This is a genomic window from Paeniglutamicibacter selenitireducens (assembly GCF_051550675.1).
Taxonomy (GTDB): domain Bacteria; phylum Actinomycetota; class Actinomycetes; order Actinomycetales; family Micrococcaceae; genus Paeniglutamicibacter.
Genome location: NZ_JBPULF010000003.1, coordinates 282,249 through 490,646, shown reverse-complemented (window position 1 = coordinate 490,646; position 208,398 = coordinate 282,249). Strand labels below are relative to the sequence as shown.

The 208,398-nt window shown below is 63.4% G+C and carries 185 protein-coding genes, 6 tRNA genes and 1 pseudogene (1 of these 192 cut by a window edge); 73 read left to right on the top strand and 119 right to left on the bottom strand.

Annotated elements, in window-relative coordinates; all coding sequences use genetic code 11:
- The first annotated feature begins 196 nt into the window (after positions 1–196).
- From ACSYDW_RS09005 to fabF, 5 genes are all read left to right on the top strand, one after another.
- Positions 197–1,453 carry a PucR family transcriptional regulator gene (locus ACSYDW_RS09005; protein WP_438338378.1) on the top strand — a complete coding sequence of 419 codons (1,257 nt, stop codon included), beginning with the start codon at positions 197–199 and terminating at the stop codon, positions 1,451–1,453.
- Between the two features lie 86 nt (positions 1,454–1,539).
- Positions 1,540–2,463 carry an ACP S-malonyltransferase gene (locus ACSYDW_RS09000; RefSeq protein ID WP_438338377.1) on the top strand — a complete coding sequence of 308 codons (924 nt, stop codon included), beginning with the start codon at positions 1,540–1,542 and terminating at the stop codon, positions 2,461–2,463.
- 15 nt (positions 2,464–2,478) lie between these two features.
- Positions 2,479–3,534, top strand: coding sequence for a beta-ketoacyl-ACP synthase III (locus tag ACSYDW_RS08995; RefSeq protein ID WP_438338376.1), 1,056 nt, complete (start codon positions 2,479–2,481; stop codon positions 3,532–3,534).
- 96 nt (positions 3,535–3,630) lie between these two features.
- Positions 3,631–3,876: an acyl carrier protein gene (locus ACSYDW_RS08990; protein ID WP_438338375.1), complete on the top strand. Its 246-nt coding sequence runs from the start codon at positions 3,631–3,633 to the stop codon at positions 3,874–3,876.
- Between the two features lie 229 nt (positions 3,877–4,105).
- Positions 4,106–5,344, top strand: a complete 1,239-nt coding sequence (fabF, locus tag ACSYDW_RS08985) for a beta-ketoacyl-ACP synthase II (protein ID WP_438338374.1) — start codon at positions 4,106–4,108, stop codon at positions 5,342–5,344.
- A gap of 279 nt (positions 5,345–5,623) precedes the next feature.
- Here fabF and ACSYDW_RS08980 read toward each other — a convergent pair whose 3' ends face one another.
- The 3 genes from ACSYDW_RS08980 to dprA all read right to left on the bottom strand — a co-directional run bounded on the left by ACSYDW_RS08980 (position 5,624) and on the right by dprA (position 8,613).
- Positions 5,624–6,127: a DUF3145 domain-containing protein gene (locus ACSYDW_RS08980; protein ID WP_209996617.1), complete on the bottom strand. Its 504-nt coding sequence runs from the start codon at positions 6,125–6,127 to the stop codon at positions 5,624–5,626.
- A gap of 132 nt (positions 6,128–6,259) precedes the next feature.
- On the bottom strand, positions 6,260–7,186 hold the full coding sequence (locus ACSYDW_RS08975; RefSeq protein WP_438338392.1) for a tyrosine recombinase XerC: 927 nt from the start codon (positions 7,184–7,186) through the stop codon (positions 6,260–6,262).
- A gap of 161 nt (positions 7,187–7,347) precedes the next feature.
- The gene (gene dprA, locus ACSYDW_RS08970) at positions 7,348–8,613 is read right to left on the bottom strand and encodes a DNA-processing protein DprA (protein ID WP_438338373.1); all 1,266 of its coding nucleotides are present in this window, start codon (positions 8,611–8,613) and stop codon (positions 7,348–7,350) included.
- 411 nt (positions 8,614–9,024) lie between these two features.
- Here dprA and ACSYDW_RS08965 point away from each other — a divergent pair, with 411 nt between their 5' ends.
- The 5 genes from ACSYDW_RS08965 to ACSYDW_RS08945 all read left to right on the top strand — a co-directional run bounded on the left by ACSYDW_RS08965 (position 9,025) and on the right by ACSYDW_RS08945 (position 12,851).
- Positions 9,025–9,960, top strand: coding sequence for an ABC transporter substrate-binding protein (locus ACSYDW_RS08965; RefSeq protein ID WP_438338372.1), 936 nt, complete (start codon positions 9,025–9,027; stop codon positions 9,958–9,960).
- A 123-nt stretch (positions 9,961–10,083) separates the two neighbouring features.
- On the top strand, positions 10,084–11,169 hold the full coding sequence (locus ACSYDW_RS08960; protein WP_438338371.1) for an ABC transporter ATP-binding protein: 1,086 nt from the start codon (positions 10,084–10,086) through the stop codon (positions 11,167–11,169).
- Complete coding sequence (locus ACSYDW_RS08955) at positions 11,166–11,897, top strand: ABC transporter permease (protein WP_438338370.1); 732 nt, start codon at positions 11,166–11,168, stop codon at positions 11,895–11,897. Before ACSYDW_RS08960 ends, ACSYDW_RS08955 begins: the two co-directional genes overlap by 4 nt.
- The gene (locus ACSYDW_RS08950) at positions 11,894–12,556 is read left to right on the top strand and encodes an ABC transporter permease (protein WP_438338369.1); all 663 of its coding nucleotides are present in this window, start codon (positions 11,894–11,896) and stop codon (positions 12,554–12,556) included. The genes ACSYDW_RS08955 and ACSYDW_RS08950 overlap by 4 nt, the downstream gene beginning before the upstream one ends.
- A gap of 58 nt (positions 12,557–12,614) precedes the next feature.
- Positions 12,615–12,851, top strand: a complete 237-nt coding sequence (locus tag ACSYDW_RS08945; RefSeq protein WP_438338368.1) for a hypothetical protein — start codon at positions 12,615–12,617, stop codon at positions 12,849–12,851.
- A gap of 123 nt (positions 12,852–12,974) precedes the next feature.
- On the opposite strand, the gene ACSYDW_RS08940 is transcribed toward ACSYDW_RS08945, so the two are convergent.
- The 9 genes from ACSYDW_RS08940 to rplS all read right to left on the bottom strand — a co-directional run bounded on the left by ACSYDW_RS08940 (position 12,975) and on the right by rplS (position 22,722).
- Entirely contained in the window at positions 12,975–14,525 is a 1,551-nt protein-coding gene (locus ACSYDW_RS08940) for a YifB family Mg chelatase-like AAA ATPase (protein ID WP_438338367.1), read from the bottom strand.
- A complete protein-coding gene (locus ACSYDW_RS08935) occupies positions 14,522–14,881 on the bottom strand; it encodes a YraN family protein (RefSeq protein WP_438338366.1) in 360 nt (119 codons plus the stop codon). The genes ACSYDW_RS08940 and ACSYDW_RS08935 overlap by 4 nt, the downstream gene beginning before the upstream one ends.
- A 161-nt stretch (positions 14,882–15,042) precedes the next feature.
- Positions 15,043–16,590 (bottom strand): hypothetical protein, encoded by a 1,548-nt coding sequence (locus ACSYDW_RS08930; protein WP_438338365.1) that lies wholly within the window; start codon positions 16,588–16,590, stop codon positions 15,043–15,045.
- Positions 16,591–16,833: 243 nt separating this feature from the next.
- Positions 16,834–17,160 (bottom strand): DUF2469 domain-containing protein, encoded by a 327-nt coding sequence (locus tag ACSYDW_RS08925; protein WP_400296250.1) that lies wholly within the window; start codon positions 17,158–17,160, stop codon positions 16,834–16,836.
- Positions 17,161–17,190: 30 nt separating this feature from the next.
- On the bottom strand, positions 17,191–17,883 hold the full coding sequence (gene rnhB / locus ACSYDW_RS08920) for a ribonuclease HII (RefSeq protein ID WP_438338364.1): 693 nt from the start codon (positions 17,881–17,883) through the stop codon (positions 17,191–17,193).
- Positions 17,883–18,551: a signal peptidase I gene (lepB, locus tag ACSYDW_RS08915; protein ID WP_438338363.1), complete on the bottom strand. Its 669-nt coding sequence runs from the start codon at positions 18,549–18,551 to the stop codon at positions 17,883–17,885. The genes rnhB and lepB (ACSYDW_RS08915) overlap by 1 nt, the downstream gene beginning before the upstream one ends.
- A gap of 305 nt (positions 18,552–18,856) precedes the next feature.
- A complete protein-coding gene (locus ACSYDW_RS08910; RefSeq protein WP_438338362.1) occupies positions 18,857–21,403 on the bottom strand; it encodes a S1 family peptidase in 2,547 nt (848 codons plus the stop codon).
- 212 nt (positions 21,404–21,615) lie between these two features.
- Positions 21,616–22,218, bottom strand: coding sequence for a signal peptidase I (gene lepB / locus ACSYDW_RS08905; RefSeq protein ID WP_438338391.1), 603 nt, complete (start codon positions 22,216–22,218; stop codon positions 21,616–21,618).
- A gap of 144 nt (positions 22,219–22,362) precedes the next feature.
- Complete coding sequence (gene rplS / locus ACSYDW_RS08900) at positions 22,363–22,722, bottom strand: 50S ribosomal protein L19 (RefSeq protein ID WP_438338361.1); 360 nt, start codon at positions 22,720–22,722, stop codon at positions 22,363–22,365.
- Between the two features lie 556 nt (positions 22,723–23,278).
- Here rplS and thiC point away from each other — a divergent pair.
- Both thiC and ACSYDW_RS08890 read left to right on the top strand, forming a co-directional pair.
- The gene (gene thiC / locus ACSYDW_RS08895) at positions 23,279–25,081 is read left to right on the top strand and encodes a phosphomethylpyrimidine synthase ThiC (RefSeq protein ID WP_438338360.1); all 1,803 of its coding nucleotides are present in this window, start codon (positions 23,279–23,281) and stop codon (positions 25,079–25,081) included.
- A 113-nt stretch (positions 25,082–25,194) separates the two neighbouring features.
- Positions 25,195–25,968, top strand: a complete 774-nt coding sequence (locus tag ACSYDW_RS08890) for an ankyrin repeat domain-containing protein (RefSeq protein WP_438338359.1) — start codon at positions 25,195–25,197, stop codon at positions 25,966–25,968.
- On the opposite strand, the gene trmD is transcribed toward ACSYDW_RS08890, so the two are convergent.
- The 6 genes from trmD to ACSYDW_RS08860 form a co-directional block, all read right to left on the bottom strand.
- A complete protein-coding gene (trmD, locus tag ACSYDW_RS08885) occupies positions 25,965–26,777 on the bottom strand; it encodes a tRNA (guanosine(37)-N1)-methyltransferase TrmD (RefSeq protein WP_438338358.1) in 813 nt (270 codons plus the stop codon). The genes ACSYDW_RS08890 and trmD overlap by 4 nt on opposite strands.
- A 5-nt stretch (positions 26,778–26,782) precedes the next feature.
- A complete protein-coding gene (gene rimM / locus ACSYDW_RS08880; RefSeq protein ID WP_438338357.1) occupies positions 26,783–27,313 on the bottom strand; it encodes a ribosome maturation factor RimM in 531 nt (176 codons plus the stop codon).
- Between the two features lie 205 nt (positions 27,314–27,518).
- A complete protein-coding gene (locus ACSYDW_RS08875; RefSeq protein WP_209996586.1) occupies positions 27,519–27,758 on the bottom strand; it encodes an RNA-binding protein in 240 nt (79 codons plus the stop codon).
- A gap of 3 nt (positions 27,759–27,761) precedes the next feature.
- Entirely contained in the window at positions 27,762–28,172 is a 411-nt protein-coding gene (gene rpsP, locus ACSYDW_RS08870; protein WP_387523575.1) for a 30S ribosomal protein S16, read from the bottom strand.
- A gap of 356 nt (positions 28,173–28,528) precedes the next feature.
- Positions 28,529–29,242 (bottom strand): HIRAN domain-containing protein, encoded by a 714-nt coding sequence (locus ACSYDW_RS08865; protein ID WP_438338356.1) that lies wholly within the window; start codon positions 29,240–29,242, stop codon positions 28,529–28,531.
- Entirely contained in the window at positions 29,229–30,110 is an 882-nt protein-coding gene (locus tag ACSYDW_RS08860) for a HipA domain-containing protein (RefSeq protein WP_438338355.1), read from the bottom strand. Before ACSYDW_RS08860 ends, ACSYDW_RS08865 begins: the two co-directional genes overlap by 14 nt.
- Before the next feature lie 373 nt (positions 30,111–30,483).
- Here ACSYDW_RS08860 and ACSYDW_RS08855 point away from each other — a divergent pair, with 373 nt between their 5' ends.
- Complete coding sequence (locus ACSYDW_RS08855; RefSeq protein ID WP_438338354.1) at positions 30,484–31,092, top strand: SDR family oxidoreductase; 609 nt, start codon at positions 30,484–30,486, stop codon at positions 31,090–31,092.
- 103 nt (positions 31,093–31,195) lie between these two features.
- Here ACSYDW_RS08855 and ACSYDW_RS08850 read toward each other — a convergent pair whose 3' ends face one another.
- The gene (locus ACSYDW_RS08850) at positions 31,196–32,257 is read right to left on the bottom strand and encodes an NAD(P)-dependent alcohol dehydrogenase (RefSeq protein WP_438338353.1); all 1,062 of its coding nucleotides are present in this window, start codon (positions 32,255–32,257) and stop codon (positions 31,196–31,198) included.
- A gap of 107 nt (positions 32,258–32,364) precedes the next feature.
- On the opposite strand from ACSYDW_RS08850, the gene ACSYDW_RS08845 reads away from it, so the two are divergent.
- From ACSYDW_RS08845 to ACSYDW_RS08825, 5 genes are all read left to right on the top strand, one after another.
- Entirely contained in the window at positions 32,365–33,057 is a 693-nt protein-coding gene (locus ACSYDW_RS08845) for a TetR/AcrR family transcriptional regulator C-terminal domain-containing protein (RefSeq protein ID WP_438338352.1), read from the top strand.
- A 74-nt stretch (positions 33,058–33,131) separates the two neighbouring features.
- On the top strand, positions 33,132–33,755 hold the full coding sequence (locus ACSYDW_RS08840; RefSeq protein WP_438338351.1) for a uracil-DNA glycosylase family protein: 624 nt from the start codon (positions 33,132–33,134) through the stop codon (positions 33,753–33,755).
- A gap of 293 nt (positions 33,756–34,048) precedes the next feature.
- Positions 34,049–34,888, top strand: a complete 840-nt coding sequence (locus ACSYDW_RS08835; protein ID WP_438338350.1) for an ABC transporter ATP-binding protein — start codon at positions 34,049–34,051, stop codon at positions 34,886–34,888.
- A 30-nt stretch (positions 34,889–34,918) separates the two neighbouring features.
- The gene (locus tag ACSYDW_RS08830; protein WP_438338349.1) at positions 34,919–35,899 is read left to right on the top strand and encodes an ABC transporter substrate-binding protein; all 981 of its coding nucleotides are present in this window, start codon (positions 34,919–34,921) and stop codon (positions 35,897–35,899) included.
- A 61-nt stretch (positions 35,900–35,960) separates the two neighbouring features.
- Complete coding sequence (locus ACSYDW_RS08825; protein ID WP_438338390.1) at positions 35,961–38,066, top strand: iron ABC transporter permease; 2,106 nt, start codon at positions 35,961–35,963, stop codon at positions 38,064–38,066.
- A 49-nt stretch (positions 38,067–38,115) separates the two neighbouring features.
- On the opposite strand, the gene ACSYDW_RS08820 is transcribed toward ACSYDW_RS08825, so the two are convergent.
- Complete coding sequence (locus ACSYDW_RS08820) at positions 38,116–38,643, bottom strand: universal stress protein (protein WP_438338348.1); 528 nt, start codon at positions 38,641–38,643, stop codon at positions 38,116–38,118.
- Between the two features lie 188 nt (positions 38,644–38,831).
- Between ACSYDW_RS08820 and ACSYDW_RS08815 the strand changes: the two genes are divergently transcribed.
- Positions 38,832–39,176, top strand: coding sequence for a hypothetical protein (locus ACSYDW_RS08815; protein ID WP_438338347.1), 345 nt, complete (start codon positions 38,832–38,834; stop codon positions 39,174–39,176).
- A gap of 4 nt (positions 39,177–39,180) precedes the next feature.
- Here the strand turns inward: ACSYDW_RS08815 and ACSYDW_RS08810 are convergent, their stop codons facing one another.
- Entirely contained in the window at positions 39,181–41,526 is a 2,346-nt protein-coding gene (locus ACSYDW_RS08810; protein WP_438338346.1) for an FdhF/YdeP family oxidoreductase, read from the bottom strand.
- A 331-nt stretch (positions 41,527–41,857) separates the two neighbouring features.
- On the opposite strand from ACSYDW_RS08810, the gene ACSYDW_RS08805 reads away from it, so the two are divergent.
- Complete coding sequence (locus ACSYDW_RS08805; RefSeq protein ID WP_438338345.1) at positions 41,858–42,745, top strand: class I SAM-dependent methyltransferase; 888 nt, start codon at positions 41,858–41,860, stop codon at positions 42,743–42,745.
- 36 nt (positions 42,746–42,781) lie between these two features.
- Here ACSYDW_RS08805 and ACSYDW_RS08800 read toward each other — a convergent pair whose 3' ends face one another.
- The gene (locus tag ACSYDW_RS08800) at positions 42,782–43,336 is read right to left on the bottom strand and encodes an isochorismatase family protein (protein WP_438338344.1); all 555 of its coding nucleotides are present in this window, start codon (positions 43,334–43,336) and stop codon (positions 42,782–42,784) included.
- 454 nt (positions 43,337–43,790) lie between these two features.
- On the opposite strand from ACSYDW_RS08800, the gene ACSYDW_RS08795 reads away from it, so the two are divergent.
- Together ACSYDW_RS08795 and ACSYDW_RS08790 are read left to right on the top strand one after the other, a co-directional pair.
- The gene (locus ACSYDW_RS08795; protein WP_438338343.1) at positions 43,791–44,243 is read left to right on the top strand and encodes a hypothetical protein; all 453 of its coding nucleotides are present in this window, start codon (positions 43,791–43,793) and stop codon (positions 44,241–44,243) included.
- Positions 44,244–44,246: 3 nt separating this feature from the next.
- Positions 44,247–45,545 carry a glutathionylspermidine synthase family protein gene (locus ACSYDW_RS08790; protein WP_438338342.1) on the top strand — a complete coding sequence of 433 codons (1,299 nt, stop codon included), beginning with the start codon at positions 44,247–44,249 and terminating at the stop codon, positions 45,543–45,545.
- 343 nt (positions 45,546–45,888) lie between these two features.
- Here the strand turns inward: ACSYDW_RS08790 and ACSYDW_RS08785 are convergent, their stop codons facing one another.
- From ACSYDW_RS08785 to ACSYDW_RS08770, 4 genes are all read right to left on the bottom strand, one after another.
- Positions 45,889–46,473, bottom strand: coding sequence for a hypothetical protein (locus ACSYDW_RS08785; RefSeq protein ID WP_438338341.1), 585 nt, complete (start codon positions 46,471–46,473; stop codon positions 45,889–45,891).
- Between the two features lie 301 nt (positions 46,474–46,774).
- On the bottom strand, positions 46,775–47,545 hold the full coding sequence (locus tag ACSYDW_RS08780) for a hypothetical protein (protein WP_438338340.1): 771 nt from the start codon (positions 47,543–47,545) through the stop codon (positions 46,775–46,777).
- Positions 47,546–47,664: 119 nt separating this feature from the next.
- Positions 47,665–48,498, bottom strand: coding sequence for an SDR family NAD(P)-dependent oxidoreductase (locus ACSYDW_RS08775; protein ID WP_438338339.1), 834 nt, complete (start codon positions 48,496–48,498; stop codon positions 47,665–47,667).
- The gene (locus ACSYDW_RS08770; RefSeq protein WP_438338338.1) at positions 48,495–50,207 is read right to left on the bottom strand and encodes an FAD-binding oxidoreductase; all 1,713 of its coding nucleotides are present in this window, start codon (positions 50,205–50,207) and stop codon (positions 48,495–48,497) included. Before ACSYDW_RS08770 ends, ACSYDW_RS08775 begins: the two co-directional genes overlap by 4 nt.
- 17 nt (positions 50,208–50,224) lie before the next feature.
- Here ACSYDW_RS08770 and ACSYDW_RS08765 point away from each other — a divergent pair, with 17 nt between their 5' ends.
- From ACSYDW_RS08765 to ACSYDW_RS08750, 4 genes are all read left to right on the top strand, one after another.
- Positions 50,225–50,815 (top strand): TetR/AcrR family transcriptional regulator, encoded by a 591-nt coding sequence (locus ACSYDW_RS08765; protein WP_438338337.1) that lies wholly within the window; start codon positions 50,225–50,227, stop codon positions 50,813–50,815.
- On the top strand, positions 50,812–52,425 hold the full coding sequence (locus tag ACSYDW_RS08760) for a glycerol-3-phosphate dehydrogenase/oxidase (protein WP_438338336.1): 1,614 nt from the start codon (positions 50,812–50,814) through the stop codon (positions 52,423–52,425). The genes ACSYDW_RS08765 and ACSYDW_RS08760 overlap by 4 nt, the downstream gene beginning before the upstream one ends.
- The gene (locus ACSYDW_RS08755; protein ID WP_438338335.1) at positions 52,422–53,324 is read left to right on the top strand and encodes a diacylglycerol/lipid kinase family protein; all 903 of its coding nucleotides are present in this window, start codon (positions 52,422–52,424) and stop codon (positions 53,322–53,324) included. The genes ACSYDW_RS08760 and ACSYDW_RS08755 overlap by 4 nt, the downstream gene beginning before the upstream one ends.
- Before the next feature lie 320 nt (positions 53,325–53,644).
- Positions 53,645–55,138 carry a DUF4389 domain-containing protein gene (locus tag ACSYDW_RS08750; protein ID WP_438338334.1) on the top strand — a complete coding sequence of 498 codons (1,494 nt, stop codon included), beginning with the start codon at positions 53,645–53,647 and terminating at the stop codon, positions 55,136–55,138.
- Here the strand turns inward: ACSYDW_RS08750 and ACSYDW_RS08745 are convergent.
- Positions 55,135–56,001, bottom strand: coding sequence for a VOC family protein (locus ACSYDW_RS08745; protein ID WP_438338333.1), 867 nt, complete (start codon positions 55,999–56,001; stop codon positions 55,135–55,137). The genes ACSYDW_RS08750 and ACSYDW_RS08745 overlap by 4 nt on opposite strands.
- Before the next feature lie 182 nt (positions 56,002–56,183).
- The gene (locus tag ACSYDW_RS08740) at positions 56,184–57,011 is read right to left on the bottom strand and encodes a siderophore-interacting protein (RefSeq protein ID WP_438338332.1); all 828 of its coding nucleotides are present in this window, start codon (positions 57,009–57,011) and stop codon (positions 56,184–56,186) included.
- A 788-nt stretch (positions 57,012–57,799) separates the two neighbouring features.
- Here ACSYDW_RS08740 and ACSYDW_RS08735 point away from each other — a divergent pair.
- The 5 genes from ACSYDW_RS08735 to ACSYDW_RS08715 all read left to right on the top strand — a co-directional run bounded on the left by ACSYDW_RS08735 (position 57,800) and on the right by ACSYDW_RS08715 (position 60,461).
- Positions 57,800–58,441, top strand: a complete 642-nt coding sequence (locus tag ACSYDW_RS08735; RefSeq protein WP_438338331.1) for a hypothetical protein — start codon at positions 57,800–57,802, stop codon at positions 58,439–58,441.
- The gene (locus ACSYDW_RS08730; RefSeq protein ID WP_438338330.1) at positions 58,434–58,688 is read left to right on the top strand and encodes a helix-turn-helix domain-containing protein; all 255 of its coding nucleotides are present in this window, start codon (positions 58,434–58,436) and stop codon (positions 58,686–58,688) included. The genes ACSYDW_RS08735 and ACSYDW_RS08730 overlap by 8 nt, the downstream gene beginning before the upstream one ends.
- A 140-nt stretch (positions 58,689–58,828) precedes the next feature.
- Positions 58,829–59,287: a DUF6278 family protein gene (locus ACSYDW_RS08725; protein WP_438338329.1), complete on the top strand. Its 459-nt coding sequence runs from the start codon at positions 58,829–58,831 to the stop codon at positions 59,285–59,287.
- A 218-nt stretch (positions 59,288–59,505) separates the two neighbouring features.
- The gene (locus tag ACSYDW_RS08720) at positions 59,506–59,841 is read left to right on the top strand and encodes a PadR family transcriptional regulator (RefSeq protein ID WP_438338328.1); all 336 of its coding nucleotides are present in this window, start codon (positions 59,506–59,508) and stop codon (positions 59,839–59,841) included.
- Complete coding sequence (locus ACSYDW_RS08715; RefSeq protein ID WP_438338327.1) at positions 59,838–60,461, top strand: hypothetical protein; 624 nt, start codon at positions 59,838–59,840, stop codon at positions 60,459–60,461. The genes ACSYDW_RS08720 and ACSYDW_RS08715 overlap by 4 nt, the downstream gene beginning before the upstream one ends.
- A 230-nt stretch (positions 60,462–60,691) precedes the next feature.
- On the opposite strand, the gene ACSYDW_RS08710 is transcribed toward ACSYDW_RS08715, so the two are convergent.
- Together ACSYDW_RS08710 and ACSYDW_RS08705 are read right to left on the bottom strand one after the other, a co-directional pair.
- Positions 60,692–61,249: a hypothetical protein gene (locus ACSYDW_RS08710; protein WP_438338326.1), complete on the bottom strand. Its 558-nt coding sequence runs from the start codon at positions 61,247–61,249 to the stop codon at positions 60,692–60,694.
- Between the two features lie 174 nt (positions 61,250–61,423).
- Positions 61,424–61,864 (bottom strand): annotated as a pseudogene (locus tag ACSYDW_RS08705) (Clp protease N-terminal domain-containing protein); the annotation flags it as partial.
- Positions 61,865–62,019: 155 nt separating this feature from the next.
- Here ACSYDW_RS08705 and ACSYDW_RS08700 point away from each other — a divergent pair.
- Positions 62,020–62,268 (top strand): hypothetical protein, encoded by a 249-nt coding sequence (locus ACSYDW_RS08700; protein ID WP_438338389.1) that lies wholly within the window; start codon positions 62,020–62,022, stop codon positions 62,266–62,268.
- A 180-nt stretch (positions 62,269–62,448) separates the two neighbouring features.
- Here ACSYDW_RS08700 and ACSYDW_RS08695 read toward each other — a convergent pair whose 3' ends face one another.
- Positions 62,449–62,871, bottom strand: coding sequence for a hypothetical protein (locus ACSYDW_RS08695; RefSeq protein ID WP_438338325.1), 423 nt, complete (start codon positions 62,869–62,871; stop codon positions 62,449–62,451).
- Between the two features lie 346 nt (positions 62,872–63,217).
- Between ACSYDW_RS08695 and ACSYDW_RS08690 the strand changes: the two genes are divergently transcribed.
- On the top strand, positions 63,218–63,919 hold the full coding sequence (locus tag ACSYDW_RS08690; protein ID WP_438338324.1) for a GNAT family N-acetyltransferase: 702 nt from the start codon (positions 63,218–63,220) through the stop codon (positions 63,917–63,919).
- 90 nt (positions 63,920–64,009) lie between these two features.
- On the opposite strand, the gene ACSYDW_RS08685 is transcribed toward ACSYDW_RS08690, so the two are convergent.
- The 4 genes from ACSYDW_RS08685 to ACSYDW_RS08670 form a co-directional block, all read right to left on the bottom strand.
- Positions 64,010–64,333, bottom strand: coding sequence for a hypothetical protein (locus ACSYDW_RS08685; RefSeq protein WP_438338323.1), 324 nt, complete (start codon positions 64,331–64,333; stop codon positions 64,010–64,012).
- Between the two features lie 528 nt (positions 64,334–64,861).
- Positions 64,862–65,278, bottom strand: coding sequence for a hypothetical protein (locus ACSYDW_RS08680; protein ID WP_438338322.1), 417 nt, complete (start codon positions 65,276–65,278; stop codon positions 64,862–64,864).
- A gap of 306 nt (positions 65,279–65,584) precedes the next feature.
- Positions 65,585–66,250 carry a leucine-rich repeat domain-containing protein gene (locus ACSYDW_RS08675; RefSeq protein WP_438338321.1) on the bottom strand — a complete coding sequence of 222 codons (666 nt, stop codon included), beginning with the start codon at positions 66,248–66,250 and terminating at the stop codon, positions 65,585–65,587.
- Between the two features lie 376 nt (positions 66,251–66,626).
- On the bottom strand, positions 66,627–67,529 hold the full coding sequence (locus tag ACSYDW_RS08670) for an EamA family transporter (RefSeq protein WP_438338320.1): 903 nt from the start codon (positions 67,527–67,529) through the stop codon (positions 66,627–66,629).
- Positions 67,530–67,574: 45 nt separating this feature from the next.
- Here ACSYDW_RS08670 and ACSYDW_RS08665 point away from each other — a divergent pair, with 45 nt between their 5' ends.
- From ACSYDW_RS08665 to ACSYDW_RS08645, 5 genes are all read left to right on the top strand, one after another.
- A complete protein-coding gene (locus ACSYDW_RS08665; RefSeq protein ID WP_438338319.1) occupies positions 67,575–68,063 on the top strand; it encodes a MarR family winged helix-turn-helix transcriptional regulator in 489 nt (162 codons plus the stop codon).
- 225 nt (positions 68,064–68,288) lie between these two features.
- Entirely contained in the window at positions 68,289–68,999 is a 711-nt protein-coding gene (locus ACSYDW_RS08660) for a hypothetical protein (RefSeq protein ID WP_438338318.1), read from the top strand.
- Entirely contained in the window at positions 68,989–70,068 is a 1,080-nt protein-coding gene (locus tag ACSYDW_RS08655) for a peptidoglycan-binding domain-containing protein (protein WP_438338317.1), read from the top strand. Before ACSYDW_RS08660 ends, ACSYDW_RS08655 begins: the two co-directional genes overlap by 11 nt.
- Complete coding sequence (locus ACSYDW_RS08650) at positions 70,065–70,709, top strand: ABC transporter ATP-binding protein (RefSeq protein WP_438338316.1); 645 nt, start codon at positions 70,065–70,067, stop codon at positions 70,707–70,709. Before ACSYDW_RS08655 ends, ACSYDW_RS08650 begins: the two co-directional genes overlap by 4 nt.
- On the top strand, positions 70,706–71,809 hold the full coding sequence (locus ACSYDW_RS08645; RefSeq protein ID WP_438338315.1) for an ABC transporter permease: 1,104 nt from the start codon (positions 70,706–70,708) through the stop codon (positions 71,807–71,809). Before ACSYDW_RS08650 ends, ACSYDW_RS08645 begins: the two co-directional genes overlap by 4 nt.
- A gap of 324 nt (positions 71,810–72,133) precedes the next feature.
- Here the strand turns inward: ACSYDW_RS08645 and ACSYDW_RS08640 are convergent, their stop codons facing one another.
- From ACSYDW_RS08640 to ACSYDW_RS08620, 5 genes are all read right to left on the bottom strand, one after another.
- Positions 72,134–72,562, bottom strand: coding sequence for a hypothetical protein (locus tag ACSYDW_RS08640; RefSeq protein ID WP_438338314.1), 429 nt, complete (start codon positions 72,560–72,562; stop codon positions 72,134–72,136).
- A 275-nt stretch (positions 72,563–72,837) separates the two neighbouring features.
- Positions 72,838–73,167: a hypothetical protein gene (locus ACSYDW_RS08635; RefSeq protein WP_438338313.1), complete on the bottom strand. Its 330-nt coding sequence runs from the start codon at positions 73,165–73,167 to the stop codon at positions 72,838–72,840.
- Positions 73,168–73,356: 189 nt separating this feature from the next.
- Positions 73,357–74,142, bottom strand: a complete 786-nt coding sequence (locus ACSYDW_RS08630; RefSeq protein ID WP_438338312.1) for a hypothetical protein — start codon at positions 74,140–74,142, stop codon at positions 73,357–73,359.
- A 416-nt stretch (positions 74,143–74,558) separates the two neighbouring features.
- Positions 74,559–75,194: a hypothetical protein gene (locus ACSYDW_RS08625; RefSeq protein ID WP_438338311.1), complete on the bottom strand. Its 636-nt coding sequence runs from the start codon at positions 75,192–75,194 to the stop codon at positions 74,559–74,561.
- Positions 75,191–75,787 carry an RNA polymerase sigma factor gene (locus ACSYDW_RS08620; protein ID WP_438338310.1) on the bottom strand — a complete coding sequence of 199 codons (597 nt, stop codon included), beginning with the start codon at positions 75,785–75,787 and terminating at the stop codon, positions 75,191–75,193. Before ACSYDW_RS08620 ends, ACSYDW_RS08625 begins: the two co-directional genes overlap by 4 nt.
- 570 nt (positions 75,788–76,357) lie before the next feature.
- Between ACSYDW_RS08620 and ACSYDW_RS08615 the strand changes: the two genes are divergently transcribed.
- From ACSYDW_RS08615 to ACSYDW_RS08605, 3 genes are all read left to right on the top strand, one after another.
- Entirely contained in the window at positions 76,358–77,008 is a 651-nt protein-coding gene (locus ACSYDW_RS08615; RefSeq protein WP_438338309.1) for an aminoglycoside phosphotransferase family protein, read from the top strand.
- 210 nt (positions 77,009–77,218) lie between these two features.
- Complete coding sequence (locus ACSYDW_RS08610; protein WP_438338308.1) at positions 77,219–77,539, top strand: hypothetical protein; 321 nt, start codon at positions 77,219–77,221, stop codon at positions 77,537–77,539.
- Positions 77,540–77,600: 61 nt separating this feature from the next.
- Positions 77,601–77,927 (top strand): hypothetical protein, encoded by a 327-nt coding sequence (locus tag ACSYDW_RS08605; protein WP_438338307.1) that lies wholly within the window; start codon positions 77,601–77,603, stop codon positions 77,925–77,927.
- A gap of 267 nt (positions 77,928–78,194) precedes the next feature.
- Here ACSYDW_RS08605 and ACSYDW_RS08600 read toward each other — a convergent pair whose 3' ends face one another.
- From ACSYDW_RS08600 to ACSYDW_RS08590, 3 genes are all read right to left on the bottom strand, one after another.
- The gene (locus tag ACSYDW_RS08600) at positions 78,195–78,698 is read right to left on the bottom strand and encodes a hypothetical protein (protein ID WP_438338306.1); all 504 of its coding nucleotides are present in this window, start codon (positions 78,696–78,698) and stop codon (positions 78,195–78,197) included.
- A gap of 105 nt (positions 78,699–78,803) precedes the next feature.
- On the bottom strand, positions 78,804–79,427 hold the full coding sequence (locus ACSYDW_RS08595; RefSeq protein ID WP_438338305.1) for a maleylpyruvate isomerase family mycothiol-dependent enzyme: 624 nt from the start codon (positions 79,425–79,427) through the stop codon (positions 78,804–78,806).
- Between the two features lie 499 nt (positions 79,428–79,926).
- Entirely contained in the window at positions 79,927–80,376 is a 450-nt protein-coding gene (locus ACSYDW_RS08590; protein WP_438338304.1) for an SRPBCC domain-containing protein, read from the bottom strand.
- A 270-nt stretch (positions 80,377–80,646) separates the two neighbouring features.
- On the opposite strand from ACSYDW_RS08590, the gene ACSYDW_RS08585 reads away from it, so the two are divergent.
- Positions 80,647–81,189 (top strand): GNAT family N-acetyltransferase, encoded by a 543-nt coding sequence (locus ACSYDW_RS08585; RefSeq protein ID WP_438338303.1) that lies wholly within the window; start codon positions 80,647–80,649, stop codon positions 81,187–81,189.
- A 110-nt stretch (positions 81,190–81,299) separates the two neighbouring features.
- The gene (locus ACSYDW_RS08580; RefSeq protein ID WP_438338302.1) at positions 81,300–82,181 is read left to right on the top strand and encodes a hypothetical protein; all 882 of its coding nucleotides are present in this window, start codon (positions 81,300–81,302) and stop codon (positions 82,179–82,181) included.
- A gap of 147 nt (positions 82,182–82,328) precedes the next feature.
- On the opposite strand, the gene ACSYDW_RS08575 is transcribed toward ACSYDW_RS08580, so the two are convergent.
- Positions 82,329–82,802, bottom strand: coding sequence for a hypothetical protein (locus ACSYDW_RS08575; RefSeq protein WP_438338301.1), 474 nt, complete (start codon positions 82,800–82,802; stop codon positions 82,329–82,331).
- A gap of 247 nt (positions 82,803–83,049) precedes the next feature.
- On the opposite strand from ACSYDW_RS08575, the gene ACSYDW_RS08570 reads away from it, so the two are divergent.
- Positions 83,050–83,517: a hypothetical protein gene (locus tag ACSYDW_RS08570; protein ID WP_438338300.1), complete on the top strand. Its 468-nt coding sequence runs from the start codon at positions 83,050–83,052 to the stop codon at positions 83,515–83,517.
- A 206-nt stretch (positions 83,518–83,723) separates the two neighbouring features.
- Here the strand turns inward: ACSYDW_RS08570 and ACSYDW_RS08565 are convergent, their stop codons facing one another.
- Positions 83,724–84,245, bottom strand: a complete 522-nt coding sequence (locus ACSYDW_RS08565; RefSeq protein ID WP_438338299.1) for a hypothetical protein — start codon at positions 84,243–84,245, stop codon at positions 83,724–83,726.
- A gap of 99 nt (positions 84,246–84,344) precedes the next feature.
- On the opposite strand from ACSYDW_RS08565, the gene ACSYDW_RS08560 reads away from it, so the two are divergent.
- Positions 84,345–84,827: a hypothetical protein gene (locus tag ACSYDW_RS08560; protein ID WP_438338298.1), complete on the top strand. Its 483-nt coding sequence runs from the start codon at positions 84,345–84,347 to the stop codon at positions 84,825–84,827.
- Positions 84,828–84,970: 143 nt separating this feature from the next.
- Positions 84,971–85,597 (top strand): hypothetical protein, encoded by a 627-nt coding sequence (locus tag ACSYDW_RS08555; protein ID WP_438338297.1) that lies wholly within the window; start codon positions 84,971–84,973, stop codon positions 85,595–85,597.
- Positions 85,598–85,657: 60 nt separating this feature from the next.
- Here ACSYDW_RS08555 and ACSYDW_RS08550 read toward each other — a convergent pair whose 3' ends face one another.
- Positions 85,658–86,083, bottom strand: coding sequence for a hypothetical protein (locus ACSYDW_RS08550; protein WP_438338296.1), 426 nt, complete (start codon positions 86,081–86,083; stop codon positions 85,658–85,660).
- A gap of 261 nt (positions 86,084–86,344) precedes the next feature.
- Positions 86,345–87,865, bottom strand: a complete 1,521-nt coding sequence (locus ACSYDW_RS08545; RefSeq protein ID WP_438338295.1) for a PucR family transcriptional regulator — start codon at positions 87,863–87,865, stop codon at positions 86,345–86,347.
- 175 nt (positions 87,866–88,040) lie between these two features.
- Here ACSYDW_RS08545 and ACSYDW_RS08540 point away from each other — a divergent pair, with 175 nt between their 5' ends.
- From ACSYDW_RS08540 to ACSYDW_RS08525, 4 genes are all read left to right on the top strand, one after another.
- Positions 88,041–89,444, top strand: a complete 1,404-nt coding sequence (locus ACSYDW_RS08540) for an MFS transporter (protein ID WP_438338294.1) — start codon at positions 88,041–88,043, stop codon at positions 89,442–89,444.
- Positions 89,441–90,439, top strand: coding sequence for an agmatinase (gene speB, locus ACSYDW_RS08535; RefSeq protein WP_438338293.1), 999 nt, complete (start codon positions 89,441–89,443; stop codon positions 90,437–90,439). Before ACSYDW_RS08540 ends, speB begins: the two co-directional genes overlap by 4 nt.
- A gap of 201 nt (positions 90,440–90,640) precedes the next feature.
- On the top strand, positions 90,641–91,891 hold the full coding sequence (locus ACSYDW_RS08530; protein WP_438338292.1) for a CaiB/BaiF CoA transferase family protein: 1,251 nt from the start codon (positions 90,641–90,643) through the stop codon (positions 91,889–91,891).
- Complete coding sequence (locus tag ACSYDW_RS08525; protein WP_438338291.1) at positions 91,888–92,823, top strand: hydroxymethylglutaryl-CoA lyase-like TIM-barrel protein; 936 nt, start codon at positions 91,888–91,890, stop codon at positions 92,821–92,823. Before ACSYDW_RS08530 ends, ACSYDW_RS08525 begins: the two co-directional genes overlap by 4 nt.
- A gap of 427 nt (positions 92,824–93,250) precedes the next feature.
- On the opposite strand, the gene ACSYDW_RS08520 is transcribed toward ACSYDW_RS08525, so the two are convergent.
- Both ACSYDW_RS08520 and ffh read right to left on the bottom strand, forming a co-directional pair.
- Positions 93,251–94,471 (bottom strand): hypothetical protein, encoded by a 1,221-nt coding sequence (locus ACSYDW_RS08520; RefSeq protein ID WP_438338290.1) that lies wholly within the window; start codon positions 94,469–94,471, stop codon positions 93,251–93,253.
- On the bottom strand, positions 94,461–96,014 hold the full coding sequence (gene ffh, locus ACSYDW_RS08515) for a signal recognition particle protein (RefSeq protein WP_438338289.1): 1,554 nt from the start codon (positions 96,012–96,014) through the stop codon (positions 94,461–94,463). The genes ACSYDW_RS08520 and ffh overlap by 11 nt, the downstream gene beginning before the upstream one ends.
- A 112-nt stretch (positions 96,015–96,126) precedes the next feature.
- Here ffh and ACSYDW_RS08510 point away from each other — a divergent pair, with 112 nt between their 5' ends.
- Positions 96,127–97,560 (top strand): glucose-6-phosphate dehydrogenase, encoded by a 1,434-nt coding sequence (locus tag ACSYDW_RS08510; protein WP_438338288.1) that lies wholly within the window; start codon positions 96,127–96,129, stop codon positions 97,558–97,560.
- Between the two features lie 239 nt (positions 97,561–97,799).
- On the opposite strand, the gene ACSYDW_RS08505 is transcribed toward ACSYDW_RS08510, so the two are convergent.
- Together ACSYDW_RS08505 and ACSYDW_RS08500 are read right to left on the bottom strand one after the other, a co-directional pair.
- On the bottom strand, positions 97,800–99,371 hold the full coding sequence (locus ACSYDW_RS08505; protein ID WP_438338287.1) for a hypothetical protein: 1,572 nt from the start codon (positions 99,369–99,371) through the stop codon (positions 97,800–97,802).
- Positions 99,372–99,588: 217 nt separating this feature from the next.
- Positions 99,589–100,743 carry an AI-2E family transporter gene (locus tag ACSYDW_RS08500; protein ID WP_438338286.1) on the bottom strand — a complete coding sequence of 385 codons (1,155 nt, stop codon included), beginning with the start codon at positions 100,741–100,743 and terminating at the stop codon, positions 99,589–99,591.
- A 298-nt stretch (positions 100,744–101,041) separates the two neighbouring features.
- On the opposite strand from ACSYDW_RS08500, the gene ACSYDW_RS08495 reads away from it, so the two are divergent.
- The 5 genes from ACSYDW_RS08495 to ACSYDW_RS08475 all read left to right on the top strand — a co-directional run bounded on the left by ACSYDW_RS08495 (position 101,042) and on the right by ACSYDW_RS08475 (position 109,363).
- Positions 101,042–102,067, top strand: coding sequence for a 3-oxoacyl-ACP synthase III (locus ACSYDW_RS08495; RefSeq protein WP_438338285.1), 1,026 nt, complete (start codon positions 101,042–101,044; stop codon positions 102,065–102,067).
- Positions 102,061–104,667 (top strand): alpha/beta fold hydrolase, encoded by a 2,607-nt coding sequence (locus tag ACSYDW_RS08490; protein ID WP_438338388.1) that lies wholly within the window; start codon positions 102,061–102,063, stop codon positions 104,665–104,667. Before ACSYDW_RS08495 ends, ACSYDW_RS08490 begins: the two co-directional genes overlap by 7 nt.
- A 50-nt stretch (positions 104,668–104,717) precedes the next feature.
- Positions 104,718–105,728 (top strand): NAD-dependent epimerase/dehydratase family protein, encoded by a 1,011-nt coding sequence (locus ACSYDW_RS08485; protein ID WP_438338387.1) that lies wholly within the window; start codon positions 104,718–104,720, stop codon positions 105,726–105,728.
- A gap of 202 nt (positions 105,729–105,930) precedes the next feature.
- Entirely contained in the window at positions 105,931–107,775 is a 1,845-nt protein-coding gene (locus ACSYDW_RS08480) for a glycosyltransferase (protein WP_438338284.1), read from the top strand.
- 382 nt (positions 107,776–108,157) lie between these two features.
- On the top strand, positions 108,158–109,363 hold the full coding sequence (locus ACSYDW_RS08475; protein ID WP_438338283.1) for a CDP-glycerol glycerophosphotransferase family protein: 1,206 nt from the start codon (positions 108,158–108,160) through the stop codon (positions 109,361–109,363).
- 125 nt (positions 109,364–109,488) lie between these two features.
- Here ACSYDW_RS08475 and ACSYDW_RS08470 read toward each other — a convergent pair whose 3' ends face one another.
- From ACSYDW_RS08470 to ftsY, 4 genes are all read right to left on the bottom strand, one after another.
- Complete coding sequence (locus tag ACSYDW_RS08470) at positions 109,489–109,827, bottom strand: P-II family nitrogen regulator (RefSeq protein WP_438338282.1); 339 nt, start codon at positions 109,825–109,827, stop codon at positions 109,489–109,491.
- Complete coding sequence (locus ACSYDW_RS08465; protein WP_438338281.1) at positions 109,824–111,155, bottom strand: ammonium transporter; 1,332 nt, start codon at positions 111,153–111,155, stop codon at positions 109,824–109,826. Before ACSYDW_RS08465 ends, ACSYDW_RS08470 begins: the two co-directional genes overlap by 4 nt.
- Positions 111,156–111,314: 159 nt before the next feature.
- Positions 111,315–113,408: an acyltransferase family protein gene (locus ACSYDW_RS08460; RefSeq protein ID WP_438338280.1), complete on the bottom strand. Its 2,094-nt coding sequence runs from the start codon at positions 113,406–113,408 to the stop codon at positions 111,315–111,317.
- Between the two features lie 216 nt (positions 113,409–113,624).
- Positions 113,625–114,818, bottom strand: a complete 1,194-nt coding sequence (gene ftsY / locus ACSYDW_RS08455) for a signal recognition particle-docking protein FtsY (RefSeq protein WP_438338279.1) — start codon at positions 114,816–114,818, stop codon at positions 113,625–113,627.
- 36 nt (positions 114,819–114,854) lie between these two features.
- Here ftsY and ACSYDW_RS08450 point away from each other — a divergent pair, with 36 nt between their 5' ends.
- Positions 114,855–116,129 (top strand): MFS transporter, encoded by a 1,275-nt coding sequence (locus ACSYDW_RS08450; protein WP_438338278.1) that lies wholly within the window; start codon positions 114,855–114,857, stop codon positions 116,127–116,129.
- Positions 116,130–116,153: 24 nt separating this feature from the next.
- Here the strand turns inward: ACSYDW_RS08450 and ACSYDW_RS08445 are convergent, their stop codons facing one another.
- Positions 116,154–117,581 carry a glycosyltransferase family 2 protein gene (locus ACSYDW_RS08445; RefSeq protein WP_438338277.1) on the bottom strand — a complete coding sequence of 476 codons (1,428 nt, stop codon included), beginning with the start codon at positions 117,579–117,581 and terminating at the stop codon, positions 116,154–116,156.
- Between the two features lie 151 nt (positions 117,582–117,732).
- Positions 117,733–121,302: a chromosome segregation protein SMC gene (smc, locus tag ACSYDW_RS08440; RefSeq protein ID WP_438338276.1), complete on the bottom strand. Its 3,570-nt coding sequence runs from the start codon at positions 121,300–121,302 to the stop codon at positions 117,733–117,735.
- Positions 121,303–121,439: 137 nt separating this feature from the next.
- Here smc and ACSYDW_RS08435 point away from each other — a divergent pair, with 137 nt between their 5' ends.
- Positions 121,440–122,258 carry a serine hydrolase domain-containing protein gene (locus tag ACSYDW_RS08435; protein WP_438338275.1) on the top strand — a complete coding sequence of 273 codons (819 nt, stop codon included), beginning with the start codon at positions 121,440–121,442 and terminating at the stop codon, positions 122,256–122,258.
- 25 nt (positions 122,259–122,283) lie between these two features.
- Here the strand turns inward: ACSYDW_RS08435 and mutM are convergent, their stop codons facing one another.
- The 9 genes from mutM to ACSYDW_RS08390 all read right to left on the bottom strand — a co-directional run bounded on the left by mutM (position 122,284) and on the right by ACSYDW_RS08390 (position 133,996).
- The gene (gene mutM / locus ACSYDW_RS08430; protein ID WP_438338274.1) at positions 122,284–123,201 is read right to left on the bottom strand and encodes a bifunctional DNA-formamidopyrimidine glycosylase/DNA-(apurinic or apyrimidinic site) lyase; all 918 of its coding nucleotides are present in this window, start codon (positions 123,199–123,201) and stop codon (positions 122,284–122,286) included.
- Positions 123,202–123,203: 2 nt separating this feature from the next.
- Positions 123,204–123,899, bottom strand: coding sequence for a ribonuclease III (gene rnc / locus ACSYDW_RS08425; RefSeq protein ID WP_438338273.1), 696 nt, complete (start codon positions 123,897–123,899; stop codon positions 123,204–123,206).
- A 9-nt stretch (positions 123,900–123,908) separates the two neighbouring features.
- Positions 123,909–124,112: a 50S ribosomal protein L32 gene (gene rpmF, locus ACSYDW_RS08420; protein WP_438338272.1), complete on the bottom strand. Its 204-nt coding sequence runs from the start codon at positions 124,110–124,112 to the stop codon at positions 123,909–123,911.
- A gap of 2 nt (positions 124,113–124,114) precedes the next feature.
- Positions 124,115–124,678: a YceD family protein gene (locus ACSYDW_RS08415; protein ID WP_438338271.1), complete on the bottom strand. Its 564-nt coding sequence runs from the start codon at positions 124,676–124,678 to the stop codon at positions 124,115–124,117.
- Positions 124,679–124,855: 177 nt separating this feature from the next.
- Positions 124,856–126,451 (bottom strand): stealth family protein, encoded by a 1,596-nt coding sequence (locus ACSYDW_RS08410; RefSeq protein WP_438338270.1) that lies wholly within the window; start codon positions 126,449–126,451, stop codon positions 124,856–124,858.
- A gap of 71 nt (positions 126,452–126,522) precedes the next feature.
- Entirely contained in the window at positions 126,523–129,270 is a 2,748-nt protein-coding gene (locus ACSYDW_RS08405; protein ID WP_438338269.1) for a stealth family protein, read from the bottom strand.
- A 16-nt stretch (positions 129,271–129,286) separates the two neighbouring features.
- Positions 129,287–130,078, bottom strand: a complete 792-nt coding sequence (locus tag ACSYDW_RS08400) for a hypothetical protein (protein WP_438338268.1) — start codon at positions 130,076–130,078, stop codon at positions 129,287–129,289.
- A gap of 849 nt (positions 130,079–130,927) precedes the next feature.
- The gene (locus ACSYDW_RS08395) at positions 130,928–132,148 is read right to left on the bottom strand and encodes an acyltransferase family protein (RefSeq protein ID WP_438338267.1); all 1,221 of its coding nucleotides are present in this window, start codon (positions 132,146–132,148) and stop codon (positions 130,928–130,930) included.
- Between the two features lie 468 nt (positions 132,149–132,616).
- Positions 132,617–133,996 (bottom strand): stealth family protein, encoded by a 1,380-nt coding sequence (locus ACSYDW_RS08390; RefSeq protein ID WP_438338266.1) that lies wholly within the window; start codon positions 133,994–133,996, stop codon positions 132,617–132,619.
- Positions 133,997–134,302: 306 nt separating this feature from the next.
- Between ACSYDW_RS08390 and ACSYDW_RS08385 the strand changes: the two genes are divergently transcribed.
- Entirely contained in the window at positions 134,303–135,334 is a 1,032-nt protein-coding gene (locus ACSYDW_RS08385; protein ID WP_438338265.1) for a CDP-glycerol glycerophosphotransferase family protein, read from the top strand.
- Between the two features lie 326 nt (positions 135,335–135,660).
- Here ACSYDW_RS08385 and ACSYDW_RS08380 read toward each other — a convergent pair whose 3' ends face one another.
- From ACSYDW_RS08380 to ACSYDW_RS08350, 7 genes are all read right to left on the bottom strand, one after another.
- Entirely contained in the window at positions 135,661–136,710 is a 1,050-nt protein-coding gene (locus tag ACSYDW_RS08380) for an IS110 family RNA-guided transposase (RefSeq protein ID WP_438338264.1), read from the bottom strand.
- 657 nt (positions 136,711–137,367) lie between these two features.
- Positions 137,368–138,228, bottom strand: a complete 861-nt coding sequence (locus ACSYDW_RS08375; protein ID WP_438338263.1) for an IS110 family RNA-guided transposase — start codon at positions 138,226–138,228, stop codon at positions 137,368–137,370.
- The gene (locus ACSYDW_RS08370; protein WP_438338262.1) at positions 138,156–138,386 is read right to left on the bottom strand and encodes a hypothetical protein; all 231 of its coding nucleotides are present in this window, start codon (positions 138,384–138,386) and stop codon (positions 138,156–138,158) included. Before ACSYDW_RS08370 ends, ACSYDW_RS08375 begins: the two co-directional genes overlap by 73 nt.
- A 344-nt stretch (positions 138,387–138,730) precedes the next feature.
- Positions 138,731–139,168, bottom strand: a complete 438-nt coding sequence (locus ACSYDW_RS08365) for an ATP-binding protein (RefSeq protein WP_438338261.1) — start codon at positions 139,166–139,168, stop codon at positions 138,731–138,733.
- 201 nt (positions 139,169–139,369) lie between these two features.
- The gene (locus ACSYDW_RS08360) at positions 139,370–139,540 is read right to left on the bottom strand and encodes a hypothetical protein (RefSeq protein WP_438338260.1); all 171 of its coding nucleotides are present in this window, start codon (positions 139,538–139,540) and stop codon (positions 139,370–139,372) included.
- Between the two features lie 146 nt (positions 139,541–139,686).
- Positions 139,687–140,016 (bottom strand): hypothetical protein, encoded by a 330-nt coding sequence (locus ACSYDW_RS08355; RefSeq protein WP_438338259.1) that lies wholly within the window; start codon positions 140,014–140,016, stop codon positions 139,687–139,689.
- Positions 140,017–140,198: 182 nt separating this feature from the next.
- Positions 140,199–140,333 (bottom strand): hypothetical protein, encoded by a 135-nt coding sequence (locus tag ACSYDW_RS08350; RefSeq protein ID WP_438338258.1) that lies wholly within the window; start codon positions 140,331–140,333, stop codon positions 140,199–140,201.
- Between the two features lie 222 nt (positions 140,334–140,555).
- On the opposite strand from ACSYDW_RS08350, the gene ACSYDW_RS08345 reads away from it, so the two are divergent.
- Entirely contained in the window at positions 140,556–140,876 is a 321-nt protein-coding gene (locus ACSYDW_RS08345; protein ID WP_438338257.1) for a hypothetical protein, read from the top strand.
- A gap of 1,015 nt (positions 140,877–141,891) precedes the next feature.
- On the opposite strand, the gene ACSYDW_RS08340 is transcribed toward ACSYDW_RS08345, so the two are convergent.
- From ACSYDW_RS08340 to coaD, 9 genes are all read right to left on the bottom strand, one after another.
- Positions 141,892–142,353, bottom strand: a complete 462-nt coding sequence (locus ACSYDW_RS08340) for an FAD synthase family protein (protein WP_438338256.1) — start codon at positions 142,351–142,353, stop codon at positions 141,892–141,894.
- A gap of 55 nt (positions 142,354–142,408) precedes the next feature.
- Positions 142,409–143,251, bottom strand: a complete 843-nt coding sequence (locus ACSYDW_RS08335; RefSeq protein WP_438338386.1) for a glycosyltransferase family 2 protein — start codon at positions 143,249–143,251, stop codon at positions 142,409–142,411.
- A 55-nt stretch (positions 143,252–143,306) separates the two neighbouring features.
- Entirely contained in the window at positions 143,307–144,131 is an 825-nt protein-coding gene (locus tag ACSYDW_RS08330; RefSeq protein WP_438338255.1) for a CDP-alcohol phosphatidyltransferase family protein, read from the bottom strand.
- On the bottom strand, positions 144,131–145,150 hold the full coding sequence (locus ACSYDW_RS08325) for a glycosyltransferase family 2 protein (RefSeq protein WP_438338254.1): 1,020 nt from the start codon (positions 145,148–145,150) through the stop codon (positions 144,131–144,133). The genes ACSYDW_RS08330 and ACSYDW_RS08325 overlap by 1 nt, the downstream gene beginning before the upstream one ends.
- Positions 145,151–145,170: 20 nt before the next feature.
- A complete protein-coding gene (locus tag ACSYDW_RS08320; protein WP_438338253.1) occupies positions 145,171–146,067 on the bottom strand; it encodes an ABC transporter ATP-binding protein in 897 nt (298 codons plus the stop codon).
- Positions 146,051–146,899 carry an ABC transporter permease gene (locus ACSYDW_RS08315; protein WP_438338252.1) on the bottom strand — a complete coding sequence of 283 codons (849 nt, stop codon included), beginning with the start codon at positions 146,897–146,899 and terminating at the stop codon, positions 146,051–146,053. The genes ACSYDW_RS08320 and ACSYDW_RS08315 overlap by 17 nt, the downstream gene beginning before the upstream one ends.
- A 137-nt stretch (positions 146,900–147,036) precedes the next feature.
- Positions 147,037–148,092, bottom strand: a complete 1,056-nt coding sequence (locus ACSYDW_RS08310; protein ID WP_438338251.1) for an LCP family protein — start codon at positions 148,090–148,092, stop codon at positions 147,037–147,039.
- Positions 148,093–148,230: 138 nt separating this feature from the next.
- Positions 148,231–149,127, bottom strand: a complete 897-nt coding sequence (gene galU, locus ACSYDW_RS08305; protein ID WP_438338250.1) for a UTP--glucose-1-phosphate uridylyltransferase GalU — start codon at positions 149,125–149,127, stop codon at positions 148,231–148,233.
- 55 nt (positions 149,128–149,182) lie between these two features.
- Entirely contained in the window at positions 149,183–149,653 is a 471-nt protein-coding gene (gene coaD / locus ACSYDW_RS08300) for a pantetheine-phosphate adenylyltransferase (RefSeq protein WP_438338385.1), read from the bottom strand.
- Positions 149,654–149,771: 118 nt separating this feature from the next.
- Between coaD and ACSYDW_RS08295 the strand changes: the two genes are divergently transcribed.
- A complete protein-coding gene (locus ACSYDW_RS08295) occupies positions 149,772–150,983 on the top strand; it encodes an aminotransferase class I/II-fold pyridoxal phosphate-dependent enzyme (RefSeq protein WP_438338249.1) in 1,212 nt (403 codons plus the stop codon).
- Between the two features lie 2 nt (positions 150,984–150,985).
- Positions 150,986–151,765, top strand: coding sequence for a spermidine synthase (locus ACSYDW_RS08290; RefSeq protein WP_438338248.1), 780 nt, complete (start codon positions 150,986–150,988; stop codon positions 151,763–151,765).
- Here ACSYDW_RS08290 and rsmD read toward each other — a convergent pair.
- From rsmD to ACSYDW_RS08270, 4 genes are read right to left on the bottom strand one after another with little or no spacing between them, the layout of a single operon-like run.
- The gene (gene rsmD / locus ACSYDW_RS08285; protein WP_438338247.1) at positions 151,727–152,326 is read right to left on the bottom strand and encodes a 16S rRNA (guanine(966)-N(2))-methyltransferase RsmD; all 600 of its coding nucleotides are present in this window, start codon (positions 152,324–152,326) and stop codon (positions 151,727–151,729) included. The two genes, ACSYDW_RS08290 and rsmD, sit on opposite strands and share 39 nt — an antisense overlap.
- A gap of 7 nt (positions 152,327–152,333) precedes the next feature.
- A complete protein-coding gene (locus ACSYDW_RS08280; protein ID WP_438338246.1) occupies positions 152,334–154,547 on the bottom strand; it encodes an ATP-dependent DNA helicase RecG in 2,214 nt (737 codons plus the stop codon).
- Positions 154,540–155,502: a DAK2 domain-containing protein gene (locus ACSYDW_RS08275; protein WP_438338245.1), complete on the bottom strand. Its 963-nt coding sequence runs from the start codon at positions 155,500–155,502 to the stop codon at positions 154,540–154,542. The genes ACSYDW_RS08280 and ACSYDW_RS08275 overlap by 8 nt, the downstream gene beginning before the upstream one ends.
- Positions 155,503–155,524: 22 nt before the next feature.
- Positions 155,525–156,568, bottom strand: a complete 1,044-nt coding sequence (locus tag ACSYDW_RS08270) for an LCP family protein (protein ID WP_438338244.1) — start codon at positions 156,566–156,568, stop codon at positions 155,525–155,527.
- Positions 156,569–156,633: 65 nt separating this feature from the next.
- Here ACSYDW_RS08270 and ACSYDW_RS08265 point away from each other — a divergent pair, with 65 nt between their 5' ends.
- Positions 156,634–157,185: a DUF3515 domain-containing protein gene (locus ACSYDW_RS08265; RefSeq protein WP_438338243.1), complete on the top strand. Its 552-nt coding sequence runs from the start codon at positions 156,634–156,636 to the stop codon at positions 157,183–157,185.
- A gap of 61 nt (positions 157,186–157,246) precedes the next feature.
- Here ACSYDW_RS08265 and ACSYDW_RS08260 read toward each other — a convergent pair whose 3' ends face one another.
- The 6 genes from ACSYDW_RS08260 to leuC all read right to left on the bottom strand — a co-directional run bounded on the left by ACSYDW_RS08260 (position 157,247) and on the right by leuC (position 163,795).
- Complete coding sequence (locus ACSYDW_RS08260; RefSeq protein WP_438338242.1) at positions 157,247–158,371, bottom strand: D-alanine--D-alanine ligase family protein; 1,125 nt, start codon at positions 158,369–158,371, stop codon at positions 157,247–157,249.
- Positions 158,368–159,399, bottom strand: coding sequence for an NAD(P)H-dependent glycerol-3-phosphate dehydrogenase (locus ACSYDW_RS08255; RefSeq protein ID WP_438338241.1), 1,032 nt, complete (start codon positions 159,397–159,399; stop codon positions 158,368–158,370). Before ACSYDW_RS08255 ends, ACSYDW_RS08260 begins: the two co-directional genes overlap by 4 nt.
- Positions 159,400–160,167 (bottom strand): lysophospholipid acyltransferase family protein, encoded by a 768-nt coding sequence (locus ACSYDW_RS08250; RefSeq protein WP_438338240.1) that lies wholly within the window; start codon positions 160,165–160,167, stop codon positions 159,400–159,402. It lies immediately after the preceding gene.
- A 10-nt stretch (positions 160,168–160,177) separates the two neighbouring features.
- Entirely contained in the window at positions 160,178–161,515 is a 1,338-nt protein-coding gene (murA, locus tag ACSYDW_RS08245) for a UDP-N-acetylglucosamine 1-carboxyvinyltransferase (RefSeq protein WP_438338239.1), read from the bottom strand.
- 210 nt (positions 161,516–161,725) lie between these two features.
- On the bottom strand, positions 161,726–162,328 hold the full coding sequence (gene leuD, locus ACSYDW_RS08240; protein ID WP_438338238.1) for a 3-isopropylmalate dehydratase small subunit: 603 nt from the start codon (positions 162,326–162,328) through the stop codon (positions 161,726–161,728).
- Positions 162,329–162,337: 9 nt separating this feature from the next.
- Entirely contained in the window at positions 162,338–163,795 is a 1,458-nt protein-coding gene (gene leuC, locus ACSYDW_RS08235) for a 3-isopropylmalate dehydratase large subunit (protein ID WP_438338237.1), read from the bottom strand.
- A gap of 112 nt (positions 163,796–163,907) precedes the next feature.
- Between leuC and ACSYDW_RS08230 the strand changes: the two genes are divergently transcribed.
- Positions 163,908–164,627, top strand: a complete 720-nt coding sequence (locus tag ACSYDW_RS08230; RefSeq protein WP_438338236.1) for an IclR family transcriptional regulator — start codon at positions 163,908–163,910, stop codon at positions 164,625–164,627.
- Positions 164,628–164,675: 48 nt separating this feature from the next.
- Here ACSYDW_RS08230 and thiL read toward each other — a convergent pair whose 3' ends face one another.
- From thiL to ACSYDW_RS08170, 12 genes are all read right to left on the bottom strand, one after another.
- Positions 164,676–165,695, bottom strand: coding sequence for a thiamine-phosphate kinase (gene thiL, locus ACSYDW_RS08225; protein ID WP_438338235.1), 1,020 nt, complete (start codon positions 165,693–165,695; stop codon positions 164,676–164,678).
- Positions 165,682–167,322, bottom strand: a complete 1,641-nt coding sequence (locus ACSYDW_RS08220; RefSeq protein ID WP_438338234.1) for a GTPase family protein — start codon at positions 167,320–167,322, stop codon at positions 165,682–165,684. Before ACSYDW_RS08220 ends, thiL begins: the two co-directional genes overlap by 14 nt.
- Positions 167,319–169,070 (bottom strand): dynamin family protein, encoded by a 1,752-nt coding sequence (locus tag ACSYDW_RS08215; protein WP_438338233.1) that lies wholly within the window; start codon positions 169,068–169,070, stop codon positions 167,319–167,321. The genes ACSYDW_RS08220 and ACSYDW_RS08215 overlap by 4 nt, the downstream gene beginning before the upstream one ends.
- Before the next feature lie 172 nt (positions 169,071–169,242).
- Positions 169,243–169,318 (bottom strand) — tRNA-Glu (locus ACSYDW_RS08210).
- Positions 169,319–169,367: 49 nt separating this feature from the next.
- Positions 169,368–169,440, bottom strand: a tRNA-Glu gene (locus ACSYDW_RS08205).
- Positions 169,441–169,507: 67 nt separating this feature from the next.
- Positions 169,508–169,579: transfer RNA gene (locus ACSYDW_RS08200), tRNA-Gln, on the bottom strand.
- A 112-nt stretch (positions 169,580–169,691) separates the two neighbouring features.
- Positions 169,692–170,462: an HAD family hydrolase gene (locus ACSYDW_RS08195; RefSeq protein WP_438338232.1), complete on the bottom strand. Its 771-nt coding sequence runs from the start codon at positions 170,460–170,462 to the stop codon at positions 169,692–169,694.
- 17 nt (positions 170,463–170,479) lie between these two features.
- Positions 170,480–171,985, bottom strand: a complete 1,506-nt coding sequence (gene gltX / locus ACSYDW_RS08190) for a glutamate--tRNA ligase (protein WP_438338231.1) — start codon at positions 171,983–171,985, stop codon at positions 170,480–170,482.
- Positions 171,986–172,558: 573 nt separating this feature from the next.
- Positions 172,559–173,320, bottom strand: coding sequence for a fumarylacetoacetate hydrolase family protein (locus tag ACSYDW_RS08185; protein WP_438338230.1), 762 nt, complete (start codon positions 173,318–173,320; stop codon positions 172,559–172,561).
- Between the two features lie 3 nt (positions 173,321–173,323).
- The gene (gene galE, locus ACSYDW_RS08180) at positions 173,324–174,439 is read right to left on the bottom strand and encodes a UDP-glucose 4-epimerase GalE (RefSeq protein WP_438338229.1); all 1,116 of its coding nucleotides are present in this window, start codon (positions 174,437–174,439) and stop codon (positions 173,324–173,326) included.
- Between the two features lie 99 nt (positions 174,440–174,538).
- Positions 174,539–175,633 (bottom strand): branched-chain amino acid aminotransferase, encoded by a 1,095-nt coding sequence (locus ACSYDW_RS08175; RefSeq protein WP_438338228.1) that lies wholly within the window; start codon positions 175,631–175,633, stop codon positions 174,539–174,541.
- 98 nt (positions 175,634–175,731) lie between these two features.
- A complete protein-coding gene (locus ACSYDW_RS08170; RefSeq protein WP_438338227.1) occupies positions 175,732–176,790 on the bottom strand; it encodes a 3-isopropylmalate dehydrogenase in 1,059 nt (352 codons plus the stop codon).
- A 167-nt stretch (positions 176,791–176,957) separates the two neighbouring features.
- On the opposite strand from ACSYDW_RS08170, the gene ACSYDW_RS08165 reads away from it, so the two are divergent.
- Together ACSYDW_RS08165 and ACSYDW_RS08160 are read left to right on the top strand one after the other, a co-directional pair.
- Complete coding sequence (locus tag ACSYDW_RS08165; protein ID WP_438338226.1) at positions 176,958–178,157, top strand: sensor histidine kinase; 1,200 nt, start codon at positions 176,958–176,960, stop codon at positions 178,155–178,157.
- A 6-nt stretch (positions 178,158–178,163) separates the two neighbouring features.
- A complete protein-coding gene (locus tag ACSYDW_RS08160; RefSeq protein ID WP_438338225.1) occupies positions 178,164–178,853 on the top strand; it encodes a response regulator in 690 nt (229 codons plus the stop codon).
- Positions 178,854–179,140: 287 nt separating this feature from the next.
- Here ACSYDW_RS08160 and metG read toward each other — a convergent pair whose 3' ends face one another.
- The 5 genes from metG to ACSYDW_RS08135 all read right to left on the bottom strand — a co-directional run bounded on the left by metG (position 179,141) and on the right by ACSYDW_RS08135 (position 191,879).
- A complete protein-coding gene (metG, locus tag ACSYDW_RS08155) occupies positions 179,141–180,694 on the bottom strand; it encodes a methionine--tRNA ligase (RefSeq protein WP_438338224.1) in 1,554 nt (517 codons plus the stop codon).
- Positions 180,695–181,001: 307 nt separating this feature from the next.
- Entirely contained in the window at positions 181,002–182,597 is a 1,596-nt protein-coding gene (gene serA, locus ACSYDW_RS08150; protein ID WP_438338223.1) for a phosphoglycerate dehydrogenase, read from the bottom strand.
- A gap of 2,082 nt (positions 182,598–184,679) precedes the next feature.
- Positions 184,680–185,699 (bottom strand): hypothetical protein, encoded by a 1,020-nt coding sequence (locus ACSYDW_RS08145; RefSeq protein WP_438338222.1) that lies wholly within the window; start codon positions 185,697–185,699, stop codon positions 184,680–184,682.
- Positions 185,700–188,238: 2,539 nt separating this feature from the next.
- Positions 188,239–189,831, bottom strand: a complete 1,593-nt coding sequence (locus tag ACSYDW_RS08140; RefSeq protein ID WP_438338221.1) for an ABC-F family ATP-binding cassette domain-containing protein — start codon at positions 189,829–189,831, stop codon at positions 188,239–188,241.
- A gap of 428 nt (positions 189,832–190,259) precedes the next feature.
- Entirely contained in the window at positions 190,260–191,879 is a 1,620-nt protein-coding gene (locus ACSYDW_RS08135) for an SH3 domain-containing protein (protein WP_438338220.1), read from the bottom strand.
- Between the two features lie 440 nt (positions 191,880–192,319).
- Between ACSYDW_RS08135 and ACSYDW_RS08130 the strand changes: the two genes are divergently transcribed.
- Positions 192,320–192,634, top strand: a complete 315-nt coding sequence (locus tag ACSYDW_RS08130) for a glycosyltransferase family 2 protein (protein ID WP_438338219.1) — start codon at positions 192,320–192,322, stop codon at positions 192,632–192,634.
- A gap of 1,121 nt (positions 192,635–193,755) precedes the next feature.
- Here ACSYDW_RS08130 and ACSYDW_RS08125 read toward each other — a convergent pair.
- From ACSYDW_RS08125 to ilvD, 5 genes are all read right to left on the bottom strand, one after another.
- A complete protein-coding gene (locus tag ACSYDW_RS08125; RefSeq protein ID WP_438338218.1) occupies positions 193,756–194,253 on the bottom strand; it encodes a universal stress protein in 498 nt (165 codons plus the stop codon).
- Positions 194,254–194,446: 193 nt separating this feature from the next.
- Positions 194,447–195,469, bottom strand: a complete 1,023-nt coding sequence (gene ilvC / locus ACSYDW_RS08120) for a ketol-acid reductoisomerase (protein ID WP_438338217.1) — start codon at positions 195,467–195,469, stop codon at positions 194,447–194,449.
- Between the two features lie 52 nt (positions 195,470–195,521).
- Complete coding sequence (gene ilvN / locus ACSYDW_RS08115; protein WP_209996406.1) at positions 195,522–196,040, bottom strand: acetolactate synthase small subunit; 519 nt, start codon at positions 196,038–196,040, stop codon at positions 195,522–195,524.
- A 6-nt stretch (positions 196,041–196,046) separates the two neighbouring features.
- Complete coding sequence (locus tag ACSYDW_RS08110) at positions 196,047–197,924, bottom strand: acetolactate synthase large subunit (protein ID WP_438338216.1); 1,878 nt, start codon at positions 197,922–197,924, stop codon at positions 196,047–196,049.
- A gap of 284 nt (positions 197,925–198,208) precedes the next feature.
- Positions 198,209–199,912, bottom strand: a complete 1,704-nt coding sequence (ilvD, locus tag ACSYDW_RS08105) for a dihydroxy-acid dehydratase (protein WP_438338215.1) — start codon at positions 199,910–199,912, stop codon at positions 198,209–198,211.
- A 118-nt stretch (positions 199,913–200,030) separates the two neighbouring features.
- Between ilvD and ACSYDW_RS08100 the strand changes: the two genes are divergently transcribed.
- The 3 genes from ACSYDW_RS08100 to ACSYDW_RS08090 all read left to right on the top strand — a co-directional run bounded on the left by ACSYDW_RS08100 (position 200,031) and on the right by ACSYDW_RS08090 (position 201,282).
- Positions 200,031–200,498 (top strand): hypothetical protein, encoded by a 468-nt coding sequence (locus tag ACSYDW_RS08100; RefSeq protein WP_438338214.1) that lies wholly within the window; start codon positions 200,031–200,033, stop codon positions 200,496–200,498.
- 35 nt (positions 200,499–200,533) lie between these two features.
- Positions 200,534–200,818 carry a putative quinol monooxygenase gene (locus ACSYDW_RS08095; RefSeq protein WP_438338213.1) on the top strand — a complete coding sequence of 95 codons (285 nt, stop codon included), beginning with the start codon at positions 200,534–200,536 and terminating at the stop codon, positions 200,816–200,818.
- A 272-nt stretch (positions 200,819–201,090) separates the two neighbouring features.
- Entirely contained in the window at positions 201,091–201,282 is a 192-nt protein-coding gene (locus tag ACSYDW_RS08090) for a hypothetical protein (protein ID WP_438338212.1), read from the top strand.
- A gap of 113 nt (positions 201,283–201,395) precedes the next feature.
- Here the strand turns inward: ACSYDW_RS08090 and ACSYDW_RS08085 are convergent, their stop codons facing one another.
- Positions 201,396–202,358 carry a 2-hydroxyacid dehydrogenase gene (locus ACSYDW_RS08085; protein ID WP_438338211.1) on the bottom strand — a complete coding sequence of 321 codons (963 nt, stop codon included), beginning with the start codon at positions 202,356–202,358 and terminating at the stop codon, positions 201,396–201,398.
- 232 nt (positions 202,359–202,590) lie between these two features.
- Here ACSYDW_RS08085 and ACSYDW_RS08080 point away from each other — a divergent pair.
- Positions 202,591–202,666, top strand: a tRNA-Lys gene (locus ACSYDW_RS08080).
- A 196-nt stretch (positions 202,667–202,862) separates the two neighbouring features.
- Positions 202,863–202,938 (top strand) — tRNA-Lys (locus tag ACSYDW_RS08075).
- A 63-nt stretch (positions 202,939–203,001) separates the two neighbouring features.
- On the opposite strand, the gene ACSYDW_RS08070 is transcribed toward ACSYDW_RS08075, so the two are convergent.
- Positions 203,002–204,177: a serine hydrolase domain-containing protein gene (locus ACSYDW_RS08070; protein WP_438338210.1), complete on the bottom strand. Its 1,176-nt coding sequence runs from the start codon at positions 204,175–204,177 to the stop codon at positions 203,002–203,004.
- Between the two features lie 663 nt (positions 204,178–204,840).
- On the opposite strand from ACSYDW_RS08070, the gene ACSYDW_RS08065 reads away from it, so the two are divergent.
- A tRNA-Lys gene (locus ACSYDW_RS08065) sits at positions 204,841–204,913 on the top strand.
- Positions 204,914–205,076: 163 nt separating this feature from the next.
- Here the strand turns inward: ACSYDW_RS08065 and ACSYDW_RS08060 are convergent.
- The 3 genes from ACSYDW_RS08060 to ACSYDW_RS08050 form a co-directional block, all read right to left on the bottom strand.
- Complete coding sequence (locus tag ACSYDW_RS08060) at positions 205,077–206,261, bottom strand: MFS transporter (protein WP_438338209.1); 1,185 nt, start codon at positions 206,259–206,261, stop codon at positions 205,077–205,079.
- Positions 206,262–206,311: 50 nt separating this feature from the next.
- Positions 206,312–208,018, bottom strand: coding sequence for an amidohydrolase (locus tag ACSYDW_RS08055; RefSeq protein WP_438338208.1), 1,707 nt, complete (start codon positions 208,016–208,018; stop codon positions 206,312–206,314).
- A gap of 71 nt (positions 208,019–208,089) precedes the next feature.
- Positions 208,090–208,398 carry the 3' portion of an SDR family NAD(P)-dependent oxidoreductase gene (locus ACSYDW_RS08050; protein WP_438338207.1) on the bottom strand. 465 nt of this gene lie beyond the right edge of the window, so 309 of the gene's 774 nt are visible here — the last part of the coding sequence; its start codon lies off the right edge, out of view; the stop codon is at positions 208,090–208,092.

Sequence of the window (208,398 nt, the reverse complement as noted above, 5' to 3'; positions counted from 1 at the left end):
CGGAGGCGACGCCTAAGGCCCCGGCCGCACCATGTTCGGTGGCGCCGAATCCCAACGGGGGTTCGGCGCCACCGTCGTTTCCGGCAACCACATCGGTTCCGGGAACGGTGCTTGCCAAGGGTACCGGCGGGCCGTCCGGCTTTGTGCGAACACTACAAATAGTGCCCACGGCCATCCGGTGCGTATGCTCGTAGTCATGAGTGACGAGCAAGCGGCAAACCTGGGCCAGCGGATCAGGCCTTTCCGCCAGGCCAAGGCCAGCCCCGAAACCCTCAAGCGCCTCAAGCAGCACCTGGGGGTCCTCTCCACGGTGGCCCTCAAGCACCTCGACCAGTCACTCCCCTGGTACCGCGGGTTGCGCCCCGAGGAACGTGCCGCGCTCGGGCTCGTCGCGCAAAAGGGCATCGCCTCCTTCGTTTCCTGGTACGAGCGCCCCACGACCTCCCCGCAGTGGGTCATCAACGACGTCTTCGGTGCCGCACCCACGGAACTGACCCGATCCATCAGCCTGCAAAAGGCCCTTCAGCTGATCCGCACCATCGTCGAGGTCGTCGAATCCCAGGTGCCGGACATCGCCCCGGAGGCGGAGCACACCCAGCTGCGCGAGGCGGTCCTGCGCTACTCGCGCGAGGTGGCGTTCGCCGCCGCGGACGTCTACGCCCGTGCCGCTGAAACCCGCGGCGCATGGGACTCCCGGCTCGAGGCGCTGGTCGTCGACGCGGTGATGCGCGGCGAAAGCCAGGACTCGCTGCGTTCGCGCATCGCCGCGGTGGGGTGGAAGTCCAACGAGAACATCCTCATCATGATCGGCGCCACGCCGACCTCCTCGCAGGTGGGTTTCGTCAGCGAGCTGCGCCGCGCCGCTGCCCGGTACTCGCGCGATTCGCTGGTCGGGGTGCACGGGGAACGGGCGATCCTGATGCTCGGCGGGGTCGACGTGGACCGGGCCGGACTGGACCGCCTCGCCTCGTTCTTCGGCGAGGGCCACGTGGTCTACAGCCCGCTGGCGCCCACGCTCAAGGAAGCCCCGGCCTGCGCGCAGGCGGCCTTCGCGGCGATCGCCGCCGCCAAGGCCTGGCCGCTGGCCCCGCGCCCGGTGGCCGCGGACGACCTGTGGCCCGAACGCGTGATGAACAGCGACACCGAGGCCCGCCACGCTCTGGTCACGGGGATCTACGACCCGCTGCTGAAGGCCGGGAACGGCCTTGTCGAAACGCTCTCCAGCTACCTGTCGCTGGGGCATTCGCTCGAGGGCACGGCCCGCGAGCTGTTCGTCCACGCAAACACCGTGCGCTACAGGCTCAAGCGGGTGTGTGACGTGACCGGATGGGATCCGTTGGTCCCGCGCGAGGCGTTCGTGCTGCAGACGGCGCTGGTGGTCGGCCGGCTGGACGCCGAGACGGGCGACTACGTGCCCGAAACGCGGCAAACCATGCCGCGCGCCGGCCACTGACTCCTGTAGGATTCCTACAAAAGCACGCCGCCAAGTCGGTGTGCGAAATCAGCCGCAGTGAATGACATCTTTGGAAAGCTGGAGTAGTGCTAGCAATCGTGTGCCCGGGACAGGGCTCTCAGACCCCCGGATTCCTTTCCCCATGGCTGGACGTGGCCGGTGTCCCCGAACACCTCGCGAGCCTCTCCGCCATCACCGGTCGTGACCTCACGGCCCACGGAACGGTCTCCGACGAGGAAACCATCAAGGACACCGCCGTCGCCCAGCCGCTGATCGTGGCCGCCGGGCTCGTTGCGGCCCGCGCGCTCTTCGGCGAGTCCCTCCCGGCCAACACCGTGCTGGCTGGCCACTCCGTCGGCGAGATCACGGCCACCGCGCTGGCCGGGGCGCTGGGCGAGAACGACGCCATGGTCTTCGTGCGTGAACGCGCCAACGCCATGGCCCGCGCCGCCGCGCAGACCCCCACAGGCATGGCCGCTGTCCTCGGCGGGGACGCCGACGAGGTCAACGCCGCCATCGTCGCGGCCGGGCTCACCCCGGCCAACGCCAACGGCGGGGGCCAGATCGTCGCAGCCGGCACGCTCGAGCAGATCGATGCCTTCGCCGCCAATCCCCCGGCCAAGGCGCGGGTCATCCCGCTGAAGGTCGCCGGCGCCTTCCACACGCACCACATGGCCCCGGCCGTCGAGGTGCTGCAGGAGCTCTCGGCATCACTCACCCCGGCCGACCCGTCGACCACCCTGCTGTCCAACTTCGACGGCCAGGCCGTCGCAGGCGGCCCGGAGAACCTCGCGTCCCTGGTGGCGCAGGTTTCCCGCCCGGTCCGCTGGGACCTGTGCATGGAACAGCTTGCGGCCCTGGGCGTCACCGGCATCCTGGAGCTGCCGCCGGCCGGGACCCTCGTGGGGTTGGCCCGCCGCGGCCTGAAGGGCGTTCCCACCCTCGCACTGAAGTCCCCCGAAGACCTCGAGGCGGCCCGCGCCTTCGTCGCCGAACACACCCAAGCCTAAGGAAGAGCACCCAACATGACCGCAGTGATGAACCAGACGCCCGCGCGCGAGTTCAGCCGGATCCACGGCGTCGGCTCCTTCCGTCCGGACGTCATCGTCTCCAACGAGGACGTCTGCCAGTGGATCGATTCCTCCGACGAGTGGATCCAGCAGCGCACGGGCATCGTGACCCGCGCCCGTGCCGACGAGCACACCTCGCTGCTGGACATGGCCGAAGGCGCAGCCCGCGCGGCCCTCGCCTCGGCGGGGATCGAGGCCGGCCAGCTCGGCGCCGTCATCGTCTCCACGGTGACCTTCCCGCACGCCACCCCGTCGGCGGCGGCCGCACTGGCCGACCGCATCGGCGCCACCCCGGCCCCGGCCTTCGACATCTCCGCAGCCTGCGCCGGCTACTGCTACGGCGTGGCCCAGGGCGACGCCCTGGTCCGCTCGGGCATGGCCGAGTACGTGCTGGTCGTCGGCGCCGAGAAGCTCTCCGACTACATCGACAACCACGAACGCACCATCTCGTTCCTGCTGGGCGACGGCGCCGGCGCCGTAGTCATCGGCCCATCGGACACCACCGGCATCTCTCCCTCGGTGTGGGGCTCGGACGGTTCGAAGTGGTCGGCCATCGGCATGACCCACTCGCAGTTGGACCTGCGCGACGCGGTCCTGGCCGCCGAGTCCTCCCCGGAGGGCACCGCCCTTGTCGCAAGCACCGAGGCCCAGCTGTGGCCGACGCTGCGCCAGGACGGCCAGACCGTCTTCCGCTGGGCCGTCTGGGAAATGGCGAAGATGGCCAAGCTGGCCCTCGAGAAGGCCGGCATCACCTCCGCCGACCTTGCCGCGTTCATCCCCCACCAGGCGAACATGCGCATCATCGACGAGATGGTCAAGCAGCTGAAGCTTCCCGAATCGGTGGTGGTCGCCCGCGACATCGCCGAGGCCGGGAACACCTCCGCCGCCTCCATCCCGATGGCCATGGACCGCATGCTCAAGGACAACCCGGAGCTTTCCGGCGGCCTGGCACTGCAGATCGGGTTTGGCGCCGGGCTTGTCTTCGGCGCACAGGTCGTTGTCCTGCCCTAGGGTTAACACCCAGGGACACAACCCACAATCCGGACCGCACCAAGCGGTTTGAATAGTCGTCGGGCATTGCCCGGCAAAAACAGAAAAGGAGCCATCATGGCTAGCAACGAAGAGATTCTGGCCGGCTTGGCCGAGATCGTCAACGAAGAGACCGGCCTGGCCACCGAGGCAGTCGAGCTGGACAAGTCCTTCACCGAGGACCTGGACATCGACTCCATCTCGATGATGACCATCGTGGTCAACGCCGAAGAGAAGTTCGACGTGAAGATCCCGGACGAAGAGGTCAAGAACCTCAAGACCGTTGCCGACGCAGTGAACTTCATCGCGGGCGCACAGGCCTAAACGGCTTTCCGGCTCCCCCGGGCCCGATCCGTCCAGCGGACGGGCCCGGGAGGAACCGGGTCCGGGCACGTGCCGTGCCCACTCGACTTCCTTACCGGTTTCGCAACCGAATCCCAGACTTTTCGATCCGATCCGGATCCCGGCAGACCAGCAGGCGCCGGGCACCGACGCTTGGATCGCGCACTAGCCTCGCTAGTCGTTTCGACCCCAACCAGTAGAGAGTTTCCTCATGGCTCGCAAAGTTGTCATCACCGGCCTCGGTGCCACCACTCCCATCGGCGGCGACGTCCCGACCCTGTGGGCCAACGCGCTCAAGGGCGTCTCGGGCGCACACACGCTGCCCGATGAGTGGGTTGAAACCTACAACCTCCCGGTGAAGTTCGCCGCCCGTGCCTCCACCCCGGCCTCCGAGGTGCTCTCCCGCGTCGAGATGAAGCGCATGGATCCCTCGACGCAGTTCGCCGTCGTCGCCGCGCGCGAGGCCTGGCAGGACTCCGGCATCGAGGACATCGACCACGACCGCCTGGCCGTGGCCTTCGCCACCGGCATCGGCGGCGTGTGGACCCTGCTCGACGCCTGGGACACGCTGAAGGAAAAGGGCCCGCGCCGCGTGCTGCCCATGACCGTCCCCATGCTGATGCCCAACGGCCCGGCCGCCGCCGTCTCCCTGGACCTCGGTGCCCGCGCCGGCGCCCACACCCCGGTGTCCGCCTGCGCATCGGGCACCGAGGCCATGCACATGGGCCTGGAGCTGATCCGTTCGGGCAAGGCCGACGTCGTCGTCTGCGGCGGCGCCGAGGCTGCCATCCACCCGATGCCGATGGCATCGTTCGCCGCCATGCAGGCCCTCTCCAAGCGCAACGACGACCCGGAGCACGCTTCGCGTCCGTACGACATCGACCGTGACGGCTTCGTCATGGGCGAAGGCGCCGGCGCCCTGGTCCTCGAGGCCGAGGAACACGCCATCGCCCGCGGCGCGACGATCTACGCGGAACTCGCCGGCACGTCGGTGACCGCCGACGCCTACCACATCACCGCCCCGGACCCGGAGGGCCTGGGTGCCACCCGTGCGCTGAAGGCCGCGATGTTCGACGGACGCATCCAGCCCGAGGACGTCGTCCACGTGAACGCACACGCGACCTCCACCCCGGTCGGCGACAAGCCGGAATACACCGCGCTGCGCGCGGCCCTGGGCACCCACCTGGACAACGTCTGCGTCTCGGCGACCAAGTCTCAGATGGGCCACCTGCTCGGTGCCTCCGGCGCCGTCGAGTCGGTTCTCTCGGTGCTGGCCGTGTACCACCGCAAGGCACCAGTGACCATCAACCTCGACAACCAGGATCCGGAGATCCCCCTGGACGTCGTGGTCGGCACCCCGCGCGAGCTGCCCGAAGGATCCATCGTGGTGCTGAACAACTCGTTCGGTTTCGGCGGGCACAACGCCGTCGTTGCCATCCGCAGCGTCTAGCAACTTCCCCGGCCGCAGGCCGCATCCGACAGGGGTCGGGTTCCACCAATCGTGGAACCCGACCCCTGTCTCGTTCGTGTCCCGTTGGGCGTTCCGTGCCTCCGTCCCCCGGTGCGGCATGGCCGGCTTCCCTGCCGTGCGGGATTCTCGTCGCCAGCTCGGAACCTGCAGGCTGCGCGACCTCGGGAATGCAAAATCCCCGGCCGTTGTCCCACCCGGGAGGTAAAACTCCTGGTGGAACCACGGCCGGGGACAGACGGCGTTGGAGGCTGAACGTCGCTAGATGACTTGGTGGAGCCAGCGCACCGGTGCGCCCTCGGCTGCGTAGCGGAACGGTTCGAGCTCCTCGTCCCAGGCCTCGCCCAGGGCGATCGACAGTTCCTGGTAGACGACGGCCGGGTCGCCTGCGCCCTTCTCGTAAGCCCAGCGGATGCGTTCCTCGCTGACCATGATGTTGCCGGCCGCGTCGGTCGTCGCATGGAAGATGCCCAGTTCGGGTGTGTGGGACCAGCGACTGGAATCGACACCCGGGCTTGCTTCCTCGGTGACCTCGTAGCGCAGGTGCGCCCATCCGCGCAGCGCAGAGGCCAGCAGCGCGCCCGTGCCCGGCTTGCCGGTCCAGTTCACCTCGGCGCGTGACATGCCGGGGGCGGCGTTCTGCTCACTCCAGTGCAAATCGGTACGCTGTTCAACCACTGAACCGATCGCCCATTCGATATGCGGGCACAACGCTGAAGGGGCTGAGTGTACGAAGAGTACGCCCCTGGTCATTGCTTCAGACATGCCATCCTCCGATTTGCTGTTGGAACGTCTTCCCCAACGCCAACAACTCCAGTTCGAAGGACCGTAAATCCTGTTAAGTATTCTGCATGATTATACGGCTTTCGGCCAGTGGCTCCGGCACGTGACGTCGAGTTATGCGCGAGGGTGGGCTCTCTGGTAGCTCTCCTTGAGCCGTTCCACCGAGACATGCGTGTACAACTGCGTGGTGGCCAGCGAGGAGTGGCCGAGGATCTCCTGGACCGCCCTCAGGTCGGCACCTCGATCGAGCAGGTGGGTTGCCGCGCTGTGCCGCAGCGCGTGCGGTCCGCGGGCAGCGGTGTCCCCGAGGTCGGCGAGCGCCTTGGAGACGACGTCGCGGGCTTGGCGTGCGTCGAGGCGTTTGCCTCGTTGCCCGAGGAGCAATGCCTGACCGGAGTGTTCGTTTCGGAGCACGCCTCTGGAGCGGCGCAGCCAGTTGTCCAGTGCGTTCAGTGCCGGTTGTCCGAAGGGGACGGTGCGTTCTTTGTCCCCCTTGCCGATGACGCGCAGGGTTCGTCGGTCGAGGTCGAGGCTGTCGATGTCCAGGGAGACGAGTTCCCCGACGCGGATTGCCGTTGCGTAGAGGAGTTCGAGGATCAGCGTGTTGCGGTCGGCGAGCGCGCGTTCTTCCGCGGTGGGTTCGCTGGCCTCAGTGTTCCTTTGTCTTGGTGCCGGCGGAGGAGCGTCGAACATTCGTTGGATTTGGTTGCTTTGAAGCACGTGCGGGAGTCTCTGTTCCCGTTTGGGTGATTGGAGGCGGCTTGCCGGGTTGGTGTCGATGAGGTTTTCGCGCAGGGCCCAGGCCAGGAAGCTGCGTATCGAAGCTGAACGGCGCGAAAGGGTGGCTCGTGCGAGGCCGGATTCCTGGAGGGTCATGAGCCAGGTGCGGAGCAGCGGTAGGTCTATCCCTTCCAGCGTTTGGGCTCCGCGTGGGATGGCGTAGGTGAGGAGGTTGGTGATGTCGGAGCTGTAGGCGCGGAGCGTGTGTTCGCTGCGTGAGCGTTCGAGGCGCATGTGCCGCAGGAAGCCGTCGTGAGCCATTTGGAGCTCTGCGGGGATGGTGATTGGTTCGGATTTTTGTTCGGGTCTTTGTGGCACGTCTCTACTGTCTCGCAGTGGTGGCGGGTGGGCAACGGTGCCACGCCGCGGGGCGTCGGTGATGTGGCGGTTTCGGGGTTTGGCTCCCCTGTGGAAGCTGGTTGTCACCTCAGGGGATTCCCGTTGGGGTATCTACGTATCCAGCCTTCGGGTTTGGCTTGGGCGAGCCCCATGGAGGAGAGCCTGCTCAGTCCTCCGAGGATTGAGCCGATTCCGAGTCCGGCGAGGATTGCTAGTTCGTCGACGGATCGTGGTGAGCGGTTCGGAAGTGCGTCAAGGAGCAGGAGGTCATGGACGGCCAGTCCGTCGTAGTCGCGCGCGTCTTCGGCATCGGCAGTGTTGGCTTCCCCCGTGGGATGCGTTCCTTGGTTTGGGTCCGGGGCTATGGATGTGCCGAGCAGTTCGAGGGCTTCGGTTGCATCGGTGATCAGTGTGGCGGCTCCTTCCCTGATGAGTCTGTGGCAGCCGGCCGAATTGGCCGAGTAGACGGACCCGGGGAGCGCCCCTACCTCGCGGCCCATCTCCGCCGCGTGGTGGGCGGTGCTCAGTGCCCCGGAGCGCCAGCGCGCTTCGGTGACGACGGTCAGGACGCACAGTGCGGCGATCAGCCGGTTTCGTTGGAGGAACCTCCAGCGTGTGGGGGTGGCGCCTGGGGCGACTTCCGAGATGAGCAGTCCCTCGCGGTGTACCCGGTAAAGGAGGTCTTCGTTCCCTGCGGGGTAGAAGCGGTCCAGTCCTCCTGCCATGACGGCAATGGTGTTCGGCCTGGTGTTGCTTGTTCCCTCTGGTCGCTCTTCGGCGAGCGCTGCTTCGTGTGCCTTGGCGTCGATTCCGTAGGCTCCCCCGGAGACGATGCAGATACCGTGTCTAACAAGACCGGACGCGAGCTCGGCAGTGGTGGTGCGCCCGTACTCCGTGGCGTCCCGCGAGCCGACGATTGCGACCAGGGAGCTTGGCTCACGCAGGGTCTCGAGGGCTCCCGTGCCTCTGTGCCAAAGTGCGAGGGGTGCGGCGAGCCCGAGGGCCTCGAATCCCCGAGGCCAGTTTTCATCGCTTGGCAGGAGCATTCCCCCTCCCAGGTTGCCGATCAACTGCAGGTCTGCCTGGGGATTGGCGATGCGGGCGCGGGCCCTCCATCGGTCGAGCCCTGCATCAAGGCGGAGGCTGGTGCGGGAGGCGCCGTGGGCGTCCAGGAGGTCGGCCACTCCTTGTTGCGTTCGCGCAGGGGCCGGGCCCGAGTGTTCGCGGATCAGCCTGTACGCCTCGGGGGCTCCCAGGATGGCCACCAGCGCGGCGCCGGTCAAGTCGTTCGGCTCGATGATCCTGGTTAGCCCTGCCCTTGCCGTGGTTTCGTCGTTGTGCTTTTCCATGCGGTGGCGCTCCCTGTGTCTCCTGGAACATTGCAGTTCGGCCCCGTGGCAGCGTTTGTTTGCCCGAGGTGTGGACCCATCATGGCCAGAGGTTCGCGTGGCATGGCGGGAGCTGTCCCTGGCTGTGTCGGGTCTGTGTTCACGCCTTGCCCTCGCGTCGTGTGCGGGGAAGTACACCGCTGTTTCGGCACCCGCTGGTCGCTGCCGCGTCTTGCGTTTGTCCACGGCCGCTTCAGCGGTGCACGTGGGACGGGGTTTCGTCCACCGGGCTTGATTGGGCGGTTGGAATCATCAAATATTGCGTGTGGCCTGCATAGTAGGCAACGATGGACAGGTGGCTCGCGCCCCTCGGGGCGGGAGCGAGATAGATCTTCCAGCAGAATCTCTCTAGACGAATTCAGGCTAACCATGATGAACAGAAGAAGACTTCCCCTCCTCGCCGCCCTCTCGGTGGTCGCCGGCTCACTGGTTCTCAGCGGGTGCTCTGATCCAACGGCCGCTCCGGCGCCGTCCAGTGGTTCGGCTGCCGCTTCGAAGCTCACGGTTTCCTCGGCAAACTTCACCGAGTCCGAGATCATCGGGAACCTCTATGCCGAGGCCCTCAAGGCCAACGGCTACGACGTTGAGACAAAATTCAATATCGGCTCCCGCGAGGCCTACCTCCCGGCACTCTCGGACGGCTCAATCGACTTGATTCCCGACTACACGGGCAACTTGCTGCTCTTCCTGGACAAGAACGCGGATGTCAGCACGCCCGGAGCGATCCTCAACGAACTCTCTGCCGCGCTGTTGTCCAAGAACCTGGCCGCGTTGACCCCCGCCACTGCGGAAGACAAGGACTCCGTGGTTGTCACGCGCGCCACCGCGGACAAGTGGGGGCTGAAGTCGATTGGCGATCTTGCCGCGCACAATGCCGAGGTGACGATGGCCGGCCCTCCGGAGTTCAAGGAGCGCCCCGTCGGCCTGCCTGGCCTGGAGAAAAACTACGGGCTGGTTCCTGCCAAATTTGTCCCGATCGCGGACGGCGGCGGGCCGGCAACCGTGAAGGCGCTCTTGGATGGGTCGGTGACTGCGGCCAACATCTTCACGACGAGTACCGCGATTCCGGCCAACGACTTCGTGGTTCTGGAGGATCCCAAGAACAATTTCCCCGCCCAGCAGGTCATCCCGGTGGCGGGCAAGGACAAGCTGGACATGAAGGCAATCGAGACCATCGACGCGGTGTCGGCGAAGCTGAGCACGGGCGAATTGATCAAACTCAACGAGCAGGTCTCCGGGGATTCCAAGACCGAGCCGAAGGCCGCGGCGATCGCCTGGCTTTCCGATCAGGGATTGATCACCAAGTAGGACCACAACACCTATAGAACACATGTTCGAATTGGGGTTGGCTGCCGTTACCCGCCGGTGGCCAACCCCCACTTTTTCCCCGGAATCACGCGGAAACACCGTCGCCCAGCAGGAAGCTTCCCAATGATCACCTTCGAATCAGTCTCCAAGACCTACCCCGGGGGCACCACCGCGGTGGACAACCTCGACCTCCACATCGAGGCCGGGTCCTTCACGGTGCTGGTTGGCCCCAGCGGCTGCGGCAAGACCACCTCGATGCGAATGATCAACCGCATGGTCACCCCCAGCGGCGGACGCGTCCTCGTCGACGGGCAGGATGTGGCGGCAATCCGCCCGGTGTCGCTGCGTCTGGGCATCGGCTACGTCCTGCAGAACGCGGGCCTGTTCCCGCACCGCACGGTGATCGACAACGTCGCCACCGTCCAACGACTCCTGGGGCTCTCGAAAACGGCGGCCAGGGCCAAGGCGCACGAGGCACTGGAACGCGTCGGCCTGGACGCCTCCGTGGCGCACCGCTATCCGGCCCAGCTCTCCGGCGGGCAGCAACAGCGCGTGGGGGTGGCGCGCGCCCTGGCGGCCGACCCGCCCATCTTGTTGATGGACGAGCCGTTCAGTGCCGTGGACCCGATAGTGCGCGAGGAACTGCAGCAGGAAGTGCGGCACCTGCAATCCGAAATCAGGAAAACCATCGTCATGGTCACCCACGACATCGACGAGGCGCTGACCCTCGGCGACAAGATCGCCGTCATGGCCCCGGGCGGCCGCCTGCAGCAGTACGCCGCACCCGCGCAGATCCTCACGCGCCCCGCCAATGCGTTTGTGGCCTCCCTCGTGTCCAAGGACAGGGGGTTCCGGGCACTGTCCTTCGGAACGCTCGCCGGTGTCCGAGGCACCCCACTGCCCGCCCCGCACGGCGACGGGAGCATCGACATGTCCCTCATTGCCCCCGGCTGGCTGCTGGAGCCCGGCACGGGCCACGGTGGGGCGGACACGGACACCGCGGCGCATTGGGTCGGCCCCGACGGGACGCGCCTGGCCGTCGGAGGTGCGCTGCGTTCCGGGGATTCCCTGCGCTCGGGCCTCGACGCGGTGCTTGCCTCGCCGATCTCGGCTGCCTTGCTGCTGGACGAAGCAGGGAAGCCGACCGGCTACATTACCCTCGATGACTTGGCACCGCACCTTCGCCCCGGGGTGGTGGCCGGGGCATGAGGTGGCTGCTGGAAAACCCGGAACAGGCGTGGGAGCTCACCCTGGAGCACCTGTACCTCTCGGTCATTCCCGTCGCGGCCGGCCTTCTGGTTGCGCTGGCGCTGGGGCTCGTCTTCGGCAACCGCCGGCGAGCGCGGGCGTTCATCACGACGGCGGCAAGTGCCGTCTTCACCGTCCCGTCCCTGGCATTGTTCGTGGTGATTCCGACGCTGCTTGGCACGCAGATCCTTGATCCGCTCAACGTGGTGATCGCGTTGGGCCTTTATTCGGCGTCGCTGCTGGTGCGCACGGTCTTCGATGCGCTGGATGCCGTGCCCGCCGAGGTGCTGAGCGCGGCCGAGGCCTTGGGATACTCGCCGGCGAGGCGCCGCCTCCTGGTGGACCTGCCGCTGGCGATGGGCCCCCTGGCAGCGGGGACCCGTGTGGCGGGCGTGACTAACGTTTCGCTGGTGTCCGTGGGCGCGGTGATCGGCATCGGCGGGCTGGGACAGCTTTTCACCTCCGGGTACCAGCGCAACTACCCCGACCAGATCCTTGCGGGCATCATCATGATCCTGCTGCTGGCCCTGGCGCTTGACCGGGGGCTCGCGTGGATCGGCCAGTTGCTGACCCCCTGGCTTTCGCCGAAGCACGCCGGTGGTTCGGCGGGCGCGGCCCCCGCACGCTTGGTGGTCGCCGCCCCCACCACACAGGAAACTTCCAACCGCACGGCGGGAGAAGCAGAATGATCAACGACATGCTTTCCTTCCTCGGCACAGCCTCCAACTGGTCCGGCGAGGGCGGGATTTCCGCCCGGCTTGCGGAGCACCTGTGGTACTCCTTCCTGGCGGTGTCTGCGGCCGTTGCTGTGGCGTTTCCGCTGGGTTTGTTCATTGGCCACACGGGGCGCGGCAAGGCGGTTCTGGTGTCCTTGTCCAACGTCCTGCGAGCCCTGCCGTCCCTGGGCATCATGACGCTGCTGGTGCTGCTGATGGGGCTGGGGCTTTTCCCGCCGCTGGTGGCACTGGTGCTCATTGCCATCCCGCCGATCCTTGCCGGGGTGTACTCCGGGGTGGCGAACGTCGACCCGCTGGTCGTGGATTCGGCGCGCGCCATGGGTATGAAGGATTCGCGCATCATCCTGCAGGTCGAGCTCCCGCTGGCGCTGCCGCTGATTCTGGGCGGGCTGCGCGGGGCGATCCTGCAGGTCATTGCCACTGCGACGATCGCCGCCTACGTGAACCTCGGTGGTCTGGGCCGGTACATCTTCGACGGGCTGGCACTCTATGACTACGGCCAGGTGCTCGTGGGTGCCGTACTTGTCACGGCGCTCGCGTTGGCGGTGGACGGGTTGATGGCACTGCTGGCCAGGCGCTTCTCCCCGACACGCATGTACGCGGCGGCCTGATTAGCGCCGCCGGGCCCTTACGGCAGCGACAAGGCCGCTGAACACCACACGGATCGGCGTGTTGCCGATGCAGCCGACCTTGCCAATCGAACCGATGGAGGCCACTGACCCCATGGAGCCGAGCGACGCAATCGAAGCAATCGAGCCCGCCGACAGCACCGAGGCAATCGAGCCCGCCGAAGACACCGAAGCGATGGATCCGGCCGAAGACACCGAAGCGATGGATCCGGCCGACGTCAACGAAGCGATGGATCCGGTGGAGGCCACCGATCCGATCGAACCGACCGACGCGTAGGAAGCAAGGGACTCCGCCGACCCGCCAGGGGTGCAGCGGGCCGAGTTGGCGATCGGCTTTGCTTTCTTGGCATTCACACGTGGCATGGGCACCATCTTCCACGTTCCGGCCCCGATGTGTCGACTACCCGACATCGCCCTTGCCGTGCTGCCGCAGCTGCAGCGCCACGTCGACGTCCTCCGTCGTGGGGCAGGCATGGGAATTGAGGTCCGCGATGCTCCAGGCGATGCGCAGGACCCGATCATATCCCCGGGCGCTGAGCCTCAGTGACTCCGCCGCCCGGTTCAGCCCGACGGTGGCCGCGGCGACGGGCCGCAGCTCGTTGCGCAGGATCGCACCCGGAACCTCGGCGTTGGTTGCGATGCCCCAACGCTTGAGCCTGTCCCTTTGCTGCACCCGGGCATCGCGGACGCGTGCGGCGACCACCGCGGAAGACTCGACGGGGCCCCGCGAGGCCATCTCCCGTGCCGAGAGCTGCGGGACCAGCAGCTGCATATCCACCCGGTCAAGCAGCGGTCCCGAGAGCCTGGCCAGGTAGCGCCTGCGCTGCATGGGCGTACACGTGCAGTCCGTGCCCTTTCCCAGGTTGCGCCCGCAGGGGCACGGATTCGCGGCCATCACCAGCTGGAAGCGAGCCGGATAGGTCGCTGTGCCCGCCGCCCGGTGCAGGGTCAACACGCCGGACTCGAGCGGCTGGCGCAGCGCGTCGAGGGCCGCGGCGCTGAACTCGGGGCTCTCGTCCAGGAACAGGACACCACGGTGGGCCCTGGAGGCGGCACCGGGACGCGGTGTGCCGCTTCCCCCGCCGATGAGCGCCACCATCGAGGCACTGTGGTGCGGCGCCTCGAACGGAGGGCGGCGGACCAATGCGGCGATCTGCCCTCCACCCGAGGCGAGCGAATGTACGGCGGTGGTTTCCATGGCCTGGGCGTCGTCAAGGTCCGGCAACAGCCCTGGCAGGCGCTGGGCGAGCATGGTCTTGCCCGCTCCCGGGGGCCCGGTAAGCAGCAGGTGGTGCCCGCCGGCCGCGGCGACCTCCAGCGCGTAGCGCCCCTGGGCCTGGCCCACCACCTCGGCCAGGTCCAGGGCCCGTGCCTCGCCGCCTGCCCACGCCGCCGGCTTGCGCTGTGGGGAGTGGTGCCGTGCCCTGAAACGCAGCCCCGAGGGGTCCGCCCCGCAGTCGGCGAGCAGCTGGGACAGGTGGTCGTAAGAGCGCACCGTGGCCCCTGGCACAAGTTCGGCTTCCGCGAGGTTCCCCGCGGCCACGACAATGTCCGGGTGCCCCGCACGCACCGCGGCCATGACGGCGGGCAGCACTCCGGCCACCGGGCGCAGCGATCCGTCGAGCCCGAGCTCCGCAAGGTAGACGGTCCCGGGGAGCGGGGTGATGCTGCGGTCCGCCGCAAGGGTCGCCAGCAGGATCGCCAGGTCGAAGCCGGAGCCGCGCTTGTGCAGCGTCGCCGGGGTCAGGTTCACGGTGATGCGGCGGTTGGGAAGCGGGATTCCCGAGTTCCGTGCGGCGGAGCGGATCCGCTCGCGCGACTCGTTCAGCGACGCATCGGGCAACCCGAGCAGCAGGAAGCCGGGGATGCCGTTGCCGACGTCGGCCTCGATTTCGATCAGCTGGCCGTTCAGGCCGGTCAGCCCGATGCCCAGCGTCCGCGCCAGGCTCATGATTCGACCCCGATCAGGTGCTCGATACGCGGCTCGCGCCCGGGCGCCATGATGATTGCCAGCACGTCGACCCGCACCGTGCGCACGTCCCGGCGGTGCTCCACGCACCAGCGCCGGGCCAGTCGGGAGACCCGGCGCAGCTTGACGGGGTTCACGGCCTCGGCGGGGTGCCCGAAGCCGAGCGAGCTGCGGGTCTTCACCTCCACGCCGACCACCTGCCCGGCGTCGTCGGCGATGATGTCCAGCTCCCCGAGTTTGCACCGCCAGTTGCGTTCCAGCACGGTGTACCCGACACCGGCCAGGTAGCTTGCGGCGAGCTCCTCGCCCCTGGCACCCAGTTCCTGGTTGTGGTTCATCCGCCCCCACGCTCCCTTCGGCAATCCCCGGACCGGGACACCCGGCGAGCGCCCGGCCCCAGGGGTTCGATGCTTCAAGCGTGGGCGTTTAACACCGAACACGGGGCGGGCAGCGTGGGGAATGTGGATAAGTCGGCAAGCCGAGGCGCAGGCAGCCGGTGTTAGTCCAAGGCGCCGTGCCAGTAGGCGGCCTGCTCGCCATGTTGGCGAAGAATCCGGTCACCCGTGGAGTCGAAGGCGGGCCACAGGTCGATCCGGTAGCTGTCGATGGTGTCCTCCCCTTCCAAGATGCAGTCTTGCTCATGCCCCTCGTCCATCTTGATGCCCGCATAGCGAAGCCTGTAGCTGCCGCGCGGAATCGGGAGGGGGTCCTGGGACGGTCCGCCCCATTCCGCCAGGCAGATCTTTTCGGTCACCTCGTACGGGACCTCGACGACTTCTTCCCATTCCTCGGCGAGGGCAGGTTCGCTGTCGTGCAGATGCACCGAGAGTCCGACGTGTCCGGTGTGCAAACCAGTGATGAAGAACAGTCCCGGGGGTGCTGCGGCACCGCACAGGCCATTGTCCTGTCCACGGAACGCCGCGTCCATGTCGATCTCGTAGTCTCCCTCGGGGAGGAGGTAGAACTGGCCGTAGGCCACATTGATCGTGCCATCGAACAATTCCATGTGCTCCTCCGGGTTCGTGGTTGCGGGTGTTGACGGACGTGTCGATGTCTTCTTGCGGGCCTGGATACGGTCCGTCGAGTCCGGCCGGTGGGCCCGGGTCGCGGCTTCGCGCAGAACGGCGGGGTCGAGATCGAACTTCAGGCGAAGTCGCGGCATTTTCTGCCGGTCGTTCATCAGCCGGTGGATCCGCAACGTGCAGTGTACCTCGGTCGCTTCCTGCAGGCCCGGCACCCACAGGTCGTTGGAGTACAGCGTGGTTCCGGAGGCAAACGAGGCTCCCCCGCTGCCGAAGGTGTCGGTGTAACGGACTGCCCCCGCCGGGTCTTCGATGCCCAAGGCCATGTCAAGGGAACCCTGCCAGGCGTTGACCCGGCGCTGCCAGTCGGAATCGGTTTCGTTCACCGACCGGATTTGCGCGCACTCGATGCCGAACATCACCCCGGAAGCGTAGACCTTGGCCGTGGCCAGCTGAACCAGCAGACCGTCCCCGGAATGCAGGAGTTTGTTCAGCGCGATGGTGACCCCGAGTTCCGGGCCGGAGGGGCCGTAGCGGGTTTCGTCGTGCTCTTCCTCCGGGTCCTCCTCGCCTTCGTCCCACGCGCCGTCTTCGACGCCGGCAGGGTCCTGCATCACCCCGGTTCCGGAAGGATCGCGCATGAGCGGATCGCCCATGAACGCGAAGCCGGTGTAGGCCTCATGACCGATCTTCAGGCCAAAGAGTGCCCGGTGGACGGCGTCGGAGGCTTCAAGCAGCGGCGAACCGGTGTCGAATTCGTCGAAAACGGCATCGAAATCACCCTCGAACCCTTCCAGCACCTGCGAATAGTGCTCCAGCGCCGAACGGAGTCCGGAAATGCCCTCGAGGAGGGCGCGTTTGCCCACCTCCCGATCTGGTGGCCCTCCGTCGAAGGCCGGGCCGACGGGGTGCAGGTTCAGGCGTTTCTCGGGGGTGTCGTCGGCGACGATGGCGAAGTGGAATCCTCCGAGCTCCGCCAGTGCGGGTACGTGGGGATCTTCGGCGGGCGTAGTGTTCTGGGCCATGGGTGCGGACTCCCGGTGCGATGCGGAATGGATCACGACAAGACTCGAAATTGCCGTTTGACAAGCATTTCAGCGTTTCGGTGAGCGTATCAGCGAATGCCGCCGCAGTGGGCGCTCTCCGGCCGCAAAACATGCTGTGGCGACGCCGGGCCTGCCCCCCCCGGACATGGAACGCCCCGCATCCGGCGGCGGCAGGGCCGTGGGATGCGGGGCGAAAGGACGTTGTGCACCGGCGCCTGCCGGTCAGCCCAGGTCCAGGCCGTCCTTGGGCATGGCCAGGTCTGTGTCGCGGTTCAGCTCCTCGATGTTCACGTCCTTGAACGTGACGATGCGCACCGACTTCACGAAGCGGCCGGTGCGGTAGACGTCCCACACCCAGGCGTCGGTGAGGGTCAGGTCGAAGAAGACCTCCCCGTCGGCCGAGCGGGTCTTCAGGTCCACGCCGTTGGCCAGGTAGAAACGCCGTTCGGTTTCCACGACGAAGTTGAAGAGGTTCGCAACGTCCTTGTATTCGCGGTAGAGCTGCAGTTCCAGGTCCGCTTCGTAGTTCTCAAGATCTTCGGCACTCATGTTGCCCCCTCGCCTTCCTTGTGCGAATCCCTAGCCCTTGGGTGTGAGCTGCCAGGTCTTGCGGTGGTACCCGGTGGCGCCGTGCTCGGCGATTGCCTGCCGATGCCCCGTGGTGCCGTACCCCTTGTTTTGTATCCAACCGTACGCCGGGTGTTCACTATCGTAGCCATCGAGCAGCGCGTCGCGCTCGACTTTGGCCAAAATCGAGGCCGCCCCGATGGACAGTGCCAGCAAATCGCCCTTGATCAGGGTTTGGACGGGAACCAGCAGTCCGTCAACGTCGTCGGGTTCCCCGAATCCGGGCATCAGCGAGTCCAGCAGCGTGGGCTGCCGGGTGGCCGAGAGCCAGTCGAGGTTTCCGTCCAGCAGCACGGCGTCGGCCTGCACCCCGGCGGCGGTGACGGCGCGCAGGCCGGCGAGCCGCAGGGCCGGCACCAGGCCCAGTGCGTCGATCTCCGCGGCGCTGGCGTGTCCGACGCCCCAGCCGGCGGCCCAGGCCTTGATCTGTGGCACGAGCAGGTCCCGCTGTTCGGCGCTGAGCAGTTTCGAGTCGTGCACCCCCGGAAGGTCCGGAACGGTGTGCGGGTCGATGACGACGTATCCGACCGACACCGGGCCGGCCAGGGCGCCGCGGCCCACCTCGTCGGCGGCTCCGATGAGCCGGTGTCCGCCGCGCGCGGCCAGGGCGCGCTCGTGCTCGAGCGTGGGTGCTTGTGCCGCCATTACTTTGCCGGTGCCGCGTTCTTCGGGTCCGGGACCGTTGCGAAGACTTCCTGGTGGTTGGAGATCCCCCCGATCCGGTCAAGTGGCCAGGAGATGACCGAGGCCTTGCCCTCGACGGAGGAGATGTCCACGAAGCCTCCCTGGAGGTCCTCGTGGTACCGCGAGTCGGCGGACTCCGCGCGGTGGTCGCCCATGACCCAGAGCTTGCCCTCGGGGACGACCTTGGTGAATTCCTGCTCCGAGGGCGCGTTGTCGGGGTAGATGTAGGTTTCGGTGATCTCCACGCCGTTGACGCTCAGCTTCCCGTCCGGGGAGCAGCAGGTGACGGTGTCACCCGGCATGCCGATGATGCGCTTGATCAGGTGCTGGTTCGACGCATCCGGGACCAGCCCGACGAAGGCCAGGAATTCGTCGACAGGGTTCGTGACGGTCGATGCAACGGGAGGGAGCCAACCTTGGTCGTCGCGGAAGACCACGACGTCGCCGCGGGTGAGCTCGAACGGCCCGGGCACCATGAGGTTCGCGAAGATCCGGTCGTTCTTCTGCAGGGTCTCCTCCATGGATCCCGAGGGGATGTAGAAGGCCCTGAAGAAGAAGGTCTTCACCACCAGGGAGATCACCAGGGCAACGACGACAACGATAAGGATCTCGCGCACCGCCGCCCACACGGGATTTCTCTTCCGGCGCGGTCGGTCCGAGGCTGCTGCTGGCTCGCTGGCGTGCGTCACGTGCGTTGGGGCCCTTTCAGGGGTGTCTGGCTGCTTGCCGGCGGGACCCGAACCGCACGGCACCAGAGTCCGGTGCCAACGCTGCTGCGCGTTCCGCCGTCTTCAAGACTACGTTGTGACGCTGGCAATTTGCCTGCTTGGCGCGGAGGTTTGCCGAAGGCACCCACGTGGACAGGGAATTCGCCGGCTGAAGGGTCACTCCGGATGCAGCACCCTGCCGGAGCCGTCGGCCCCTGCCCGGGTGCTCAGCTTGCCCGCGGCTTCACCGTGAACGTCACCCTCACGGCATTCGACGAGGTCTTCTTCATCACCTGAACGGCCTTCACACCGTGGGAGCCGGGCTTCAGGGTCCCGGGGATGCGGACTTTCCAGGTTCCACGGACGACCTTGGTGCTCACGGTGCGCTTTCCCATGGTGACCTTGACCGTGGCCCCGCTGATGCCGCGGCCCGACACCGTGGCCGGTGCCTTCCCGGAGGCGAACGTCCTGCCGGCACTCGGGTAGTCGATCGACGGGCTTCGCGGGATCACCTTGAAACTGGTCTTGGCGCTTGCCGAGGTGTGTTTGCCGACTTTTTGCGTTGCCTTGATTCGGTGGTTTCCATAGTCCCAAGTGCGCTTGAGCTTCACGCTCCAGGTGCCGTTCCGGGGAACGACGAGGGTCTTGCCGACGGCTCCGCTGAGCTTGAGCGTCGCCCCGGGGATGCCGGTCCCCTTGATGGTGCGCGGCGCCTTCGTGGACGTCTTGCCGGGCGACGGCGAGCTGATGGCAGGTGCGCGAACCGCGACCTTGAAGGAAATCCTCGACCGGCCGGAAACATGCTTTCCCTTGGCCTGGGTTGCGGTGAGGACGTGATTGCCGTACGGGATCGCGGGTACCTTCACGCTCCAGGTGCCGTCCTTGGCCACGGCCGCCCTGCCCTTTGCCGCACCGGAGAACTTGACCGTGGCGCCGGGGAACCCGGTGCCGGAAACCCGGGTCACGCGCCCGGTTTTCGTGGTGCCCGCGGCGGGCACGGTGATCCGCGGGGCCGGCATGGTCAGCGGCAGGGAAGCAGTGGTGGTGCGTGACTTGCTGTAGCCGCTGCCGGCCGTCATCGTGAACGAGAAGGTGCCGAGCTTCTTGGGGGTCCTGAAGCTGAAGGTCCCCTTGGAGACCTTGGCCGTGGCGATCGTCTTCCCTGCGGACGCCACCGAAACGGTGGTGCCGGCGGGCGCGGACGCCACGGTTCCGGAAACCCTTGCCCCGGCCTTCACGCGAGTGCCCTTGGCCGGCTGGGTGAGCTTGGGGGCGTTGACGAAGAGCTTGATGGAGTAGCCCTTGGCCGCACGCAGCGCCTGCTTCACGTCCGCGAAGTAGGCGCGGTCGCCCGCACGGGTCGCTCCTTCGGCGATGGCACTGGTGATCCCGACGGCGTTTCCGCCGGAAATGGCAGACCCGCCCGAGTCCCCCTCGAAGGCCACAGCGAATCCGGGGTTGGCCATGCCGAAGCCGCGGACGGCGCGCAGGTCGGTGGCGGCGTTCCCGAAACCACCCACGATGAAGATGCCGACCTCGGTGACCTTTCCGCAGGTCCAGCCCGTGGTCCGGCCCGACTTGCACACCGGGGACCCGCGGACGGCACTGGAGACGCCGGTGACCTTGGTTCCGGAATCGCGTTCATCGGCGCCCGTCCAGTCCGTGACGACCGGCTGCTGGCGCAGGGCGGGGTTGATCTTGTTGAGCACCGAAACATCGGTGCCTACATTTCCGAGCAGGTTCACGCCGTCGGTCAGCGCCGGGCTGTTTCCGGGTCCGCCGAACTGGGAGAAACCGAAGGTGCCGAACGAGTCGACATGGAGTTCCTCGAAGACGTCGGGAGCACTGTGCTCGGCGACCGAGACGCTGCGGATCTGCCCGTCACGCGTGCAGTGCCCCGCCGACAGGGCGGCGCGGGCACCTGCCGCGTTGAATCCGTTGAAACCCACGGAACACAGGGCATACACGCCCGGAGTGACTTCCGCCCCGTAGCCCATGCCGCCAAGCACGTCGTTGGACGCGGTCGCGGTGGCCGGCCCCTCCGCCTCGTGGACACCGACGTCGGGATACTGGCTGGCGAATTCCTCCGGGGTCAGTGTTCCGCCGGCACGCAGGACGCGGTCCGCGGATCGGGCCGGTGCGTCGCCGGAGACACCTCCGGAGCGAATGACGAAGCCGCCGTCGGTCTCCATGACTGCCTGGAGTTGGCCGAGCGTCTGCTCGTCGACGGAGGCCGCGTAGGCGGCGTACAGCTCATCGACGTTGGTCGGGCTTTTCTTCGTCGGTGCCACTGCCCCCGCCGTGGCGGTCGGGGTTGGAACCGCGGTAGTGACCTCCACCTGGATGTCCGTGCCACGGGTCAGCGTGTCGATCTTTTCGGCGACCTCCGCGCGGTCCTCGTCGTTGGTCCTGACCTCGATCCGGCTTCCCGCCACGGCCAAGGATGCCTTGAGTCTTTCCGGATCCAGCTCCGCCCGGAGCCGGTCGGCGACCGCCGCGAGTTCCCCCTGGGCTGCGAATTCCCCGGCGCTCATGCCCAGGTCCCGCTCGACTGCGGCATCCAGTCCGTTGGACGGCGTGGCGTCTCCGGAATCCGTGGTTTCCGCACGGCTCTCCGTTGGCCGGGGCCCGGGCGTCGCGACAGCCCCGGGGGACGGGATTGTCGCGGCGGTTGCCGGTACGGGTCCTGCCGCGAGGCAGCTGCTCACCACCAAGGCCGCGGCCACCGCGGCTATGCCGGCGCGCCTGAGTCGGGTGCTTCGCAATTCGGGCATGTGGAATTCTCCCCATCCAGCTGGTGACGGCCCGGCCTGCCCCTGGCGTGGCGGGATTTTCGGGTCTGGCGCATTGCGGCCAAGGATTTGCCGCTGCGTGCCACTCTAACGCGATGCTGCGCGGGAATGCGGTTCCCGCGCCACGGCAACACCCCGACGCGGAATCCCCGCTCCGGCCCCCGGGCGCCATGGCACGCCGGGAGACCCCGCCGCTACGGGCCCGAGGTTGCCGAGGCCGGGGCGAGGGCTGCGGCACCGATGGGCCGTTTGCGGTCAAGCGGCCAGATGACCTGGTCGACCTTTCCCAGGACCCTGTCAACGGGGACCATGCCTCCGCCGGGGGCACCGAGCAACGCCCGCGAGTCCTCGGAGACCGAGCGGTGGTCGCCCATGACCCACAGCCGGCCCTGCGGAACCGTTGCGGTGAAGGCCTGTTCGCTGGGCTTGTCGCCGGCGAAGAGGTACGGCTCGTCCAAGGGAACGCCGTTGACGGTGAGTTTGCCGTCCGGTCCGCAGCAGCTGACGGTGTCTCCGGCCACGCCGATGACCCGCTTGACGTACACCGAGTCGTTGCCCGCCAGCCGCAGGGCCCATGCCAGGGAATCGACGGCATTCGGGCTCTGGTAAGGCAGGAAGGAGCCTCGCCCGTCGAAGACGACGATGTCGCCGTGCTGGATGGGCTCGCTCTTGTAGGCGCGCCGGTCCACCAGGAGCCCGTCCCCGGGGTTCAACGTCGATTCCATGGAGGAGGAGCCGATGTAGTAGAAGTCGATGACGGTGGCCCGGATCACCAGGGTGATCGCGGCCGCGGCCATGAGGGCGCCAACGGCAAAGCGCCAGCCCCGCGAGCGGGACCGGCGCTTTGCCGAAGCGGAAGAACTATCCGATTCTGTAGGTTGATCCACGATGGATCCCCGCTGGCCGCCGGAAGGCGGACACGAGGGTTCTCGCTTTTCTTGCTACTTGGAGGAGCGGAAGTCGCGCTTTTCGCGGATCTTCGCAGCCTTGCCGTGGCGATCGCGCATGTAGAACAGCTTCGCACGGCGAACGTCGCCGCGGGTTACCAGTTCGATCTTTTCGAGGACCGGGGAGTGCACCGGGAAGGTACGCTCCACGCCGACGCCGAAGGAGACCTTGCGAACGGTGAAGGTTTCGCGAACGCCGTCACCCTGGCGGCCCAGGACGAAGCCCTGGAATACCTGGACGCGGGAGTTCTTGCCTTCGATGATGTTTACGTGAACCTTGACGGTGTCACCCGGGCGGAAAGCCGGGACATCGGTGCGCAGCGAGGCTGCATCGACAGAGTCGAGAATATGCATGAATGCATCTCCTAGGCAGACGCCGCAGGTCACCCACCTTAGACACGGGACACTTATTTTCCGCCGGCGCGCAGAGCACGTCGGGGAAAGATGTGGTGTTCCGAAGCTTGGTACCGGGACCCGTTTGCGGGTCCTCGGCGGGTCGGCTGTCAATTCGTTCCCCCTGCGGCAGGAGCAGAACCCAGTAGACCCAAGAATCCATTTTGCCACACTCCCGCGCGTGCCGCGAAGTCGGAGGCATCTGCGGGGCCCATGCGGAACGGTGCCGGGCCGCTCGGGCAGCGGTCCGGCACCAGCCGGGATACCGCCCGGAATGCCGCCCGCACCGGCCATTTCCGCACATATCGCACCCACGCGGGGAACGGAGCGGAGTCCGGGGCACCCCCCGGGGCTCCGCGTCCGCGCGTGTCGGACATTACATTTGACCCCTCCGAAGGATGTGCTGTAGCTTCACTTACGACCACACGGGAGCCCTCGCAGGGGCTGAGATCGAGCTGATGCAGCAAGAGACCGTCGAACCTGTCCGGGTCATGCCGGCGAAGGAAGTGAGTACCCCTTGAGCACCATCGAAACCACGATCACCCCTGCCCAAGATGCCCCCGAGGCAACCGAAACACAGTCCCTGAAATCCCGTTCGCTGGCATACCTCGAGGATGCCGAACACGGCATCCGGGTGCCCGTGACGCAGATCGAGCTGGAGCCGTCCCCCGGCGGCCTGCCCAATCCCCCGTTGCGGGTCTACCGCACCGAGGGCCCGGGCAGCAACCCGGTCCAGGGCCTTCCCCCGTTCCGCGCCCCGTGGATCGCCGGGCGCGCGGACACCGAGACCTATGCGGGACGCGAGCGGAACCTGCTCGACGACGGAAAATCGGCACAGCGCCGGGGCGCGGCATCCGCCGAATGGCGCGGCACCAAGCCGGTGCCGCGGCGCGCACTGCCCGGGAAGCGGGTGACGCAGATGCACTACGCCCGCCGGGGCATCACCACCGAGGAGATGCGCTTCGTCGCCCTGCGGGAGAACTGCGACGTCGAGCTGGTGCGCAGCGAGGTCGCCGCGGGCCGGGCGATCATCCCGAACAACATCAACCACCCCGAGTCCGAGCCCATGGTCATCGGCAGGGCCTTCCTGGTGAAGATCAACGCGAACATCGGCAACTCGGCGGTGACAAGCTCCGTCGCCGAAGAGGTCGACAAGCTGCAATGGGCGACGCGGTGGGGCGCCGACACCGTGATGGACCTGTCGACGGGCGACGACATCCACACCACCCGCGAGTGGCTCCTGCGCAACGCCCCCGTCCCGATCGGCACGGTACCGATCTACCAGGCCCTGGAAAAGGTCAACGGCGAGGCCAACAAGCTGACCTGGGAGATCTTCCGCGACACCGTGATCGAGCAGTGCGAGCAGGGCGTGGACTACATGACCATCCACGCGGGCGTGCTGCTGCGCTACGTGCCGCTGACGGCCGAGCGCGTCACCGGAATCGTCTCGCGCGGCGGGGCCATCATGGCCGGCTGGTGCCTGGCCCACCACAAGGAGAACTTCCTCTACACGCACTTCGACGAGCTCTGCGGGATCTTCGCGCGCTACGACGTTGCGTTCTCGCTGGGCGACGGGCTGCGCCCGGGCTCGATCGCCGATGCCAACGACGCCGCCCAGTTCGCGGAGCTGGACACGCTGGCCGAACTGACGGCCCGGGCCTGGGAGCACGACGTCCAGGTCATGGTCGAGGGCCCCGGCCACATCCCCTTCCACCTGGTGCGCGAGAACGTCGAACGCCAGCAGGAGCTGTGCCACGGCGCGCCCTTCTACACGCTCGGCCCGCTGGTCACCGACGTGGCCCCGGGCTACGACCACATCACCAGCGCCATCGGCGCCACGGAGATCGCCCGCTACGGCACAGCGATGCTCTGCTACGTGACGCCCAAGGAACACCTGGGCCTGCCCAACCGGGACGATGTGAAGACCGGGGTGATCACCTACAAGATCGCGGCCCACGCCGCCGACCTGGCCAAGGGGCACCCCGGCGCCTCCGAGCGGGACGACGCGCTGTCCAAGGCGCGCTTCGAGTTCCGCTGGCGGGACCAGTTCGCGCTCTCGCTGGACCCCGTCACTGCTGAGTCGTTCCACGACGAGACGCTTCCGGCCGAGCCCGCCAAGACCGCGCACTTCTGCTCGATGTGCGGGCCGAAGTTCTGTTCGATGCGCATCAGCCAGGACATCCGGGACGAGTACGGATCGGCCCTGTCGCAGGCCGAGCGCGTGCTGGCCGCCGAGGGGATGCGCGAGAAGAGCCGGGAGTTCCTTGCCGCCGGCGGCAAGGTCTACCTGCCCGACCCGGCGCTGCCGGCCCGCCCCTGAGCGGCGCCCGCCCGGGCCCACCGCGCCCCGGATCCTTCGCCTGCGCACCGGCGGGGAAGGGTGCCGGGCGCCCAGCCCTCGACCGGCACCCGGGGGCGAAATACCATGGGTGCATGCGCAGGATGCCGGCGGTACGGAAGCCACTGACGTGCCTTGCCCTGGCGGCGGTCCTGGGGCTTGGTGCCTGCGGCATCCCGCACTCGGGGTCCCCGGGGTCGGTGGCACCGGCCACCCCGTCCCGGCCGGCACTGAATGCCGGCGCCGCCGCGGTGTTGGGCGAGGCCCTGATCCATGCGGCGACGGTCAACGACACGGCGGAGGTAAGCCGGCTGCTCGAGGCCGGAGCGCCCCTGGAGTACCTGGGCGAGGACGAGCGGACGCCGCTGCTGGCTGCAACGCGGGCCAACTCGATCGAGGCTGCCCGCGAACTGATGGTGCACGGGGCCAACGTGAACACCAAGGACGCGCTGAAGGACTCCGCGTTCCTCTACGCCGGGGCCGCGGGGCTCACCGAGATCCTGGGCCTGGCCCTCGAGCACGGGGCCGATGTCCACGCGGTGAACCGCAACGGCGACACCGCCCTGATCCCGGCCTGCAAACGCGCCTACGTCGCGACCGTCGAATTCCTCGTGGACACCGACATTGACCTGGACCACGTCAACGACCGCGGGTTGACCTGCCTGCTGGAGGCCGTCGTCTCCGGCGACGGGTCCCCTCCGTACCAGGACGTCGTGGAGATGCTCGTCGACGAGGGGGCGAAGCTGGACATCGCCGACCCGCAGGGCAAGACCGCACTGGACCATGCCCGCAAGATGAAACAGGACGCGGTGGTGCGGCTGCTCACCGGCGCCGTGCCGCCGGTGAGCCCCGTGGCCCCTGGAGGTTAGTCCTGCCCGGCCTGGTCCTTGGCCACGATCCGGCCGTCGACGACGGCAAAGCCGTTGTGCCAGAGCGTGTCGCGGTCGTGGCGGTTCAGCGTGGAGGCATCCAGCTGGACGATCAGGTCCGGGCGGCGGGCGGCGGTGCGCTCGAGCTGCTTGTTGCGGCGGAAGCGCGCGATCTTTCCGTGGTTCCCGGAAAGCAGGACCTCGGGGACCTCGCGTCCCTCCCAGCTCGCCGGCTTGGTGTACACGGGGTATTCCAGCAGGCCGTCGGAGTGCGATTCCTCGACGAGGGACTCGGGGTTGCCGATGACCCCGGGGACCAGCCGGCCGATGGCCTCGACCATCGCCAGCACCGCGACCTCTCCCCCGTTGAGCACGTAGTCGCCGATGGAGACCGGGCGCACGTCGAAGGACTCGGCTGCGGATTCGATGACGCGCTCGTCGATGCCCTCGTAGCGGCCGCAGGCGAAGGCCAGGTGCTCGGCCTCGGCCAGCTCGTAGGCCATTTCCTGGTTGAACACCGCGCCGGCGGGCGAGGGGACGATCAGGATCGGCTTGGCGCCGGTGCCGGGGGCAACCGGCGATTCGGTGGCGATGCGGCCCAGCGCCGCGGCCCACGGTTCGGGCTTCATGACCATGCCGGCGCCGCCGCCGTAGGGGGTGTCGTCCACCGTGCGGTGGCGGTCGTGCGTGTAGTCGCGCAGGTCGTGGACGTTGAGGTCCAGGAGGTTTTCGCGGCGGGCCTTGCCGATCAGCGACAGGTCGAGCGCGGCCAGGTACTCGGGGAAGATGGAGACGACGTCGATGCGCATCGGGGCTATGCTTCCTCGCCCGAGGCGTCGTCGCGGTTGATGTCGAAGAGGCCCGCCGGCGGGGTCAGCAGGATGTAGCCGCCCTCGAGGTTGACCTCGGGTACGATGTCCTCGACGAACGGGATGTAGAACTCGTCGCCCGCGGGCGACTCGACGACCAGCAGGTCCTGGGCGGTGTTGGTGCGCAGCGCGGTGACCTTGCCGATGACTTCCTCGCCCACGCGGGCCTCGAGGTCCACGAGCTCGTGTTCGTACCAGCCCTCGCCTTCGTCCTCGACATCGGCGGCCTCGATGAACAGCTTGGCGCCGCGGACGGTCTCGGCGACGTTGCGGTCCGGAACTTCCTCGAAGGCCAGCAGCAGGATGTCCTTGTTCCAGCGCGCTCCCTCGACGGTGAGCTGCTTCAGGCCCGGGTGCTCGACCTCGAACACTGCGCCCGGGACAAAACGGTCCTCCGGCGCGTCGGTGAGGACCTGCACCGTCACCTCGCCGCGGATACCGTGTGGCTTGCCAATGCGGGCGACCTGCAGGCGCATGCGTTTTCTCCTTGAAGTACGGGGGGCTCCGGGATTCCGGTGCCGGGGTAGGGGTCTTGCTTCAATCTTACGTGGCCGCGCGTTGCCCGCTTTCCGGCACGCGCGGGGCGGCACCGTGGGCGGTGCCGTTAACGCACTGTGGCCCCACGCTTCCCCTGCGGGAAGGTGGGACCACAGCTACACAAAAATATGTGTCAGAGGCTGGCTACCGGCGACGGTCCGTGTCGACTACGTCAACACGGATTGGCTCGTCCGCCAGAGCGGCAATCACGGTGCGCAACGCTTTCGCGGTGCGACCCTGACGTCCAATGACCCGACCGAGATCCTCGGGGTGCACACGCACCTCGAGGATGTCACCGCGACGGTTTCCCTTCAACGCGACCTGCACGTCGTCGGGGGTGTCTACGATGCCACGTACCAGGTGATCCAGCGCATCTACGAGCACTGGTTACTCAGCCTCGGTTGCTTCTGCCTCAACGGCCTCAGCAGCAGGCTTTTCAGCCTTCTTGGTGATGGCCTCGGGCAGGATGACCGAGCCCTTCTCCGGAACAACGAAAGCAGGCTTCGGCTGCTTGAACTTCAAGGTGCCTTCCTGGCCCTCGATGCCCTTGAACTTCTGCCAGTCACCGGTGATCTTCAAGATCGCGGCAACCTGCTCGGTCGGCTGGGCGCCGACGGAGAGCCAGTACTGTGCACGATCCGAGTTGACCTCGATGAACGAAGGCTCTTCGGTCGGGTGGTACTTGCCGATTTCTTCGATCGCACGGCCATCGCGCTTGGAACGCGAATCCATGACGACGATACGGTAGAACGGTGCGCGCATCTTGCCGAAGCGCTTCAGACGAATTTTAACGGCCACTTTAGTGGTCACTCCTGTTTCTCAACATGGGCGAGTCCCTGTTTCTGCACCCGTGGGGCGGGCCATACCGCAGAGACTCAAAAAGGACAGGATCCGACGCGGAGAGAGGGGCCACATCAAATCGAGTACCTGTCCATTATGCCAGAAAGTTCACTCGGGCGCCGACCACCCGGCACATTCGGGCCGCCGCGTGTCGAAAAGCACACATGTTGATGGATCGAAAATTCAGCCGTAATGCACGTCGATTGGGGTTCTAGCAGTCCCAATGAGTGGTTGGAATTACTCATGTTGCAGGCCGAAACGACACCGTAGTTCATCTCAGATCATTCACGATCTTTGAATGGATCTGCGAAGAACTAGAGTGAGCTCCAGGTCGCATTGCAGAGAAGCTGCATTCGATGTGGCGCATCGATATTAATTTTCTCGACAGTGATCACAAGTTCATTGCTCGCGTCGGAAGTCGGAAATACCGCGAGCATCCAATCCGGTATCCATCCAATTTTTTCGCTTCTTTTTGATTCGAGAACAATTGCATGACTATTGAATGGATTTTCAGGTTCAGGCACGATCCGCAACTTGTCCCCAAGCGCCACTGACCCGCTACTAATCTCAAATCCGGTGTAGCGAATTCCCGACACGAAGAAGTAGCTTGAGAACTCTTCGGCAGAAAGTGGTCGCTCAACGACATGGAAGGTGTCAGTAGCTCTCTCACCACCAGTTCTTGCAAGTATCTCGATCGGAACGTTTTGAGTATTCGGATCCAAACCTAGCCAGTCCATGTACTGGCCATAAGCGCTGCGAGTATCCGACATGACTCGATTCGCATAGAACGCTGGCAGTCCCGGTCCTCTGTACTGTCTATTAACATCGGGAAATTCAGCCAATGGTGCAAACTCTGGCGGCAACAACGTTACGTCCTCATACGAAAACTCAAACTCGCCGGTACTTAGACTATCCAACTGGCCAACACGCGAATAGCGGCCGGTATCCGGATGTTTCCAAATAAGCCACAGCGAGCGTGATACTTGATGAATGTCGATATCTGGGACGACTTCTCTACTTGAGCGCATCGTTGATCCTCCTTCGATTGTGCCGAAACAGAGCGGTTACGAACTGCTTATGTTCGAGTGTCATTATCTGATCAGGAACTGTAGCGACGACCTCCGACAACAATACTTCGTGGTCTCCTGCCAACCTAAATCTTAATTCGTCTTTGAATGCTCCGCCACACTGTTGAATTGCTTCGAGCGCGACGTCCACGAGCGACGGCTTCCCTGCAAAATGTGGACTCTTCCCACGTGCTGCCCAACGGGACACACCGTCCGGGTTGCTCAAAATCTGCGCAATCCTCCCGCCTGACTCTTGGAAGCCCAAAGCATTTCCGTGATCGAATGAAGGAGCAAGAGCATATCCAGAATCGCTCTGCAAGAGAGCCCAGTTCGCATGATGCCTGTCTCGAGCTGCTGTCAAAGCATCCAAAATCAAATAGGTTGTGAGACCTTCAAAACCGGTCGAGACCGCCTCCCATGGGTGAGATTCAGCGGAAGCTTTGACGCTCTTCAAAGCGTCAAAAATTGATGCCACCGTATAGTTCGGGTTCGAACGCCCCTGTTCCTTTTCGTATCCCTCAATAGCCTGGTAGAGCAGCTCGTTCCCATGAACCAATCGTTCGTTCTTTTCCGCAATGTTGCGCGAAAGGATGCCCCGTTTGCCGTCAATCGTGGCAGGCTGAATATCTGCGGCTGGAATACCCAACGACTTGGCAAGCTCGTAGTAACACCATTCGGCCCAATCTTCACCTCGATACCAACCGTCCGAATTGCGTACAAACTTGAAAAGCCAGACCGATTCATCTTGGAGTTGTACCCAGCTCTTATCCTTTTGTCCCAAGGGCTCATCTCGATAATCGAGGTCAGCACCAATGTTCGTCAGTTCCAACGTGGACCAAACTCCCATATGACCTCCTGGTACAGCGGACGCTCCATGCATCTGCGGCGGCGCTTTTGACTACTTGAACTTCAAACTTACACATAGTGGCCGACCGATGGACCTGCCTATCGAATGCTAAATCAAGGCACTAAATGGTTTGAAACGACAATCACATTCACTGAAGTGCGCGATAGCACCATCCCAGTCATGCCGGTTTAGCCACGGAGACTCGGTCTCGCTGACACCTCGCATATTCAACAATCCTCAGCGAGGAATCAAACCTGACCACCTACTGACAGGACATTTTGGTCAACCTCTTACCTATCTCAGCGAACGTGATGACGAGTCCCCAAGCTCAAAACTCTATGCGCATAGACAATCTGTGTTAGGCGTCGCAGCAGCATTAAATCGTCCACGACGACGCTGCAATAGTCACTTCGAGGAGGCGATCTCCAAGGTGGTTTCCGCGGCCGACGGACGCATCGACGCCTTGGCCAATGTCGCAGGGATCATGGACAGGTTCCAGCCGGTCCACGAGGTCGACGACGCCACCTGGGACCGCGTGTTCAACATCAACGTCAACGCAACGATGCGCCTGACCCGCGCGGTGGTTCCGGTGATGCTCGAGGCCGGAACCGGCTCGGTGGTCAACATTTCCTCGGAGGCCGGCCTGCGCGGCTCAGCCGCCGGCGCCGCCTACACCGCCTCGAAGCACGCGGTCATCGGGATGACCAAGAACTCCGCGGTGATCTACGGCAAGAAGGGTCTGCGCTTCAATGCCGTGGCCCCGGGTGCCACCATCACCAACATCGAGGCCCCGATGGATTCACCGATGGCCATCGAGGTCCTGGGCCCGTTGATGGGTGCCAACATCCCGGCCCCGGCCACCGCGGCGCAGCTTGCCGCATCGATCACCTTCCTGCTCAGCGACGACGGCAGCAACGTCAACGGCGTGGTCCTCGCATCCGACGGCGGCTGGTCCGCCGTCTAGGCGCACGGCCCGCAACCCCGGCGGCCGCGCCCTGGACTGCGTCGCTGCAGTCCGGGGCGCGGGATCCGGTCCGTTCGGGGCCGGATCCCGCCCCCAAACAGGTTCAGGGCACCAACACGACCTTGCCGCGCACCTCGCCGGCAACCAGGAGTTCCATTGCCGCCTGCGCCTCTTCCAAGGCGAACGTCCTGTCGATCCTGCCCGTGACCTTGCCTGCGGAAACCAGTTCCACGAGTTCGGCCAGGTCCCGGGCCTTGGCCACGGAGACCAGCATGGACAGGGATTGGCGAAGGAAAGGTGAGAGCACGACGGCCCGCATCTGCCGGTTCATGCCGGTCAGGCTGGGTCCGGGCGCCTCGGCCCCGACGATGACAACCCTTCCCTTGCCAGCCAGGATCCGTCGGAGGGTGGAGATCGACGGGTTGCCGGCAATGTCGATGACGACGTCGTAGACGGCATCTCGGGCGTAAGCGCCGCCCCCGGCACGCGTGTGCACCACGTCGGCGCCGAGCGAGCCGACGAAATCCACCTTGGGCGCCGAGCACTCGGCACTGACGTGGGCCCCGCGCAGCTTTGCCAGCTGCACGGCGAAGGACCCGACCCCGCCCGCAGCACCGGTCACCAGCACTCGGGCGCCCGTGGCCGGGTCCCCCGCCTTGCGCAGTGCCTGCAGTGCCGTCACCCCGGAGGTCGGCAGGGTTGCGGCCTGCTCCCAGGCGATGCCTTCGGGCAGCTGGACCAGTTTGCGGGGATCGGCCAGGACGTATTCGGCGAAGGATCCAGCCGCCACGCCCACAACCCTGTCCCCTGCGGCGAAACCCGAAACGCCGGCCCCCGCCTCCACGACCTCGCCGGCAAAATCGATGCCCGGGACCGCCATACGCGGGGAGCGCAGCCCCGTCGCCAGGCGCACAGCGCGCGGCTCCCCTGCCATGAGGTGCCACGTGCCACGGTCGAGCCCCGCGGCACGGACCCGTACCAGGACCTTCCCGGCACGTGTCACTGGCGTCGGGACCTCGGAGATTCCCAGCACCTCGGGCCCGCCGTAGCGTGTGTAGACCACGGCCCGCATCTTCTCCGGCACCGCACCTCCGGGTTGTGCGCCTGCCTGGTCGCCGGTTTCCGGCGCGGATCCTGCATCCTGGGTGCCGAATTGATTTTCCATGGCCCGTCCCGCCTCGTTCGTGGTGGCCGCGGAGCCGCGGCCGTGATTTCGTACTATGTACGAAAGGTACCGTACATAGTACGAAAATGCGATAGGCTGGGCTCACCATGACCACGGAATCCTCAGCCACTGAAACCCCGGGGCTCCGCGGGAGCAAGCCGCAACTCAGCCGCGACCTGGTGCTCGAGCAAGCCCTCGCGCTGGCCGACCGGGCAGGCCTCGAGTCCCTCACGATGCGCTCCCTGGCCACCGCCCTGGGCGTGAAACCGATGTCCCTGTACTACTACGTGTCCAAGAAGTCCGAGATCCTCGACGGCCTGGTCGACATGGTCTTTGCGGAAGCCGACGCAGCCCGCTCCCGCCAAGCGGGCCCTTGGCAGGACGCCATGCGCGACCGGGCCGAAACCATGCGCTCGACGCTGGCCAGGCACCGGTGGGCGCTGGGTCTCATCGAGTCGCGGACCTCCCCGGGACCGGCGACCCTGCGCCACCACAACGACACGCTCGGCATCCTGCGCCACGCGGGGTTCACCGTCGAGCTGGCCGCCCGCGCCTACGCCCTGCTGGACAGCTATATCTACGGGTTCGTCCTGCAGGAGTCGACGCTGCCCGGCGGCGATGCGTCAAAGGTCTCGGAAGTGGCCACCGAGATGGTCAAGTATTTCGACTCGGGCCGCTACCCGCACCTGCTGGAGACCGCAACAGAGGTGGTCATGAAACCCGGCTATGATTTCGGGAGCCAGTTCGACGGAGGACTTGACCTGATCCTCGGCGGCCTCGAGTCCTGGCTGGATTCCTAGCACCGGCACCCGTTTCCCCGCCGGCGACAACGGCGCCGAAAGCCCCGTGGGGGCCAGCAACGACAAAGGACACCATGGCAGTCGCAGACCAGTGGAAGCGCGCACACCCCGGGGACCCCTTCTGGGCCGGGCAGCTCGCGGGTTCCGCGGAACCCCACGTGGCACCGATCAACGAATTGATCGAGCGCCTTGGCCAGGCCAAGGGGCCCGTCCGCCTCCCCCTCGCGGCACCCTGGCACGGAGGGATCAATGCCCCGGTGCTGTGCGTCCTGAACGACCCCGGCGAGGAGGCGCTCGTCCCCGACTTCCTCTGCGTGAGGAACCCCGACCGAGCCTCCGACCGGCAACGGCACCTGATGACGGAATTCGGGATCGACCCGGCGGACCTTTGCCCCTGGAACGGCTATCCGTGGCCCCGGGAAACCAAAAAGGACCTGACGCCCGAGGAAGCACTGGACGGCGGACGCGCATTGCTGGAGGTCATGGCACTGATGACCGACCTGCGCCTGCTGATGCTGCTGGGCCGCAAGGCCAGGGACGCCGCGGATGCCGTGCTGCCGGAACTGGCACGCAGCCACCCCGGCCTCGAGATCGTCCGCTCGCGCCATCCGCTCGGGGCCAAGAGTACCGTCCACCGGCAGGAACAGAAGGTCGTGTGGGGAAACATGGCTTCCTTCCTCACACGGGGTCGCGCCTGATCCGGGCCGCGGAATGCCCACGCACCTCCCCCGTAGCCGACCGTGTGCAGTGCCGTTCGGGCACTGAGACCCGAACAAACCCGCTGCATTCCAGCCGACCCGCGGCCAAGGCCTGCCCACCGGAAATCCCGGCGGTGCAGGCCTTTGTGCTTCCCGCACGCACCGCCCATTCGGCAACGCCGCAAGGGCGCGGCCGCGTGGCGGCCGGCACCCAAGGCAGGCCATGCTTTATTCCGTAATGTTTACCAACCCTAAATTTGCAAACTTAGGCAAGCCTTGCTTTATGCTGTGGTGTGATTGATTGCAAAACCAAAGACACGCTCAGCGCCCAGGACCTGGACTTGAGCTACGGATCCACGCGCGTGGTCCACGGGGCCGGACTCGTTTTGAGTCCCGGGCGAATCGTCGCACTCGTAGGACCCAACGGCAGCGGCAAGTCAACGCTTCTGCGTGCCATGGCCCGCCTGCATGGGGTCAATGCGGGAAGCATCGAACTGGCAGGGCCCGGCAGCGACGCGGTTGACGCCCTGGCCATGAAGCGCAACGAGTTTGCCCAGCGCGTGACCCTGTTGTCGCAGAGCCGTCCGGTGCCCCACGGCCTCAGCGTGCGAGAGGTCGTCGAGTTCGGGCGCCACCCCTACCGCGGGCGCTTCCGCACCGCCGACCCGAACGGGCAGGAAATCATCAACCGGGCCATGGAAATGACCGGGGTGGCCAACCTCGCCGACAGGGGCGTGCAGGAACTCTCCGGCGGGCAGCTGCAGCGGGTCTGGATGGCCAGCGCGCTCGCCCAGGACACCTCGGTGCTGCTGCTTGACGAACCGACAAACCACTTGGACCTGCGCTACAAGGTGGAGATCTTCGACCTGGTCCACGAGCTTGCCCGTGAGCACGGAGTTGCCGTGGGGCTGGTGCTGCACGACCTCGGGGAAGCCGCGGACATTGCGGACGAGATCGCCGTGCTCAGCGCCGGACGCATCATGAAGGTCGGCCCGGCCCACGAGGCCCTCGAGGCGGAACTCCTGACGGAGGTCTACGGCATCGAAATCGTCACCCACATCGATCCATTCACCAAACGCGTGCGGGCCCGTGCCCTGGGCCGGCACAGCACGGCACCACTGCCCGCCCACTAAGACATCCCTTTCAACACCCCGAAGGAAAAAATGAAGAAGCTACACTCGCTCACCCTTGCCCTCGTGGCGGCCGGCAGCCTCGCACTGACCGGCTGCGGAAGCACCGAGGCCCCGGCCTCGGAAGCCACAACCCCCTCGGCCTCCGGCGCCGCCATCAGCGTCACCGACGCACGCGGCAAGACCATCACCCTTGATTCCCCCGCCACCCGCCTGGTCGGCACCGAATGGAACGTCCTGGAAAACATGGCGTCGCTGGGCACCATGCCTGTGGGCGCCGCGGACGTGAAGGGCTACAACGCCTGGGTCCAGGTCGCAAAGCTCGACGAGAGCGTCAAGGACATCGGAACCCGCGGCGAGCCGAGCATCGACACCGTCGCGGCCCTCGACGCCGACGTCATCGTGGCGACCACCGACCTGCCCGAGGCAGCCGTGGCACAGCTGGAGGAACTGGCCCCGGTCGTCGTGCTGAAGTCCGCCGACGCCTCCAACCAGATCGGCCAGGCCATCGAGAACCTGAACACCGTCGCCACGCTGACCGGCAGCCAGGAGAAGGCCGCTAAGGTCGTCGCCGACTACGAGTCCGCCGTGGCCTCCGGCCGCACGGCGCTGGAAGCCGCAGGGCTCAAGGGCGCCAGCGTTGCCTTCGCCGACGGCTGGGTTGCCGACGGCGCCGTGTCCATCCGCCCGTTCGTCAAGGGCTCGCTGCTCACGGACATCAACACCGAGCTGGGACTCGTTTCCCCGTGGGAGATGAAGGGCGACGAGGCCTACGGCCTGGCATCGAGCGACGTCGAGGGCATGACCACCGTGAAGGCCGACCACTTCGTCTACATCACCAACAACGCCGACGGAGACTTCGTCGACGAGCTGGAGAAGAACGCCATCTGGAAGTCGCTGGACTTCGTCAAGGCCGGCAACGTGCACCGCCTGGAAGACGGCATCTGGATGTTCGGCGGCCCGGCCTCGATGACGCAGTACGTCAACGCCATCGTCGCAGAGCTCACCAAGTAGCAGCACACCCCGCCCAGCCCACCCCGCAGACAGCAAAGAAGCAGCGTTCGTGAGTCGACCCATGGTCATGGAAACCACCCGCCCACCGGCACCGGCCGGGGGCGTCCCCGGGACGCCCCGGGGATCCCGGCGGTCCGTCGGGGCGCTCGCCGGCGCCTCGCTGGCGCTGCTTCTGCTGCTCTCCGCCGTGCACCTGACCCAGGGCACGGCAACGCTTGGGCTGGGCGACCTCCTGGGTGTGCTCACCGGGCAGGGCGGGGAACAGGAGTCGGCCGTCGTGGTTGCCTCGCGCGTCCCTCGGCTGCTCGCCGGCCTGCTGGTGGGCATCGCCCTGGGCGTGGCAGGGGCCGCCATGCAGTCGGCCAGCGGAAACATCCTCGCCTCCCCAGACACCCTGGCGGTGAACGCGGGGGCGCATCTGGGCATCGTCGCCGTCGCCGTCATGGGCATCAGCCTGCCGCCGCTGCTCTCCGGTTCCGTGGCCTTCGTCGGCGGGCTCGCCGCTGCGGCACTGGTGCTGGCACTCTCCGGGGCCGGGGCCAACGGCTCCTCCGGGCCCATCCGCCTGGTGCTCGCCGGCTCGGCGCTGGCCCTCGGGCTCGGCTCCATCACCAGCGCCTTGATCCTGCTCTTCAGCCAGGAAACGACGGGGCTGCTGGCGTGGGGCAACGGCAGCATCGTGCAGACCCGCACCAACGAATTGGTCCAGCTCGCCCCGGTCATCGGCGTCGCGGTCCTGGTGCTGATGCTCATGGCCCGGCGCCTGGACCTGCTGGGCCTGGGCGACGACGCCTCCCGGCTCGCCGGTGCCGACCCGCGCGTGGCGCGGCTTGTCTCGGTGCTCATGGCGGTGCTGCTCTCCGCGGCCGCCGTCTCGCTGGCCGGCCCGATCGGGTTCGTCGGCCTCTGCGCCCCGGCCATCGTCCGGCTGCTGAGCAGCAAGGTCCCCGGCCTGGGCCGGCACCGTGCGCTGCTGCCGCTCTCCGGGCTCATGGGCGCGGTCATCGTGATCGGTGCCGATGTCCTGGTGCGCGTGGTGCTCGGAGCCAAGGCCGGCGTCGAGGTCCCCACCGGCGTTGTCACCACGCTGCTGGGCGCCGTCTTCCTGGTGCTGCTGGCCATGCGCATGAACGACGCCTCGCTGAACAGCGGAGGCGACGCGCTGGCCAAGATCCGCAGCACCCGGGTGTTCCTCGCGGTCCTGCTGGGACTGGGGCTCCTGCTCACCGGCCTGCTGGTCGCCGGCGCCCTGCTGGGCGATGCCAAGCTGCTGCTGGGCGACGTGCAGAACTGGTTGACCGGGCAAGCCGGAAACACGGTCAGCGCGGTGCTCGGCACGCGCCTGCCACGCGTGCTGGCGGCGGTGCTGGCCGGCGCCGCACTGGCACTGGCAGGCACCCTGGTGCAGACCGTCTCGCGCAACGCCCTGGCCGAACCGGGCATCCTCGGTGTGTCGGGCGGCGGCGGGCTGGCGGCAATCCTGGTGCTGACCATGGTGCCGATGGCCGGCGCGTGGGCCGTCACCGGCGCGGCCCTGCTCGGCGCGGGGCTGGTTGCGCTGCTGGTCTTCGGGCTGGCGATGCGCGGCGGCCTGCAGCAAAGCCGGCTGGTGCTGATCGGCATCGGCGTCTCCGCCGGGCTCTCCGCCCTCACCGCAATGCTCCTGGTCAGCACCGACCCCTACTCGCAGACCAAGGCGCTGACCTGGCTCTCCGGATCCACCTACGGCCGTTCGTTCACCTCGGTGCTCCCGGTGGCACTGGCCCTGCTGCTGGTCATCCCGGTGCTCGTCTGGATGCGCCGCGACCTGGACGTGCTGGCCCTCGACGACGATTCGCCCCGGGTGCTGGGCATCCCGCTGGTTCCCAGCCGGCTGCTGCTGCTCGGCAGCGCCGTCCTGCTCACGGCCGGGGCCGTCTCCACGGTGGGCGTCATCGCCTTCGTCGGCCTAGTCGCCCCGCACGCCGCACGCTCAATGGTTGGCGCCCGCCACACCCGGGTACTTCCGGTGGCACTGTTGGTCGGCGCCTGTACCGTGTCGATCGCCGACACGATCGGCCGCACCGTGATCGCACCGGCACAGATCCCCGCCGGCATCATGACGGCGCTGGTCGGCGCACCCTACTTCATGTACCTCCTGTGGCGTTCGAGGGCCCCTAAACACTGACAACCCGGATACGTCGCGTATCCGCCAACCGCCATCCGGGCATTCCCGTTCAGGGGTCCATGAGCGTGGTGAACCTGGGCGTGGCCCGGGCCGGCGGGACCACCAGGACCGGAATCCTCCGGGCTGCCAGCAGGTGCCCCACCGTCGAGTGCTGCAATCCGCCACGGTGAAACCCCCTCGGTTTGCGGGAGTGCGCGCCGACGACCAGGACGCAGGCACCCAGGTCGGCGGCCAGGCCGCCCAAGGCCCGGGCGGGATCCCCGATCAGGATGCGCAGGGACCACCGGACACCGGTGCCCCCGAGGGCCAGTTCCAGCCGGATCCGGAGGTCCTCGACCTCGGCATCGCCGAGTTCCTCACGCTCGTCGGCGTGCAAGGCGGAGTAGTCTATCCCCGCCGCAGTGTTCCACTCGGAGAGCCCCGCCCCGGAAAGCACAAACCCGCACACCAACTCCAACCCCAGCCCGGCCGCCAGCGAGAGGGCCGTGTCCTGCGCCTCCGGCGACTGCCGCGGCCGGACACCGAGCACCACCGGGCCGCGCCGAGGGGAGCCTGCGTTCCCACGGTCATCGCCCATCGCACGACCCCCTTGGCTTCCCGGCCGGCCGCTCCGGACCTGGGACAAATTATCCCGGACAACGCTCCCCGTGTCAGCCGGTTCCACCGCCACCGGCCCCGTGGCAGTCCGCTCACGCGACCACTTGACCCCGTTTTCCCGGGGAACCACACTTAAGGAACCACCGGTCCCCACCTTGGAGGCGCGCCATGGGGATTCACCAGCTCTCGCCGGGCAGGTACCACGTACAGCCTTTTGGCGTTGCGGGCAGGTCCTGGCCGCTGACCGCAGAGGAGATCACCCGCGTGGTCATCCACGCCGCGGTGTCGTGCCTCGCCGTGGCAATGGCGACGGCCGGGATGTTCGCCTACGTGGCACCCGGCTCGGCCGCGACCGGGATGCTCCGGTTCTTCACGTTCATCCTGCTGCTGCTCCCGGCGCTCCACCTGGTGCACCACCTGCTCAGGCCGCCGGATGCCGAGATTGCGCGGCGCTGGGAGCACATCCTGTCCCACCCGGAGGAGTACCCCTACGAACCGACCCCCACGGCCTAGCTGGCTAGCCCGTGGCGCCCGCGCTCCTGCCCGCCTGCGCCGAGGCGCCGAAATCCGGCGCCCCGGCACGCTCCAGGCGGACGATGACGGACTTGGAGACAGGGGTGTTGCTGCCCTCGGCCGTGGCCCCGAGCGGTACAAGCACGTTTGCCTCCGGGAAGTAGGTGGCCGCGCAGCCGGGCGCCGTGGGATAGGAAACCACACGCAGCTGGCGCAGCACCCGGTCCAGCCCGTCCTCGGCCTCGGAGTGCACATCCACCCAGTCGCCGTCGGCGAACCCGAGCTCGCGCAGGTCCCCGGGATTCACGAAGAGCACGTTGCGGCCCCGGTGCACCCCGCGGTAGCGGTCGTTGAGGCTGTAGGTGGTGGTGTTGAACTGGTCGTGCGAGCGCAGCGACTGGAGGATCAGCCGGCCCGCCGGCAGTTCGATGGTCTCCAGCTCGTTGACCGTGATCACCGCCTTGCCGCTGGGGGTCGGGAAGCGGCGCTCGTCCCGCGGCGGGTGGGCCAGGACGAAGCCGCCGGGTTCGCGCACCCGCCGGTTGTAGTCGGCACACCCCTCCACCACCCGGGCGATGTGTTCGCGGATCTCGTCGTAGTCCCGCTCGAACGCCTCCCAGCCGATCCCGTGCCCGGCGCCCAGCACGGTGCGGGCCATGCGGGCGACGATCGCCACCTCGGAGAGCATCTTTTCGGAGACCGGCACGACCCGGCCCTGCGAGGCATGCACCGCGCACACGGTGTCCTCCACGGTGACGAATTGCGGGCCGGTGGCCTGGATGTCGATGTCGCTGCGCCCCAGCGTGGGCAGGATCAGTGCCTGCTCCCCCGTGTGCGCGTGGGACCTGTTCAGCTTGGTGGAGACCTGCACGGAGAGCCGGGTGCGCGCGACGGCCTCCTCGGCGGCGGCAGTGTCGGAGATGGCATGGACCAGGTTCCCGCCCAGGGCAACCAGCACCTTGACCCGGCCCTCGCGCATCCCCTGGATGCTCTGCACGGCATCGAGGCCGTGGGCGCGCGGCGGCTCGAAGCCGAACTCGTCGCCGAGCCTGTCCAGGAAGGGATCGGGCATCTGCTCCCAGATGCCCATCGTCCGGTCCCCCTGCACGTTCGAATGCCCGCGGATCGGGCACGGCCCGGCGCCCGGCTTGCCGATGTTCCCGCGCAGCAGCAGCACGTTCATGATCTCCTTGATGGTGGGCACTGCCTTCTTGTGCTGGGTCAGGCCCATGGCCCAGGTGACGATGACCCGCTCCGCGGCGAGGTAGCGCTGGGCGAGTTCGTCGATCGCGGCGCCGGAGAGCCCCGTGGCGGCAAGCACCTGCGCCTCGGTGAGGTTGGCCAGGTGCGCCCGGTAGTCCTCGAGCCCGATGCAGTGCCCGGCGAGGAACCCGTGGTCCAGCACCGTGCCCGGGGCCGCCTCCTCGGCCGCGAACACCCGCTGGGCCAGCGCCTGCATCAGCGCCATGTCCCCGGCGAGCCTGATCTGCAGGTACTGGTCGGCCAGGTCGGTGCCCTTCCCGAGGAGCCCGCGGGGGCGCTGCGGGTTCCTGAAGTTCAGCAGCCCCGCCTCGAGCAGCGGGTTCACCGCCACGATGCTTGCCCCGGCGCGCTTGGCGTCCTCCAGAGCCGTGAGCATCCGCGGGTGGTTGGTGCCGGGGTTCTGGCCCATGATGATGATCAGGTCCGATTTCTCGAAGTCCTCGTAGTGGATGGCACTCTTGCCCACGCCGATGCTCTCCGTCATCGCCTTGCCGGTTGACTCGTGGCACATGTTCGAGCAGTCGGGGAGGTTGTTGGTGCCGAAGGACCGCACGAAGAGCTGGTAGGTGAAGGCCGCCTCGTTGCTGGTGCGCCCGCTGGTGTAGAACGTCGCTTCGTCCGGGGAGTCCAACGCGTTCAGTTCGCGGGCTATGACACCAAAGGCTTCTTCCCAGGAGACGGGGTGGTAGTGGTCCTGACCCGCCGGCTTGTATACCGGTTCGACAAGCCGGCCCTGCTGGCCCAGCCAGTACTCGCTGCGGGTGCGCAGCTCGCTGACCGGATGCAGCGCCCAGAACGAACGCGGAACCTGCAGCGGATCCGCCTCCCAGCCCACCGCCTTGGCACCGTTCTCGCAGAACTCGGCCACCTTGCGCCGGGGAGGGTCCGGCCAGGCGCAACTCATGCAGTCGAAGCCATCCTTGTGGTTCATGTGCAGCAGGGTTTTCCACGCCCGCCGTGGGCCCATCTCGTCCACGGCCAAGGGAATCGACGCCAGCAGGCTGGGGATTCCGACGGCGCTCGTCTTGGGCGGGCCCACCTTCAGGAACTCGTCCGTCGGGTCGTCCTTCAACGGTTTGCTTGACATGGTTCGCGCACATCCTTCACGGGGCCGCCGAACACCGGCCCGAGATTCCAAGGCCCGCACAACACCGGAACTGCTGCGCCCCCGGGCGCGGCGAAAGCGAAACACCTCGTGGCGGGCACCGTATGCCCTCCTGTCTAGCACCGTGGACCGGGCCATTCAAGGGTCGAACGTCCCGCCGGATGGTCCCGGCGCGGCGGCCGGCATCGGAAGGGCACCCGCCTCACTCGCGGAACGCGGACGCGCCGGCCGAACGCCGGCCGCCCCAGCGGGTTCTTTGCCGATCCGGCAAAATGTTGGCGTACTTCCCGGCAGGTGTGCCTACGCTTGACCCATGACGGATTCCCAGCACCCGCACGGCAAACAGCACCCAGGACACCACCACGCCCACGGCACGGCGACCTCGCACGAACATTCCCACGAGCACCCCGACGACCAGGGCATGGCCGAGATGCTCGACATGGACGCAGCCCTGCAGGCCACCCACCTCTCGGAGATCACCGCGTGGGTTGCCGAACGCGCCGGCACGCCGGCGTCTATCATCGACCTGGGCGCGGGCACCGGAAACGGGACGCTGGCGCTCGCCGGACTCTTCGAGGCGGCGTCGGTGTTCGCCGTGGACAACTCCGAACAGATGCTCGGGCGCCTTGCGGCGAAGGCCGAGGCCCGCGGTCTGGGTGAGCGGGTGGTCAACGTCCATGCCGACCTGGATGCCCGGTGGCCGGAGGTCGGCACTGCGGACCTGGTGTGGGCCGCGTCCTCGATCCACCACGTGGCCGATCCCGACAAGGTCTTCGGCGAGGTCTTCGCCGCCCTGAATCCCGGCGGCCTGTTCGCCGTCGTGGAGATGGATTCGTTCCCTCGGTTCCTTCCGGAAGTTATTGGCATCGGCGAACCCGGTCTCGAGGACCGCTGCCACCGCCTGATCGACGAACAGGGCTGGAACGCCCACCCCGACTGGCAGCCGCAGCTGGAAGCCGCGGGGTTCAAGGTGGAACAACGTACCTTCGCCTACGACGTGTCCCCGGAGCCGGAAGCCATGGCCGCCTACTCGCGCCTGTGGCTCGGGCGGACTCGCACCGGGCTGGAGGACAAACTCTCCCCCGCAGACCTCGCAACGATGGATGCCCTGCTGGATCCGGGGAATCCGGCAGGCCTGGAGCACCGTACCGATCTGTCGCTGCGCGGCAGCCGGACCGTGTGGGCGGCGCACCGCCCGTAGCGGATCAGCCGGTGGCGGCGGAGGGACGCTCCGCCGCTACCGGCCAAACACCACGTCGTTGGTGTTGACGACGGCGGCCGTGCGGTCCGGGGCATCCTGGAACTGCCAGTAGAGGTTCATGTGCCCGATGACCGACTCCGGCGGTGGCGCACCCCAGGCGCTGCGGTCCCCCGCGGTATGGGCATCGCCGACGAGCGTGACGTCGTAGCCCCTCGTGAAGGCGCCGTGGATCGTGGACCTGATGCAGGCGTCACTCTCGGCGCCGGCGACGACGAGGTGCCCAACACCCTCGACGCCCAGCACGGCCTCGAGGTCGGTGGCCTCGAACGAATCGCCGTAGCTCTTGTGGACCACTGCCTCGGAGTCGCGCGGTTGGAGTTCGGGCACGATTTGCCAGCCGGGGGTTTCCCGTTGGAGTTCCGCATCGGAGTGCTGGACCCAGACCACTGGGGTTCCGGCTGCGCGGGCGGCCTCGACCAGCGTGCCGATCCGGCCCACCGTCTCATCTCTTTGGTAGGCCTCCCCCACGACATCGACCTGCACGTCGATCACCAGCAGGGCCGTGTTCTTGCGATTCTCGAGCGTTGTCATTCCAGGATCCTCACGGTTCGTCGTCGGTCATGTCCAAGGACACGCTATCCCCGGACACCCACGCTTCGGAACCCGCACACCGTGTTTCTCCGGCAACATCCATCTGGGCGCCTTTCCCGCTGCCCGGAGCCGCATCGCAGAAAGAATTGGCGGGCAACCAGATGCCGCCGAGCTTCGTCTTCGGAATCCGCGAATCTCCCACCCAGCGGAGATCCGATGCCTGGCTCACCGTCGCGAAAGGCGGCGTCCACCCGGGCCGAACGGGGTTGAAGGAGTTCCTGGGCAAGATGAACCGGTGGTGCGCCGAAAGCAAACCCATGGGCGAGGAACCCACCGAATCCCGCATGTGCCCGCGTGCCTCATTTCCGTACCGGAAGAACGTGCCGTACGGTGTTTTGGTTGAGACCGGGCGCAGCAAGCTACCTCGGCACCGCCCAACCAACGAAAGAACCCCATGACATCGACCACCAGATTCATCCTCCCGGCTGTCGCCACCGCTGCTGCCTTGGTGCTCAGCGGTTGCGGCAGCTCGGGGTTTGAGTCTTCCGCACCCGAGGACACCGTTTACTGCGTCAACCAAGACAACGTGGTCGTCGACGAGGATCAATGCGGTGAGGAAAGCGCCACCGGCCACTCCACCCACGCAGGGGGCTCGTCTGCCCTGCTGTGGTACATGGTCGGCAGGTACACCGCCGGACAGCGCCCCGGCGCGCAGCTCGACCCGGCCCTGTCCAGCCACCGCGTGCAGACCAACGACACGGCCGGCCGCACCGCTGCCGGGCTCAGTGCCACCGGCACCGTGAAGAACGGCCAGAGCGCCGGATTCGGCAAGACCTCCACCGGCAAATCAGGATCCCACCCCGGCAAGCCAGGCGGCTTCGGCGGCGGCACCGGAACAGGCGGCTAACCCATGAAACGCATGATGACCACGGCCCGCGAAAACTACCTGGACAAGGTCCACGCCACGGGGTTGGTGTACACCCACGAAGACGAGAACGGCCCGAACCCGGAACTGTACCGCTACTGGCGTGACGACGCCTACTACGAGATGTCGATGGCCGACATCGAGACCCTCGAACGCGCCGCCAAGGAGGTCTTCTCCATGATGGAGGAGGCCGGCGACTGGCTGCTTTCTCCCGAGGGCGCCGTGGATCTCTCCCGCTTCGGGATCCCCGCGGGCATGATTCGCCCGGTCATCGAGAGCTGGAACGAGGAGCCGGCCTGCGGGAGCGTCTACGGCCGCTTCGACTTCCGATTCGGCGGAACCACCCACCCCGACCCGGCGATGCGAACGCCCGTGCTCTATGAGTTCAATGCCGACACCCCCACCTCACTTGTCGAATCCCTGGCCCAGTGGCAGTGGTTCGAGGACAACTCCCATCTGGGGCAGACGCAGTTCACCAACATGTACGAGGACCTGGTGGCCGCATGGAAACGCAACATCACCCTGCTGGCCGCCAAGATCGGCCACGAACCAGTCGTCTACTTTGCCTGCAGCAACCAGGATCCCAGCCACGAAGACGAGATGAACACCCTCGTGCTGCGCGACACCTGCACCGCGGCTGGCTACCGGACCGAGACCATCTACATCGAGAACCTGTGGCTCGATGAGCAGAACCGGTATTGCGCCGGCCCTCAGGGCGAACGCATCGAGGTGATCTTCAAGCTCTACCCGTGGGAACACATGGTGCACGAACCGCAGGCGCCAGCGCTCTTCGATGACTTGGGGCACTGCGGCTTCAACGGGGCAGCCTACGCGGGCGGCACCATCTGGATCGAACCGCCCTACAAGATGCTGTGGAGCAACAAGGCCATCCTGCCGGTGCTCTGGAAGCTCTTCGGGCACGACCCCGAACGGGCCCGGTACCTGATCCCGGCGTGGTTCGATGGCCAGGCGCCGTACCTGGCCCTGCCCCAAGGCTACGTCCACAAGCCGCTGCTCAGTCGCGAGGGCGCCGACATCACGATCACCATGCCCAACGGCGAGCTGACCCGCGGGGAGGTGCAGGGGTACGGCGAGGAGGGCTTCATTGTCCAGGCCCTTGCCCTGCCGCCCACCTTCCACCGCGCCGACGAGGGCACGGAGATCAGCACGGTGCTGGGCATCTGGATGATCGACGGCGAACCCTCCGGGTTGGCCGTGCGGGAAAGCACCGGCCCGATCACCGACAACTTCGCGAACTTCATTCCGCACGTCGTGAAGGACTAGAGGGTTGGCCCCGAGGGGTCGGCGGTTGCTGGCCGGTGGCCTGATGGGCCGCACCAGGGTGATGCCGGCCTCGGCGAGGTCGGCATCGGGGGGCGTCCCGCAGTGGTTCCCTTCCGCGAGGTTTACCTACCCCGCCCCGATGATGCGGGGATGAAGCGCTGGAACCCGGGCCGGACGGTGCACTCGCCCGTCGTTTCAATGGTCAGGGCGAAACCCGACTGCAGCCCGGACAGGCTTCCTTGCAGGGGACGCCGCAGCCCCCGGAACTGTCCAAGGTAGATGCGGGCGGCGATTCGAACCTTGCGGGCCCCTGCCTGCGCTGTCGCCCCTTGAAATCAACCATCTAGTCACTTTCAAGATCAACGGAGCATTCCGTTCGGGCTGCCATCCTCGGCCCGAAGTCCAGACTGTAGGGAATCCCCCATTCGTTTCGGTACCCGACCCGCAGTGCGCGCAGCGAGGAGTCTTGATGGGTATCCATGGGTTCGACCGCCATGATAAGCGACTCGTTTTGGCCATCTCCGAGCCTTGCGGGCAGTTCGGCTCGAGTGAACCAGGCTCTTGCCTCAAGTGTCCCGTCGTTGGCCAGCGGATACCTATGCATGCCGATACCCGCGCCGTGGTTCTGGACTCCGGATCCGGCAAGCCTGTAGTTCACGGCGTCCAGCATGTCCAGCGACCGTACCTCCAGCCACCGCCCCGGTTTCACTCCGATGTAGGGCGTGGTCATGAGTCCGGGCGGGTCTTCCAGGTTCCCGGTATCGAGACACATCGCGTTGCCGAGAACCGACTCCTGCACGGGGTCGAGCATCCGGTAGCCGGCCCAGCCGGCCGTGCCGAGGACCGCAGCCAACGCACCGAGTGCCACGACAAGTGGCCACTTTCGGCGTGGCGGGGTTTCGGCGGCCTTCTTGTTCGGATAGTTCATGCTTGTGTCCTCTCAATGTGGCGGGCAGCTTGCAATTGCCAGCCACGTACTTTCAGGTCAGCTTAGCCTTTTGCAATGGCGAAGCGTGGATGCTTCCGGCGCGGGCGATGTGCTTGTCTGAATTGACTGCACGGCGATAGCGGCAAACTGGGTCCTGACAGCGGAGCGAGATTCTCCAGATTCCACCGGCGGGACTGCCTCACGCCACAGCTTGATACCCAGCAGCAATCCGACGATTCCTGAGACGACGAAAGGCGCCGGTCGGGTTTCCCCGTCCGGCGCCTTCGCGATCGTACCGCTGTTACTTCTTGACAGTCAGGGACTGCTTCAGGGTCTTGGTCTTTTCCTTCGACCAGACCTTGGTGGTGGTCTTGAATAGGTCCTTCGGCGCGACCACGGTCAGCTTGGCCGTTTCGCCGGCGTTCTCCGGAACGAAGGCGAGGGGGTTTCCGTTCTGAACAACCTGCGGATCCCAGTCGTAGTAGCCATCAGCATCCAGAGCGATGTTTCCGGGCGTTGCCGGAGTAACGATTCCCTCGACCTCGAATGAGCCGTCGAACCCTCCGGTGCAGGTGGTCGTCACAAGAAGTACATCGACCAGATCGCTATCGGCGGGGTTGCCGGTGAAGATGCCGAGAACCCCTTGGCCTTGCACCGAGTCCTTGTACTTGCAGGTGACCGCAACGTTGCTACCGCCCTTGGCAACGAGCTTCTTGTTGGTCCAGGTCTTGTACTTCGCGGTCGTGGTGACCGTGTACTTGCCGGCCTTGAGCTTGGCGGAAGACACGTTCTTCGCGACGGTCTTCTTGCCCTGCTTGACGGTGATCTTCTTGGAGGTGACCTTGGCCTGGCCCGTGGACTTCACGGAAGGCTTGACCGTGGCCTTCTTGGTCTTCTTGTTGACCTTTGCGGTCTTGATCTTGTTGATCGTGACCTTGGACGGTGCAGGCGTCGCGGCCTGCACCGCGGCAGCCGGAGCAACCGGTGCGGCGTTCGCCGGAACGGTGCCGGCAACGACAAGGCCTGCGGACATGGTGAGCGCCAGGATTGGCGCAAAAATGCGTCGAGACATAGTTTCCCCACTGAATGTATGCGTGCGATGAAATTCCACCCTAACAGCAGGGACCCCGCCAACCCGCTGAGTTCAGGGTCGAGAGGCCGGGTGTCGCGCCGCCAGGACGTCGACCGGCCCTACTTGCGCCCGGTGAAGTGTTCCATCGACTTGTAGACGCCGAATACGCGCCCGGCGACCACGTCCCAGGCCGCCAGCGGCAGCACGCCGCGCATCGCGGTGCTCAGCTTCACCGTCCACGGCATCATGAGCATCGGCGTGCCCTCCTTCATGGCCCGCCAGACGCGCTTTGTCACTGCCTCGGGTTCCAGCAGCGGGGTCAGCAGCGGCCCGCGGGCGCCCTCGAACATGCCGGTCTTGATGTAGGACGGGCAGAAGGTTGTGACCGCGATGTGCTTGTGACCGGCCTGCAGGAGCTCGAGGCGCAGCGAGTCGCTCCAGCCGATGACCGCCCACTTGGAGGAGGAGTAGATGCTCATGCGCGGGTTGGCCAGCAGCCCGGCGGCCGAGGCCACGTTGACGATCCGGCTGGTGCGCCCGCCCTCGATCATCGCGGGAAGGAACTCGCGGGTGATGTGCATCAGGGCCAGCGCATTGATGTTCATCGTCGCGGCGATGTCCGCGCGCTGGTCGTGCTCCCAGAAGTACTTCCCGCGCACGATTCCCGCGTTGTTGATGAGGATGTCGGGGGTGCCGGCGGCGGCCCGGGTCGCTTCGGCGGCGGCTTCGATCTCCTCCAGGCGGCTGACGTCCACCACCCGGGTGTGGATCTCCGACCCCCGGCCTTCCAGCTCGCGGGCGGCCTCCTCCAGCAGCTCGGCGTTCACGTCCCAGAGGACGACGTTGCTCGCGCGGTCCTGGACCGCGAGGCGGGCATACATCCGGCCCATGCCCATGGCGGCTCCGGTGATCAGGACGGTGGAGCCGGCCAGGGATTCGATGGTGGTGCTCATGCGTGGTCCTCCATTGTTGCGGGAATGGGCGTGGCTGCGGGAATGGGCGTGGCTGCGGGAATGAGCTTGCCCGGGTTCATGATGCCGCTCGGGTCCAGGGTGTCCTTGATGCCGCGCAGCACCTTGATGCCGATCTCGCCGATCTCGGCGCCGAGGTACGGTGCGTGTTCGCTGCCGACGGCGTGGTGGTGGGTGATGGTGGCGCCGGCGGCGACGATGGCCAGGCAGGCCGCCTCTTTGATGCGCGCGTTCTGCGCCAGGCCGTCGGCCTCCAGTGCACCGAGGAAGGTGTAGTAGAGCGAGGCGCCGTCCGGGTACACGTGCGAGATGTGCGCCTGGACGTAGCCCGGGCTGCCGTTCTCCTCGAGGGCGTCGAGGATCGCCGTGCGCACGGAGGCGTGGGTCTTTTCCAGCTCGCTCCAGGTGGCGGCGGTTTCAAGGGTTTCGACGTAGACGCCGCGGGTGAGCAGCTCGTCGCGCAGGTAGGGGGCGCTGAAGCGGCCGTGTTCCCAGGCGGTGGCGGGCATCGGGCCCAGCGGCACGCCGCCGGCGCGGCGCAGGATGCGCGCGCTGCGCCGCTTGCGGGCCTTTGTCTCGCCGGCGTCGCCCTCCCAGACGAAGAGCGAGAGTGCCGGGGTGCGCTGTCCGCGCAGGTTCAGGTAGCGCGCGAGCGCCCCGGTTTTCCAGCCGCCGAGCTTGAAGGTGGCGGCCGTCTCGTCGGTGTCGCTGAGCCGGCACACGTGGGGCATGTCCCCGCGCACGCCGTCCTGTTCCAGCAGGCGCATGGCGCGGGCGCCGGCCTCGAAGGAGGGGAACGACCAGGCGCCGTAGGTCTTGTGCTTGGGGACCGGGGAGACCTTCAGCGTGGCGGAGGTGATCACCCCGAGGGTGCCCTCGCTTCCCACCACGACATCCAGCAGCTTGGGGCCCGCGGCGCTGCCGGGGGCCGAGGAGCCGAGCTCGACGGGGCCGGCGGGGGTTTCGACGTTGACGGACTTGACGAGGTCCTCCGGCCGGCCGTATCCGGTGGAGGCCTGGCCCGCCGAACGCGTTGCCACGTACCCGCCGAGCGTTGCCTCCTGGTGGCTCTGCGGGAAGTGGCCGAGCGTGAAGCCGTGGGCCTGCAGCGCGGCCTCGATCGCCGGGCCGCGCATTCCGGCCTGCAGGGTGGCGGTGCGGGAGACGGGGTCCAGGTGCAGCAGCTTGTCCATGCGGCGCATGTCAAGGGTGATGACCGCGGCGAAGCCGGCGCGCACCGGGTCGACGCCGCCGACCACCGAGGTGCCGCCGCCGAAGGTGACCACGGCGATGTTCCGCTCCACGCAGAGGGCCAGGATCCCCCGGACTTCCTCGGCACCGGCCGGGAACACCACGGCGTCGGGGGCGGCCAGCGCGTCGCCGGCGCGCAGGCGCAGCAGGTCAGGGGTGCTCTTGCCGCCGGAGTGCAGGATGCGCTCGGAGGCGTCGGTGCAGACGTGTGCGCTCCCGACGATTTCCCGCAGCCCGGCGAGCGCCGCCTCGTCGAGCTGGCTTTCGCCGGTGCGGACGTCCGCGAGGTCGACGGGCGGGTGCTTGGGCTCGACGCCGGGCAGTGCCAGGGTCCTGCGCAGGTAGTCCAGGGCACCGGCGGACAGCGGCCGGGCGCGGTCGGGGTCTCCCCAGCCGTACCAGACCGAGCGGGGAATTTCCTCTGTAATGTGCGTCACCATGAGATACAGTGTGACACATGTCGTCACAACGTACCATCGCATCCGGCGATGAAAAGCTGCTCACCGCCACCCGGGAGGCGGTGATCGTCCACGGCGTGCGGAGGACCACCGCCAATGACATCGCCGAGCGCGCGGGGGTCTCCCGCATGACCTTCTACCGCCGCATGGGCTCGGTGGAGAACGCCGTGCTGCAGGCGCTGACCCGCGAGTTCCGTTTCCACGCCGACACCGTGCGCACCGGCACCCCCGAGGGCAGCGGGCGCGAGCAGCTTGTCCACTTCGCCGTCGAAAGCGTCAGGGTCTTCGCCACCTCGCCGCTGCTCGCCTCGATCGGCGAGCGCGACCCGGAGTTCCTGATCCCCTACGTGACCGACAGGTTCGGCTCCAGCCAGCAGCTGATCCTGGAGCAGATCGACTCGCTGATCGCACTCGGTACCGCGGACGGCAGCATCGAATCCGGACCCGGGACAGCCACCACGCTGCTGCTGGCCCTGCAGGGCGTGGCGCTGTCCTCGAAGGTCCTGCTGAAGCTGGGAACCTTCGAGGAGAACCTCGCCGAGGTGCGCAAGATGCTCGAACGCTACCTCGCCCCCGGGAGCGCATCGTGAACCCGGCGGCCACGGGCGCCGGGCCCACCGGAACAGGGCCCACTGGAACACGGCGCACGAACGCGACATGGCTCAACGACGCCAGCCGTGCCCGGGCGCTGGGGCACGTTGCCGGGCACACCGTCGACGTGGCGGTGGTGGGCGGCGGCATCACCGGGGCCGGCGTGGCCCTGGATGCGGTGAGCCGGGGCTTCAGCGTCGCCCTGGTGGAAAGCAACGACTTCGGCTCGGGCACCAGCGGCTACAGCTCCAAGCTGGTCCACGGGGGCCTGCGCTACCTGGCCAAGGCCGACTTCCCCGTCGCCTGGGAGTCGGCGGTGGAGCGCCGCTGGCTCATGCAGGAAATAGCCCCGCACCTGGTGCACCCGCTGGGCTTCGTCATCCCCGACGCCAAGGGCTCCCCCGCCCGCGAGGCACTGCTTTCCGGGGCCGGGGTGGTGCTCTACGACCTGTTGCGCCGGGCCTCCGGGCTGCGCAGCTCCGTGCTGCCGCGCCCGCAGCTGCTCTCCGGGCCGGCCGTCTCCGCGATGGTCCCGGCGCTGGAGGCCAAGTCGCTGCGCCGCGGGCTGCTCTACTGGGACGGGCAGGTGTACGACGACGCGCGGCTGGTGCTCGGGGTGCTGCGCACCGCCGCCGGGCTCGGCGCCCACGTGATGCGCGACGTGCGCGCCACGGAGATCGATGCGACGTCCGTGTCGGCGACGGACACGAGGACCGGGGAGCCGGTGCGGGTGTCCGCCCGGACGGTCGTGAACGCCACGGGCGTCTGGGCCGCCGGCTTCGACGACGGCCTCGAACTGAGCCCCAGCCGCGGGACGCACCTGGTGGTGCGCGCATCGCGCCTGGGCAACCCCCATGCGGCACACACCGTCCAGGTGCCCGGGCACTTCGGGCGGTACGTGTTCGTGCTGCCGCAACCCACCGGCGTCGTCTACATCGGGCTGACCGACGAGGAGGACCGGAATGCCGACGGGCACGCACCGGGGGTCCCGGAGCACGACGTCGACTTCCTGCTGCGGGTCATCAACACCGTCCTGGCCGTGCCGTTGGTGCGCGCGGACGTGGTGGGCACCTTTGCCGGCCTGCGCCCCCTGGTGCGCGACAGGCACGCCGGCGGCTCCGGGGGGACCGCCGACATTTCGCGCCGCCACCTTGTCACCAACGTCCCCGGGCAGCCGATCACCGTGGTGGGCGGCAAGCTCACCACCTACCGCAGGATGGCCCAGGACGCCGTCGACGCGGCTGCCGCACGGCTCGGTTCAACCGAACGCAGCCGCACCACGGCACTGCCACTGGTGGGCGCCGCGCGCCGGAGGGTCCTGAAGGACATCGACGCCCCGGCCCGGCTGGTGCACAAGTACGGCACGGAGGCGCGGGAGGTGCACCGCCTGGCGCAGCTGGACCCGCTGCTGGGCCAACCCTTGTGCGAGGGCACCGAGATCACCGGCGCGGAGCTGCTCTTCGCGGTGCGCGCCGAGGGTGCCACGGGCATCGAGGACCTGCTGGATAGGCGCACCCGGCTGGCCATGGTTCCCGCCGACGCCGCCCGGGCCCGTGCGCGGGCCGAACTCGTCCTGGCCATGGCGCAGGGCAGGGGAATCGGGGCATGAGCACGTTCACCGGGGGCGGCGCCCTGCTGCTCGTCAACCCGACGGCCGGCCGCGGGCGCGGGCTGCGCCTGCTGCCGCACGCCATCGAGGCCCTTGAGGCCGCGGGCCACCAGGTCACGGTGTCCGTCACCGAGTCCCTGGCCGAGGCCACCGAGCGGGCCCGTGGCGCGGAGTCCGGGTCGCTGGTGGCGGTGCTGGGCGGGGACGGCTTCCTCGGCGCCGCGGCGGCCGGTGCCGCGGAATCAGGCGCGGTACTGCTGCCGCTGGCCGGAGGCCGCGGCAACGACACCGTTCGGCGGCTCGGCCTGGACCTCGACCCGGCCCGGTCCATCGGCGGCATGGGCGCGCTGGCCGTACGCGAGCTGGACCTGGGCCTGGTGAACGGGCGGCCCTACCTGGGCGTGGCGAACGTCGGCTTCGACGGGCTGGCCAACGAGTACGGCAACGGCGCCCGGATGAACCTGGGCCCTTTCACCTACCTCTACGGCGGGCTCAAGGCGTTGTTCCTCTGGCGCAACGTGCGCTTCACGCTCACCGTGGACGGGCGCTCCTCCAGCTTCCCGGGCTGGTTCGTCGCCGTGGGGAACGTCGGCCAGTACGGTGGCGGGCTGCGGATCTGCCCGCAGGCGAAGGCCGACGACGGACTGCTGGACGTCGTTTCGCTCGGGCGCGCCACGGCGCTCGGCGTGGCACTGACGTTCCTGCGTTCCTACCGCGGCAGCCACCTGGGCCAGGCAAACATCGATACGGCCCGCGGCGCCAGCCTGAGCATCAGCGCCAACAAACCGCTGAACATCTACGCGGACGGGGAGATGGCCGGGCCGCTGCCGGCCACCCTCGGGATCGGGCCGCGCGCCGTCCGTGTGCTGGCACCTGCGGATTCGCCGGCCTTCGGCTGAGGCGGGGGCTCGGCCGAATACCCGGGACGGGCAGGGGGCCACGGCCGCCGGGCCGGCCAAGCCTTGCCTGCTGCCACCGTCGGGAGGAAGATTGCGGCATCGGGGTTCGTCGTGTTCCACCCGGACATGCCTCCCGAGTTACACCCGCCTTCCGGAAACCCGACACCCCGGCAGGCCGGAAACAATGCCACACACCAACCACTCGCGGGGACGGGGACATTCCCGGCCCGGTCGCGGCACGTATGCATCGGCCCTGCGCGGCACCTGCCGCCGGCCGGTTGCCTGGCACGAGTGGCAAGCAACGCAAGGCATGTGGCGACATGAGCATGAATCCGTCCGCCGACCCCCGGGCCCCGACACCCGCCCCCGCCCGGGGCGCGGATGCCAACACCACGGTGGGCGCAGTGATCGCCCTGGCCCTGGGCATGGCGGCCGCCGCCCTCGCCTTCCTGGCGCTGCTCGGCGGCGCCGCCACGGCCGCCCTGTTCTTCCAGCGGGGACCCGACGGCTACGCCGCCACCCCGGCGCGCGAATTGTCGGCCGCGTCCTACGCGCTGGTGTCCCCCGCCGTCCGGCTCGGCGCCGAGACGCTGCCTTTCGACCCGGGCAGCCTGCGCCTGGCCGCGGAGCCGACCGAACCCGGCGGCGCGGTCTTCATCGGGATCGGCCCGGCGGACGACGTCGAGGGCTACCTTCGCGGCGTCCACACCACGGCCGTCACCGGCGTGGAGACCTCGCCCTTCGAATTCAACACACGGGACGTGCCGGGCCCCGTGGCTCCCGCCCCTCCTGCGGGGCAGGGTTTTTGGATCGCCGCTGCTTCCGGGACGGGCCCGCAGCAGGTGGACATCGAGCTGCGCAGTGGCGACTGGGTGGCGGTGGTCATGAATCCCGATGCCGGCGCCGGGATCTCGGCCCGGTTGCGGGTCGAGATAAAGTCCGGCGCGTTCGGCGCAGCCACCGCGGTCTTGTGCGTCGCGGGGATGGCGGCGCTGGCCATCGGCACCGGACTGGTGGTCCTTGGCGCGGTGGCCCTGGGTGAACGGACACCGTCGGCGGGCGTTTCCGCACACCCCGGGGCGGTCTACCCCGCACGGCTGGCCGGCCGGCTGGATCCCCGGCTCTCCCGCTGGTTGTGGCTGCTCAAGTGGCTGCTGGTGGTGCCCCACGTGCTTATCCTGTGTTTCCTGTGGTTCGCGCTGCTCCTGACCACTGTCGCGTCCGGATTCGCCGTGCTGTTCACGGGACGCTACCCGCGCCCGCTCTTCAACTTCGCGGTAGGCGTCTTGCGCTGGGGCTGGCGGGTGTCCTTCTACGCGTACTCGGCCCTGGGCACCGACGCGTACCCGCCCTTCACCCTGGCCTCCACCCGCGGCGACACAGGGAGCCCTGCCACCAGGCAGGCAGCCGACTTCGAGATCGATTACCCCCAGCGACTTTCCCGCGGCCTGGTCCTGGTCAAGTGGTGGTTGCTGGCCCTGCCCCACCTGCTGATCGTGTCCATCCTCGCCGGCGGTGCCGGGGCCTCGCTACTGGGGCTCCTGGTGTTCATCGCGGCGCTTGCGCTGCTGTTCACCGGCCGGTACCCGCGCCCGCTCTTCGACCTGGCCATGGGGATCAACCGCTGGGTCTACCGGGTCCTGGCCTACGTCCTCCTGCTGCGCGACGAATACCCGCCCTTCCGGCTGGACCAGGGGCCGCTGGAACCGGCCGGGGACCAGGTACCCGCAGGTGCGCCGCAGATTTCCCCTTCCGGGCCCGCCCCGGCGCCGCCGCCCGATGGGCGGCACCGGGGCGGGAAGCACCGTGTCTAGCCCACGGTGACGCGCAGCCGGTTGCGCCACGGGTCCTCGAAGCGCAGCTCGGCACCCGTGTGGTGGCTGGCGATCCCGGCGACCTTCAGGCGGTCGGCGAGGGCGCCCACCTCGTCGGCGTTCGGCACGGTGATCAGCACCTCGCCCAGGCCCAGGGTGTCCTTGCGGGGGCCGGCACCGCGGGAGTTCCACACGTTCATGGCCATGTGGTGGTGGTAGCCGCCGGCGGAGACGAAGAGGGCCTGGCCGTGGAAGCTGGTGGTCTTGGCAAAGCCCAGGGTGTCGACGTAGAACTTCTCCGCGGTCGGCACGTCGCCGACCTGCAGGTGCACGTGCCCGACCTCGGCGTGGGTCGCACGCAACTCGCTGACCGCCTGCTCGTTCAGGTGCTTGTTCAGGTAGTCGTTGGGATCCAGGTAGATGGTATCCATGGCGATGGTATCGCCGTTCCACGACCAGGTGTCGCGCGGGCGGTCGAAGTAGAGCTCGATGCCGTTGCCCTCGGGGTCATTGAAGTAGAAGGCTTCCGAAACCAGGTGGTCGGAGCTGCCGGTGAACAGCGAGCCGTCGAACTGCGCCGCGGAAAGCACCGTTGCGGCGAGGTCGGCCTGGGTGTCGAAGAGCAGCGCGGTGTGGAAGAGCCCCGCCTCGCCGCGGCCGGGCAGGGTCAGTCCCTTTCCGTCCGAGAGGTGCACGAGTTCCAGGCCCTGGCGACCCAGCCCCACGCCCTGCGCGGACTCGGAGACGACCTCAAGACCGAGTGCCTTCTGGTAGTAGCCGGTCATGTTCTTCATGTCGCCGACCTTGAGCATCACGGTGCCCATGGCGAGGTCTGCGGAGAGTTGGTCCTGGGTGGTACCCATGGTGTCGATCCAATCTGTGGAGGGCGGAACTTTTCTTGCCTCAAGTATCGCACAGAATAGTTGAAGCTACAACTATTGATGCCTCCTCCCACGATTCCACCATCCCTGCACTGCCAACAGGAGAAGGCGAGCGAGCACGGCGGCCACCCACACATCCCCCACCCGAGCGCCAAAACCATCGACTAGTGCCCCGCGCTGTACTTCCAATAGCCACAGAAGGTGATGTTGCACTTGGGAACCCCGGACGCCACCCAGTGGCGGCGCGCGCCTGTGGCCATCCCAGCCTCGCCTACGGCCCAGGCATAGAACTCCCCGGAAAAACTCGGCTCTCCCTTGAGCGCCTCTAGCGCCAGCCGCCCGGGCACCCCCGGCCCCTCGCGCACGAGCCAGCGAACTTCGACACCCTCAGGTGCATCGATCTCGCGTATATCACACTCGTCCAGAACCTCCAGATACGCTGTCCCCGTCACGGCGCGCGGCAGAGAAGCCAGCACACCGGCCGCAGCGGGCAGCCCGGTTTCATCGGCGACGATCACCACACACTCGATGCCATCGGGCGGATTGAAACCCAGCCCCTCGTCAATAAATGCGACCCGGTCGCCCGGCACTGCATCGAACGCCCAACCCGCCGCCGGCCCCAGGGCGCCATCCGGCGAAGCATGGATCACGAAATCGATGTCCAATTCGGGCCCCGATGGCCCCGAGGGGCGGAATGCCGCGACGGTATAGTTGCGCAGCATCGGGCGAACACCCTTGGGCAGGGCAAGGTACTTCAGATATGCAAGGGTATCGAGCTTGGCAGGCACCCTTTCCAGGCTTCCCGCCGGAGACGGCAGGAAGAGCCGGAACCACTGGTCGTAGCCCAGCGGCACAAAGTCCCCCAAGTTGCCGCCGCCCAGGGTGACCCGCTGGAAGCTATGGCTCAGCCGGGTGCTGCGAAGCACCTCGGCGCGCACGAGCCCCTCGGTACGCGCCGCCACGCGCATTGCCGCCATATTGGTCTTTGCCATGCTGATAGGTCCTGTCTTCGAGAGTGGTGGTTTCCAGGCGAGCCGGGTGCCGCCTCACGGGCGCATCCAAAGGTGTCGGACCGATATTCGGCAGCGCAGCCCTGCCAGACACGGCTTCGCGCCCGTTCGGAGGGCTGGCAGTTGGCCTGCCTCCCGCTCGCACTCAATAAACTAAGCTTAGCTTTACCTAAGTTCGCATACTTGAGTTTCGCGGCCGTGTCTCAATTCGGGACGCGTGCGGGCATTCGGCCAGTCAGGTTGGCGGCCCGAACGATGCTGCTATCGCGGCGCACGGGTCCGTACCGCATTCCATGGCGTCCAGCAGCGCTTTGCCAGTTCGCTCATAGGGGCGCAACATATCGTTCCCGAAGGCCGCCAGGGCATCGCGCTGGCCGGTGAGATCCTGCCCTTCCATGGACACGCGCGCGTAGCCTTCCAAGATTCCTGGACATGCGTTGCATATAGGGACCGCGCACCGGGCAGTTCACCGAACACCCCATACGGGACTGTCGACGGCCCACGTTCGCAACGATGCATGTCAGAGGCAGGCATGTCCGGCGGAAGGACCGGCATACGGGACGGTTGGCCCACGTCCACGCAGTCCCCTACTGGCCCCTACAAGGAACACGGCGCTGGTGCGCAAACCGAAAACGATTAAGGAACAGCCTCTTTGCATAAAGGAACGTCGGCGCACTTGTCCCTACGATCGCCGACGCAGGCTAGTTGCAGAAAACCTCAATCAAGTTTATTGTTTATCGATAATATCGAAAATCAATAAGGGGAGCTTCATGCAGAACGTGGTTGAACGTCCAAAGAGCAACATCAGGGCCACCAAATTCGCTGTGGTGGCCTTGTGGCTCGTCGCCGGCGGAGCACTCATAAGCAATCTCGGCCAAATGATCACCATCATTACCGGACGGTTCCTGTTCACCTTCGGCGACATCGATCCCCGGCTGCCACTTTCCACCCTCCCGCAATTGCTGCAGGCGGAGGTCCGCGACGGAGGGGCCGGTTACTTGGTCGATGCCCCCTTGTGGCTCCGGCTCCTGTGCGCTTCACCCTTGGCCGCACACATGGCAACGGTTTTGCTCGCTGCATTCCTTATTACGGGGATCATCCAGAGAATCGCTGCCGGGCAGCCTTTCAACGCCAGTGTCCTGCACAACTGGAAATGGCTAAGTGCCGTCCTCATAGTGGGCGGCACCATCCAGGGTGCGCTCGATGCCATGGCCGGCCGGAGCATTTACACCCTCGCCGGCGACTCCGACGTAGCCGGACAATTCCCCTTGGGAGCCGATTACATGGCCATTGGTGTCGACCTGCCGCAGTGGCCAATCCTGATGATGCTGCTCGGTGTCATTGCGGCAGCCCTTGCAATCGCATTCCGATCCGGGGCGCGCTTGGAAAGCGAGGTTGACGGAGTTGTCTAACTCCCAAAACGGCACCGAGTCACTTGTCCCCGCCGAAGAACACCTTATTGAATGCCACCTCGGCGAGGTACTGATCAGCCGAGGAATGACGTTGACAGAGCTGTCCAGGCGGACAGGAATCACCATGGCAAATCTTTCAATCCTGAAAACAAACAAGGCCAAGGCAGTCCGGTTCACCACGTTGACAGCGATCTGCATTGAGCTAAACACCACCCCGGCCGAACTTTTTACCATCAAGCATCCATAACTTCGCGCTGGGTACCATCCGGGATTTGCTTCTGCAATGCAAGCTTAAAAGAGCTCGAAAATTCTGTCCGCTCAGCGTTCGGCATACGGTCAAGATAAACGGGCAATCCAACTACCCGCGACAAGTCATAGGATGTTGGCGTGAACGACCCAGTAGACCCTGCAGAACCGCTGCAAAAACCGCCAGCGCCACCACCCCGGTACTTCAGCGAATACCAGCCGGTGGACCGGACCGAGCAGGCTCCTCCGCCAACCAGCGTCGGCGGCTATGACGAACTTCGCCAGCACATCCGGGGACGGGGCCAGGAGTTGCCACGCACCCGCGACGGCCTTGCCGCGATCGATGCCCTGATCGACAGCACCGTCGAGGACGAGCTGGCAGATCTTGCCCACCCCATCGGTATGTTCTACGGAGATGTGCTGACACACAGCATTCCCGACGCACACTGGGAGGTAACAGGCGGCTCCCCCTGCGTCCAAGTCACCAGGACAGTCGCCATTGACGTCATTGGAGTTGCCCAACGACGCCTCGACATCGGATACCCCAGCCTCGTGCAAAACTATTCCCACGTTCTTGAGCAGGTCGACCGCGACGCATAATGCCGTTCATAGATCGTCCCGCTCCGGGTTTCTAAGAGACAGATAAATGATGTAGCACCGCCGAGCAGTCATGCTGAACTTTCCGACCCCGGATCGGGCCCGTTTCGCTCCGGAATGCCGGGTGCGGCGCCTTTCGGCCCGCATCGCTGAACAGTTGATGGCCAAGGTTTCTCAGGCGGGAATTTGACTTCTAGATCTATATAGCTAGATTAGTTGACATGGAGAATTTGGGCCGTGTAACACCGGCTACCGCCTTGGTGCTTGGAGCTTTGCTATCTGCGGATCGAATTTGGGGGCTGCAAATCGTCAAGGATACGGGGAAGAAGCCGGGAACCATTTATCCAATTTTGGATCGACTTGAGGCAGCAAGGTGGATTGTCGGCGAGTGGGATACGGAGGAATCCAGAAAAGGTCCGCGCCGCCGCTACTACAAGTTGGTTGCTGAGGCCCGACCGTCTGCGAGGGCGTACGTGGAGATGCAGCGCACCAAGGATCAGCCAGCGTCTACAAAACTTTCACCTGTGGGTCACCAGAACGCAGGTTGCACGGCGTGAAGTGTGAGAAGTTGATCCTCGCCGCGTGCCTTGCCCTCAGTCCGGCGCAGTCCCGGGCGATTCGCAAGGAACAGTGGGCGGCGGACTTGCGGGACTGTGCAGAACTGGAAATCTCGCGGTCTTCACTGTTGATCGGTGCCCTGCGTTCATCAACCACGGCCAGGATCCACAACATCATTGAGCGAGGCAGCAAGACGCCATCGCTCGCAACCAAGAGGATAGACATGAGATCAGCAATCGGCATACTCGCGCTGGGATTGACCATCGTCGGCGGTGCCGCCGTTGGCATCCGGGAAGCGCTGCCCCCGGTTCAGGACAATCCCTATGCAGCGCAATCGGCCACAGGCAATGCGACTCAGGACAAGAGTGTTCCGAGTGAACGGGATTCACTACTTTTGCAGCCAGAGACCCTCATCGTGAATACGGACAGTGAGAATGTGCTCGACGCTTTTGACCGGGGAAGGGACACCGGGATGCAAGTTACTTTGGTTTCAGATAAGCGCTACAGCGTAACCATCGACCCGTCCATGTCGATGGATTCGGTGACCATCGTTGACCCCAAATCAGGCAACATTCTCGACAGCTTCCCGATGAACAACAATGGCCTGCTGCCTCGCTAAATACTTCAGCCCATCTAGCGCAGCAAGGGACGCTTCGGCCTAAAATCCCGACGCCTTCGGGCCAAAGATTCCCCAACGGTTGCCTCGTCTTGGAACAAGGGAAGGGCTGAACCACGTCAGTGTCCCGTAGAGCGTTCCGATTGCGGTATGGCCGTGTTGTGGAGTCGGCTTCTGACAACAGAGGAGGCTGGAGAAAGCCTGCCGCCATCGGCTTCACGCCCTTATGCATCTCAGGAAAACGCGAGTGGATAATAGCTGGTGATGTTTTCGGCCGTGTATTTACGGCCGTTGTAGTGGAGCTCGGTGACGACGCATTTCGAAAGGTCGATGATCGCGTACCCTCCGCCGTCCAAGTAATCGGGCGCATCCTTGGGCGTGAAATTCAAACGAATCATCCCTGCCTCTTCTGACATAACTGCCACGACGCGTTGACCGTCCCGGTCTCCTCCCCAAATCGGCAGGTCCAGTGGGCTGAACATAGCCAAGACAGGCGGAGCCGTTGGGAACAGGTCATGTCCTTCAACACGCACCTGCGCCTCACCCGGATCCTGACGAATCAGAAGCTGACGCCCTGGGTGATATGTCATCGACAGCTGCCGAGAACTTTCGCGACAGGTCAACTCATACCGGTCTTCGTCAGGTCTGGCAATGACTTGGTATTTCCGATGGGCATCGTTGCTAAGCAAAGGATCCTCATAGACCGTGGCTCCAAAGCAGTTCTTATTTTTATTGCTCCGAAGCGCTCCGATCAGATCCACCAAATGTCCAAGATCGTTGTTGTACACCATGAGTTTTCTCCTTTGGACCGGGTGACATCACTGTAGTGCACAGGGGACCGAAGAACTTGTCCCGCAAACCGTTCCTCCTGCGGACGCGAAATCGCAGTGCAGTCAGTTTAGAGAACCACGACCGTCCACAACGCCTTCTATGCCACTCGATTAGTCGTCGTCCGGTCCGTCGTCCTCGTAGCCGGAGAGTATTCGGATGGCCTGCTGACGGACCCGGTTAGGATCGGCGCCAAGCTTCACCAACACCTGCACGCCAACCCCCTCACCCTCGCGGATCAGGCCCAACAAGATGTGCTCGGTGTCAATGTAGCCATGACCCAGCAGCCGCGCTTCTCTACGTGAGAGCTTCAGTACCGTCTTGGCACGCGGAGTGAAAGGGATAGTCGTACCGCTGGTGGTTTGCTGTCCCTGACTAACGATCGCCTGCATCTGCTCCCTGACGCGTTCCAGTGAGATATTCGAAGATTCAAGGGCCTTCGCAGCCGCGCCGCCGCCTTCACGAATAAGGCCCAGCAGGATGTGCTCGGTTCCGAAGTGATCGTCGTTGCGTACGCGGGCCTCTTCCTGGGCCAGCGCAACGACCCGACGGGCCCCGTCCGTAAACTTCTCAAACATTTCGTCACTCCCCGAGCTACGTCGATACTCCAAGGCTACGCAGTTGTTGGTCCTCGTGGGTTTTTCGTGCCGTTCAAGATTCCACACTCGGCACCGGCCGGCTACTCACTACTACCGCGCTTCGCACGTAGAGTGTGGTCAGGGGCTTGGAAAACATGAAAGTCTCCGGCGTTGATCCGCGCTATGTCAGTCAGGAAGATCCAGAGCCCGTATACCGGGTGGATTTCTGGGACGAAAACCACGCCAGCCACGAGAACCGCATCGAAAATGCAGACAGCATCGTCGACGTGCTCGCGTGGGCAGAAGCCAACCGCCACGGACGCGACGTCGTGATCTGGGTTGAGTACCGCTATGAAGGCGGAACCGGCATGGCTCGGCTCCACGGATGGGAGCCAGCAGACTAGGGCTCACCTTCGGCCAAAGACCCCTATTTCCAGGGGTGACTTCGTAGGCGCTCCACGGCACAGAGAACAAAACACGTTTCGAACCACAACAGTGCCCGCTCAGGGTTCCCAATCTGGGAAGCGGATGTGGATTCCTCGCGCGGACACGCTGGTGTGCCTAGCTCCACAAAACGGGAATCGCTACGTCCCCGATTCGTATGTCGCGAGTAGCGTTCCATCTTCGGTGGATACGGTGCAAACCACGGGTTGCAAGTCATCGAGGGTTACGAGAATCCCGTGGTAGATGCATTTGTCTGAGATTCTTCCGAGGACCTCGTCACTGGGGTTTGCTTCGGTGACGACATTGATCCTGGTTTGCCATGCTTCGGTATTTGCAACGACTGCTGACTTGACGGCAGGGAACTGCGCAATCTCATCGGCAAGCATCTGTTCCTTGTCTTCCAGGGTGAGCGAGAGTTCGTGGACCCATTGCCCGATCAAGCGAAAAGGCTCCGGCGTTCTGTCCACCCCCACGGCAGCGACAACGCCCAGCAGCGCAGCGCAGAGAAGAACCATGCCCACGATGACCGCAAGCATTTTCGCGATGACGAACCCGGGCTTCATGGTTCCAGCCTACGACAATGTGCCAGGCCCGGCGGCTGGACCTTTCCCGAGCCGGCCAGGAGGAAGCCTCCCGGCATACACTGCCAACCGGATGGCGGGAGAATGGGTACCCACCACCTCGGTATGGGCAAAACTGGAAGTTTTAGCCAGGCATGGACCAACGCCCGTCCCTGATACCGCTCGAACGACGACCGTGACCTGTTGAATGCAGCCGCCCGGTTAGGTTCCCGTGTGAAACGGTGTGCAGCGCAAGCCAGGGCGTTTGGGGATGCGACATTTAGCTCTGCAAAAAATGCGACATTTAGCGGTTGAAATCCACACATCTCGAATCCGCTAGTCTTTCTGGATGAAGCTAAGATCTAGCACCATCACAAGTATTCAATTGGCTTGGGCGCAGATCCTTGGAGTCTCCACGGATGCTCTGGAAATCGAAGGCAATCGCGTGTATCGCGAAAAGGACGACAGCGCCCTGCTCATGTTTGTTACATTGTTCGGAACTGGGATTCTGGTAGGCCCTTCCTGGGCAATAGAAGCAGCCCGAGACTTGACGGACGCCGAACTTGCCAGTCATGCAAAACTGATGGAGATCAGCGCCCCATATGGAGGCCAAGCTCTCGGCGAAGCGGAGCTATACTACTGCGATACAGTTCCACCTCTTCCGACTCTCCGCACGACAGCGAGCCGCCAGCAAGAGCACGCTATCGCACTGGAGAACATCTGCCCGCCCGATGATTCGGCAGAAGTTGGCTTGAGCGAGATGGAGAGTACGTTTGTCCTACTCAGCGATTCCTACAATGGGCCACAACCGCTGGCAGGCGCCGGTTATGACATTTGGGACGGAAGACTGGCTCACCTCGGAGTCCTAGCAGCACCCGATAAACGGCAAAGTGGGCTCGGTTCTAATGCTGTTGCAATCGCAATGGAACAAGCAATGAACTCCGGTCTCATTCCGCAGTGGCGCGCCCGCACGGACAACACCGCTTCGATTCGCACGGCACTCCGCGCAGGATTCGAATATGTAGGAACCCAATCCAGCGTTATTCTCTAGGCATATCCCTCCGAGTGCCCGCAGGAGGTTCCGCACTGCGGACGCTCCAGTGCCGTCCAAGCGACCTTGGAGCGGGTGATGCAGGTTTTCCTACGATGCGACATCGATCCAAACCGAAGCCGCCGTGGTATTGGTGGCCAGCTTCAGTTCCCAGCACCCCGGCGCAGCGAGATTGAAGCCGGTCCCCCACTCCCGCCCCGGACGAAGAAAGTCGCTTGCGGAGTGTTCCTGCGGACCCCAGGTCAACCCAGTCTTCTCACCATCTGGTGCCACAACACTCACCCGCAGGTCCCCTTCACCTGGCATCCGCCAGACCACCTTGAAATCCTCACCAGCGCGTACCGGAATGACAGTCTCGGCCATGATCAAGCCATACAGGGTCGTATCCTCGCCCTGTTCTGGGGTGCCCTGCACTTCGGGACCATCCATACGGATCGGTGAAGCAGGTGAGCATCCGGGTGCACCCAATGGACCCAGCATCGGAGTGCCAACCGTTTCCGATGGAGTCGGTGCTTGGTCTGACTCCGGCGTAGTTGGTTGCGGTCCCCCGAGGTTCACGCACCCGGCGAGCAGCGCCATCAGTCCAATTGACATTCCGAGACCTGCCCAGCGCGACATCATGCTCACGACTATAAATGTCCTCGGCAACGGGCGAAACACCGCAATGAATCTAGTCAGCGGCTTGCGGAAGGTCCGACATGATTTGCTCGTCTAGCAGGCATGATCCGTGAAATCGCAGTTGGAGCTGGGCTGTTCGGGCCAAGTCGATTCAGTCCGAGGCAGCGGAGTCCAAGAATCATGGTTCCGCAGAGCGTTGGCTTGCGGGAATGTCAGACCGGCTCCGGTGAGTCATCCGCGGGGGCAATCCAACCGGCGTCTTGCCGCACCTGGCGTCCGCCGCGTCGCAGGCTAGCCGTGCGCCGGCATTCCGGAGGAGCCGCTTTAGTGCCCGGAAGCGGGCTGGCTTGGCCGTGGGTACGTGGTGACATTGCCGGGGTTCGTGACGCTGAGGCCCACATCGTTCACTGCCTCGACGGACACCAGGTCGTCGTCCATGTGGCGGACGCTGCGCACGATGTTGTTGGAAACGATATTCAGGTCGACAACGCCGTTCTCGTCGAACCCGACGTAGACCACCAGCTTGCCCTCCTCGGGGGACTCCCAGGACTTGACCAAGTCAAAGGGGTCACCCATCTGGTCAAGGTTTCGCGAGTTGTTGGCACCAAGCCATTGGTTGATCTTTTGGTCGGCCCACGCTTGGCGCTTGGCGGCCTCCGGGTCGGGCTTCGGGTCCACGGTGCATCCGGCAAGTCCCAGCAAGCCGATGAGCAACGCGACGGCAAGAGTCGTCTTCTTCAAAAGGGTTCCTGTTCTGGCGGGGTGCTGCTACCGATCCTACTCGTGAAACGAGGGTTGGCCACCGGAATCGGCCCACAAGACGACACAATCTGGGTCCTGCCTCCATCACAGGCCTTGTACTGGTACAGCGGGGCGCTAAGTACTTGATCATGATCGACTAACACAGGCGATCCAGGCAGGTCGGGATTTCGTCGGAAGACCTTCCGCATGCGGACGCGCGATCACAGTGCAGACGGCTTTGGACATCAGCCCTTTCGACTTAGTCGAAAATGACAGTGGGTGACCGAGCGTGGGCTTCACGCCGATCTAATCAACCCACCCACCAAGGCACTCGGACAGTTCCTCAATTTTCGGCCGCATCCCTCGAGATGCCATGACCCAGCTGAGTTTGAGATTCTTCAGACTGAGCAAAGGGCTGTAGTCCTTGCTATCGACGATAAGCCCTTGCAGCATTAGCTCCTCAAGCTGGGGAAGATTGTAGATGAATTCCAGCGAGTCTATGTGGGCTACTCGAAGCGAGTTTCCGTCGCCACCGAGGTGGAGGTTTCGCAGCGACGTCATGGTGCCTAGTGGACTCATGTCGTGTGCGTCGCGTAGTCCGTGGATTTGCAGGGTGCGGATTGTTGAGTTTCCAGTCAGCGGCTCCACGCTTTTCACTGCTGGAGCACTTTGGAATTTGAGGGTATGCAGATTGGGCAGAGTTGCGATTGGTGAGAGGTCCGAGTAGTCGCCCCACTTGAGTCTCAGGTCTTCCAGTTGTGTTTGGTGCTTGAGTGTTTCGAAGAGTCTCCGGGGAGTGCGGGTTGTGAAGTCAAGTCTCTTGAGCGGTGTGGGTCCCGACTCGAAGAAGTCCATCCATTCCTGGACAAGTTTCTTCTTCTGAGTCGCTGTCAGGGCATCGTTCTGAGTTGCTTCGACGCATATGGCTTCTTCGCCTGTGTACTCAGAGGGTCGTTCAATGGTTCTAGGCACATTCCAATTCATTCGGGTCCCCTATTCGTCCGTTCCATCTTTTGAAAAGCACTCTCGTCCTATTGAACATGACGGAAATATCAAGTCCGGGAAATGGACAGTGATTCGCACGGGTAGGCGCTGATCAGCCCTCAGATTTCGGCGTACATCGTGTTCACTTTCGCGGACATCTTTGTTCTCACCGATTGACCGGTCGCTGAAAGAACGGCGAAAGCAATCACCAGTAAGGCATTGAATCGCAGACATCCACTACTGAGCGTCCCGGTGAAGGTTCCCCTTGAGGGTTGGCAAACGGGCACATCCGGTTGCGGCTCGATAGAGTACATGGCGTTCCGGACTTGTCGGATCACTCCCATCCGCCAGGCCAACGGAACGGCTACAGGGAACGCCTCCCGTCGAGTGCGAAGAACTCGACGGGAGGCTTCGCATTCTTGGCGACGGTCGCGGCAGCGATGGAACCCAGGACGATGAGGACCCCCAGCATCTGCATCGGGGACAATACTTCCCCGGCGACCACCCACCCAAGCAGTATCGCCACCACAGGGCTGAGCAGCCCGAGGAACGCCGTGGTGCTCGCGGGAAGCCGAGCGATGCCGCGGAACCACATGACGTACGCAAACGCGGTGCCAACGAGGGAAAGGTATGCGTAGCCACCAAGGTTCGACGCCGTCAGTGCAGCCGCGGGAAGCCCCTCGAACGCGAGCATGACCACCAAGAGGGTGAGCCCGCCGGCGATGAGCTGCCAGGCGGTGGTGGTCAGCGGCGGCGCGGGTTGCCCCCACTTCTTGGAAAGCACGATCCCCGTCGCCATGGAGAGGGTCCCGCCGACTGCCGCCAGGATCCCGATCGCATCCAACCGAGCCTGGGCCCGAAGCGTGATGAGGGCAACCCCGAACACCCCGGCAAGGCCGGCCGCCACGACGCGGGCGGTCAACCGCTCGTGAAGGACCCGGCTGGCCAGCAGGGCGACAAGGAGCGGCTGGACGCCACCGACGATCGCCGCGACGCCGCCCGGAAGCCGGTACGCCGCAATAAAAAGCAGGGCAAAGAACGCGCCGATGTTGAGGATCCCGAGGACCCAGGACTTCCACCACCATTCGCCACGCGGCAATTGGCGGCAAACCAGCAGGAGCAACACCCCGGCAGGAAGCGCGCGCAAGGTCGCGGCAAGCAGCGGGCGGCCCTCGGGCAAGAACATGGTGGTAGTGAGGTACGTAGTGCCCCACAGCGCGGGCGCCACGGCGGTGGCCAGGACCAGGAGACTTCGATTGCTAAGCACTTAGCCATTCTAGCTAAGTGCTTAGCAAAAGCCTAGACTTGACCCATGACAGACCACGTGGACCGCATCCTTGAACAATGGCAGAGGGAAAAACCGGACCTTGATGCCTCCCCCATGGCCGTCATCGGCCGGTTGAGCCGAGCGGCGCTCACCGTCGAATCGAGCCTGGCGGACACCTTCGCGCGGCACGGCCTCGATGCTTCGTCGTTCGACGTGCTTGCCACGCTGCTGCGCAGCGGCGACCCCTACCGGATCACCCCGGCCGAACTGGCGCGGGAATCAATGATCTCCACGAGCGCCGTGGCACAGCGGCTGAACAAGCTCGAAGCCCGCGGGCTCGTGGCGCGCGAGGCAAACCCGAACGACGGCCGCGGCACGCTCGTTGCACTCACCGACACCGGGAAGGGACTCATCGAGAAGGCGTTGCCGGACCACCTCGAAACCGAACGAACCATCCTGTCACCGCTTAACCGCGAGGAACAATCGGTCCTCGCCCTGCTCCTCGGCCGGATCGGCGAGGTAGCTGGCTCCTGAGCAGGCAGCCCTCGCAAGGCTGTCCCAGTGAGCGTTCCTTGTGGCGACGTGGCCATACGCCTGGTTTCTGCAAGATCGTGCGACACGACTTCTGAAGCATCCGCTTTTATGTTGGGTGCCGGATATGGTGCTAATAGTGTAACGACCGTCACCACCGCGCCTATTGCCGCCGAATCACCCCTAGTCATTCGACCCTTAGCCGAGCCGCCCCCAGGAGGAAGCCCCGTGAGCAGTACCCCCAAGGTCCTGATCGGCGTGATCGCCGTATCGCTTGGACTCGCGCTTTCCGCCTGCTCGTCCACCGAACCCGGAGGCACGCACGAAACCCCGGCGCCGTCCGCGCCGCATGCAGCACCACGTGCCGCCTCTCCCGAGGCATCCGGTGGCGGCACCTCGGCAGACCCGCTCGATAACGGCGGGCATGCCGAATACACGTGGGACGACTACGTCAAGGCAAAACGCAAGATGAGCGGCCTCACCTCCTGGCCCGAAGTCGACCGCGTGCGGTTCATCTCCGAGGAGGAAAAAGCCGAGGTCCAGGCCGGGTGCCTGACCAACCTGGGGTTCCCCACCACCGTGGAGAGCGATGGCTCCTACCAGACGAACAGCACCACCGACCAGGAAGAATCCCTGGCACTGGCCAGCTACACCTGCGCGCTGCAATACCCCGTGGACCTTCGCTATGCCCAGGCCCTCACACGCACGCAGCTGCGAACGGTCTACACCTACTACAGGGACTCGCTGCTCCCCTGCCTCCAGGCCCAGGGACTGGAAACCGGCCAGCTGTCCAGCGAGGAAACCTACGTCGAGGGCGTCGCCACCGGGAACGCACCCTGGACGCCCTACGATGCGGTGGACCTCGCATCGGTAGACGTCAACGCCCTGAACAAGGCCTGCCCCTCGATGCCGGCCTCGGATGTGCTCTATGGGGGCTAGGGCGCGCAGCACCAACACGAACAAGCCTTGGACCAAGTACCTGGCCACCGGGCTGGGGATCGGCCTGGCCGCGGGGGCCGGAGGATGGGCCGTCGGCGCCACCCTCGTGGGCGGAAGCGCCGCGGCCCAGGAAGCGGATCAGAGCGTCTGGGTGCAGGCCAAGGAATCCTCCATCGGTTCGTCCCTGAACCTCTCCACCAGCGTCAAGCAACCTGTGAAGACCGTGGCCAGCAACCACCTCTCCGGCGTCGTTTCCGCGGTCTCCCCCGGTGAGCTGAAGCCCGGCGACGAACTCTATTCCGTGGCCGGCGTCGAGGTGTATGTGATCGAGGGCAAGACCCCTTTCTACCAGGACATCACTCCGAAATCCTCCGGCCAAAACGTCAAGCAGGTCGAATCCTTCCTCAAATCCCAGGACCACTTCCAGGGCGCCCCCGACACCACCTTTGACGCGGCCACCACGCGGGGAATCAAGGCCTGGCAGGCGGCCACCGGACAAAAGCCGGACGGAACCATCCCCCTGGGCCGAATGGTCGCCATCCCCGCACTGCCCGCACAGGTCGAACTCGCCGAAACCATCACCCCGGGCAGGCAACTGGCAGGCGGCGAGGACGCCGTGCTGGCGGCCAGCGGACAACGCACCTTCACCATGTCCCTCACCGCCGAGCAAGCCGCCCTGATCCCACAGGATTCCATCGTGGAAATCACCCACGAGAAATCAACCTGGCCCGCAACCATCGCCCAAACCACCACCGACGATTCGGGCAACCTCACCCACACCCTGACCGCACCGGACGGCGGGGAAGTCTGCGCCGGACAGTGCCGGGACCTTCCCTCCGGCAGCAACCTCACCCTGCGCTCCAAGGTCATCGTGGTCCCGGCCACCACGGGGACCGGAATCCCGGCCGCGGCAATCACCACCACAGCCACCGGCCAAGCCCAAGTCACCACAGAATCAGGCACGACCGACATCAAGATCGTCGCCAGCGGGCAAGGCATCGCGATTGTCGAGGGCCTTGAGCCGGGGACCACGGTCCAGGTCCTGGGCGCACCCGACGGGGCACCATGAGCACCCTCAGCGTCCACGACCTCGGATTCAGATACACCCGCGAGGGGGAAGAACTCTTCGGCGGCCTCAGCCACGAATTCACCCGCGGAAAGGTCACGGCGCTGACCGGCCCCTCCGGACGCGGCAAATCCACGCTGCTCTACGTCCTGGGACTCATGCTCACCCCCTCCCGCGGCGAAGTCATCCTGGACGGGCGGGCGCAGTCCTCCGAGTTCGATGCCGCACGCTCCCGGGTCCGCGCCACCGAACTCGGGTTCGTTTTCCAGGACTCGGCATTGGACCCCTCACGCACCATCCTCGACTCCGTCATCGAACCCTCCCTCTATGCCGGCATCAACCGCACCGAAGCCCTCAAACGGGCCACCCTGCTGCTCGAAGAGCTGGGTGTCGGGGCACGCATCGAGCACAAACCCGGACAGATCTCCGGCGGACAGGCCCAACGCGTCGAGGTGGCCAGGGCCCTGATCAACAACCCTGCCGTGGTCCTGGCCGATGAACCCACGGGAAACCTGGACCCCGCGAATGCCGCGGGGGTGCTGGACGTGCTCTCGAGCGTTGCCAGAACCAGGAAACGCACCGTGGTCATCGCCACCCACGACCCCTACGTCATCGGCCGCGCGGATGAGGTGCTCTCCCTGTGAACTTCCTGACGCTTCTGCACGAGGCCCTGGCAACCGCGTGGGCCAACAAGGTTCCCTCGGCCCTGATCTGCCTCATTGTCGCGGCCATGTGCACCATGACCATCTCCACCGTGGGCCGCACCGCCGCGGCCGAGGCCCAGGTCGCCGAGCGCATCAATTCCGCCGGGGCCAGGGAACTGGTGCTCAGCGACAAACGCGCCGCCGGCCTCATCGGCCCGGCCATCATCGACATGGCCTCCCGGCTGTCGGTCACCGACCGCTCCGTGGGCATCCAGTCCCCCGTCGACGTGAACAACACGGCGATCGGCGCCGGAGCGGCACCCGTCCCGGCGTGGCCCATCGTGGGCGACATCCACGCGGTGGCCGAGCTGCACCGCGGCCGCATGCCCGGCCCCGGCGAGGCCCTGGTCTCCACCACGGCACTGAAGAAACTCGGGCTGCAGCAACCCGTCGGGGCAGCCAGCCTGGCCAACGCCACCCTCCCTGTCGACTACGCGATCGTCGGCTCCTTCACCCCCAGGGAACCCTTCACCGACCTGGCCCAAGGCCTCGTCATCAAGGCACCCGAGGGCAGCACCGCAACCCACCTGCACGTCGTGCTCAAGGAGGCGGGCCAAGCGGCAACAGCCCAACGGGCCGCCCTGGGCCTGTTCGGGGAACTCCCCGACCCCGAATCCATCGGCGTCCGCTCCCCGATCCAGCTGGCCCAGCTCCACGACGAGGTGGTCGGGGACCTGGGATCCTTCGGGCGTTCCCTGCTCTACGGCGCGCTGGGCATCGGGGCCCTGCTGGTGGGCATCGTGGTCTTCGCCGACATCCTGGTGCGCCGCAAGGACCTCGGGCGCCGGCGCGCCCTGGGCGCCACCCGCTCAAGCATCGTCTGGCTCATGGTCCTGCGGACCCTGGCACCGGCGCTCCTCGGCGGCGCCATCGGATTGGCCGGCGGCATGCTCATCGCCCAGCAAGCAGGATCACTCCCGCCCCTGGAATTCTGCCTCGGCATCGTCATACTGGCGCTCCTTTCCGCGGGGATCAGCACCCTGGCCCCGGCCACCTACGCCGCACACAGCGACCCGGTCAAGGTCCTCCGCACCCCCTAACACCAAGCCCGCGGCATGATGCCCGACCGAACCACTGGGGCACGTGGCCAGTTCTTGCGCTGGCCCCCGGCGGCGGTTGCCCAAGGGACGATCCGGGGAGTGAGGGGGCTATCCGCTGAACACCGAACCTTGCGACAACCCGCAAACTCCGGTGGCCCTTGAAACCCTGTCCCGTAAATGGTCCGCTTGTGGCCTATCCAAACAATGAATGCCCAAGACTGGGTGCGCGCGCTCATCTGGCTCCCCAACTTTTAGCGGGGTGAAAGTGTGATCAGCGCGGCCAAAAAACAGGATAGCGAAATTGACGACGTTCCGGGACTGCCATCAGCAGCCATCAATTTGGCCCAAGCTCACGTCCAAATCCCAGAAGCTCGTGGCCTTTGCAACCGATTCATCCAACGTGGCCCAACGGATGGGATGCCTCTTCAGCCACTCGTTCTCTTCACCTGGTTCGAGCGACAAATAATCCCAATCGGTATCCCAATCGGGGAACAATGTTGCCGAGCCAGAATTAACGGCACGTATTGTGACCATAACGTCGAGATCTTCGGGTAGATGGAGCTTGCCAGAAAATTCGGGATCCAAATGGGTGAGTTTCCTCCTCGAGGCTTTAACCTCCACAAGGAGGGGTGTCCCTTCCGCCTTTCCCCCGGCGATCTCTCCATAGAAGGTCTTTGCGCCGAGCTTCAGGGCTTCGACGCTCGGACCCCTCAGATGGTCATTGTCGAACTTGCGCGTCCGCAAAAATCTCATGCAAGCCGTCCTCTTCTATCAATGGCACATTTGATCGCCATCACCTTCTCTACAAAATAGTGGTTCTTCGTTCCCAATGAAATGAAATATCCAACCTCATGGTCGAAGTCGCTACGTCCGACAGCCCCGCTAGAGGTTCCGCGTGCGGACGCGAAACCGGAGTGCGGAGGTCTTTGGACAGACGGTGCAGCCACCTTCGGAATACGACAAAGGACTAGCTCATCACCATCCCGTTTTGAGCAACGCGAGGACCTCCAAAATTCAGGGGTCTAGTGCTAGGCGTTCATGCGATCAGCTGCGCCGAGCAATTGAACGTACAGGAATGCAGAGACAGCAACTGCCGCTAACTGGATCAGCGTCGCGTAGAGCATTGTCCAATAATCGAGTCGAGTGCGTTGAACCTCGTAGTAGCCGCGAAATTTGGTCGTCCCCCATACAAACACAACGAGGGAAGGCAGCAGGCCAAGGATCGTAACTACCAGGATCATCAACGGATGCGGATTGAACGCCATGAGACCGAACAACGTCAGCGACGCTAGTCCGCCCGGAATCATCCAACGCAATGCCTGAACGGGAGACATCACCGTCCACTTCCACACGTGCATGTCCCCTTTCTAGCAACCCAAGTATTCCCAACCAGACTACTCTGGAGATTTTTGAATGGGGCGGGAATCTTCGCTCCCTCACCGTCCCGTAGAGCGTTCCCCATCGGGCACGGAAGGGCTGCGTAGACGTCGTTTGAACGCAACCGCGATAGAAGGTATTCGCTTTCAGTGCTCGCCCTGAGCAAGAGCTCAGAGTTCGTCGAAGTAGGGTTCCTCGGATCCAGGAAGCAGCCGATGCGACGCAATGCTGAATCTCTCGTCCCAATCGTCTGGCCTGTGGGGCCACGCCTCAACCAGCCATTTTGGCGGCTTGGTCGAGTATCCGACGGTGACTCTTTTAGCTTCCAGGTCCCAGAACGACGCGCCCGGGTCGAATAAGCGAACCCCTTCAAAATACAGGTACTGAAACGGGCGGGTCTTTGACGCTTGCACGATCCCCTTGAGCGAGCCAATCATGATGAAACTTACGACCTCGGGCCAACCGCCAGCAGGTGCCACGACCGATATGGTCCCCGACTGATAGATCGCGACCTGGTCCAGCTGGCTCAGCCGGTCCCAAGCTGTGGGATCTGAGGCGCTCTTCACGCGTCGCAACTCCACCTCGCGTACTGTTTCCGGCATGTGCTTGAGCAGATCGAGAGTTCCGCCTTCGATCTCGATATCTTGCAAGCGAGGAGACGCAACGAGCCGCTCGGTGACTCCTTGCGCGTACGGCATGAGCAATCGAGTCAATGCCATGACCCCACGTCCCGCACCGCCATAAGAAAGGACGCCGTCGCAATCATGAACGATTAGCCATGAGAGTAACGGCAGGTTCTCAATACCCGTCAAGTCAACGTTGCCGCCATCATCCAAGTCGATTGAAACAGCTTGAACATCCGGCGCAATGGCACCGATCTCGTCCGCGAACAATCCAGTTTCGGGCAGCCGTCGGATATTGGCGAACCGAAGCCTTGCATAGGCGTCCTCGGACATGCGGACTTTTTCCACTTTGTTGTTCCAAATCAGCCCCGAAGCCGACTCATGCCTAACCGACATATCCGTCCTTCCCCTTGCATTCGCATTTTCGCCGCTTCGGCACGACTATAGCTAGTCACACCCCCAGACCTCAGGAACCATGCTTGTTGTCCCCGGTTGCTACACACCGCAAGCACTGCCATTACCGCCCTACGCCGGAACCTTCCTGGCCCTCAAATACGAGATCAGATGCCAGATTACAGCCATGACGGGCTATATCCTGATGTCAGGAATCCTGTGTCTCGTGTGGCATTCCACTTCTGACTAACGCCAAGCATGTGCCGGTTAGCGTTAGGTTTCCGGTCCCCGCTCTCCTTTGCTGCAATGACTCGAATCCAGTTCCGCCCCGAATCAACCGATGCGTACCTTGGTTCCTAGTTCTCAAGCGCCGGGATCTGGAGTCTGGCGCAGACGCTCTTGTCACCCGGGATGATCGCCACCTCGTCGTCCACGACGCAAGCCGTCAGTTCGGGGACGTAGTGCCCCGGGCCCAGTCCACTTTCCTCGGGTGGCGTATAAAGCTGGCCGTATTCGTCGCGATAGATCTTCCCGCTGTTCAGGCCTGGCGGCGGCTGGGGGAAACCCTCGGGAACCAGGTGGTCCGTGATGCCCTCAGGGTTCATCATCCCGGAGTCCCAAGAATCGGCACACAGGGCGACCGCGTCCTTCACCTGGTCCGATTCGCCGGGCTTGGGTTCGATCCCCGCTCCCATGTACGGGTAAAGCTGGTATCCGGGATCCTCCGCATCCCCCTCCTTACCCGGAACGAAGCGGGAGGCCGTGAGGTCCGCGTTGTAGTAGCAGCGGATCATCGCCTTGTCTTCAACGGGCTTGGACGCGATGTAGTACGCGGAACCGGTTGCGGCGAACACCAAGGCGCCGGCGGAGACCAGGACCAAGGGCTTGCGGTGACGCCGGGGCCTGCATTGCGCGCGGGAAATCTCATTGACCAACACCGAGCGCACCTGGGTACGACGTGCCGCCGAAAAGCGCCGTTCTTGGGGATTCATGGCCGACTCGTTTCTGGAGAGAGTTTCAACGAATACTCGGGATTTGGCTCGGAAACAGCTTTCAGCTTCTTTCGTGCGCGGTTGAGCCTCGAACGAACGGTCCCCACGGGTGTGCCCAGCGCACGGGCGGCGTCGCTGTACGTGAAATCGAACATCAGGCAAAGCACTACCACTGCCCGCTCGGCCGCGCTCAGCCCGGCGCCGTCAAGGAGCCTGCCCGAGAGGACTTGTGCATCCAGCACCTCGGCAACTTGGGGTTCGAATGCCGTGGTCCCCTCGTCACAGGGCAACTTCTCAAGGAATGCCCGGTAGCGCTTTGCCGTCCGCGCACGGTTGAGGTTGGACTTGGCCGCAACCCCGATCAGCCACGGCAGCAGCGAATCATGCTCAAGCCTGATGGTTCCGCGTTTGCGCCACGCTTCCATGAAAGCGATCGAGACCAGCTCTTCGGCATCATGCCACGACCCGCAGGCGCTCAGGCAGAACCTGAACAGGACGTCGGCGTGGCGATCGAACAGGGTCCCGAAGGCATCCGAGTTGCCCGCCGCACATCGGTCCCAAAGGTCCTGATCGTTGCCTGGTAACTGGTTCATATCTAGTAGTGTCCACCACCGCGAAAAAGGTTCGCGGCAGGACCCGCGCTCCACCGTCTACCCGTCAGTCCCCTTCGATGAACCGTCCGCAGAAGCCACGTCCCCATCATCGATTGGGGTGTTCGCGGGAAATCGGGCCCGGCAATCTGTTGCTTGCTTCGCCTGCAGGAGGTGCCCCGCACACCGTTCGTTCTGCGGGATGCGTTTAGGTCGGCTTTGGGCTGCCGAAAGCCCAAGTGGCCACATGATCGTCGGCTACGGTGAATAGGTGAATACAGTCAAAGGCTCTTTTTCGCGGCCGCGCCTCATGGAGGTAGCACCCGCGCCAGTGATCGAGCACGTGGCCGATGTGCTTCAGAGCTCGATCGTGCGAGAACAGCCCGCCGCCGCGGGCTACACGGCGTCGGTGGCATCCGTGGTTACCGCAGCGTCCGGTGCGAAGGCGTTCGTGAAGGCCGGACCCAACGAGAACGGATACGGCGCGGCCGTTACCGCCGGCGCTGGGTTGGCCGCGATCGTCGGCGATCTTGGACCCCGCTGCTTTCCTCGTTTGAGACAGAAACGTGGAGTGTGGCCGTCTATGAACTAGTGCCCGGCGAAGTGATCACCGAATGGAGCGATGCAGACGTAGACCAGCTCGCAGACCTCTCGCACCGAATGCAGGATCGCATGGCTCCAAGCCCTCTTCTCGATACCGAGCCCTACGCCCTGGCCTTCGCACCGCAGCTGGGAACTTGGCGGGCGCTACGTCACGGCGAGCCGTCCGGCGCGTCCACGGTGGAACATGTCAGGGAACTCGACCTGCCGTACGGGTTGCGCGTCGAGATGCTGGCCGAGCTGGAGGCGGAGTGGTTCGCTGCCCTTGAGCCAGGAACGGCTCTTCAGCATGGGGATATTCGCCGCGACAATGTTATTCGTGAACCGTCAGGCAGACTGTGGTTGGTGGACTGGACGCACCGGTGGACGGCCCCTGGGTGGTCCGACTGGGTGAGGCTCGCCCCGGACGTCGCCGCAAGCGGTTTCGATCCCGAGGTCGTTCTGAAGAACTCGGCATGGTCAGACATCGATGATCACGGGGTAAACGTGATGTTGGCCGGGCTCGCTGGGCGATGCTGGCGAGATGGTCACCTCCCCGATATCCCGGGTCTCCCACAGCTCCGACCAATGCAGCTGCTCCAAGGCGACATGACCCTGCGATGGCTGGCAGAACGTACTGGCTAGTCATCAGTTTTTGCGCTGAATGTCTAGCGAGCGCAAGCGCACGTGGACAGGCGTTCCCGAGTCTTCAAAACTGTCCCGGTGAACGTTCCCGTTACGGACCACCGTTTATGCCGGGCACCAGGCGGTACGTCTTGAGATCGCGGCGGATCCGCAGACACACTGCCGACAATTCAGTTTCTAGACGGCAGGCAGACGGACTACGGTAAATCCATGGCAGAACGCATTATGTACATCCAACTCAAGACCGGCTACAACACCGATCGTGGACCCGCCTGGATTACTCGTGTCCGGTTCTCGAAGTCTTGGAGGACGGCATACTTCCGCGGTCGTGCTCTCAGCCATGTAGCAGGAACCTTCGACTCAAATTTCGTCGACCCCGAGACCGGAGACGAGTACTGGATTTCCGGCCCGAAACGAGACCGCACAGATGGTCGCTACAGCAACGCCCAGCCTTCAATCGATGCTGATGTGCTGGACGAGTATCAGGCCTTCCTCGCCGGAGCGCCGTTGCCCGGCAGGGAAAACGGCTGAGTGACCACCCAGGCGCCCCAGTGAGCGTTGGCACACGCACAGGTAGAAGAGGGATTGGAAGATGAGGGAATCCAAGAAGATGAATCTCTTATTCGAGCGGCTCGAATCGATTCAGTCAATGATCTTTCCCCCGACCTTGTTTGACGAAAAAGTTGAACGCGAGCTGAATCTATCTGAGGAATTTGTTGATTCATGTGTCATTGCCTATGGGCTCGTTGATGAACTACTCGCCATCGTTGCCGCGAGTCGAACAACGTACGCGGATGTGATTGCCCGTTGGAAGGCAATTGAGTCTGAAGCAGACGACAACGAGTACACGGAACTGTCGAAATCCGAATTCGGTCGAGTAGTGATCCATTTGATCGAATCAGCCATACGCCTGAAATAGCAATTGAATGGAGCCACGCCTACCGCGGAGGACAGAGACTTCGTGTTGTAGCCGCGTGCGTGCCTTGCTGCTTCAACTGTGCGGTCATTGGCTGTGCGATTAGCGTCTCCGAGGCTAAGGAATGCTCGACGAAGCTAGCCCAGTTCGTTCATGGCGGCCCGAATATTCACCAAGACCAGACGCCAACCGGAGCCCTGGCGGCTTTGCCAGGATCGCATACATCGTCCCGCTGAAGGTTCGACTTGCGGAGCCCTGACACTGGAGCGATTAGATGTGAGCCGCGAAAATCATTCGCCCCCGGTCGAGGACATCAGCGATGAGACGGCGCTCCACATCGCTGAAATATGGGCTGTAATGCTCCCCCGCTGGTGTGACGCTTTCCAGATTATTACCCCAGAAGAGTTTGTCGTAGCAAGTGTCCAAGCTCGGAGATCGGGATTCCAGGGCGGGGCCGACACTGCGCGCAATATCGTCGAACAGATTCCACGCATTCAAGACCTGAGCACAGAGATCGTCCGACGTCGGCAGCTCCAGCAATCTCTCCAACCCATCCAATTTTTGAACATCCCCGCTGTCCTCCTCCAAGCTCAGGCCATACTGGTCCGCTACGACAGAAAACTCCTCTGGCGCACGGACAACGACGACTCTGTCGTTGTCGACGAGAACACCATCGGTGTCCCCCTCGACCTCTTGGGTTCCATCATCGGTCTGCCACACCAAACCCAGCGCCTGGCCACGAAACTGAACCCAGTGAGGGTACGAGATCTTCATCCCCGAATCCTATCCACAAATCAGCCCAACTACTCAGCCTTGAATCCGTCCCCCTGTCGAGCTCCTGAGCAAGAACACTGTTCCGGTTGACGATGGTCTCGTGGCTCACCAGGGAGCCAATGTTGCCTCCACGTCCAACGGTCCGCGTCCGGCAAGCCACGCCATAAACGAGCGTCGTCCAGCGGGTGACCCGATTCGCTCGGGAACAGTGGACAGCAATACCGGCAGATCCCACGCGACATACTCATCCGGCCAGTCCAAGGGCGTGTATCCAATCCCCAGGTCGACGTGGTGCATTTCCACTTCGCGGAGCCTGTGCGCCGGACAGCCCGCTGCACCGTAGTGCCCTCCACCGCGGAAATGCCCATTGGGCCATCCTGCAGCGGCGGACAAATCGAAAACTTCTTCCAGGTGCGACATGCTGGTCTGAAGGTCGGCGATGATCTCATCGTACGATCCTCCGGCTCCGTCCTCGATCTCTCGCCGACGCTGATCCTCGCCGCTTGCGTACTTCGGAACATCCTGCCCGTTCAGGGCGCCAGAGAGGCGACGAGCGTGCGCATCGGCGTTGCGGGCCAGATGAGTCAGGACATGCCCAATGGTCCAACCGGGCAGAAGGCTCGGCGAACGGACTTCATGCTCTGTCAGGCGTTCCGCACGGCTCATCAAACGTGCCTGTGCTTCACGGCAGAGTTGGGATGCACGTGCCGGATTGCTTTCAAGATTCACAGATACATCAACCTCTCACTTGGCCACACGCTTGCAGACGATGCTCCCACCGACTCATCCATCTTCACAGATGGGGCAATGAAGAGCCGGCTACTTCCGCCCCCCCCCCCCCCCCCCAGAACGGTTGTGTCGTGGTTTGGTGCCCGCCCGGCAAAGTCCAAACCTTGAGCTGTCCCGCTAGTCGTTCCCGGTGGGGCTCCGTCGATGTGTGGAGAATAGCTCCGCCATGCTGGTTCCGAGGCCCGGCCTGCCGACCGTCTTGCGAGACAGCCCTGCGTACTTATCCGGGCATAACCCTTTCAGGACGGTGATGCAGCTTTTTATGACGACTTCGACCACAGCAACATAGCTAGAACTGACTTTGGCCTAATCCCACTAATCGACCTCAAGCCACCACCCATAGGTGCGGAATTGGGCCAACCAGACCTTGACCGCGTCCCGTAGGGAGTCCCCGTAAAGACGTTTCTCTGGACGGCCGGCTTACGCGCGGTAGAAGCGACTAATCGGTTAGAACGAACTCTTCGAGCTGATTCAGTGCTTTTGCGTGACCGTTTCGGTTGCCCTCGATCATACCGTCACCGACGAATGAGGTGACTTGGCTCGTGAGCTGCACCTCGGTTGCATCGCCGTTGACGGCGAAACCCCATGTGACCACGCCCGAGCTCAGTGGCTGCTCGGCGGTCGTCACGGTCTCGGTATACACAACAAGCGATTGGGGCACGATGAGAACGTAGTCAACGATGTTGATAAAATCGAGCGATTTCGGCGGGCCGCAGCGGTAGCGATCGCGACCGCCAACCTCGAACGCTGCTTGTTCGTAGACCATCGCTTCGCCCGAAGGAACGCTCCACCGTGCACGCTGAATCGGATCAGCGAATGCTCCCCAAACCCTCGATAGCTCGGCATCAATTGTTTTCGTAAACTTCAGGGTTTCGTGAACGATAGACATTCCAGCTCCTCGGCGACGGTGTATCCCAATGTTGCCATTGACGACCGACTTGCGCGACGTTTTGGTCCTAGTCCAATCCGAATGCACCCTTTCCTCGCTGGCACCGCCAGTCAAACCCGCTCCGCAAAAGTTGGAACGGATATAGGTGCGGGGCATCAGGTGATCGATTCGGTTGAGTAGTCGTCCCGGCCACGGTTCGACTTACGGGCAGGTATCAGCGTCGTGACCATCGGCAACGCGAAGTCATAGGCTCGAACCATAGATAAAGTCATGCAAGTACGACGGCGCGTCGACCTCACGGCAGCGGAACTTGATGCCATCGAGAACCCCTTCGACAACGAGTACAGGAACGAATTCGGCGCCTGGAACCCGGATGTGCCATACGGCTATTCGCCCGCCGACACCCACGTACTGGCCTTCCACGGGCAAGCGCTGGCTGCACACGTCGCCTTCCAACGCCGTCAGATCTCCGTCGGCTCCCAGGAAATCCTGGTGGCTGGCACGGGTGGCGTCTTGGTCGATGAACGATATCGCGGCACGGGTCTCGGTGGGAGAACGCTGCGACACGCCCAAACCGTGATGCGTGATGAAACCGGCGTCGATTTTGGCTTTCACGGGTGCCGAAGGGAAATCGTGCCGATCTACGAGTCGGCGGGGTGGGTCCAGGTCCACGCCGTGGAACGGTGCTTGTCCCGCCTCGACCAGACGTCCGTCGTAGTGTCCGAGGGCGGGTCGAACCTCGTCTGTTCCGCCAAGCGTCACGCGAGCCAGTGGGCGCAAGGCGACATCGATCTTCGTGGCACGCCCCGGTGATCGAATCGCCCCGTTGGGCATTCCGCAATAAGCGAGAATAGATGTTGGGCATGGGGTATTGCGCAGTTCCTGGCACGGCCTAGGACAAGCCCGGTTTGGAAGCTTGATCCATGGCCGGTCTACGGGCAGTCCACGGTGTCGTTGGTATTCCGCTCTTGCCGGCGTTTGGACAACTTGCTCAGTGCGAAGGTGGCGACGAGCCCAAGGACAACCGTTACGGTCCAACGAATCAGCATCGAAATATCTGTGTACATGTCCAATGCGATGTTTGCGGCAAGGGTGAGAACGATACTCGCGATGACGATCAGGTTGGGACGCATGAATTTGAGGATGTCAGGTCAACCAAGTTGGGGTTAACTAGGACCGCCCACAGAAGGATCGGCCATCGGGCGGGCGCGCTGCAACGACCGACCAAATACGGGCTGTGCCATACTGGCGAAATGGACACGCCGCATATCTCCATCTCGTCAATCATGGCGCGGTGGAACCCCACCGATCAGGCCGTGGATCTTGTCGTTGACGGGCGCACTGTCATCGACATAGTCGACCCACAAAAACAATGGGGCGTTTCTCCGTTTGCACGCCGGTTCCGGCGCGGTGCGGCGCGCGGGTGGTTGGCTGAGTATCGCGGGGTGTTCGGCGATCGCGACGAGAGGCTTACAGGCGACGAACTGGAAATCGCAGTATGTCGGGCGTGCGGCGATCTGGGTTGCGGCAATCTGGCAGTCGATGTCGAGATGGCTGCCGACACCGTCGCTTGGAGCCATCCTCATTGGGCAGGAGACGACGACGAAGACGACGACGAGCCCGATGCCAACGATCCAGAATCACTCTTGCCACAGGTATTGGTATTCAATCGAGTCGAGTACGAGGCCGCGCTGGTAGACACGGAGCGGTTCGTCACTCGCGCCGGGTGGTATCGAGCGATACCAGAAGCCGCCGTGTGGCCAGATTGGCTACGCAACCGATTCACAAGGTCGTGGGATAAATAGGTCCTTGCGCGCTGGCTCGCGGACGTCCCGATAGTGGCAAGTAGCACCATATGCCTGTGAGCCCGTCTCGTAGAACGTTCCCTACCGCGCTGTGCTTCCCCGTTTTCCACCAATGCCCATAAGGAAACATTTACCGCGCTGGATCAACTATTTTGTGGCGAAAATGGTGATCCAGGTTTGCGTGTCTGCCTCGACCTTGACTTCTACCGAATGATCCTTCGCGGGTTCATCCAACGTATAAAGGGCACTACCTACTGCTTCCAGCGAGCATTCACCATTGCTCCAGGCGGGTTCGGGTTGAACGATTGCGGTTTCCCAGCCGCCAGCGCCGGTACAAGCCACTGTCGTGCCCACCTGCTTGTATCCCTCGGGGAGGCTACCGACGTGAATAGTTGAGGGTCCTGTGCCGCTATGTTGTTTCAGAACCAACCCCTGCGTTGCAGTGCCTTCAACATTGGATTTCTGTTGCTCGAAAATCTTCGCGTTGTCTTGGCTCGACTCGGTATTCGACGGTTCTGGCGTCGGGACAGGTGCTTGGTCCCCGCTCGTGCACCCCGATAAGACAAAAGTAGACAGCACTACGGTTGCCAGCAGGGTCATCGTGTTCTTCTTGTTCTCCATTTGCCGAGCCTAGCCTTCAATCTCCGGAGATTGAATTCAATACATGACCATGTCAAGGCAGCAATTACATAATTAAGCACTCGATACCTGACAAGCTGGCTGGTTCAGGCCATCCCGTAGGAGGTTCCCCATACGGTAGAGGTCGGTGGCGCAGGATATCCGCGGCCACGTATTGCCACGATGCCGGGCACTATGGATGTACGAGCAACTAAGATCTTCGTATCCTCAACCTGGGGGCCATGAATGCTTGCTGAATCTGGAGGTAGTAGCAATGTTTGGTGGTAGCCGCAGATGGTCGCCTAGGCGTGGAAACACGACGGCCACTTTTCACCGGCAAGAGACACTTGAGATCGATTTCGACTGGCCGGACTGGTCCGAAGCAGAGACCATCCAATCAGAGCCCCAGCTGATGTGCACTTATGTCGATAACATGCAGCTGCAAACGCTCGTGTTCTCAGCAGTTGGATTGCAGCAGGCCGTGCTCGATTCCAGCGGAGGCCTACTGTGGGGTACCTGGGTGATTCCTGCCTGGACCGAAACGACATCCTCCACACTCGAGGACAAGATGCGCCAGCTGATCTCTGACCTTCACAGTCGGGCCCATGCCATCGATGATTTCTATCAGTCCCTGGAAATCCTCGGTGCGATGGAGAACTCACCACGCGGGGAGATCCTGCTCAGCGCCAGTGAGAAACCGTACCTGCAGGCGTTGTAGCCCCGGTCAAGGTTCCCGGTGGAACTCCGTCGATGTGTGGGATTAGCTCCGCCATGCTGGTTCCGAGGCCCCGTCTGCCGACTGTCATATGGGACACACGAGTCCCTATCCGGACAAATCTCCGACAGGACGCCGCCGAGACTCAATTGAGGCGCGATACATCTGTTCGTCACGAGATGCGTTCCTCACGGAATACCCGTGATTGCTCAGCTGGAAATTGAATCGGCTTCTTCTATGGCGGCCAGAGCTGAATCTTCCACGCTCAACATCACGCTGCTGTCCCGACGATTGAAGAGGTGTGTGGTAATCGTCCGGCCGTTTGCCTCCCAGATGCAGGGTGGCGTCTCTTCGTTGTCCCACGGATGGTCCGGTTTTCCGAAGAGTTCGGTGAGTTGCATCCGCAGTTTGTTGAATCCGCTTTGCGCAGCTGGATCCCCGGATTCTTGAGTGCCGTAGAGGTGGACTGACATACCTAGGAACTCCTTGTTATAGGTGTCCCATGAGCCAGGCGTATGTCCGCCGAGGCCGATATCCAGCTCAGTCATCTGGTGGGGTGATTCTTCGTTCTCCTGCTCGTACCGGCTCCCTGATTTGAATCCTAGGTTCGCGAATAGATTTTCGCGTTCTTCATCGGACCGTGGCCAAGGTTCTTCAACCAATTTCTTGACGAGCTCCGCCACGGTGTCAGGCGCGGGATTCAATTCCAATACGGGTTCAGTCTCGGACATAGTGTGAGCTTACCTCGCAAGAATGGAGACATAGCCGTTTTCCGGGGTTGGAGCCGTAGGGCCCGAAGCGCATCTTTTGGGTGGCGCTAGGGTGGTCACATGATGACAGTTGTTTCAGCCCCCGGGGATCTCGTTGTTGCAACCAATGATGGCGTGGAAGTGCGGTTTGCCGGCATCGAGTCGATTGCCCAGGTTCCGGTCGTTTCTGCCGAATGGCTGGGGAGAAAGGGCATCAGGCTCTACTTTCAAGGGATTCGTAGTCATGAGACCCGGCAACGCGACTTTCGCCACGAAGAGCAAATGGTGCAATGGGTAAACCTGAGGAAACGTGATGGGGAGGAGGCGGGAGACCCGCCTGTGATGCCCGGCCAGCTCGTTCTTGGCCCTGTTGGAGCGGTTATCTCGGACGATGTGGGAACCACTTATCAAATGAGTACCGGGCAAGTCGCCGGGAACGCGACCGAGTGGGAAGCAACCTGGGTATATCTTCCCGAGCCTCCCGAGACAGCGCGGATCCTCACGCTTGAATTCACCCTTGATGGTGAACCAACCGGCAAGGCATGCCAAGTACGATTGGACTGACTCCGGAAAGTGCCCGTTCAGGGTTCCTTCCGGACGTAGCAGAACGGCTCCCGCGGACACGTGGCGCAAGCTGTGACTTCAATCCGCAATAGTTTGCGTTGAAGATCCTCACACCCGGATTGGTGGTGTTAGATGAAAAGATCATGAGTGAATACAAAACCTTGCTCGATCAGGCACAACGCCATTTCAAAGTCCCGAGTTGCCCGAGCGTCTCCGAGGCCATAGCCCTGCTGCAAGGTTTCGGGGCGACAGCCTTCGATTTCGAGACTCACCAAGAAGCCCTGGCGGACGAATTCGTTGACCGGCGGCTTGTGGTCGGTGCCTACACCATCCACGATCCCCGCTTACTCAATGAGCGTGCAACTGCCGAAGAGCTTGAAGTGGCCGAATTACCCTTGGAAGAGTCAGACGAGGACACGGGTATCGAGCACCCTGACGGGAGCGACGAATGGAACAAAATTCAGGACCAACTGAGCAGCCTTCAGCGCCTGATAATTATCATCGAGCACGGAGCGGAAGACCGAAACATGGTTGGCAACTTCCGGGTCCATGGATTCGGTCAGTGGTTGCGTGAATCAATGTGGGCATCCACCGGCGTTCTCCCTCGAGACCCAGGAGCCCCCAGCACGAATTCCGTGCTTTTTGGACGCGCTTTCGAACTTGCAGGTCGAGAGCATTTTCAGGCCGTAGCGATCAAGCAACGCCGCCCACGACGGCTGGCATGGTTCCGCGGCAAAAGCCGGGAAACCTGGAATCCTCCATCTGGATAGCGACCGCCCCAAATGCGGTTCCCCTGCCGAAAGCGAGCAACCGCTGATGCGTCTGGCGGGTCAGTTCACGAAGACGAGTGTGGACCAGGCAACGTCGATCACACACAGGCCGTCGTCGGTCTCACGATAAAAGACGTTTCCCGGGTGGTGGGTGCCGGGCACTGCACCTTCGGGAAGGCCCTCTAGATTGATGCTCCACTGAGGGTCGAGTGCCACTTGGTCGACCCAATACTCGGCGATGAATTCTTCCGGCTCACCCGCCGAAAGCCCTGACCAATCGCCGGGCGTACCGAGATCAGCCACAGAATCCGTACAGACGATGTCTGACTTTTCGCCCGAAGTCAAGTCACTGACAAGCTTCTCGGTCGTTTGAATCACCTTGGCGCCATCGTTTCCCCAGATCATGGTGTCGATTGAGCATCCAGCCAATAGTGCCGAGAGCGCACCCAGTGAAAGTCCGTAAACAGATCTGCGAATCGGTGTCATGCTTCAAACCTACCGCGCACCTGCTTGACCCGCGTGTGACAGCCGAACTCCGATTGTCGTGCCCAGAAGGGGTTCCTCGCGGGCAAACGCTGTCCAGCTTCCATCGTCATCCCGTGATCCGGCGGTCACCTTCATCAGCGAGGCCGCAGCGTGCGGCCTGTTCCGTTTTCTGTAGCGGCCCCCAGATGAACTCCGCACCAAGAAGTTGAATGACCCGAGCCTTGCTGCCGCGCGTATCCGCCACCGCAATCCCGGCGTGTGTCAGGCCCGTTCCCCGCCGGCAAGGTCCGAGGTTTCAAGGGATTCCAGGGCCTGGATTGCCAGCCACAGCTGGGCCACGGAGGCGGTCTCGGCCAGGTCAAGGCCGGTGAGCTCGGAGATCCTGCGGATCCGGTAGATCACGGTTTGCCGGTGTGTGAAGAGTTCCACCGCAGCCTTTTGCGCCGAACGTTGGTTCGACAGGTAGGAGCGCAAGGTTGCCAGCAGGTCGGCACCGTGGGCCCGGTCATGTTCCAGCACCGGGCCGAGCACCCGATGCACCAGCGCCTGTCCGTCTCTGTACCCATTGAGCCCGAACCACGGGGTTTGCTCCGAGTACAGCACGTGCCGTTCCCGGCCGGAGCGCGCCACACCCAGCGCCCACACGGACTCGCGCAGCGCCCGCTGCAGACCGCCGGCACCCACGGGACTGCTCAGGCCAAGCACGTCCTCCGGTTCCAGCACGTGCAGCAGCGACTCGACTGGCGCGTCTGCCGCAACCACCAGGTGGATCCGCTCCCCGGCGTCAACGCAGACGCCGTTCACACCGTGGCGCCACAGTGCGCGGTGCACCTCGGGCAGGTCGAGCCCGGGCCGCGAGGCCATCGAAAGGACCCTGACCCCGTCCTCGGGAAGGGAAAAATCGGCGAGCCGGCGGGCGGCCTCCGCGGCGCCCAACCGGCCGGCGAAGGCCTGCAGCAGGAACTCTCCCCCGGTGCGGTACGTCCCCTCCATTTCCAGCGCCGAGCGCGAGAGTCCCAGCCCCAGCACTGTCGTGGCATGCAGGAGGACCACAGGATCCGGGGCCGCATCATGCTCGGGCAGCACCACCAGCATCGCGTTTTCGTGGGTAGGAACATCGACAAGCAGCAGGGGCTGGTCCCCCGCCTGGCTCCAATGGAAATGGCGCGAACCGCCCGCGGCCTTCCCGCCGGCCTCGGCCACCTGCCCCCGGAGCTCGGCGGGAAGCGCCGTGTCCCCGGGGCGTCGGGGATGCAGGCACCTGCGGTCCACCACGAACAGGCGCGCCGCCAGTTCCCGACCAATGCCGCCCAGCAGCCCGTCCCAGGAATCCCCCGGGACACTCGCCTTGCGCAGCAGGTCGTAGAGGCGGGCCGTTTGTTTGACGCGCCGGGATTCCTCCAGGAGCGCGGCCTCGGCGATGGAGCGGGAGATCGCGATGAACGGCAGGGGGTAGGGAACGTTGAGCAGCGGCAGGGGCAGCGTGTTGCAGGCCTGGAGGAACTCCTCGGTGAAGGCGGGTGCATGCATCTTTTCACCCACGGCAAGTCCGCTGGCGCCTGCGGCGACGAGTGCGCGCGCCAGCTCCACTTGGCCGGCGGAATCGGCAGGGACGGATAGCCCGTTGGTCATCAGCAGCACGCCGCCGGATACCCATTCCCAGAGGCTGGGCAGGTCCGAGGTATGCGACCAGGTAATGGAGTTCCCCAACCCGGCCTCCCCGGCCAAGATTCCCAGGCCAAGGTGCGGCTCGGCCAGAAGCTCTCCCACGGTCATCGACATTCGGCACACCCTCGCAATCTGGTCAACGGCAAACCCATTGAATCCCGGGTTCATACAAATGTCTAGGGTGGTGCTTCAATTGTTGACACCGGTTGATTGATCCAGTGACGTCCGTCACGAATCATTGAGATACAAATCCTCCCGCCCCAGGGCACTGAGAGAAAGAAGGGTCGCCATGAGCTCGTCCGTTCATCTGGTTGATGACGCGCCACTGACCCGTTTCCACAAGAAACTGACAACGTTTTCCTCCGGCGGCCCGTTCATCGACGGCTACGCGCTGTCGATCATCGGCATCGCCTTCATCACGATGACCCCGGCGCTCGACCTGGATCCCTCGGAAATCGGCATGGTCGGCGCGGCCAGCCTGGTCGGCATCTTCTTCGGCGGCGGTGTCTTTGGCTGGGTCACCGACAAGGTCGGCCGCCACACCATGTACATTCTGGACCTGCTGGCCCTGGCCGCCTTCTCCATCCTGAGCGCCTTCTCCACCGACATCTGGCAGCTTGTCATCTGGCGCTTCCTGCTCGGGGTCGCCATCGGCGCCGACTACCCGATCGCCACCTCGCTGCTGGCCGAGTTCCTGCCCAAGAAGCAGCGCGGGCGTCTGCTCGGGGCGACGTTCGTGGTCTGGGCCGTCGGCGCCGCCGCGGCCTTCGCGGTCGGCTACGCCCTGCGCGACGCGGGCCCCGATGCCTGGCGCTACATGCTTGCCAGCCCGGCAATCTTCGCCCTCATCACCCTGCTCTTCCGGCTCGGCACCCCCGAATCCCCGCGCTGGCTCCTCTCCCGTGGCCGGGTCGACGAAGCCCGCGCCATCATCAAGAAGGTCTACGGCCCGCAGTACGACATCGAGTCCCTCGGCGAGGCCACCGAAGGCGGCACCACGCAGGCGAAGTTCACCGACATCTTCAACCGGCGGTTCTGGAAGCGCACGCTCTTCGTCTCGATCTTCTGGACAGCCCAGGTCATCCCGCTCTTCGCGGTCTACACCTTCGCGCCGGACCTGCTGGCCTCCTTCGGCCTGGAAGGGGACGCCAACCTCTACGGCGGCTCGCTGCTGATCTCGCTGATCTTCGTCATCGGCGGCATCCCCGGACTGTGGCTGGTCGAGCGCATCGGCAGGCGCAAGCTGCTGCTCTGGTCCTTCGGCGTCATCGTGGTGGCCCTCGCCGCACCCGCCTTCATCCCCGACGTCGCCCCGCAGACGCTCTTCACCGCCCTGGCAGTGTTCGCACTGGCCTCCGGCGCCTCCAGCTTCCTGGAGGTCGTGTACCCCAACGAGCTCTTCCCCACCGAAATCCGCGCCACCGCGGTCGGGTTCGGCACGGCCATCAGCCGCATCGGATCCGCAGCCAGCACCTACCTCATGCCGGTGGCCATCATCTCCTTCGGTGCCTCCGGTGCACTGCTGATCGGCGCCGGAATCTCCCTGGTCGGGCTGGTCGCCACGCTCCTGCTGGCACCCGAAACCGCCAACCGCAGCCTCTCCGAAACCACCTCTCACGGCGCCCTTCCCGACGCCGGCGAATCCACCCACCGAGCCCCATCCACGGCCACAGCAGAAGGAACCCCCTCATGAGCACCCACCAGCCGATCGGCCCCGTCGACGCCACCAAGGTCCCCCGTTTTGCGGGCCTGGGCACCTTCGCCCGGCTCCCCCAGATCGACGCAGTCCCCGACTACGACATCGCGATCCTCGGGGTCCCCTTCGACGGCGGCACCTCCTTCCGCCCCGGCGCACGCTTCGCCCCGTCCGCCGTCCGCGAGGCCTCCCGGCTGCTGCGCCCGGGCTACCACGTCGAACTCGACGTCACCCCCGTGGAAGCCGTCCAGGTCGTGGACGCCGGCGACATTGCCTGCACCCCGTACAACATCACCCGCGCGATCGAGCAGATCGAGGAACAGGCGCTCCCGTTGCTGGCCAAGGACAAGCGCGTGATCGCCATCGGCGGCGACCACACCATCGCCCTTCCGATGCTGCGGGCCGTCAACAAGGTCCACGGGCCGGTGGCGCTGCTGCACTTCGACGCCCACCTTGACACCTGGGACACCTACTTCGACGAGCCCGTCACCCACGGAACCATGTTCCGCCGGGCTTTCGAGGAGGGCCTGCTGCTCGAGGACAAGTCGATGCACGTGGGCATCCGCGGCCCGGTCTACGACCAGGACGACTTCCTGCGCGACCACGAGTTCGGCTTCCAGATCATCCGCAGCACCGACATCGACGAGATCGGCGTCCCCGCAGCGATCCAGAAGGTCCGGGACCGCCTGGGCGACACCCCGGTCTACCTGTCGGTCGACATCGACGTCTTGGACCCGGCATTCGCCCCGGGCACCGGCACCCCGGAAATGGGCGGCCTGCACTCCCGCGAGCTGCTGCGCCTGATCCGCGGCCTGAACGGCATCAACATCGTGGGCGCCGACGTCGTCGAGGTCGCACCGGCCTACGACCACGCGGATGTCACCTCGCTGGCCGCCGCCACGCTGGTCTTCGACATGATGGGCCTGATGGTCAACGGCCCGGCGGACTTCGCCCGGGCCGGCGAGGACGAGCTGGAAGGCGCCGCGGTCTAGGCCCGCCAGCATTTCCGAAGGCGTGCCGTCGGTCCCCTGCATGGGGCCTGCGGCACGCCTTCGGCGCGTTCCCGCCATCAAGGACGACACGGAAGCGGGCGCAGGACCGCGGCAGGACGGCTGGCCGGTAACCTAGGAACGGTCGCGGCACCCCGGGACCTGCAGGACCCCAACCGCCCCGAACCCCGTGAGGAACCATCCATGACCCAGGCACCTCCCGCCCCGCTCCGGGGCGTGCGCGTCCTCGAGCTGGGCAACTACATTGCCGCGCCGACCGCCGCACGGCTGCTGGCAGACTTCGGGGCCGAAGTGATCAAGGTGGAGCGGCCGGGCACCGGCGACGAGCTGCGCAACTGGCGCCTGCAGGAGGGAACCACCTCCATGCTCTACCGGACCATCAACCGCAACAAGAAGTCGGTGGTGCTGGACCTGCGCACCGATGCCGGCCGGCAGGCCGTGCTGGAGCTCGCCGCGAAGTCGGACATCCTGCTGGAGAACTTCCGCCCGGGCACGCTGGAGAAGTGGGGGCTCGGTCCCGAGGTGCTCAACGAGGTGAACCCGGAGCTGGTGATCACCCGGATCTCCGGGTTCGGGCAGACGGGCCCGATGTCGGGGCGGCCCGGGTTCGCGGCGGTGGCCGAATCCTACGGTGGGCTGCGCAACCTGGTCGGGGACCCGGACCGCGCCCCGGTGCGCGTTGGCGTCTCGATCGGCGATTCCATCGCGGGTCTCTACGCGGCCTTCGGGTCCGTCATGTCCCTCTTCCAGCGCGAGGCGCGCAAGGCCGCCGGGGGAACGGGTGTGGCCCTGCCGGAGCGGATCATCGACGTGGCCCTGAACGAGTCGGTGTTCTCGATGATGGAGTCCCTGGTCCCGGACTACGAGGCCTACGGCGTGCTGCGCGAACGCACCGGCGGGCGCATGGAGGGCATCGCCCCGTCGAACGCCTACGTGTGCGGCGACGGCGCCAGCATCGTGGTGGCCGGCAACGGGGACTCGATCTTCCAGCGCTACATGGACACCATCGAGCGCCCGGACCTGGGCGCGGACCCCGGCCTGCAGACCAACGCCGGGCGCTGGGAGCGGCGGGAGGAACTCGATGCCGCCATCGGCCAGTGGGCCGCGCGGCGCCCCGCGGCCGAGGCACTTGGCGCCTTGGCGGACGCCGGAGTCCCGGCCGGCCCGATCTACACGGCCGCCGACATCCTCGCCGACGAACAGTACGCGGCACGGAACATGATCCAGAGGTTCGACGTCTCCACCGGCGCGAAGGTGCTGCCCGGCATCGGCTTCCCGGGTATCGTCCCGGTCATCGGCGGGCAATCCCTGCCCATCCGCAACCTCGGCCCGGACCTGGGCGAACACACCGAGGAAGTCCTCGGCGGCCTGCTGGGAATGGACGCGGCGCGGATCGATGCCGCCACCGGCCGCACGGACGGGGAGCAGGCATGAGCCACACCCTTGAACCGCACGCCGAACTGCGCGACGTCACGCTGCGCGACGGCCTGCAGCTGACCGGAAAAACACTGTCCGCCGAACGGAAGGTCCGGGTGGTGCGGGAGCTGCTGCGCCTGGGCGTGCCGGCCATCGAACTGGGCTCGATGGCCCGCGCCGACCTGGTCCCGACCATGGCCAACACCCTCGAGGTCGTCCGGGCCTTGGGCGCCGAAGAGCTGGAGAAGTGCTGGATCTGGGTGGCGACCCCCGGCCACGTGGCAAAGGCCGCCGCGGCCGGCGCCCGGAACTTCCAGTACTGCCTCTCCGCCTCCGATGCCCACAACCTCGCAAACATCGGCCGCACCACCGATGCCAGCCTGGCCGCGCTGCCCGAGGCCGTGGAACTCGCCCGGGCCGCCGGCGGGCAGATCCAGCTGTGCATCGCCACGTCCTTCACCTGCCCCTTCGAGGGGCCGGTGCCCGAGGAACGCGTGCTGTGGATCGCGAACGACCCGCGGGCCGAGGGCTGCAGCGACATCGTCATCTGCGACACCCTGGGCCAGGCCGTTCCGGCGCAGGTATCCAGCCTGGTGGGCCGGGTGCGCGGGGAGTCCCCGGCCCGCCGAATCGCCTACCACGGGCACGACACCTGGGGCCTGGGCGTGGCGAACACGCTGGCCGCCATCGCAGCCGGGGCCACCCTGGTGGACGGCGCGCTGGGCGGGCTCGGCGGCTGCCCGTTCGCCCCGGGGGCCAGCGGCAACACCTCCACCGAAGACATCCTCTTTGCCACCCGCCCCGGCTGGCTGGACCCGGAGGGCTTCGCCGGCCTGGTGCGGCTCTCGGAGTCGCTACTGGCGGAACTGGGCGAGCCCAACAGGTCCCGGGCCGCCCAAGGCGCCCGCTCCAGGGCGGCCGCCTTCGAATGGGTCATCGACCCGGACTAAGGATGCCCGCCGGCGGAACTTTCCGTGCGGTGGTCCTTTAGCCTCTGGCGTTCCGCGCCCCGCTGTGCCTACCCTCGAAGGGAATCTTGCGGAAAGGCCTGGAACCCCCAGGGGTCGCTCATCGGTCGTCGGCATCCACACAAACGCCGTGGATGCCCGATCCACACCACGGGACCGGTTTCCGGTCCCCACAGGCACCACAGCCGGTGCAATCCGGGCGCGCGTTGAAGCGCCGTGAAAGGACATGGGTCATTGGTGGTCCGGCTACCGACGTGACGGCAACACGAAATGCCCGCACAATTTTTTCGACCGGTGACCGGACCTGCCCGCAAGATTCCGCAAAAGGCAGTGGCCCGGATGCACGCGCATCCGAGCCACTGTCCTACCTGTTGACATCAATGGGGGCTTCCTGTCGGCGGCGCGCCGCTCAGGAGCGCTTGGCGCGCCGCGCGCGAAGCAGCCGTACCAAGCCGAAGATGGAATTGCCCACCGAGTTCACGACGCCTCCGGCCACGATGACGATCAGCAGCCAGCGCGGGATCCACGGATTGTTCCAGTCCGTGAGCAGGATGACCAAGGCAAAGAAGGCGGCTTCCGCCAACCCCCAGGCCAGCTGCTTGGACGGCTTCCAGGCAAACACGTTGAAGAACTTCTTCCAGCCCGTGGCCTCCCGTGTGTCGGCCGCCATGACGGCGGCCATCGACCCCGTGAACCCGCGAGGTGCAACATCCACCGCGGACTCGGGGACCGGGGTCCCGGCCAGGTAGTCGGCCAGGTTGGCGGGCCTCCCGAAGACCCGCAGCACTCCCTTGACGGCCTCGAGGCTTCCGCTGCCGGTCAGGGCCTCGCCCAGCCGGCGGATTTCCTCGGCGCCGACACCGAACTCCCGCAGCTCGGCGATGGCCTCGGTGTCCGGTTGGGACCATTGGCGCTTCAGGAACTCCGTGGCCTTGGCCGCCGGGGTGCCCTCCGCAGCCTCCAGCGCCGGCTCCACGGCCACCGACCAGCCGTGGCCGAATGCGGGATAGCCGTGCAGCTTCCGGCTCTGGCCCTCGAACCAGAAGACCATGGAGAAACGCGGGCCCGTGCGGCTGAGCATGATCGCGGGGAACACGGAACGCGAAAGAATGATTTCGGGCATGTAGCCCTCGTGCACGGCAACGCTCAGGTCCCCGTCGGCGAAGTACTTCCAGGCGGTCTTGGTGACCCCGGCGAACGCCGCCACCTCGGATTCCGGGAAAGTCCCCAGGAGCACCGAGCGCCCGGCATGCATGTCTTCCAGCCGCGGGTCCTCCACCGGTTCCCCGCCTTCGGCGTCGACGCCGTCGAAGTCGGCGTAGAGCGCCCCGGTGCCGCGCTTGAGGGCTATGGCAAACCCCTCGATCTGCTGGCCCAGGCTGGTGTTTCCGTCCGCATCGGCCATGACGATGTAGCCGTCGGGGTTCACGGCGATGGCCACTTCGACAACGCTGAGTTCGCCCCAGGCCACGGGCGTGGCCAGCAGCGAGAGGCACCGGCGTTCGGTCAGCAGCTGCCGCACCCGCGCATGCGGGATGATCCCGGTCCGCTCCTCGAAGATCAATGCCAAGGAGGCGACCAGCATCTCGGGCCGGTCGCCTCCGGGGCTCCCCTCGGGGTTACTTGCCAAGGAACTTCTCGAACCCCTTGGGCAGGTTCATGTCGGCCGGGTTGAATTCCTTGTTGCCCGCACCGAAGGCCGCGCCGCGCGGGGCCTTCTTGGCGGCCGCGGCGGCCGCCTCCAGCTGGGCTGCCTTGGCCGGGTTGCCGAACTTCTGCTTCTTCTTGTTCGAGCCCTTGGCGGCTGCCTTGCGGGCACCGCCGCGGCCGCCGGGCATGCCCGGGATGGCGCCGCCGGAGGCCAGCTTCTTCATCATCTTCTGGGCCTCGCCGAAGCGCTCGAGCATCTGGTTGACCTCGGAGACGTGCACGCCCGAGCCCTTGGCGATGCGGGCGCGGCGCGAGCCGTTGATGATCTTCGGGGCCACGCGCTCGTGCGGGGTCATCGAGCGGACGATGGCCTCGATGCGGTCCATCTGCGACTCGTCGAACTGCTCGAGCTGCTGGCGGGAGATCTGCGCACCGGGCATCATGCCCAGGATCTTCTTCATCGACCCCATCTTGCGGATCTGCGCCATCTGCATGAGGAAGTCATCGAGCGTGAAGTCTTCCTGGTCGGCGAACTTCTTCGCCATGCGCTCGGCTTCGCCCTTGTCCCAGTTGGCCTCGGCCTGCTCGATCAGGGTGAGGATGTCGCCCATGTCCAGGATGCGGGAGGCCATGCGGTCCGGGTGGAAGATCTCGAAGTCGTCGAGGTTCTCGCCGGTGGAGGCGAACATGACGGGCTTGCCGGTCACCGAGGCGACGGAGAGCGCGGCGCCGCCGCGGGCGTCGCCGTCGAGCTTGGTCAGCACCACGCCGGTGAGGTCGACGGCGTCGTTGAACGCCTGGGCGGTGTTGACCGCGTCCTGGCCGATCATGGCGTCGATGACGAAGAGGACCTCGTCCGGGTTGACGGCGGCGCGGATGTTCGCGGCCTGCTCCATCATCTCGGCGTCGATGCCCAGGCGGCCGGCGGTGTCGACGATGACCACGTCGTGCAGCTTGGTGCGGGCCTCGGCCACGCCGTCGCGGGCCACGGCCACCGGGTCGCCGGTGGCTGCCTCGAACTCGGAGGACACGCCCGGGTGCGGTGCGTACACCGGCACGCCGGCGCGTTCGCCGTTGACCTGCAGCTGCTTGACGGCGTTGGGGCGCTGGAGGTCGCACGCGACGAGCAGCGGGGTGTGGCCCTGGGCCTTGAGGTGCTTGGCCAGCTTGCCGGCCAGCGTGGTCTTGCCGGCGCCCTGCAGGCCCGCGAGCATGATGACCGTCGGCGGGACCTTGGCCAGGTTCAGTCGGCGGGTCTCCCCGCCCAGGATGCCGACGAGTTCCTCGTTGACGATCTTGACGATCTGCTGGCCCGGGTTCAGCGAGGCCGAGACCTCTTCGCCCAGGGCGCGCTCCTTGACCTGCGCCACGAAGGCGCGCACCACGGGGACGGCGACGTCGGCGTCCAGCAGGGCGCGGCGGATCTCGCGGACTGTGCCGTCGATGTCGGCCTCGGACAGCCTGCCCTTGCCTCGGAGGTTCTTGAAGGTGGATGTCAGGCGATCGGAGAGTGAATTGAACACGTGCCGTGCACTTCTTTCGTGGTGGGATCAGGCGCGGTCTTACCGCTGGACTCAACTTCCAAGATTACCAACTTCGCGGGCCCCATGCTGCCGGACATGGCAGTCTAGTGGTGTGAAACTTGATTCGGGCACCGCGGAAACCATCCATGTACGCACATTGCTGATCCTCGGGGCCTCCGGGGACCTGACCGGGAGGCTGCTGCTGCCGGGCCTCGCGCGGCTGATCGGATCCGGCCGGGCGCCGGGGATCGCGCTGGCCGGGGCCGGCGCGCCGGGGTACTCCCCCGGGCAATGGGCCGAGCGCGTGAGAACCGTGTGCGAGGCAGCCATGGAGCACGCGACGGAGGCCGGGCGCGCCCAGCTGCGCGAGGTCATCGAGACCACCAGCTACGCCGAGCTCGATGTCACGGCCCCCGGCGAACTCGCCGCACTGGTCGGCACCCTCCAGGGCCCGGTGGCCCTGTACTTCGCACTGCCCCCGGCCGTCAGCCAGAAGGCCTGCGAGGTGCTGGAGCCCGGCGAGCTGCCCGAGACCACGCTGCTGGTCATGGAGAAGCCGTTCGGCTCCAACGAGGAATCGGCCCGCGACCTGAACCGCACGCTGATCCGCCTGGTGCCCGAGCAGAACATCCACCGCGTCGACCACTTCCTGGGCAAGGGCACGGTGTTCAACATCCTGGGCCTGCGCTTTGCGAACCGCCTGCTCGAGCCCCTGTTCACCGCGGAGCACGTGGCCAGGATCGAGATCTTCTACGACGAGGAGCTCGCCCTGGAGGGACGGGCCGGCTACTACGACAGGGCCGGCGCGCTGCGCGACATGATCCAGTCCCACCTGCTGCAGGTGCTCGGGCTGCTGGCTATGAACGCCCCGGCGACCCTCTACGAGCGCGATGTGCGCGACCACCTGGGTTCCGTGCTGCGCGCCACGGCGCTGGCCGGCACACCGCAGGAGGCAACTCGCCGGGCCCGCTACACCGCGGGGACCTCCAAGGGCCGCACCGTGCCGGACTACGCCTCGGAGGCCGGCGTCGATCCCGCGGCCGGGACCGAGACGCTGGCCGAGGTCACGCTGAACATCAACAACTCGCGCTGGGCGGGTGTCCCGTTCATCCTGCGCGCCGGCAAGGCGTTGGGCCGGGTGCGCAAGGAGGCGATCGTGACCTTCCGCCCGGTCTCCCACCTGCCCACCGGATTCAAGGGGACCGACGAGCCGACGACGCTGCGGATCGGGTTCGGGCCCGACACCCTGGAACTGGACCTGGACGTCAACGGGCCGGGCGACCTGTACACGCTTGACCGGGTAACGCTCGGTGCGGAACTGAACTCCCCGGATCTGCTCCCCTACGGCGAAGTGCTGCTCGGGGTGCTCTCGGGCGATCCGACGCTGTCGGTGCGCGGGGACACGGCCGAGGAATGCTGGCGGATCGTGGACCCGATCCTTGCCGCATGGGCGGCGAACGAGGTCCCGCTCGAGGAGTACGCGGCCGGCGGGAGCGGTCCGGCCGGCTGGGCGACAAACTGCAAACTGCCACCGGCACACGCGTAGGCGCGGTACCAACGGAATCCAACGACCAACCCAGGAGTTCGTCTTGCAGGCATCCACGTCGACGGCAAGGGCTGAAGGTGCCTCGCGATCCGCACCTGCCAACGCGCGATGCGCCATGATGTACATGCCTCTGCACCCGCGAAGCCCTCTGCACCAAGCAAGACGTTGGACGCATCGATTTCCCGGGACTAGGGCCAGGACCCGCACGACTGTGGCTGCACTTTTATGTCGAGGCGTCGCTACTGGAGTTTGAACAATTGCGCCCGACGATCTTCAGGTTGCGGAGTACCGTTCGACCTTTGGGGACGAACAGCGACCCACTTGAAATTCGGGTCATTGGAAAACAAGGGCACCTGCCTTGGATCCGCCAATACCCACTCGGCACCGTACTTGTCCATGATTTCCCTGCGCTCCTCGGTCTGGGTCGAAGCGTCAAAGAACACTTGAGTGTCGTGATTTCGTTCTCGTTCAGCCTCCCCCAGGAACGGGTCGGGCCAAGCCGGCATTACGGTGAATACGCCGTAGGCGGGGGTCATCAGAAGGGCTTCACGATTCGCTGTCATTAGTGTGTCATTGTGGCCCACATAACGGGTTACCCATCTGTAACTGCCCATGCCCTGGCTCATCCCGTGTGACTGTTTCATTGCTGCGGGGTAGATGCCTGGGGCAAGTAGATTGATGAATCCGCTTTGGAAAACGAAACCTGCCAGAATCGCGAGGATTAGAACCGAAGAATAGATTCGCTTTAACTTGCGATTCCGGGATCCAATCCATTCGGCGATAGCCACACCAACGGCAACCTGGCTCAACAAGGCGATCGCCGGAAACACACGACCCAAGAAATAGTTCCCGGAAATACCACCAACAACATAGACAAGTGTGCATGCAAGCACCGTGAGGGAAAGCGGATCCAGCCTGTCCTTGGACAGCCGCACCCAGATAACCGGAATGACACACGCGAGCAGACCAAACTTCTGGATCAGTCCTTCGTACAGCGCCACATGGACAGCGTTGAACGAGTCGACGCCTCCGGTTGACTGGAAAAGGTTGAACCACGGCCAGGCAAGCACCAACAGCACGACGGACACAATGATCCCAAGGAATACAACAAACTTTTCGCGATCGATCTCGCGTCGGTACCTCAGCAAATAGAAGGCCGAGTACCCGGCCACCGCCAACGCGGTAAATTGATGCGACATAAGTACGAAAAAGGCCCCAAGCGCGATTCCTGTTGCAAGCCAAATCCTGGAAGCGCGACTGATGTCCTTTTGAACCAGGGCGTGAAGCCACGCCCATAGCAACATTCCCAGACCAACCGCAAAGGTGGACGGGTATGAAATTGTTGCGATGAGGCCCGGCAGCGAGATGAACCCACTCCACAGGAACAATCGTGTTCCCCACAGGAAGAAGACAGACAGCAGGACCCACAAGGGAGCCATACGTTCCTTCGACAATGTCCTCACGAACAAGCCAACGCCGACCAAGACCAACACAAGATTCAGAACACCGGCGATTCGCAGAATCGAAAAACTTCCCAATCCAGTGAATTTTCCTACCGTTGCCCAAAAAACCATGTAGGGGGAGAAATATGGGTTTCCGAGTCCTGATTCATCGACCATCGGATCCCGCGGAGCCCAGAAGTTGTCTTGAAGCCTTTCGAGGGTGGCCGCGTGTACAAAAATGTCGCCGTAGGTCGGCAACAAGACAATGGCTGGAATAAACACGGCCACAGTTGCGAGGCACGCCCACACATAGGGATTTCGAAGATAGTGAGGAATTCGCACCCGTAGAATATACGTTGCCAATGACAAGTCAACGAACTTGCACATTCGAGAACCAGGGGCTTCGCGGGACTGAATGTAGATTCAAAACGAGTTGGCGTGCCAATCAAGGGACCGAACAAGTTTCGACGGACGGCAACCACAGTCGCCTTCGGAGCCGGACTCGAATGGACATACGCTACAGCTTCTACGGAATGATTCTTAGCCCTCCACCAAGCTGATTCATTCGAGGCAACTGCGGTCGCTATCAGCTGTCGTGAGGTTCCATTCCCAGTTCTGGACCCGATCCTGGCCCGCTATCCGATTTTGCTTCGGCCTTCCACGTTCCGTGCGCCAATGTCCCGACCATGGCGTTGAGCACCGCGACCGTGGGGACGGCAAACAACGCCCCGGGGATCCCCGCGAGGTAGGTGCCAGCGGCCACCGCGAAGACGACGGCCAGCGGATGGATCTTCACCGCGGCGCCCATGGCCAGCGGCTGCATCACGTGGGCCTCGAAGAGGTGGACGAGCAGCACTCCGCCGAGCATGACGAGCGCCTGGATCGGCCCCGCGAAGACCAGGGCCACCAGCACCGCCAGCGCGCCCGTGACAATCGCCCCGATCACCGGGATGAAGGAGGCGAGGAACACCAGGATCGCCAGCGGGAGCACCAGGGGAAGGCCCAGGAAGAAGGCGAACAGGCCGATGCCCACGCCGTTTCCCGCGGCCACCACGATCTGTACCCGCACGAAACTCGTCAGAGTGTTCCAACCCGCCTTCCCGGCGCCGTCGACAGCAGGGCGCACGCCACCCGGGAACAGCCGCACCGTCCAACGCCAGACGTTCGACCCGTCGATCAGCATGAAGACCGTGGCGAAGACGGTCAGCAGGGTTCCGGCCACCACGTGGCCGGCCGTGCGGCCCGCCACCAGCACACCGCTGAAGACCTCGCTCCCGTGGGCTTGGATGTCCTGGCCCACCTGGACCAGGAACGCGTCGAACCGGGCACTGGTGAACTGCAGGGGCGAGGAATCGAGGTAGTTGCGGAACTGCTGGTAGGCAACCGCCGAACGCTGCTTGACCTCCGGCAGGCCGGCAGCGACCTGCGTTTCCACCAACAGGACCAGGCCCGTCATGACAGCCGTTGCACCCAGCACGGCCAAGGGAATCGCCAGCCACGGGCGCCAACCGTGCACCACCAGCCAGTCGACCGGAGGTTTGAGGAATGCGGTGAGCAACAGCGCCACAAGGAATGGGACGACGATTTCCCCGAGCCTGGCCACCAGGAACACGAACACTGCCAACACGCCAAGGATGCCCAGCACCCGCCAGGCGCCGCGGCCCAGCACATCGAGCCGGGGCGGCAGCACCCAACCCGTGCCGCCCCCGTCCGCCACCGCGGCATTCCCCTTGGATTGCACGGGATTCCCTCCCCCGGATCAGCCTCCAGCACCAGAGCGCCGATTGCGCAACGGGCCCACGTGCGACGAATCTACCCCCGCACCAGGTCCCGCACCAGCTTCCGCGTGCGGCGCCGGCACGGCGGAGCGGCGCCCAACACCTCACGCGCCACGATTTCGAAGTTGACGTTCAATGCCGCCGTACCGGCGGGTAGGGAATAACGTATGACATGGGTTACATGCCGCACCGGGCTCGGTCTTGCCCGGTAGCCGGCAGGTTCCCGATGGCTCGCCACACCCCTGAAACGAAGGCTCGATCTTGAACGGCAATGCAACATTTCGGCACAGCAATTCGGCGTTGCTGGCTATCACCAGCGTTCAGGCTCCGGTGGTTCTCAGCTCCGCCGAGTTTGACGAGCGGCTGGCACCCAGCCTCAAGCGCCTGCGGCTCTCCCGCAAGCTCCTGGAACGCGTGGCGGGGGTCGTCGAACGCCGCTGGTGGGATGCCGGGACAAGTTTCGACGACGCGGCGGTGGAGGCCGGCGGCAAGGCCCTGGCCGAGGCCGGCATCGAAGCGGGCCAGGTGGGCCTGCTCATCAACACCTCGGTGACCCGGCGCAACCTCGAACCCTCGGTGGCCGCCAAGGTGCACCACGGGCTCGGCCTGCCCTCCTCCGCCATGAACTTCGACGTGGCAAACGCCTGCCTCGGCTTCGTCAACGGCATGACACTTGCCGCCAACATGATCGACGCCGGGCAGATCAAGTACGCCCTGATCGTCGCCGGCGAGGACGCCCAGCCCACGCAGGAAACCACGATCCGGCGGCTCAACGACGCAAACTCCACGCGCGAGGACTACCTGCGCGAGTTCGCGACACTGACCCTGGGCTCGGGGGCCGCGGCGGCCGTGATCGGCCCGGCCGACGAGCACCCCGGTGCCCACCGCATCCTCGGCGGCGTCTCGCGCGCCGGAACGCAGCACCACGAGCTGTGCGTCGGCGGGCCGGCCGGCATGTTCACCGACACCAAGGGCCTGCTGGACAACGGCCTGAAACTGGTGGTCAACGCGTGGGACGAGGCGCACGCCGCGGGCTGGAACTGGCGCTCGATGGACCGCTACGTCACCCACCAGGTCTCGAACTCCTACACCAACGCCATCATCAAGGCCGTGGGCCTGGTCCGCGACCGCGTCCCCATCACGTTCCCCAAGTGGGGCAACGTGGGGCCCGCCTCCCTGCCCATGACGCTTTCCCAGGAGGCGGCAACCCTGCGCCCCGGGGACCGCGTGCTGTGCATGGGCGTGGGTTCCGGCCTGAACACCGCCATGATGGAGCTCGCCTGGTGAACACCGCCCTCCCCGGGGTGGACCCGGCCTGGTCCCGGCACGTTTCGGTGCCCTCCACCTCGGCGGCCGACGCCCCCGGCACCACCCACGACTGGCACCTGCTGGACAACGGGCCGGAGCTGGAATCCCGCGGCATCGAACCCGTCGGCACGCTGCTGTGCGTCCACGGCAACCCGACCTGGTCCTACCTCTGGCGCAGCCTGCTCGGGCACGTGCAGGCCCATGCCCTGCCCTGGCGCGTGATAGCCGTCGACCAGCTGGACATGGGGTTCTCCGCACGCACCGGGGTCTTCCGCCGGCTCGCGGACCGGGTCAACGACCTCGGCGACCTCACCGACGCCCTGGGGCTGAAGGGCCCGGTGACCACCGTCGGCCACGACTGGGGCGGGATCATCTCGCTGGGCTGGGCGCTGGAGCACCCGGACCTGCTGGCCTCCGTGGTGCTCACCAACACCGCCGTGCACCCGGCGGGGCACGACCTCCCGGCGGTGCTGCGCCTTGCCACCCACCCGGCGGTGCACGGCTGGGGCACCACCACCAGCCCCGCGTTCCTGCGCACCACGCTCGCCCTGGCCAACCCATCCCTGGAGACCGGGGTCCACCACGCCTTCATGGCGCCCTACCGCGGTGCCCCCCGGCGCCACGGCGTGGGCAACTTCGTCGCCGACATCCCCTTCGCCCCCGGGCACCCCAGCCGCCCGGCACTGGATGAAATCGCCGAGGGCCTGCGTTCCCTCAAGGTCCCCGCACTGTTGCTCTGGGGCCCGAAGGACCCGGTGTTCTCGGACAGGTACCTGCGCGACCTCATGGACCGGCTGCCGCACGCCGCGGTGCACCGCTTCGAGGGCGCCGGGCACCTGCTGCCCGAGGACCGCGATGTTGCAACCCCGGTCTTCGACTGGCTCGCGGGCCACGCCGTCCCGCAGGCTGTCCCTGAGGCAACGCCCGCCGACATCGCACCATATGTGCCGATGCTCGCCGAGCTCGACGCCCGGCGGAACGACAACTCACCGGCCGTGGTGGACATCAACCCTCCGGCGTCCCTCTCCTGGGCGCAGCTGGGGGCCCGCGTGGATGCGTTGGCCCGCGGGCTGGCCGGCATCGGCGTGCGCCGCGGCGAGCGCGTGAGCCTGCTGGTGCCCCCGGGCACCGAACTGACAACGCTGATCTACGCCTGCCTGCGCCTGGGTGCGGTGATCGTGGTGGCCGACGCCGGGCTGGGCACCGCCGGACTCGGCCGCGCCATCCGCGGCGCCGGACCCGGCTACCTCATCGGCATCGACCGCGCCCTGGCCGGCGCCCGCATCCTCGGCTGGCCCGGCGTCCGCATCGCCGCCGGCCCCCTGCCCGCCGCCAAGCGCGCGCTGCTCGGCGTGGCGCACACCGTCCCGGAACTGCTCGAAGCCGGCGCCGCGGCGCCGGATGCCGAAGGCGCCCCGCCCGCCTTCGAACCCGTAGACCCCGACGCCGACGCAGCGGTGCTCTTCACCTCCGGTTCCACGGGCCCGGCCAAGGGCGTCGTCTACACGCACCGCAGGCTCGCCGCCATGCGCGACACCCTCAAGGACACCTACGGGTTGAAGGCCGGCTCCGGGCTCGTCGCCGGCTTCGCACCCTTCGCCCTGCTCGGCCCCGCCCTGGGCGCCACCTCGGTGACCCCGGACATGGACGTCACCTCCCCGCGCACGCTCACCGCCGCAGCCCTTGCCGACGCCGCGGCGGCCATCGGCGCGGACACCGTCTTCGCCTCCCCCGCGGCGCTGGCCAACGTGCTGGAAACCGCCGGTGGCCTGGACCCGTCGCAGCGGGGAACCCTGGGCGCCGTGGGGCTGCTGCTCTCCGCCGGGGCGCCGATCCCCGAGCCGCTGCTCACCCGACTCCAGGAACTTGTCCCGGGCGCCGCGATCCACACCCCCTACGGGATGACCGAGACGCTGCCCGTCACAGACATCGACCTGCCCGGCATCCGCGCCGCGGGCACCGGCAACGGCGTCTGCGTGGGGACCCCGGTGGCCGGGGCCACCGTCGCGATAGCCGCCCTGGACGGCGACGGCAGGTCCGGCGACATCCCGGGCACGGAGCCCGGGGTGCTCGGCGAGATCCTCGTGGCGGCGCCGCACGTGAAGGAACGCTACGACAGGCTCTGGATCACCGAATCGGACAGCGCCTCCATCCCCGGCTGGCACCGCACCGGGGACGTGGGACACCTCGATGCCGACGGCCGCCTCTGGGTCCAGGGGCGCCTGGGGCACATCCTGACCACCGCCTCCGGGATCGCCACCCCGGTGGCCGCCGAGCACGCCGCCCAGTCGGTGCCCGGCACCGGACGGGCAGCCGTCGTCGGGGTGGGCCCGGCCGGCACCCAGGTCGGCGTCGCGGTGCTGGAAACCGTTCCACCGGCCCGCCGGGCCGCACCCGCCGGCCAGGCACTCTCCGCCGCGGTGCGCGCCGCCGTCGCCACGACGGGGCTGGAGATCGCCGCGGTCCTGGTGGTCCCCGCACTGCCCACCGACATCCGGCACAACTCCAAGATCGACAGGAGCGCGCTGGCTGCCTGGGCCGGGAAGACCCTGGCCGGGGGAAGGACCGGCAACCCGTGAGTGCCGCATCGGGCCCCGTGCCCGCCCACGAAACCCACCGTCCGGCGCCGCTGCCCCGCCGCGTCCTTGTCACGGGTGCCAGCGGGCTGCTCGGGGGCCGGGTCGCCGAACTGCTGCGCGCCAGGGGGCACGCGGTGCGCACCTTCCAGCGCCGGGCCTCCGCGTCGGCGACCGACGAGGTCCTCGGCTCGCTCGCCGACGCCGAGGCGGTGCGCCGCGCCGTCGCGGACATCGACTCCGTCATCCACCTGGCCGCCAAGGTCTCCTTCACCGGGGCCTGGGACGAGTTCGTTGCCACGAACATCACGGGCACCGCCACGCTGCTCACCGAGGCCCGCGCCGCCGGGGTCCGGGACCTGGTCTTCGTCTCATCCCCCTCGGTCGCCCACTTCGGGGCCGCGCTGGCCGGGGCCGACGCCGGGGACGCGGACCCGGAACGCGCCCGCGGGAACTACGCCCGCTCCAAGGCCGCGGCGGAGCGCCTGGCCCTGGCCGCCGATTCGCCCGGCTTCCGGGTCACCGCCATCCGCCCGCACGTGGTCTGGGGTCCCGGGGACACCCAGCTTGTCGAGCGCGTGGTGGCCCGCGCGCGTGCCGGGCGCCTGCCGCTGCTGGACGGCGGGGCCGCCCTGATCGACACCACCTACCTGGAGAACGCGGCCGAAGGGATAGTGCGCGGGCTCGAACGCATGGACCACGCCCACGGCCAGGCGCTGGTCCTCACCAACGGGGAACCGCGGCCCGTGGGCGAACTCATCGCCGGGATCTGCCGCGCCGCGGGGGTGCCGGCCCCGGCCTGGAGCGTCCCGGGATGGCTGGCCCGCGGCGCCGGTTCGGTGATCGAAAAGGCCTGGTCCGCCGCCGGTGCCCGCGGGTTGGTCCGCGACGAGCCACCCATGACAAGGTTCCTGGCGGAGCAGCTCTCCACGGCACACTGGTTCGACCAGCGCCGCACCCGGGAGGTGCTGGACTGGGCCCCCTCGGTCACCATCGAGCAGGGCCTTGGCCTGTTGGCCGCTCACTACGGCGGAACGGGGCCGGGGACGCCAGCGTCACCCTGAGCCGTACCCCGGGCCGGACCCCGACCGACATACCTACCTCCACCCCGGCCCGCTTCCCCCGATTCCCGGCGAGCGCTGCGGCGGGAGCAACTCCCGGCAACCGAAACCTTCTCCCGGGCTATTGCTTTGCCCTCCCGCGTGCTTACCCTTGGGAACATCGGCATCCGTCCCTCAAGAGTCCCCCTTCACGGAGAGGCTTGGCATGGCACAAGTTTTTGACCCCGGAACCGCGGCAGCCTCGCCAAGCCGCCCCGACCACCCTCGCGAGGGGGCCCGGCAGGCGCTGATGGTGACGTGGTCGGTCAGCGACACCTTCGGCGGGATGACCGCCATGTGCCTGAAGAGAGCCAGCCTCTTCCACGAACGGGGAGTCCCCAGCGCTGTCGTGACCTTCAAGCCGGAACCGGCCTTCGACTCCATCCGCGCCTCACTCGTGGCCCACCGGAAGCTCCACCCCGGAGTCCCCATCCTGAACCTGCACGAGTACTACGCCTCGGTTCCCGCAGAAACCTCGCCCGCCCGCCCGGACCCCCGCGAGCACGAGCAGTTCGAGTGGAACCACCACTCCAGCACGAGGCGCGATATCGATGGCTCGCTCCTCTTCACCGAACATTCGTCGCGGATCCACGCGGGGATCTCATACCGGGAGCACTACCGGCCAGACGGCACCATCTACCTGACCGACTCGGTGCTCCCGTCGGAACAAGACGCCCGAAAGACGCGTCGCATCCTGCGCCTGCTGGATCCGCAGGGGCAGGTGCGGGCCGAGTTCGCCGGGGCGAGCGAACTCTACAAGCACTGGCTGGGGAAGCTGGTCGGCCGGGCCGAAACGGACATCCTCGTCGACAGCAAGTTCTCCGCGGGATTCCTCTGGTCCTTCGAACACCCGCTGGCCATGAAGTTCGTCAATTTCCACAGCACGCATATCTCGCCGGGCGAGGACCCGCTCACCGGAAAGCTCTCGGATGCCCACCAGGGCATCATCGCCAACCGGGAGAACTGGGACGGGATCACCTTCCTGACCCGGTCCCAGCGCGAGGCCTTCGTGGCGCGGTTCGGCGACCAGGGAAACACGGTGGTCATCAGCAACGCCGTCGACGGGCCGGCCGAGCTGCCGGACTTCGCGCGTCGGGAGCGCTCCCTGGTGGTGCACGTGGGCCGCTTCACCAAGGGCAAGAACCTCCCCGAGGTCGTTGACATCGTCCACGATGTGGCGGCCGGGGGCACCCCCGTCCGCCTGGACCTGATCGGCGAGGGCGAACAGCACCGGGACCTGGAGGAACACGTCCGGAAACGCGGCATGGAGGCAATCGTCCGGTTTCGCGGCCACCTGGACAACGTTGAGGAGGAATTGTCCGCCTCCAAGGTGCTCCTGCTCTGCAGCAAGTTCGAGGGCCAGTCCCTGGCGCTCCTGGAGGCACAGGCCGCCGGATGCGTTCCCGTCGCCTACGACGTGGACTTCGGGCCGCGCGATGTGATCCGGCACGGCGTCACGGGAATCCTCGTCCCGTTCCAGGACCGCAGGGCAGCTGTCCGTGCCGTGGAGCGCCTGCTGAGAGACGATGACTGGTGCGAGGAACTTTCGAGGAACGCCTTCGACCTCGCCAAGCACTACACGAGTGACGAGATCTTCGGCCAATGGATGCAGGCCCTTGACGCGGCCAGGGCGAAGCAGTCGGCGCGGCGGTCGATGGCCGGGGCCAAGGCCCGGCTCTCCGCTTTGAGGTTCCACGCGGACGGAACCCTGGAGATCGAGATCGGAACCGAACTGGCAGGGCTCGGGCTGGACGGTCTTGAGCTCGTGCTCTCGGAACGCGGCAACCCGGACGCCCCCGCGGTGAAGTGCCCACCGATCAGGGAAACCGAGGACGGCTTCGGGTTCCTGGTTCCGGCGGACCTGCGTACGAGGATTTCGGGCAGCGGAGCCATAGACGTCCACGTGCGATTCGAAACGGACGGGGTCGGGCGCACGGTGAGGCTGGGCGCCGACCCGAAACCGGGAAGCAGCCCCTTCCTGACGGCCTACGGGAACCTCAGCTTCAAGTAGGCCCGGCATGGATGCGGGTACCTGTCTGGCGCCCGGTGGACGCACGGTTTTCGCGGTGTTGCGGGGCACAGTTTGTGCCAAGCCCCAACTGGTATAGTGATAGCGCCAAGCGGCAAATGCGGTGATCTTCCTCATGTCCAACCCCTCGCGGCGGGGCATCCGGAAATCGTGTAGTTTCAACTCACATACCGTTTCGCCGCTTGGTTTGCGTCAATACCGAAGCAGCACCAAAGAGCACCCCACGGCGTATTTCGGGACTGGTCCAGGCGGCACACATCGCCGGCCCCGGTCCCGGCGAGGCCCTACCGGCTTCAATGGTGATAACTACCAACACAGACAGGTGTCTCGAGTGAAAGACTGGCTAGGCCAACGCTTGTCGACGATGATTTCGTCGCCAACCGGAGTAAAGGTACGCAGGTCCCTGGGCATTGGCCCCGCCCCGGTTGCCAACCACGAGATGGACCGCATCCCCGTGGCGGGGGAAGTCGTCGTCTACTTCAGCGACGTGCCAAACCGCTCCTACCAGCTGGAGCAGTGGCTCCCGGCCCTCGAGAACCTCAACAAGGTCCACCCCGTTGTCCTGGTCTTCCGCAAGGTGCCGGCCATGCGCCAGTTCCGTTCACTGACCACCCTGCCCAAGATCTTCCTGCGCAAGTACGACGACCTCGTCAACTTCTACAAGTTCAACGATTTCAAGGTCTGCCTTTACGTGAACAACGGCGTGGCCAACTTCCAGTCGCTGAGCGCACCGGACCTGGTCCACGTGCACGTCAACCACGGGGAGAGCGACAAGCTCTCGATGGTCTCCAACCAGGCCAAGGGCTACGACAAGACCTTCGTCGCGGGGCCGGCCGCCATCGAGCGCCACAAGGCCGCGCTGATCGACTTCAACCTGGACAGCCTGGTGAAGGTTGGCCGGCCGCAGCTGGACAGTTCCTTCACCTCACCGCTTGCCGCCTTCGCCGGGCGAACCGTGATGTATGCCCCCACTTGGGAGGGCGAGAACGACGCGAACAACTACACCTCCCTGGACATGTTCGGCGAGCAGATCGTTTCCACGCTTGTTTCCCTGCCGAACACCCGGGTCATCTACAAGCCGCACCCCCGCATTTCCACGACGACCAACAAGGACATGGCCGCGGCCCATGCACGGGTCGTTGAGATCCTCGGCTCCAACCAGGTCGCCGGCGTAAAGCACATCGTCGACGACTCGAGCAACATCCTCGATTTGTTCGAGGGCGTCGATGCGCTTGTCACCGATGTCTCGAGCGTCGGCCTGGACTTCCTCTACCTGCACCCGGAGTGCCCGCTGATCCTCACGGACCGCAGGGACAAGATGGGCCTGCTGCACCGCGAAGTGCCCGTCAGCCGCTGCTGCCCCGTCATCTCGAAGTCCACCGCGGGCGAGCTGCTTCCGGCCCTCTCGAACCACTTCGACGGCGCGGAGCACCTTGAAGAGCGCCGCGAGATGCGCTCCTTCTACTTCGACGAATTCGAAAAGGGCCAGTCGACGACCGCGTTCATTTCAGTGATCAGCGACCTGATCGCGGATCGCCGGAGCAAGCTGGCCGCGAAGGGCCGCGGCTAGGCAACACCGGCGCCGGCAACACTGCCGCCGGCGCACAAAGAGCACAGGCACAGGCCGCGTTGCTCCAGCCTTCCTGCTGGTGCAACGCGGCCTGTGCCGTTTCCGTGCCTTGGCCTTTGCCGGTGTCAGACGGCCGCCATGCCGCGCTCACCGGTGCGGACGCGGATGACCTCCTCGACGTGGCTGACCCAGATCTTCCCGTCCCCCGCGTTTCCGGTGTTCGCCGTGGAGACCAGGACATCGAGGATGTCGTCGCACAGGGTGTCCTCCACAAGCACCTCCAGGCGGACCTTGGGCAGCAGGTCCACGGTGTGGTCGGCGCCGCGGTAGACCTGGGTGTGTCCACGCTGCCGGCCGTAGCCGCTGGCCTGGCTGATGGTCATCCCCTGCACCCCGTAGGTTTCCAGGGCGGAGCGGATCTGGTCGGTCTTTTCCGGGCGGATGATCGCCGTCACGAGTTTCATGCGTTGATCTTCTCCTTGGCTGGTGCCGCCTGCTTGGCTGCGGCGCTGGTCTTGAGGTGGGACGAGGTGGCCGGGTGCGGGACGAAGGTCCCGCCGGTCCCCAGGCCCCCGAATTCGTAGCCGGTTTCGGCGTGCTGCATGAGGTCGATGCCGGCGACTTCCTGCTCCTCGGTCACCCGGAAGCCCATGGTCTTGTGGATCGCCAGGCCGATGACGGTGGTCATGATCGCGGTGAAGGCCATGACCACCATGCAGGCCACGAGCTGGGCCCAGAGCTGGCCGAAGCCGCCGCCGTAGAACAGTCCCCCGCCGGCGCCGTCCACCGGAAGGGCGATGAAGCCGAGTGCCACGGTACCGATAACGCCGGAGACCAGGTGCACACCGACAACATCCAGGGAGTCGTCGTAGCCCCAGCGGTACTTCAGCCCCACGGCCAGGGCCGAGACGACGCCTGCGACAAGGCCGAGGCCGATGGCTGCGACAGGCGAGACGTTGGCGCAGGCCGGGGTGATGGCCACCAGGCCGGCGACGATGCCCGAGGCGGCACCCAGCGAGGTGCTGTGGCCGTCGCGGATGCGTTCAACGAGGATCCAGCCGAGCAGTGCGGCGGCCGGGGCTGCCAGGGTGTTGACCCAGATCAGGCCGGCTTCCTCCGCCGTGCCTGCCGCTCCCCCGTTGAAACCGAACCAGCCGAACCAGAGCAGCGCGGCACCCAGCATGACCAGCGGGATGTTGTGCGGGCGCTGGCTCGGGTCCTTGCCGAAACCTCGGCGCTTGCCCAGGATCAGCGCCAGGACAAGGCCCGCGACACCGGCGTTGATGTGGACCACGGTGCCGCCGGCGAAGTCGATGGCCTCTCCGACCACCGAGCCGATCGCTCCCTCGGCGCCCAGGATGCCGCCGCCCCACACCCAGAAGGCGATGGGTGCGTACACGAGCGTCACCCAGACGGGGACGAAGACCAGCCAGGCACTGAACTTGGCGCGGTCGGCGATGGCACCGGAAATCAGTGCCACGGTGATGATGGCGAAGGTTGCGCCGTATCCCGCCGCGATGAGCCCGTCGGTGCCGATCAGCGATTCCATGCCGAAGCCGTCTGCGGGGTTGCCGAGCAGCCCGGCGATGTCCGCCCCGCCGCCGGCCATCGAATTGCCCCAGAGGACCCAGACCACGGCGACAAGTGCCACGGCGGAGAAACTCATCATCATCATGTTCAGGACGCTTTTGGCGCGGGTCATCCCGCCGTAGAAGAATGCCAGTGCAGGTGTCATGAGCAACACGAGTGCCGCGCAAACCATCATCCACACCTGAGTGGTGGTTAGCTCCATGTCCAACGCCTCCCGAGATCGATGGCGAGACCCTCTCGCCTTGGTTCAAGGATTCACCTCGGGTGTTTCGGCTTTTCCAGCCCCCTGTTTCGCCGCGGTTACGGAAGCGGCGCCACCGTAAAGGACTGGTGTCCGACCTGTTGCGGGGATGTTACAGGCTCAGTTCCCGGCTCCCCCGGCGATCGCCGGCTTCGCGTGGCCGGGCAGAGCCGCATCCAGTTTCCCGGCGAGGTACGGGGACATCGAACGCACATAGGTGGCGGTCAGGTGGGAGCCGTCGATGTACGCGATCACCGAGCCGATGACCGCGGGGCAGACACCCTCCCGGCAGAAGAACCCGGACATGTCCACGACCTCGGCCGTGCCGCCGGCGGCACTTCGGACGGCATCGGCGAGCGGGTCGATGGCGGTCCAGGTACCGGGGGTCCCCGAACAGCCGGCGTAGGGTTCCTTGCCCGCGGCAATGCAGTCCGGGACGTTGGGAACGGTGTTGCCGGGGAACGGGCTGTCGCGGATCACCACGATCGGGGTGCCGCCGGCCATCCACTTCGAGAGGTACGTCTTGTACCCGGCCAGCGCCTGCTCCCGCGTGGTCGCCAGGGTCTCCCCGCGGACCGGAAGCGACTGCCGGGCCGCGGCGATGACCACGTCGAACTGCCCGTGCGCCGTCTGTTCAAGCACCCACTGCCCGAAGTCGTGGCAGCCCGCGGTGCTGGCCGCGGAATCGAAGTCCAGTTCGGCATCCGTGGGGGCGCAACGCGTGGCCAGGAACGTGGAGATCGTCCAGTCCCGCTCCTGCGCAATCTGCTGCAGCGCCGGCAGCCACTGGCCCGCATGGGAGTTTCCGACCAGCGCGACCTTCGTCGCGCCGTTGCCGTAGGTGCACACCGGCCGGTCCGCGAACTCACCCTGGGACCAGCACTTGTCGGCGTACGCGTCGGACCTGTCCTTCTTGGCCGCCGCGGGCGAGGGGACCAGCGGGCCGGTGTCCGCCTCGGCGCAGTCGTTCACCATGGAGGCGGCCCCGAAGCACTCCACGCCGACCTCGTCCAGGGCCTGGGCCACCTGGCCGGCCGTCTGCGCCGGGGTCTGCTCGCGCTGCGCCGCGGCGCCCACCAGGGCACCGCCGACCAGCCCGATCGCCAGCGAGCCGGCGAGCAGGAACCTGCCGCCGGTCAGGATCCGCGCGCGGTCCAGGCTGATGCGGAAATTGACCTCGACGAGGGCCCTGGTCAGCACGGCCAGGACGAGCGTCGCGGCGATGATCCCGAGCTTCTGGGGCCAGGCCAGGGGGCCGAGGGCGAAGGGAAGCAGCACGATCAGCGGCCAGTGCCACAGGTAGATCGAGTAGGAGTGGTCCCCCAGGAACTGCACGGGACCCCAGGAAAACGCCCGCCCCGTCGAGGACCCCGCCTCCGCGTGCACCCACAGCACCACCGCGGTGCCAAGCACCGGCAGGGCCGCGGCGACGCCCGGGAACGGCGTGGCGCCGTCGAAGGCCACGGCGGAGACCAGCAGGGCAGCGACCCCGGCCCACCCCGCCGCCGAGGCCGTCGGCGAGGCCCTGAAGCGCGCCGAGGCGGCGGGCAGCAGTGCCACGATGCCGCCGGCGGCAAATTCCCAGGCCCGGGTGAAGGTCGAGAAGTAGGCGATGCCCGGCTCGCCGGCGGTGAGCTGGATGCAGTGGGCGAACGAGAGCAGCGCCAGGGCACCGACCCCGTACCTGAGCACCTGCAGGCGCCGGGCGCCCAGCGCCGACGCAGCAAGGGCCAGCGCGCCGATCACCAGGGGCCACAGCAGGTAGAACTGTTCCTCGACGGAGAGCGACCAGAAGTGCTGGAGCGCCGAGGGGGTGTTGCCCTCGGCCAGGTAGTCGACGCTCGATGCCGCAAGCGACCAGTTCTCCACGTAGAAGGCCGACGCCACCGCCTGGCCGCCCCAGTCGCGCCACACGGTGTCCGGGGCCAGCAGCCGGATCCCGAGCACCGTCACGGCAAGCACCGTGAAGGCCGCGGGCAGCAGCCGCTTGACCCGGCGCATCCAGAACCGCCACACGTCCCGGGCCGCGCGCGGCGGGTTGCGCACCAGGTGGGCCGTCATCAGGAACCCGGAGATGACGAAGAAGGCATCGACGCCGACGAACCCCCCGGGCAGTGCACCTGGCCACAGGTGGTAGATGACCACCAGCACCACGGCGACGGCGCGCAGCCCCTGGACGTCGTCGCGCAGGCTTCGCCTGGCCGAGTGTTTCATGGTGCGCTGCTTCCTCCTACGGGGCCGGCGGCGGCCTGGTCGTTGCTCCGTCGACGTGCGTTCGGGATCCCCACCATGGTAGCGCCGATACCGCACCCGCGAGTGGACCACGCGCCGGGCACCCGGGCATGGGCGCGCGCAGCCGTCTACATGGAAAAGTGCGGGCACCCCCGCCCGTGGGAAGGGGATGCCCGCACCGGTTCCGGTGTGCGGAGGCTAGTCGAGCAGCGCGTCCACGAACGCCTCGGCGTCGAACGGCGCCAGGTCGTCCGGGCCCTCGCCCAGGCCCACAAGCTTCACCGGGACGCCGAGCTGGCGCTGGATCGCCACGACGATGCCGCCCTTGGCGGTGCCGTCCAGCTTGGTCAGCACGATGCCGGAGACGTTCACCACCTCGGAGAAGACCTTCGCCTGGTTCAGGCCGTTCTGGCCCGTTGTCGCGTCCAGGACCAGCAGCACCTCGTCCACGGTGGCCTTCTTCTCGATGACGCGCTTGATCTTGCCCAGCTCGTCCATCAGCCCGACCTTGTTCTGCAGGCGGCCGGCGGTGTCGATCATCACGATGTCGACCTCCTGGTCGATGCCCGCGGTCACGGCCTCGAAGGCGACGGATGCCGGGTCGGCGCCGTCGACGTCCGACTTCACCGTCGGCACGCCCACGCGGTTTCCCCAGGTGGCCAGCTGCTCGGCGGCCGCGGCGCGGAAGGTGTCGGCGGCGCCCAGGAGCACGTCCTTGTCCTCGGCGACCAGGACGCGCGCCATCTTGCCGATGGTGGTGGTCTTGCCCACGCCGTTGACGCCCACGACCATTATCACGTTGGGGCGGTCCGCGTGGCGCACCGGGATGAAGCTGCGGTCCATGGACGGATCCACCAGCTTGATCAGTTCCTCGCGCAGCATGTCGTGCACGCGCTGCGGGTCGCGGCTTCCCTCGATCTTCACGCGCTCGCGCAGGGCATCGACAAGCTCGAGCGTCGGCTCCGTGCCCAGGTCGGCCAGGAGCAGGGTCTCCTCGATTTCGTCCCAGACGTCGTCGTCGATCTTGTCCTGGCTCAACAGGGCCAGCAGGCCCTTGCCCAGGGCGTTGTTGGATTTCGACAGGCGGGCACGCAGGCGTGCCAGGCGGCCCTGGACCGGCTCCGGGACCTCGGTCGGAGCGATCGCGGCCTCTGCGGCCGTCTCCTCAACGGGGGCAGCCGGGCTTTCGACGGCCTCGGTGGGCGCCGGGGCGGGGGCTTCGGCCGCGGGTTCGGTCGCGACGGCGGTGGGCGCGGGGTCGTTCGCATCACGCGGGCCGGCATACGTTCCCCGGGGCGCCTTGCGGCCTCGCACCAGGAAGAACGCGGCACCAATACCGATGATGGCGACCACTGCGACTAGGACAATGATCAAAGTTAGTTGTTCAGACACCGTCCAAGCTTCTCACACACTAAACTGGTGGCACCTATGACTACGAATGCCCCGACGCCCGGCCCGGCGGAATCGACCGACCCCACGTCCCCCGCACAGCGCCCGCCAGTCCCCCGTGAAATCCGCGTACTTGTCGCGGCAGCCTTCGTCATTGCACTGGGGTTCGGCCTGATCGCCCCCATCCTGCCGCAGTTTGCCACGAGCTTCGATGTGGGCGCGGCGGCAGCAAGCGTGATCGTGAGCATCTTCGCCTTCACACGGCTGGTCTTCGCCCCGGTCAGCGGCAAGCTGACGGACCGCCTCGGCGAGCCGGCCGTGTACGTCACGGGCGTGTTGATCGTCGCCGTCTCCACCATCCTCTGCGGCTTCGCCCAGGACTACACGCAGCTGCTGCTCTTCCGCGGCATGGGCGGCCTGGGCTCGACGATGTTCACGGTCTCCGCGATGGCGCTGATCGCCAGGCTGTCGCCCCGGGAGATCCGCGGCCGGATCGCCGGCCTCTATTCGGGGGCGTTCCTCCTGGGCAACGTCGCTGGCCCCGTGATGGGTTCCCTGATGGCGGGACTGGGCTTCAGGATCCCGTTCTTCATCTACGGCGGGTCCCTGGTCGCGGCCGCCGCGATCGTCTACTTCTCCCTCTCGCATTCGCGCACCGCCAAGGCCGATGCCGCGGGCGCCAAGGCACCGGCGGTGGACCGCATCCCGCTGTCCGAGGCCTGGGGCGCTGCAACGTTCAAGGCGGCGCTCGTCTCCGGATTCACCAACGGCTGGATGGCCTTCGGGGTCCGCATGTCCCTGATCCCGCTGTTCGCCGTCGCGGCCTTCGCCTCGCAGGGAACGCTCATTGCCGGCCTGGCGCTGGCGATCTTTGCCGTGGGCAACGGGGCGGCGCTGCTTGTCGCCGGCAGGTTCACCGACGCCCACGGGCGTCGGCTTCCGATCCTGATCGGGCTGACCGTCGCCTCCCTGTCCACAGCCTCCATCGGGTGGGTCGACAACATCCCGCTGTTCATCGCCCTGTCGATCACCGCCGGCATGGGCACCGGCTTCATGGGCCCGGCCCAGCAGGCGGCCATCGCCGACGTGGTGGGCCAGGGCCGCAACGGCGGAAAGGTGCTGGCGACCTTCCAGATGGCCACGGATTTCGGGTCGATCATCGGCCCGATCATCGCCGGCGTGGTTGCCGACCATTCGGGCTACGGCTGGGCCTTCACCATCAGCGGGGCCCTGGGGCTCGTCGGCGTGCTGGCGTGGCTTCCGGTCAAGGAAAACCGCGGACTTCCCGCGGGCACCCCGGCTCCGAAGAGGTAGGACCGGGCCGCCTGCAGCGGCGGTTCAGTCCCCGCTCGGGTCCGCCGTGCCGTTTGCGGGCTCGGGCTTGACCGTCTGGAGGCTGAAGTTGCCGTGCTTGGTGGTGTAGGGCATGAGGTTGCCGTTGGTTGAAAAGGCGGTCCTGGCTGCGCTCGGGGTCCGCTTGGCGCGGCCCGTGATGTCCCTCGCCACGGGTGTGGCCACGAAGTCGATGATTGCGTCGTCGTCGGGTATCCCCGGAAGCGTTCCGGAGAAGGTTCCGTCCAAGGCGGCGAATGTCGCTTCAGCCAAGGCACCCGGTTCCTTGCCGCGGTAACCGGCGGCGATCCGGACGGAATCGATGTCGGGTGAATGCACAGTTCCCGACAGGTGCAGTTCCCCGTCCTCGTAGCGGGCCCCGTCGATGGAGATTCCCTTCGCCAGCTCCTCTTCCAGCTCGATGATGCCGAAGAGCGCCTCCTTGTCCAGCCGGCGGATGCACTCTGTCTTGCGGTGGCGTATGCCGTCGAGGTTCCCGGAGGATTCTTCCGTGACGAACTCGTTGACGAACCGGGAGTGCTCCTCGAGCCATCGGTCCTGGACCGTCTCCGAGTAGCGCCGGTACCGCGCCGGGGCATAGATCTTCAGCCCCTTGTTCGACCACAGGGTGAGAATCATGCCGTCGGCCAATTTCGGGTCCCGTGCGTGCGCACGCACTATCGCGGCGATCTTTGCTATCGACGAGGTGTAGCCCTCGGGGTCCAGGGGCCGGCTGCTGATGTTTGAACCGTCAGCCCGGGCCCTCAAGCTGTAGTGCTCCCGACCCGACGCGATGCCTATCCCGTTTGCCAGCAGGTAGCAGGCAACCATGAACATCCCGTCCTCCAAACGGACCGGCTCCTCCTCGAAGCGAAGCCGGTTGGATTCGATCAGGTCGCGCAAGATCAATTTCTGGGGCGTCAACGTGTTGATGGCCTGCAGCGGCGACAGTGCCGGGTTGGCCTTGGCGTACATGCCCTTTGAAACCCAGCGTCCCCCCAGCCCCACAACCTTGGGGAAGACCACGTCAAGCTCGTGGTCCGACGCGAACTGCAGCATTCTGCGCAGAGCCGACGGCGCCAACACGTCGTCGCTGTCGGCAAAGAACACGTATTTTCCCTGGGCCAGGTCGAGGGCCACGTTCCGGGGCTTGCCCGCCCACCCGCTGTTTTCCTGGTGCACGACTCGGAAATTTGCGTGGTTGTGGGCAAATTCATCAAGGATCGCACCGCTGTTGTCCGTGGATCCGTCATTGACTGCAATGACCTCGAATTCCTCGGCCGGAAGGTCCTGGGCCACGAGGCTTTCGAGCAACTCCCGGAGATAGGTCTCGGTGTTGTAGACCGGGATGATCACCGTGGCGCGGATGTCGGGGCGATTCGGCGCTCCGGATCCGACCAACCGGACTACGGCCCGCTTGCCACGTGAGATCATTCTTCGCAAAGCCACCAGGCATCCCCCATTCAAGATGCGCGGGCGATGAAGCCCGCGCAAACGTAGATCAAACACCTAGGCTAATCCACCAATCTGAGAGAATCATCCGAAGCCACTGGGCGTTTCCACCTCGCGGAAGCGACCTTGGCGGTCACTCCCGGTCGATCCGCTGGCTGATCACCTTGGAAACCCCGTCACCCTGCATGGTGACGCCGTAGAGGGCGTCCGCCACCTGCATGGTGCGTTTCTGGTGGGTGATGACGATCAACTGGCTGGACTCGCGCAGCTCCTCGAAGATGGTGATCAACCGACCCAGGTTGGTGTCATCGAGCGCGGCTTCGACCTCGTCCATGACGTAGAACGGGGACGGCCGGGCCTTGAAGATCGAGACCAGCAACGCCACGGCAGTGAGCGAGCGTTCGCCGCCGGAAAGCAGGGAGAGTCGCTTGATCTTCTTCCCTGCGGGCTTGGCCTCGATCTCGATGCCTGTGGCAAGCATGTTCTCCGGGTCAGTGAGTACCAGCCGTCCCTCCCCTCCAGGGAAGAGCCGCCCGAATACCCGCTCGAACTGCGCAGCCGTATCCGCGTAGGCCTCGGTGAACACGCGCTCGACGCGCGCATCGACGTCCCGGATGATGTCCTGAAGGTCCTTGCGGCTCTTCTTCAGGTCCTCCAGCTGCGTGGTGAGGAACTTGTGGCGGTCCTCCAGGGCTGCGAATTCCTCGAGCGCCAGCGGGTTGACCCGGCCCAGGGCCGCAAGGTCTCGTTCAGCCTGCTTCAGCCGCTTTTCCTGTACGACCCTGTCGAAGGGATCGCCTTCCGGGACGGATCGACCTTCCGCGTCGACTTCCTGGTGCAGCGCCGCCCACTTGTCCCCGGTTTCCGCGAATCGCGGGACCGGTAGGTGGGGACCGAAGTTTTCGACAAGGTGCTCACTGGTCATGCCCAGTTCCTCGATGCAGCGGTTCTCCAGGGATTCGATGCGCAGCTGCTGCTCGGCACGGGCCAGTTCATCGCGGTGCACCGAGTTCGTGAGTTCGGCCAGCTCCCGCGCCACGGCGTCCGCCCCCGTGCGCGCCGCACCCAGGCGTGCCTCGAGTTCCTCCCGGCGGGCCTGCAGTTGTTCGCGTTCGCGGTCCGCCAGTTCCACCGAGACGTCAAGGAACGAAAGGGCACTCCGGACCTTGTCGCCGACCTCCCGTGCAGTCGCCGATTGCAGCTTGCGGGCCTCGGCCCTGCGCTGGACCTCGATGCGCACCTTCCGCTCGGTTTCGGCGGCCCTCTGCAGGGATTCCACGCGGCCCCTCAGCGAGTTGGCGCGTTCCTCGGCCCCACGCAACGCCAGGCGTGCGTCAAGTTCCATCTGCCGGCTGCGGGAGGCGGCTGCCGCAAGCTCTTCACGCCGGCCATCCTCCGGGCCCTCGTCCTCGGTGGCCTCTCCGGCCTGGGCGAGCCGTTCGTTGAGTTCCTCGAGTTTGTCCTGCTCGATCTCGAGCTTGTCTGCGGCCGTGGCGACCTGCCGTTCCAGGCGCTCGCGTTCGTCCTGCCCCTGCTTGAGCAGCGACCCCACCTGGGCCATGCGTTGGGTCACCTCGGCGATCCTGGAGCCAGAGTCCTGCAGCTGGGCAAGCGCCTGTCGTGCGGCCTCTTCTGCCTCGGAAAGTCGGCTTCCCAGCCCGGCACTTTCCAGTTCCAGGTCCTTGAGCGCCGCCTCCGTGGCCACGAGCTCCGCCTCGGTTTCGGCGATGGCCGCGTTCTGTTCGATCAGCGTGGGCGCAGCAGTTGTTCCGCCACTGGCGGTGCCGATCGTCAGGATGTCGCCGTCCCGGGTCACGGCACGCAATCCGGGATCCGCCTGCAGCAACTCGTGGGCCTCTGCGAGGTTCTCGACGATCACCGAATGGGCCAGCAGGTGCCGGACCGTGCCGGCCAGCTCATCGGGGGCGGAAACGACATCGGCGGCGTGCCGGCCGAGCGGCGGGGCCGTCGTGCCGGCGGCGGGGCCTTTGAGACCTGCGGTCACCAGGTGCACCCGTCCCCCGTCGGATTCGCGCAAACCCGCCAGGATCTCCATGGCGTGGCCGCGCTCGTGGACGGCCAGGGCCTCCGCGGCAGGTCCCAACGCGGCCGCGACGGCGACCTCGAACCCGGCATCCACCTCTAGGAACCGGGAAACCCGTCCCAACAGACCTGGCTTCTCCCCCGCAAGGATCTCTTCCGTGGCGTCTTTTCGCACGGCTCCCATCTTCAGGGCCCCCAGCCGTCCACGGAGCGCCCCGACCTTTGTGGCCAATTCCTGTTCCCGGGCACGGAGTGCTTCCGCGCCCATGGCCAGCGAGTCGCGGCGTTCCGCGGCTTGTTCGTGCGCCGCATCCAGGTCCTTCCCGCCAGCGCGGACCTTTGCGGCCTGCTGTTCGAGCTCCTCCAGCTCCAGGGCCCCGGCTTCGCGCTTGGCGGCCCAACCCCCCAGCGACTCCCTGAGACGCCCCAGCTCCCCCTCGGTGCCTTCGACGCGGCTGCGCGAGGCACCCACCTGGCCGGCCAGGCGCGCGAGTCCCTCCCGTCGGTCAGCAACGGCACGCAGCTGTTGGGTGAGGCGCTGCTGTTCGGCGTGGGCCGCGTCCTCGGCAATGCTCCTTGCATCGAGTGCTTCCTCGAGCTGCTCACGTCGAAGTTCGAGGTCTTCCTCGAGATCCTCGAGCTCGCCACGCAGGCGCTCGGCCTGCGCTTCGAGCCGCTGGGGGTCTCGGGCGGGGTCGAACGAAGCAGATTCGGAGCCAAGTAGCCTGGAGCGTTCGGCGGCGACGGCGCCCAGGGACCTGAAGCGCTCTCGCATTGATGTCAGGCCGAACCAGAGGTCACGGGCGCGGTTGAGCTCGGGGGTTGCACGGGCCGCCGAGCCTTCAAGTTCGGTGAGTTCGGCGCGCGTGCGCTCCAAACGGAGGTTTGTGTCCTGCTGCCGGGTACGCAGGCTTGCTTCATCGGCGAGCTCCCTGGCAAGGGACTCGAGCAAAGTCACCAAGTCATCCGCCATGAGGCGGGCCTTGGCATCGCGGACCTCGAACTGGACGCTCTGTGCGCGGCGGGCCACCTTGGCCTGCTTGCCCAACGGGGTGAGTTGGCGGCGGAGCTCGGTGGTGAGGTCCTCGAGCCGGTTCAGGTTTCCCTGCATGGCATCGAGCTTGCGTACGGTTTTCTCCTTGCGGCGGCGGTGCTTCAAGACCCCCGCAGCCTCCTCGATGAAACCGCGGCGGTCCTCGGGTGTCGCGTGCAGGATGCGGTCGAGCTGTCCCTGGCCGACGATGACATGCATTTCCCGGCCCAGCCCGGAGTCGGAGAGGAGTTCCTGGATGTCGAGCAGCCGGCACGGATTGCCGTTGATCGCATACTCGGAGCCGCCGGCACGGAAGAGCGTGCGTGAGATCGTGACTTCGGCGTAGTCAATGGGCAGGGCGCCGTCGGCGTTGTCAATGGTTAGCGATACGTGTGCGCGTCCGAGCGGGGCCCTTCCCGAGGTTCCGGCGAAGATCACGTCTTCCATCTTGCCGCCGCGCAGGGTCTTCGCTCCCTGCTCCCCCATGACCCAGGCAAGCGCATCAACGACGTTGGACTTGCCCGAACCATTGGGGCCAACGACCGCCGTGACGCCCGGTTCGAACTCGAAGGTGGTTGCCGAGGCAAACGACTTGAACCCACGAACTGTGAGTGTTTTCAAATGCACGTGCGGCAGTCCTACGTTCTAGGTGGCTAAAGTTGTCAGGGGGTTGGCTTCCATAGTATCCACTGGTGCCGGATCCCCCGGCAGCGGAAACCCCGCAACCGGGCAATTCTTAGCGTGACCCAAGGAGTAATACTTCCATGCAAAGCCTCAAGGCAATCGATTCCTGGCCTTCGACCCACGCCGCTGCCGCAGTGGTAGCCCGGGACGGCTCCGTGGTGGGTTCACACGGCGACCTGACCCGTGTTTACCCGCTGGCGTCGGTCACCAAGCTGCTCAGCTCCTACGCCTTGCTGGTTGCCATCGAGGAAGGGGCACTTGAACTCGACACTCCCGCAGGCCCCGAGGGTTCCACCGTCAAGCATCTCCTGGCTCACACCTCGGGATACGACTTCGCCGAAAAAACAGTTCGCTTTGCCCCGGGCAACCGGCGCCTGTACTCGAATGTCGGGTTCGACGAACTGGCAGCCACGCTGGAATCCGCAACCGGCATGACCTTCGCGGAGTACCTCGAGGAGGCTGTCCTGCAACCGCTCGGCATGGACTCGACAAGCGTCGTCGGCAGCGCCGCGGCCGACGGAGTATCCACCGTGGCGGATCTGCTGAAGTTCGCCGCGGAACTGCAGAACCCCGCCTTGGTGGCCCCGGAAACCCACTTCGAGGCCACACACGTGGTCTTCCCGGGTCTGGCAGGAATCCTTCCCGGCTACGGCCGGCAGAAGGACAACGCATGGGGCCTGGGGATCGAAATCCGTGCAGCGAAGTCCCCCCACTGGACGGGTTCCCAAAACTCGCCCGAAACGTTCGGCCATTTCGGTCAGGCCGGAACGTTCCTATGGGTGGATCCGGTGTTGGGTGCTGCGTGCGTAACGCTTACCGATAAGCCCTTCGGCCCGTGGGCAGTCGAGGCCTGGGCTCCTTTCAACGACCAAGTGGTTGCGGAGGTTCGCAGCCTTTAGCCACAGCAATAACGCGCGGGGCCCCTCAGCGCGGTTTGCGCTGGCAGCGGGGGCAGCTGTAGGAGGATCTGCCCATGAAAGGGTCCCGGCGAATCACTGTGCCAAGCCCTGCCTCTTCACAACGGTGGCAGGGCTTGCCCTCCCTGCCGTAGGCGTTCAGGGACCGGTCAAAGTACCCCGAGGCGCCGTTGACGTTGACGTACAGCGAGTCAAAGCTTGTTCCCCCGGCCTCGAGAGCACGGCCCATGACGTCCGACAAAGCGGCGTGAAGTCGTTGGACGTCTGGGCGTCGGATCGTGGCGGTCGAACGAAGGCCATGCAGTTTGGCAGCCCACAACGCCTCGTCCGCATAGATGTTTCCAACGCCGGAGATGACTTCCTGGTCAAGGATCGCCCGCTTGAGTTGGGTGTTGCGCCCCCGCAACGCCGCATAAAGATTTTCCGCGGTCGAAGCGGGGTCCAAGACGTCCCGGGCAATGTGTGCCGCGGCCTGAGGAAGGTATTCAAGACTTGAACCGACGCCGCCCGGCAACCGATCGTTCGTCGGTACCATCGGTGAAAGGAACATGCCGCCAAAGATTCTTTGGTCAATGAAACGGAGTTCCCTCGGCTTGAGCGCGTCGGGGCTGAGTCGGAGCCGAACCTTCAAGTGTTTTTCGTCGGGCTCGTCGGGCTCCTCCACCAGGAGCTGGCCGCTCATTCCGAGGTGGCCAACGAGGGCCGTCTGCTGCTGGGGGCCATCGAGGATCATCCACAGGAATTTCCCCCGACGTACAGCAGCAGTGATGGCTGATCCTGCCAATTTCCGTTCGAAATCGGAAGGGCCCGCTCCGTGCCGGCGGACCGAGCGCTGGTCAATGACCTGCACCGATTCAACGCCCCGGCCGACCACCCAGTCGGCCAAGCCACGCCGAACCACCTCCACTTCAGGCAGTTCCGGCATGGCTATTTGGCCTTGCTGTTTTCCGGCTGGACCATCTTCCAGGAAACGGCTGCCGATTCCTGCTCGGCCTCCTTCTTGGATGGGCCTTTGCCTTCGCCGTAGGCCTTGCCTCCGATATGGAGTACGGCAACGTAGGAACGCGCGTGGTCGGGTCCGGATCCGGTTACCTTGTACTCGATCACTCCAAGCTTCTGGGCGGCTGCGATTTCCTGGATGGCGGTCTTCCAGTCGGTACCTGCGCCAAGGACTTCAACGTCCTGGAGCAAGGGCCCGATATGGCGCATGACCATTTGGCGGGCGGTTTCGATGCCGTGGTTGAGGAACGTGGCACCGATCAGCGATTCCATGGTGTCGGCGAGGATCGAAGATTTGTCCTTGCCATTCGTGAGTTTCTCGCCCTGTCCAAGCAGGATGAATTCGCCGACTCCGAGCGACCGGGCAATGCCGGCAAGTGCACGGGTACTCACCACGGCGGAACGACGTTTAGCCAGATCGCCTTCGGGCAGATCCGGATAGTTGTTGTAGAGGTGGTCGGTCACGGCGAAGCCGAGCACCGAGTCACCCAAGAATTCAAGCCGTTCGTTGGTGGGGATCCCACCGTGTTCGTAGGCGTATGAACGATGTGTGAGTGCAAGACGAAGCGTCTCGGGGTCAATAGTGACCCCGAGACGCTTCAAAAGCTCTTCTGTTGAAGGCATCAGACAGACTTACGCGTCTGCGACCTTGCGACCCTTGTATTCAAGGAACAGCTCGGTGCCTGCGGAATCCGTTACAACCTTGGCCTGGTGCGGCAGGCTGTAGGAGACACGGCCGTTCTCAACGGTCTTCACCAGGGTAGGCGCGGTTGCCTTCCACTGGGCGCGACGGGCGCGAGTGTTTGAGCGGGACATCTTCCTCTTAGGAACAGCCACGGCTACTTCTCTTCTCTCTCGACTGAATGTGTACTCTGTGTCGCGTCCTCTGCGACGATGTCGGACAGCCCGGCAAGCGCTGCCCAACGAGGATCCAAGACCTCATGGTGGTGCCCAGGATCCTCATTCAGGCTTTTTCCACATTCGGAGCAAAGCCCTGCACAGTCTTCCCGGCACACCGGTTGGAACGGCAGTGCGGTCACCACTGCATTCCTAAGTACTGGTTCGAGATCAATACGATCATCTACAACCTGGTACTGGTCCAGCTCTTCATCTTCGTCGAACTCGATCGAGCCCTCGTAGTAGAAGAGTTCTTGTATGTCGGCATCGAAGTCATACGCGATGGCTTCCAAGCACCGGCCGCATTCCCCGCTGATTTCAACGGTTGCGGTACCGGACACCAGAATGCCCTCGTGCACGGCTTCGAATCTCAGATCCAGGTCGATTTCCGACCCTTCACGAACACCGATAAGTGCGACGCCCACTTCCGCGGGCGCAACGACCACTTCTTCAAGGGTCGTCATGCTTCCCGGGCTGCGCCCGAGGTCCTTGGTCAAGAAAACCAAGGGCGAACTGCGATCGATGTCGTGTGACGACGGACGATCTGAACGCTTTTCGCTGATGATGACTCCTGTAGAACATAGACGGACATTACATCTTATCCCGAGCGGCCCAAGCTGACCAAACCGAAACGATTCGGCCTTACGTGAGACAGCTCTCCAACGCGTCGGCCATGCCGCTGGTTACTTTTCAAACCGCGACGGCACCGGAAGGAACTCCTCAAGACTGGCGCGGATGAACGCGTCTGTTTCAACCCGCTGTTCGTCCGATTCGTCGGTGGACCCGTCGTTGACGCAAATCGTGTCCTTGTCATGTGTAGCGATGACATGGCGCATCCTCCGGCGCCCGTCTTCGACGGCCGGATCGATGTAGTCGTATCCGATGCGAGCCGGCACCGCCGCCCCCGCGGCACCAGCCACGTTGAAGTAGAACGATCCTGCCACGGCAATATCGGTTTGCTCGCGGAACTGCGCCTTCCGTGTGACAGCAAACAGCTCCGGGTACTTTTCCTCCAAGCGCTCCGTCACGCTGCGCCGCAATGGCGACGGCGTGTGGAAGAACTTGCGGGAAACGGTGGCTCCACCCTGGCCCCTCATCGCCACTCGGGCATTCTTTGCCGCGATCGTCGAGGCATTGTCACCGTCGCCAATATCGCAAAAATCCACCAACGCGCGGGAGTAGAAGTACTTGCTAACACCGTTGCCGTGGAAGAACCGACCAGGGCTGACCGGGCGACCCAAGATCATGTCGTCGTTGAAGTAGAGGTAGTGCTCCGCCAGACCGTCGATGCGGTGCAGGCAAGCCTCGATGGCGTGGGAGTTGAAGTTCGGCAAACCCTCGGGCGTCGGCCAGATCTCCTCGTGCGAGACAACTTGGATCCGCGGATTGTCCATGTCCAACCATGCAGGCACCTGCCCGTTGGTGACAATCCAGATCCTTCGGATCCACGGCGCATATTGCTCGATGGAGCGAAGGCTGTAGCGCAATTCGTCATGGTCGGCGAAGCGTGCAGCGGCCAAGGCGTCCTGAATGAGGGACTCGCCCGATTTTTCCGTCTGGGCAGCAGCCTTGAGCCGTTGCCACTCTTCGTCGGTTCCATCGACCCATGTATAGACAGCGTCGATGGGGAAATCAACCTGGTCGGCCAGAGGGCGATTGGCCTCTCGCAAGACCGACTCAAATGCCTCGCGACCAGCCTTTGGATCGGGGAGCTCGGTGGCACGTTGGTTCCAGGCCCGGCAAATCAGGCCCAGTTTCGACGGATTTTCATCCCAAAACTCGATCCGAACACCTTGGCGCGCATCCGATGCGAAAGTAGGGTGCTTCTCGTGCGCGACAACTTCGTACAGGGCCAGGCCCGCCCACGATGCGCTCATCTTGCCATCGCCGACTCGATAAACAGCCGCCTGCGTACGACCATTGGGCAGGATCTGCCTGGCATACCAATGTTGAAGCGACTCCTCGCGTGCAAGCGCAGCTATTAGGCGCCCTGCATCACGAGATTGGATACCATACGTTGTCGCCGCATTGCTCTCACTGCGCATCGGCCAGAAGTCGACGTCCGTCTCGTTCATGATTGCCGTTACCGCAGCGGCCGACTCCTCGCGCAGATCGGGTAGACGCAGGACATTGCTCGAACGAGCCAAGACTGGGCTGATACGCGTCCCCACTCTGACAAATCCGCTGGATGCAACGCCCGGGCGACTCGCGATCATGTGCGAGGTAGCCGCTCGAACGACACGCTCTTTCATCTGGACTGCTGTATTTCGAAGGCTCAAGAACTTTCCTTACTGGTTTTCCGCATGCGGGCACCAATTCTCCCATTGCAACGAACTATGGGTTTGTCGTCTTATTGGTCCCGCACAGAATCAGTATGTTCATCGCGCGATGGCACGGGATACTTGCTTTCGAAGAAGCAACGGAGCAGGCGATCCGTTTCATCAGGATTCTCATAACCTACGTTCGATTCACCAAAGGTTGCCACGTCAAGACGTCCTGAGGTCACCAGACCGGCCAGTTGCTCCTCGGTTCCCGGACGTCCCAAACCAACATAGGTGTAGCGAATTGAGCCTTGCACATACTTTTCGAGGCAGAACCCATAGTACTGACCCAACGACGAAAGCAAGGAAACATCATCGGGATGCCGGAATCGATGGCTTCGGGTAGCTTCAATGACATCTCGCTGTTCATGCTCGATTTGTGCCAGGACTGACTTACGATGCGGATGGGGCGTATGAAGCATCGATTGCGTAATCTCAACGCCGAACCTGCCGCGAATGATGTCGCGGTTGTTGATAGCCGCGGCTATGTGCGGCTCGGCTTCGCCGGAGAGGTAATTGATCTTTACTGGCGACGGGAAGAACTTGGCAAGGCCGTTGGGTGTGAAGTACGTTTCGGGAACCTGCTGTCGTAGCAAGACCGTGTCGTCGTTACAGTAGAGGAAATGCTCAGCAAGGTCCGGAATCCTGTGCAATGCCGTTTCAATAGCATGACTATTGAAGGTTGGAAGACAAGTTTCATCTGGGAAGATCTCGCTGTGCGAAACAACCCTGACATCAGACTCTTCGTCCAGCCATTCCGGAGTCTGATTGTCAGTCACGACGAAGATGTTTCGAACCCAAGGCGCGTACCGCCTCAAGCTGCGAATTGAGTAGCGGAGCTCATCCCGGTTGGTAAAACGAGCTGCGCTGACTGCTTGGTCATGTGCGTCGCTGCTGTTAGGGATGAACGACGCCTTTCTTTTCATCCAAGCAGTATCGTTTCCGTCTACCCACGTGTATACAACGTCGATCGGAAAATTGGTTCGCGACCAGACATTCCTAACCGGCGTCGCGGGCTGTCCGGGCGAGAGGAAGTCTACTTTTTCCAGGGAATCTACGGTCCTGTTGTGACGGGGAGCAAGATATGTACCTGTTTCCTCGTCGCGGCCCCAGAATTCAAGATCCACCCCGGAATCCGCGCCAATCTCAACCAAGCCGTGTGCATCGCTATGGCGCCCGAAGATTCGAACTACATCGGCATCGGCAAGCGCAGCGGGAGGCGCTTCTTCGGCAGGGCACCAGAGCCGCGGGCTAATGCGAGTCTGGCCCTTGAAGAAGTCGACGGCCACTGTTGGATCGGACAACCGCGCGATTTCCTCCAGAACAGCATATCGATCCTGGGCGGCAACCGCGACAACCTTACGGTAACCGTGGTAACCCTCAATTTCACGCGACTTGACGTTCGTCCCCAGGAGGATATTTTCAACGATCAAGCGGTTCGTTCGCAGAATTCTTTCATGTTCAAGTTCGAATGCCGATACAACCTGGGCCGCCGGCTTCTTGCTTGATGCCTTGCCATCTGGCAACTGATCCAAAGTCATATCCCCAGCAAGTTCATCCGCTGTTTCCAGTGATGCAGCGAACCTTTCGGCATTTCGCTCTGCACGCGAGGGTAGACGCTTCGCGTCGTCCAAGAGTTCGGAATACAAACGACTCCACTGTGCCTCAATCTTCGAAGGCGCGTAGTCACCGATTGACTCTTTTGCCGCCTGCCCCATCGCGAAGCGCAGATTGTCGTCTCCCATCAGCTTGCTCAATGCCAACGCCATGGATTCAACATCGTTAAGGGGCACGAGGATGCCCGACCTGCCATCATCAATAAGCTCGGCGGGGCCAGTTTGACAATCGTAGGAAATCGTTGGGACACCCGCACCGGCCGCTTCCATGATGACAAGCGGCAGGCCCTCCATACGTGATGTCAATGCCAAAATGCTCCCTTTGGGCCATTCGAGCTCAAGGTTCTTCACGGGAGGCACGATTTGTACGGCGTGCGATACGTTAAGCCGGACAGCTTGGTTCTTCAGCGAATCTTCAAGAGGTCCATGCCCGTAGATTCGAAGGAGCCAGTCCGGGTGCTGAGAACTGATTCGGCTGAATGCATCGATCAGCTGCGAGAATTGCTTTCCGGGGGCGAATCGGCCTGCCGCAATTACCATCTTTTCTTCAGTGGTGCTTTGCGGCCGGAAAAGGTCCGGTAGTACGTTAGGAATCGTTTCGAGGCGTACGCCGGCACCTGCAAGCTTTTCAAAGAGCCAATCATTGCTTGCGTCCGTGAGCGAGACAATGCAATCGATTTGGGAGGCTGCCAAACGCAGTGGGGTGAAGCCCTGACCTCGTCGCATGGTCGCACGGTGTTCCTGTGCCAGAACTACGGTCTTGGGCTTGGAAAGGCTACCTGCCAGCAGACTCAGCGCTGGTGTTGTGGTGACAATGATGTCAGAGTCAATGTTCGGAATTATCCGACCAGCAACAACGTCAGTGAGCAGATTGAACTGGTCATCCCATTCGCGCGGAATGAGACGCGACGGCTTGTGGCCATAGCCATCGACATCGGTTCCAAGGCAGCTACCGCTCGCGTCAGTCAACGTAGTGCCGTCGACCCAGTAGTGGATGGAAACACTTTCATCGAGTGGGAATGCAGGAGCACCTGTCGTTCGATACACGCTATGTATGTCGACCTGGGCACCTGATGCAACAAGGCTATTGGCTTGCGTGATAATAGCTCGTTCTGTGCCAGCCGCATTATCAATAGTAGTCAGAAAAAAGGTGATTTTCATTTGTTTCATTTCTAAGTTACGGACTGCTCGGCGTGGTCATCTCAGCGGTCATTTTCATCTCGATTGCGAGTTTCTTGTCAAGCGTCCAGTAAGGGCGCATCTTGACGAAGCGCTTGCCAGATCGGGCCACTACCCATCCGAATCTGAAGGCAGCACGTGGATGGGCAATGTCAGTTCGCCCGAAATGCAGTCTCGCACCGTTGACCGAGACGTCCCAAGTTGATTCTCCGACTGGAAAATCGACCAAGGCCTCAGCCACCGACGAGGCATCAATTAGGCACTCACCCTCGCGTGAATCGCTTTCTACGGGGATCACAATCTGTCGGTCGGACTTGCGTGCACGCAAGACTACTTCAGTGGGTGACCCGGAACTCTCCGTTGAACACCCCAACCTAAGCTTTATGCGGCCAAGGCCAGTGGATATGCCCAGGATTGAGATTGGTTCCGAATCCGGTACCAAGCCAAATTGGATGCTGTTCCGTCGGAACGCAGCCAACCAGCGCGCACCTGTTTTCCAAGAAGTAGAGCTCTGCACGTGACCTTGTCCTTGGACCCCCGCAGTGCCGTCAGCGACAGGTACCCGCCTCCCTCCACGCATGGCCTTTAACTCGAACTCGTCCATCTCACCGGGGATCCTGCCATAAAATTGAATCCAGCGGCTGCTTTCAGCCACAACCTGGAGGCGTGCATCAAGTGCATCGGATGAATTGCCAACGATCTCGAATGTCGGACGTTTGGTCGTTGCAGACTTTTCGGCGAGAACATTGAGAGACTTTCCGTCGGAATAAACCAGTCCGATCACGGTCACTGGCTGGCCCCTGAGTAGCGTTTCGCCAGCAGCCACCGCCTTATTGAGTTCTCGACGTGATTTACTCCGCAGGCGCCTGGCAAATCGTCTAAGTTCTCCTACATCGACTTTCAAACTCTGGCCCGCCCCTTGAACTTCACTTGTTGATACTGACTTAGGCATGCCCGAAAGGGCGCACTACCACCAGATAATGTTAGCCCATCAGTGGCATCAACTATCGGTGGGCCCCACGCTTCAGCTGCCCGGAATTGTTTATCCAGTGAGTGAAAGAGACAACCAGCGTTGCTCCGATTTGCGAATACCTCAAGTGAACCAACTGGCTTGGTTCCTTCCTGTGGATCTGCACTGGCACTTGCAGCCGGTTTGAACTGCTGGAGGCAACTGTGCAGACCCGAGAGCAACCAGATTCCGAGTGAGCGCCAAGACAATGGCTGCCGCTGAATGCACTCCGAGATACGTACGTGGTGCGCTACGGTACTGAGATGTGACCACAGGCCCTGAGGAAATGGCGCTCTAGGTTGGAACACCGTGGTAGAGGCATTCGTTGTGGCCACCGTTGACAGACCGCATCGGCCAGTCAGCTCATTTCTGGACTCTGTAGGGGATCCTTGCTTCAGGCCCATGCCATCCGCGAGACTGAAACCACCCCCGGCGGCCGGAAGTTCGATTCGCCAACACGCTCCCATGCGATGGGACAGAGTCGGCGACACAAGTTCCTCTCGACTGTCTTGCAAATCACCGAGCAGAAAATGAATCCTCGTTGCACTCATACCACTTGGCGCATTTCTTGTCAGTGACTCCTAGGTGGCTAAGACCGCAGCATTGCTCAGCCAGAACTAATTCCTCAGCTTAAGGAGTTGATTGGAGATCAACTTGCCTGCCGCTAGAACGCTTTCCGCTGTACCGGACCTGACTGGTCGACCGCAGTGCATTGCCAATCATGGGCCGGATCGGCCGTTCAATGAATCGTTCAATTATCATCGCAAAGGCAAGGCTAAAAACGATGGCCATTAATAGAGCGGCCCACTTACCATGTTCGGGGTTCACCAACGAGATGATCCACCAACCCCAGGCCTCATGCACAAGGTAAATGGGGAAAGTGAGGGCTCCAACATACGTCAACCAGTCTGGCCCCAGGCCCTTCAAAGGCGTGACCGTAACGAGTGCCACGACCACAAAGAAACCTACAACAACGAGCACCCCAACGGTTGCCGACAATTCCTGACCTGTATTCTTTTGCATCGCCGTCATCAGGAAATTGTCGACAGTCTGTTGGCTAGCAACACAAACATTGAACACTACAAGCAACCAGCGTGACAGGCTATGGCCATAAGCGTGGATTAGATAGAGCGCCATTCCACCCGCGAAAAGAGGTGCATACTGGGGCGAAAGCATCATCCGTAGGAAATCCGATTCACTCCGTTGTGCGACTGCGCCGATGAGCGGCCAAAGGAATGCAAACGCGACAATCCTAGATTCACTCGGCTTTATGGCGATTAGTCCACATATCAAAACATAGAACAGGAGTTCCACCCACAACGTCCAGTAGACGCCATCGATATGAGGAATACCAAGAGCTTCTTGGACCATTGTTAGGTTGGCTAAGACCATTTCGATGGACGGCGTTTTAAACTGGCCAGGCGCTAAAACGACATAGAGGAATACTGTTGCTAGCACGCCAAACCAGTATGCCGGAAATAACCGCGAGATTCGTGAACTAACAAATTCGCCAACAGTCCGCCCCTGGGCTGACATGAGAATGACGAAGCCACTGATTATGAAGAACAATTGCACGCCGAGCGCTCCATAGGCGGCCATTGGTGACAAAACAGGGAATAGTTCCAGCGGGGGCACACCCCAACGCGAGTGGTCGAAACCAAGGTAGTGGTATGCGATCACGGCGAATGCTGCGAAGAACCGGAGTCCATCGAGTAGTTTAAAGCGCACACGACCAATGGTTGGCAAGGGGGCCGGCACATTTTTGGCTTCCGTTTCGACTGAGAGATTTCGTGTGTATGCAAGCTCCCATCCTGAAACAAGTACAAATATGAGGCCTGCAAGTCCATGCAAACGAAGAGTTCTCGCCAATACTAATCTGAGAATTACCTGCAGCCTAACTAGTCCTCAAAGGCGCAATGGGATACCTGAACTATCTTGCACTGGCAGATCGTGAGCAATGTCGAAGTCATTCCAAATCCGCGCAAACGTCTTCGCACCAGGTGGACGAATGCCTTCGATGGAACACCCAGGTTTGCCTACCAGGAATGCAATCCGCCGCAACCTATGCATTCAATGAATGAATGACTCGCAGTGCACAATTTTCCTATTCCGAGCAAAGTCGTAGCTCAAGTAACTGAATGCCCAAACCGTTTTACCGAAGTATCCGCTTCCTGGGCATCCCATGCCACTCGATAGGTGTAATGGCAACATTGGGTCACGAAAGCTAAACCTGAACTCGGTGAATAGACTTGAACAGAACGTGACGCAACAAGGATCAAAACTAACCAAGCACTTCGCAGATCGGACCGGGCGTATGACCTAGATTTCGAACGAAGACTTCCAAGGAAATGCATAATCAAGAAAGTGTCCGAGCGCCGCGCTCTGACGAACAAGGTCCCTACTCGAGCCAGAGACCTGATTAAGGCAAAACATCTGAGGGCGCCCACGCCAACAGAGTTTGGCCAGGTTCAACTGGGCGTTCGTGGCGCCCAAATCGATGTAGGCGTAGGCCACGTCTTTGCCGATCGCGCTTCCGACGGCGGATCCGTAGTAGTGTGCGAGCGACGAAGGAATCGATAGGTCAGAAGGGCTCCGGAATTTGGCGGCAGCGGTCCTTGCTACTTGCTGGGGATGGTTCCGCTCGATCGTCGACAGTAGGGATTTTCGCTGCGGGTGCGCTACATGCTTGAACTTGAGTGTAGCTTTCAGTCCGAAAGTTTCTTCAATGAGTTGCGCGTTATTTTTCGCTGCCAAATTGATCGGTAGATTGTTCTCGATGTCCAGCTTGTAGCTACGCTCGGAATTGGAGAAGACGGTATGTCCTTGCGATGAATAGAATGAGTTTTGGTGAACTGATCTTCCAAAAAATAGGTCATCATTCATGTAAAGAAAATGCTCAGCCAATCCCGGAATATGGTGTAGCTGCGATTCGATGGCATGCGAGTTGAAGGTTGGAAGGTCTTGTGGATTCCGGAAAATCTCATCATGACTCACAACGGTCAGTTTCGGATGCTTTGATACTAGCCACTCTGGTCTCTGGTTGGCAGTGACTAAATATATGTGGTTGACCCACGGCATAAAAGCATCCATGGAACGAAGTGAATAACGCAGTTCGTCGTTGGACACGAATCTCGCGTCTGAAGCAGCTGTCGGTAAGTCTGTTCCACTCCCTGGCCCCAAGTGAAGATCGCGTTCGGCAAGCCAACCGGGATCTGTGCCGTCAACCCAGGTATAGACGACATCTACTGGCTCAGTGAAATCAAGAATGTTCGGGTGCAACGGTTTGAGTCCATCGTGGGTTTCAAATATCCTCACGCCGAACGCTTCCGTCAGGTCATTTCGACGTCCGACCAATTCTTTAGAGGCGACTGCCCACGCGGTGACAAAGTTGGGCGATACCGCTTGGCGATCGATGCGCACGACCCTGGCGCCCATCTCCTCCAGTTTCATCCGTATCGCGAGAGAATCCCCAGGGGTTAGGTAAACGCACCTTTCGTCTTCGTCAATTTGTGCCGTCGATGAGGCAAATACTTGATGGTAGCGCGTAAATTCTCGAGATTTGATTTGATCGAGTGTCAAATCTGACGTAACAGGCCGCCGACTGGTCAGGTCAACCAGCAGTCGCCATTTCCAGTCAGGTACAAGGCGCGCCAAGTTGCCCTTCCATCGCGACATCCAAACGGCTCCTTGCTTTTTCACTCGTGTTCATTCAAACAAGTCCTGCACGTCTACCTTACAAGGCTTAAGCTGGTTGGATAGCACACTTTGTCGAGCCGCCATGGTGTTTCGGATCATTCAGACTAGTCTGTGACAGTGCGATACATTGGCAAACTCATGCGTCCTGCAGCAGCGGCGATTCACAGACTTAATGGTGTTATACATGAATCATCCATACAGCGAAAGCTCGTCCGAAGTCATAGGTCGTTCAATCAAACCTGCGATCTCGTCGTTTTCTTTGCAGATCCCGTCGCGCAGGTGTACCAGGTTTCGCAATGGATTAGGCCTTTGGAAGCTCTTGCTAAGAGTGGCCTAGAAGTCGGATATGTCGTCGCCGACCCTTTTGTTGCCCGGACACTTTCTGAACGAACATACTTGCCCGTGCTACTGACCAGGTCCATGGAGTCGTACGAAGATTTCATACTCGCTCGCAACGTTCGCGCGGTCTTCTACGTGAACAATTCGCAAGCAAATTTCACCGCGCTTCGTGTCACGTCGCCTATTCACATCCACCTTAACCACGGTGAGAGCGACAAAGTGTCGATGGTATCCAATCAGTTAAAAGCATATGACTTTGCATTTGTGGCCGGAGATGCGGCAGTCGCAAGGATTCTCTCGGTAGTCCGAAGGTTTGATAGGGAGCGCTTATTCACTATCGGACGGCCACAATTGGATGACTTTCCGGACATCATCCAGCCGACAGGTCTGAGAATTAGGGTTCTGTACGCGCCCACGTGGGAGGGGGACAGCCGACAAATGGCCTATAGTTCTTTGCCAAATATTGGCATGGCCATTGTCGAAGAATTGCTCAATGACAACCGATTCACTGTCGTGTTCAGGCCTCATCCAAAGTCTGGAACTTGGTCCAGAGAAACCCTTGAAGCATTAAAGAAGATTGAAAGCAGAATTGCCAACGCTGCCGCAAGAAATCCTGAAGCAGGACATCGCACAGATAAATCTACGAACGCCACGGCGGCAATTGTCAGCAGTGATGTAGTCGTCGCGGACAACTCTGCTATGACTATGGACGCCGTTGGCCTGGATAAGCCTGTGATACTCTCCACCAGCGATTCCGTTCTGCGACAGTCCGAGAGAAGCAAATCGCTACGGATGACCATAAGCGCTCTCCGGCAAGTTTCCCCGGATGAGATCGGCAACATTGCCGATCTCGTTTACGAGGCCGCAACCGGACCAATCCCCTCCGCACAAACTGTATTCAGGGACTTTGTTTTCGGTGCTCCATCTCTCGGAACCGGAACTGAAAGATTCATCGAAGCAACAAAAAAGGCAATCTCGGAATCCCCACCCAATCGTGAGTAAGTCAACTGTTCAGAATGAGATATTCAATTCCTCCCAGCAGGGAGTCCCGTGGCAAACCAGTCAAGTTGCACTCTCGATGGGGCAATGCTGAGGGGGGCACGGACCGCTCTTCGACTTTCTGCAACTTCCATGCCAGAGGGAACGTACAGGTGGACCCCCGCTACGCATACCTGATGAATGGGCATCCTTATCGAGTGAGCCGGCTTCCACGTTCAGACCGACTGTGCCACACACGCAAAACTGTTCTTCATCGGACAAGGTACGCTCGCCGGGTTTGACGCTCCTTCCTGAACATAGCATCAAGGTACCGCTGACCCTTCCATGGCTTAAGTCAACAGGGTTCGGTGTTTCCTGAAGAGTTGCCGGGCAATGAATCGTTTGATGCTGCGGCGGATCTCCCTCAGGCTTTTGCCCTCCGAGCTCCGCCGCTCAACGTATTCCTTGGTGACGGGGTCGCTAGCCATCCGGGACCTGGCAATCGTGTGCAGTGCCTTGTTCAGCTGCCTGTCGCCGTGGCGGTTAAGCCGGTGTCCGACGTTGTTGCCTGAGGACGCCGGGATCGGGTTCACTCCGGCAAGAGCTGCGAAGGCCGCTTCCGAGCGGACGCGGCCATGGTGCGAATAGGACACAAGCACCTGCGCGGCGCATACGGGGCCGAGCCCTGGCAGGTCCATGAGACCTGCCGCCAACTGGTCGACTATTTCGTGAAGCTGTTTCTTGTTCCGCGCCAAGAGGGAGCGGAATTCATTGATGGCAGTGGCCAGCCTCGTGGCCTCGGCGCGTGCAATCCGGGTCTGTAGGTCATCAGTTCCTCGAGTCCGACAGCGGCTAATCTGCAAGACTTGCTCGTCGGCGAGGGCCTTTCGTGCATCGACGCCCAGGTCCATGGTGCGCAGCAGCGCGGTGAGCATCAAGCGATCAGCGGTGCTCTGGCGTTCCATGGCGCTTCTGGCATTGACTAGGATCCGCAGGGCCTCACGGCCCCCTTCCGAACGGGGATCGAGCAGGGCCTCGACCTGTTCCCCGAGCACCGTGCGTGCGGCCGCCAAGGCATCACTGTCATCGGATATTCCGCGGCCGGCACGCGACATCCGGCGCGGCGGACGCACCTCGCAGATATCCAGCTCCGTGGCGCGCAGGGCCCGTGTCAACCCGGAGCCGTAGGAATTGGTGCCCTCGATGGCCACGAGCGTCTTTCCTGGCAGGCTGTGCCGGTCGATCCAGGCAATGGCCCGCTTCAGGCCCGGCGGGCTTGTGGGAAACGTTGCGGTATCCATGACCTGGCCGGAAGCGGCGACAAGGATGGCATAGGTGTTGGTGCGCGCGTGGGTGTCCACGCCGACGATGTTCACGTATTGCTCTCGGACCGCGCTCATTGCAGGGGTTCCTTCCCAAGACAGGTCACTGAATGGCCACCTTGAGGGGTTCACTCCGAGACAGATCTCTAACGAGTCACGTCCCACGGGGCGCCGCGGGACGGACAACCTTCTATCAGGCCACCGGTGCGAACCAGACTGGCCCCGCGGACGGGGTGGACAAGTCAGCATCAAGACACTGCAATGGCAGGTCAGATATGTGAAGGGTCACGCCCCGCTTGCGTGGAGCAAGTCTGGCAGCAAACCTCAGGCTTGCCACCACCCATTAGAGATATGTGAGAAGTCTTGTCAAGAGTCAGAGATGAGCGGCTTCCGGAAGCTTGGTATCCGGGAGCCGCTCTTCCCGTGCCCCGGCGGTGGCATCGGACCCGGTTCGGCAGGTCATGGTCGACGGCATGGTCAGACTGATAAACGCGGGTTGGGTACCGCATGACAAGGAATTCGAGTGGAGCGTAGCGTCGTCTAGCATCGGGCGTCGGCTTTGGGGCCTACCCATAGCGGCATCTCGCATTGGCTCCGCATGTTGCCTCGTCCGGGTGCGTCCGCCGGGGCACGTCTGTAGGGTTCACGGTCCGGCCATGGGATGGCCCTCCTGCAGGGGTGCGGCCAGCGACCAGCACCACCCGGCAAGTTCCCGGGCGATGGCGGTCTTGGCCTTCACGGGCATCTTGTGGCGTTCCTCGAAGGCCGCAGCGCGGGCATGCAGGCGCTGGTTGCCCTGCCGGGCGCGGGCCGCGGTGGCCGGGGACACCAGCTCAAGCTGGCGCATCTCCAGGACCCCGGGCCTGCGGTAGGGGCGCTTGTGCACGGCCGCGGCCTCGATGAGCAGGTGCCGGCATGGGTGTTGCCGGCCTTGGTGATCGAACCCTGGGTGCGCGTCTCGCCCGAGGAGTGTTCCGAGGGCACCAGCCCCAGGTAGGCGCCGATGCTGGCCCCGGTGAAGCGGGTCCAGTCCCCGATCTCGGTGGCCAGCCCGAAGGCGCCGACCGTGCTGATGCCGCGCAGACAGGCCAGGGCGTTGACGACCTCGGTGTACCGGCAGTCCGCGGCCACGCGGGCCACCTCCTTGTCGCTCCGCTTGAGCCGCACGGCCATGGAATCCTCCTGCGCCAGGGATTCCTGGTACGCGAACTCGAGGGCGGGGTCCTCGAAATGCTGTTGGTGCAGCCATGCTAGGTGTTCCCGGGTCCAGCGGGACTTTCCTCCGGGGAACAGGATGGCGTGGCGCAGCAGGATCGCGTTGACCCGCTGCTTGGCGTGGGCCAGGTCGACCGAGGCGACATGCCGGGCGCGGGAGAGATCCCGCAGGGCCTCCTGTTCGGGGTCCGGGATCCTGACCTCGACGACCTCGCCGATGGCGAGCATGTTCGCCAGGATTTTTGCATCACGCCGGTCGGTCTTAATGCGATCGCCGGGAGCGCGCAACAGTTTCGAGGGGGCGGCGATCACGCAGTCGATGCCGGCGGCCCGGAAATGCCGGGCCAGCCCGAAGCCGGTGGGCCCGGCCTCGTAGACCACCCGGACCCCGGGGGGGCGAAGCCCTGCACCCACTGCGAGACGCCCAGCAGGTCGTCCTCGAAACGGATGTGCTTGATCTCCCTGGTGTCGATGTTCAGGGCGCACCCGACGATGCTGCGGGCATGGACATCGAGCCCGATATAGGTACGCTCGGACATAGCCGGGACCTCCAACCTTCAATGTGGCACTACCATTCCACAGCGGTTTGGCTGCAAGGCCAAGGCCCCACCGGATGGCAAACCACGAAAGCTTGAAGCGGAGGTCCCGGTCTCTCTCACAAGTTGTCTAACTTGATCCGAGAAGTGCGCTCAAGCCGTCCAAGGACGCTTTATAGTGTGGCCCCTGTCATGCCAACTGGCCCACAGCGTGTCCCTTGCCAGGGATATGGGACCACCTGCGAATGCTATCGAGCATGCTATCGACCCGGTTCCTCGACAAGGGGCCGGGTTCGGATGTCCCGTTGCCTGAATGAAGGCCCCGCGACGACGAGGATGCGAGCGCCCTAGGTGAGGCGGTCAATGGCCGACTGGGCCAGCAGGGTGTCGCTGATAATCGCCATCCATTCGGCCGCTTCCCGGTTGGAGCTGATGATGGTGCACTTGCGGCGGTGGCGTTCGACAACGATCTCGTAGAAGTCGTTCGTTTCGGTGGCGTCAAGCTTTTTGATGGCAAAGTCGTCGATGATCAGCAGGTCCACCGAGGCGATCCTGCGCAGCTCGGCATCCAGCGAGTTATCCAGGCGGGCCGCCCGCAACTGGGTGAAGAGCTTGTCGGCCAGGGTGAAATGCACGCTCAGACGCTTGCGGATCCCGATGTGTCCCAGCGCGGTGGCCAGATGCGTCTTGCCGACCCCTACTGGCCAGAGCAGCAGCATCGCGTGCCCGGTCTGCGTGAAGGCCAGGGAAGTTAGGCCCGAGAGCAGCGCACGGTCGTATGCCATCTCCGGTTTTCCTCCCACGTTTCCAGGCGCATTGCCGCATCGAGGTTGGCGCGTTGGGCCCGCGGTGCGCCGGTGTTGCCTTCGATGAGGGTCAGCTGCAGCCAGCTTCCGGCGCCGGTTCGGGCCGCAGCCTCGCGTATTCGGAGGGGTCGCGGGCGAAGCGGGCCGAGGAACCGGGTGCGCCCTGAGTGTTGAGGGTGATCAGGTTTTCGGTGGCCATGGCCAGCACGAGGCGATCTTCCCGACCGCGATGACATCAAGCTCCAGGGCGCGCGAGCAGGTAGCATCCACCGCGTCGGGGCCATAGTGGCGCACCAAACCGTTGAGCAGGTAAACGGTTCGCATCCGCGCCCACGGCAGCGGGTCATCCACGATCCTCTCGACATAGATATCCCCACGTTCTCACCCGCGTACGCGCAGGCGCTTTTCTCAGCCGGCAGGGCCTACGCATCGGTGCGCCGAGTGCCAGGTTTCCCGGCCGGGGGGGGTATTGATCAGTTGGCCGTAGCGGTAGATCTTCAACAGTTCGGAGTCGGCACGGACTTGGACCCGGCGCCGATGTAGTCCCTTGGCACCGAATACAGGCCCTTGTTCACCTCGAGGTGGTGGTCCCGGTGCACCTTGGCGTACTTGGACGCCGGCGCGTCGCAATCGATTGGCACCGGCAGCAACCGTGCCGATTCCTGGGCGTCGAAGACCTCAAGCGGTCGGGACTGGGTGGTGCCGTGGATCCGCATCCCCGCCTTCTCATACCACCAGGCAATGGCGCGGGTCTGGGCGTCCTCCAAATCCAGGAAGTTCTCCCCGTCGAAGAATTTCCCGCGCACGTATTGCACGATGCGTTCCACCAGTGGATTGTCTTTCGGGAATGGACCCGGGCCGGGTCGGTCTCGAACCCCGCATGCGCCGCGTAGTCCAGCCACCCGATGGTAAATAGCGGGTTCACCGGGTCCGCGGCGGCCACCACCGGTTTGAGGTTGTCCGGGATCAATACCTTGAACGCCCCGCCGAAATAGACCCACGCCATCTCTCACCCGACGATCACCGCACGAAGGGTTTGGGTGTGGGTGAGCCAGAAGAACATGTGGCGGGAATAGTCGGCCGTGAAGACCAGGGTATGGACCTTGCGTCTGGTCCCGGTGTTCTCATCGAGCAGGTAGCCCATCTGGGAGAATTCGATCTGGCAAAGTCGATCTGGCAGTCCACCCCCGATTCCCCGTCGTTGAACCGCACCGTGATTTGCTTGGATCGGTACCGGCACTGCTCGGTGGCGAAGCGGTGCAGCGTCCGGTAGGGAACCTTCACGCCTTGGCAGGTGAGCAGTTCGTGGACCTTGACCAGGCTCAGCAGTTTCTCCCCAGGGGTCCGGGCCACCCAGGGGGGTGACTTGTTCCCGGTGCGCTTCCATGGATTCGTGGGCGCTTCCGGGCCGGGCGGACCGGGCCGGGCGGACCGCGGCCAGGAAGGCACCGATGATCTCATCGCCCACGGATTCGGGGACGGTGTCGCGTTCCAGCCGGGCCGCCTGCGCGGCATCGAAATAGCGGCGCGCCGTTTTCCTGTCCGCGCCGGCGAATCGACCACGGTCCGCAAACCCGCGCCTCCCAGTCATGCGCGCAGGACTTCCCTGATTTCAACCACGCTGACCTCCCTGCATCTCAACTTCCAGAAATTCCGCGTCGATGATGCCGCTACGTCGATCCAATAAGTCGCCATGGGCCGTTCTGGCAAGGCGCGTCTGGTGGTCCCCTGAGAGTGATAAAAACGGTGGTTTGCGGTTACGTGCTCGTGGCAGGCGACACACAGCGGAAACTCAAGATTCCGGCACGATGCACTCATTGCTCTTAGTCCGCGTTGTGCCGGCTAAGAAAGCGACGCTGCGTGATGCTGACACTAGCCACGCCGATTATGCATTAGGCGAACGTCGGACCACTTGCCAGTTCGCTAAATGGCAGGCGTGCCAAAGTAGAGTTGAAGCCTCGAAACGGCATCTCAAGATAGTCAGGGAGCACAAGCGCCGGTTCTCCGCGCGAACCGGGCGACGGCAGAATCTCGTCGAAGGCTCGTACGAGCGCTCACGTCGGCCAGGGAATTGCTGCCATTGCTTTTTTGGCTGAACTACTACAGCCGACAAACGTAAGGGTCAAAGGTAAAGCATCGGTACTTGCACAGTCGTTGTAGCCCCGTGTGCCGCGCATAGTCCGGATGCTCCGACCTACAAGCCTGTTGAGGCCGCCTACTCGTACAAGCGCCGAAAATCGAAGGCAGACAATCCAGTCACAAAAACGCCCAAGAGTCAGGATATTTCTGCCGACAGACGGATTGTTGTCTCGCAATTATGGAGTTTTTGGTGGGAGTTTTTGCTGCCGATCACAACGGTCCTTAACACCGCACCAAGAGCCAAGAACGGAGTTCATGTAGAGAACCTCGGCGTAAAACAGCGACTATCATGGCCTGGAACGGTAGGGACGAAGCATGCACGAAAGTTGTCGTCAGCTCGGGTCGCCGTTCGATGCATGTTCCAACGACAACTAAGGCGCGTGTCGCTCACGATCCTCGATGTGACTTGAACGGGTACCCAGACGATTGGATCTACGATACACCACCTGCCGAAATTGGTTACGCCAACTCTTCACGAGCGACGGCCTAGATTCCTCACATACTGAAAAACCGAATTTGGTCAGTGGAACTGGATTGACAGCGGAGAAACGGGCGGGACGGTCTCAGCTAAGTTCCTTAACGATCTGGCTCAGGCTGTCCAAGGTGTCTTTGAGCTTGGCGACATGTCGCTCGTCGAACGCACTCAGGACGCGCTTGAGCTCGGTCGTCGAGATACCCGAGGTGCGGGGAAGGTAGATCACTTCGACCTTGTCCCCGAGATCGTCGAATTTGCCCTTCCAGTCCTCTCCGATGCCAAAGACATCAACGTCATACTTGGCGATGTCCAAGCGTTTCTGGTCCCAGTTGTCCTCCGGGATGGCTTCATCCACATACTGGATAGCCCTCACGATTTCGATACGCTGTTCAAAGGGGACAATCGGCTTCTTGCCTTTAATTGCGTTGAACTCATCGGTCGATACCCCCACGATGAGTCGGTCTCCGCTTTCTTTCAAGCGTTTGAGGATATTGAGGTGCCCAATGTGGAACAAATCGAATGTGCCGTATGTCAGTACTGTTTTTCCCATGGCGCTCTCCAATGCAGTTAATCCAAGACACTACACGTGCCCGGAACAGTCGGATCTAGATTACAGGTGGCCGGCCAGCCATCAACATCCGGAAATGAGTTGACCACTTGAGTTTGGGCCTAGGGGCGGCATACCATGGGCTGTCTCGCCAGCCAGCCAGCCAGCCGCTCATGTACTTGTTGACCGCACCGTGTTCTTTCCGGAGTCGAATGCATTCCAAGAGACCCCAGCTGGTGACGTATGCCCACGTAAATGGCCACCTGAGATTCCTTCGAGCCAACCAAACTCGGTTTCGAGCATTGAGTCTGAAGAACTCTTCATGCCGGCGTTGATCAATGACAGGGTGCCCGATACGCATGTCTCCCGCATACCAAACGTGATGTCCGGTATCCCATACACGCCAAGCAAGTTCAATGCCCTCGTGCGCATACCAGAAACCGCCTGCCCATCCTCCTGTCTGGTCGAATATTGTACGTGGCATCACCAAACATGTCTCGCCAACGTGGAATACCCGACTTGATTCCAAGGCGGTTCGTTTGTTGAGTCTGGGAATCCAACGCGTCGGATCGTCGGATCGTTCCGGGTCAGTAATCCTGGGCTGCAACAATCCCATCTTGGGGTACTTGGAGAATCGTGAAACAGCGTCTTCCAAGAAGTCATCGTCCAGGAACCAGGAATCATCGTCAAGGAAGCACAAGAACTCCCCCGAAACCAATGGGACACCCGCGTTACGTCCAGCGGGGATCCCGATATTGGATTCAAGATGGTGACCGCGCACACCCTCCGGCAACCCCATTGGATCCCAGCCATTCCCAACCACAACCACGTCAAGGAGCACGTTTCGTTGGCCAAGGAGGCTGTTCAAGGCCCGTCCCAATTCAATGGGTCTGTTGCCCATGGTCAGGACAACGACACCAACAGTGGGCAGCTTCTCCCTATCAATCATTCGTGGATCACCGCAGCCTGGAAGAGGCCATGCTTGCCACGAAATGGCCGATGTTGACGAAGAACACTGCGGGAAGCAGGATCCATATCATCCACTTTTCGGCGATTCCCGGCGTGCCCACCAGCAAGGACACAATCGACATAAGGAGAATAAGCAAGCTCAGCTCGACGGCGTGAAGCATCTTATGAAATGGCAGGAACCTGGCGGCGGACCGAAGCTTGCCGACAAGACTTTCGGGAGCCACTGATCGCGCCTCCGCGGTGTCCGGCAACTTGCCCAGTCCAGCCATGCTGCGAGCAGCATGCACCATCAGGCTTTGAGAACGGTTCAGCACCAGCAGGACAGATAGAACCGCGGCGATAAACAACGTCGGCCAAGCCTCGGCCGACTCCGCGCCCTGTTGGAGGTCGCGGAACACCCGGTATCCCAAGGCGATCGGGATGAGGGCTTCCGTGGTGTGGTGGCCGACCATGTCGATGAAGATACCCCTGGGTGACTGGGTCCCACGCCAACGCGCGACTTCACCATCGCTGCAGTCGAAGTACAACTGAACCTGCGACAGTACGACAGCGAGGAGCGGACCCCAGACACCCGGAATCAACAAGGCAGCGGACATTAGCCAACCAGCGAGAATCATGAGCCCAGTGACGCCGTTGGCGCTGATGCGAGTACGTACAAGCATCGCGGTCAAATAGATCGAGACATGCCGGAGATAGAGCTCCGCGGTCCAGTGCTCGGCGTTCCGACGCGCACGTACCTCGGGAGGCTGGCAAACTGCCCGCAGCTGATCCAGCGACGGATTCTTGGGGCGAGGGGACGAATTCTCAGTCATTAACGAACTCTCCCCTTGTCCAGGGTGCCCTGAGCACCTTTGAGACGGCCCTTGACAAACCCAATCGCCCACGGGAAGTGGATCGTAGGTAGGACCCTGAGCATCAGCAATTTTTCCTTCATCGAGGCACGCTCTGCGGTCGCCGACGCATAGACAACCAATCCCGCATACGCGATCGGTGCAAGCTTCGCAAGATTCCATGCCAACCGGACCACCGGCTTGGTCTTGTGCCCCAGGAGCGGTTCAACTATCAGGGCCAAAGAACCCGCCACAGTGCCCGCCACCATCAACGGCGGCAAATCATGTCGCAGTGACTTCCCGTCGGGGTATCGGCGGGCAAGTTCTCCTCGCCAGACTCCAGACGCATACGATTGGGCGGCCAGCGATTCGAACTGGTCTCTGGGGTAGTAACCCGTTCTCAGTTCCGGGTCGAACCACACCTTGTGACCGGCTTGGCGGATCCTGAGGCAAAGCTCCCAATCCTGGGCCCTCCAAAGGGACTCGTCGTAGAACCCGACCTCGTCGAACACTTCGCGACGGAAGATGCCAAGATAGGCGGATTCGGCTGGGCCCTCTGGGGCCCCGCTATGGTAGGCGGCACCGCCCAGGCCCCATGGGGAGTGGTAGGCAGCAGCGATTGAACGCTGCAGCGGCGTTCTACCCCTGGCATCCATCAGGCCACCGACGTCGTGCGCATCGACGCGGTACATCGTCTCGATGCCTCGGGCTGTGTACGACGGCTCCAGTTCGCTGTGTGCATCAACCCGGATGACAATGGGGTGCTTCGAGGCCTTGATCGCCAGATTCAAGCCGATGGGTGTGCGACCCTTCGGATTTTCGACCAAACGGACTCGGGAGTCTTCAGCCGCCAGTTCTGCAGCGACCTCGGCCGTGTTGTCGACGCTCGGACCCAGCGCCAGGATCATTTCTTTTTCGCCGGCGTAATCTTGACCCAGAATGCTCTGAACCGCAGCACGCAAATAGTCGGCTTCGTTCAGGACGGGCATGACGTATGACACGCCGGGAGTCTGTACAGCGGTCACTTCTTGCTGGCCTTGTATGCGTCCACCACGGTCTTGGCATCGCCGTCCATCTGGAGTACGCCCTTGTTGATCCAGATAACGCGATTGCATGTATCGAGAATCGAGTTCATGGAGTGGGAAACAAGGAACACGGTTCCAGCGTTTTCCCTGATTTCCCTGATCTTTGCCTCACTGCGTTTGCGGAATCGGGCATCACCTACCGCCAGCGCTTCATCGACGATGAGGATTTCATGCTGTTTGGACGCCGCGATGGCAAACTTCAGACGCGCAGACATGCCAGAGCTGTAGGTTCGCATCGGCAAGTCGATGAATTCCTCAAGCTCTGCAAATTTAATGATCTCTTCACGGAGGGAGTCGACCTCCTTGCGGGAATACCCCAGAGCCAAGCCTCCCAGGGTGATGTTTTTGTCCCCCGACAAGTCCGAAATCAGCGCTGCCCCGACTCCCAAGAGGTTCGGGCGCGATGAAGCATAGACCGAGCCGGAGGCGGGAGGCGTCAACCCCACGATGCTTCGCATCAAGGTTGACTTACCCGAACCGTTGGACCCGATAACACCAATGGATTCGTTTTCATAGGCGACGAACGAAACGCCCTTGACTGCGTGCACTTCCCGGACACCGCGTGTGGACGGGGCCAAAAGGCGTCGTGCGCCTGCCGCACCAACCGACTTTCCACTTGAATACACCTGGTATTTGACATGCAAGTCGTCTACAACCACGACGGGTCGACGGCCCGGCTCCTGCTGCACGAATGGGGATTCAGGTGTCGTTGCGGGCAATTCCTGGCTTTTCGAAGACAGGTTCAAGTCGCTGGTCGCAGCCACCGTATCTGGCCGATTGGCCGTATTCATCCTTGGATTGATCAGATCATCGAAATTAGTTGACTCGACCATAACGCTCCTCAGCAGTCCAGAAGTATACGACTCCGCCGACGAACGCGACGATTGCCCAAGCGGACAAGACGAGCCAATAGAATGCCGGATATTCCACGTTGTTCATGATCGAACCACGGGCAATCTGGAGAGCCTGGTAAATAGGGTGGAAATCAAACAATGTCTCCAGGATCGGCATAGATTTCAATAGCTTGTCGACACTGAAGAGAACACCGGAAGTGTACATAAGCATGCGGGTGATCAGCGGAATGAACTGGGTGAAGTCCCGAACATGAACGGTGATTCTGGCGCAGATCAGAGCGATGCCCGTGTTGAACAAGGTGAAAATGACTAGCAACGGCAGCAGCATGAACCAGGACCATTTGGGCGTCGTTCCAAGAATCATGCAGTAGATGAACATGACGCCAAGCATTGGCATCAAGGTCAGAAACTGCTGAAGCACCGTGGCGATAGGCAACGTGATTCGCGGGAAAGCCAACGACTGCACCAACGAGGCATTGCCCGTAATTGATTTCGCGCCCTGGCCCATTGAATCTGCAAAGAACTCAAAGAGGAAGACGCCGATGACGACGAACACAGGGAAATCTGCAGGCTTGTTTCCACCCTGAAGGATGCCAAAGATCGCACCGTACATCAGGGCGTTGAGAGTCGGACGCAATACGACCCAGAGCATTCCCAGACGGTTTTGCTGATTCGTAGCCTGGATCCGGCTACGCGCGAGCTCGTAGGCAAAGTCCCGTCGAGCCCAGGCTTGCTTTAGATAGCTCCCCAGACTCGGACGTGCACCAACCCGGTGAAGGTTGTGCTGCTCCGCAAATTCGGCAGCTGTCATCTGTCTCTATACCTCATAAATTGCTGATAAGTAGGTCCAACCGTTTGAGGCAGACGCTTCCAAGTCTAGTAGATGGCGCGGGCGCTCAAACCTTGCCAAGGTTTCCCGTCCCAGCGCACCGATAGGAATGCAAAGTGCTAGGGAGCAGGGGTCGACTTCTCCAGGTACTCGCTCATGGTGTCCGACTTCAAGGCTTTGCTGATCTGAGCCATCGCCACCTCATCGCGAACAACGATGGATTGCCCGTCCGGCGACGTTCCGGTTCCTGCAGTGGGCAGAGTGAACATCTCTACATTCGAGGCGCGTAGGTCCTTGAGCTGGAGTCCCAGGCCTGCCGCGGTGGCCGCATCGAACCCGTCGTCAAAGGAAAGATACGGCGAAACCGTGTCGATCACTTCATAGATGGTGGCAGGATTCGTCAGGGTGTCCTTGGAGAGCATTTCGCTAATGACGGCCTTGATGAACTTCTGCTGGTTCCGCACGCGCTGGTAGTCACCATCGACGAATGGTTTGCGTTCGCGCACGAACCGCAAGGCTTCGTTGCCCTCAAGGGTGATCTCGCCAACCGGGTAGTGATACTTGTACTTGTCCGTCGAATAGAACTCAATGTCATTCTTCACCTTCACCCCACCCAGGGCCGTGGAGAGCTCTTTGAATCCGTTGAAATCGATCATGGCCACGTGGTCGATCTTCGTATCGAGCATGCCTTCGATTGTTTGCACGGTCAGCGGAACTCCACCCAGCGACATCGCGGCGTTGATCTTCTGTGTTCCGTGCCCGGGGATGTCCGTCCACAGGTCGCGCATGATCGACATCACGTAGACGCCTTTACGGTCCTCAGGGATATGCATCAGCATCATGGAGTCGGAACGCTGATCGGTACCTCCTCCGGACAACATGTCCGAGGTCGACGTTCCGTCAGCACCATGGTCGACACCCAGCAACAGGAAGTTGAGCGAACCGTCGTCCGGGTTCTTTACGGGCCGGAGCGATTCCTCGGGAAATGCCGAGGCAATGACCTGGGTTTTGTCGTCGAAGGTCTTGGCGAGGTTCATGATGTACCCGCCAGCGACTGCACCCGCGACGAGCACCAGCGCAGCAATGATTGCCAACACCACCAAGCCGGTGCGCTTCTTCGGCGCTTCCAACCGACGGGGTTCATAGCCGCCGCGGAAATTCTTATTGTCAGTCAATCAAGGTCTCCATTAGACAAAGCGTATTGCCAGCTCAGGGCAGCATTGAGCTGCATAGGCAACCATCGCACAAACAAAGCAAGGCTAACCAGCTCCCCTGTGAGGAAGCTGGGTTAGCCATGCCGACAAATCTCTATTCTAGAGGCCAGCCACGAAATCCTTGAGCCAGGGTCGAAGCCCGGGGCCCAGATCCTCTCGATCAGCGGCGAGCGATATGACCGCTTGGATGTAGCTCAACTTGTCCCCGGTGTCATAGCGACGTCCACGGAAAACCACTGCATGGACACCAGCTCCTTCGCCTTCGGCAATCGCCAAGGTCTCCAGTGCGTCTGTGAGCTGAATTTCACCGCCTCGACCCGGTTCAGTTTCTTCCAACACCGAGAAAACGCGCGGGTGAAGCACATAGCGGCCGATGACGGCGAGGTTTGATGGCGCGTCTTCGACCGCTGGCTTTTCGACCAGGCCGTTGACCGTTACGTAGTCTTCGCCGTCAACTGCAGTGACATCCGCGCATCCGTAGGCACTGATCTGCGACGGGTCGACCTCCATCAACGCGATGACAGACCCCCCGGTCTTTTCCTGGACGTCGATCATCGTCGAAAGGAGCTCGTCGCGCTCGTCGATCAGGTCGTCACCCAGGAGAACGGCGAAAGCCTCGTTGCCGACGTGCTGTTTGGCACACAGGACAGCGTGGCCGAGTCCCTTGGGGTCCCGCTGGCGAATGTAATGGATTTCACCCAGTTCTGTGGCTTCCTGAACGCGGCGCAGCTTTTCCATGTCGCCCTTGGCTTCGAGCGTGGACTCAATGAATGGCACGCGGTCGAAGTGGTCTTCAAGAGCACGCTTGTTGCGTCCGGTGATCATCAGCATGTCGGTGAGTCCTGCCCGCGAGGCCTCGGAAACAACGTACTGGATGGCCGGCTGATCCACGACGGGAAGCATTTCCTTGGGCATGGCCTTGGTGGCTGGGAGGAACCGGGTACCGAGCCCCGCCGCCGGGATCACGGCCTTAATTACACGCCTGCTATTATTCATGCGTTCGACTTTACTTCATGATTTGCACAAACAACGACATGACAATTCCTCATTATTACCCGCGCCTCAGGCGTTTGAGTACCGTACGCGGCAGATAGTCAGAGACATCTCCTCCCAATGACTGCACTTCCTTCAAGAGCGAGGACGACAGATGGGTGTAGCGGTTGTCGGCAGCCAGGAAGACCGTCTCAACGCCCGTAAGATGGCGATTCATCACGGCCATGGGGATCTCGTACTGGTAATCCACCGTCGAACGCAAGCCTTTGACGATTGCATCTGCACCTTGTTCCCGGCAAAAGTCCGCGAGCAAGCCGTCGCCCATAGGCTGAACGCTCACACCACGAAGCCCGCCAATCGTTTCCTGAACCATTTCCAGGCGGTCGGATGCCTCGAACCTGTACTTCTTTGCATAGTTGGTGGAAACCGCCACGATCACCTCGTCAAACAGGCTGCTGGCACGGGCGATGATCTCAACATGACCATTGTGGATGGGGTCAAAGGACCCGGGGCAGACGGCTCTACGCATACCCAGCAATCTATCAAAATCGGGCCACCTGCGGCTGTCTCCACAACCGCTCGTTGTGTCCGTGTCGTTTCGGTTCGTCAAGTGCCGATAGTAAGGCCAGGAATCGGGATAATGGATCATGCCCACATTCAACTTGCCATGGCAGCGTACGGCGGCCGGTGCCAATCTCTTGTCTGATTCCAGCCAGCTCGGAGTCACCATCTTCGAGGAGATCACCGCACTCGCAACAAAGCACAATGCCATCAACCTCGGCCAGGGTTTCCCCGACACCGACGGGCCAACACGCTTGAAGCAACGTGCCGCCCAAGGCATCTCCGGAAACCGCAACCAGTACGCGCCGGGTGCCGGCATACCCGCCTTGCGCCAGGCGATTGCGGAACACCAGGAGCGCTTCTACGGGATCAAACTGAACCCGGAAGACGAAGTGATAGTTACCACGGGAGCCACCGAAGGCATCGCTGCCTCGATCCTGGCCTTCGTCCAGCCAGGCGACGAAGTCATAACCTTCGAACCGTTCTATGACTCGTACGGGGCGACGATCGGACTGGCCGGAGGAATCCATAGAACGGTCGCCTTGGCTGCACCATCCTTCCAACCGGATCTTTCCCAACTTCGGGAAGCCTTCAACCCGCGCACGAAGATGATCGTGCTGAACAATCCGCACAACCCCACCGGCGCCGTCTTCGAACGCGAAGTGCTGGCTGAAATCGTGGCCCTCGCCACCGAAAACGACTGCCTCATCCTTTCGGACGAAGTCTATGAACACCTCACCTTCGGAATCGCCCATACACCCGTGGCATCCCTGCCCGGGGCGTGGGAGCGAACCCTGACCCTTTCGTCTGTCGGCAAGACCTTTTCGTTCACGGGCTGGAAGGTCGGCTGGGCCAGCGGGCCAGCGGAACTGGTGGCCGCAGTGCGGACCGTCAAGCAGTTCCTCACATACTCCTCAGGCACGGCGTTCCAGCCCGTGGTCGCCGAAGCGCTCGGCTCCCCCGCCGAATTCTTCACCGGCTTCGCGGATGACCTGGCGGTCCGGAGCGAGGTTTTGGCAAGTGGGCTCGAAGCCGGAGGCATGACCGTGTACCGGCCGCGGGGCACGTATTTCATCGTCGCAGATGTTGCGCCCTTGGGATTCTCCAACGCTCTCGACCTTGCACGCAAAATGCCGGCCTCGGTTGGCGTCGCGGGAATACCGCTTTCGGTCTTTTGCCACGAGCAGGGCGCTGAACGAACCCGGTCGCTGATGAGGTTCGCGTTCTGCAAGAAGCTCGACGTACTCACCGAGGCAGCAGAACGCCTGTCTCAACTGACCGCCAAGATCGGACAATAGCCGTGACCAACCCCGTTTCACGTTGGATGAGCAATTTGGGCGCCCACGCAACACTGGAAGAAGACACCTTCGTTCCAGGCGCCTGGGTGTTATCCCTTGCTGGCGCCGAACAGTCCCATGTCAACCTCGCGCATCCCGGGGAGATCTTTTACGAGTACCTGCGGCGACTGGCAAACTTCGTCGACGAGGTGGACCGACCGGGCACGCCGCTGCGCGTGCTCCACCTCGGGGCCGGCGCACTGACACTCGCCCGCTACATTGAAGAGGTCCGCCCCGGGAGCACACAGGTAGCCGTTGACCTGGAACGCGAACTCCTGGACTTCGTGCTTGAATCGCTCCCACTGCAGCGGCCGGAGAACATGTCGACACTCATCGGTGACGCACGTGAAGTGTTGACGCATGAGCTGTCAGGCAGCACCTTCGATGTCATCGTCCTCGATATCTTCAGCGGCTCGGGCGCGCCAGGGCACCTCACGGTGCCCGGATTCTACGCCGAAATGAACGGCCTTCTCGCACCGGGCGGCATGGTCCTGGTCAATGTCGGAGATGATCCTCCGTTTGCATTTGCCGATACGCAGATTAGTGCCCTCTCTGGGGTCTACCGGTCTGTTTTGGCGAGTGCGCCCACCGAGATATTCTCCAGAAAGTACCCCGGCAACATGATCTTGGCGGCCACCCAGTCGAAGATCGACCTGGGGCTGGTTGAGCGGCTCCGCGCTGCCGGCCCCCATCCCTGTACCGTCCTATTCGGCAGTGACCTGGACGGGTTCGGCAAACCATAGCCTGGTTTCGCCATACTTCTTCTCGGCGAACCGGGTGAGCCCGACCGGCCACTCGGGTTCCGCCGAGCGGGAGGACCGTTCGACAACCACCGTTGAGTGTTCCTCGAGGAGCAGCATTACCTTTTCAAGCGTCGCGGCCAGTTCCTCGTTCGTCATGGGGTAGGGCGGATCCATGAAAACCAGGTCCCAGCTCCTGCCCCCACCCAGACCCGCGGCCGGCGCGAACGAATCCAGAACAGTATCCACGGCACCGCGCCTGACGCTCACCACGTCGTTTCGCAGTGCCTTGTTAACCAATCCGGCATTCGCCTGACATACGGCAACGGCTTTCGGCGCCAACTCGACCAAGAGGACCGAACGAGCCCCACGGCTTGCTGCCTCGAGACCCAGTGACCCCGAGCCGGCGAACAGATCCAATACGCGGGCATCGGCGAGGATGTCGTAGCTCTCCAGCCTGGAGAAAAGCGCCTCCTTAACCCTGTCCGTGGTGGGACGCGTGGAATCCCCTGGAACGCTCTTCAACGGAAGGCCACCCGCGGCACCTGCAACTATTCGACTCATTTATTTCCTATCCCCTTTCCAAGAATGCCTGCATGTCTTCATCCACCCAGTTCTCGACCGCAGCGCGCAGCAACGGATATCCTTCAAGGCCGCGGCCCGAGTCGACGATCTGTTCCGCGGCGTCCCGCGCTCGCTCAATAAGCCTCGAGTCCTTGATGACCCTCAGGACCTTGAGTGTGGAACGCGATCCAGACTGGCTTGCCCCCAAGATATCGCCCTCGCGACGCTCCTGAAGGTCCGATTCCGCCAGCAAGAATCCGTCCGTTGTGGATTCCACGGCTCTCAGCCGTGACACCGAGGGGTGCTCCGCATCCAGCCACGTGGTCATCAAGCACGTGCCGGGGTACTGGCCGCGCCCGATGCGCCCCCGAAGCTGATGCAACTGGGAAATCCCGAAATTCTCGGCGTCGACGATCACCATCAATGTAGCGTTGTGGACGTCAACGCCAACTTCGATGACAGTAGTTGAGACAAGGATGGAGGCGCGTCCGCTATCGAAGTCACCCATGGCCGCAGCTTTCTCCTCACTGGACATGCGCCCGTGAAGTTGCCTGATCTCGGTGCCCGCGAAGGCGGGCATTGCAGCGAGGATCTCCATCATTCGTTCGACAGTCATCGATGCCGGCTTCGCCGTCGCAGGGCTGCCCGAGCCTTGGGGCACTCCGTGATCGGCAAGGATCGGCGGTGCGTCGTCCTCGACGGCGGCCTCGGTGATCCGAGGGCACACCACATAGACCTGGTGGCCCTTGGCTACTTCCTCGGCCATCCTCGAGAATAGCCGGGCCTGCATGCGTGCAACCTGCAGAGGGACCAGATGCGTCGCTATCGGGGCACGCCCCGGGGGAAGAGTCTTCATCAGGCTGACTTCCAAGTCCCCGAACACGGTCATTGCCACTGTTCGCGGAATGGGCGTGGCTGTCATGACCAGCATGTGCGGGGGGTTTGTTGCCTTCGAACGCAGGAGGTCACGCTGCTCGACCCCGAAGCGGTGTTGCTCATCGACAACCACCAGGCCCAGGTCGGCAAAGCCCACCACGTCGGAGAGCAGGGCATGGGTGCCGACCAGGATGCCGGTTTCGCCCGATGCAGCCCCCAGGAGAACTCTCTTCTTCTCACGGGCGCCCGCGGACCCTGTCAGCAAGTCGACCCTGGTGGCCAGTGGATCGGCGCCCAGCTCCCCCAGCCGTCCGAGGGCCCCCAGGAGCTTGCGGATGGATTGATGGTGCTGTTGAGCCAGGACTTCCGTCGGTGCCAGCAACGCCGTTTGTCCGCCCGAATCAATGACCTGGAGCATTGCCCGCAGCGCCACAAGGGTTTTGCCGGAGCCCACCTCGCCCTGAAGCAACCGGTTCATCGGGTGGCCGCGGACCAGGTCACCGGCGATCTCGTCGCCCGCTTGGAGTTGGCCTTCGGTGAGGGTGTACGGAAGCGTGCGCTCGAACGCCGCCAGCAAGCCGTCTGGACGCCCCGTGCGCGCTGTCGCAGGCTGCAAACGCCGGTAGGCCCGTCGCTGCACCAGTGCCAGCTGCAAGAGGAAGGCCTCCTCGAACGCAAAGCGCCTCCTCGCCGCATAGCCTTGGGCAAGGCTTTCCGGACGGTGTATTTCAGTGTAGGCCGTCGCCCTCGAAGGGAGCCGCTGTTGCTTCAGCACCGGTTCGGGAATGAACTCGGGAAATCCCGCTTCATCCGTTCCCGCAAGAACCACGGACATCACGTCGCGGATCTTCTTGTTGGGGAATTTGGCGGTGGCCGGGTAAATCGGGATCGGTCTCGGGTCGGCTTCCTCTGCCGAATCCAACAGCGAGTATTCCGGATGGGTCAGCTCCAGATGGTTCTGGTAAATCGTGACCTTGCCACTGAACATGGCGGTTGCCCCGACCTGCAGGTCCCGTTTGGCGTCGTAGCCGTTGAAGAATGTCATTTTGAGCATCGACTGCTCCGGCCCCATGGCGTCACGTACCGCAACCTGCAAGAGGAATCCGGAGCGCGAGTGCATTCGGCGTTGGGTAATGGATTCGACCTGGGCGACGATCGTGACATCCTCCCCGATGGGAAGCTCGGAGATGTTCGAGAGTTCGCCGACTTCCATGTAGCGCCGCGGAAAATGCCCCAACAACTGCCCCACGGTCTCGTACCCGAAGGCTTGCTCGATCTTTCTGGCGGTGGCGGCACCAAGTGTCCGGTTCAACGGAGTTGTGGCAACAAACCCCTGGTCATCCATCGTGGGTGCAAAGATCAGTGACGGATACGTTTACCGGGGAACCGACCCCGCGAATGGCATCCAAGGCAATTTCCGCGGCCGGTACATGGACGTGGACCCTCCAGCGATATCCCTCGTTGGTTTGATTGACCGGGCTCATGATCACCGAGTCGCCCAGGGCATCAAGTTGACCGCGCAATGTGGCTGCCCCCAACGCATCGAGGTTGATCGTGCACATCACTTCCACGCCAGTGCCGGTGGATACGCCCTCATGGATGTGCGGATCCTGGATGTCGTAGCCGTGGAACTGGGCATACTCATCCGGGTCGAATAGGTGGCCCTGAAGTGCTCCGCGCAGTTCATCCAGGATGATGAGCATTCCAACGGCGCCCGCATCGACGATCTTTGCCTCGTTAAGGACACCCAACTCGGATTCGGTGGCTACGACGGCGTCTTCCGCGGCGACGCACATCGCTTCAAGAATCTCGGTAAGTGCAGCTTTGCTGGCTGGCTCGAGGCGGCTGGCCCGGTGTGTGGAGCGGGCAACCTCAGCCGCTACTTCCATCACCGAAAGCATGGTGCCCTTCACCGGTTCACTCAGTGCCGACCAAGCCCGAACCTTCCCACGTTCCAAAGCTGTTGCCAGGAGCGGAGCTGTGAGTCGTTCGGCCCCGCACAGCGGTTCGGCCATGCCTGCCAGGAACACCGCGAGGAGGGTTCCGGAGTTCCCCCGAGCGGATTCCATGGCGGCTCGGGATGCCATGGTCAGGAGTTCGCCGATGTTTTCGGTTTGCAATTTGGAAATTGCATCGTGCGCCGCACGTGCGGTCAGGTATAGGTTGCTCCCCGTATCCCCGTCGGCCACGGGGAAGATGTTGATTGCGTTGAGTCGATCGCTGTGGTTCCCGAGGCTCTTGACCGATCGTTCGAGCCAGTTGGCCATTGCTTGGGAGTTGGCATGGATCTTTACGTTCATGGAGTGACTAATTTCTTGACCTCTAGAGGTCGTTGTCCGTGACGAACCGGGCGACACTGTCCTCGTTGAGCGCTTTCGCGAACTCGTCGATGACAACCATGTCGGGAACCACGATGGACTGGCCGTCGGCAGAACGGCCGGTTCCCTTATTGGGAAGCGTAAAGAACGTCATGTCCCCGGAACCGATTCCGATCATGGAGCTTGCGATTTTTGCCACCTTCATGGCATCCAGGGACTCGTCCACGGCGATGTACGGTGCAATCTGCTTGACGCTTTCGGAGACTTTTGCCGGGTCTGTCAAGGTGTCCTTCGATGTCAGCTCATTCAAGACGGCCTCGATGTATAGCTGCTGGTTGCGGACCCGCTGGTAGTCACCGTCCGCGAACGAGTGCCGCTCGCGCACGAAGGCCAGCGCCTCGTCTCCGTTGAGTGTCTGAACGCCCTTGGGGAAGTGAACGTCCTTGGCCGAACTCGGGGTGAATGCGATCGGGTTGTTGATTTCCACACCGCCCAGGGCATCCGTTAGCCCCTTGAATCCTTCAAAATCAATCGAAGCAACATGGTCGATACGAGTATCGAACAGGTCCTCCAGGGTTTGGACGGCAAGCGCAACCCCTCCGTAGGCGAACGCGGCATTGATCTTGGCCTTGCCGTGCCCAGGAATGTTCAGCCAGGTATCGCGCATGATTGAGGTGACGTAGATGCCGTTTCGATCCGCCGGGATGTGGACAAGCATCATGGTGTCGGAGCGTCCTCCGTTGGGAAGCGCAGCAAAGTTCTCTTCGCCCTGGCCTTTGGCACGCGTGTCATTGCCGAGAAGGAGGATATTGACCGAGTTCTCGGATTCACCCGACTTCTGTGGTCGCAAAGATTCCTCGGGAAATGCGTTGTCCAGCTTCTGGGTCTCGTTGTCGAATGTACGAGCGAGAGAGAAGAGGTATCCGCCTGCCACCAACAGCGCAATCATAACCAAAGCCAATGTTCCCAGCAGGATTTTCCGACCGGTACGTTTCTTCTTCGGTTCCTCGTGGGTGGTGTCCTCGAAGGACTCACGCAGATACGTCATTGATGCCTCTCATCCAAATGCTCCTTTACATCCTAGTCATGTCCCACGACCGGTAGGCTGTTTAAGTGCCAAGATCGACAGTTTCGAACCCCAAAGCCCCTAATTCACAGCCTCTATCCAGCGAGGATTCAGTTTCAGCTTCCTCCAAGCTCCGGTTTTCGGCAGTCCTCGCCGGTGCGCTTGCGTCGGCCGCAGTCCTGACCGGCTGCAGTCCGATTGCCAATGTCCAGGCTGCCGACGATGCAGGCAATCCACTCTGCGCAGAGATGATGGTCATACTTCCCTCGGAAATCGGCGATCAGCAAAAGCGCCAAACCAATAGCCAAGCCACGGCAGTCTGGGGAGACCCTGCGCAGCTTGTTCTGCGGTGCGGGGTCACCCCTCCTCCGCCATCAACTGACCCGTGTGTCACTGTCAACGGTGTCGACTGGCTTGCGAAAGAAGGTCAAGGGAGCTGGACGTTGACGACCTATGGTCGCACGCCGGCGACGGAACTCGTCTTTGACCCAAATGTCATTCCTTCGAGCACCATCCTGGCTTCGCTGGCCACTGCCGCTTCCAAAATCCCTGCCCAAAGGCAGTGCACGGATGTCTCGAAGTCCGAAGACATTCCTTGACCTCTCCGAACGTGAACGGGGGCGGTGCCATTGGCACCGCCCCCTCACATTCTTGCCCTATCTATCGAAGGCCGGTCTTGCGGTTCAGGCCCAGATAGATCAACTCGTCGATCAGGTCCGCGTATTCGATTCCCGTTTGGGCCCACATGTGCGGGTACATGCTCGAGGGTGTGAATCCGGGCATGGTATTAATCTCGTTGATGATCCAGTTGCCGTCTTCGGTGTAGAAGAAGTCAACTCGTGAAAGGCCCTCGGCGTTGACAGCGTCAAACGCCTTGGCCGCCAGCTCCCGGATCTCGTCCGTGGCCTCAGCTGACAAAGCAGCCGGGCAGCTGAGCTGGGCCGCTGCGCCGTCGACGTATTTGGCATCAAAGTCGTAGAATGTGTGGCCGTCGTTGGCGACGGAGATTTCTCCGGGCATTGACGCCCGAGGCGCCTGATGGCCCCGACCCTCAAGGACGCCGCATTCGATTTCACGACCGAGGATTCCCTGTTCCACAACAACCTTCGGGTCGTGGAGCCGAGCTTCCTCGATGGCGGCCTCCAGCCCATCGGGGGTGTCTACCCGCGAAATACCGACTGAGGAGCCTGCCCGGGCCGGCTTCACGAAGAGGGGGTATTCAAGGTCCTTGACCGACTCCAGGGCTGAAGCACGGTCGCGCCCCCACTGCTTGTCGGTGATGACTACGTACGGACCGACAGCAAATCCGGCCGCTTCGAACACCACCTTCATGAAGTGCTTGTCCATGCCGATGGCGCTTGCTGCAATGCCCGAACCAACATAAGGAACGTCGGCCATCTCGAGCATGCCTTGCAGAGAACCGTCTTCCCCGAACGGCCCGTGAAGCAGCGGGAAGACCAAGTCGATATCACCCAGGCTGCGGACTTCATGGGACGGGGCCGACGCCAACAGCTCGTGGCTCCCCGGCTCACCCGTCAGGCGCAGGATCTCGCTTCCAGCCGTTACCTCAGGCTTGGCGCTGCCGGCCAGCGACCATGCGGCAACATCTTGGTCCACCAAGGTCCATGCGCCCTCACGCGTGATGCCGACAGGGACCACATCGTATTTTTCGCGGTCGATTGCTTCAAGCACTCCTGCCGCCGTCACGCAGCTCACCGGGTGCTCCGAGGAACGCCCCCCGAACAGAAGCAGGACCCGCGGCTTGCGGGAGTTTGTCGGACTCATTGGAGTTCCCCTTCGGATTTCAGTTCACGGCCAAGGAGTCGTGCACCCATGTTTTCAACGCTTAAGGTGCCTTCGAGTACCATGACGACGGCTTCGGTGATGGGCACCTCGACGTTGTTTCGCAAGGCCAAGTCCAGCACGGCGCGACCGGACTTGATGCCTTCGGCCGTCTGGGACATGCGGTCGTTGACCTCGTCCAGGTACAGGCCCTGCCCAAGCAGGCGCCCTGCTGTGTTGTTTCTTGAGAGCGACGAAGAGCAGGTAGCAACAAGGTCGCCCAGGCCTGCAAGACCGGATAGCGTTTCATATTTGCCGCCCAGGGCCAGCGCCAGACGAGTGGTCTCGGCAAGGCCGCGCGTAATGATTGAGGATTTGGTGTTGTCGCCCATCCCCAACCCGTCGCAGATACCCACGGCCAGGGCAATCACGTTCTTGGCGATACCACCGATTTCAACGCCTATGAGGTCGGTGTTGGTGTACGGGCGGAAGTACTCGGTGGAGCAGAGAGACGCAATCCAGGTGGCGGTCTCGATGTCCGCACAAGCAACGACCGAAGCCGTTGGCTGCTTCCGTGCGATCTCCATGGCAAGGTTGGGCCCGGAGAGCACGGCGATCCGGTCGGGGGCAATATCCACCTCAGCGGAAATCACTTCGCTCATGCGGGCGTCGGTGTCGCGCTCGAGACCCTTCATCAAGGACATGAGCACGGCGTTCGGCTCGATGAAGTCCCTGAACGACCTCAGCTGCTCACGGAGGCTCTGCGCTGGAACGGCCAACACGACGAGTTCGGCGCCGGCCAGGACCTCTCGGGGGTCCGAGGACGAAGTAATGTTTGCGGGGAGCTGGGTTTCACGCAGGTAGCGCGAGTTGGTGTGGCGGGTGTTGATTTCAACGGCCACTTCCTCGCGTCGCGCCCACACCATCACCTGACGTCCCGCTTCACTGCCCGAGTCCGCGAGGACCTTCGCAAAAGTGGTGCCCCAGCTACCGGCACCCATCACGGCGATCTTTCCAGGTGCTGGCTTCATCTACTTTTCCTTCGTCTCTTTGCTCGCGGATCCACTGTCAAAGTTTCGTCCCTTGATGGCTTGCCCATGCGCGGCCGGATCCCACAGGACCTCGGGTGCCTTTTCCCCACGCAGTTCGGCCACGTCGTCGGCGATCGCACGCATGATGCGCTCGGTTGCCTCGTTCAACACGGAGCGGGTCATGGGAATGTCACGCAGGTCATCGAGATCCACGGGGTCCCCGATGTTGACTGTGACGCGCTTGCGCGGGAACAGCTTGATGCCCTTGGCGTACCGGGGGAACAGTTCCTGCGCGCCCCAGTGCCCCATGGGGATCACCGGGGCGCCGGTCTGCAAGGCCAGGCGCGCGGCGCCGGTATGGCCTCGCATCGGCCACAGCTCCGGATCGCGCGTCAGCGTGCCCTCCGCGTAGATGATGATCACGCCGTTGGCGTCCAGCACCTTGCGGGCAGCAATGAGCGACTCAGATGCCCCGGCACTCGTTCGTGCCACGGGGATCTGCCCGGTTTTCCGCAGCACGAACCCCAGTACGGGCACCTTGAACAAGGATTCCTTGGCCAGGTACCGGGGATAGCGCTTGTTGCTGTAGACCGCGTGACCCACGACCAGCGGATCGATTTCCGTGACGTGGTTGGGGCACAGGATGAAGCCGCCGGCGGGCAGCTTGTCAAAGCCCCGCCAAGTCCGGCTGATCATCAGGTTCATGACCGGCCGGACGATTCCCGCGGCTACGGCAAACACGGCTTTGGTACCGCGTGATTCATTCATGCAAATCAGCCTATGCGGACTGGGCGATTTCATTCAGTTCGACTCGCGCACCGAGATCGGTGAGCTTGTCCATGAACTTCTCGTAGCCGCGGTTGATCAGTTCGATACCGGTGACATGGCTGGTTCCTTCGGCCGCGAGTGCGGCGATCAGGTGCGAGAAACCGCCGCGCAGGTCGGGGATGTCGATATCGGCGCCCTTCATCACGGTCGGGCCGGAGATGATCGCCGAGTGCTGGAAATTGCGCTGTCCGAAGCGGCAAGGAATTGCGCCGAGGCACTCGCTGTGCAGCTGGACCTGGGCACCCATTTCCACCAGGGCGCTGGTGAACCCGAATCGGTTCTCGTAGACCGTCTCGTGGATGATGGATACGCCTTCGGCCTGGGTCAGCGCCACGACGAGCGGCTGCTGCCAGTCTGTCATGAAGCCGGGGTGGACGTCGGTTTCGAGCATGAGGGGCTTCAATTCGCCGCCCGGGTGGTAGAAACGAATGCCCGTATCCAGGACCTCGAACTCGCCACCGATTTGGCGGTAGGTGTGGAGGAATGCAGTCAGGTCGCGCTGGGCCGCACCCTCGACGAAGATGTCGCCCTTGGTGACCAAGGCTGCCGATGCCCACGATGCGGATTCGTTGCGGTCCGGAAGCGCCTTGTGGTTGTAGCCTGACAGGCGGTCCACGCCGACGATGCGGATGACCCGGTCGCGCTGGACCGTGATGATGGCGCCCATCTTCTGCAGAAGCGAAATGAGGTCGAGGATCTCCGGCTCGACTGCCGCGTTCTCGAGTTCAGTGGTGCCCTTGGCTCGGACGGCGGTCAGCAGGACCTGCTCGGTTGCACCCACGCTCGGGTACGGCAGGGAGATCTTTGCGCCGGTCAGGCCGTGCGGAGCGCGAATGCTCGTGCCAAGCGGACCGGCCTTGTCGATGATGGCACCGAAATTGCGCAGCACCTCAAGGTGGAAGTCGATCGGGCGGTCGCCGATCTTGCAGCCACCGAGGTTCGGGATAAGCGCCTCGCCCAGGCTGTGCAGCAGCGGACCGCAGAAGAGGATCGGGATGCGCGAATCACCGGCGTGGGTGTCGATCTCGTTGCTGGTGGCCGTCTTCGTGCCAGCCGGGTCCATGGTCAGGTCCCCGGTCGTTTCGTCCTTGATGACCGTGACACCGTGGATCTTGAGCAGGCTCGTCACCACCGCGACGTCCTTGATCTCCGGAACGTTGCGGAGAACCGAGGGGGAATCCGCCAAAAGAGCCGCGACCATGGCCTTCGGAACCAAATTCTTGGCGCCTCTCACGGTCACTTTTCCCTTGAGTGGCACGCCACCATGAATCGTTAGGACTTTCCCCATGAACTTAAGAACCTCACCAAATTGTTTGGCCTTCGAAACCGAAGGTAAGACTTAGTAAGCATACAGCCCCCGGCAAAGCCGGGGGCTGTATGCGAGCTGTAACGCCCGTCGCGTTTGGGCCGGTTCGAGCCGCCCGACCCTAGTGTTTCAGGGCCTGAGCAGTTGCGTCGTGCACCGCCGGGCGATACCAGTTAAGCGGTTAGCAAAGACTTAAGAGTACCTTGCCGGAAGGGTGGTCGGCTTGAACGACGGACGCTGCTTTTCGAAGACCGTGATCTCATCTTCGTGCTGCAGGGTCAGGCCGATGTCGTCCAGCCCTTCCATGAGACGCCAACGCGTGTAGTCGTCGATCGTGAACGGAGCGATGATTGATCCGCAGGTCACGGTGCGGGCTTCAAGGTTGACCGTGATTTCGGTCCCCGGGTGGTTCTCGATTTCCTTCCAGATCAATTCGATGTCGCTCTGCGCGACTTCGGCTGCCACCAACCCTTGCTTTCCGGAGTTGCCACGGAAGATGTCAGCGAAACGCGAGGACAGAACGGCCTTGAACCCGTAATCCTTCAGCGCCCAGACGGCGTGCTCGCGCGAGGAGCCAGTGCCAAAGTCAGGGCCGGCGACCAGCACGGAACCTGTTGTAAACGGTTCCCGGTTCAGGATGAAGCTCGGGTCCTTGCGCCATCCGGCGAACAGTGCGTCCTCAAATCCGGTGCGGGTGATTCGCTTGAGGTACACGGCCGGAATGATCTGGTCGGTGTCCACGTTGCTCTGCCGCAACGGAACGCCGACACCGGTGTGGGTGGTGATTTTTTCCATGATGGTTCCTTAGGCTGCGGTGGTGGCGGCTGGTGCTGAGGCAAGGTCCGAGGGCGACGACAGCGTCCCGCGGATCGCGGTGGCCGCGGCGACGACGGGGGAAACAAGGTGCGTGCGTCCCCCCTTGCCCTGCCGACCCTCGAAGTTGCGGTTGGAAGTCGATGCGCACCGCTCCCCCTCCGCAAGCTGGTCCGGATTCATGCCGAGGCACATGGAGCAGCCGGCGAAACGCCATTCGGCGCCGAACTCGGTGAAGATCTTGTCCAGGCCGGCAGCCTCCGCCTCGAGCCTGACCCTGGCCGATCCCGGAACAACGATCATCCTGACGTTGGGGTCCTTCTCGCGCCCCTGGATGATGGCAGCGGCGGCACGCAGGTCTTCCATGCGGCTGTTGGTGCAGGAGCCCAGGAACACCGTGTCCACACGGATGTCCTTCATGGGCTGCCCTGCTTCGAGGCCCATGTAGCCGAGCGCACGCTCGCAGGCCGCGCGCTCATTCTCGTCCTCGAAGTCCTCGGGAGCAGGGACGTTGGCCGAGAGCGACACACCCTGCCCCGGGTTGGTGCCCCACGTCACGAATGGTTCAAGCTCGTCGGCGTCGAGGAAAACCTCGGCGTCGAAGACAGCACCCTCATCGGTGGACAAGGTATCCCACTGGGCGACTGCGGCATCCCAGTCCTCCCCCTGCGGGGCATGAGGGCGGCCCTTGATGTATGCGTAGGTTGTCTCATCCGGGGCCACCATGCCGGCTCGGGCACCGGCCTCGATGGACATGTTGCAGATCGTCATGCGCGCATCCATGGACAGCGCACGGATGGCCGAGCCGCGGTACTCGAGCACGTAGCCTTGGCCGCCGCCGGTCCCGATCTTGGCAATCACGGCCAGGATGATGTCCTTGGAGGTCACTCCGGGCTTAAGGGTTCCCTCGATGTTGATGGCCATGGTCTTGAACGGCTTCAGGGAGAGCGACTGCGTCGCCATGACGTGCTCGACCTCGGAGGTGCCGATGCCGAAGGCCAACGCACCGAAGGCGCCGTGGGTGGAAGTGTGGGAGTCCCCGCACACCACCGTCATACCCGGCTGCGTCAGGCCGAGCTGCGGGCCGACCACGTGGACAATGCCCTGCTCCTTGTCGCCCAGTGAGTGCAGGCGAACGCCGAACTCGGCGCAATTCTTGCGCAGCGTCTCGATCTGGGTGCGGCTGGTGAGATCGGCGATCGGCTTGTCGATTTCAAGCGTGGGAGTGTTGTGGTCCTCGGTCGCAATGGTGAGGTCCGGACGGCGGAGCTTGCGGCCGGCCAGACGCAGGCCCTCGAAGGCCTGCGGCGAGGTCACTTCATGGACAAGGTGCAGGTCGATGTAGATCAGGTCGGGCTGGCGCGCAGCGCCTGCCCCTTCACCCTTGCGCACCACGTGTGCGTTCCATACTTTTTCGGCCAGCGTCTGCGCTGCCTGGTGTGCGGCCATAACCGACTCCCTCACTTGATAAAAGTCTTATGGCATAACTGTTTCACCGCAGGCCACGTAATATCCACTACGCGGATTTGCATCTCAAATAGTGAGACGTCAATATCATAGTATGGACACAACAAGTGGCGTCGGCGTCATCGATAAAGCGGCCCAGATTCTGAATGCCCTTGAGGCCGGACCTACCTCATTGGCGCAACTGGTGGAGATCACCCAAATCTCCCGCCCCACCGTGCACCGGCTGGCACAGGCACTTGTGCACCACCGCTTGGTGGGCAAGGACATCCACGGGAGGTTCGTGCTCGGTGGCAGGCTAGTGGAACTGGCCTCGGCCGCCGGCGAGGACCGCTTGATCGCCGCCGCGGGCCCGCTGCTCATCCAGCTGCGAGACAACACAGGCGAAAGCACCCAGGTCTTCCGCCGGCAGGGAGATTACCGGGTATGCGTGGCCTCTGCCGAGCGGCCGGTCGGTCTTCGGGACACGATTCCCGTTGGGACGCAGCTCTCCATGAAGGCCGGCTCTGCGGCGCAGGTTCTGCTGGCGTGGGAAGACCACGAACGGCTCCTGGACGGCCTGCAGGGCGCGCGCTTCACCCCGACCATCCTCGCCGGGGTGCGGCGACGCGGGTGGGCCCAGAGCCTGGGCGAGCGCGAACCCGGAGTCGCCTCGGTTTCGGCGCCCGTGCGCGGGCCTTCCGGTCGGGTCATTGCGGCAGTGTCCATGTCGGGCCCCATCGAGCGGCTCTCCCGCCAGCCCGGCCGCACCCACCAGGAGGTCGTGGTCCAGACGGCCAACGCACTGAGTGAGGCACTGCGCAAGACCGGCGACTAACCTCAGCCGGGTCCGTCATGCTTCCGCGGCGGCGCAGACGGGCCGGGATCAACCGTCGAAATGGTCGTAACCGCCCGAGGGGGTCCTCGTCGATCCGTCGAAGCGGGCCTGCGGCCCGGACTCGTCCGGAGCCACGGCACACACACGCCCGACTCGCCTGAACCCGGGCGGCAGGGCCGCGTGAGGAGGGAACGTGGCCAAGAGGCCGTGGTCCTCTCCCCCGGCCAGAACCCAGTCGAGCGGATCGCATCCCAACTTCAGCGCTATCGGCCGCAACCGGTCGATGTCTGCCCGGAGTGCAGCCTGCTCGATGTACACGTGGACACCGCTGGCGGTTGCCATCCGCTGGCCGTCCTTGAGCAGGCCGTCGGAAAGGTCCATCATTGCGGTCGCACCGCCGCGAGCAGCGGCCGGCCCGGCATGAAGCGGGGGCTTCGGGCGACGCTGCCCCGCCACGACAAGCTCCTCCTCTTCGGTCCAGTCCACGCAGGGCTGGGGCGAATCAAGGAGCGACAGCCCCGCGGCCGCAACGCCCAAGACGCCATTGACTGCGACGGTGTCGCCCGGCCGTGCCCCCGAGCGCACCACGGGCCTCTCCGCCGCCAGCGCCCCCGTGACTGCCGCCGTCACCGAGACCTCGCTCCCCCGCCCCAGGTCCCCGCCGGCGATCGAGCAGTCAGCCGCTCCCAGTTCACGGACCGCGGCGCTGAACCCTTCGGCAAGGTCCTCAACCCAACCCACCGGCGTGGAGTGGGGAAGGGTCAGGGAAATCACCGCCGAGGTGGCGTATGCGCCCATGGCGTTGACGTCCGAGAGGTTCTGGGCAGCGGACTTCCATCCCACGTCGTAGCCGCTGCTTTCGTAGCCGCTGGGCCAGCGCAACCGGAAATCCTGGTTCTCCACCAGGGTGTCCACGGTGATGACGAATGCCCCGCCCGGCGCCGCAACGAGGGCCGCGTCATCGCCCGGGCCCAGCAACGGCTCCGCTCCCTTCAGGCGCGGCAGGATCCGTGCCAGCAAGCCGCTTTCACCCAGGTTGCCAACGGTTAGAATCTCAGCCTCTGGCACGTTGAAGAGCTCCAATGAATTGATTGTGTCGATTGATTTCGGCGTTCACCGGCCCGATGACGGTTTCCTCCACCACGGATTCCACGGCACCCAGCAACGCCTTCTTGGCCGATCGGGCACGGCCTGCGGCGCCCACCCGGGCAGCGAATCCACTGAGGATCCCCAGCACCACTCCCAACAGGATCCCACCTAGCAACATCAAGGTCGGAACGGGGAAGCCCTCCACCCGTGGTGCCGGCGGAAGGGTGAACTGCAGGTACTGCACTGCCGCAAGCGCCCCGAGCCACAGGGCCCCGGCCAGGGCGGTGGCGAGCGCAATCCATTGGACCACGGATATCAGCGGCCACCACCAGGCTCCCTTGGTTGCCTTCACGTCCGCTTTCGCGATCGCCTGGTCCAGGAGGTCCGGCAGTTCCTCCGTGTGCCCGCGCGAGGCTCGTCGGATGGATGCCTTCCATGGCTCGGGGGCGGCCGCCCCCGCCACCTCTGCGTATCTCCGCACTGCGGTATCCGCCTGGGCCCGCTGCGCCACGCCCGCGGCGGGCAACGACGTCCGATTCACGGCCGGGTTAACCTCAGCGCTTTTCAGGTTCAGCCTACGTAGCGGATCCGGCCTCATTTTGGACAGCCATCGCGTCAGTGGCCAGCCCGTCCGCTTCCGCGCATCCAGGCGATAGGAGGTTCGCACAGCGTCCACCACGGTGTCCACACCGGAGGCGGCAGCAAGGTTCCGTACCAGGTCTCGCCGGTCGTTGTCGGACGGCTTCGTGAGTTCCGCGATGGCGTGGCCCCGGCCCAGTTGTTCCGCCATGGTCGCCACATCGGCAGCCAACCGGTTCGAGGCAGCGCTCCGCTCGGTGACCACCTTGGCGATTTCCTGCCGAAGCCCCTCGACTCCCTCGCCCGTTACTGCCGAGACACCCAGCACCCGGGGGCCGGCCAGGCCGTCCCGCTCGAGGATCGAGCGCAGCGACGCCAGAACGGGCTGCCGCTGGGCTTCGCCCAACTTGTCCACTTGGTTCAAGACCACGAGGGTCACTGCTCCGTGGGCGGAAAGCGGCTTGATGAAGTCGTGGTGGACGGCGGCGTCGGCGTACTTTTGCGGATCGAGCACCCACACCAGGACATCCACCTGACCCGCCAGCTTTGTGGCGGTTTCCCGGTGCGCCAACACCGTCGAATCGAAGTCGGGCAGGTCCAGCAGGATCAAGCCATAGGCTTCCTTCGCCGAGCCAAAGATTCCCTTCCTGGCCAAGTGCAAGGGCGAATCAATAACCCGCCGGTCAGTGACCTCCAACCAGTCAAGCAGCGGGTCGGAACCCTTCGCTCCCCAAACGGCGGCCAATGGCTTGCCGGTGGTCGGGCGGGTGGCGGCCACGCGAGCGAGGTCCTCCCCGACGACGGCATTGAAAAGCGAGGATTTCCCGCTGCCCGTGGCCCCGAAGAACCCGACCACGGTGTGCTCGGAGGACAGCGTCCTGCGCGAAGCGGCCCGGTCCAGGACGGCCCACGAGGCGGCATTCTCCAGCGTCCCAAGCCTTTGGTCTCCGAGCTCGGTTGCCTCCTTGAGCGCTTGCAGCCTCAGTTCCAGCGGGCTAAGCGCGGTATCGGATCGACGGCGGCTCATGCACCCTGCTCCCGTGCCAGGCGGCGGATGGCGGCCGAGTAGTTCTTCATGCTCTCGGGCTCCGATTGGGCCGGGACCGACTCCAACGTACTGCTGAACCTGGCCTGTTCAAGATCCAGCAGGGAGTCGCAACGCTGCTGCAAGCTCTCCATGGCCCTTTTGGTCAGTCTTCGCACGGCATCTTCGCCGAAGATCGCTTCAAGCAATTTTTGCCCGACCACGGCAGATCCACCGGCGATTCCCACTTCCAGGCCGGTGAGTCCTGCGGTCGAGGCAAAAACGACCACCATCAGCGCGACCGCCACGCCGTTGATCCCGAATGAGACCATGCGCGCCGTCATGCGTTTGCCGGCGCCTTCCTCACGAATGATGTCCATCAGGTCCAACTGCCAAGCCCTTACTTGGCCTGCGACCTTGTTGGAGAAGTCCTCGCTTGGTGCGCCAAGCTCCCCCGTTTCGACGATCGAGGCTCCCGCGGGGTCGTCCCGCCACCGGTCCTCCGCGGTTTCACAGGCCTTTGCCGTTTGGTCCACCACCACCGCGTGCAGGCCGCTTTCGATGGCCTTCTCCACTCTGTCCACTGGCTGCGGCTTTCCCGTGAAGAAGGCGCCGATCCGGTCGCGCAGCCTGCCGATCCCGGATTCCAGCGATCGGAAGAACTCACCGGTCCCGACGAAATCCTGCCATCTGGCAAGGACTTCACCGCGCAGCAGTGTGCCGTCCTGCACGGCAACTCGGATTCCCCCTCTGGCCTGCGCAAAGGACTCCTCCACGTAGCCTTCCAGCCGACGGGCGCTGTGGACTTGCTCTTCCATGGCCGAGGCGATGCCATCCGTGCGGTTCGCCAGTTGGGCAAGTACGCCGGCGAGTGTCTGTCTCGCAACCGCAGCACGTGACTCGCTGCTGGCGGCAATTTGTCCAAGCCAAGTCTTGATGCCGGCCACTGCTTCCATGGGCAGCATGTCCATGGCGTCGAGCGGGAGTTCCCGCACCAGGAAAAACCGGGCCGAACCCAGCCCCTCTCGCTGGAGCATTTCCCGGAGATCGGCAGACACTTCGGTTTCGGCGTCTTCCGGCACCCGGTCAAGAACAATCGAAATGGTGATGTTTCGGGCAGCCGCTTCGGAAAGCAGCTTCCACGGGACCGCGTCTGCGTAGCGGTTCGCCGTTGTCACGAACACCCAAAGGTCGGCAGCAGCGAGGAGCTGGCCGGCAAGCCGGCGGTTCTCGTCGGAAACGGAGTCGACATCCGGGGCATCCAGAATGGCGATGCCACGGGGCACCGACTCGTCCTCGAGCAGGACTATCGAGTCAGTCAGTCCGGGGTCCGGATCGGCGCCAACCCTGTCTGCAGGCAGCGCCGGCGCGGTCGCAATCGGGGTGCCCGTGATACGGCGGAGCCCGGGAAGGATGCGGTTGGTTTCAAGCCACGGACGGTCTTGGGCGTGATGCAGAAGGATGGGCTGGCGCGTGGTTGGCCTGATGGCCCCTGCCCTCGTGACCGGATGCCCCACGATGGCGTTGACCAGGGTTGACTTGCCTGCCCCCGTGGATCCGCCCACCACAGCCAGCAGGGGCGCATCCAGGCTGCGGTAGCGCGGCAGGATGTAGTCATCGAGCTGGTCGACTGCCGTGCGCGCGACTTCACGAGACTTTGCCGCCCCAGCGATTTCCAGGGGAAACAATTCGACCGAGAGACGATCTCGAACCGCGGAAAGCAGGGCAATTGCTTCTGCATCGGCGGGCACGCTTGAAGCCCACGGCTCGCCGACCGGTTCGGGGACGTCTTTCGTAGTCACATCTACATCATGCCAAAGAGTCGGTCGATATCGCGGGACGTCCCGCCGGAATTCGACTTCGATTCCATAAATGTCCGGCAATGACAAATGGTCCCAAGCAAGAGCTTGGAACCATTTGCGCTGGTGACCCCAGCGGGATTCGAACCCGCGTTACCGCCGTGAGAGGGCAGCGTACTAGGCCGCTATACGATGGGGCCGCATAGCTGCAACGTTTTGGGACTGTTGCCGTCCGATTCATGCGAATCGTGACCCCAGCGGGATTCGAACCCGCGTTACCGCCGTGAGAGGGCAGCGTACTAGGCCGCTATACGATGGGGCCGTATGCTCTGTGAGTAGGGCTTTCGCCCCCAAACAGACCAGTCTTGGAATTCACCAAAACCGTAGCGCTGGGGTACCAGGACTCGAACCTAGAATGTTGGTACCAGAAACCAGTGTGTTGCCAATTACACCATACCCCACAGCGTTGATTTGCCGTCCGGCTTTCTCTTCGAAAGCTTTCCTGCGCCTCAGCACGAGAAATAACTATACAGCCAGATTCGGAACAGTACAAATCGACGCACACCCAGACCTTCAGTGCCTCAAAAAGCCCGTATTCTCGGTGATCAGGCGGGGTAAGAGACCCAAATTTCCAATGCTTTTCCCGAACCCCTTTTTGTGATCTGGGGCACGATCAAGCAGCAGTCCGAGCAGCCCCGCATCGCGCGCACCCTGTACGTCATTTACCGGATTGTCTCCCACGTAAAGGGTTGCCCCCATGGGTGTTCCGAGCAGCCTGCAGCCCTCGTGGAACGGTCGAGGATCCGGCTTTGGTGCGCCGGCCGTATCCGAACCGACAAGAACGGATATCCGCCCAAGTCCAGACAGCTTGAGCTTTTCGCGCTGGTAGATCTCCACGTTGTTGCTCACAGCCCCGTAGGGAATACCCATGGCGTCCAATTCATCGAGGCATCCGTGCACATCAGCGAACGGCTGCCACCTGCTGCGCACGGCCTGCTCGTAGCCCGAACACCAGGTACCGAGCGATTCGGCAGCTGGAGGATCAAGCTGGGCCATGGCATAGGCGCGCTTGATCCGTTCCACTCGTTGCCCCAGGAATGTCAGCTCCCCGGACATGTAGCGCTCATAGGCTCCGGCTCCATCGTCCGCGAAGTCCCGCGCAATGGACTCGCGGGCATCCTCGGGGACGCAGGCAAAGTCCTCGGCAGCGAGGACCAGGAACCCTTGGACCGCTGCGGCATTCAAATCCACGAGCGTGTCATCGATGTCAAAAAGAACGCCCTCAACCCGGGCACCGGACGTGAATCCGGTTGATGGGCTGAGGGCGCGATTCGTGGCTTCCACGATCTTTAGGGGCTTCGCTACCGGGTGGCCCGGAATGCCTTCACGCGGGCAAGCGAGGAATCCTTGCCGAGAATCACCATGGATTCAAAGAGCGGCGGGGAAATCCGCTTGCCGGACACTGCGGTGCGGATCGGGCCGAATGCGTGGCGAGGCTTGATGCCGAGCCCCTCCACCAAAGCGGCCTTCAGCGCCTCCTGGATGGCCTCGGCGGTCCATTCGGGCGCAGCCTCGAGTGCGGCCAGGCCGGCGTCGAGGATCTCGGCCGTGTTTTCCGGAAGACCTTTCAGCGCGTCCGCAGCGGGGACGATCTCGGCGTCACCGCGGAAGAGGAACTCCAGCATCTCGGGAGCCTCACCCAACAGCGTGATGCGCTCCTGGACCAGCGGGGCTGCCTCGGTGAGGATTTCCTGCTGGCGCTCGGTCAGCTCGTCGCCCACCAGCTCGTTGGCCTGCAGATAGGGAACGAGACGGTCCCGGAAGTCGTTGGCTTCCAGCATGCGCACATGCGTGCCGTTGATGGCTTCGGCCTTCTTGAGGTCGAAGCGTGCCGGGTTGGACAGCACGTCGTGGACGTCGAAGGCCTCGATGAGCTGCTCGCGCGTGAAGATGTCTTCGTCGGCGCTCAGGGACCAGCCCAACAAGGACAGGTAGTTGAGCAGGCCCTCCGGGATGAATCCGCGATCGCGGTGCAGGAACAGGCTCGATTCCGGGTCGCGCTTGGAAAGCTTCTTGTTTCCCTGGCCCATGACGTACGGAAGGTGGCCGAAGAGCGGCATGTACTGGGCGACGTTGACATCGATCAGGGCCCGGTAGAGCGCGATCTGGCGCGGGGTCGAGGACAAGAGGTCCTCACCGCGCAGAACGTGGGTGATGCCCATGAGCGCGTCGTCGACGGGGTTCACCAGGGTGTAAAGCGGCTGGCCGTTGGCGCGAACCACCACGAAGTCGGGAACGGTGCCCGGCTTGAACGTGATTTCGCCGCGCACCAGGTCGGTGAAGGTGATGTCCTCATCCGGCATGCGGACGCGCAGCACAGGCTCGCGGCCCTCGGCTCGGTATGCGGCGATCTGCTCGGCTGAGAGGTCGCGGTCGAATCCGTCGTAGCCCAGCTTCGGGTCGCGGCCGGCGGCCTTGTGGCGTTCCTCAACCTCTTCCGGGGTGGAGAAGGACTCGTACAGGTGCCCGGCGTCGCGCAACTTGGCGATGACGTCCTGGTAGATGTCCCCGCGCTGGGACTGGCGGTACGGCTCGTGCGGGCCCCCGACGTTGACGCCTTCATCCCAGGTGATGCCGAGCCAGTCCAAGGCGTCGAGCAGCTGGTTGTAGCTTTCTTCGGAGTCACGCTTCGCGTCGGTGTCTTCGATGCGGAAGATCATCTTGCCGCCGGTGTGGCGCGCATAGGCCCAGTTGAACAGGGCGGTGCGGATCAGGCCAACGTGCGGGGTGCCGGTCGGGGACGGGCAGAAGCGTACGCGGACGGGGGTTTCATCGGTCACGGTGGGAATGAGGGCTGCATCAGTCATGATGTGTCCATTCTATGCCGCCCGGCCATTGCGCCAAGCCGTGTCGGGATCGACCCCTCCAATGGTCGCCCTTCTGCTATAGGCATTTACCCCGAGGAACATTCTCACGGCTTCGCAGCAAGGGGCTGCGACCAACCGCTTAGAAGGTTTCGACCAAGTTCACCCCGAACGGGACAAGCCCCTCGGGGCGCCGTGGTTGCGCACTGTCACCGGTTCTGCCCAGAGCGCTTTCGAGCATTCGTCGCTGTACGACTTTCTTTGAATTCGACGGAAATCAAAGCCGCCGGCACCGGCTCAAGGCAGGCGCCGCTATCGTCCCGGCTTCAAATATTGCAATGATAGAAGCTCGGGGAGAATCCTCGGCAGGAAATGAGAAATCCGTTTGAAACAAGGCCCCAAGTTAACGAATCCCCGATACCATCTGACTAACACCAATGGGCCCCGGTGTACCGGGGCCCATTGCAGTGTGGTGCCGACTTCGATGGCAAAAAAGAAATCGACTGATGAATCATATTGTCCAACAGTTCCTTGTCAAAATGGGTCATCCGACAAACACGTTCAGTTCTTCTACTCTCAGCGGCGGAACGGGTTGCTCAGGGTTCCGATTCCTTCGATCTCGACTTCCACGCGCTGGCCCTCGACGACAGTGCCAACGCCAGCTGGGGTCCCAGTGAGTATCACGTCTCCGGGAAGCAGCGTGAAGGCCTGCGAAGCATAAGCAACGAGGTCGTTGACGCTCCAGACCATGTCGGAGGTATTACCGTCCTGAACCACCTTGCCGTCCAAACGGGTGGTCAGCTGCGTGTCGTCATGGTCAAGCTCGGTCTGGATCCAGGGACCAAGCGGGCAGGCTCCGTCCCAGCCCTTGGCCCGTGCCCACTGGCCGTCGGTGCGCTGTGCGTCACGGGCAGTGAGGTCGTTGGCCACAGTATAGCCAAAGATGACGTCCCTAGCCTTTTCGGCGGGAACATCCTTGCAGATCCTACCGATGACAACCGCGAGTTCACCCTCGTAGGAGATCTCGTCGGAAAAGCTCGGCAACGTGATCGGGTCACCGGATCCGACCACGGAGGTATTCGGCTTCAGGAACATTAGCGGTTCGGCCGGAACTTGGTTCCCGAGTTCTGCTGCGTGGTCCGCATAGGTGCGCCCGAAGCAAACCACCTTAGAACGGGGAATGATCGGGGCCAGCAGGCGCACGTCGTCAAGCTTGTGCTTGGCTCCGGTGGGCTTGATGCCTTGGAAGAATGGGTCTCCGGCGATGACCAAAACATCATCTCCTTCAACGACTCCATACATCGGGTCACTGTCAACTACAAAACGAGCAATACGCATGGTTTACAGTTTAGTGGTTTCGTCTGAACCAGTATCGCCATTAGGCTCCGTAGGAATTGTTTCCCCTTCATTGGACTCTTCGTAGTCATGCGGCCCACCGGGACTACTGTCCAAGTAGCCGTTGGGATTCCCTGATTGCCAGCGCCAGTTGTCCGCCACCATTTCTTCCAATCCCCGCTCGGCTTTCCACCCAATTTCTTCGCGGGCGAGCGTCGGATCGGCATAGTACTCAGCCAAATCTCCAGGGCGGCGTTCAACCAACTCGTAGGGAATCCGACGATTGGCTGCTCGTTCGAAGGCATGCATTACGTCAAGAACGGAGCTGCCATGCCCGGTGCCGATGTTCCACGCATGGGCGCCGGCATGATCGATGCTGTATTCAAGGGCTGCCAGGTGCGCCGCGGCCAAGTCCACCACGTGGATGTAGTCGCGAACGCCTGTGCCATCCGGAGTCGGATAGTCATCGCCAAAGATTCGCAAAACAGGGCGTCGGCCTACTGCAACTTGTGAGATGAACGGCATCAAGTTGTTGGGGACGCCCGTTGGGTCCTCTCCAATTCGCCCAGACTCGTGGGCACCGACAGGGTTGAAGTAGCGCAGGCGGGCGATATGCCATTTGTCGCTCGAACCAGCAACGTCTTCAAGCATTTGCTCGACGTGCATCTTGGTACGGCCGTATGGGTTAACCGCCTCAAGTTTCAGATCTTCCTTGTACTTGACGACACCTGCATCGCCGTAAACCGTCGCCGATGAACTAAACACCAAGGTATGGACGTTTTGTGCGTCCATCGCTTCCAGTAGGTTCAAGGTTCCCGTGACGTTGTTGCGGTAGTAGCGCATCGGGAACTCCACCGATTCTCCCACCGCCTTCAGACCCGCGAAGTGAACAACGGCTTCGGGTTTCACTTCGGAAAACACGCTGTGAAGCATGCGTTGGTCCAGCAGGTCCCCCACGTGCAGACGGGCTTTTTTCCCGGTAATCTCGGCCACGCGTCGCAGCGCTTCCGGGGACGAATTGGTGAGGTTGTCGTACACGTGAACCTCATGACCTTCTTCAAGCAGAAGGAGAACGGTATGGGATCCGATATAACCGGCACCGCCGGTGACCAAAATGCGCATGCGTTCCATTGTAGTGACGATTGCTCTGGATCTCCCCCGCTTAAAACAGGTGTTGGGCGGGTTCGTAATGAATCCCACCCAACACCCTCAGCCTGAGGCTCACGCCAGCTGTTCGAGCCAACCGTGTCGATCGGCTACCGCGCCGGTCTGGATGCCAAGCAATTCGGTCCGCAGCGCCATGGTTACCTCTCCGGCTGGAGCTTCGGGGTCTCCAATCTGCTCTTCACCGTTCTTGAGGACGCCGATCGGCGTGATGACAGCGGCCGTGCCGCAAGCGAAGACTTCTTCGATCTCGCCGCTGGCGATTCCATTGCGCCATTCGCCCAAGGTGATCGTCCGTTCTTCAACATCCATTCCCCTGTCTTTGGCCAGCTGGATGATTGAGGAGCGGGTTACCCCTTCAAGAATGGTTCCCGTCAAACGCGGGGTCACAAGCTTGCCGCCCTTCATGACGAAGAAGACATTCATGCCGCCAAGCTCCTCGACAGCTTCGTCGTTGAAAGGATCCAGGAAGAGGACTTGCTTGCAGCCGTTCTGTTCGGCTTCCAGCTGGGCCACAAGTGAAGCAGCGTAGTTGCCGCCGCATTTCGCCGCACCGGTGCCTCCGCGGCCGGCACGGGCATAGTTGTGGGAAACCCAGATCCCCACGGGCTTCAGTTCACCGCCGAAGTAGTTCCCGGCGGGAGATGCGATGACGCGGAAGGAAACTTCCCGCGCTGCCCGGACTCCCAGGAAAGCCTCGGTGGCAATCATGAATGGACGCAGGTAGAGAGCTTCACCATCTCCGGACGGAACCCAATGCACATCAGCCTTGACCAACCGGCGCAGAGACTCGACAAAGGCTTCCTCATCAAGCTGCGGCAGCGCAAGACGCTCGGCCGAACGATTCAACCGGGCAGCATTCGCATAGGGGCGGAAGGTCCAAACGGTTCCGTCCGCGTGGCGATAGGCTTTAAGACCCTCAAAGATTTCCTGGCCGTAGTGCAGAACCGAAGCGGCCGGATCCAGGGCAATTGGCCCGTAGGGCTCGATGCGGGCGTTGTCCCAAGTTCCTGCCACGCCAGCTTCATCGGCACTCCAGTCAATGACTGCAGTGTGGTCGGTGAAGTAGTCGCCAAATCCGGGATTCGCCAAAATGGCGGCACGGTCCTGGTCGCTCTTGCGCTGGTGTGAAAGTTCTTCGGTGAATTCCATGATGCCGTCAGGCTTCCTCTTCGAAAGGTTTTGCGGTGGCAAGCCAATCATGACTTGCCACCCTAAGATTCGGTTCTGTCACGAACCTAGACTCAAGCCTAAGCCAGCGCCGCGGCGATTGCATCGCCGATTTCGGCGGTGGTACGCGGGTCGGTTAGTTCATCTCGTGAGGCAATGTCACTTTCCACCGCTTCTTCAACGCGTCGTGCGGCCTCCGGCAAACCCACATGGTCAAGCAACAGCGCGACCGAGAGGATCGCTGCGGTGGGGTCGGCCTTCTGCTGCCCGGCGATATCAGGCGCGGATCCATGCACAGGTTCGAACATCGACGGCGCGGTGCGATCCATGTTGATGTTTCCCGAAGCCGCCAAGCCAATGCCGCCCGTGATCGCGCCGGCCTGGTCCGTGAGTATGTCGCCAAACAGGTTATCTGTCACGATCACGTCGAAGCGCGACGGATTGGTGGTCATGAAAATTGTCGCAGCATCAACGTGCAGGTAGTCGTGGGTGACGTTCGGGAACTCCGCGGCCACGGATTCAACGGTGCGCTTCCAAAGGTGGCCGGCATAAACCAAGACGTTGTGCTTGTGGACCAGGGTCACATGCTTGCGTGTGCGTTCGGATGCCCGACGAAACGCGTCGCGAACCACTCGTTCAACTCCATGCGCGGTGTTAATCGAAACTTCTGTGGCTATTTCGTACGGCGTTCCTTGGCGCAGGGTCCCTCCGTTACCGACGTATGGTCCTTCGGTTCCTTCACGAACAACGATGAAGTCAATTTCACCAGGCTCCGCGAGCGGGCTGGGAACCCCGGGGTAGAGCTTTGCCGGACGCAGGTTTACGAAGTGGTCCAACGTAAATCGAAGCTTGAGCAAGAGTTCGCGCTCGATGAGCCCGGAGGGAATACGGGTGTCACCTGGAGCAGCACCGACAGCGCCAAAGAGGATCGCGTCATGGGATTTCAAGGCCTCGAGTGTCTCTTCCGGCAGCGTCTCGCCCGTCTCGAGCCAATGCTCGGCACCGAGCTTGTACTCGGTGAGCGCCAATGGCGCGCCGCTTTGCATGGTTGCCTTCTTCAAGACCTTTACAGCCTCGGCAATTACTTCAGGACCAATTCCGTCACCTGGAATGACGGCAATATTCAAGGATTCGCTCATGCTACTAATGCTATCTACCAGTATCACTATGTGAGCAATGGATCTCAAAATATGGACAAATTGATCTCTTGTGACGTGGGTCAATAAGACCCTGGCATGATGTCCGCGGAGACAGCTCGGCGTAGGCTGTTCACAACGCCCTCTTTCAGCAGACTACGCAGGACTCGATGACACCGCACCGCACCATAGACCGATGGATCCGAGAAAACCCCAACAGGGTTGACATGCTTCTTGGAATCGGAATCTGGATCGTCTTTGGATTCTTCGGCGCTTTCACCATGGCAGGCATCAACGTCAGCGGCTTCAGTATGGTCATTCCCGCGATGATCTTGGGCACAGCGCAGACGCTACCCTTGATTTGGCGTCGCCGAAAACCCGGCCTGTCCGCGGCCATCATCGTGGTAGCTCACTTGATTCAGGCTGGCGTCACAGATGTGTACCTGCCGTCCCAGATTTCCGTACCGATTACTGTGTACACACTCGCCGCATACGGAAAGAGCATGCAGTCACTCGGCGGATTAGCCGCGGGCTTTCTGGGTGCCCTGCTCGGTACCGCCAGAATGGGCATGGCCTCCGGCTTTACCATTGAGGGAAGCATTGTCAGCTTCGTCGGACTTGGTCTCATAGTCATGGTCGCATGGACTTTCGGCGACCTTGCACGTACTAGACGTCTGACGTTGCAGACCCTGGAGGACCGGGCCCATAGACTCGAAATAGAACGCCAGCAGGAACGGGATCTAGCTGCCGCTGATGAACGCAGCCACATTGCACGAGAAATGCATGACATCGTGGCACATTCGTTGTCCGTGATCATCACCCAGGCCGACGGCGCCAGATATGCCAGCAAAGATGACCCGGAAATTGCCAGAGAAACACTTGCAACTATCGCCAGTACTGGTCGTGGGTCACTTCGCGAGATGCGCCGCCTTTTGGGGGTACTCCGGAATGACGAGGAAGCTTCGACGCGCCCGCTCCCCACTCTCGCAGACTTGGAGGACCTGCTGGATGCAACGCGCAAGACGGGTCTCGACATCAGCTATGCCGTATCGGGGCAACCTCGTCGAGAGCTGCCCGCAGGTGCAGAGTTGACCGCTTACCGCGCGGTCCAGGAAGCGTTGACAAACGTTGTCAAGCATGCCGGTCCATCCGCACAGGCAACAGTTTCCGTCACATGGGACAACAATGGATTGAACATCCAGGTTTCGGACAACGGTCGTGGGGCCGGAGCCCTGAGTACTGCAGATGCTGGTCAAGGACTACGTGGAATGGCCGAACGGGTTTCGCTCTACGATGGCCGGGTGAATGCAAAGCCCAGCCAGGGTGGCGGCTTCCAAGTGGATGTATTCATCCCCTACACAGAGGACTAGAAAATCTTGCTCAAAGAAAACCCCATCCGAGTCGCCCTCGTGGATGACCAGCTCTTGGTCCGCAGTGGCTTCAGGATGCTGATCAACTCACAACCCGACCTCGAGGTTATCGCCGAAGCTTCCAACGGACGCGAAGCCCTCGCATCCACGATGTTGGGACAGGCGGATGTCATCTTGATGGATGTCCGCATGCCCGAGATGAATGGCATCCAGACAACCGAACAGCTTCTGGCCGGACGGGCCAAGGATACCTTCGGCCCAAAAGTCATTGTGCTGACAACCTTCGACCTTGATGAGTATGCGCTTTCGGCTATCCAAGCCGGTGCCAGCGGATTCTTGCTGAAGGATGCACCGCCAGAGGAACTGCTGGACTCCATTCGCACGGTGTATCGCGGAGACGCGGTTATCGCTCCCTCAACCACCCGCAGGCTGCTGGATCATGTCGCACCCATTCTTCGTCGTTCGACGCTGCCGGACAGCCGGCATGTCAAGGCAGTCGAGTCGCTGACGCCTCGCGAACGTGAAGTCTTTGGGCTCATCGCCATTGGGCAGTCCAACCCGGAAATCGCCGCCGGCCTGTATCTCTCGGAAGCAACGGTCAAGACGCACGTTGGACATATCTTGGCAAAACTCAATGCGAGGGACCGAGTTCAGGCTGTCGTCATTGCCTATGAAACCGGTGTGGTGTCGCCGTAGCTGGCTCTTGAATCACAGAGCCGATGCACTTACAATCACGTCGCACCGGTTACTCACTCCAACTCACCTTGGAGGATGGCCATTTAGACGGTAGGGGTGTGGAATGGCTCGACTGCCTCCCGAAATCAAGTGACCGGCGAATCGATTCCCACCTCGGCCATGGGTTACCGCTGTCGATGGAATCACTTGGCTCATAAGCGGAAATGCAAAAGCCGGGTGCGTGGAGCCACTACTTGGGCAAGGCTCCACGCACCCGGCTTCGGCCTACCGAAGTGGCTTCCTACCAGCTACTGCGTCGGTTCTTCGTATTTCGGGAAAATCGGTGTTGGCGCAGGCAGCTCCGTGCCGGCGACGAGGGTCGTATTGAATGCTTCGAAATCCCGCGCCGATCCTTCAGGCTGTCCCAAGACTCCAAGCAAAGATGCCGCGGCAGTCGGCATGACCGGCTGCACCAGCAGCGCCACGCGGCGCACTACTTCCAGAGTTACGTAAAGGACTGTTTCCATACGTGCGAGGTCGGTCTTCCGGAGCACCCATGGGGCTTGATCCGCGAAGTAGGCATTCGTATCACCGAGGACAGTCCAAATGGCTTCAAGGGCCCTGCTGAACTCCTGGCGTGAGTACGAGTCGCGGCAAAGTTCGAGGAGCTTCCCGGCCTCCGCCAGGATGTTCTGGTCGGCTTCTGTGAAGTCACCTGGCGTGGGTACCAATCCCCCGCAGTTCTTGGCCACCATCGACAGCGAGCGCTGGGCCAGATTGCCGAGATTGTTGGCGAGGTCCGAGTTCATCCGGGCCACGATGGCTTCATGGTTGTAGCTTCCGTCCGCACCGAAGGGAACTTCGCGCAGGAAGAAGTAGCGGACCTGGTCCAGTCCGTACTGCGAAATGAAGTCCGTGGGTGAAACCACGTTGCCGAGTGATTTCGACATCTTCACACCGTTGTTGTGGAGGAAGCCGTGGATCATCACTCGCTTCGGCAACGGCAGCTTCGCCGACATCAGGAATGCTGGCCAGTAGATCGCGTGGAAGCGCGAAATATCCTTGCCGATCACGTGTACGTCCGCGGGCCAGTACTTCTTGAAGGATTCGGCCTCCACGTCCGGGAAACCTGCGCCCGTCAGGTAGTTGGTCAATGCATCAACCCACACGTACATGACGTGGTCCTTGTTGCCCGGAACCGGGACTCCCCAGTCAAAGGTCGTGCGCGAAATCGACAGGTCCTCCAGACCGCGCTCCACGAATCGGATGACTTCGTTGAACCGCGAGTGTGGAGCACCGAAGTCTGGCTGCGACTTGTAAAGCTCAAGCAGCTTGTCCTGGTAGGAAGAGAGTTTGAAGAAGTACGATTCCTCTTCTGTCCAGGAAACCTCGGTGTCGGTTTCCTTCGAGTACCGAACTCCGTCCTCGCGGACTTCTGTATCTTCCTCCGCGTGGAAAGCTTCGTCCCGCACGGAGTACCAACCGCTGTACTTATCCAGGTAGATGTCGCCGTTCGTCTCCATTCGCTTCCAGATAGCCTGGGCAGCGGCATAGTGATCAGAGTCGGTGGTGCGGATGAATCGATCGTAGCTGATACCCAGCTCGTCGTTCATGGCTTGGAAGGCATCCGAGTTCCGCTGCGCCAGCTCGCGCGGGGTGATTCCCTGCTTTTCTGCGGTCTGCAACATCTTCTGGCCGTGCTCGTCGGTACCGGTCATGAAGAACACGTCAAAGCCGTCAAGTCGTTTGAAGCGTGCCATGGCGTCGGTCGCGATTACCTCGTAGGCATGCCCGATGTGCGGCACGCCGTTAGGGTAGGAAATGGCGGTGGTGATATAAAACGGAGTCTGCTCAGAAGTCACCCTAGAAATCTACCGTAGTTTGGCATCACTTAGCTCATCCGAAGCGTCATATATGCTGTTCTGTCCAGGTCTGCATACCGACGCGAAACGCCAAGTGAACTTCTGGGCGATCAGCCATCCGATAATCTCTTGCGCTGAACAAAAGCTTGGGCAGAGTTCGGACACGCGTCTTCAAGATCTCGGATGTCAGCGGCCCCTGCTACCCGAAAAACAAATCATGCCCCACACGCTGCCGCGAATCCTCCAAAATGTTCGCTGAAGGGTTCGGGCAGGTGCGGAGCACGCTTCGTGTTAGCGCGTGAGAACGTCAGCCTTCGAGGTTGATTTCGCGCGCAATTGTGGCGCCGATTGCAGCACCGACAATATCCAAGACACCGGCCGGCAAAGCCGAATCAATGGCCAGAACGGCCAGTGCTTCGCCGCGTTCATCGTGGCGGGCGACCTGCATCCCCGCGATATTGACACCCTGTTCACCCAAGACATTGCCCAATGTGCCGATGACGCCCGGGCGGTCGGCATAGCGCAAGACGATCATGTGGTCAGTCACCGGAATTTCAATTTCGTGGCCGTTAATACCCACGAGCTTCTCAATCTGCTTCTGGCCGGTCAACGTGCCCGAAACGGAGAGCTGGGTGCCCTCGGTCGATGCACCCTTGAGAGTGAGCAGGTTGCGGTACTCAGGTGATTCGGAGGTCGTCAGCAGGCGCGTTGCCACGCCTCGTTGCTCTGCCAGAACCGGGGCGTTCACGTAGGACACCTGGTCCGAAACAACGTCCATGAAGACGCCCTTGAGTGCAGAAAGCTCCAAGGCCTTAACATCCAGTGACGCGATCTCGCCGGCAACGACCACGTCGATGTTGGTCAGCGAACCCACGGTCAGTGCGTTGAAAATTCGGCCCAGCTTCTCGATGAGCGGGATGCCGGGGCGAACGTTCTCGTCAATGATTCCTCCTGCAACGTTTACGGCATCCGGAACCAGCTCGCCAGCCAGGGCCAGTCGAACGGACTTGGCAACCGAAACGCCGGCCTTTTCCTGAGCCTCATCGGTCGAGGCGCCAAGGTGCGGGGTCACTGTCACGTTGTCGAATTCGAAGAACGGAAGATCCGTACTTGGTTCCTTGACATACACGTCAATGCCGGCGCCTGCGATTTCCTGGTTCTTCAGGGCTTTATACAGCGCTTCCTCGTCCACCAATCCGCCGCGGGCCACGTTGATCACGTAGGCGCTGCTCTTCATCTTGGCAAAGGCCTCCGCGCCGAGCATGCCCACTGTCTCAGGAGTCTTGGGCATATGAATCGTGATGAAGTCCGACTGGGCCAACAGTTCGTCCAAGGTCACCAAGGTGACGCCGAGCTGCTGGGCACGGGCCGGGGTGATGTACGGGTCATAGGCCAGGATCTCCATGTCGAAGCCCTGAAGGCGTGCCGCGACTAGGGCCCCGATGCGTCCAAGTCCGATGATGCCGGCTTTCTTCTCAAAGAGCTCGATGCCGGTGTAGGAACTGCGCTTCCAGGCGCCACCCTTCAACGAGGCGTTTGCCGCGGGGATACGGCGAGCCAGCGAGACGATGTGCCCGACTGTCAATTCAGCAGCGGAGATGATGTTGGACGTTGGGGCATTAACGACCATGACACCAGCTTGGGTGGCGGCCTTGATGTCAACGTTGTCTAGGCCGACGCCGGCACGGGCGATGACCTTGAGGTTCTTGGCCGCGGCGATTGCTTCGGCATCGACTTGCGTTGCCGAACGCACAAGGATTGCATCGACATCAGCAATGGCTTCCAACAACTGGGAGCGGTCCGCACCGTCAGTCTGGCGAATTTCAAAATCGGGTCCCAAGGCCGCAATGGTCGCGGGTGAGAGCTCTTCGGCCAAGAGGACGACTGGCTTGTTTACAGACACGGGGTGGCACCTTTGCTATTTCAGTGGGCTGGATGCTTGACCGGGGAACGACCCGACCAGATGCCCAGAATATCGCCCGCAATGTCATATTCAGGGGTCGACTGCGTGATGTTACGGACCCAACGAGGATGATTGTGAAGTATTTCATAGCGCTCGGATTCTTTATGGCTTCACCACTAGGCACATGGGCGGCAGCTCCACAGGCTGCGCTTTGACTTTCAGGTTCGAGAGTTCATGGCAGGCTCCTCAGCCGAACTTCGACGAATTGTCATTTGCCCAAAGCACCGGCGACGGTCACAGATCCCCCGAGGAACCAATGGGCCATAGAGACTCTGTCTCGATGTACCACCCGACTACCCCGTCGCAGAACATGATGCGGAACTTCGACCTATCCGCAGGTCCGCGAAATGCCCCGTCAAGAATTCCACCCCATGCAGTATAAGGGGAGCGGCGAAGCCGTCTGCTCCGGAAAGGTGGAGCCGAACATGCTACCGGCTTGAACCCATCGATTGATTTTTACAGCAGATTCCAGTCATTCTGCGAACTTGCATAAGAGGTAGACCTTTCCGCCGGCGCCTACGCGCGTTCTTGGACTGATGCCGAATAGCACACGCGTCTTGCCGCCGATTGACGGATCAACCTCACCCTCAAGGCCTTCGGCTTCATGTGTGTCAAGGGATGAACCTGTTATGCGGTGGGTGCGGTCATGGCTGATCATTCCTTTGTTGGAGTAGGCAAACCTGTAGAATGTTTTTGATTTGGCCCATTGCCCGAAGAAGAGAGCATGTCCTCTGCTCGCTCGTTCCTGAGCCCGTGATGTCAAATCCTTGGAAAGAGTTGTATTGACAATTAAGCTCTTGGAATCGAGTCAACTCAGATCGACGGCTTTGGAGATCGAAAGTCTTCTTCCTAGCGCCCGTTCCATACGCTCAGTTAAGGCGTCGGCCTTGTAAATCCCGCAGTAGGTTGACGACATGGACGACACTACTCGCACACGAAGCGCAATTCGATTGCTGCCGTCGGCAGTTGTAACCGCGCTTCCGTCCGGCATCCCAGAACTTCTGGGGCAACTGCCGCCAGGATTGTTAGCGTACCGGCTCGTCGATAAGCGGCCTTTTCGAGCTGGGCGACGCTATCACGTACTCGAGCAAGGCGATGTTCCTCTACGGGCAAAAGGCGATATCGCGTCGGCAGCGCTCCCTACACAGGCAAAGGCCCTGCCATTATTGCTGAACACCTCAAGCGACTCACCACGACCATGATTTGGCAATAGCGCACCGTCCCACTGTAGGCATTTGCCCGTTGCTGTCCGTGAGCAACGCGACAAGTGTGTACTACTGCCAACTTGCTTCGCGAAGAAGACATCGGCCTCAGCGCCGTTGCCGAATGCCAGAGATACGCGATCATCAGCTGGAGGTGCCAACCCGAGAGGTTGACTGGGGGCGAATGTCCGCTTCGCAATGGCTCCAGCATCATTTCCTGGTGTACTCAACACGATGAGCAAGGCAGCCAGCGTCAAGACGACTATCTTCATCTTCATGCGGTCTCCCCTCAAGAAAGAAACGCTAAGCATAACAATTGAATTCGATGATCCCCAATGGCTTCAGCATCCTCAAGTAACCACAGAATGTAGACTTTAATACCATTAAATTAGAAACATTCTCAAAATAGAGCGCCACAAATTCGTAGATTTTGGGTTAGCGCGATCTTGCCCCACCAATTGATATGAGCGAAATTTCTTCCGGCAGAAAAACCCTGGCATCGACACCAGATGCTTGCCCGACGTTGAACACGCGAAAGCCAGCCAATCCGACAATCTGACGACAATCACGACATCAACGGGCTGTCTGGGCACAGTGAAAACGAGGATCAAAACATCCATGCGAACCCGCTGACTCAGGAATCTGTAGGAAGTGGATTTTCCCAACTGCGGCACTCAAGCGGGATTCCGTGACCCAGACCACTTCATTGCAGTTTGGGGCAGCTGGGAACACGCCGCGCTTTTCATGTGTCGCAACTAGCCGGGTTCCTCCTGAGCGCGGTCCTATTGCCATACCAAGTATCACCGCGGTACCTCACGAACTACTCCGCAAATCGGAATAGGCGAAAGATTTTTCGGTTGTCGGCGTCTCGTTCGGTCGGCACCAGTCCGATTTGCAGGCGCGTCTTTCCTCCACTCGTTGGATCGGCCTCGGCCTTGATGCCTTCAGCTTCAATGCCGTCGGCAAAGGGCCCTCGTAGTACATAGGTCCTTACATGAGTCGCCCGCCCGCCATTCGTCCACGTGTAACGATATATAGTCGGAGCTTGCCCGGTATAGCCTCCAAAAACATAGAGGTTCTTTGTTGTAGTGCCGATACCATTAATATCGAATCCTTGAAAAGAATTGTTCGGGCTCACTGGCTCAGTGAATTGCGACACCAGAAGATTCTTGGCGTTTGCAATCGACAGTTTCTGCCCCTGAGCCCTTTTCATGAGACTAGTCAACTCTGAGGTCCTGTAAATGCCATAGTAGGTAGTTGAACGGAATCCTCCGAGTTGAACACGAATTGCCAGCCTATTACCGCCGTCGGCCAGTGCTACGGCGCTGCGAACGGCAGGGCCCGTTTTTCCTGGGGCGACTGCCGCCAAATTTATGATCGTTCCGATTCGGCGATAACTTGCCTTTTTCGAACCTGCCGGCGCTTTGACGTACTCGATCAGCGAGATCGATCTCGAGTGGTAAAAGGGTGGGGTCTGGCCAGTTTCGCTTCCAAGCCATGCATAGGTGCGTCCGTTGGACGAATACACCTCCAGTGATTCGCCGTGCCCATAGCCAGGAAGTCTCACGCTGTCGCGCTGCGTACAGCCTCCCGAGGGGTTGCGCGAACACCTGGAAAGTACAGTGTCTGCACCTGACGGTTGTACGAAAAATACATCGGTTCCCGCTCCAAAGTCGAACGATTGAATCACTCGATCCGAGACAGGCGGGCCAAAGCGTATGGCCTTCTCCGGCGTCACCGTGCGTAGCACCACCGGGGTAGCAGCAAAGCCAGGCGCGCTCGCCGCCATGAACAAAAACACGAGGACCGACGAAGCGACCCGCATTCCCAGTTTATTCATCAGTCTTCTCCCCAAGAGAAATACCGAACTGAAGGAGGCCCAAAGCATCGAGAAGCCAAGCTCCAACAGCCTAACTTTGCATCGTTCGTGGCCCAATCAGCACGAACAACAGATTTATCGGCGATTCGTTATGTACAGCAGGCATTTGGACGATTCTCATGAACCGGAATCCATGTGACCGACGCCAAGACGACGCGGATGTTACAGGGCCTATGACCGAGCGGCCCGTCGGCGCCGCGCATCCGAAAATGGGACACTGTCTCTGTCGAGTGTTGATAGTGCCATTTCTCGGCTTCACAATTCCTGGAATACGGTCTCCCCTCGTTGGCTGCGGACTAACACCTATCGAAATCGTGAAATATCCCGGAAAGGTCCCACGAAGTCATTGGCTTCGTAAAACATGCCGGTCATGATGCCCCCTGCTGCCACCTACAGCAGCCGGTCCATCCATTGGCCTTTCGAAGTTCAGTCAGTTGGCGTCCGGGGCTCAACCATCGTTGAGCAGTTTCTACAGCACGGCTCTCGTGGGGTGCTCATTGAATCCGTAAAGCCTGAAGCTATTCCGCCCATTCCTGTCGCGGTTGGTCGGGGTCTGGCTGTGGATCACGCGAAACTTTTCGCCACTGCGCGGATCAACGTCCATCTTGATTCCCTCGGCGTCAAGTGATCCCGGGTAGATGCCCCTGACGATGCAGGTCCGATCGTGCTTGATCTTTCCGCTGTTCGTGTACGCGTAGCGGTAGATCGTGGGCGCGGACCTCGCCGGACCGCCAAAAACGTAGGGGAATTTCTTACTGGCCCCCACACCTTTGATGGCGAAGCCTTCAAAGGACCCGTGTGGACGGCCGGCTCCTTGAATTGGGCAACCATCAGGTCCTTGGCCTGCGAGATCGACAGTTTCTGTCTCGGTGCCTTAAGCATGTGCTCGGTCAGGGCCGCGGTCTTATAGACGGCGTAGTGGTGAGCCGATCCGAAGGTAGTGCTGATGGCGAGCCGGTCGTCCCCGTCGGCCACGGCGATGTTTCTGCAGATAGTATTTACGGACTTTCCCGGGACGATCGCGGCCAGGTTCTTTAGCATGCTCACGCGATGGTAGCTCGCTTTCGTCGAACCGGCCGGTGCCTTCTTGTACTGGATCAACGAAATGGCCCGCGAGAAGTAGTAGGGAGGGAATCCGTTTGAGCTGCTCCCGATCCAGATGCAGGTCGGGCCCATTTTCGTGTACACCTGGAGGGATACGCCGTAGCAGCACCCTTTCGTCAAGACGCTGTCTCGCTGCGGACAGGAACGAACCCACCCCCGTGCGCGTGCACCGGGAAAGGCGGGTGTCCTGGCCCACTTGCGTGGCGGTGAATAGGTCCGCGCCCGATCCGAAGTCAACGGCCTGGATGGTCTGACCCAGCACACATGAATCGATCCGGAGAATACGGTCGAGATTCAGGGAACGTTTGACAACGGAGATGGTGGCAACCTCTGAGGTGCCCGGCGTCAGGCGCGCCAGCGCCAAGGCCCCGACGGCAAGCTTGACAATGAATTTACGCATAAGACTCTGCCCTCCAAACAACGTGGAAGTAGGTTTTTCGCTAAGTCTTAGGGCCCAAGTGCAATCAGTATAAGACCGCGCGCATCAAGCACAAGTGTTAGTAGCCATAGAAATCCAGTCTCCTGTTCGGCGGCCCCTTTCGTCTACGAAAGGGCTACTCTCGTCGCTGGGACACCCTGGATTGTCGTGGATTCGAGTTGTCACGACCCGAACGAAGATTCGTACATGATTGTCCGTGAACCGTTAGAACCACCCGCAAGCACTTGGCAGCATATGACTGACACGGCTGATTATGTGCGAATCTCATCTCGTTGGAGCGAGGATGCACGAACATGGCTCCAACTAACTACCCCTGCTTGCACTATTCCTGCAGAACTTCGCTCGCCTACAAACCGCTTTGAACCACGAATCGGTAGAAGTCCGCCATACCAGTACCTGTCACGGACCATCCCTGGTCATCGATTAGGCGATTTTGAGGCAAGAACGACTTGTTGAAATAGACATGGCAGTGCCTATCTCGATCAAGCCCGACTACTGTTCCATCTGGCCGAATACAGCGACGGACCGGGCCGCAGGTGAAAGGTCGATCCAGGTCTGCGAGAGCCCGACTGTTTGATCAAATCCGAAAGTCCCCTCACACCGCAACGTCGCGTGATCAGACCGCAGGCCATGCCCCTATGCAAAACCCGGACCAGGAAGCAGTACAGAAATCTTCGTCGCAGCCAGCGAAAGTTGCCCACCTTCGCGGATAAGGCCGTCGCGCCGGCGAATGGAGGTGAGCTCGTGTACTCGCTGGCAGCGATTCTCAAACTGCTGTCCCCGGAGTTAGTGCGAAGCGTTCAAGGTCTCGGTGCCAAGATTTCTGGCTCTCAAGTCCTTTAGATTGACCGCGATCAAACTATCCAACGCGTGCTTGTCAGGATCACGTATGCCCCTGCTACCGGAGATCAACCTCAGGTTCCGGGCGGGGCCTCCATACGATCCTGAATCCCAGTTTCAGGCCCCGCGAACCGCGATTTCCCCGGGTTTCGTTTCATCCGCACCAAAGACAATGTACCGCGTGGCGATCTTTTCGGTAAAGAACCGATCGTGACTGACCACGACGACTGCTCCGGGGAAATGCATCAATGCGCGCTCCATGACCTGGGTGCTGGACATGTCCAGGTGGTTCGTGGGCTCATCGAGGATCAGCACCGAAGCACCGGAGAGCAAGCACATGGCCATGGCGACGCGCGAGCGCTGGCCACCTGACAAATTGCCGATACGGTTCTTCAGGTCGGCTTCGGAGAACTGGAACATGGACAGGAACCGGTTCACGGACTTCTTTGTGGCCGAGAACGCCAAGGAATCGGGCAAAGCGTTGACGGCATGCGTCACGGTGTCTTCGGGATCCAGTTCTTCGAGGACCTGGTTGTAGGAAACAACCGCGGCACCTTTGGTCCAGGTGATGTGGCCGGCGTCCTGCTTCTCCTGCTCCATCAGGACGCGCAACAGTGTCGACTTGCCGCTGCCGTTCGATCCCAGGACGATCAGTCGGTTGCCGCGGCGCACCTCGAAGCTGAGGTCGCGGAACAAGGTCTTCTCGCCATAGGACTTGCTCAGGCTTTCAACACGGCACAGCGTGTCCTTGACGTGCAGGCCAGCGTAGATCTCGGTAATGATCTTGTCCACGGGGCGCGGAGCCCGCGACTTCTTGATCTTGGCGAGCTTGTTGTCCAATCCCTTGCTGGCTGCCTTGGCGGCCTCGCGACGGTCAGCGATGCCTTCCGCCTCGAACGCCAGCAGCTCGGATTCGTGGACAAACTGGGACTCGAGAGTCTTGAGCTTGAACTGCTTGGCCACCACGTACTCAGCGAAATTCCCAGGGTATTCATGCAGGTGGAAGTTCTCCACCTCGATGATCCGGGTCACCACGGAGTCGAGGAACTTCCGGTCGTGCGAGACGATAATTGCGGCGCCCTTAAAGGACCTGAACCAGCTCTCAAGCCATTCGACGCCCGCGACATCCAGGTAGTTTGTTGGCTCGTCGAGCAACAAGACATCTGGATCCTCAAGCAAGATCTTCGCCAATGCCGCACGGTTGCGCCAGCCGCCGGAGAGCGAGTCGATGGAGCACACACGGTGGGCTTCATCGAACCCGAGCGTCGTGAGCACCGTGTCGATGGAACGGTGGTAGTCCCAACCATCGAGCCGGTCCATGGATTCGAAGAGCTCGGACTGGCGGTGGATCAACCTGTCCATCTCATCGGCGTTCGGGTTCTCCGCAATCGCAACGTCTATGGCTGTCAGCTCCGCCTCGATCTCCTTGACCTCCACGAACAATCCATCGAGAACCTCGGAAATCGTCGACGAGCCGTTGAGCTCGGAGAACTGAGAGAAGTACCCGATCTTCGTTCCCAGCTCCACGGCAACCGTGCCGGTATCCGGCTCGACTTGATCAAGGACAAGCTTCAGCAGCGTCGATTTGCCCGATCCGTTCTTTCCGATCAGGCCCACACGGTCCCCCGCCTCAAGCTTGAAAAACGCCTCACGCAGGATCTGGTTGTTTTCAAAGCGAACACTGACGTCGTTCAGCCGGATCAAGCTCATGACGGGGTGGATCCTCTCGGGAAGATTGTCGGCAGCCCACGAGGCTGTGTTGAAAAATGTACGTACCCCATGGAGCCCGCCAGGTGTCCGACCCGCTCAGGACGACGCCGGAACACCATCATCGATACTACTAGCAGCCACGACCCATGTGCCTCATCGCTCACTGTTGCCTGCTGTATCGGTCTACTCGGAGCCGAGACCTGCGTTGTGAGGCGGCCCGCGTCGCCCGGCAGACGGGCCAGCACGTTGAGGCCCTTGCCACGATGCGCTCCGACAGGAACGCTGGTTCAACGGGCCGCTGATGATGTCCTTCGTCCCAGTCTCGACCGTCGTCTCAACCTGTCGAGGGACCAACTACGAATCCCGAGAAGTCTTGCCCATTGGACATGTCTGCTGGGGCTTGAACATCTGTCGGCGGAAACCATCACCTACTTGGTCAAGGGTGCTCGGGTTCCCGAGTTTCCATAGGTTTCGGCGTGGATGTGGTCCATGTGCAAGGTGGTGTCGTTCCAGTTTCCGACGAACTGCTGCCCGTACTTGCCGGATTTCGAGTACTCCTCCCAGCCCCGCGCGGGACCGAGCCATATCTTGTCCTGCCAGATCAAGTAGGAGATTCCGAGGGATGCCCTGTTGTTGATCAGGAACTGGGCCATATCGTCTCCCTTGGCGACGCTGGCCGGGGACCGGTAGTCCTTGATCATGATGTCTGCAGCCTTGCCGGCGCTGTGTCCCACTGACCCCGGGCGTATTCCGCCAATGGACGAGATAGCGCTTGAATACCGGGCCCGAACTGCGTTAATGACCGCAAGCGTATCGGGTTGCAGGGTCGCGACCGCCGTCTTAGAGAGCAACGATTCGCTGATCCAGCCCGTGCCCTTGCTAGAAACGACACGGGCCCAGCCACCCTTCGATTCAAGGAAGGTGACTTTTTCACCCGCCGGGACTACATCGATCACCGCGTACGTTGTCCCGTTGCCGGTGCGCAGGTTGACGTTCCCGCTGGTCCAGCGGTACTGGTTTTCCTCAGGTTTGTTTTGCGTTGCAGTGAGGTATCGCTCGCTCACCCATCCGGCGCCCTTGCTGGTTTTCACATTGGCCCAGCCGTCCGCGGCGCGTGCCTGGAGCACCTTCTCGCCGGCAGGAATGACGCCTTGGCTCTTGTAGTTCGTGCCAGCCGCTGCACGGACGTTGACGGCGCTGGTCGTCCATTTCGGGGTGGAGAAGTTCAGCGTAGGAGGCAACGGCGTCGGCGGCTTGGGAGTGGTCGGCTTGATGTCTGAGACCGGCGGCTTGATGGCTTTGTTGGAAAGGTACTTTGACGGTATCCAACCGATGCCTGCTGTTGTCTTGACTTGCTGCCAGGAGCCCGAAGTGCGAAGCCATTCAACCTTGGTGTTTGATGCCACCGTGGTCAGGTTTTTGCTTGAGGTGCTCGCCGTCACGAAGACCTTCTGCTTGCCATTGACCCATCGATTGACCACAGACGGGCTAGTTTTTGCCAGAGTGCTGCCGGGGACGTATCCGGTCTTGCCTGAAACCTTCACTCGGACCCAGGAACCGCTCTTGCCGAGTACCTCGACCTTGGTGCGACGCTGCACAGCGAGAATGGCGCTCGAAGAACTCGACGCCTTGGACCGCACCGTGGTGTATCCGGTGGTGTAGTTGTAGACCTTCGGTTGGGCAGGCGCAACTGTCTTCAGGTAGTCGCCGGACACCCAGCCGGTTTTTGACTTGTAGGTTACCTGATGCCATTTTCCGCTGACCTTGCGAATACTGAGAGTGGTGCCCTTCGGAATCAACGCAAGCGATGCCGTAGAAGTGCTGGCGCCCTTGCGAAGATTCAGTTTTGCAGTCGTTTGCTTGACGGTTTTCGCCGGTGCCAATGTGACGTTTGCATGTGTCGAAAGTGCCGCGGCCGGGAGCTGCGCCGCCGATACCACTGTAGGTCCACCAACGAGTGAAACGGCAAGGGCCAGCACTATTCCGATGTGCTTACGCGTCATCCAGAAGCTCCTGACAAGGTGTTTACGGCGAACGGACAGGTTCATACACTATCCAACAAATTTTGATTATGGCTACAAATCCTGAAACATTCTCTTCACCAAGATCAAAGACAATTCCGTGGATTACACGGTTCCGCGGGCGACGGAGTCTCACATCGACCACGCGCACCCCGGAATTTCGGCTCGCTTTGCCTTCTGCAGACATGTGAAATCCTGACAGACATTCGCAATCCACAGCGCTCAATTCGGAGCCTGTGGCGTGATTCCCGCGGGTTCCCAGTGACGCCTTCAGCCTCGACACTCGCATGCCCCGTCATACCGGTGCCGCCTCACCGGCACAAGACGATTGAAACGTTGGAAGCGTACGACACACGTATCGTGCGCCGCTGGTCGCCTGAATGCGACGCCCACGGAGAGTCAGCTCCCTGCGGAAACCGGATTTATCCGAAGCCGGAACAGAAGGCCAGTTGTAAGTCGGGGCGATCATGGGTTCCGCGCACCGCAATCTTGGCCGCTTCGGTGCACGCCTGGCGCAGTCGTGGATCATAGCTTCCGACAGCGGACCGACGAGCAGCGTACGAACCGCTCGGATTTCAATGGCCCTTCCAGTCTTTAACACCATGCCGCATCTCTCGGAGTTGTTCGAATCCCTGGCTGCCCAGGACCTGGATCCCTCCTTGTTCGAGGTCATTGCAGTCGACGACGGTTCAACCGATGGCGTAGGCAGGCTGCTGGACATGTTGGCGGCGCGTCATTCGATTTGGCGGATCCTACGCCAGCAGAAATACGGATGGTCCTGAAAGAACCGATACCTCAGGATCGAAGCCAGCGCTTCTGACTACGTCTCCTGCTCCGACGCGGTCGACGTGGGCGGTACCGAAGCCCTGCGCAGTATGCTCACTTTCGCCGACGAACACTATGCGGATGTGCTCACGCCGCGAGTGGTGGACATCAGCGGGCACGGCGTGAATACCGCACTGTTCTCCAGGACGATGGTCAACGTGCCGATCCGGACGATCATGGCAACGCTTGCCTCGCAAAAGCTCATCCGCCGAAGCCAGCTCGACGCGCACGACACCCGGTCCCCGCTGGGGAAGGGCCCGGCTCGAGGACCGCATGATGCTGGCCCGGTGTTACCTGGCAGCCGGACGCATCTCCATCCTTGCCGACTACGACTACTACTTCATCCGCGCACTCGGGAACGGTACGAATATCAGCTCGCAAGGAACCTCACCGGAAAAATACACCTCCTCGGTCCGGGAAGCCGCACGGATCTTCACGGAGAACCACCCGGACGCCGAGCATGCAGAGCTATCTGTGTCGGACTTGTACAGGTGCAAGCTGCTGCGCTCCTACGCACCGGCGCGCTTCCAGCGGACGTCGCCACTGACCAGGGCAGCTGGGCCAATGCCCACGCTAGATTCGTTCGGCAGCACGCCCACGTGCGCTTGGAAGAACAGCTGGGGTTTCCCGTTCCTGCAGCCTTCATGCTTGGTCCGCGCACGGAACGTCGCGGGCCTGCGGCGGCTGGCCGCCACCGAGGAGGCGCTACGTCCCACCTGCCACGCGAAAGCGCCGGTTCCCGGCAGCACGGAACTGTGGATCGTGCTGGAACCTCGAGTCCCTGTACCTGCTGGCCAGCGCTCGCGAGGGCGGATTCGCAGGTGGAGTTCCAGCTGCGGTCCTCCGGCCGGGAACACGTGACACGGGTGCCCACCGCCGATCTGGAGGCTTGGGCGAAGCAATGGTTGACTGACACGTCCGGCTGCGCGTCGACGGCCTCGACAGCAGTCCGGGGCGGTTGCGCGCTCCGGTGGACGGGCTGCCGGCGGTGTTCGGCGGCCACCGGCTATATGCCACGGTCCAGGGGAACCTCGTCATGGACAGGCGCGGATGAACCATGCCCGCGGCAGCCTGTCGGTCAGCGGTCCTCGTGGTGCACGGGAACCACCACCACCGGCAGGCTTTGGTGTGCGATCACGTGCGAAGCAGTGGATCCATTGAACAGTTCGGACAGGTGCGCACCGACGCCCTTGTGCCGGGTTCCCACCACCAGCATTTGGGCGTGGACTTCTTCGGCCAGCCGGGCCAGTACCTTGCCCGGCTCCCCCGCAATGACCCTGAGCGACCAAGGCGCGTGGCTGCCGGCCATGCAACTTTCCAGGAAGCGCACCAAGTCTGCTGCGTCCGCCCCGACCTGCCCGTCAATCTCCAAGGGACCCAGGGAATTGCCGGGGATCTCCGCCCGCAGCTCCCCTTCGGCAAGGTAGCTGTTGGGCTCGATGTAGGCGAAGACCAGCGTGCTGCCCAGGGCCTCGGCCAGGACGCGTGCCTCGAGGGCCACCCGCCGCGGCTGCTTCAACATCACTCCCGCAACGATGGGACCCGCTCCCCCGACATGCGGCGGCTCCTTGCTCATGGTGTGCTCCTTCCATCCCCGGGAATCCAGTCCTCCGGATGCCCACCATGTTCCTCCGATCACCGGCCGCGGGGAACAGTGGCGAGGTGCGGCCGCCCCGCTTAACGCAGTTGGCCCCGACCCGCCTTGCGGCGGATCGGGGCCAACTGGCTGGGGCTACCGTGCGGCAGCCACCGGCTTGGGGCTGTGGGCCTTAGCGGGCGACGGAACCTTCGGTGTAGTCATCGCTGGTCTTCCAGGAGAAGAGGTTGCGCAGCTCGCGGCCGGTGGCCTCGATCGGGTGGGCCTCGCCCTTGGCGCGCAGCGCCAGGAACTCCGGTGCCCCGGCATCCTGGTCCTCGATGAAGCGCTTGGCGAAGTTGCCGTTCTGGACGTCGGCGAGAACGGCCTTCATGTTCTCCTTGACCTCCGGGGTGATCACGCGCGGGCCGGAGACGTAGTCGCCGTACTCTGCGGTGTCGGAGACGCTCCAGCGCTGCTTGGCGATGCCGCCCTCCCACATGAGGTCGACGATGAGCTTGAGCTCGTGCAGGACCTCGAAGTAGGCGATCTCCGGCTTGTAGCCGGCCTCGGTCAGGGTCTCGAAGCCGTACTGGATCAGCTGCGAGGCGCCGCCGCAGAGCACTGCCTGCTCGCCGAAGAGGTCGGTCTCGGTCTCTTCGGTGAAGGTGGTCTCGATGACGCCGGCGCGGGTGCCGCCGATGGCCTTGGCGTAGGACAGGGCCAGTGCCTTGGCACCGCCGGTGAAGTCCTGCTCGACGGCGATCAGGTCGGGGATGCCGCGGCCTGCCTCGAACTCGCGGCGCACGGTGTGGCCCGGGGCCTTCGGTGCCACGAGGGCGACGTCGACGTTGGACGGCGGGGTGATGTAGCCGTAGCGGATGTTGAAGCCGTGGCCGAAGAACAGGGCGTCGCCCGGCTGCAGGTTCGGTGCGATGTCCTCGGCGTACACGAAGCGCTGGACCTGGTCCGGGGTCAGGATCATGATGACGTCGGCTTCGGCAACTGCCTCGGCGACGGAAACGACGCGCAGGCCCTCGGCCTCGGCCTTGGCGATCGACTTGGAGCCGGCCTTCAGGCCGATGCGTACGTCGACGCCGGAGTCGCGCAGGTTCAGTGCGTGGGCGTGGCCCTGGGAACCGTAGCCGATCACGGCGACGGTGCGTCCCTGGATGATCGAGAGGTCTGCGTCGTCGTCGTAGTACATGTCAGTCACTGGAATTTCTCCTTGTTTCGGTGTGAAGATTGTGTGGAGTTCGGGGGGGGTGTTAGGCGGATACGGAGCGCAGGGCGCGGTCCGACATCGATTTGGACCCGCGGCCCACGGCAAGGGTGCCTGCCTGGACTATTTCGCGGATGCCGAACGGCTCAAGCACCGCAAGCAGTGCGTTGATCTTATCGGCATTGCCGGTGGCCTCGATGATCAACGAGTCGGTGGACACGTCGACCACGGAGGCGCGGAAGAGGTCTGCGGCCTGGGTGACCTGCAGGCGGGTTGCCGCATCGGCGCGCACCTTGACCAGGATGTGGTCGCGCTGCACGGATGCCTCCGGCATGAGCTCAACGATCTTGATGACGTTGATGAGCTTGTTCAGCTGCTTGGTGACCTGCTCCAGCAGGTCACCCTCGGCGTCGACGACCACGGTGACCCGGGAGATGCCCGGGACCTCGGTGGGGCCCACGGCCAGGGAGTGGATGTTGAACGCGCGGCGGGCGAAGAGCCCGGCGACGCGGGTCAGGACACCCGGGACGTCTTCGACGAGCACGGAAAGAGTGTGGCGTGCCATGGCTTTCTAGTCCTCTTCTTCCCACTCGGGCGTCATGCCGCGAGCAATCTGGATCTGGTCGTTGCTCACGCCGGAGGGGACCATGGGCCAGACCATCGAGTCGCGGGAGACCACGAAGTCGATGATGACCGGGCGGTCGTTGATCTCCAGCGCCTGCTTGATGGTGGCGTCGATGTCCTCGTCGCGTTCGCAGCGCAGGCCCACGCAGCCGTAGGCGTCGGCGAGCTTCACGAAGTCCGGGACGCGTGCGGTGCCGTGGCCCGTGTTCAGGTCCGTGTTCGAGTAGCGGGCGTCGTAGAACAGCGTCTGCCACTGGCGCACCATGCCGAGGGACGAGTTGTTGATGATCGCCACCTTGATCGGGATGTTGTTGATGACGCAGGTGGCGAGCTCCTGGTTGGTCATCTGGAAGCAGCCGTCGCCGTCGATGGCCCAGACCACGCGGTCGGGGTTGCCGACCTTCGCGCCCATGGCCGCCGGGACGGAGTAGCCCATGGTGCCCAGTCCGCCCGAGTTCAGCCAGGCGTGCGGGCGCTCGTACTTGATGAACTGTGCGGCCCACATCTGGTGCTGCCCCACGCCGGCGACGTACACGGCCTCCGGGCCGGTGAGTTCGCCGATGCGCTGGATCACGTGCTGCGGTGCCGAAAGTCCGTCATGGGTTTCGGTGAAGCCGATCGGGTAGGTCTCGCGCAGGCGGCCGATGGTGGACCACCAGTCGGTGAGATCCGGTGCGCCCTCGTCGGCGAAGCGCGTGCGGCAGGCCTCGGTGAGCTCGGGGATGATCTCCTTGACCGAGCCCACGATCGGGATGTCCGCGGTGCGGTTCTTGGAGATCTCGGCCGGGTCGATGTCCGCGTGGATGACCTTGGCGTTGGGCGCGAACGAGGAGAGCACGCCGGTGACGCGGTCATCGAAGCGGGCACCGAGGGTGATCAGCAGGTCGGACTGCTGCAGCGCCGTCACGGCGGACACCGAGCCGTGCATGCCGGGCATTCCCACGTGCAGCTCGTGGCTGTCCGGGAAGGCACCGCGGGCCTGCAGGGTGGTGACGACCGGGGCGCCGACGAGCTCCGCGAATTCCTTGAGCTCGGCCGAAGCGTGGCCCTTGACCACGCCGCCGCCGACGTAGAACACCGGGCGCGAGGAGGCGGCGATGAGCTTTGCCGCCTCGCGGACCTGCTTGTTGTGCCCGCGCACCACGGTCTTGTAGCCGGGCAGGTCGATCTTCGGCGGCCAGGAGAACATCATCTTGGACTGCTGGGCGTCCTTGGTGATGTCCACCAGAACCGGCCCCGGGCGGCCGGTGGACGCGATGTAGAACGCGCTGGCCAGCATCCGCGGGATGTCCTCGGCCTTCGTGACGAGGAACGAGTGCTTGGTGATGGGCATGGTGATGCCCACGATGTCCGCCTCCTGGAAGGCGTCCGAGCCGATGAAGGCGCTGTTGACCTGGCCGGTGATGGCAACCATCGGGACCGAGTCCATGTGCGCGTCGGCAATGGCGGTGACGAGGTTGGTGGCGCCGGGGCCGGAGGTGGCAATGCAGACGCCAACCTCCCCGGTGACCATCGCATAGCCCTGTGCCGCGTGGCCTGAGCCCTGTTCGTGGCGGACCAAGACGTGGTTGATCTTGGTCGAATCCATGAGCGAGTCGTAGGTCGGCATGATTGCGCCGCCTGGCAACCCGAAGACGTCCTTGACGCCCAGTTCTTCCAGTGTGCGGATGATGGCTTGTGAGCCAAGCATCTCCGTGGGAGCAACGATGTTGTTCGGGCCCTGGACGGGGCTCGACGCTTCCACGATGGTAGAGACAGTGGCATCCTTGCTTCGGTTGGCGGGTTTTGCCGTCAGCGGACCGCTGGCGGGGGTTCCGTTACTCATGGGGATTATTCCTTCTCTATCTCTTCTACTCTGCACATAAAAAAACCCCAATGGCGCCTGTGCGGCGAATGGGGTTTGCGCGTCACCGAAGCCCTCCGTGGTGTGGGAGGGGCTCAAGCTCAGCGCTTGATAACTAGTAGTACTTCGGTGCGGATCTGCATGTTTCCAGTTTGGTCGCCGCCGCTCCTGGAGTCAAACAACCGCAGTCCCCATCTCATTATATGAGACAGCTGTCCGATGGGTGGACGCTTGATGCCGCATCCACCCATCGGATGCGGGCTCGCCTAGCCGCAGTAGGCACCCGTGGAAGCCGAATTCACGAGCTTCACGTACTTGCCCAACACGCCGGTGGTGAACTTCGCGGGAAGCGGTTCCCAGCCGACCTTGCGCGACTCGAGCTCGGCCTCGTCGACCAGCAGGTCGAAGGAGCGCGCCGCGATGTCGACGCGGATCCGGTCCCCGTCCCTCACGAATGCGATGGGGCCGCCATCGACAGCCTCGGGGGCCACATGGCCGATGCACAGGCCGGTGGTTCCACCGGAGAAGCGTCCGTCGGTGAGCAGCAGGACGTCCTTGCCCAGGCCCGCACCCTTGATGGCGCCGGTGATGGCGAGCATTTCGCGCATGCCCGGCCCGCCCTTGGGACCCTCGTAGCGGATGACCACGACGTCCCCGGCGTGGATCTGCCCGGCGTCGAGCGCTTCCAGGGCACCCTGTTCACGCTCGAAGACGCGGGCGGTTCCCTCGAAGACCTCGGCGTCGAAGCCCGCGGTCTTCACGACGGCGCCCTCGGGTGCCAGCGAGCCGTGCAGCACGGTGATGCCGCCGGTCTTGTGGATCGGGTTGTCCAGCGCGCGCAGGATCTTGCCGTCGACGTCCGGCGGGTTGATCTCCGCGAGGTTTTCCGCGACGGTCTTGCCTGTCACGGTGAGGCAGTCCCCGTGCAGCAGCCCGGCATCGAGCAGTGCCTTCATGATCACCGGCACGCCGCCGATCTTGTCCACGTCGGTCATGACGTAGCGGCCGAAGGGCTTCAGGTCGCCCAGGTGCGGGATCTTGTCGCCGATGCGGTTGAAGTCCGCAAGCGTCAGGTCGACCTCGGCCTCGCGGGCGATGGCCAGCAGGTGAAGCACGGCGTTGGTGGAACCGCCGAAGGCCATGGTCACGGCGATCGCGTTCTCGAACGCCTTCTTGGTCATGATGTCGCGCGAGGTGATGCCCAGGCGCAGCAGGTTCACCACGGCCTCGCCGGAGGCGCGGGCGAACATGTCGCGGCGGCGGTCCGCCGAGGGCGGGGCCGCGGAGCCCGGGAGGCTCATGCCCAGGGCCTCGCCGATGCAGGCCATGGTGTTGGCCGTGTACATGCCGCCGCAGGCACCTTCGCCCGGGCAGATGGCCTTTTCGATGCGGGTCAGGTCCTCGACACTCATCTTGCCGGCGGCGCACGCACCCACGGCCTCGAACGCGTCGATCAGGGTGACTTCCTTCTCGGAGCCGTCCTCAAGCTTGACCCAGCCCGGCATGATCGAGCCGGCGTAGAGGAACACGGAGGAAAGGTTCAGGCGCGCGGCGGCCATCAGCATGCCCGGCAGGGACTTGTCGCAGCCGGCGAGCAGGACGGAGCCGTCGATCCGCTCGGCCTGCATGACGACCTCGACGGAGTCGGCGATGACCTCGCGGGAGACGAGCGAGAAGTGCATGCCCTCGTGGCCCATGGAGATGCCGTCGGACACGGAGATGGTCCCGAATTGCATGGGGAACCCGCCTCCGGCGTGGACGCCCTCCTTGGCGCCTGCGGCCAGGCGGTTCAGCGACAGGTTGCACGGGGTGATCTCGTTCCACGAGCTCGCCACGCCGATCTGCGGCTTGGCGAAGTCGTCGTCGCCCATGCCCACGGCGCGGAACATGCCACGCGCCGGGGCGGCGTGGATGCCGTCCGTCACCACACGGCTGCGGGGCTTGATGTCTGGGGCTGTGTCCTGGCTCATGCCCTAAATACTAGGCGTGCCACACGGCGCCGCCGAACCCGTGACGGCATGACGACATATTTCATCCAGCCGATGGCAGGACATGTGTTCGAAACATCCAACCGATAGACTGTTTACCATGGAGAGACACCCAGTTGATTCCACCGACCACGCCCTGAAGGCCCTGCTGCACGAGGCCTTCGACAGCCAGATCCCCAACTACGGGAGCTACAACCTGGTGGCCGCCTCCGGCACCTCCGGGTCCTCGGGGCTCAAGGTCGTCGGCTACCGGCGGGAGCCCGCCGAGCTCATCGTCTGCCCGCTGAATCCGCAAACGCTGGAACCCTCCGAGCGGGCTGTAGCGGTGAACAACACCAACGTGTCACACGTGGCACTCATCAGCGACGGCAGCTACGAGGTCGGAACCAGCACCGGCCGTGTGTACCGCTTCAACATCCCGGCCCACCCGACGCTGGACATGCCCGCGGTGGATGGTGCCGGCGTCCGCCGCGGCCGTGTCGATCAGGCGGAGGACGCCGCCGACTTCGCGGAGTTCATGGACATCTTCATGGATCTGCTCGAACGCGTGGCCTCGGAGTCAGACTGAGGCACGCCGGAACCGAAGCCGCGGAAGGGAGACAGATGATCAACGTATTGGTCGGCAGCACGGTGTTGCCCGGGAACCTCGAGGCGGTACTGGACATCTACCGGGAACTGGTGGCGCAGACCCGCCTTGAACCCGGCTGCGTATCCTACGAGTTGCTGCAATTGCGCGAGGACCCTTGCAACCTGATGCTCCTCGAATGCTGGCAGACACAGGGCCACCTGGATGCTCACACCCACACCCCGCATTTCCTTGAAGCCATGGCCCTCCTCGAGAAGCTCGAGACCGCAGCACCGGCACTCATCTATATCAAGGCAGCGTAGCGGGCCGACGACACCCTCGGCGGCCACCATTGCCCCCTTCCGGCCCCGCGCCCAGGTTGTCCACACGACAATGTGTCAACAATCGCTCGCCAGCGGACGGGAATCGAAGAAGGCATGACGGACGTCCCGCGCATGCCAACGGTCAGGACCCCGCAGTTCCCCGGGGCCTGCCGGAGACGTCGCCCGCCTGCTCCTCCGTCGGCACTTGTGGTGGCATCGCCTGGACCTTTACCGCCGCCGCCCTCGCCACTCTGCTCCTCCGGGTCGTCTTCATGATGCGAAACCAGGATCGGGCCACCGCTTACTTCCCGGGGCTCCACGGACAGATCGCGCTGGGCATTGCCATGCTTATCGCCGCGGTTGCCGACGCAAGCGTGGCGGCCATTGGCGGCGGGGTTCGCATCATCCAGCTGCGCAGCCGCACACGAACTTCGACCAGGCGAAAGGGCCTCACCGACAGCTGAACGGTGCGGGCCGTTCCGTCTGTGGCTGCCCGGTCCGGCGGTACCAAGGTTGCCGTCTCCCGCCGAAACACGGCATCGAAGACACCAAGGCTCGCTTGCCGACTCCCGGGCCTTTAGTGCAGTGGGGGCCGCTCAGCAGCTGTGGCCCCGTAGACGAGGTTCTCCGGGTCCCTCCCCTCGGCCCACGCCGCAACCTGCCGCTTGAGCAACGCCGTCATGCGCGGCATGAACGCCTCGGTGTTTCCGCCGTTGTGGGGAACCACCAATGCGTTCGGCAGGGCCCAGATCGGGTGGTCCACCGGCAGCGGCTCGGGGTCGAAGACGTCCGAGGCGCATCGCAGGCGCCCGCTGGCCAGTTCCGCCACCAGCGCGTCGGTGTCGACCACTGGGCCGCGGGCGACATTGACGACGACGGCGCCGTCCGGCAAGGCGGCAAGCAGCCGCGCATCCACCAGGTGGTGCGTCGACTCGTTGTGCGGAACGATAAGAATCAGGACCTCTATCGACGGCGCGTGCGCCTGCAGGTCGCCGATGGCCTTGATCTCGCCGTGCTCGTCCGTGCGGGCGCGCGTGCCGAAGCGGCTGAGCTCGACCTCGAACGGGTCGAGCCGCTTGCGGATTTCCTCGCCGATCCCTCCGACGCCCACGATGGCCACCCTGCGGTCGGCAAGCCCGGGCCAGCGCCTCGGGTTCCAGCGGGCCTCGGCCTGGTCGCGGACCGATTCGCCGATTCCCCGCAACGAGGCGATGGCCAGGCCGACGGCCAGCTCCGCGGTGGCGGCCGCATGGACGCCGTGCGCGGTGGCCACCGAGACATCGTGGCCCACCAGTTCGCGGATTCCGTCGAATCCCGTGGTCTGGGTTTGCACCATCCTGAGGTTCGGCGCCCGCCTCACCGCCTCGAGCTCGGAGAACTTTGCCATGTACGGGAAAACAGCGATCTCGACGGCACCAAGCGATACACCCACGGGATCGCCCTCGAAATCCCAGATGCCGGCCTTGAGGCCCTCGGGCAGCGGGCCTACGGCCTCGAGCAGTTCTCTGTTTGGAAAGGTCACAACGGTGCTTTGCTTCATGCACACGAGCCTATGCCCGGCCCCAAGCCCATCCCAAGGAACATGCCGTGCCGCGAAACAATCCTTCGCGGACGCCGAAGCCTCCCGACGGTCGGCACAACGCCCCACCTCAAGGTCCATTTTGTGACCTCGATCGCAAACGCGGGTTTCGATTTGCATTCGCCCGCCAAGCTGGTATTGTTTCATGTCGTTGCAGAGCGCAGGAGTGAAACACTCCGGCAAAACAACAGCCGCACCTCTAGCTCAATTGGCAGAGCAACTGACTCTTAATCAGTAGGTTCCGGGTTCAAGTCCCGGGGGGTGCACCACACCGAAAGACCCGGTTCGCACAGCGAGCCGGGTCTTTCGCTTTGCCCGGATGCCACTCCCCGGCCGGCCCGGAAACGGCCCCTCGCCGCGTTTCCCGGCCACGGTGCACTTGCGGTCACCGGGTCCGCAAAAAGCTGGTATAGTTTCATGTCGTTGCAGAGTGCGGGAGTGAAACACTCCGGCAAAACAACAGCCGCACCTCTAGCTCAATTGGCAGAGCAACTGACTCTTAATCAGTAGGTTCCGGGTTCAAGTCCCGGGGGGTGCACCACAGCAAAGGCCCGATCCGCTTCGACGGATCGGGCCTTTCGTTTCCCCGGGCAACCGGGAAGCCTCAGTTCGATGGCACGGGCGTGAATTCATGCCCCAGCGCCTTGGACAACCCCACGAAGATACGGGTCGCCGGCGCCGAACACGGAAGCTCCCCGGGATCGTCGCTCAAGGTGGGCGATTCGGCGCACCCACCCGAAGCAATGTCGCTGTTGACCATGACCACCACCGACGTGTCGGCCGTCGTGTCGTAGTACAGGGCCGTATTGAATCCCGGCAGCTCCCCCGTGTGCCCCACCCAACCGCCGATGCAGCCAAGGGCCAGGCCGTAGCCCGCCGGGGACGGGAACGAGGTCAGGCGCCCGGCCTGGGTTTCGGGCGACAGCAACCCCTGGCCGGTGCCCAGCGCCCGGTTGTATACCAGCAGGTCATCGACAGTGGAGATCAACGCACCGGCGGCACCGGCGAACGTCGGAGTCCAGTGAGTGGCGTCGACAGGTTCCTTCAGCGGCTCAAGCCCCTGGAGGGTGAATCCACGCGGGTGCGGCTCCGGTATCTCATCCGACTCTCCGGGCCAACTGGTGCCAGCCAGACCCAGCGGCGTGAGGATCCGTTGTTGCAGAACCTCGGGGAACGGCCGTCCGGCGACCTCTTCAATCACCAACCCCAAGAGGATGGTGTTGGTGTTGGAATAGTTGAACTTCTCCCCCGGCGCGAAGACCGGCGAAGCCGAGATCCCGTAGTCGATGAGTTCCTCGGTGGTGAACTTGCCTGCGGGATCACCAAAGTAGCGTGCCAGGAAGTCGTCGGTGTAGAAACTGGCCACCCCGCTGGTCATGTTTGCCAGCATGCGCAGGCTGATCCTGTCGCCGTTGGGGATTCCGGGGTGGTACTTCTCGATCGGTTCGTCCAGGTCGAGCTTGCCCTCCTCGGCCAGCTGGAGCAGCAAGGTGCCCGTGAACGTCTTGGTGACGGAACCGATGCGGGTATGCATCTTGGTGGTCATGGGCGTACCGGCGCTCGGGTCTGCCAACCCGTAGGCGGCCGTCCAAGTGCCTTGCGGCGTGCGCACGCCCACGATTGCCCCCGGTGCCGCAGCACTCTTGAAGGCCTCCTGCGCAGCCGCGTCGAGTCCCGCAACCACCGATTCCGGCAGGTTCCCCGCTCCGCCCGGCGCAGCGCCGGCCACTGCTCCCGGATTCCCCACGCACTGCCCCGGGATGGCCGCGGGGCTGGACACGGCACTCTCCGATGCACCGCCCGACGAATCCGGTGCAACAACTCCCGGCGCGCAACCCGTCAGGAGCATGGCAAGAACCGTGCCGATTGCCAGCCTCCCCGGGAAATTCGCTGAAGCCTTCATGGGTTCACCCGCTTTTCCGGTTCCTGCTTGCTGAAGTGATTCGGGTCGGCTCGGAATTCCCGGCGCGGGCGACACCGCAAACCGGGACGGCGCCGAAAACACGCTTCTTGGCTGCTGACGCGGTCGTTGCACGGACCCCTGGCGTTCCGCACGGTCCCAGTACAGCAGCGATCGTCCGCACTGTCGAGGACCGTGCGGGAATTCTCCCGATGGCTGCGCGCCCGGGTCCCGAGTCACCGGCCCCGCAGGGCCATGGCCCCGGATCCAGTCGCCGCGGTGCATTGCCTGTTGGCCATCCTGGGCCATGCACCCGAAGCGACAGGCCCGACTGTGCCTACCGTCACATGCCAAGATTCGGGAAGTGCCCTGTAAAGCCGCGGGAAAACAGGCCAGTAGCACCCGGGGAATGGCGGAATTCCGGGGATCCCGGCGAGCCGCGCCAACCCTCGTTCCCGATTTTATTTTTGGGCCGTCTTCTGGTTATGATTATCTGCGTCGCAAGGACGGGCCCCGCACGGGGCGCTGACCAAAACGACATAAGCACCTCTAGCTCAATTGGCAGAGCAACTGACTCTTAATCAGTAGGTTCCGGGTTCAAGTCCCGGGGGGTGCACAGAAGGAAAGGCTTGATCTGCCGAAGCAGATCAAGCCTTTCGTGTTTTCACGGCCTTCATCGCGGGACCGGCTTCAGCCGAGGGGAATGCCCTGCCGACCCGGCCCGGAATCAGCGGTTGGCCCGCTCTTCACCCGGCGAAGGCAGCCCGCCTGCCGCCGGGTCAGGCCCTCCGTCGCTGGATGGCCGCAACCGCAGCCATGGACAGCAGCAAACCGACAAGTGCGACCGCCACCAGGGCGTTGAATCCCCCCGTCGACTGGACCAGCGCACCGCCAAGCATCGGGCCGATGGCGAACCCGGTGCCGATGACGAGGTTCACGGCAATCATGATGTTGCCGCTGCCCAAATCCGACAAGGTGGACAGCAGATAGGGCAGGATGAACGTCCATGCGAACTTGAAGATGACAGCGGCAGTGGCGAAGCGGATCAGACCCGGGGTGCCGAACAGCAAGGCAACACTCAGGCCCATGCCCAGGTATCCGATCAGCAGGAACACTTTGCGCCGCGGGGATTCGCCAAGAATCGTTGCCACCGACGCGGAAAGAATACCGGCAACGGTGGCGAGTGACAGCACGAGGCTCGAGGCGGAGAGCCCGATACCCGACGCGGCGGAAATCTGTGCGATGAAGGTCCAGACGCTGGAGAGTGCAACGTAGAACAGCAAGACGGCCGCCAGCCCCAATGCCAAGAGGACAGCCGGAGCCTTCGTCTTGGCCGGCCCGGCATCCGCCTGCTCCCCGTCGTCGGCCGTTAGAGGCGAGGGCCGAAGTGCGTCGCCGTCGATGCAACGGACGGCCAGCAGGCAAAGTGCCGCCAGGGCCGCCAGCGTCCAGTAGATCGCCTCCACGCCGGCGGAGGCGAAGACCAACGGGAACAGCGCAAGGATCAATGCCCCCATCGCAAGCTGCGACACCACGAACACACCGAAGGCACGACTCGGGTTCGAGGCCTTGCCACTCAGGGCCAGGAGAATGACCATGATCGATCCGGAGGCCAGCGAGGTGATGAACCTGGCACCCATCAGGGACGCAAAGCTGTCCATGAATCCCGAGGCGATGTTCCCGGCAACGACGATGCTCGTGAACAGGTACGTGGCCGTGCGAAGGTTCAACCGTCGCATCCACAGGTAGGCCGGCAAAGACGCCAGGCTGAACGATGCCAGTTCCAACGAGAACAACGAGCCGAGCTCAATGGGTGTCACCCCGAAACGTTCAACCAACTTGCCGGCGATGACCGGGGCCACGAGCAGGACCGTATTCAGCACGGCCGAGAAGACACCGATGTAGATGTAGATGCCGCGGTCCGTCCTGCCTTGGATACCGGCATCAGCGAGCGATGTTGCCATGGATTGTTTTCCTTTGTCTCTTGTGGGCCGTTGGGTCGCTCGTTGGCGCGCTAGTTCGCAGCCACCGAAACGGCGTCGTCGATTCCGGCTTCCGCGCCGGATCGGTCGTAGACCTTCCGGCCCTCGAAGAATGTCTGCTTTACCTTGGTCTGGTGGATCTTCCCCGGTGCGATCGTGAACAGGTCCTGGTCCACCACGATGAAGTCCGCCGACAAGCCAGGGCGGATCATGCCGGTGGTTTCCGCCAGCCCCATGGCTGCGGCAGGGTTCCTGGTGAAGGCCGCGATGGCCTGGGCCACGCCGAGTCGCTGGGATTCGTTGAGGGTTCCCTCGATGGCCGGATCCGGGTGGCGGCGCGTGACAAGGGTTTCAAGTCCAACCCACGGGTCCGGCGAGGGCAGCGCGCACGGCCAGTCGGACCCGGCCGCCAGGAGGGCACCGGCCTCGACCAGGTCCTTCGTCGGCCAGCTGCCGTTGACCGTGTCTTCCGGGATTTGCTTGGCAACACTGTTCTGGATCACCGACGGGTACCAAATGTAGGGCGAAGCGTCCGCCACCACCTGCAGCTCCGCGAACCGGGGAATGTCCTGGGGCGCGATGAACTCCACGTGGGCGATCTGGAAGATCGGCCCGAAGCCATGACGCCGGCGGACTTCCTCCACTGCGTCGAGCGCCAACCGCACGGCGGCATCGCCCGTGGCATGCAGTTTTCCTCCGTAGCCGCGTTCGTAGCACAGCTCGAGAGTGGACACCAGGTCGTCGAGGTTCCACAGCGGCGCCCCGGTGAAGCCGGGGTCGTCGTGGCCGTGGTGGCAAATGTATGGCCGCAGCATCGCGGAGGTGCGGGTCATCGGGATGCCGTCGAGGACGAACTTCACGAAATCGGGGCGCACGTGGGTGCTCCTGTGTGCATCGGCGATGTCGAACAATTCTTCCCCCACGACGCCGGCCTCAATGAAATCGCGGGCCGGCATGGATCCGACGACCCAGGCTGTGACGTCGCCCTCCGCTTCAAGCGACTGCAGCGCCTTCCACGAGTACTCCATGGTCGCTGCGTCCTGCACCGAGGTGATCCCGTACGAATTGAGCGTGCGAAGGGCCGTCTGCAGCGAAACCTTGTTGCGGGCGTCGGGATCCGCCACCGCCGCGTCGGCTGCCGCCTCCGCGACCGCCGAGGCAAGTTCCTGAAGCACCCCGGTCAGGGCGCCCGACCCGTCCCGCACATACGTTCCCCCTTCGGGGTCCATCGATTCCGGACCCACGCCCATCAGTTCCAGCGCCCGCGTGTTGACCCACCGGTTGTGCATTGAATCGTCCCGAAGCAGCACCGGGCGCCCGCCCGAGGCGGCATCAAGTTCAGCCAGGTCAGCGGTGTTGCCGATCTCGTCCATGACGGTGGCGCCGACGATGCCTCCGGTGATCCATTCATCGGCACCCAGCTTTTCGCCCCAGGCACGCACCTTTTCAAAGATCGTTTCCTTGGGGTCGGTCGGCAGAATCGGCAGATCCCATGCCGCCTGCCCTCCACCCAGGCCCAAATGCGAATGCCCGTCGCTGAATCCCGGCAGGACCAGTTCGCCCCCGAGTTCAAGGAACTCCGTGGAAGCGGCGGCCAGCGCGCGCACCTCCTGCTCGGTTCCCACGGCGATGATTTTTCCCGACGCGACGGCGACGGCCTCGGCCCACTCGCGGGCCGGGTCGCCGGTGTATACCTTGCCGCCGGTGACGATCAGTTCGGCAGGTGGAAGCTCGTTCATGTTGTCTCCTGGAGGTGTTGTGCGTACTGTTTCTGCAAGTTCGGGTGGTTGCGGGTGGCCGTTCCCGTGTCTCACGCCGGGAAGGACGAGCGGCCGGTGTATCCGAAGTCGGACAGCAGATTCACCCCGTTGATCGCGCGCGAGTGTTCCGACGCCAGGTACCCCACCGTCCAGGCGATGTCCTCGCCGTCCTGCACGGGGTAGCCGACGTCGTCGAAGGAGGATATGCCAAGACCCCGCCGAGCCATCGGCGTGTCGACGATCGACGGGCAGACGCTGTTGACCCGGATTCCGTGCGCATCGAAGAGTTCGACGGCCAGGGCCCTGGTCAGTTGCACCAGGGCGCCCTTCGAAGCGTTGTAGGCCAGCATGCCCGGCAC

Coding starts and splice junctions, on each gene's coding strand:
- ACSYDW_RS09005 (WP_438338378.1), top strand. CDS start 197: ATGAGTGACGAGCAAGCGGCAAACCTGGGCCAGCGGATCAGGCCTTTC.
- ACSYDW_RS08995 (WP_438338376.1), top strand. CDS start 2,479: ATGACCGCAGTGATGAACCAGACGCCCGCGCGCGAGTTCAGCCGGATC.
- ACSYDW_RS08990 (WP_438338375.1), top strand. CDS start 3,631: ATGGCTAGCAACGAAGAGATTCTGGCCGGCTTGGCCGAGATCGTCAAC.
- fabF (WP_438338374.1), top strand. CDS start 4,106: ATGGCTCGCAAAGTTGTCATCACCGGCCTCGGTGCCACCACTCCCATC.
- ACSYDW_RS08980 (WP_209996617.1), bottom strand. CDS start 6,127: ATGTCTGAAGCAATGACCAGGGGCGTACTCTTCGTACACTCAGCCCCT.
- ACSYDW_RS08975 (WP_438338392.1), bottom strand. CDS start 7,186: ATGGCTCACGACGGCTTCCTGCGGCACATGCGCCTCGAACGCTCACGC.
- dprA (WP_438338373.1), bottom strand. CDS start 8,613: ATGGAAAAGCACAACGACGAAACCACGGCAAGGGCAGGGCTAACCAGG.
- ACSYDW_RS08965 (WP_438338372.1), top strand. CDS start 9,025: ATGAACAGAAGAAGACTTCCCCTCCTCGCCGCCCTCTCGGTGGTCGCC.
- ACSYDW_RS08960 (WP_438338371.1), top strand. CDS start 10,084: ATGATCACCTTCGAATCAGTCTCCAAGACCTACCCCGGGGGCACCACC.
- ACSYDW_RS08955 (WP_438338370.1), top strand. CDS start 11,166: ATGAGGTGGCTGCTGGAAAACCCGGAACAGGCGTGGGAGCTCACCCTG.
- ACSYDW_RS08950 (WP_438338369.1), top strand. CDS start 11,894: ATGATCAACGACATGCTTTCCTTCCTCGGCACAGCCTCCAACTGGTCC.
- ACSYDW_RS08940 (WP_438338367.1), bottom strand. CDS start 14,525: ATGAGCCTGGCGCGGACGCTGGGCATCGGGCTGACCGGCCTGAACGGC.
- ACSYDW_RS08935 (WP_438338366.1), bottom strand. CDS start 14,881: ATGAACCACAACCAGGAACTGGGTGCCAGGGGCGAGGAGCTCGCCGCA.
- ACSYDW_RS08930 (WP_438338365.1), bottom strand. CDS start 16,590: ATGGCCCAGAACACTACGCCCGCCGAAGATCCCCACGTACCCGCACTG.
- ACSYDW_RS08925 (WP_400296250.1), bottom strand. CDS start 17,160: ATGAGTGCCGAAGATCTTGAGAACTACGAAGCGGACCTGGAACTGCAG.
- rnhB (WP_438338364.1), bottom strand. CDS start 17,883: ATGGCGGCACAAGCACCCACGCTCGAGCACGAGCGCGCCCTGGCCGCG.
- ACSYDW_RS08910 (WP_438338362.1), bottom strand. CDS start 21,403: ATGCCCGAATTGCGAAGCACCCGACTCAGGCGCGCCGGCATAGCCGCG.
- lepB (WP_438338391.1), bottom strand. CDS start 22,218: ATGGCCGCGGCCGCGATCACCCTGGTGATCCGGGCCACCGTCATCGAC.
- rplS (WP_438338361.1), bottom strand. CDS start 22,722: ATGCATATTCTCGACTCTGTCGATGCAGCCTCGCTGCGCACCGATGTC.
- ACSYDW_RS08890 (WP_438338359.1), top strand. CDS start 25,195: ATGCGCAGGATGCCGGCGGTACGGAAGCCACTGACGTGCCTTGCCCTG.
- trmD (WP_438338358.1), bottom strand. CDS start 26,777: ATGCGCATCGACGTCGTCTCCATCTTCCCCGAGTACCTGGCCGCGCTC.
- rimM (WP_438338357.1), bottom strand. CDS start 27,313: ATGCGCCTGCAGGTCGCCCGCATTGGCAAGCCACACGGTATCCGCGGC.
- ACSYDW_RS08865 (WP_438338356.1), bottom strand. CDS start 29,242: ATGCGCTCAAGTAGAGAAGTCGTCCCAGATATCGACATTCATCAAGTA.
- ACSYDW_RS08850 (WP_438338353.1), bottom strand. CDS start 32,257: ATGGAAAATCAATTCGGCACCCAGGATGCAGGATCCGCGCCGGAAACC.
- ACSYDW_RS08845 (WP_438338352.1), top strand. CDS start 32,365: ATGACCACGGAATCCTCAGCCACTGAAACCCCGGGGCTCCGCGGGAGC.
- ACSYDW_RS08840 (WP_438338351.1), top strand. CDS start 33,132: ATGGCAGTCGCAGACCAGTGGAAGCGCGCACACCCCGGGGACCCCTTC.
- ACSYDW_RS08830 (WP_438338349.1), top strand. CDS start 34,919: ATGAAGAAGCTACACTCGCTCACCCTTGCCCTCGTGGCGGCCGGCAGC.
- ACSYDW_RS08825 (WP_438338390.1), top strand. CDS start 35,961: ATGGTCATGGAAACCACCCGCCCACCGGCACCGGCCGGGGGCGTCCCC.
- ACSYDW_RS08820 (WP_438338348.1), bottom strand. CDS start 38,643: ATGGGCGATGACCGTGGGAACGCAGGCTCCCCTCGGCGCGGCCCGGTG.
- ACSYDW_RS08815 (WP_438338347.1), top strand. CDS start 38,832: ATGGGGATTCACCAGCTCTCGCCGGGCAGGTACCACGTACAGCCTTTT.
- ACSYDW_RS08810 (WP_438338346.1), bottom strand. CDS start 41,526: ATGTCAAGCAAACCGTTGAAGGACGACCCGACGGACGAGTTCCTGAAG.
- ACSYDW_RS08805 (WP_438338345.1), top strand. CDS start 41,858: ATGACGGATTCCCAGCACCCGCACGGCAAACAGCACCCAGGACACCAC.
- ACSYDW_RS08800 (WP_438338344.1), bottom strand. CDS start 43,336: ATGACAACGCTCGAGAATCGCAAGAACACGGCCCTGCTGGTGATCGAC.
- ACSYDW_RS08795 (WP_438338343.1), top strand. CDS start 43,791: ATGACATCGACCACCAGATTCATCCTCCCGGCTGTCGCCACCGCTGCT.
- ACSYDW_RS08790 (WP_438338342.1), top strand. CDS start 44,247: ATGAAACGCATGATGACCACGGCCCGCGAAAACTACCTGGACAAGGTC.
- ACSYDW_RS08785 (WP_438338341.1), bottom strand. CDS start 46,473: ATGAACTATCCGAACAAGAAGGCCGCCGAAACCCCGCCACGCCGAAAG.
- ACSYDW_RS08780 (WP_438338340.1), bottom strand. CDS start 47,545: ATGTCTCGACGCATTTTTGCGCCAATCCTGGCGCTCACCATGTCCGCA.
- ACSYDW_RS08775 (WP_438338339.1), bottom strand. CDS start 48,498: ATGAGCACCACCATCGAATCCCTGGCCGGCTCCACCGTCCTGATCACC.
- ACSYDW_RS08770 (WP_438338338.1), bottom strand. CDS start 50,207: ATGGTGACGCACATTACAGAGGAAATTCCCCGCTCGGTCTGGTACGGC.
- ACSYDW_RS08765 (WP_438338337.1), top strand. CDS start 50,225: ATGTCGTCACAACGTACCATCGCATCCGGCGATGAAAAGCTGCTCACC.
- ACSYDW_RS08755 (WP_438338335.1), top strand. CDS start 52,422: ATGAGCACGTTCACCGGGGGCGGCGCCCTGCTGCTCGTCAACCCGACG.
- ACSYDW_RS08750 (WP_438338334.1), top strand. CDS start 53,645: ATGAGCATGAATCCGTCCGCCGACCCCCGGGCCCCGACACCCGCCCCC.
- ACSYDW_RS08745 (WP_438338333.1), bottom strand. CDS start 56,001: ATGGGTACCACCCAGGACCAACTCTCCGCAGACCTCGCCATGGGCACC.
- ACSYDW_RS08740 (WP_438338332.1), bottom strand. CDS start 57,011: ATGGCAAAGACCAATATGGCGGCAATGCGCGTGGCGGCGCGTACCGAG.
- ACSYDW_RS08735 (WP_438338331.1), top strand. CDS start 57,800: ATGCAGAACGTGGTTGAACGTCCAAAGAGCAACATCAGGGCCACCAAA.
- ACSYDW_RS08720 (WP_438338328.1), top strand. CDS start 59,506: ATGGAGAATTTGGGCCGTGTAACACCGGCTACCGCCTTGGTGCTTGGA.
- ACSYDW_RS08710 (WP_438338326.1), bottom strand. CDS start 61,249: ATGGTGTACAACAACGATCTTGGACATTTGGTGGATCTGATCGGAGCG.
- ACSYDW_RS08700 (WP_438338389.1), top strand. CDS start 62,020: ATGAAAGTCTCCGGCGTTGATCCGCGCTATGTCAGTCAGGAAGATCCA.
- ACSYDW_RS08695 (WP_438338325.1), bottom strand. CDS start 62,871: ATGAAGCCCGGGTTCGTCATCGCGAAAATGCTTGCGGTCATCGTGGGC.
- ACSYDW_RS08690 (WP_438338324.1), top strand. CDS start 63,218: ATGAAGCTAAGATCTAGCACCATCACAAGTATTCAATTGGCTTGGGCG.
- ACSYDW_RS08665 (WP_438338319.1), top strand. CDS start 67,575: ATGACAGACCACGTGGACCGCATCCTTGAACAATGGCAGAGGGAAAAA.
- ACSYDW_RS08655 (WP_438338317.1), top strand. CDS start 68,989: ATGGGGGCTAGGGCGCGCAGCACCAACACGAACAAGCCTTGGACCAAG.
- ACSYDW_RS08650 (WP_438338316.1), top strand. CDS start 70,065: ATGAGCACCCTCAGCGTCCACGACCTCGGATTCAGATACACCCGCGAG.
- ACSYDW_RS08640 (WP_438338314.1), bottom strand. CDS start 72,562: ATGAGATTTTTGCGGACGCGCAAGTTCGACAATGACCATCTGAGGGGT.
- ACSYDW_RS08635 (WP_438338313.1), bottom strand. CDS start 73,167: ATGCACGTGTGGAAGTGGACGGTGATGTCTCCCGTTCAGGCATTGCGT.
- ACSYDW_RS08630 (WP_438338312.1), bottom strand. CDS start 74,142: ATGTCCGAGGACGCCTATGCAAGGCTTCGGTTCGCCAATATCCGACGG.
- ACSYDW_RS08625 (WP_438338311.1), bottom strand. CDS start 75,194: ATGAATCCCCAAGAACGGCGCTTTTCGGCGGCACGTCGTACCCAGGTG.
- ACSYDW_RS08620 (WP_438338310.1), bottom strand. CDS start 75,787: ATGAACCAGTTACCAGGCAACGATCAGGACCTTTGGGACCGATGTGCG.
- ACSYDW_RS08610 (WP_438338308.1), top strand. CDS start 77,219: ATGGCAGAACGCATTATGTACATCCAACTCAAGACCGGCTACAACACC.
- ACSYDW_RS08605 (WP_438338307.1), top strand. CDS start 77,601: ATGAGGGAATCCAAGAAGATGAATCTCTTATTCGAGCGGCTCGAATCG.
- ACSYDW_RS08600 (WP_438338306.1), bottom strand. CDS start 78,698: ATGAAGATCTCGTACCCTCACTGGGTTCAGTTTCGTGGCCAGGCGCTG.
- ACSYDW_RS08590 (WP_438338304.1), bottom strand. CDS start 80,376: ATGTCTATCGTTCACGAAACCCTGAAGTTTACGAAAACAATTGATGCC.
- ACSYDW_RS08585 (WP_438338303.1), top strand. CDS start 80,647: ATGCAAGTACGACGGCGCGTCGACCTCACGGCAGCGGAACTTGATGCC.
- ACSYDW_RS08580 (WP_438338302.1), top strand. CDS start 81,300: ATGGCCGGTCTACGGGCAGTCCACGGTGTCGTTGGTATTCCGCTCTTG.
- ACSYDW_RS08575 (WP_438338301.1), bottom strand. CDS start 82,802: ATGGAGAACAAGAAGAACACGATGACCCTGCTGGCAACCGTAGTGCTG.
- ACSYDW_RS08565 (WP_438338299.1), bottom strand. CDS start 84,245: ATGTCCGAGACTGAACCCGTATTGGAATTGAATCCCGCGCCTGACACC.
- ACSYDW_RS08560 (WP_438338298.1), top strand. CDS start 84,345: ATGATGACAGTTGTTTCAGCCCCCGGGGATCTCGTTGTTGCAACCAAT.
- ACSYDW_RS08555 (WP_438338297.1), top strand. CDS start 84,971: ATGAGTGAATACAAAACCTTGCTCGATCAGGCACAACGCCATTTCAAA.
- ACSYDW_RS08550 (WP_438338296.1), bottom strand. CDS start 86,083: ATGACACCGATTCGCAGATCTGTTTACGGACTTTCACTGGGTGCGCTC.
- ACSYDW_RS08545 (WP_438338295.1), bottom strand. CDS start 87,865: ATGTCGATGACCGTGGGAGAGCTTCTGGCCGAGCCGCACCTTGGCCTG.
- ACSYDW_RS08540 (WP_438338294.1), top strand. CDS start 88,041: ATGAGCTCGTCCGTTCATCTGGTTGATGACGCGCCACTGACCCGTTTC.
- speB (WP_438338293.1), top strand. CDS start 89,441: ATGAGCACCCACCAGCCGATCGGCCCCGTCGACGCCACCAAGGTCCCC.
- ACSYDW_RS08530 (WP_438338292.1), top strand. CDS start 90,641: ATGACCCAGGCACCTCCCGCCCCGCTCCGGGGCGTGCGCGTCCTCGAG.
- ACSYDW_RS08525 (WP_438338291.1), top strand. CDS start 91,888: ATGAGCCACACCCTTGAACCGCACGCCGAACTGCGCGACGTCACGCTG.
- ACSYDW_RS08480 (WP_438338284.1), top strand. CDS start 105,931: ATGGCACAAGTTTTTGACCCCGGAACCGCGGCAGCCTCGCCAAGCCGC.
- ACSYDW_RS08475 (WP_438338283.1), top strand. CDS start 108,158: ATGATTTCGTCGCCAACCGGAGTAAAGGTACGCAGGTCCCTGGGCATT.
- ACSYDW_RS08470 (WP_438338282.1), bottom strand. CDS start 109,827: ATGAAACTCGTGACGGCGATCATCCGCCCGGAAAAGACCGACCAGATC.
- ACSYDW_RS08465 (WP_438338281.1), bottom strand. CDS start 111,155: ATGGAGCTAACCACCACTCAGGTGTGGATGATGGTTTGCGCGGCACTC.
- ACSYDW_RS08460 (WP_438338280.1), bottom strand. CDS start 113,408: ATGAAACACTCGGCCAGGCGAAGCCTGCGCGACGACGTCCAGGGGCTG.
- ACSYDW_RS08450 (WP_438338278.1), top strand. CDS start 114,855: ATGACTACGAATGCCCCGACGCCCGGCCCGGCGGAATCGACCGACCCC.
- ACSYDW_RS08445 (WP_438338277.1), bottom strand. CDS start 117,581: ATGATCTCACGTGGCAAGCGGGCCGTAGTCCGGTTGGTCGGATCCGGA.
- ACSYDW_RS08435 (WP_438338275.1), top strand. CDS start 121,440: ATGCAAAGCCTCAAGGCAATCGATTCCTGGCCTTCGACCCACGCCGCT.
- mutM (WP_438338274.1), bottom strand. CDS start 123,201: ATGCCGGAACTGCCTGAAGTGGAGGTGGTTCGGCGTGGCTTGGCCGAC.
- rnc (WP_438338273.1), bottom strand. CDS start 123,899: ATGCCTTCAACAGAAGAGCTTTTGAAGCGTCTCGGGGTCACTATTGAC.
- ACSYDW_RS08405 (WP_438338269.1), bottom strand. CDS start 129,270: ATGAAAATCACCTTTTTTCTGACTACTATTGATAATGCGGCTGGCACA.
- ACSYDW_RS08380 (WP_438338264.1), bottom strand. CDS start 136,710: ATGAGCGCGGTCCGAGAGCAATACGTGAACATCGTCGGCGTGGACACC.
- ACSYDW_RS08370 (WP_438338262.1), bottom strand. CDS start 138,386: ATGTCCGAGCGTACCTATATCGGGCTCGATGTCCATGCCCGCAGCATC.
- ACSYDW_RS08365 (WP_438338261.1), bottom strand. CDS start 139,168: ATGGCATACGACCGTGCGCTGCTCTCGGGCCTAACTTCCCTGGCCTTC.
- ACSYDW_RS08350 (WP_438338258.1), bottom strand. CDS start 140,333: ATGGGCTACCTGCTCGATGAGAACACCGGGACCAGACGCAAGGTCCAT.
- ACSYDW_RS08340 (WP_438338256.1), bottom strand. CDS start 142,353: ATGGGAAAAACAGTACTGACATACGGCACATTCGATTTGTTCCACATT.
- ACSYDW_RS08335 (WP_438338386.1), bottom strand. CDS start 143,251: ATGGGCAACAGACCCATTGAATTGGGACGGGCCTTGAACAGCCTCCTT.
- ACSYDW_RS08330 (WP_438338255.1), bottom strand. CDS start 144,131: ATGACTGAGAATTCGTCCCCTCGCCCCAAGAATCCGTCGCTGGATCAG.
- ACSYDW_RS08320 (WP_438338253.1), bottom strand. CDS start 146,067: ATGGTCGAGTCAACTAATTTCGATGATCTGATCAATCCAAGGATGAAT.
- ACSYDW_RS08315 (WP_438338252.1), bottom strand. CDS start 146,899: ATGACAGCTGCCGAATTTGCGGAGCAGCACAACCTTCACCGGGTTGGT.
- galU (WP_438338250.1), bottom strand. CDS start 149,127: ATGAATAATAGCAGGCGTGTAATTAAGGCCGTGATCCCGGCGGCGGGG.
- coaD (WP_438338385.1), bottom strand. CDS start 149,653: ATGCGTAGAGCCGTCTGCCCCGGGTCCTTTGACCCCATCCACAATGGT.
- ACSYDW_RS08295 (WP_438338249.1), top strand. CDS start 149,772: ATGCCCACATTCAACTTGCCATGGCAGCGTACGGCGGCCGGTGCCAAT.
- rsmD (WP_438338247.1), bottom strand. CDS start 152,326: ATGAGTCGAATAGTTGCAGGTGCCGCGGGTGGCCTTCCGTTGAAGAGC.
- ACSYDW_RS08280 (WP_438338246.1), bottom strand. CDS start 154,547: ATGGATGACCAGGGGTTTGTTGCCACAACTCCGTTGAACCGGACACTT.
- ACSYDW_RS08275 (WP_438338245.1), bottom strand. CDS start 155,502: ATGAACGTAAAGATCCATGCCAACTCCCAAGCAATGGCCAACTGGCTC.
- ACSYDW_RS08270 (WP_438338244.1), bottom strand. CDS start 156,568: ATGACGTATCTGCGTGAGTCCTTCGAGGACACCACCCACGAGGAACCG.
- ACSYDW_RS08260 (WP_438338242.1), bottom strand. CDS start 158,371: ATGAGTCCGACAAACTCCCGCAAGCCGCGGGTCCTGCTTCTGTTCGGG.
- ACSYDW_RS08255 (WP_438338241.1), bottom strand. CDS start 159,399: ATGAAGCCAGCACCTGGAAAGATCGCCGTGATGGGTGCCGGTAGCTGG.
- ACSYDW_RS08250 (WP_438338240.1), bottom strand. CDS start 160,167: ATGAATGAATCACGCGGTACCAAAGCCGTGTTTGCCGTAGCCGCGGGA.
- murA (WP_438338239.1), bottom strand. CDS start 161,515: ATGGGGAAAGTCCTAACGATTCATGGTGGCGTGCCACTCAAGGGAAAA.
- leuD (WP_438338238.1), bottom strand. CDS start 162,328: ATGGAAAAAATCACCACCCACACCGGTGTCGGCGTTCCGTTGCGGCAG.
- leuC (WP_438338237.1), bottom strand. CDS start 163,795: ATGGCCGCACACCAGGCAGCGCAGACGCTGGCCGAAAAAGTATGGAAC.
- ACSYDW_RS08230 (WP_438338236.1), top strand. CDS start 163,908: ATGGACACAACAAGTGGCGTCGGCGTCATCGATAAAGCGGCCCAGATT.
- ACSYDW_RS08220 (WP_438338234.1), bottom strand. CDS start 167,322: ATGAGCCGCCGTCGATCCGATACCGCGCTTAGCCCGCTGGAACTGAGG.
- gltX (WP_438338231.1), bottom strand. CDS start 171,985: ATGACTGATGCAGCCCTCATTCCCACCGTGACCGATGAAACCCCCGTC.
- ACSYDW_RS08185 (WP_438338230.1), bottom strand. CDS start 173,320: ATGCGTATTGCTCGTTTTGTAGTTGACAGTGACCCGATGTATGGAGTC.
- galE (WP_438338229.1), bottom strand. CDS start 174,439: ATGCGCATTTTGGTCACCGGCGGTGCCGGTTATATCGGATCCCATACC.
- ACSYDW_RS08175 (WP_438338228.1), bottom strand. CDS start 175,633: ATGGAATTCACCGAAGAACTTTCACACCAGCGCAAGAGCGACCAGGAC.
- ACSYDW_RS08170 (WP_438338227.1), bottom strand. CDS start 176,790: ATGAGCGAATCCTTGAATATTGCCGTCATTCCAGGTGACGGAATTGGT.
- ACSYDW_RS08165 (WP_438338226.1), top strand. CDS start 176,958: ATGACACCGCACCGCACCATAGACCGATGGATCCGAGAAAACCCCAAC.
- ACSYDW_RS08145 (WP_438338222.1), bottom strand. CDS start 185,699: ATGAATAAACTGGGAATGCGGGTCGCTTCGTCGGTCCTCGTGTTTTTG.
- ACSYDW_RS08140 (WP_438338221.1), bottom strand. CDS start 189,831: ATGAGCTTGATCCGGCTGAACGACGTCAGTGTTCGCTTTGAAAACAAC.
- ACSYDW_RS08135 (WP_438338220.1), bottom strand. CDS start 191,879: ATGAACCTGTCCGTTCGCCGTAAACACCTTGTCAGGAGCTTCTGGATG.
- ACSYDW_RS08130 (WP_438338219.1), top strand. CDS start 192,320: ATGGGTTCCGCGCACCGCAATCTTGGCCGCTTCGGTGCACGCCTGGCG.
- ACSYDW_RS08125 (WP_438338218.1), bottom strand. CDS start 194,253: ATGAGCAAGGAGCCGCCGCATGTCGGGGGAGCGGGTCCCATCGTTGCG.
- ilvN (WP_209996406.1), bottom strand. CDS start 196,040: ATGGCACGCCACACTCTTTCCGTGCTCGTCGAAGACGTCCCGGGTGTC.
- ACSYDW_RS08110 (WP_438338216.1), bottom strand. CDS start 197,924: ATGAGTAACGGAACCCCCGCCAGCGGTCCGCTGACGGCAAAACCCGCC.
- ilvD (WP_438338215.1), bottom strand. CDS start 199,912: ATGAGCCAGGACACAGCCCCAGACATCAAGCCCCGCAGCCGTGTGGTG.
- ACSYDW_RS08100 (WP_438338214.1), top strand. CDS start 200,031: ATGGAGAGACACCCAGTTGATTCCACCGACCACGCCCTGAAGGCCCTG.
- ACSYDW_RS08095 (WP_438338213.1), top strand. CDS start 200,534: ATGATCAACGTATTGGTCGGCAGCACGGTGTTGCCCGGGAACCTCGAG.
- ACSYDW_RS08090 (WP_438338212.1), top strand. CDS start 201,091: ATGATGCGAAACCAGGATCGGGCCACCGCTTACTTCCCGGGGCTCCAC.
- ACSYDW_RS08085 (WP_438338211.1), bottom strand. CDS start 202,358: ATGAAGCAAAGCACCGTTGTGACCTTTCCAAACAGAGAACTGCTCGAG.
- ACSYDW_RS08060 (WP_438338209.1), bottom strand. CDS start 206,261: ATGGCAACATCGCTCGCTGATGCCGGTATCCAAGGCAGGACGGACCGC.
- ACSYDW_RS08055 (WP_438338208.1), bottom strand. CDS start 208,018: ATGAACGAGCTTCCACCTGCCGAACTGATCGTCACCGGCGGCAAGGTA.